The following is a 230686-nucleotide window of genomic DNA, read 5'->3' on the forward strand; positions in this document are numbered from 1 at the left end:
ATTTTCTCGGGTGCGCTCACGGGGTGTTCTCCCGTTCCATTTCCTTGATCACGTGGCGCACATGTTCGGCGGCGTCGTCACCTTCGTAGGCGCGCACGACGTCTTCGATGTCGCCTTGCATGCGGATCTGGCCGTGGTCGATCCACATCGCACTGTTGCACAGCTGAGCGAGGAATTCGTTGGAGTGGCTGGCGAATACCAGGATGCCGGAGCGTTCCACCAGCTTCTGCAGCCGGATGCGGGCCTTCTTCATGAATTCCGCGTCGACGGCACCGATGCCCTCGTCGAGAAGCAAGATCTCAGGATCGATACTGGTCACGACGCCCATGGCAACGCGAACGCGCATACCGGTGGAGTAGGTACGCAGCGGCATGGAGAGGTATTCACCGAGTTCGGTGAATTCGGCGATCTCGTCCATCTTCGCGAGCATCTGCTTGCGGGTCTGACCAAGGAACAGGCCGCGGATGATGATGTTCTCGTACCCGGAGATTTCCGGGTCCATGCCGACACCGAGGTCGAAGACGGGTGCGACGCGTCCGCGAATGCTGGCGGATCCCCGGGTCGGTTCGTAGATTCCGGAGAGCAGGCGCAGCAGGGTGGATTTGCCGGCGCCGTTGTGGCCGACGAGCCCGATGCGGTCGCCTTCCTTGAGCGTCATCGTGATGTCGCGGAGCGCTTCGACGACAACGACATCGGAGTCGTTGCGGCCGATGGATCCTCCGGCCTTGCCGAGGAAGGCCTTCTTGAGCGAACGGGATTTCGCGTCGAAGATCGGGAAGTCGACGCACGCGTTCTGCGTGTGGATGCTGACTGGCTGACTCATGTGTTTCCTCTAGACCCAGTAGGGCACGCGTGCCCGGTACTTGCGGAGTGCCAGAATCGCGACGGCCCAGCCGACGACGGTGAAGGCGATGACGATGTACCAGTGGTATGCCTGCTGGTCGGCCCCGATGAGTGGTGCTCGGATGATCTCGAGGTAGTGGTACAGGGGTTGAGCTCGGCAAGCCGGACTCGCTCGCTGGCTTGCCCGCCCTGGTCCTTGAGGGCCTGAGTTGTCCACATGATCGGCGTCAGCACGAACAGCAGGAGCGTCATGCTGCCCAGGATGGGGGCGATGTCGCGGTATCGGGTGGAGAAGATGCCGAAGACGATCGAGACCCACAGCGTGTTCGCCACGATCAGCAGGAATGCCGGTATCGCCGCCAGCGCAGTCCAGCTCATGTTCTGCCAGATGCTGAACGCGAACAGCAGAACTATGTAGATCGCAAAGTTGTGCGCGAAGAACAGCACCTGACGCCAAACCAGGCGATATACGTGCACGCTCAACGCCGACGGCAACTGCTTGATCAGGCCCTCGTTGGCGATGAAGACCTCGGAGCCTTCGAGGATGCCTGCACTGATCAGGTTCCACACGATCAGGCCGACCGTGACGTACGGCAGGAACTCCTTGAGCGGAATGTTCAGCAACGCGGAGTACAGAAGACCCATCGCGCCGGCCTGGACGCCGGTGGCGATCGTGATCCAGAACGGACCGATCACCGACCGGCGGTAGCGCTGTTTGATGTCCTGCCAGCCGAGGCTGAGCCACAACTCACGCTGATTCAGACCGTCGCGAAGGTCTTTGAACGCACGACGGAACGTCTGGGAGTCGGACACGGGCGCAGGTGCGTCCGGCGTCTCGGATTCGATTGCGGATGCTGACACGGAGGTCGAGCCTACCGGCCTGGCGTCGGCGCCGGATTTCCCTCGGACCTAGTGGTGGTCCGAGTTACAGATACTGGCCGGTTCCTGGGCTCTGTTGGTCCGGATGTGCAGGCGAATGCGGAGCCCCGATGCTCATGCCGGGAGGCAGTGCGCCCTGCCGCATTTGTTCGAGCTGGGCGCGCGCTGCCATCTGCTGCGCGAACAGTGCGGTTTGAATTCCGTGGAACAGTCCTTCGAGCCAGCCGACGAGTTGGGCCTGCGCGATTCGCAGTTCGGCGTCCGAGGGAATGGAGTCGTCGGTGAACGGGAGGCTCAGTCGCTCGAGTTCTTCACGGAGTTCGGGTGCCAGGCCTTGTTCCAGTTCTCGGATGGACGAGGTGTGGATGTCCTTGAGGCGCTTGCGGCTGGCGTCGTCGAGCGGCGCGGCGCGCACTTCTTCCAAGAGTTGTTTGATCATCGTGCCGATTCGCATGACCTTCGCCGGCTGCTCGACCATCTCGGCGACGGACTCGGCTTCGGATTCCGCGCCTTCGGTGGTGCCGGAGGTGGAGGCCTCTGCCTCGGCCGCCGGCATCGCGACGGGTCGACCGTCGGGTCCGATAACGAGTACCTGCTCTTTGTCGGGGTTCGTCATGCTTCCATCTTGTCGTGTGTGGGCGACAAACGCCGCGTAACCCCCAAAAAGTTAGCTATCGAATAACTGTACTGACGGGTAATTGGGTGACTGCCTTCGACTAAGCGGGCGTCTGCACCTAGAGTGTCGAGCATGGCTTACGACGTTGCCCGCGTACGGGGGTTGATTCCCTCACTCGGTGACGGCTGGATCCACCTCGATCCGCAGGCCGGAATGCAGATCCCGGACGCCGTCTCGCGGACGGTCTCCACCGCGTTCCGTGCCTCTGCATCTTCTTCCTCCGGTCGCCACGTCTCGAACCGTCGTAGTGCTGCCATTCTCGAGAGTGCGCGCACCGCGGTCGCCGATCTGGTCGGCGGAGATCCTGCGGGAGTCGTTCTCGGATCAGACCGAGCGGTGTTGTTGGCTTGGCTCGCCGAGTCGCTCAGTTCGCGGTTGGGCCTCGGAACCGGTCTCGTACTCTCGCGCCTCGACGAAGAGGCGAACGTCGCGCCCTGGCTTCGTGTGGCCAGTCGCTACGGCGCTCAGGTGCGATGGGCAGAGGTCGAAATCGAAACGTGTGAGCTCCCGAGTTGGCAGTTCAACGATCTCATCACCTCGACCACTCGATTGGTGGCCTTGACGGCCGCATCACCGGTCGTCGGTTCGGCTCCGAACGTCCGCGCCGCAGCTGATCGTCTGCACGAATTCGGCGGACTGATGGTGGTCGACGCCGTCGGTGCAGCGCCATATGCGCATGTGGACATGGCTGATCTCGGGGCGGACATCGTTGCCGTCAGCGCGCCGTCGTGGGGCGGTCCGCAGGTGGGCGCACTCGTCTTCCGCGATCCCGGACTGCTCGACCGAATTCCGGCCGTGTCGCTCAACCCGTACGCGCGTGGCGCCGAGCGACTCGAGGTGGGCGGTCATCAGTTCGCGCTGCTGTCCGGTCTCACGTCGTCGATCGATTTCCTGGCGGGCTTGGACGAATCGGCAACGGGAACCAGGCGTGAGCGCCTCGAAACCTCGATCAGCTCGCTGCAGGACTACCAGGACGGTCTGTTCGATCACCTCATGCGTTCTCTCGCAGCCCTGCCCAACGTGATGGTGATCGGCGGCGCACCCACGCGGGTGCCGACGCTCAGTTTCACACTCGAGGGGATGGCGGCAGACAAGGTCGCGGCGCACCTGGCCGACAAGCGCATCGCGACGGTCAGCGGTACGCATGGTGGTTCCAGGCTGCTCGACGCCCTCGGTGTCAACGACGAGGGCGGCGCGGTCACCGTCGGCCTTGCGCCGTACACGACGCGGTACGAGATCAATCAGCTGGTCGCCGAACTCGGCGCCCTGGGCTGATCGATCCCGCTCGGCTCACTTCACGGTGAGGATGACCTTGCCTACGGTTTCCGGCGAATCCAGCAACTGATGGGCTAATGGCGCCTCGGTGATCGGAAGTTCGGTCGACACGATCGGTTGAACCGATCCATCGGCGATCAACGGCCACAACTTCGCACGGACGTCGGCGACGATGTCCGCTTTACCGCCTGGGCCGGTGAGCGGACGCCCGCGCAGGCCCGTCGACGTGATGTTTCCGCGCTTTCCCATTAGCTTGGCGATGTCGACTTCGCCCTTGCGGCCACCCTGCATTCCGATGATCACGACGTGGCCGTCCATGGCGAGTGCGTCGACGTTGCGCCCGAGGTACGACGCTCCCATGTTGTCCAGAACCACATCGGCGCCGTGGTTGTCGGTGGCTTCGGCGAGTGATGCTACGAAGTCGCTGTCGCGATAGTTGATGAGAATATCCGCGCCCAATTCGCGGCAGCGGTTCAATTTGTCCTCCGAACCCGCGGTAACTGCGACGCGGGCGCCGAGGGCTTTGCCGACCTGGATGGCGTGGGTGCCGATTCCGCCGCCACCGCCATGGACGAGTAGTACCTGTCCGCGTCGTAGGCCGCCGCGCATCACGACGTTCGACCACACCGTGCACGCAACTTCCGGCAGAGACGCTGCGACACGGAGATCGACGCCCGCGGGAACCGGGAGAAGTTGTGTTGCCGGGACCGCGACCTTCTCGGCGTAACCGCCGCCGGCCAGCAGTGCGCAGACTTCGTCGCCGACGGACCAACCCGTGACGTCTTCGCCGAGTTCGGTGATCACACCCGAGCATTCGAGGCCGAGAATGTCACTCGCGCCGGGCGGCGGCGGGTAGAAGCCTTGACGTTGGAGCAGGTCGGCGCGGTTGACTGCGGTCGCGGCGACCTCGACGAGTACGTGCCCGCGAGGTAGTTCAGGATCGGGCTGCTGCGCCCATTTCATGACCTCGGGACCGCCGGGCTGATCGATCGTTATGGCGTACATGGATACGACGCTAGCGAATCTCCCCGCTGACGGGTGTTTTGCCGCTACCGTCGCGGACGTGACTTACTTCGGGAACATGCAGAACGAGATTTATCTGACGGGACTGAGCGGCGCGAAGCCGGCTTTGCCGATGACTGCGGCAGGCTTGGAAGATGCCGCGCGCGAGCAACTCTCACCGGAGGCCTTCGGGTACATCGCCGGTAGCGCGTCGACCGAACGAACCGCGGAGTCGAATCTGCGTGCGTTCGACAAGCATGCGATCGTGCCGCGGATGTTGCGGGGGACTGCGGCGCCGGACGCACGCGATCTGAGCGTCGAGGTGTTGGGGACGCGGTTGGCTGCACCGATCCTGACGGCTCCGGTGGGCGTGCTCGGCTTGGTCCACGACGACGCCGAGGTTGCGGTCGGTTCGGTCACTGCCGAGTTGGGGATCGGATCGATTCTCTCGACGGCGGCATCCTCGACCATCGAAGACGTAGCGGCGGCCTCCGGCGAGAACTGGTGGTACCAGCTGTACTGGCCGGCCGACGACGAGCTTGCCGAGTCGTTTGTCCGCCGAGCGGAGACGGCGGGCGCGAAGGCTATCGTCCTGACTGCCGACACTCCCGGTATGGGTTGGCGTCCAAGGGATCTCGAACTCGGTCACCTTCCGTTCCTGCAGGCGAAGGGTATTGCCAACTACCTGTCGGATCCGGTGTTCCGCGCCAAACTGGCCACGCCGCCCGAGGAGAGCGCAGAAGCGCTGCAGATCGCGGTTCTCACGTGGGTGTCGTTGTTCGGCAATCATGCGGTGCGGATTGCCGATATCGCGAAACTTCGCCAGTGGACGACACTTCCGATCGCAGTGAAGGGAATTGTCCATCCCGACGACGCACGTGAGGCCGTCGCAGCCGGCGCCAACGGCATTGTCGTGAGCAACCATGGTGGGCGTCAAGTTGACGGGTCGATTTCGGCACTCGATGCTCTCGGTCCCGTCGCTGATGCGGTGGGGCATGAGGTGAACATCCTGATGGACTCCGGAATTCGTTGTGGCGCAGACGTAATCAAGGCTCTGGCCTTGGGTGCCGACGCAGTGCTGTACGGGCGGCCGTGGGTGTACGGGTTGGGATTGGCCGGAGCGGACGGAGTGCGTCATGCATTGCGCAGTCTCCTGGCCGACCTGGATCTCACCATGGGGCTGGCGGGGCTGGCATCGGTCGCCGAAATCGATTCCTCGATCCTCATGTCCAATTCGTGACTTTAGGGTGAGTCTTACTGTGACGGGCGGACACAGGTCTAAACTTGGAACCTGTGACAGCTGAAGCGACAACCGAGGAGACATCGCAGGCGGCGCACGGTGAGACACCGTGGCTGACGCCGTGCGAGATGCGTGCATGGCGCGGCTACATGGACGGTAATCAGCGCCTCATGGAGGTTCTCAACCGCGAACTGCAGGATTCACACGACCTGTCGTTGGCCGATTACCGCATTTTGGTCATGCTCTCGGAGTCAGCTGACGGGTCGTTGCGGATGAGTGACCTGGCAGACGGCGTGCTGTCTTCGCGCAGCCGCCTGACGCACCAGATCAGGCGGATGGAATCTCAGGGCATCGTCGTGCGCGACACTTGCGTCGAAGATGGTCGCGGCGTGCTCGCGCGGATCACGGAAGAGGGTAGGCGTCGCCTCGCCGAGGCAGCGCCTACTCACGTGGCCGGCGTGCGGAACAATCTGGTCGATCTGCTGACTCCTCAGGAACTGGACGTGCTGGCAGACGTCTTCGAGAAGGTCGACAAAGCCATCGGCGAGCGCTGACGTCGGAGCCGTTTTCGCGGTCCGTGGGAACACCCGATAGGATCGCCCACGGAAGCGTGGCAGAGCGGCCGAATGCACTCGCCTTGAAAGCGAGCGTGGCGTTAAACCCACCGGGGGTTCAAATCCCTCCGCTTCCGCCAAAGTCCCTCACTTGTTCATGCAGGTGAGGGACTTTTTTCGATCAAAGTCAGCCACTAGTTCGCATTCTTTGAGCACGTTTTGAGCACACCCGTCTCTGAACGTGCCTGATTCAGTGAGATTCCAATGGCGTCGAGATCGTCGTCGAAGAGGTCCGCGTAGGTGTCGAGGGTCATCGCGGCCGACGCGTGTCCGAGCATGCGCTGTCGCAAGGCCGTGACCGCAGTCGAGAGCATCGGCCACACCGCTGGCACGTTCGTTCTCAGCCCTGCCGATTGGGAGAAGCTCGAGCTTGCCCGCACCGACTCAGCCGGCAGTCTCGAACTCGGTGGTCCGGTTGATCGTGCCAAGCGCACCCTCTGGGGCGTGAACATTGCGATCTGCACGGCACTGCCGGCCAAGACTGCAGTGCTGCTCGACCCGACCGCACTCGCCGTCGACACTGACGCGAACGTGGAACTCAAGTGGGACAGCTCGGGCGACAACTTCGAGAAGAACTTGATGCGTGCCCGCGTCGAGTCCCGCTACCACCTGGCGGTGTATCAGCCGCTCGGCGTCGTGAAGATCGCCACCGCAGCCTGACTCAGGCCGCACAACGGAAGCACCCCGCCTCAGAAACGAGTCGGGGTGCTTCACTACTACCGAGGTAGTTAATTGATTCGCGTTGGGACATGAGCCTTGATCCGCCGACCGGTTCGCGTCCAAGGATGGGGATGCCCATCGGTGAGCTCGTGGAACAGCGCAATGGGCACGTCAGCGTACGAGTAGCGGCGATTCTGACGGAATTCGACAACCAGAGTGCTCGTTGCCGGATCGTAGCCAGCGGCTCGGACATTGGTGGATTGTGGGATCGGGATGAGATTCACTAACAGCCCCTAGAAACGGTTGAGACAGCGGACGCGGATCGGTCCGTGCAAACTGAACGGTCACCTTGTTCGGAAGGTTCCCAAGCCAAGGGGCGTTGGCATCGCTGGGGCCTGGCCGTACGGACCACTTCCGAGCCGAGACTGCGAAATCCCTGGGCGTTGACGCCTCCCAGCGTCGTGTGCAACGCGTGCGCGAGCCCGCTCAGCGCGTAGGAGGGAGAGAACCAGTAACCGGTCATCGGAAAGGGCGTCCGTCGACGTGGACACCCTCGCAGACCTGACCGTGTTTGAAACACGGTCAGGTCGCGGATGGGGTATGTCTGGCATGCCTCATCGCCAGGTCTGCCCTCATCAGTAGTGAGTGCGGCAAAACAGACCCAGTCGAACCTGGGCCTCACGCCGCAGTGGATGTCGATAGCGAACAGTAATCTCTGTCAGGTGGAGCTCGTCAGCTCCACGCTGAGACGAGAGGCTCGCCGATGACCGAAAATTGCTGGCTCAAAACTCTGGATGGCACCGTAGTTCGGCCGTCACTGGCCGTCAGGTTCGACGTCCAGCCGGATTTCTACGATTTGGGACGCCGTGGCAGCCTCATCGTTCTACGAGTCCACGTCAATGGCCCTCGAAGCAGGGACAATGCAGCAACGACCGAAGCCCTCCATCTCTTGGAGCTGCCCAGTGAATTCGCCGGCGGACCGGGCTTCACCGAATTTGACGCGGAGGCAGACGCGCGCAACGCTGCGAAAATCGCACAACTCACAGCTCTCATCGAACCTCTGACCAATGCAATCGCCACCAACGCTGGGAACCGCGGTCTCACCACTATCGGTGTGAGCCTCGACGGAGGAGTCGAAATCCGCCGGCGCAATGAATGGACGGGCGCCGAGGTCGTCAAAGAAGCTGAGGTGAACAACGCCTGATTGGCGATCAGATCCCAAGACCCTGATGTCGGCTGTGCCGACATCAGCTAAAAGGGTGTCGGTAGTACTGACACCCATTGAGTCTTCGCCGATCGGCGAAGACTCCCACCAACGCTTCCCGGCGCCGGGAAACGTTGCGGGATCTCACAAAGGGTGTGCGTTCACCGCACGCCCTTCTTCGCAGTGGCGCGAAAAGGGTACTCACTCAGCGCGTACCCTTGACCGTTTCACCTACGTCACTGAGAAGAGACTCGCAGCCAGACCGAGAATGATGCCGAGCACGAGGCCCAGTAGCCCCGCTCGCTCAAGCCATTTGTTTGGCTCCTTCATCGCTTCTCTGTGTCCGATTACTTGCTCGAGCGCCAGGCGGACGTTTCGTACTCGCATATCCGTTTCGACCGAGGGGCGGATCATCGCCGCGAAACTTTCATCACCGCCTGCGTATTCGACAGAAAGCGGGCCTGAATCCTCGTCGATCTCATTCCAGACCTTCCAAATCACCTGAAGATTGCCCTGCAACAACTGGTCGTTACGCCGCGCACGCAGGAACTCGCGCACCACGATCACGATGCCGAAGAGTTGGAACACGCCCGCCAGTGAGTACAGCAGGTAGATCCCAGCAGACGAGTTCAGAAAATCGATCATGAGGGCACACGTTAGCCCGAAGGGATGTCTCGGGTGTCGTCACGTTCTACGTCGGATCCCACATCGAACGGTGAGGAAGGAACGAGCCGTAGTCGAGCGTTCCCTGAGCACAAATGAGCACACCTACTATAAAATGGGGGTGATTCGGCGTGACCGCACCTGACCCATTACCGCAGGTAGGGCAAAAATCGATCCCCGGCCTGCGGACGCGCAAGAGTTCAAATCCCTCCGCTTCCGTCAAAAGCAAAGGCTCTGACCTAGGACTTCTCCAGGTCAGACCCTTTACCGGTTTCGGAAGTCACACTGCTTGGGTGGTGGGCGTCAGAACCGCACCGTGAACACCACGTGGTGATTCTCTCGGGCCGCGCGCTGGAAAAAGTCCGCCACTTCCTGAAGCCAGCCCCAGGCGTACCCGCGCTCGTCGGAGCCGTACTCCGGGTTGCGGTCGTCGAGCGGCATCGCGTCGTAGCGCACGCCGAACTCGGATTCGGTGATTTCCGCCAGGTACGAGGAGACTTCGGCGACCCGATCGGGTGCCAGGTAGGTGACGAGTTGGTCGTCGGTGTCGGTGTTGAGGTCTTCGTCACCCAAGATCACGCCGTAGGCCGGCCAGTTCTCGGACACGCGCTCGTACCCCGTGCTGGAGAGAGCGCACAGGATCGGATCCCACGCCTTGTCCGTGTCGCACGAGAACTCGGATCGGCCCGTCTCCTCGATGTCCTCGACCACAGCGCCGAGTTTGTCGTCGTCGCCGCGCGCGTCCAGAAGTTCCGCTGCCACGCTGTCTGACAGCGCGAAATGCACCCCAAGTTCCATGGCGTGATGCTAACGGCCGACCTGCCGCCGTCCCGCCGTCACTACAAGACGAATCGACTTAGGTAACGATCCTGCTCTGCCTCCGACCGAAGTTACCCATGGTGGGCCTGCTGTCATACATACTTCATCGGTGATTCCGACAAAACGGACCGGCCTTTCTGTTGTATCGCTGGTGATCCTCGTCGTCGCGGGGTTGCTGGTCGCAGCCCCTGCCAGCAGCGCCGCGCCGCCGCCTGACTGGAAATACACAATGGTGGCGTTCAGCAATGCCAGCGACCGCGACATGGATGTCTACGAGTCGGCCGACGGCACCGGCTTTCAGCTCGTCCAGCAGTCGGCGTACAGGCCGCCATCTGGGCTCGTGCGTGATCCGAGCATCTTCCGGAACACGGACGGGGTGTACTACCTCACCTACACGACGGGTGGTGGGGCGAACATCGGGTTCGCACGCAGCAGCGACCGCATCAACTGGACGCCGCTGGGGAACTATCCGGTTCCGTTTTGCTGCGCCTTGATGCCTGGCACGGGAGATGGCACCGGTTCTGCGAGCCCCCCGGGCTTCTCGGGTTCGGCCGGATTCAGCGACGGACCGTCGCTGTCACCATTCGTCACCAAGGCCTGGGCGCCTGAATGGTTTGTGGACGGCGATCGCGTCAACGTCATCCTGTCGATGTCGACCGGTGGAGGATTTGTGCCGTATCTGATGACGGCGTTGGAACCGTCGCTCCGGTTGTGGAGCCCGCCTGTTCCGCTCGCCGGGATCGGTGCGGACCACATCGACACCACCGTGGTCAAAGTCGGATCGACCTATCATGCGTTCACCAAGAACGAGACGAAGAAGGTCGTCGAGCATGCGGTCGCTCCTTCGGTGACGGGACCTTATTCGTTTGTCCCGCCAGGGAATTGGGGTTCGCTTGTCGAAGGTCCGGCCGTGGTTCAGTTGCCGAGCGGCGACTGGCGGATCTATCTCGACGCCTATACCGAAGGTAAGTATCTCTACTCCGACAGCACGGACGGGCTGAACACCTGGTCTCCTGTGCAAGAGGTTCCTGGGGTGTCCGGGACTGCACGGCATCTCGGCATCATGAGAGAACCGGCATAACTTTCGACCCCGAGTTGGTAAGGCTCTGATCAAGGACTCCGGTCTTGGTCAGAGCCTTTTCTCGTACTTGCGTACTACTTGTGTGCGTCGCCTGCGCTAATCAGTGATTGACAAGCTAACGATGCGATGCCAGTGGGTCCGACGAGTTCGCGCCGACCACGAAGTGAGTATCTCCGCGTGAGCTGTGCAGAGTTGCGCTCCCAGGCCCCGCTCGGGCGCCGTACTTCACGATTGATTGCCAAGTAATGCCTGTTGGTTTCATATTCAAGTACGCGCACTGGCTTGATGCCCGCACTTTCGGTCTCCAACTGCTCTGAGGCCCGCGAAATGCGGATTCAATTCGATTTGCCGCACTGTTTCTGAGGGATCTTCTCGTCCGTAAACGGTGACCTTGCTCATAGTAGGACCTAGGTCCTTTTCGCTGCTGATAAGCCTGTCGATATATATCTGTTACCGAAAGTTCACCCTAAATCCAAGATGGGGGAGATGGCGCGCTGGCGGGCAAACAGGACGATTGGTACCGTCCGGTAACTAATTCAGTTAGTTGTCGGCTACCGCTCTGGTTGCTGTGTCACGTGGAGGAGCAGTTCATGTCGATCGAATCGCAAAACGGCATATCCCATCGTCGATCGAGGGCCGCAGTGGGGCTCGCGGCGTGTGCGGTTGCCACACTGTCGTCTGGGGTGGTCTTCGCAGGGAGCGCATCGGCAACGCCGACGGCGTTGGCGGACAAATTCGCGAGCACGGTCACCGATGACGGCTGGACGTTGGATCTTGCCGCCACCAAACTGTCGGCGAATCCGGTGCCGAATTTGGCGACGACGGCGTTCACTCGTGAGGGGTTCGTGTCGGCGAAGGTGACCGGCACGATCGGTGGTCAGGGCGATTCGGCAGTGAAGACCGGTTATGTCGAGCAGGGATTGCAGATCGGCTGCCAGATCGATGTCTCCTCCGGACTTGGCTTGGGGCTTGGCTTTTCGCTCGGCCCGTCTGTCGGTGTGAGTATTTCGGGTGTCCCGTCGGCGAACGTGGGTGTGAATGCGTCGGTGAATCCGAGTATTCAGTCGACGATTGCGCCGGGCACGATCACGACGATTCCGTTGGGGAAGAAGGATCTCGAGTCGTCGAAGGCGTCGATCACGGCAGAGAACGTGCACGTGAAGGTTGATGCGTGCATGGGGCCGGTGACGATCCGCTCGTACGCACAACTCTCGGTGTCGACGGCGACGTCCGACAACACATTGTTCGTGTACTCCGATCCCACCTGGCTCTAACCCACGCAGCCGTCGTCAGCGCTGCTGGCGACTATTCCCGATCCGTCCCGTCCAGGGGTGGTTACTCATCACGCCCACAAAGGAGAAATCATGAAGATTCGTACCTTGGCCACTGCCGGAACTCTCACCGCAGGTATCGCCCTGTTCGGTGTTCTCGGCGCCGGCATGGCATCTGCTGCAACTCCGATCGTGCAACCGGAACATGGCCGGATCGGACTTTCGCTTTCGAACGCCGAAACGGCGGCGCTGGCGGCGAGCCCGATTCCTGATGCGATTGCGAACATCGTTCCAGGTTCGCTGAGGGGGGTCTGGTTGGCGCCTGGTTCCGCGATAACTGTTACCGATGGCAAGGTCGACGCCCTCGAAGGAACTGTGCTCGGTGAAGCAGCCGCGCGTGGTGGGCATGCCAATGTCTTTGTCTCCGACCCGAATCACCCCGCCAGTGAGGGGCACATAGTGCTGACGGAGCAGTACTGGAACTGATACCAGGCCGAACGTCGGCGACCCGTTGTCCCCGCTCTCCCTTCCTGTTTGGAGTTCCAGCCATGACCGTCAACAACGCCGAACGTCGCAGTGTCCAAACGGAACCCGCTGCCCTCGTCAGCAAAGGCGTTGCAGACGTTGATGACTGGGATCCGGACAGTGAACTCAGTCCACTCTCCAAGGCTGTGATCGCTACGGCAGTTGGACTGGGGTTGCTGATCGCGGCATTCGCGGTGATCGGGAAGCTCGCCGGCTGGGCGAACGACTACGGGACGATCCTGGTTTACCTGGCGTTCTTCTTGTGGATGTCGATCTCCGGACGGTTGTTCTGGTGGGGCGCAGACAAACTCATCGCGCTACTCCGAACGAAGAAGAGTGACAATCGTGGTGCGCACCGGTGAAGTCCGGTAGACGACTTCGCCGGACTCTCGCGGGAGTGCTTGCCGCTGGGGCGCTGTTGACCGGAGCGGCCGGAGCGATCGGTGCGGGAATTGCACTCTCCGCCGCTCCGGCGAACGCGACGCCGGAAGAAGACTGCGCGGCGGTGCGGGCACGTGATCATCAGATCTACCTGAATCTCATTGCGTCGCTGCCACCTGGTGCACCCATCCCGCCAGAGATCATCAACCCGTGCCTGAGTGCGCCGTCCACGACGGCGACAGTTGCGCCGACGACCACGGTCGGGCTCCCCGGTGCGCAGGCTCCAGGCGGTGGCCCGAATGTCGGCGCGAATGCTCCGACGAACTTTCCCACCTACAACGGCACCCCCATCGTCCCTGTGCCGACGATCGAGGTTCCGCCCATTACTTCCGAGTCCCCGGCCTCGGAAACTGGTGTCGGTGCATTCCCCAATGCATCGGCATCAGCGGTTCCCTCACCCACACCCACCCCGGGTGAGGGAACCACCACCGATCGTGGTCCCGGACCGATCCCCGCGGATTCGGATTCGAATATCGCACCGGCCCAAACGGTTCCGGACCCGGCAGCAGATGTTTCCACCGCCGGGGAGGACTCGGGCCGTGACCGGTATCTCGAACTGGTCCTCGTCGGGGCCGCGGCGTTCACCGCTGCGGGTATGAGAGTGAGGGGGCGGCCGGGACCGTTCAGTGCGCGTGTGAGCGCGCGTCCGTGGGAGTCGGTTCTCTCCCAGGTAGTCGGTACGGTCGCGAAACCGTTCATGCCGTATTTCGTCGGCGGTCAGGACGTCGTGGTCATCCCCGACCCAGGTGGCGGACAACGCACCATCTTCCTCATTCACGACGAAACCTCCTCGCATGAAGCTGAAATGGTGGTCGACCTACCACCCGGCGGACACATGAGCATCAACGACGACGGGTCCGTCGGTGTCTACGACGCGAACGGAGACTTGCAGGGCACCGTTGCCGCTGCGTGGGCGTACGACGTCAACGGCGATCCGGTTCCCACCTACTACGAGATCCGTGACGGCAAGCTCTACCAAGTCGTTATCCCGACCCCGGGCGTCATCTACCCGGTCACTGCTGACGGCCCCTACGGCGGCAGCGACCCGGTCACCGGACGAGACGTCACCGCTACACCCCTTCAAGGCGGCGGTGAGGTCGTCAACCAGTCCGGCGGACCGGTCATGGTCAACGTCCCGACAGACTCCCCCTACAACGACGTCGGCGGGATCGACCCACTGGGCAATCTCGACATGGATCCGCCGACGCAGCCGGCACCGACAACGCCTCTGCCGTTCGATATCGGATCGCCGACCGACTCGGGCACCGATACGAGCGAGCCTCCGTGGAACCCACTCGACAACCTCGACATGGACGCCCCGACGCAGCCGGCACCGACAACACCACTGCCGTTCGATATCGGATCGCCGACCGACTCGGGCACCGATACACCCGGGGGTACAGCGAGCGAGCCTCCGTGGAACCCACTCGACAACCTCGACATGGAAACGCAGACGCAGCCAGATCCTCCAATGGAATTACCATTCGGGATCTTTGACTCTGATCCCAACAACGGTTTGATCGGCCCCGCGCAGAGGGCCGCGAACCAACGGGCGCTCGCCCATGGCGACGTACCTGCTGACTTCACTGGCAACGTCCCTCTGACCGCACAGCAACAACTTGACGACCTGCAATGGCAGGTGGATCAGATGCGAGACCGCGGCTATACAGATTCCGAGATCGCAACTGTCTTGAGTAAAGGCAGCACCGCGCTCGGTGGCCCCGCCTCGGGCTTGCAATCTGCGGGCGCCCTTGCGAACACCGGTGTGCATCATGCTGGTTCGCTCCCGAGCGCTGCGCAGGCCGCTCGGTCGGCGGCAGTGGGTACTGTTTTAAGCAGATTATCGGTGGCAGTTGAGGTTGCCTCGGGTGTCATCAAGTGGCGCGAAGGCGCGCCACGTGGCGAAACTGTGGGAAATTCCGGTGGCGCAATCGCATTGGGATGGGCAGGCGGCAAAGGTGGCGCCGCACTCGGCGGGTTTCTCGGCGGCCCGATAGGTGCCGCAGTCGGGGGCGGAATCGGTGCAATCGGAGGATCGCTACTCGGGGCATACTTGGGTACCCGGGCAGGCCGATCATTTGATTGAAGCCTTAGACAATGATCGATCGCTCCAAGAGAAGGGACTGAGACCGTGCATTACCTGCTGATCGCTGCCATTGCATTCTGCCTAGCCTCGGGGGTGCTGTCGGCGCTTGATGCCGCAGCAGGCAATCCGATGCGGGGCGCGATAACCTTGGCCGTTTCGTTGACGGCTGCGAGTGGGATGGTGTTCCTCGTGACTGACAATTCGACCACCCGGATCGGCGCTGTCGCGGGCACTGCGGCGGTCCTCGTTTTGCGTTTTCTCCCGAAGAGTTCCATATACCGACGACACACCGTTCCTCAAGCGGAACCGGCACCATGACCACCTTTTATGCGATTTGTGCGATCGCTGCAGGGGCTGTGGCGTTGATCGTATCTACGCCCTACGTGATGTACCGCAGTCATGCGAGAACGATTTACTGGAGTTCGTCGATCCTTACCATCGTTTTCGCTTGGCTCACCGCTCCACAGCGGTCGATTCTCGGACCTGTCCTCTTGTGCGGTTTCGCTGCTGTGTTCGTGGCGTGGTGGTGGACCCCCTTCCTCACGCGAAGGCATCCCACCGGATTCAACGATGTTTTCGGTGCTTGGCTGACACGGGCGCTCTACCGCGAGCAGAAGGATGCACCTCCGGTAAACAGGTACGACAAATTGCACTACAAAGACACTGACCGCCAAGCACGAGATACCGATTCTGACGGAAATCAGGTCAACACCTGAGCCGGCGCGTAGAGCGCTTTGTCCTTGATACCACCCTCGCGCGTACCCGAACAGCTTGTAGTGAGATGCCGTGGGAAACAGTACTTTCCACATGGCGGCGTACACCTGCCCGGTTTGCGCAAGCTGTACAGTAACCAGGATGATCGATGGCTCGAAGCTGCTCTTCGCGCAGCCCAATTCAGTAGCTGTCAGCGCCATCGCGAGCGGTAGTCCTCTTCCCCTAGTCCCTGCAGCTCATCCCATTTTTCGAGCATCCGCCTCGTCTGGATAGTTAATGATATCTAATATATTGAATGGAGTTCAGTAGTGGATCTGGTCAAGATTTCGCGGTGTGTCGACTCGCCCGTGCTTGCGGAGATTGACGACTTGACACCACTTGAACGTATGGCGCTTCCGAATTATTGGTTGGATGCACTAAATGGTGACGTTGCAGCTCGAATTTCTGGGATATTGGACCAATGGGACGTATTTGGGCGACCGATATTGGGCGACACTTACAGAAACATTAAAGATAATCTATCTGATGTGCGGTTGCTCAGGTCTGAAAATAGGTTCTTTCTTCTATATAAAATTAAAATGGCAGACGGGACCGATCTCTACTATTTGGGTACGCCACCGGTAGTGGATGGTGATGAACTTTCAGGGTATTGGAGTAAATTCCCCTCCAGTCTAAAGAATTTCTATTCAAATTTGCACAACGGTTGGTACTATATTGCCGGTAAGACTGTCGGGCCACTGCCTCTTGAAGATATGTTTCGAATTGACAGCTTTGAATGGTCTATTCTGGACGGGCTGTCCCCTGAAGAGTACCCAGATCCGGCTCGTTGCATCGCGACATTCAGATCGGGCGGCGGCGGTTATCTTTGCTTGTACTTTGGTGAGGAATCGACAAGGGGTGTTGTGTGGTCATTGACGGAACCCCCTGAACTGGTCGATTACTCCACTTACCTTGATATCTGGACCAACGTCGGACTCGGTGCCTAGAGCCTGCGCCTTGGATAGCCAGACTGGAGACAGTCTAAGCAATTTGTGTGCGGTCTTGCCCCACGTGGCACGTGCCTCGGATCCAGTCTCCAAAGAGCAGATGATCAATTTGTCTGACCAAAAGGGATCTCGAGGTCATGATCGGTTTCGGGGGTACCTCACGCATCGACTCGTTTTCCTGCACCATTGCCGACGAATCGCTGATTGCGCTGGCGTTAAGGGTCGTACGGGGGCAGGCCGATATCTGGGCCTCTCGTGTCACCGTGCTCTACCACCGGACCGAATCATCGCCTCAGCGCAACGTACCCGGCGACGCGATCGTGGGCAGTTCGGGCTCGGTGGAGCATCGGCGACTACCGGCACCTTCAGAATCGGTCGAAAGGTGAGGTGGAGGTGGGATGGGAAACATACTTCCATTCAGGAGTTACGTTCGATCGCAGCAAACTCCCCCAATCTGCGGTGGTGGAGGAACTGCCCATTGGCACGTTGGTTCGGTTGGGGGACAAGCCGATGGAGGTCGCTGCCGCCGACATCGTGGCGGTGCGGGCGGCGATGGGTTACCCGGTGTAGCGCCAGAGCCTGTTCCAATTGGTCGATCGTCTTCGAACAGGAGTGACGTTGTCTGCCTTATCTTTACGTCGTGATCCGACCTCCGGGTTGACCTTGAAAGTCATGGCGCGAAAGGGACCGCCGGAAGCCGAATCGGTCACCGCGGCGCTGGCAGCGCGGTCACTGCAGTTCCTTCGAGAGCTTGACCCAGTCTTTGACGTCGACATGTACCGCGCCGTGAGGAATGACCTTCCCGACGGCGTTACGGTCGAGCAGGCTCTGGCATCGAATGGTGGACGGATCCTCACGCTTCAGGCAGAGGACTCCCTCGAGGCCGCAATGATCGAGAGCAGAAAGTCTCCTGATGCCGCAGGCGGGATTTACCCACTCTCATTCGGGCATCAACTCAGGTTGTTCACCGACAACGGAAACATCGAAATTCTCATCGGATTCGGGGGTACGGCAGGAGCAGGTTCCTTACTTTGCACCTTCATCTGGCCGTACCCAGGGGGCTTCGCCGATGAATCTCTGATCTCACTGTCATTGAAACTCGTCCAGGGCATGGCCGATATCTGGGACGCTCCCACGGCCGTGCTCTACCGGGATGCGGAGCTCACACCTCAGTACAACGTGCCCGGCGACGCAACGGTGGGCACGTTGCACCTACTTCGGCCCTGAGATGCCGATCAACGAAACGCAGATCCCACCCACTGTCGAAGCTTTTCCGTACAAGAAAGGAACGATCGTCATCCAGCGTGATCCACGCGCCCCGTTGGTTGCCGACGGAAGCCGAAGCATCCGTGCAGCAGTCGGCCTGCTGACCGAACGACCGGAGGTTCGCCTACCGAAAGGCTCGCGCCGGCTGTGACACCAGAAGTTACGGCCAAGCTCACGTCCGCAGGTGATGGTGTTCTTAAGAACAAGCTGCTCAGATAATGGAGGATGCGTTCGACGAGGTCATCGGGATGGAGAACATCAACATCATCGTATTTGGAGGGGAGTGAAAGTGCCTACGTCATCACTGCGCCGCAATCCTACGGCGGGCTTGACAGTGAAGGTCATTCCACGAAAGGGTTCGCCTGAAAGCGAGGCCGTCACGGCCGCGCTCGTTGCACGTTCGCTACGATTGCTTCGCGACATCGATCCTGTCTTCGACGTCGACTTGTACCAAACAGTAGGCGATGCACTCCCCGACGGCGCCGGAGTCGAGCAGGCCTTGGCGTCGAATCTCCGTCAGATCCTTGTACCTCCGACGGAAAAATCGATCGAAGCCGCATTGATCGAGCGCAGACGATCCCCCGATGCCACCGGCGGTATGTATCCCCTCTCATTGGGACGACATATGACCCTGTATTCACCCGCTGGAGACGTCAAAGTCGTTGTCAGTTTCGGGGGCACCTCAGGGTCCGGCGCATTCGCATGTGCCTTTGCCGACGAATCACTGATTTCGCTGGCATTGAAGCTCGTACAGGGACTAGCCGACATCTGGGACTCGCGTGTCACCGTGCTCTACCGCCGAACCGAATCATCGCCTCAGTTCAACGTACCGGGTGACGCGATCGTGGGCAGTTGCACCTACTTCGGTCCTGAGTTGCCGATCAAGGAAACGCAGCTCCCGCCCAGCGTGGAGGCGTTTCCCTACCAGGACGGCACAATCGTCATCCAGAAGAATCTGTCCACGCCGTTAACCGTCGAGGACATCCGAAGCATCCGCGCAGCAGCAGGACTGCCGACCGAACGACCGGAGATTCCTCTACCCAAAGGTTTCAGACGGCTGTGAGCCCTACATTGGGCGCACTCGGGGCTGCCTGCAGGTAGGGATGGCGCGGACCGACCAGCCTGCCCGCAATTACCGCGCCGCGATCCCGATCCGGCTACGCACCAGCTGATCGACGCTCCGGGTGGAGTGCCACCGCGCGGCATACCCGCCATCGACGGCACAGTTCAACCTGCCGAGCATGATCAACCCTCTGTTCCGTCCGTGAATGAAACCTGCACGCCCGGATCCCGCGATTCCGGAACCCTCGCAACCCACTTTCCCGGCGTTCCCGATCGTGGCGAGTGGGAATCATTCTCGCCCGGTGGGATTGGCGATCCGGGGTCGAACCCGAGACCCGAGAACTCCACCCCGGAGGCTCCCTCGCCAGGTCGTGCCGAGGAACCGAGTGTGCCGACTCTGCCTGATGTCGGTCAGGTGCCGGTGAATCCGGATGCCCCCGGCGCTCCGCAGCAACCCGGACCACAACTGTTCAATGACAATGATTTGCCGAGAACGACTATGACGATCGCAGAGTTGCTGGAAAGGAAAGGTCGATGAATTCGGATCGTGGCGCGACAGTGATCGGGTATTGGGGCCCTCGGACGCAACCGGTAGAAGGCATTGCAGCGGAGGTGTTCTCGTTTCTTCATAGTCTGAGGAACATTGATCCAGCACTTGGACAAGCTTGGGTGTTTTCGCCCGAGACTGCCTTCGAGTCGACCGATCTAAGCGTGGAAGGCCTAGCGAAAATCTTCCGGGCAGCGAAGGATGTCGAAGGGCAATCCGTTGCTGCCTTCGACCTTGGCTACATCGTGAGTTTGTTGCACCCGGACAGATATCAGTTCTTGAGAATCCAATTCTCTCTCGGCCGGAATGTTCCGAGGGTTCCGAATCTCGTCAACGTCACCCTCCCCCCGGAGAAACAAGCAATCGGGGAGGCGTCGCAGTTGCTGACTGCACGCGTCGGGGACGCGATCATGAAAGCGATCATCGAGCATTGGTCGCCGGAGTCTGCGCGGTGGGGGACGCGGGAGTACCGCAATGCGCAGGGAAATGAGGTCAGCGAAATCGAAGTCGGTTGGGAGACATACATCCAGTCCGGGATCGATCTTGATCACAGCAAACTGCCCGTCGTCGCCGTACTGGAGGAACTCCCCAACGGAACGCTGATTCGGTTGGGCGAGAAACCGTTAGACGTCAACTTCGACGACATCCTGGCCGTGCGGGAAGCACTGGGTTACCCGGTCTAAGACGCCGCGTGACCGCCGACCCTTGCTCATGTCGCGACACGTAGTCGGACGGAGACTATTACGCAGTGGTTGGAAAGGACGGGGCGATGAGCATAGTCGGGCGATGGCCGACCGTGATCGGATATTGGGGCACGCGGGTGCAGTCGAGTCAGGAAGTGGCGCAGACGATGCGGGCCTTCCTCGACGATCTGGAAGAGATCGACCCGGAGTTGGCGTTGCCGTGGGTGTACACCAAAAAACTGGACAAAGGCCCCGCGGATCTCAGTGTGGACGGGTTGGTGCGAATCTTCGAGTATTCCCGCTCGAAGGAGATGGGGTATTCGGACACCCCGGGACCGGGCTACGACAGCGACTTGTCGCCCGAGGACGGGACCGCGCGCCGGGTCGGTGCCTGGGTCGGCGGGCTGGAAACCAGTGCTCCCAACAGTGTCCTGGTGTCGTTGCCGACGGAGACGCAGCTCACCGACAGTACCCGGCGGTTGCTCGACCCGGATATCGGAGACGCGATCATGAGAGTGATCGTCAAGCATTGGGAACCGGAGCGAGCTCGGTGGAGCATCGGAGACTACCGGCACCTTCAGAATCGGTCGAAAGGTGAGGTCGAGGTGGGATGGGAAACATACTTCCATTCCGGAGTTACGTTCGATCGCAGCGCGCTGCCCCAATCTGCGGTGGTAGAGGAACTGCCCACTGGCACGTTGATTCGGTTGGGGGACAAGCCTATGCAGGTCGCTGCCGCCGACATCGTGGCGGTGCGGGCGGCGTTGGGTTATCCGGTGTAGGCCACGCAACGGGTCCGGAGTTCACCATTGCATCAGACGTCGAGAAATGTGTTAACCGGATGACCTGCTTCGCCTTTCGATAGTATTGCCAGATGGCACCCCGAGCCGACTTGCTCGCGTGGCTCCTCGATTCGGATCCGGCGATTCGGTGGCAGGTGGAGCGCGACCTGCTGAACGAAGCGCCCACTGTGTGGGCGGCGACGCGCGCGTCGATCGCTACCAAAGGATTTGGTGCACGCCTGCCTTCATTGCAGGATCGAGACGGCAAATGGGCGGGTGGGGCGTTCTTCCCGGCAGAATTCGACTTCGTGGGACCCGAAGCAGCAGAAGAAGGTTCGCAACCCTGGACGGCAACTACTTGGACGCTCAACTCCTTGCGTGAGTGGGGCCTCGACGCCAGTGTTCTGCGGGAGCGTCGTACTGCAGAACTGCTCGCGGAGAACTGTCGCTGGGAGTACGAGGGCCAGCCGTACTGGGACGGTGAGGTCGATTGCTGCATCAACGCCTGGACGGTGGCAAACGGTGTGTGGCTCGGCATGCCCGTTGATGAACTGGCTGATTGGTTTGTGCGGCATCAACTTCCGGATGGTGGGTGGAACTGTGAGTGGATCGAAGGTTCGACCCGATCGTCGTTCCATTCGACGCTCAATTCACTCAAAGGGCTTCTCGCGTACGAGATCGCGACCGGGGGAACAATTGAGACGCGCGCGGCTCGACGATCCGGTGAGGAATTCTTGCTGCAGCGCGGTCTGTTCCGGAGACTCTCGACCGGGGAACCGGTGGGGGACTGGATCGGCCGGTTCGCGTACCCGTTCCGGTGGCGTTACAACGTGCTCAACGCAGCCGACTACTTCCGCGAAGCGTCGTTGTCGGATGGAAATGAGCCTGATCCGCGAATGGCGGACGCGATCGAGATGATCCGGGCCGCTCGAGCCTCGGATGGGACGTGGCTCCAGGCCGGTCGCCAACCGGGGCGGGTGTGGTTCGAGGTCGACACAAAGGCGGGGGAGCCGTCGAGGTGGCTGACTTTATCCGGCATCCGAGTGCTCGCCTGGTGGGATCAATCCTCCCCTCTAGGTTCTGCATAACAAAAGAGTCACAGCGAAATTCATTCAACCTTCAAAGGTTATCGAAAGGTGATCTTCGACCTTCCAGTCGAAATATCCAGTACAGATGAAGAACATATTAACGACAGGATTGCCCTCAGTGCGATGAAGGTTAATCATCTGAACAGGTGAGAAGATGTTCGGTGAAATTACCTACCCGATTGGATAGGCGGGTCACCGACGTTGGTAATCAACTAAGGCTCTCGCAGCTGTCTCGGTTAGGGAGCTAAGTCCCGAGCTGGAAACGGCATTTCTGCTCCGAAAGTGGCGCTCACCTGCGGCTACGTTCCCCATTTTGCAGGACTTAAACCACTTTCGGCGAGATTTAGTCTCGCAATTGTAGGTTGTGGAGCGTCCGCAATGTTTAGGCAAAGTCCCATCTTTTCCCAGAACAATGCTCTACTAAACGTGAAAACCGGATGTTCCCCCGATTTTGCTGAGAAGGTGCAACTATGGGGCGTAGCGTAACTGTCGCAGCGAACCGGAACATCGCGAATTGCTGCTCTAACCAATGACTTTGTTCAGGTCCGAATAATGCTCGGAGGTCGTCGATGTCGATGGAAATGGTGTTAGCCGAAGCAGTGATAGATAGTGGGGACACGGCGTGGGTGCTGATCTCCGCGGGTCTGGTTCTCTTCATGGTTCCCGGACTCGCCTTCTTCTACGCCGGTCTGGTGCGTGGTAGCAGTGCGCTCGTCATGTTGCAGCAGAACCTCGTCCCACTCGGACTCGTCTCGATTACCTGGGTCGTGTTCGGATACAGCTTCGCGTTCAGTGGAGACTGGGGTTCCGGCTTCCTCGGTGACCTCAAATTGTTCGGCTTGCAGGACATACACACAGCCGCCGCCCCGGGCTTCCACCTGATCGAAGGTGCAGTCGCGGTACCGACTCTGGCGTTCGTGGTCTATCAGATGATGTTCGCGATCATCACGCCCGCGCTGATCACCGGTGCGACCGCAAACCGGCTCAAGCCCTTGGGCTGGGCCGTTCTGCTCGTGCTGTGGTCGATCATCGTCTACCCCCCGATTGCGCACTGGCTCTTCAATCCCGAAGGCTGGTTGGCGCTCCGCGGAGCTCAGGACTGGGCCGGCGGAATTGTCGTCCACGCATCCGCCGGCGCCGCCGCCCTGGCAATCTTGCTGGTGGTCGGTAAACGTCCGGGATGGCCCAACGCCGAGGCAGTCCCGCACTCGGTGCCTCTGGCGTTGATCGGCGCAGGCATCCTGTGGTTCGGCTGGTTCGGATTCAACGCAGGCGACGGATTGGCCGCCGATGGTGTTGCGGCACAAGCCTTGATGAACACTCACATCGCCGCAGCGGGCGGTATGGTCGTCTGGCTCGTCATCGAAAGGTACACCGAGGGCAAGGCCACGGCGATCGGCGGAATCACCGGCGCGGTAGCCGGTCTCGCGACCGTCACCCCTTGCGCCGGCTTCGTCAGCACCTTCTCCGCGTTGGCGATCGGCGCGCTTGCCGGACTGGTCTGCCACTTCGCGCTCGCGCTCAAGTCGATCTTCAAGTTCGACGACGCGCTCGACGTCATCGCGGTCCACTTCATCGGCGGCATCCTCGGTTCACTCCTTCTCGGTTTGTTCGGCGAAAAAGCCATCAATTCGATCGGCCGCGACGGACTCTTCTTCGGCGGCGGGGCAGGACTACTCGGCGAGCAGGCGCTGGCGTTGATCGTCGTCATCGCTTTCTCGTTCGTGGTGACCTGGCTGATCGCCACGGGCATCGAGAAGACCATCGGTCTCAAGCTGGCCCCGAAAGACCAGGTGGACATCGACCGTCGTCAGCAAGGCATGGACGCATACCGCTACAACGCCGCATTCGTGGACGCGGGTGGTGCGCCGCAGACCAGCGGGTTCGACTCGGGGGTCCTGGTCGAGGGGGCAAAACTTGTTCCGAACCTCGGCGCCCCGAAGCACGAACTCATCACCGCGGTATTGCAGACCATCGAGTCCGAGAAGCTACGGGAGGCGCTGCTGGCTGCCGGAGCGGAGTCGATAGTCGTATCGGAAGCGCATGTCTCCGCGAGTGACTCGGCCTCGCTCAAGTTCCGCGGACAACGCAACGACGTCGTGTTCACCGAGCGGTTGCGTGTCGAGGTGCTGGTCGCCTCGGAACATGCCCAGGCAGTTCTGGACGCGATCAACGAGTACTCGGGCGGCAGGAGGAGCGGTTTCGTCCAGCAAGCGGCCGAACCTCTCACCGAAGCGACGGAACAGGGGAGCTGACATGTATTCGACGACAGGGAGTTACCGCATGATCGACAAGGAGCGTTCAGAATGCATCTGACACCGCGAGAACTCGACAAGCTGACAATCCTCATGTTGGCGGATGTCGCACTGAGGCGAAAGGCAAAGGGGCTCAAACTCAATCACCCGGAGTCCGTCGCAGTTATCACTGCAGCCGCCCTGGAGGGAGCTCGGGAGGGCAAGACTCTCGAGGAGGTCATGGCCGACGCATCGCACGCCTTGACGGTCGACGACGTGATGGACGGTGTGGCGGAGATGATTCCACGTGTGCAGGTCGAGGCGGTGTTCCTCGACGGTAGCCGGCTCGTCACCGTGCACTCTCCGATCCAGTAGCCCGACCGAGATGTCAGGAGCACTCCAAGATGGCAAGCAAATCGACGAAGAAGGATTCCGGCGGCGAGAAGAAAGTACCGGTCGGCGGATACGTGTTGCGGGACGAGCCGATCGAACTCAACGAGGGCCGTCCACGTTTGAAGTTGCGAGTCCGAAACACCGGTGACCGTCCCATCCAGGTGGGTTCGCACTACCACTTCATGGAAGTCAATCGCGCGTTGTCCTTCGATCGTGAACAGTCCTTCGGCTGGCGCCTCGACATTCCCGCGGGCACGGCGGTCAGGTTCGAGCCGGGCGACGAGAAGGAAGTGACGTTGGTGCCGTTCGGCGGCAAGCAACGAGTGCAAGGCTTCAACGGACTTGTCGACGGTTGGGCGCCGACCCACGCCGCCTACCGGCCGAGGCTCCCCGGAGCCGTCCAGCGTGCCGAAGAACTCGGCTTCCTGTCCGAACCTCAAACCGACTGATTCTCGTTCACGGCGGACGAAGGAGAGCAACACCCATGACAAGCATTTCGAGACAAGAGTATTCGGGTCTGTTCGGGGTCACCACGGGTGACCAGATCAGGCTGGGTAATACCGACCTGTACATCGAGGTCGAGGAAGATCTTCGAACGATCGGCGACGAGTCGATCTACGGCGGCGGCAAGACGCTGCGCGACGGCATGGGCCAGGATCCGGAGTCGTGCAGCATCGACGGTGCCCTCGACCTCGTGATCACCAACGTGGTCATCGTCGATGCAACCATCGGCGTCGTCAAGGCAGACGTGGGAATCAAGGACGGCAAGATCGTCGGCTGGGGTAAGGCGGGAAATTCCAGCACGATGGAAGGCGTCACCCCGGGGCTGACCACCGGTCCGGCGACCGACGCGATTTCCGGTGAGCAGATGATCCTCACTGCCGCCGGCATCGATCCGCACGTGCACCTCGTGTCACCACAGCAGGCGTACCACGCACTCAGTGGGGGAGTGACGACGCTGATCGGTGGTGGCATCGGCCCGACCGACGGAACGAACGGCACCACCATCACTTCCGGTATCTGGAACATGGAGATGATGCTCAAGGCCAACGAGGGTTTGCCGGTCAACGTCTGCATGTTGGGCAAGGGGAACTCGTCCGGGCATCAGTCGCTGGTCGAACAGATCAAGGCCGGTGCGGCCGGTCTGAAGGTCCACGAGGACTGGGGCGCGACACCGGCCACAATTCGTGAGTCTCTGCGGGTGGCAGACGAAATGGACGTTCAGGTCGCCATTCACACGGACACACTCAACGAGGCCGGATACGTCGAGGACACCATCGCGGCCTTCGAAGGCCGTACCATTCACACCTATCACAGCGAGGGCGCGGGTGGCGGTCACGCACCCGACATTCTGCGGGTGACGGGCGAGGACAACGTACTTCCGGCGTCGACCAATCCGACGTTGCCATACGGCATCAACACTCAGGCCGAACTCTTCGACATGATCATGGTCTGTCACAACCTCAATCCCAAAGTGCCCTCGGATGTTTCGTTTGCCGAGTCCCGCGTTCGCGCCGAGACGATCGGTGCCGAGAACGTACTGCAGGACATGGGCGTCATCTCGATGTTCTCGAGTGACTCACAGGCGATGGGCCGGGTTGGAGAAAACTGGCTACGCGCGATCCAAACAGCGGACTGCATGAAGCGGTCCCGCGGAAAGCTGCCCGAGGATTCACCGACGCACGACAACTTTCGCGTGTTGCGCTACGTCGCGAAGGTCACGATCAATCCAGCGTTGACGTTCGGTCTTTCGCATGTGGTCGGGTCGATCGGTGTCGGGAAGATGGCGGATCTTGTTCTCTGGGAGCCCGCATTCTTCGGCGCGAAGCCGAAGACGATCATCAAGAACGGGTTGATCAGCTGGCACGCCATGGGAGATCCGAATGCGTCGCTCCCGACACCACAACCGGTGATCTACCGGCCGATGTTCGGTGGATTCGGCAAGGCGTTGCCGCAGAGTTCGGTCTCGTTCGTCTCGCGAGCGGCGCTCGACGACGGCATCAAGGATCGACTCGGTCTCGAACGTCAGGTTGTCGCCGTCGAGGGCACGAGGACGGTCACCAAGCGTGATCTGGTTCGTAACTCGGCTACTCCGGAAATCAAGGTGGACCCGGAGACCTTCGCGGTGACTGCGGACGGTGTCCATGCGTACGTCGAACCCGCCGAATCCATTCGCTTGAACCAACTTTACTTCTTCAGTTAGGGGTCTCCAGTGTCGGGAACAATCACACACACGCACGGTGCCGATGCGACGCCACACACGCACGGCGAGATGACCGCGCCGAGCGGAAAGCCGACGCGAGTCGACGCGCTGCTCGGGAAGGAGACCGACGAGGAGTGGGCCGGTCGACTCGACAATGCGGTAGTCGACGTCTTGTCGCTCGATCAGTGGGAAGCGCAGAAGAGTCGGTTACGACGCACCACGATCGGTGGCCGTGAATTGGCCGTCTCGCTTGATCGTGGTATTCAGTTGCAGGACGGCGACATTCTGCTGTGGGACGAGCCGGCGAACACCGTGGTCGTGGCCAGGATCAACCTCAAGGACGTGTTGGAGATCGACCTGAGCGCGCTGGTCGACGTCACGCCCGAGAAGATGATTCAGACGTGCCTGGAGTTGGGACATGCCGTGGGTAACCAGCACTGGCCTGCGGTGGTGAAGGGAATGAAGGTCTACGTTCCGTTGACGGTCGACAAGGCGGTCATGGGCTCGGTGATGCGGACACATGCTTTCGAGGGCATCGAGTACACCTTCATCCCGGGCGCCGAGGTAATTCCCTACATCGCTCCACACGAGGCACGCCGTTTGTTCGGTGCGGCCGCGCGTGAGGGCGAGGGGCATACCCATGACCCTCTCGTCTGAGGGATCCGGGCTCAGCATCAACCGCGCGATGCGGATGATGCAGTTTTCCGATTCCATGTTCCCGGTCGGTTCCTTCTCGTTCTCCAACGGTTTGGAATCGGCCGTGGCGCAGGGAATTGTCACGGGTGGTCCGTCGCTGCGGGAGTTTGTGCTCTCGGCCGCCCATCAGGGCGCGACGTGCGACGGTATCGCCGTACTCGCGGCGCACCGGGGTGCGGCAGCCGGTGATTTCTCGGCGATCCTCGCCGCTGATCATGCAGTGATCGAACGCAAACTCAACGAAGAAGCACGCACGATGAGTACCCGCATGGGTAAGAAGTTGGCCGAACTCGGCGGGCGCTTGGCCGGTGAGACCCTGTTCAACAAGTGGTTGGCCGCGGTCGCATCGGGAGAGACGCCGGGTACCTACCCCGTCGGCCTCGGAATTGCTTTCGCGGAGATGGGTTCTCCGGAAGAGGACGCTTTCACGGTCAATCAGTACGGTGTCGCGATGACGTTGCTCGGCGCTGCCCTTCGTATCGTCCGAGTCGATCACCTCACGACGCAAGAGATTCTGTTCGAGGTCAATCAGAGCGCCGGCCGTGAGTACGCCGCAGTGCGTGACTACGGACTCGACGACATGTCCAATTTCGCCCCGATGATCGACATTCTGGCTGCGGTTCACGTCAAGGCGCACGTCCGAATGTTCATGAACTAGAAGGAGAACGATGAAGAAGACAACGCGCATCGGAATCGGCGGACCCGTGGGTTCGGGTAAGACCGCACTCATCGAGGCGATCACGCCGGAGTTCATCAAGCGGGGCACCAGCGTTCTGATCATCACCAATGACGTGGTCACCACCGAAGATGCCAAGCATGTGCGCAAGGCTCTCAAAGGTGTTCTCGTGGAGGAACGTATCGTCGGCGTGGAGACGGGAGCCTGCCCACACACCGCCGTCCGCGAAGACCCGAGTATGAATCTCGCGGCGGTCGAGGACATGGAGAAAACGTTCCCGGACACCGACGTGGTGTTCATCGAAAGTGGTGGCGACAACCTCACACTGACGTTCAGTCCAGCTCTGGTCGACTTCTTCATCTACGTCATCGACGTAGCCGCAGGCGACAAGATTCCGCGCAAGAACGGTCCGGGAATCTCGCAGTCCGACATCCTGGTCATCAACAAGACCGATCTCGCACCGTACGTCAACGCCGATCTCGGAGTCATGGATCGCGACTCCAAGGGGATGCGCGGCGACAAGCCGTTCGTCTTCACCAATTGCATGACCGGGGAAGGCATCAAGGAAGTGGTGGACCTCATCGTGCACGGAGTCCTCTTCGACGAAGAGGAAGTGGGAGCGAGCGCACCGTGAGCGCAACGTCCGTCCCGGGAGCATCGCGGTCGCTCCCGGGGCCGATCCCGACCATCCCGGAACTCGACCAGTACCAGGACCAGCCGAAGCAGGCCCCGGCCGGCAAGGTCGGGAAGACCGGCGTTCTCGAGATGCGATTTGTCGACCGTGGCGACAAGACGATTCTGCGGGACATGTACCGCAAGACACCGCTGCTCGTTCAGCAGGCGCTGTACTGGGACGAAGCGTTGCCGACCATGCCGTGCGTCTACATGATCTCGACGTCCGGCAGTGTGTTGCAAGGCGATCGACTGTTCCTGACGATCGAGATGGAACCGGGTTCCCTCGCGCACGTGACCACTCAGTCGGCCACCAAGGTTCACCGGATGGATGCCAATCACGCGTCGCAACTCCAGAAAGTGGTGCTCGCGGAGAATTCGTATCTCGAACTGATGCCCGGGGTGACGATCCCACACCGCAACGCGAGGTACTACGCGCGCACCGACATCACGGTGGATCCGACTGCAACGCTGTTGTTCTCGGAGATCGTGATGTCGGGTCGCAAGTACCACGACGGCGGAGAGATGTTCGTCTACGACCTGTACTCCACAATGATCAAGGCGGAGCGTCCGGACGGGAAGAACCTCTTCACCGAGAAATTGGTGATCGAACCGGCACGCTTCCCCGTGCGATACGGCGGAATCATGGGCGACCACGACGTGTTCGGCAATGTCATCCTGCTGACACCGAAGGAGCACGCCGACGGGATTCTCGAAGAGGTAGTTCCGGGCCGTGACGGCAAGGTCGTTTCCGGAGCGAGTCGGCTACCGAACGACGCCGGTCTCATCTTCAAAGTCCTCGGTCCGGAGAGCGAACCCGTCAAGGCGAAGGTTCGTGATTTCTGGGCTCTGGTGCGAAAGGCAGTTCTGGACACCACCATTCCGCCCGTCCCGCTGTGGGGATGACGCGGATCGTCGGAGAAGGATCGAGGGACGTGCGATGACCACCATCACCAAACCCTGGGACGACGTCGCGGACAAGAACGTCGTGCTCAGATTCATCGACACCAATCTCAAAGGCTCCGGGCAGGTGATGTTCCAGGGCAATGCGCTGACGGGCCTGCTGTTTCTGGTCGGTATCTTCTGGGGAGCGATAGCCGCGGACACGATCACCGTCGCAATTGGTGCCGTGGTGGGTCTGGTGGTATCCACCGTCACCGGCATGATGCTGCACTCCGACGACGATTCGATGCGTATCGGCCTGTACGGATACAACGGAGTTCTTGTGGGAGCTGCCTTTCCGACGTTCCTTGCCGGCGGTGTGATGCTGTGGATCTACCTCGTGGTGGGAGCTGCCGCGTCGACGATCGCGTTCCTGGCCGTTGCCAATGTCTTCAAGACGTGGGGCGTACCGGCGCTGACCTTTCCGTTCAACCTCGTCAACTGGTTCTTCCTCCTCGCGGCGTTCCAGTTCCTGCGGATCGAAACGTCAGACCTCAGCGCGGGCCAGTTTCCCCAGCACATCGGGGACGCGTCAGTTCATGCCGAAATTACTTTCAGCTTCCTGTGGGACACGCTGTTCCGCAACGTCTCCCAGATCTTTCTGATCAACAACACCGTCACCGGCATTATCTTCGTGATCGCGCTGCTGGTCGCGTCGCGTTGGGCGGCGTTGTTCGCGCTCATCGGTTCCGCGATAGCGATGGGTTCGGTACTGGCGCTGGGCGCAAACACCGTCGACATCGGCAATGGTCTCTACGGGCTCAGTTCGGTGCTGACGGCAATTGCTCTCGGATCGGTGTTCTACAACCCGTCGTGGCGTGTGTTCGTCTACACCGTCTTCGGAGTACTGGTGACTGTTGTCATCCACGGCACGCTGGTGTCTGCCTTTGCTCCGATCAGCCTGCCGGCCGGAACGGGCCCGTTCGTCTTCGCGACGTGGCTGTTCCTGCTGCCGAAGAAGAAGTTCGTTCCCATCCAGCACGACACCATCGAGGGTGGAGCGGCCGAGGGCAAGGATTCGATCGCGAAGGCGAACGGATAGGGCTCGAACGGGCAGAAGTTCCTAGATCGTTCCGCTATGGCACCCTCGCGAACCGGTATCACTCGAGTATTGTCTGGCCTTCGGTAGTCGGGCATGGTCGAAGCATGACCGTGCAGGTAGTTGTGATGGGTGTGGCCGGTGCTGGAAAAAGCACCGTGGCAGTGGGTCTCGCCACGTCTCTCGGGGCAGACTTCGTCGACGGTGACGATCTGCACCCCGAGTCCAATGTCGCCAAAATGCGTTCGGGGACACCGTTGACCGACGAAGACCGTGTGCCGTGGCTCGACGCGATCGCGGCCTGGCTTTCCGAGCGTGCCGATGCGGGACGAACAGGCGTCGTTGCCTGTTCGGCTCTGCGAAAGGACTATCGGGGCCGGTTGCGCCCGGACGGTCTCGACGTGCAGTTCGTCCACCTGGCCGGTGATTTCGAGACTATCTCCGCACGTATGCGTTTCCGCGCCGGGCACTTCATGCCGGAGAGTCTGCTCATCTCCCAGTTCGAGGCTCTCGAACCGCTTACAGACGACGAGCGCGGCATCACGCTGAATGTCGTCTCCGAACCGAGCACACTGGTGGGCGAGGCAGTCGACTACATCCATACATCTCAGAGGAGCGTCACAGCGTGAGTAGCACCGCAAGCCCCGGCCCGTTCGACATTTCCGGGAAGGTCGCGCTGGTGACGGGTTCGAGCCGAGGCATCGGCTCGGCCCTCGCGACTGGTCTCGCCGAGGCGGGTGCGGTGGTGGTGCTCAACAGCCGAAATTCCGACGTGCTCGAAGCCGAGCGTCGACGCATCGCCGACGCGACCGGCGCAACGGTGCACGCATACGCGTTCGACGTCACCGATTCGGCCGCCGTCCGGGATGCGGCGACACGCATCGAGGCGGAGGTCGGCCCGGTCGAGATCGTTGTCAACAACACCGGCGTGCAGCACCGCGCCCCGCTTCTCGAGTTCGGCGACGACGACTTCCGGCGTGTCATGGACACCAACCTGACCAGTGCGTTCTACGTCGGACGTGAATTCGCCCGCGGCATGGTCGAGCGCGGACACGGGAAGATCGTCAACATCTGCTCGGTGCAGAGCGAACTCGGCCGAGCGGGAATCGCACCGTACGCAGCCAGCAAGGGCGGGCTCAAGATGCTCACCCGCGGGATGTGCGCCGACTGGGCACCCTTCGGTTTGCAGATCAACGCGATCGCACCGGGATACTTCGACACCGAACTGACCTCTGCGCTGGTCAACGATCCGGAGTTCACCGCGTGGCTCGCCAAGCGGACACCCGCCGGACGTTGGGGCCGTACGGAGGAGCTGATCGGGTCGCTACTGTTCTTGGCCTCCCCGGCTTCGGATTTCGTCAACGGTCAGATCCTCTACGTCGACGGCGGAATGACGGCCGTCGTCTGATTGTCCGCTGTTAGATCGTCCGCTACTCGAACAGAAAGCACCCACATGACAGACGCCAGCGCCCCTCGCATCCACCTCGGTCCCGTCGAGGATCCTCACGTCGCCGACGGAATACGCCGAGCCGGTGGAGTTCTCGTTCCACTGGCAGACGCCGAGGGCGTCGTGTGGGTACACGGGCCGGAGACGTTCCCGTCGTCGCTACCCGATTCTGTTCGCTGGGTGCAGTTGCCGTTCGCCGGCATCGAGCCCTGGTTCGACGCCAAGGTGATCGACGACAAGCGGGTCTGGACGTCTGCTGCCGGAGCGTACGCGGGCAATGTTGCCGAACATGCGATGATGCTTCTCCTCGCCGGAGTTCGTTCTCTCCCCGAACAATTGGCGGCGCAGTCGTGGCGCAAGGAAGAGTTCGACCCGCGGGTGGGCACTTTGCAGGGCTCGACAGTGGCGATCATCGGTTGCGGCGGAATCGGCCGTGCGTTGATCCCGTACCTCGCCGCGTCCAAAGTCAAGGTCATCGCGATCACCCGCTCCGGGACCCCTGTCGAGGGTGCTTCCGAAACGCTCTCGGCCGACCGCACCGGCGAAATCTGGTCCAAGGCAGATCACTTCGTGATCGCAGCACCGTCGACATCCGCGACGCGGCATCTGGTCGGCAAGGCCGAACTGGACCAGATGTCGGAGTCGAGCTGGATCGTGAACATCGCGCGTGGCACCCTCGTCGACACGGACGCATTGGTCGACGCACTGGAAGCCGGTTCGATCGGCGGGGCGGCACTGGACGTCACCGATCCCGAGCCGTTGCCGGACGGGCATCGGTTGTGGAAGCTGCCCAACGCGATCATCACTCCACACGTCGCCAACCCGGCTACGACGCTCACCCGCGTCCTGGCAGATCACGTTGCAGCCAACGTCGCCCGATTCGCCGCAGGTGAGGACCTCGCCGCCGTGATCGATCCGTCGGCGGGCTACTGACCGCTCGCGTTGGTTCCCTTCACGTAATCGGCAACGACGGTGCGCAGAACATCGCGCACCGCCTCGGCCGGTTTGGAGAGGGGCTGATTGGCCGGGGTGCCAAGGGAGACATGCACTTCGATGCCCGGCTCGATGCGTCGTAGCTCGAGCGCTTCGACGTCCATGACCCTGCGGGCCACCGACCACGGCAGAACCGTCGCGCCCAATCCGGTGCGTACGGCCTCGGACAGCGTCATCACCGATTCCACTTCGGCCACGACGTTCGGTTGCTGCTCTGCACGGTCGAAAGCCTGCTCCACCACCTTGCGGATGGTGTGCATCCGACCCGGAAGCAATAGTGGCAGTTCGGCGATCTCGGGCAGGGAGATGTCGGATCCCGATTCGCCTGCCAGTCCGGTACCGAACGGGGCAACCACCACCAGCTCCTCGGTGAGCAAGCGTTCGAACGTCACACCCTTGATCGGGCCGGCGTCGTACAACAACGCCAGATCCATGCGACCGGTCATCATCGCTTCGCTGAGCACGCCACCGAAGTTCTCGTTGATGTGCAACAAGATATTCGGGTGCTGCTCGCGCACACGGGCCAAGAGCGGCAAGGCGATTGCCGTCGCGGTGCTGTACGGGGCGAGGCCGACCGAGACGCCACCCGCCAGCGCCCGTCCGACCACGGACACCTCGGCCTGGGCACTCTCCACCTGACGCAGAATCACCTGAGCATGCCGATAGAGTGCGTGCCCCGCATCGGTCGGCTCGACACCCTGTTTGCTGCGGATCAGAAGTTGCTGACCGAACTGCGTTTCCAGCGACGTCATCTGTTGGCTCAGGGCGGGTTGTGCGATGTGCAGGATGTCGGCGGCTCGGGTGATGCTGCCGGCATCGACAATTCGTACGAACGAGTAGAGCCTTCTCGTGTCCATGCTGTGCAAACTACCAGCTCAACGGACATATCGAATTCCGATCACCCCAACGCGAAACGGTATTAACAACCCTTTGGCGTTCCTGAGTAGCGTCCCAGAAACACCGAAGTCGACACACAGAACTTCGACAGTCGGACGAACCACGGGCAACGGCGCCCGTACGAACAAGTAAACGAACCGGAAGGACCGAAATGGCAACCAGCATCGATCTTGTCGCCGATCTCGGCGAAGGTTTCGGCACGTGGACCATGGGCGCCGACGATGCTCTGCTCGACACGCTGACTTCGGCCAACATCGCTTGCGGATTCCATGCAGGCGATCCACGAACCATGGATGCGACCGTGCGGGGGTGCGTATCGCGCGGTATCGGCATCGGCGCGCATCCGAGTTTTCCGGACCTCGCCGGATTCGGACGTCGCGCGATGGATCTCAGTGAGAACGAGGTCCGAACCGACGTGCTGTTCCAACTCGGCGCCCTTCACGCCTTTGCGGTCGCGAGCGGAACGTCGTTGTCGCACATCGCTCCCCACGGCAAGCTCGGGAATCTTGTTGCCGTACGCCAGGATTACGCGCGCGCCGTCGTCGATGCGGTCGCGGCCTTCGATCCGTCGTTGATCGTGCTCGCCCAGGACGGGGCGTTGGCCGACGAGGCGACTGCCCGCGGATTGAGCGTCGGCATCGTCGGAATCGCGGATCGCGCATACAACTCCGACGGAACTCTCGTGCCCCGCAGCGAGCCGGGAGCGGTGATTCACGACGTCGACGTTCTGGTCGAGCGGACCGTTCGGATGGTGGTCGAGGAAGTCGTCGAAGCTGTGGACGGCACGTTGATCCCGGTTGTCGCCGATACGGTCCTCGTGCACGGTGACAACCCCGGTGCCGTCGCGAACGCGAAGGCGATTCGCGCCGCGCTCGAGGCCGCCGGTGTCACCATTGCGCCGCTGACCCGGGTCGTGGCGTCACGGCGGGCCCGTGATGTCGGGTGTTCCGCGTGAAGACCTACGTCGCCGACTGCGGTGACGCCGCCGTTCGCGTCAGTGTCAGCGGCGGGACCGCCGAGCAGAACTGGAACACCGTTCGATCGATCGCTGCACGTTTCGATCTCGGTGCCGACGGCATCGTCAGCGTCATCCCGACATACGACGCCCTGCTGGTCGAGTTCGACAACCTCCTCACCGACCACGACGCCGTCCGCGGCCTGGTTCGCGAAGCAACGACTATCCCCCGACCGCTGGAAGGTGAACCTAGGACGTTCGAGATCCCCGTCGTCTACGGGGGCGAACACGGCCCGGACCTGGGTGATACAGCGCGGTTTCTCGGCGTCACCGAAGCCGAAGTGGTGCGCCTTCACTCCGCAGCCCCGTTGGTCATGCGTTGCTACGGCTCACCCGGCGGCGCCCCGATGCTCGACGGCCCGGCGTTCGGCCTTCCCATCCCGCGCCGATCGAGCCCGCGACCGCACGTCGCGGCCGGTTCCGTTGCGGTGGCCGGACGTCAGGCAGTCGTTTCGGCCAGGCCTGCGCCCGGCGGTTGGGCAGTGATCGGCCGGACCCCGCTCATCTTGGTCGATCCGGCGTCGGAGCAGATTTCTGCCTACCGCCCGGGCGATCTGTTCGTCTTCCGTGCGATCGACGCCGATCGCTGGGACGACTTCGACGGACGCTCGCTCCTGCCCGTAGGGGGTGATCCCCATGGCTGAGACCGTCACCGTCCTGACTCCCGGAATCAGCTCCGTCCAGGATTTGGGGCGTGGATCGGCGTCACAGTTCGGTCAGGCGACGGGCGGCGCAGCCGACCAGATCAGCGCGGAGATCGCCAACGCGTTGGTGGGTAGTAGGCGCGAGGCCCCGCTACTGGAGTTGACGGCCCTCGACTTTTCAGCGTCGGCGTCCACGGATCTGCTGATCGCCGTCACGGGTGCACCCGCAACGGTGACGGTGGACGGACATCGGCAACCGCAGTGGGAACCGATCGTCTGGCGAGCCGGTCAGCGGCTTGCCGTCACCGGAATCCACGACGGATTGCGCGTCTACGTCGCCGTCCACGGAGAGCTGACGGCCGACTACCTCCTGGGCAGCTGCGCTCCCGACCAGGTCCTCGGATTCGGCCGTCACTTGACCGCGGGGGAGACGCTGGTCGTCGACACCGACTGCCCGCCGATCGACCACCCGGTCTTCCGGCTACCGCTGTTCCGGTTGTTGCCCGACCGACCGTCCTTCGGCAACGTGTGGACGCTCGACGTGACCGACGGCCCCGACATCGACGACTTCGGGGAGAGTGCAGCCGCGCTGTTCGGCACCGAATTCGTGGTGGGCGATCAGAGCAATCACATCGGGCTTCGGCTGGCATCTACCGATGAGCAGCCGCTCCCACAGCGCACCGGCACCGGCGAGGTCCTCTCGCGCGGCGTCCCCATCGGTGCCGTCGAAGTACCCGCTGGCAACGAACTTCTGGTCCTGCATCGAGGTAGAGGCGTCACCGCCGGTTATCCGGTGCTGGCAGTCGTCACCACCGTTTCACTCTCACAGCTGGGACAGGCCCGACCCGGGCACCGCGTCCGATTCCGGAACTGCAGCGTCGCAACGGCGGTTGCAGAGCACCGCGAACAGCAGCACCGCATCGCCTTGCTGAGGCGGCGTGTGGAGAACGTATTCACCACCCTCCGGATACCTCTTCACACCTCGGAAGCCCGAGTACCGAGCCACGTCGGCACCACACGCCCCGCGAGCGCTCCGCGCCGCGCGTCTATTTTGGAGACAGCATGACCAACACCATCGAAGCGGTAGACGGCCAGGTAGCCGACCCGCGCAAGGTCCGGAAAGTCGTCGCAGCGGGCTGCGTCGGCATCTTCGTCGAGCTCTACGACAACGGTGTCTTCGCGTTCATGGCGACGGCACTGGCCATCGTGTTCTTCGACGTATCGAAGTCGAGCGACGCGCTGATGCTGGTGTTCGCCGGCTACGCGGTCTCGTTCTTCGTTCGGCCCCTCGGCGCGGTGGTCTGCGGCATCCTCGGCGACCGGATCGGTCGACAGAAGATGTTGGTGTTCGTCATCATGCTGATCAGCGTGGCGACCGCCGGTATCGGCTTGCTGCCCACCTACGCGGCCATCGGTATCGCGGCACCGGCACTGCTGATCTTTCTGCGGATCGTGCAGGGATTCTCCGTCGGTGGTGAAGCTGCCGGCGCCATGACGTTCCTCGCCGAACACGCCCCGGAAGGCAAGCGCGGCTTGATCACGAGCTACGCGCAGATCGCGTCGTTCCTCGCACTGCTGACCGGAACGATGATCGCGTTTGCCATGTCGCCGTGGCTCAACGCCGACGCGATCAACGGCGGCGGACTCGCATCGTGGGCGTGGCGCATCCCGTTCCTCATGGCCATTCCGATGGGAATCATCGGCTGGTACATCCGCCGCGCGATCTCCGATACCCCGAACTTCGAGCGGCTCAAGGAATCCGGCGGTTTGTCGCGCAATCCGCTCAAGGAAGCATTCTCCACTCCCGAACACCGTCGCGCCATGATCCTCGCCCTGTTCATCCCCTTGATGAATGGTTCCGGCTACTACGTTCTGTTCTCGTACATGCCCACGTTCCTCAAAGGCGATCAGATCGGATTCTCGACCGGGACAGCGCTTCTCGTCACCGCATCCAGCCTGGTCGCGATCTGCTTCGCGATTCCGTTCATGGGTGCTCTCTCCGACCGGATCGGTCGCAAGAAGGTCATCGCCGGTGCAGCTGCGGCAATGGCGATCGGAGCGATCCCCTGCTATGCCATGATCGTGACCGGCAACGTCGGCCTCGCCGTTCTCGGTGCCTGCCTCATGGCAGTGATCTTCGCCGGGCACACAGCCGTCATCCACATCCTGATCGTCGAACTGTTCCCCACGCGGGTTCGCTACTCCGCCTACGGTTTGGGTTACAACATCTCGTCCGCACTCTTCGGTGGTACCGCACCGTTGTTGATGACCTGGTTGATCCCCGAATTCGGTATCTACGTTCCCGCCTTCTACGCGGTCATCACTGCAATCGGCACGCTGATCGCGGTCAGCACCATCACCGATCGCGCCCACGTTCCGCTACGCGACACTCTGTGACTTCTCGCGTGAGTCACTCCTGATCCGGCCCGGTGGCCGCCTGCAGTCCGCGGCGGCCGCCGGGTCATACCAATTTCTTCCTGTAGGAGCACACAATGCCTTTCTCCGATTACCGCACAGCTCTCGTCACCGGCGCCAACACCGGAATGGGTGCCGCCGTCACCGAGATGTTCACCAAGCGCGGACTGACGGTCTACGGCGTCGCCCGCAATGCCGACAAGCTCGGTGAGGTTGCCGATCGCACCGGAATGATCCCTCTGCCCGTGGACATCACCGACACCGCCGCGCTCGCCGAAGCTGTCGGCGGACTGGAGATCGACATCCTCGTCAACAACGCGGGGGTGTCCGCAACCGGAAACATTCTCGACGCCGAAGAAGCATCGGTCGACGCGATGGTGGACGTGAATCTTCGTGCAGTGCTGCACCTGTGCCGCATTCTGCTGCCGGGAATGGTGGAGCGCGATCTAGGTCATGTCGTCAACATCAGCTCCATCGCCGGCCTGTACAACTTCTACGGCCACACTGCCTACCACGCGACCAAGGCTGCGGTGCACCAGATTTCGCGCCAGCTGCGAAACGACTGCATCGGCAAGCGGATTCGAGTGACCGAGATCTGCCCCGGCCGGGTCGAGACCGAGATCTTCGGTCGCAACCTCGGCGGCACGCCCGAAGCCATGAAGGAAGCGTGGGAGACCTTCTACGAAGGCTACGAATCCATCACTACCAAGGACATCGCGGATACCATCGAGTTCGCGATCGACGCTCCTGGTCACGTCAATCTTGGTCTCATCGAGGTGCTCCCCACCTTCCAGGTGCCCGGTGGCCTCGACTTCATCCGTCGCAACGACTGAGAGAGCGCATCATGAGTTTTGTACTACCGGAAACGACGCTCGGAGTGGTGGCCCATGCGGCAGGTGACCTGCGGGTCGAGCATGTTGCGTTGACTGCGCCGACCGCCGAGCAGGCAGTGATCGAGATCGCTTACGGCGGTGTGTGTGGATCAGATCTGCACTACTGGACGCACGGCGCGGCGGGGGAGTCGATTCTGAAGGCACCGATGCTGCTCGGTCACGAGGTGGTCGGCACGGTCGTGACGGCCGCGGCGGACGGAACGGGGCCGGCAGTTGGAACTTCCGTGGCCGTACACCCCGCAACGCCCGGTGGGACCGCGCCTCGGTTCCCGAGCGATCGGCCCAACCTCTCGCCCTGCTGCACATACCTGGGAAGTGCAGCGCAGTACCCACACACCGAGGGCGCCTTCGTGAAATACGCAGTGCTCCCGACACGCATGCTCCGGGAACTGCCCGAGGGGTTGGACCTGCGGACTGCGTCGGTAGCCGAACCGGCAAGCGTTGCCTGGCACGCTGTTTCGCGAGCGGGAGACGTACGCGGGAAGAAGGCGCTGGTCGTCGGCTGCGGACCCATCGGCGCACTGGTCGTGGCTGTGCTCAGACGAGCAGGCGCGCAGTCGATCACCGCGGTCGACGTGCACGACGTTCCGCTGCAGATCGCGTCGACGCTCGGTGCGGATCGGGTTCTCGAGGCCACCGACGCCGAGGCAGTCGCCGCATCCGATGCCGACGTGGTCGTCGAGTGCACCGGCAATCATCGCGGGCTCGAATCCGCTATTCGCGGGGCGACGCGCGGTGGACGGGTGGTCATGCTCGGGCTTCTTCCGTCCGGACCTCAACCGGTACACATTTCGCTGGCGATCACGCGAGAGTTGGAGTTGGTGGGCTCATTCCGCTTCAACGACGAAATCGACGAGGTGCTGCTCGCCCTCGCCGACGGTTCGCTTGCTGTCGATGCTGTTCTCACACACGAATATCCGGTCGAGGAAGCTCTGGAAGCTTTCGCAGTCGCCAAGGATGCTTCGGTGTCGGGGAAGGTGCTGTTGCGGTTCTGAGTCCTTCGACCCTGTGCGCCTTTATTAACCGCGGGCGGTTAATAAAGGCGCACAGCAGGTTATTCGACCACCAGGCCCTTGGCTTCCAGCAGGGCAGTCAGATTGCTCACCTCGAGTGGGGTCTCGCCCCGCTTGTAACGCTCGATGTACCCGGCTTCGGCTTCGTCACGGGCACGCGAGAGTTCGATTGCCTCGGCAACCTCCTCGCGGCGGACCACGACAACGCCGTCGCAGTCACCCTTGACGACGTCACCGGGATAAATGACCTGTTCTCCGAAGACCAGGGGATGGTTGATCGGGCCGAGAGATTCCTTGACGGTTCCCTCGATGTACACGTGCTTGGAGAAGACGGGGAATCCGAGTTCGCGGATCTCCCGGGTATCGCGCACTCCGCCGTCGGTGACCAGTGCGGTAATGCCGCGCGCAACACAGGCATTGGCGAGGACATCGCCGAACTGGCCGGCGGCTTGATCACCTGAAGAGACGATCAGGACGTCACCCGGCTGTGCGTAGCTGATCGCAACCTGCAGCATGAGGTTGTCACGGGGATGGCACTTGACTGTGAAGGCGGAGCCGCAGAACTTCATGTCGCGGTCGATCGGTTTGATCGCCGGATGCAGCGACCCCTTACGTCCCTGTGCCTCGTGAATCGTGGCCGCGGAGAACGTCCCCAGTTCGGCAATCAGGTCCTTGTCCGCGCGATCAATTTTCGTCTTGACGTGAATCATCTTGTACTCCAGAAAGTATGAAAGATCAGGAAAGGCGTTCGACTGCCGCGGCGATCTGTGCCGCGGCCTTTTCGAGGACGGCCTCGGAGGTGGCGAAGGAGATACGGAAGTACGGCGATGCGCCGTAAGCCGAACCCTGAATGGTGGCAACCGACGCCTCGTCGAGGAGATAGAGGACGAGATCCTGGTCGGACTCGATCACGGTGCCATCCGGGGTCTGCTTGCCGATCAAGCCGGCACAGTTGACGAACAGGTAGAACGCACCCTGCGGCACGACGGGCTCGAGCCCGGGGACAACACTGAGGAGGTGAGCCGAGAGGTCGCGTCGTCGTCGGTAACTTCGTACGGATTCGGTGAGGAAACTCTGGTCGCCGGTAAGGGCTTCCACGGCTGCGGCCTGGCTGATCGAGGACGGGCAGGAAGAACTCTGACCCTGCAGTTTGTTGACGGCGCCGATCAATCCGGAATTTCCGAGTCCGTATCCGAGTCGCCACCCGGTCATGGCATGAGACTTGGAGACTCCGTTGGTGACCAGTACCTGATCACGGAGGTGCGGAGCGACCTGCAGCAGACTCGGGATCGGAGCGTCGCCGAAGTTGATCTCGTCGTAGATCTCGTCGACCAACACACTGACATGGGGATTGGCCTCGATCACTTCGGCGAGGGCCTGCAGCTGCTCGCGGGTGTACACAGATCCGGTGGGGTTGCCCGGGGCATTGAGGATGACCCACTTGGTGTTCGAAGTGATTGCAGCGGATAGTGCTTCGGCTGTGAGAAGAATGTTGTCGGACTCCTCGCACTGAACGATCACCGGAGTTCCGTCGTGAGCGAGGACCATATCCGGGTACGAAACCCAGTAAGGGGCGGGAACGATAACCTCGACGCCGGCTTCGACCGTCGCCATGAGAGCGAGGAAGATGACCTGTTTCGCGCCGCCGCCGACGGTGATCTGGTTGTCCGCGTACTGGATTCCGGTTCGCGAAGCCGCGCGTGCTGCGATTGCCTCGCGTAGAGCCGGGATGCCGTTGACTGCGGTGTACTTGGTCTGACCCGTGTTGATCGCAGTGATCGCCGCAGACTTGATGTTGTCGGGTGTGTCGAAATCGGGCTCCCCGACGGTCAGGTCGAGTATTTCACGGCCCTGGGCCTTCAGCTCGCGCACTCGTTGTGCGGCAGCCACACTCGGCGACTCCCTGATTCTGTCGACGCGCGCAGCCGGAACGAAAGTCGCCATGATGGTCTGCTCCTGGGTCCGGGGTGAGCGTGGATTCCCGTCGTCGACGAGCCACAGTTCTCACTCGGTGATCCGTTCGACCATAGGGTCCTACCAGGGCATCTGACCAAGACCGAACCGTTGTGGCCCGATAAGCAAACGTGATGGAGCGGCGACGGAATCAGACCGACAGAACGCGCAAATCCTCGAGACCGTCCACGACGGGAACGCGCCACGACGCAAGCTCTTCCGGTCCCTGCTCGTCCCACAATTCGAACAGTTCCGAATCGGTCGATGCGATGGTGCGCTCCACCATTTCGATCAACCAGGTGAGCCGTTCGCTGGTCAGGGCCGCGGTGAAAGAGTCGAGATCGAGGTCTTCGGTGGCGGGGTCGCGCTTGTGATCGGCGCGCACGATCAGCACCAATTCGAGCAAGGCGATGGCGATTTGGCCGCCGTCCACCTCGAGGTAGTCGTCCTCGAATGCCCACTCCACCGATTCGAAGGTGAAGTCACCGTGTCCGATGGACGCGATCAAATCCCCTGCACCGTCGTTCTCGAACGGTCCCGATCCCCACGCGCCCACTGTCTACTCTTTTCCGATTGCCGTGTCAGCGCGCTTCGAGCGCGATCTTCGCTCCGAATCCTAGAAGAACTGTTCCGGTTATGCGCTCGAGTGCCTGTCGCACTCGGGGCTTTTCGAAGGTGCTACGCGCTCGCGAGAGAAGGACCACGTAGCCACTGAGCCACACGATGGTGATGGCTGCGTGGATGAGCACCAGCAATGCAAGCGACGGTCCCGTCGGCCACCCGGCCGGAACCAACTGCGGCAACAGTCCGGTGTAGAAGACGGCGATCTTGGGGTTGAGCAGGTTGGTGGTGAAGCCCGTCTTCCATGTCCCGGCCTTCTGCGATCGTGGAGCGTCGGCATTGTGTTGCATCCGCGACGTCCGGCTCTCCCACAGTGCTCGCACACCGAGATAGATCAGGTAAGCCGCGCCGGCGAGCTTGACGACGGTGTACGCCTCCGCCGACGCGGCCAGGATCGCCGAAAGCCCGAGGACGGTCAACAGACCCCACACCAGAAGGCCCGAGACGATGCCGGCCGCTACCCGGAAACCGGCAGATCTGCCCGCGCCGAGAGCAGCCTGCGTCACGACGGCCATGTCGGGCCCGGGGACCAGAGTCAGTAGGGCGAGCACAGCTGTGGCGGCGAGCAGAGCGGTCAGCATGCAACAAGTATGAAGTCGGGGTGGGGAGCATTGTCGGCCGGTGGTGTCGTGCCTGTGAACAAAGAGTGGCGCGGCGGTGTGAACTGCATGGACACGCCCGGAAACCGGCGTCTCGCGAGCCCTGTTCGACAAAGTTATGCACACTGTGGGGAAACGAATCGTTGCAGGTAGGAGGAATAACTCTGTTGTAATTCATCCTTTTGTCCACAGGTTATGCACAACTGGGAAGTGGATGTGAATGAAGTTATCCACACCTGTGTGTGCATCGGTGGAGAACTGTCCAACTCCATTGGATACCCGCGAGTAATAAATCCCAACCAGTGGGTTGACCCCGGGACGTTCGTCCTGTCCAATCGAGGGTCAGCGGTAGTCGTGCGATGCTCAGGGGGCGCTTGACGGATGCGGAGATTTGGGTTTGTCGGGATTGTGTTGGTCGTGCTCGCGCTTGTCGTGGGCGGAGTGGCGTATGCCGAACCGGCACCTGAAAACCCACCAGGAGATTCGGCCGGTCAGGCCGGGGCTCACATCAATCGCATAGAGCAGTTGTCGCCCACACGCAGTGCCGTGTTCGTCGAGTCGCCGGCCATGCGACGCGAGGTACAAGTGCAGGTTCTGCATCCAGCGTCGAGCGCCGGTTCACGTCCGTCCTTCTACCTACTCGACGGAGTCAGTGCCGGTTCGGAATCCGGATACTCCGAGAGCACCTGGACCCAGAAGACCGACATCGAAACGTTTTTCGCTGACAAGAACGTCAACGTCGTTCTCCCCGTGGGCGGCACCGGCAGTTTCTACACCAACTGGAAGAACGACGATCCGAACCTCGGTGTGAACAAGTGGGAATCGTTTCTCGCAGAAGAACTTCCGACGTTGATCGATTCTGCGTTTTCCGGAAATGGGACGAACGTGGTCGGCGGGGTGTCCATGGGTGCGCTCGGCGCGGCCAACCTCATCACACATCACCCGAAGCTCTACACCGGATTGGCCTCGTACAGTGGCTGTCTCGACAACTCCGAATCGTCCTCGCAGGACTCCGTACGGCTCACCGTGGCCAGCAAGGCGGGCGACGCCACCAACATGTGGGGCCCGGCGTCGGACCCCGACTGGCAAAAGCACGACCCGTCCACCAACGCGGAAACGCTGCGTGGGAAGACGATCTACGTGTCCTCCGGTACAGGTGCGCCCGGAGAATACGACAACGTCTTCACCCCGAGTGGACTGCAGACTGCCATCGAAGGCGGACCGCTCGAGGCGCTCGCTAATACGTGCACACAACTGTTCGAAGCGAGGTTGGGGGAGTTGTCGATTCCCGCAGTGTTCGCGTATCGGGACGACGGCACCCATTCGTGGCCGTACTGGCAAGACGCGCTTCACGATTCCTGGCCGACGGTGAAGACGGCGCTGGGAATGTGAGCTGAGAACTACTCGGCCAGTGCCAGTTCGAGCAATTGGAGGGCGCCGTCACGGGTCTGCGCAGCCGCGATGAACCCGGCCTTGTGGCAGAAGACCGAACTGTCGACGCCCGTCTGGGCGGCAAGATCCGAGCCGTTCAGGCCGCGCCACGGCTCCGGCAACAGCTTTCGTGAACCGAACTTGGAGTCAGCAGGCTTGACCGTCTGAATCGACCAGCCGCCGTTGGTGTTCGGGAAGATGGTGAACAGCAGCTCTGGCTGGGCCGACGCGGCGCGGCCGTGGGGAACGAAGCGTTCCAGCACGACGAAGCGCGGATCCGTTGCTTTTTCGTAGGTCTCGGTGAACTCGCGCTCGGCCGCCGCGTCGCCGGCATACTTGGCGCGCAGGCGAATCAAGACCTGGGTTGCGAGAACGACGGCCAGCTCGAACTGGGTGTCGAACTCCTCGTCGGTGGACGAGATCGGATTGAAAAGGTCCAGCACGGACGACAGATCAAAAGGCTTGGTGCCGTAGTCGTTGAGGGTGTAGATCTCTTGGCCGTTGTCGACGGCGTCGATGCCCTCGACCAGTCGGCTGTCGATACGGCGGAACACGGAGGCGTCGCCTTCACAGAACTGCAGGCCGTATTCCTGCCAGAGCAGACCGAAGGCGGAGTACAGGATGCCGTTGCTGCGCTCGCCGGCATCACGCTGGTGATGGTCGAAGCGCCCCTCGGCCGGGTTGTAGCGACCGCCGACGTCGAGCACGATGTCCGCGCTGTCGAGGACGGACTCGTCACGGCTGCGAACGACGGTGGCGTCGGGGTACAGCTGCTTGAGCAGCGATACGCCGAAGACGTCGTCTGCATGGAACTTGCCGTTATGGGTCGCGATGATCACCCGTCGAGACTAGGCAATCGAGCGCGGGGATGCCTAGTCAGCCGATGGTGCGGATGCGGTCGGTGGCAGGTGGCGAGACCGGCGACCCGGCTGCGAACAGGGCGGTCAAGGCGTCGAGGTCGTTGCCGGCACCGGTCATCTGGGTGGAGTTCTTCAGTGCGGTGAAGCCGTCCCCGCCCTCGGCGAGGAACTTGTTCACCACGACGCTGTAGACGGCGTCGGGCGCGATGTCCTGCCCGTTCAGACGCATTTCCGAGATTCGCGCGCCTGGTGCCGCCCGCCGGTCCAGGGCGTAGGTGAAGCCCGCGGACGGGGAGAGGATGCGCTCGGTAGCGGTGCCGTCGAGGTCGATCTGGAATTGCTGTTCGAGAGCGTCCTTCAACACCGCTCCTGTGACGGAGAGCACCTCGAGGCTGTTACCGAATGGCTGAACACCGTAGGCCTGGCGGTAGGTGACCTGGCCGGAAGTGCCGAAGTCCAAGTCCTCGCGCATTCCGCCGGGGTTCGTCAACGCTAGTTGGGCGCCTCGTGTCGATCCGGCGGCGAGTTGAGCGTCGGCGACCAGGTTGCCGAGTGTCGATTCGCCGCTGGGGACGCGGTCGCGTGTCAGATCGGCGGTAATGGTCCCCACCGGCCGCTGAGCGCTGTCCGACGCCTCCGACCAGGCCCGGTCGGCGAGAGCCTGAATATCGGGATCCGGCGAAATATCGTGTGTCACTATCTGATTGAACGCGGACGTCTGATCGCGAACGACCTCGCGTGTGTTGCGATCGATGGTGACGTCTGCGACGGACACGATCCGGCCGTGCGAAGCGCCCTGCATCACGACTCTGGGATTGCCTGCGGGATCAGGGAATTCGCAGTTGTACTGCTGGTGGCTGTCGGCGGTGAAGATGACGTCCACCTTCGGTGACGCACGAAGGGCGATGTCGCGGGCCGGCCCGGACTCGACGTTGCAGTCGTTGGGCCCACCTTCGACGGCCGGTTCGTCCCCACGGTGCAGGAGGACGGTGATGGCTTTGACGCCGAAGAAGTCGAGGACGTCGGCGGTGCGGTTGATCGCTTCGACCTCGTCGCCGAACTGCAGATCGGCGATCCCGCCTGGTGTCACGATCTGCGACGTGTTGGCGGGGGAAATCGCGATGACTCCGAGCGGAATGCCGTCGACCATGTTCACGGTGAAGGGCAGCGTGGCCGGGGTGCCGTTGGTGTACGTCATGTTCGCGGCCATCAGTGGGAAGTTGGCGCCGTCGAAGGACGGACTGAACGTGCACGCATCGACGGCGGAGCAACCGCCGGACTGCATGCGTCGGAACTCGGCGAGTCCCTTGTCCAGTTCGTGGTTGCCGATCGCGGAAGCGTCGATCTTCATCCGGTTCAGGAGTTCGACCGTCGGTTCGTCGTTGAACATCGCCGACTCGAGCGCCGACGATCCCCAGTTGTCACCGACCGAATACAGCAGCGAGTTGGTGGCCTGGCTGCGAAGTTGCGTCACGTAGGCCGCGAGATACGCCGCGCCACCTGCGGGAGTGAGCGAGCCGTCGGCCTGCCTGATCTCGCTGCGAACACCTTCCGGCGGGCGGAGACTGCCGTGCAGATCGTTGAACGCCAACAGACGTACCGACACCGTGTCCTGGGACTCTGCGTTGGCGACGCCGCTCAGGGAGGTCGCGGTGGTGGCGAGAAGGGTCGTTGCGAGCACGGCACACGTTCGTGTCATGCGTCGCGTCATGCGTCGTGCTCCCTCGCTCGGACCGGCCTCGAACCTCCCTGAGTGTGCCCGTCTGCCGAAACGAATTCCAGTCCTCGGCGTAACAGTTATGTATCGAGTGTCACGCGGTGACGCCGATGCCCGCGGCCTGCTTCGCGACGTCGGTGTTCGCGAAAGCGAGGAATGCGTCGTTCTCGTGTGGATCGCCGATGGTCATCCGGACGCCCTCGACGCCGTACTGGCGGATCAGAATGCCCGCTTCGGTACTCGCCTCGGCAAAAGCGGGAGAGAGCTCTCCGAGGGGGAGATAGACGAAGTTCGCCGACGACTCGGGGACGGTGTACCCGGCTTCGATCAGAGCGGTTCGAACTCGTGTCCGCTCGGCGATGACACCTTCGGTGCGGGCAAGCAGTTCGTCTGCTGCAGCCAGGGAAGCGATTGCGGCGGCCTGCGCGACAGCGCTCACGGTGAACGGGGTGTGCACCTTGCCGAGGGCCACGATGATCTCCGGATCCGCGACCGCGTAACCCACGCGGATTCCCGCGAGGCCGTACGCCTTCGAGAAGGTGCGCAGAACAACCACGTTGGGGCGGCTGCGGAACAGCTCGATGCCGTCGGCGTCCGAGCGTGAGTATTCGAAGTACGCCTCGTCGAGTGCGACGACGACGTGCGCCGGGACCGCGTCGAGGAAGCTCTCGAGCTCTGCCTTCGACAGTGCATTGCCGGTCGGGTTGTTGGGGTTGCATACGAAGATCAACCGCGTGCGATCCGTGATCGCGGCCAGCATCGCGTCGAGGTCGTGGCCGAAGTCCTCGGTCAGCGGAACCTTGACCGAGACGGCATGGCCGACCTGGGTGACCACGGGGTACGCCTCGAACGAACGCCACGCGTAGATGACCTCGTCACCCTGATCGCACGTGATCTGCACGAGTTCCTGGCACAGTGTCACGGAGCCGCAACCAGCGGCGACGTTGGCCGGCTCGACTTTCAGGAAGCTGGCCAGCGCCTCGATGAGTGCAACCGCAGCATTGTCCGGGTAGCGGTTGGCATTGGCGACCGCGTCGGCGACGGCGTCACGCACACCGGGCAACGGCCCTACTGTCGTTTCGTTGCTCGCCAGCTTGATCGCACCCGGAAAATTGCGTCCGGGAACGTAGGCGGGGATGGAGGCGAGGTCAGGGCGAATGTGTGCGGTCACGAGTCGATTATGCGCGCACCGATTTGGTGCGTAGCGGCCGTCTGCGTGTCAGAGTTAGAAGATGTCGGAAATCTTCCGAGCCACCGCGTATCTGCGCGGAGCCGAAGGGGAGGTCGCCACGGCTGTTCCGCTGACCGTGGTGGAGCCGGACGGCCCGACGCGGGGCGGGATCGTCGTCCTGCATGAAGCCCGGAAGTTCAGCCCGGCTCTGCTGAATCTGATGTGCGCGCTTGCCGGCGAAGGGTGGGTGAGCGTCGCACCTCACCTGTTTCACCGCGAACCCGAACACATGCAGGGTGAGGTGTTCGGTGACAACCTCTTCGCCGACTTCGACGCGACCCTCGATTGGCTCGTCGGACGCGAAGTTCTCGCAGACACCATCGGGGTGCTCGGATTCGACGACGCCGGTACCGCCGCGATGCTCGTGGCCACCAGCCGTCCCGTCGGCGCCGCGGTGAGCGTCGCCGCCCGGGGAATCGTCGAAGCCTTGTCGGTGGATGCTCAGGCGCTTGTCGACGCGGCCACTTCCCTGCAGGCGCCGTGGCTGGCGCTGTACGGCGAGGACGATCCCAGCACGCCTCGCGAACACGTGACTCTGCTCCGGGAAGCGACCGCGAAGGCCGACGTCGCGACACTGGTGGTCAGCTACGCCGGACTGGCTCACCGGGCGGACGAGCCGCCACAGCTGTCCGAGGACGCTGACCTCGACGACCCTGATTCGGCCTCGATCATCGAAGCTCAGACCCGGATCTTCGACTGGTTCGACAGCCACCTGCGGTAAGTCCACAAAACAGTCCGCTGACCACACGTTTTGCCTTTGGTGGCGAAGGGTGTGTAATCTTTCGATCCGGCGGTCCGAAAGGATCGGAACCCCCAGGGAGGCGTGCCAGAGCGGCCGAATGGGACTCACTGCTAATGAGTTGTCCCTTTTACGAGGGACCGGAGGTTCAAATCCTCTCGCCTCCGCCAAGCCGGTGATTTTGACCGGCGGGTTAGAAATGATAGAAATTACGACGGTAAGACACGCAAGACCAGCAAGACAACAGAACATGCGCCCGTAGCTCAACGGATAGAGCACTTGACTACGGATCAAGAGGTTAGGGGTTCGAATCCCTTCGGGCGCACAAGAAAGAAGGTCACAGACTTCAGGTCTGTGACCTTCTTTTTGTTGTGGTGCATACGCAATTCTTGAATGTGTGTGAGGTCACCTCGGCGATTTCGGGCGGTGATCCTCGCGATCGTGGGAACCGACAACCGATCCCCGCGACCTATGCTTTCTGCGGAGCAGCCACGCGAACCGAGGAGAACCCGTTGGAGACCGTCGACAGTCGGACGCTCCCGGTCTACTCGGCCGGGGCGGTCGAGGTGCCCTTTGTCATTGCGGGCATGGACGAACTTGTCTCCCGCGAGACCCGGTGGGATGCGCACTCGCACCCGACTCACGAATTGTTGTGGAACGAGCGGGGAGCGTCGAGCGCCACGGTGGGATCGCGCACGTGGACCATTACGCCGACCGTCGGTCTGTGGATGCCCGCCGGCGTCCTGCACTCGGCGATCGCGCCGGCCGGCACCTGGTATCGCGCCGCTCAGCTCGACATCGCATCGGTTCCTTCTCTGTCCGACGTGCCGGTGGCGATCGAGGTCACTCCGCTGCTGCGGAACCTCCTCGAGCGACTGGCAGACGAGTCACTCGGAGCTCCTTCGCGCTCGCTCACGGAGCAGATGGTGATCGACGTGCTGGCACCGTCGCCGAACGAGTTGCTGGTGCTGGTGCCGGACTCGCCACTTCTGCAACCCATCGTCGATGCGATCGGTGACGATCCGAGTGACATGCGAACGCTGTCCGACTGGGCAAGGCTCCTCGGTGTCAGCCCGCGAACCATCACCCGGGTATTTCGGTCGGAGACCGGGATGAGTTTCGGGCAGTGGGTCTCGGCTGTGCGCGCCCAACGAGCGGTGACCCTTCTTGCCCACGGCTTGGATCTACAAGAGGTTGCCGAGCGTGTGGGCTACCACTCGACCAGCGCATTCGGGGCGGCATTCCGGCGCACTACAGGCGCTACACCAGGGATGTTCCGGGCTAGCTGATCGGCCATCACACCTTGTCTCGATCGCTACATGGGGTGTCCCAAACACGCGATTGCGCCACATTACCCTCCCGTATACGGTTTAGGCAAACCTCACCTAAGTGCCTGATTGAGCCGGGTTGAGGGCCGTACCCCTTCTCGAGAGAGTTCTGTTTTCATGCGTTCAAAACGCTTCTTGGCGGTGGCCGCAGCAGCGGTCGCAGTCGCCCTCGGCGTGACAGCTTGCAGTTCCGACTCCTCGGAGACCGCCGACGGCGGCAACGCCGGAAGCGGATCCAGCTCCTTCCCCGTCACGATCGAGCACGCTTTCGGAACTACGACGATCGACACCAAGCCGGAGCGAGTTGCCACCGTCGCCTGGGCCAATCACGAAGTGCCCCTTGCTCTCGGCGTGGTTCCCGTCGGAATGGCAGCGGCGACTTTCGGTGACGACAACGGCAACGGAATGCTGCCGTGGGTCGAGGAAAAGCTCGATGACCTTGGCGCGAAGCCGCCGGTGCTCTTCGACGAGACCGACGGCATCGACTTCGAAGCCGTCTCCGATACGAACCCTGACGTCATTCTTGCCGCGTACTCCGGATTGACGCAGGAGGACTACGACACTCTCAGTGAGATCGCTCCGGTTGTGGCGTATCCCGAGGGGCCGTGGGCGACGTCGTGGCGCGACGTCATCAAGTTCAACAGCATGGGCCTCGGCATGGAATCCGAAGGGCAGGAACTGATCTCCACCATCGAAAAGGAGATCGCCGACGAGGTTGCCTCGCATCCGCAGCTTGCCGGCAAGGCAACCATGTTCCTGACGCACGTCGACACCGCTGATCTGAGCCAGGTCAGCTTCTACACGGCGAACGACACGCGCGCCGCGTTCTTCGAGGACCTCGGACTTTCGACGCCGAAGAGCGTTGCCGACGCCTCGACGGGTGGTGAGTTCTCGAAGAAGGTCAGTGCCGAGCGTGTGGACGTCTTCGACGACGTTGAACTGATCGTCACCTACGGTGACCAGGCGCTTGTCGACGCACTCAAGGCTGACCCGCTGCTCTCGCAGATGCCTGCCGTCGCCAACAGCGCGATCGTGTTCCTCAATGGAACCGGGCCGATGGGAACGGCGGCCAACCCGACTCCACTCGCAATTTCGTGGGTACTCGGCGACTACGTCGATCTGCTCGCCGGGGCCGCTGGAAAGTCGGAGTGACTGTAACCTCGCAGGATTCGACGTCGGGCGCTCGCGATACGCGGCGCCCGACGTTCGGCAATTCGCTGTGGTTGATCGCCCTTCTCGTTGTCCTCGCGGTGCTCATGTGCGCCTCGATCGTCATCGGCTCTCGTGAGGTCGATTGGTCCGACATCGTTGCCGCACTTGGCGGTTCCACCGACAATATCGGTCAGGGTGCGATTGCCAAGCGCATTCCGCGGACGGTGCTCGCGATCGTCGTGGGTGCTGCGCTCGGTCTTGCCGGCGCGGTGATGCAGGGGATCACCCGAAACCCTTTGGCGGATCCCGGAATCCTGGGCGTCAACATGGGCGCTTCGCTCGCCGTGGTGATCGGAATGGCGTGGTTCGGATTGTGGACCCAGACCAGCATGATCTGGGTGGCCGTACTCGGTGCAGCCGGGGCGGCATTGTTCGTCTACGTAGTCGGGTCACTCGGGCGAGGTGGAGCCACGCCACTCAAGTTGGCTCTTGCCGGGGCCGCAACATCGGCTGCGTTTGCTTCGTTCATCACTGCGATCATGCTGCCGCGAAACGATATTGCGGGCAACATTCGTTCGTGGCAGATCGGCGGCGTCGGTGGCGCGAGTTTCGAGGTGATCCGGCAGGGTCTGCCTTTCCTCATTGTCGGCTTCGTGATCTGTCTGCTGTCAGCGCGCAGTCTCAACTCTCTTGCGCTCGGCGACGAGGTTGCATCAGGTCTCGGCGAACGCGTCGCGGTGGTTCGTGCAGTGGCAGCGCTCGGTGCAGTGTTGCTCTGCGGTGCGGCCACTGCCATCGCGGGACCGATCGGCTTCGTCGGTTTGGTCGTCCCGCACCTGTGCCGGTTGTTGATCGGGATTGACAACCGTTGGCTACTACCGTTTTCTGCGCTGACAGGTGCCGCCCTTCTGGTCGCCGCCGACATTCTCGGACGAATTGTCGCCCGGCCGAGCGAAATCGACGTCGGCATCATCACCGCGCTCATCGGAGCGCCCTTCTTCATTTACATAGTCCGCCGTCAGAAAATACGTGAGCTGTGACCACTACATTCGTTACTCCCGAAGTCGAGGTCGACGCAGTCGGAGCAAGCCGTATCCGACGAGGTAGACGCCGCCGCATCGTGATTGCCGTGCTGATGGTCCTCGTCGTCGCCTCCTTCGCGGTCACTCTGATGGTGGGAAAAACCTTCTACTCGCCGTCAGATGTGCTTCGGGTCGTGCTGGGGGAGAACGTGCCTGGTGCCTCGTTCACCGTCGGCCGCCTCCGGCTGCCTCGCGCTGTCCTCGCTGTGGTCGCCGGAATCTGTTTCGGCTTGGGTGGCATCACGTTCCAGACGATGCTGCGCAACCCGCTCGCGAGCCCCGACATCATCGGAATCAGCTCCGGCGCAAGCGCTGCAGCGGCTTTCGCGATCATCTCGCTTTCACTCGGCGGTTCACAGGTATCGGTTTTTGCTATCGCCGTCGGTCTGGGCGTCGCAGTCTTGATCTACGTTCTGTCTTTCCGGGACGGTGTGGCGGGCACTCGGCTCATACTGATCGGTATCGGCATCGCCGCGATGCTCGACAGCGTCACCGCCTACCTTCTCAGTACCGCCGCCGCGTGGGATCTGCAGGAGACGATGCGTTGGCTCACCGGCAGTCTCAACGGTGCCAACTGGGGTTCGACGGTTCCCGTACTCCTGGCGCTGGTTGTCCTCGGACCGGTGCTGCTGAGCCAATCGCGCAACCTTTCGACCAGCCAGCTCGGTGACGACGCAGCACAAGCGCTCGGCGTCAGAGTGGAACGAACGCGCATTCTGACGATCATTGCGGCCGTCGGACTCATCGCCTTTGCCACTGCCGCTGCGGGGCCCATCGCCTTCGTCGCATTTCTGTCAGGGCCCATCGCCGCCCGCATCGTCGGTCCGGGAACACCACTTTTGATTCCGTCGGCGCTGGTCGGAGCGCTGCTGGTGCTCGTCGCCGATTTCTGCGGACAGTACGCCTTCGGCACCCGCTACCCCGTTGGCGTGGTGACCGGTGCGCTGGGAGCGCCGTATCTTGTCTACCTCATCATTCGCTCCAACCGAACGGGAGGTTCGCTGTGACCGAATCCCACTCTCTGACTGCCGAAAACCTCGAACTCGGTTACGGAGGACGGACCGTCGTCGAATCGCTCGACCTCGCGGTGCCGCCGGGAAAGATCACGACCATCGTGGGCGCCAACGCGTGCGGCAAATCGACACTGCTGCGGTCGATGTCGCGGCTACTCAGTCCCCGAAGCGGTCATGTTCTGTTGGACGGCAAGGATGTTCATCGCCTGCCTGCGAAGAAGCTCGCTCGCACGCTCGGTCTGCTGCCGCAGTCACCGATCGCACCGGAAGGGATAGTTGTCGCCGATCTCGTCGGCCGTGGTCGTCATCCACATCAGCGGGTGCTGTCGAGGTGGAGCCGCGAGGATGACGCAGCCGTCGCCGAGGCGCTTGCGGCCACGGACACAACCGGATTGGCCGAGCGATCGGTGGACGAGCTTTCCGGTGGTCAGCGCCAACGTGTGTGGATTGCGATGGCGCTCGCCCAACAAACCGATCTGCTTCTACTCGACGAGCCGACCACCTTCTTGGACGTGAGCCACCAGGTTGAGGTCTTGGACCTGCTCACCGACCTGAACCGGACTCGGGGTACAACGATTGTCATGGTTCTGCACGATCTCAATCTCGCCGCCCGCTACGCCGACTACCTCGTCGCCATGGCCGATCGCCGGGTCTACGCGGCGGGTGATCCTGCCGAGGTGCTCACGAGCGACAACGTCCGCACCGTGTTCGGTCTCGAGAGCCGAATCATCCCCGACCCCATGTCGGGTAAGCCGTTGGTGTTGCCGCTCGGGCGCCACCACGTGCTCGACGACGTGTCGACGTGACGGCGTCGAACGCCCCGGGCGGGCGGATCGAATCCGTGGAACAACTCAATGCGATTCTCGGACAGCCCCATCCGACGATCATGGAGAAGCAGACCGCTCACACGACTCCGTTGATCCGTGAATTCATCGAGCAGGCACGGTTTTTTGTGCTCGCGACATCCGATGCGGCCGGAAATTGCGACTGCTCGCCGCGTGGAGACCTGGTCAGTCAGGTTCTGTTTCCCGACGAGAAGACGCTCGTGCTCCCGGATCGTCCGGGCAACCGGCGCGCTGACTCGTACCGGAACATGATCGAGAATCCTCACGTGGGGATCCTCTTTCTCGCGCCCGGGCACGACGAGATCGTGCGCGTCAACGGCACGGCGACTCTGTCCACCGATCCTGATCTGTTGGATTCGATGGCGATGAACGGCAAGCCTGCACAGCTTGCGGTGATCGTGCAGATCGACGAGGCGTATCTGCATTGCGCGAGAGCAATTCTGCGGGCGAAGCTGTGGGATCCGTCGACGTGGCCCGCATCCGATGAGGTGCCGAGTCTGCGCGACATGATGGCGGAGCAACACAGCCTGCGCGTCGAGGACCTCGAACCCGCCAGACAAGAGGCGTACCGCAAGTACCTGTACTGAGCGCAGATCCGTCACCTATGTCCGATAATGATCCGTGCCTTCAATTGCCTCATCGCTGTTCTGGATCGCGCTGATCGCGGCCATCGCGCCGATAGTCGCGGGCCTGATCCCGCGTCGACTGGTTCCCGAAGTGGTGTTGCTACTGGTCGCGGGCGCAGTGGTCGGGCCGTTCGCCCTCAACATCGCAGCTGACAGCGAAGCGATCGGCATCCTGCGCGAACTCGGCCTCGGCATGCTGTTCCTGCTCGCCGGCTACGAGATCGACCGACAGGAACTCAGTGGGCGCGGCGGACGTCGAGCGCTCTACACGTGGCTGTTCTGCCTCGCGCTGGCGTTCACGGTGGTCGCGCTGCTTGGCATGAGGAACGTGATCTCCGCCGAAGCCGCTGTTGCCATCGCGATGACGTCGACCGCTCTGGGCACGCTGCTGCCGATCCTCAAGGACAACAAACTCCTCGACACACGCTTGGGTAAGACCGTCCTCAACCACGGGGCCGTCGGCGAGCTCGGGCCGGTCGTCGCGATGGCGGTGCTGCTGAGTGCCCGTGGTGCCGTGCTGTCGCTGATCGTTCTTGCCGTCTTCGCCTTGATCGCTGTCATCGTTGCGGTGCTGCCCGGCAAGCTGATTCACGAAGGCTCGTGGACACATCGCCTGGTGCGGGCAGGGGCGGACACGACGGCGCAGACGACGGTCCGCCTCACCGTTCTGTTGTTGGTCAGCCTCGGAGTGCTGTCGGCTGTGTTCTCACTCGACGTCATTCTCGGTGCATTTGCCGCCGGCTTCATCCTGCGGCGACTGATGCCAGAGGGCGACGAGCGCCTCGAGATCAAGCTCGACGGGACCGCCTTCGGGTTCCTCATCCCGATTTTCTTCATCACTTCAGGCATGGCGATCGACGTCTCGGCGGTCGCCGCCAGTCCCGGCATACTGATTGCGTTTTTGATCCTGATCGTTGTAGTCCGGGGCGTGCCGGTGTTCTTCGTGACCAAGTTCGAGAAGGTGGAGCCGCCCTTCACCACGCGCGAAAGTGCGCAAGTCGCGTTGTACGGGGCTACCGGCCTGCCCATGATCGTGGCGGTCACGGGCGCGGCCGTCGACGCGCATCAGATGTCCTCGGACAACGCGTCGATTCTTGTCGCGGCCGGGGCGATCACGGTTCTGCTGTTGCCGATGCTCGCCACTCTCTTGACGAAAAAGGAGAAAGTGTCCTGATTCAGAGATCCACCTGCTCGTCGAGCCAGTCGAACATCCGCTGATCCGTCAGACGCCTCGCTTGCTTCGATTATCAGGGGCCGGAGAAAAAGCCGTCGTCGACGTCGATACCGGTTTCCAGCGCCGATATCTCATGGCTGCCCGTTCGGTCCGCCCACCGCAAAGGGATCCCGGTTTCCGCGTCGAACGCCACCGTGGCATCACGGCCGGCCCAATCCGGTGGCATCGCGAATTCCCACGCTCTCCGCCCGTCGACCTCTACTTCCCGCCCTGTCGTGTCGGGTGGGCGTAGGTCGGCGAAAGGTGTGTACGGCCAGGTTCTGTGTATCTGGAGAAGTTGTTCGATATGGATGTCGAGACTGTATCCGCCGTTTCGTCGTTCGAGGACCCCGTCGGTGCGGAACCACGTCTGCTTCTGTCGGTTCTGCAGAAACAGCACTCCCTGCTCGTCTTCGAGACGGATGCAGGTGCGCGGCTTGAACCAGAATTCGAGTCGCACGGAGGGACGACCGCCGGGGGGTCGCCCGCGGAACATCACCCCATGTAGCGGAATCCGTTCCGCCGCTTTGTAACGTCGCGCTACCTCGCTCCACGCAGCGGGCGACTTTCGCGGAGAAGCCTCAGATGGCACATCTGCCGAGGGGGACTGTCCTGACTTGGGGACAACGGCCACCATAAATTGGCCTTCCACGAATAGCGAGGCGGGGACTGCGACGCCGGTGATCTGCTCGGCGAGAGCAAAGGCGCCCTCCAACGCATGCTCACCTGCATAGCCTTGGGCGTCATCGTCGATTCCGATTCCGCCGACATCGAGAATCAAATCCACCATCCGATCGTCCCCGACCACCGGGCTGGATCCGAAGAGTTCGAATTCAGCCACGCGTGTGCCGTTCGACCACCAGATGAACTGGCTGTCGGCATTGACGCTGAGATAGTGCGAAGCCACCTCGCGATCGGATAGAAGGGGCCGCATCAATTCTTCGGAGATAGCGAAGGAACCGCCGTTGATCTGCATCAACAGTGTGCTGTCGTCGCCCACCGCCGCGACTGCGACTACCTGCCCAGCCCCGGCTGTCTCGGGCTGTTCAGTGAGATCGGACATCACCTCGCCGAGTTCGGCGATCCCGATTGCATCCGATTGTGTGTTCTCGTCGGCGCCGAGGGCACTCAACACCTGTGCGGGAGTGGACCGAGGGATGAGTGCAGCGCAGTACCCGAGAGACAGGCTCGTGTTGAGGTACTGCTGAATCCACACATAGTCGTGATAGGTAGGCACACTCGCACGCTTCCACAGATCGATACCCGACGAATGCCGAACTCCATCGAGCGCACAGCAAATACGCCATCATTCGATCGTTGATTCGAGGGCCTGATTCAGAGATCCAACTGCTCGTCGAGCCAGTCGAACATCCGCTGATCAGTCAGACGCCTCGCCATGGGCTGGCAGTGGAAGTTCGCGCCCTCGGCAGCGGTGAAGGGAACCACCGTCGTCGGTCCGCCGGCGAGGGCGGCAAGCCGCTTGGATTGACCAGGCCAGAATTGCTCGTCTTCCGGATCGGTGATGAGCAGGGGAGTGGAGATCGAGCCGGCGACGTGTTCGAGGTGGTACTTCCGAACCTCGGCGAGAGTGTTGTAGTAGCCGTCGGCGAGGTACGGACGCGCTCGGAAACGCCAGATTCGGGCGCTGTCCTTGGAGAATTTCATTCCCAGCCCTATCGCCATGTCGCGGTCGAAGGCCTCCGACTTTCCCTCGTCGAGTAGCTTCTGCATGTTCTTGGGGATATGGGCGAGCCACGACGCGGCCACGTCCACGACCCCCGGATCGGCGATCGCTGCCGCGATCCGATGCTCGAACGCCAACGACTGCGGCACCCAGTACCCGCCCTGACTGATCCCGTACATCGCCAGCTTCGACGCATCGACGTCCGGCCGGTCCACGAGATAGTCGACGACGGGGGTGATGACGGCTTCCCAGTCGTGACGGAACGGGATGTTGCGCTCGAAGAGCATCGACTGCTGACCGGGACCGTCGAACATCAACACGTTGTAGCCCCGCTCGAGCGCCCCGGCACCGCCGCTGCCCCACAGCCCGCTGATCGGGCCGTCGCTACCGTTCACCATGATCAACGTCGGCCGTCGCACGTCCCCGGGCGGCCGGAAGAAGTACCCGGGCAGGTAGGTGTCCTCGTAAGGGATCCGGACGCGTTCGACGGGCTGGGAGGTGGTGTCGACGAAGCGGTCCCACGCCTGTCGGTGACGTTTGAAAGTGGGGACCAGAACCGAATCGTCGCTGAGACCGTCGACTGCGTTGATCGCCACACCGAAGTACGACGCCGCCCGCAGGTACGCGTTGGACGCGCTTCGCGAATGCCCGGCCTCGGCTGCCTCATCGGCCTGCCCGAATACCCGTGTGCCGAGGTCGAACCAGGCCTCGTACCAGCCTTCGAGGTCCTTCTCGCCGACGTGAGCGATGGCCGAGAGCACTTCGCCGGTATCTGCCGCGCCGAAGGTGGCTTGCCCGAGAACGACTCGTAGCTCGAAGTCGAAGGACTCGTTGCGATAGAAACCAGCAGTGAACGCCTGGTGCGGATGGGCGAAGAACGACGACGCGAGAGACATGGGCACACCTTCGCTAGTTCGGGGCAGCCATTTTCAGTTGTAGTTCCAGGATCGCCCGAATCGCTTGCCGGAAAACCTGTCAGCGCGGCGACGCCGGGAGCCCGGTGGATGGCGGCCTCGACATCGCAAATGCCAGGGTGCACAACCACAACGACATTCCCAGCACCTGCGCACGTTGAGCGATACCCAGTCCGAGATTACCGCCGCCGGAGACTTCGATGCTGTTGGTCGTCAACATCCACACCGTCGCAAGGGAAGTCAGGATCAGAATGGTCAGACCCGTCGTCCGCAAAGAATGGTGCTCGCGATACCTGAACGCTCCCACGGTGAATGCGATCATCGCGGTGAAGATCGCGAAGACCGCCACGCTGCTCGTCAACGCGTGAACATGGTGGAGCTGCGGAAGTAGACCGTCGGGTGCGCTCGACGGGCAACCCTCGCCCGAGCATTCGAGGGGGAACGACGCGTCGGCGATGGTCGCGATGCCGAACACCGCCAGCGCAATCCAGCCCGTGACGTAGAGCCTTCGCCGGGGCGTGATCAGCAGACCCAGCGCTCCGGAGATCAACATCAAGATTGCGGACAGGACATCGGCGTTACCGAAGACATCGCGGTATTTCTGGTTCTCGGCATCGAGTTCGCTGAGGAACGATGTCACCGGGTCGAGGCCGGTGTCCAGGAAGAATTCGAGAATCCACGACGAGTAGACGATTCCGCCCAGAGCCAGCGCAGCCACCAAACCCCACCGCGCAACGTTGCGTTCCTTCACGAAATCGAGCTTACGGACCGAGCAGGGCTTTCTGGACGCGTTCGGCCGCTACCAGCGGATCTTCGTGCTCCCAGACGCGGATGACGGTCCAACCCTGCTCTGCCAGACGTGCATCGGTGTCGCGGTCTCGAACCACGTTGGCGGCCAACTTGTCCGTCCACCACTGCGCGTTGTTCTTGGGAAACGTCGCATGCTGCGGGCAGCTGTGCCAGAAGCATCCGTCCACGAACACCGCGACTTTGCGGCGTGGGAATACCAGATCGGCCCGTCGGCGAACACCTTTGACAGGCGCCCGATCCACGAAGTACCGGAGTCCGCGTCGATGCAGCTCGCGTCGAAGTGCGATTTCGGGTTTGGTGTCGCGCCGACGCTGAGCGCTCATCCGAGCGCTGGTGGCAGGATCCGTCGCAGGCACCGTGGTTCTCTCAGCCGTCGGAATCGTCGCTGTCTTCGGGATCGGACCAGGTAGGCGCAAACCTGTTGCGACGCTCCACTTCACCGTGCACGACGGTCACGAAGTCGGTGAACGAGAGCGTCTGAGCTTCGGTGGGGCGGCCGTTGCGCGGCGGCGGTTCGTCGACGTCGAAGAACCGGACTGCACCATCGGGTTCGTAGAGTCCGATGTAGACCTTCTCGAAGAGGTCGTAGCGGGTGTCCTCGGCGCCGAGATCCACCCAGGCCTTTCCGGGAACGCCGACCACCGCGCGCTTGCCCCGGCCCGAGCGCTTCGAGAGCGTCGTGACGTGGTGTGCAAAAGAGGATTTGCCGGTGTCGCTGGTCTTGGTCGGGTCGCCGTCGTCGCACGTGGCGTACGGCTCGAACATGACGGCGACCAACACGCTGTACGGCTGACGCTGATGCAGAACCATTGCCTCGCCACGCAATTCGTGGTCGTTGCGGACTATGTTCTTGGTCCACCGTCCCAGCTTGCCGCTGCGGGGACTGTAGTCCTGGAAGTTGTACGTCTTGATGGAGACGCAGAGGATCAGGCCGAGAGTGGGGTCGAGTGCCTTGACGTCCAAGCGCTTTCGGCCCTTGGCGACATCGACTGTTGCCTCCTGGCCTTCACCGGACGCCGTCGGGGTGATGTTGGGATACAGCGGACGCAGAGCGTCGGCCACCGTCTGTGCCAGTTGATTGGACAGTCGCTGGGCGTAGTTCTTCTTCTCGCCGCGATCGGCGTCGGCCGGGGGCTTGTCGCCCGCGAGTTGCAGTGCACTCCACAGTGGTTCGTGTTCCGGTTCGGAAAACAGCGTTTCAGGTTCGGGGAACAGCGAGTCCGTCATGCTGCGGCCTCGGGGTATCCGCCCATCCGCTCGAGATGGCTTTCGACGTCCTCGATGAAACCGGGGATGAACCGAAGATTACCCATGCGTGCGCGCTTGAGGAAGCCGGCGGTGGCCCGAGCCGACAGCAACCGCGTGTCTTCGAGGAAGCCGCTCAGATCCTCGTAGTCGTACTGGACCGGCCAGGTCGAGGTATGGACGCGGAAGGCCTGGCGGTTACGGCCCCAGGCCGCACTCGGCCAGGCGTCGCCCGGTTCGAGTGGCGTCTCGCCCGCGGCGTCGTATTCGATGGGATCGCTCAACCGGCCACCGACCCACGACGCCATCCGCACGCTCACGGCATTGCCGACGAGCTTCCAGCGATGGCTGTGGCGTAGGCCGGGAACCTCGACGGACGGCAGCGTCCAGTCGGGATCGAAACCCTGCAGTCGCTCGGCATCGACTAGACCGGGAGTGACGATCTCACCTGACGGCAACCGGACTGCCGGCTGACTGGGGATGCCGACGGACGAGCCGCCCTTGAGCGTCGGCACGGCATTGACGGCCCATCCGAGACCGCGAGTGCCTTCGGTCCAGTAGAAGCCGCAGGGGTAGTCCGCGGGATCGCCACCCAGGCGCTCGCCGGCGTCCTGGCCGAACAGGATTTCGCGGGGATCGTCTGTGCGCGAGGCAAGCATGATGACTCGCTGGCGACGCTGGGGGAGTCCGAAGGCGCGGGCGTCGACCACCCGGTACGCCCAGGTGTATCCGAGGTCTTCGAGGGCGTCGGTGATGTGCCGCATGGCGGCGCCCTTGCCGAGCTGGAGCATGAACGGAACGTTCTCGATCAACAGCCAGCGCGGGCCCTTCTTACGCTTGACCAGACGGAACACCTCGTCCACCAGGCCTGAGCGTGCGCCGGTGATGCCTGCCGTTTTGCCGGCCTGAGAGAGGTCCTGGCAGGGGAAACCGGCGGCCACCAATTCGATGTCACTGGGCAGCGCGCGAAGTTTGGTGACGTCACCGTGCAACGGCACGTCGGCGAAACGCGAACGGAGAACTGCCTGCGCGCCCGGATCGATTTCACACAGCAGTTCGGTGTTCCACCCATGTTCCGAGAGCCCCAACTCGAGACCACCGATACCGGCAAACAAACCCACCATGCTCCGCGACGACGTCACAGCACCCTTCCTCACGAACCGACCTAGAAGCACGGTACTCGAGAACTCCGACACCGTTTGCCAACTATTCGGTCCGCGGCGTGCTCCTTACGGAAGAACCGTTGTGAAACGCCTTACATCGAGATCTTCGGGGCCGATCGAAGTCCCTAAAAGGTCCCTGATCGAAGCAATAACCCGAACCAGCGGTGCTCCGTGCCCGTTCGTCCATTACCGTGGTCGGGTGAGCATCCAACCTTCCGGTGACGCGTCCTGGCCCGCGGTATTGACCTGGCAGGCCCACAACGCTCCTCGTATGGAGTCTGTTCGTGTGCAGCTGAACGGAAATCGCATCAAGGCTTCCGGCCGGATCATCGGTGGAGCCTGCAGTGAGCACCCGGCATTCAGCGCGTCGTACGACCTGGTCACCGACGAGGCCGGCATCACCCGCCGGTTGTCCGTGCGGACCGCCCTGGCCGCCGGTGAGCGTCAGATGTCGATCAGCCGGGACGAAGAAGGCACCTGGATGGTCGAGAACGGCGCCAGTCACCAGCGCTCTGCGTTCGATGGCGCACTCGATGTCGACGTGATCCTCAGCCCGTTCTTCAACACGCTGCCCATCCGCCGCGTCGGCTTGCAGAACGACATCGAAGACGCCGAGGTGCCGGTCGTCTACGTAAACCTTCTCGACCTGCGCGTCGAGGGTGCGACCATCACCTACAGCTCCGGCGCCGACGGAATCAGTGTGCTGTCCCCGGTGTCCAGCTCGACGTTGTCCGTCGATACCGAAGGCTTTGTCCTCGACTACCCGGGTCTGGCAACTCGTATCTAGGTTTCGTATCTCTAGGTTGCGTAGTTCTAGGTTGCGGATCGCCGGATGACGCCGCCGCGTCGACCGGCGTCTCGCATCCGGTTGATCCAGTCGGGTTCTCCGGCCTGAACGTCTTCGATGTCCCACCGCTCGTGCGACTCGTAGGCGCCGCGCGCCGCGAACCCTGCGTCCACCAATCGTGCCGTCGAGCCGTTGTCGAGCAGATCGGTACGTGCGCCCTGCAAAAGGTCGAGCGCCTCGTCCAGCGCGACCAGCAGGGCGTCGCGGTTGCCCTCGCACATCGCCCGCACCAGGCCAGGAGCGCTCCCGGCCACGCGGGTGCCGTCGCGAAATGACCCAGCAGCCAGCCCGAGAGCCAGTTCGCCGCCGGCAGCTCCGGTGATCGCAAGCGTTTCCGCGAGCAGGTGAGGCAGATGCGAGATTCGCGCGACTGCTCGATCGTGCTCGAGGGATTCGGCCGGCACTACCACCGAGCCGCAGTCGAGCGCGAGGTCGGCGACCTGCGACCACACATCTGCGTCGACGCCGTTGTCGGTGGCAACAACCCATACCGCGTCGACGAACAGATCGGCATCCCCGACCGCCCAACCCGAAGCTGACGTCCCCGCCATCGGATGACCGCCCACGAACTTGGCGCTCAAGCCCGCTCGTTCGACCGCGGCCTTCACTTCACCCTTGACGCTGACGACGTCCGTGATCGGATTGTCGGGCGCATGCGCGGCGATTGCCTCCAAGGTGGCGTCGACGGCAGGCATCGGCACGGCGATCACAATGATCGCGCCGCTGTCGTTCGCTCTCTGCAGCACTGAAACCAGATCGGTGTCGGCGTCGAAACCGTCGGCTCGGGCCGCGTCGGCGGACTCGCTGGAACGGTTGTAACCCCACGCCCGGCGGCCGGATCGGACGGCGGCGCGAAGTAGCGAACCGCCGATCAATCCGAGGCCGAGAACGCAGACTGGTGGGGCGGAATCGATCGCAGACACGAGTTCAGGTTGGCACATCGATGCTCGGACTTCACTCACTGGCACCAGGCGGGCTACCGTTGCGCCATGGGTGCACAGCGCGCGGGTAACAAGAGCGCCTCTTCGAACCAGTCGGAGGAGCTTGAAGGCTTCGGTGTCGCGGTGGTCCGTGAAGAGGGGCGTTGGACGGTCAAGGCACTGACGCCCGACGCGTTGACCTCGCTCTCGGCCGCCGAAACGCAGCTGCGTGAGCTGCGAAGTTCGGGTGCCGTCTTCGGTCTTCTCGACGTCGACGACGAGTTCTTCATCGTGTTGCGTCCGGCGCCGTCGGGCACGCAGTTGCTGATTTCCGACGCGACCGCCGCCATCGACTACGACATCGCAGCCGACGTCCTCGACGCCTTGCACATCGAGATCCCCGACATCGACCCGGACGACCTCGACGATGTCGAACCCTGGGAAGAGGGCGATCTGTCCGTGCTGGCCGATCTGGGCCTGCCGGAACCCGTGCTCGCCGTCATCGCGGCCGAGACCGATCTCTATCCGGACGAGCAGTTGGGGATGATCGCGCAGCGACTCGGGTTCGCATCCGAGTTCGGCGCAGCGCTCGACAAGCTCCCGCGCTAGATGACTCTCGCTGACGACCAGCGCATGATCCGTGCGGCCATCGTGGCCGCACGTTCCGCCTCCGACGCCGACGTCCCGGTCGGGGCAGTGGTGTTCGACGCAGACGGCGTCGAAGTTGCTCGGGCCTCCAATGCCAGGGAAGACTCGTCCGATCCGACCGCGCACGCCGAAATCCTCGCGTTGCGTGCTGCCGCAAAAACCTACGGTGACGGCTGGCGCCTGGAAGGTGCGACGCTTGCCGTGACCCTCGAGCCATGCACGATGTGTGCGGGCGCTCTGGTCCTCGCCCGGGTTTCTCGGGTCGTTTTCGGGGCGTGGGAGCCGAAAACCGGAGCCGTCGGATCATTATGGGACGTAGTTCGAGATAAAAGATTGACCTATCGGCCGCAGGTGCGCGGCGGGGTCCTCGAGGACGAATGCGCTGGGCTTTTGGAAGATTTCTTCCGCGAGCAGCGGGCCTGAATTCGGTATTCCCCATCGAGAGTGATCGCACACTCGGGTAGCCGGATCCATCAATCGAGGGCATGGTGGAGGCAGATGCCGTCAGGGCATCGGCGGATCGTCGGAAGGCGATTCGTTCGCGTTCACAGAGGAGTACTCATGGGAATCGCAGACAAGGCTCAGAACAAGGCCGAAGACCTCGGGGGCAAGGCCAAGGAAGCTGCTGGCAGCGCTACCGGTGACCGGGACCTCGAAAACGAAGGCAAGGGCGACCAGGTGAAATCGGCCGTCAAGGATGCAGGCGAGAAGGTCAAGGACGCCGCTTCCAGCATCAAGGACAAGCTCACGTAATACCGCTCCACCTGGCGATTTCAGCCACGGGCACTCCATCCGGTAAAGTCACCAACGGTGGCGTGTCCGAGCGGCCTAAGGAGCACGCCTCGAAAGCGTGTGACGGGTAACCCCCGTCCGAGGGTTCAAATCCCTCCGCCACCGCCAAAGCTCCCCACCTGTTCACGCAGGTGGGGAGCTTTTTTGTGCTTGGTGGCGCCCTATAGTCCCGTTGCTCGGACGACGTCAGGGAATCGGTAGGTTTCATCGAGGACTGATTTGTCGGGGACATAGCTGCGAATGATCAGTCGAAATTCGTCGTGCGGAGCGGGTAGCCAGTTGGCACGAGCATCCGGATCGGTCGGCTCGTCGTGAGACAGGTGCAAGGTGAGCTTCCCGTCACGAAAGACGAGATCGCCCGCGTCGAGATTGACGGTGCCGAGGTTGACGCGGTTACCCGGTGCGTCGGCGAGCATAAATGCGTCCTTGTCGTACATGGTCAGAGACCAGAAGCCGCCGCGACTGCGGTCGACGGGTGGGAGTGCGTCTTCTGTGAAGGTCATGGTGTACCGCTCGCGGCCGTGGAGCAACGCTCCGTCGTGGTCGGTACCCCGGATGAGGTAGACAGCCTCGTGAAAGTCGTTGACGTAAATGTAGATGACGGCCGCGAGCGCCCGTCCGAACCAGTCGGTGCCCCACAGGCCACTGTTGCGTTGCCGTTGCCATCCGTTGCCTGCGTCGACCCCGGTTTGGACGTAGCTCGCCGATTGATGGAGGGCGACGTCGGCGCGGAGCGCGGCGCGGTCGAGCAGCGCTCGGTACGACTTGTCCGAACGATGCAGTGCGACAAGCGTCTTGGCTTGATCAGCCATCGGGGTGTCTGCTGCGCCCATGGTCGGGTTGAAATCGAGCATTGCTGCAAGATCGGTCCAGAAAGATTCCGGCTTCACCCATTGAGGTCGACTGGCGTCGGGATCGGCCGCCAACATTTCGGCGGTGACGCCCTGAGGGTAGATCGAGTTCGCGGCGTGGGCCTCGTAGCCGAAGGACCGCGGGCCGGGTCGATCCTCGCTGAACGGGTACATGCCGATCTGGTCGAGCACCGACCGCGCCTGCTGCTTGGACGCCTCGGAACGTGCTGCGAAACTGCGAGGGAAGACACCAGCCACGTTCGTCGGTGATCGAAGCACATCGAGGAAGTCTTCCGGCAACTCGCCATCCCAATCAGGTCCGACCAGAAGGAACTTTCCGCCGGGAGTGCCTGTCGCCGAACCAAGTTGGTGAGTCACATTGGTCAGCACGTCGACGATCTGGATAGTCCAGTAATGGCCGTCGGATACCTCGGTCGGGGTCTGTATCACTGCGGTTTCGTCGGTGAGATCGGCGAATCCTGCGCCGTAGACCGTGTCGTTGTTGGGTGAGACGACCCACCGCTGCGCCGGGCTCATGTAGTCGGTGAGGGCACCGGTGTAATTCTTGGCGGCGCCTGGCAGAAGGCCGAGTTGGAGTCCGGTCTTGCCATCCATGATCTCCCACATGTTTGTACGGCCGAAGGTGTCCACAGCTGGATAGCCCCAGTAATAGACGATCCGGGCGAGGGCTTCCACGTAACTCTCAGCGGCCAGCGTTGCTGGAACTCCGGCCGATCTCGCCAGTTGAGCGTGTGCCGGCGTGAAACCTTGTGCGATTGAGTCGGTCGGGGAGTCCATGAAGTCATGGTGCCGGTGACCGTCCGCTGCATCATCACCCTTGCGGGGTGAACCGGTGAGGAAATCGAAAACCGGTTCTGTGTGCGCAATTCGAACGTTCAGGAGCGGCGGGCGATCCACTCTGCAGCGGCGGCATCGATGTCCTGCTTCAGCTTCTCGAAGAACGAAGGTGGCGGGGTGGGGATCAAATCTGCTGCGGTAGTGAGGGATCGACTGAGGGCGATCCGACGCTCGCGTAACTCGTCGTCGGTCAGGAGCGTCAGGTCCGCCATCGCGAGCTCCCTCGATCGGTGTGATTCGTGTTTCGGGCAGACCGTGCGCATCGGGATCGATGCATGATTCGATGCGCACGGCCCAGGCATTCCAGGCTGGGGGCCGGAATGCACAGTCGACTTTACCAAATGATTACTAATGGCTGTAGACGCGGCTCACCCTTCGGTGGTCGTGGAGCACTTTCACAGGGTTCTCCCAGGTCGTAAGTCCTGACAACTGTTGAAGCTGCAACTATCGTCGAGCCCATGAAAAAGATCTGGTGGATCGGCGGAGCAGTAGTTGTGGTCGTACTCGCCCTGCTCGTGGGGCCGTGGGCGTACGGGAAGTTCATCGCTGAAGACGATGCACCGGCGGCCGTGGTGTCCACTGAGGGCGCGGAGGCGGCGTCCGGATCGATCGACGGGCAGTGGACCGTCGTCGCCGGGCAGGGGGACAACCAGACGGCAGCTGGGTACACCGTGCACGAGATTCTCAACGGATCGAGTGTGACCGTCGTCGGAACCACTGGCGAGGTGAGCGGAAACGCGGTTGTCGAGGGTGAAAAGCTCACTTCCGGCGAGGTAACGGTGCAGGTGGCAAGCATCAAGACCGACTCGGATCGGCGCGACGGCCAGTTCACGGGCAATGTGATGGATACCAGCACGTATCCGACGGCGACGTTCACGATCGACTCGCCGGTGGACTTGTCTGCTGTACCGACGGACGGAACAACGGCGACGGTCACGGTGTCAGGAACGCTGACGCTCAAGGGTCAGTCCAAGCCGGTGTCGGTCGACATGACCGTGCTGCATTCGGGTGATTCGCTGATCGCATCGGGCTCGATTCCGGTCACCTGGACCGATTTCGGAGTCGAGCCTCCGTCCCTCGGTTTCGTCACCGTCGACGGCAGCGGTTCGGTGGACTTCCTGGTTTCACTCGCCGCGAGCTGAATTACGTCCACCCGATTCGCACTGCTTCGGGGCGGGCAGGGAAGATTAAGGACATGACCTTCCTTTCTTCTTGTCCGTTCCGAAGGCAGTGTGCGATCTCTGCCCGGACGGAATGAACAGGTGATGCCCCGGTGGAGACCGTTCCGAACGGGCGAAGACCCCGATCCACGGTTCACGCTCGCCAATGAGCGGACATATCTGGCTTGGATCCGCACTGCAACGGCCTTCGTCGCGTCGGGCGTCGGACTCGAAGCGTTCGGCGGCGACATTCTCGACCCGACGGTTCGATCCGGCTTGGCCGCGTTGTTGCTCGTCGGCGGTGCTCTGATCGCCATCACTTCCTTTGTCCACTGGATCAGCGCCGAGCGTGCACTGCGAACTGAGCGCTCGTTGCCGGTGCCGCTCATGGCGCCGGTCGTCGGCATCGTGCTGGTGATCTGCGCGACCGTCCTGGTGGTCGAGGTCGTGAACTGATTGACCGCGCTGGAACCGTCGGAAGGTGTCAAGCCTCCGGACAAGGGCTTGCAGTCCGAGCGCACATCGCTCTCGTTCGTGCGTACGAGTCTGTCGATCCTCGGCTTGTCTGCCGCCTGTCTGAGATGGTTGCCGCCGTTCGGGTCGGTGGCCCTGATCGGCCCGTCCGTCGCTGCCGTGCTCGTCGTCGCGGTGACGGTCTACGAACGTCGGTCGCGGCCCAGGCGGTTGGCCCAGTTTTCGGCCGAAAAGGCAACGCCCGCTTTGGGTATGGGAGCAACTCTCGCGGTCGCTCTGCTCCTGCTCAGTGCGACGGGGCTGTGGATTCTGCTGAAGTGACCTCGGCTTTCGGCGCCCAGCCGGGCGGGCCGAACACGTAGCCGGCTCGCTGCCGCCACGATGTCGACGCCTTCCAATCACGAGCAATGGCAGCATATTCGCGCGTTTGGAGCTTCCAGATGTTGTACGTTCCGACCGGCGTCGTGAGTCCGTAGGTGGGCCGGTGGGTTTCGGCTGCGAAGGTTCCGAACATCCGGTCCCAGATGATGAGGATTCCGGCGTAGTTGCGGTCGAGGTACTCGGCGTCGGAGCCGTGGTGGACGCGATGGTGTGACGGCGTGTTGAAGATGAATTCGATGGGCCGCCAGAGTTTTCCGACACGTTCGGTGTGGACGAAGAACTGGTAGACGAGGCTGACGGAGAAGCCGACGAACACCATCCACGGCGGGATCCCGAGGAACGGCAACGGCAACCACATGATGATCTCACCGCTGTTGTTCCACTTCTGCCGCAGTGCGGTGCTGAAATTGAAGTACTCGCTCGAATGGTGAGCCTGGTGTGTGGCCCAGATGACTCGAACTCGGTGTGCGATGCGGTGATACGCGTAATAGAGGACGTCGATTCCGAGCAGCAGGATCACCCAGGTGTACCAGGCAGTCGGCGAGAGGTGCCACGGAGCGAGATACACCCAGATTGCGGAATAGCCGATCAGCGCCAGCACTTTCCAGAAGGTGCTCGTTGCGATCGACACGAGTCCGAGTAGAACGCTGGTTCTGGCGTCGGCGCTTCGGTAGCCGCCCTGTGCCGGCCGTGCGCGTCCGTCGGCGTCGTCGGGATGATCTTCGAGCGCACGGGCCGCGAACCATTCGATTGCGAGGAAGATGACAAACGCGGGGATTGCGAGCGTAACGGGATCATGGAGCGGTTCGAGCAGTGACTTCCATGATTCGAGAAGGGTTTCCCACACGCGATTTGTCCTGTTCTCTAGCTCTGATCGTTACATCATGCATCAAAATGTAACGTCAGGGAACCCTTTGCGGCGAAGAACTCGCAGGTTTGTTGCGACTATTCATAGAACGATGGTAGGAATTGCCGGTGCATATCACCGCGAAGGTGGACTACGCCGTGCGGACTCTGGTCGAGCTCGCGGCAGTTGGTCCTGACCCGGCCAAGGCCGAGTTTCTCGCCAAATCCCAGGTAATACCCCACAAGTTCCTGGAAGCGGTGCTCTCGGACCTGCGGCGCGGCGGCTTGGTCAACAGCCGTCGAGGCCCGGACGGGGGATACTGGCTCGCTCGGTCCGCGGACGAGATCACGATTGCCGACGTCATACGAGCTGTCGAGGGACCGCTGGCTTCGATTCGGGGTCAGCGACCGGAAGACGTCGACTACGGGGGACCGGCAACGCCCCTCAAGGAGGTGTGGATTGCAGTGCGAGTCAACCTCCGTGCTGTGCTCGAAAATGTCACACTCACCGATGTTGCAGGTGGAGAGTTGCCCGAGTTCATTCACGAACTGACGGCAGATCCCGAGGCGTGGAATCGGCGCTGATACAGCCCGGTTTCAGTGTGCCCGTCGACGCGGAACTGCCATAGGAGCAGTGTTCGCGGTGTTGCCTCCCGCGGATTTTGCGTCGTACATCAGATGATCGGCCGCAACGATTGCTCGGGAGAACTCGTTGTAGTCGAACTCTTCCTGATGTGGGATGAAAGGTAGCGTCGCTGCGCCGACGCTGACCGTGGCCAGGGGGTCGTCGGAGGCGTTCACCACGGCTTTGGGGAGCGTCGCGATTCGTTTGCGAAGTCCGTACGGAGTACCGATCATCACAACGGTGAACTCCTCGCCGCCGGTGCGCGCGGCGTAACCGAAACCGTTCACATGCGCCTGCAGGCGCGTTCCGGTCCGGATGATGACGGCGTCACCGACTTCGTGGCCGAACGTGTCGTTCACCGCCTTGAACTTGTCGATGTCGACGACGGCAACAGCAATGTCGGCACGATTTGCCGACGCGACCGACCAGATGCGCTCCGACATGTCCCACAGTCCTCGTCGGTTCAACAGGCCGGTAAGCGCATCCACTTTGGATCCCGTTGCGCGCGCGAGTAATTGCCGCCAGGTGAACTGAATCGTGGCCGGAATGAAGATCACGGCACACAGGACGACGTCCGTGCGTGCGATCACGCTGGTTGTCGAGTAGTCGCCGTTCGTCAGGCCGAGCACCGTCAGGGCGATGACAAATGTCGTGGCAAAGGCGAGATGGAAGGCCAACCAGCGGTAATCGAGAAAATAGGTGAAGTAGGCGCCGGTGGCGACAAAGAGTGCCGCGCCGAAGAGGGCGGCGTTATGGCTGGTGAAGGTGATGAGAACCGAGGCAGTTCCGAGATCCGCCCACAGTCCGTAGAGCTTGAGCATGCGTGAACCTCTGATTCGGCCGACAAACCAGAGAATCGTAGGGATCAGGTTGACGGCCGCAATGCCGACGAGCCAACTGCGCGCAAACGGTCCGTCCGGGCCCTCTCCGCTGAGGAGAAACAGGAACGCCACGATCGAGAAATTGAGTGAGCAGAACCCGATGGTGAGACGGACGAGACGTAGTACGGAGCCTCGTCCGGACTTCGATCCCCACAGCATCACCGTGGACGAAACCGGCCAGGTGTGCAGGAGCGGGTCCATCAGATTCCTTCGCCGAGCAAATTACGGTTAATTCACCGCAAAGTATGTCAGGCCATGTTGATTCACGCGTCAACTTGGCAGGCGGCGTCAGGCTGCGGAGTTGCTCGCAACTCTCTCCGTCGCGCTGTTCAGGCATTTGCCGTGCGTGAGTGTGAGGTACGCCTCGAGTTTCCGTGCCGTGTGTTCGATCGCACAATATTGCAGACCTCTGCAAAGTTGCAGAGCTCTGCAAGTTCGGTACCGTGTTGGGGTGATCATCGAACAAGGCCTTCGTGACCGCAAGAAGGCAGCAACCCGTGCCGCACTCAGCGGCGCGGCAGCACGGCTCGCTCGTGCGCTGGGGATCGAATGCGTCACCGCTGACGCAATCGCCTCCGAGGCCGGAGTGTCGACGAGGACGTTCCACAACTACTTCTCCAGCAAGGAGGAGGCAGTGCTCGCCAGTTTCGAGGAATCGGTGAACCTGTGGATCGAGGCGCTTGCGTCGCGGCCCGCGGACGAACCTATTCTCGACGTCCTCGAAGAACTTGTGGTCGAAATCGTGAACGACTCAGGTCCGAGTGGGAGTGAGAAGGCAAGTATCTGGCTGCTGTCGGATTCGAGTCCCGCGCTCTACCGGGATGCCGCAGACATGCATCAGCGGATCAACCGTGCAGTAGTTCAGGCATTGGCGGAACGCACCGGTACCGACGCCGAGAAGGACCTGTACCCGACGCTCCTCCTGGGAGCGGTGGGCGGAGCCGCTAAATCGGTGATCGACGTCTGGACTGGCGGAAAGTCGGAGGCTTCCAGTCCGGAAGAGTTGGTTCACGACGCTTTTAGGCAGATTCGTGCCGGGTTGCCCGCGCCGCCGCCTGCCCCTGAGATGTCGCGTCCCTGAGATGTCTCGTCTCTGAGCCCCACACGTAATACCTGTCCACGTACACGCACCGAAACAGCAAGGAGCCCGTCGTGGCCACCTATCTTTATCGGATCGGCAAGTTCGCCTACCGGCGAAAAGGCGCGGTCCTCAGCGTTTGGCTGATAATCCTGGTCCTGATGGGCGTCGGGGCAGCGACTCTGTCCGGCCCCACCAAGGATTCGTTCTCCATTCCGGGAACCCCGGCGCAGCAGGCGCAAGACCTGATGGCGGAGCGTTTTCCAGACGCGCCCAATCCTATGGATTCGCTGAGCGCGCGATACGTAGTGCAAGCTCCGGCAGGCACGACGCTGGCCGATCCGGCGAACGTCAAGGCCATGGACGACATGCTCGCGAGTATTCGTGGCATCGACAAGGTCGCCGACTCTGCCAAGGTGGACCCGGCGACTGCCACTCCGGAACAGGCCGCGAAGGCGTTGGTCAATCCGGTTACCGGCAACGACTCCATGGTTGCGATGTTCAAGGAAAAGGCTGCTGCGGCTGGATCTTCCGAGACACAGGCCGTGGACGACGCGCGTGCGTTGTCGCCGCTCAGTGCCGACGGCACAGTCGGGTACGTCGAGGTTCCGTTCAGCGGTGACTTCGCCGATCTCGATCAGGCGTTGCGTGATTCGATCAACTCCGCAGCCGATGTCGGTCGGGCCGAGGGACTCAACGTCCAGGTCAGTGGTTCTGCTGCTCAGGAAGCGGAGATGCCCGGTGGTGTCACCGAGCTGATCGGTATCGCCGTTGCCGCAGTCGTTCTGGCCATCACGTTCGGTTCGCTTGTGGCCGCGGGGCTTCCGCTCCTCACCGCGATCATCGGTATCGCTATCGGCAGCCTCGGAATCACGGTTGCCACCGGATTCATGGATCTCAGTTCGATGACTCCGACGCTGGCGATCATGATCGGTCTGGCTGTGGCGATCGACTACTCGCTGTTCATCATGTCTAGGTTCAGGCATGAGCTCACCCTTACCGACAACCGTGCCGAAGCAGCAGGTCGCGCCGTCGGAACCGCCGGTTCCGCAGTGGTATTCGCTGGTTTGACGGTCATCATCGCTCTGGTTGCATTGCGCGTCGTCGGCATCCCGTTCCTCTCCGATATGGGTGCGGCAGCGGCCTTTACCGTGCTGATCGCGGTTCTGATCGCCTTGACCTTGCTGCCTGCGATCCTGGGTATGTTCGGACGCAAGGCTTTTGCCGGCAAGATTCCCTTCCTCAGCAAGCGCGCTGAGGAGTCCGAAGACGAAGATTCGGGCAAGCCGAAGTTGGCTCTGCGCTTCATCAGTGCCGTCGTCCGTCGTCCGCTCGTGCCGCTGATCGGTGGAGTAGTGCTTCTGGGCGCATTGGCTCTGCCCGCAACGGGATTGAGCCTGGCACTGCCGTCGGAGGCCACCGGTGACCCGGCGACCAGTGCGCGTCAGGCATACGACCTGATCGACGAGGGCTTCGGTGACGGTCGCAACGGACCGCTCATCGCCGTTGTCGACGCCAAGGATGCCAGCGTTCCCGCCGGGGAGGCCTTTGCGGAGGTCGTCTCGACCATCTCGGGCTTCGATGACGTCCAGAACGCACAGGTCGTCGGGGTCAACGAGGCCGGTGACACCGCGCAGGTACTGATCACTCCGAAGAGTGGTCCGACCGACCCCGCCACGATGGATCTGGTGTCCAGCCTTCGTGGAGCCGAAGGCGGACTCAACGATTCGATCGGCGTCAGCTACGGCATCACCGGTCAGACCGCACTCGAAGGCGACGTCTCGGACACGCTGAAGGATGCATTGGTGCCCTACCTGGCCGTCGTCGTCGGCCTTGCATTCATCTTGTTGCTCTTGGTGTTCCGTTCGATCCTGGTTCCGCTGACGGCGACGCTCGGCTTCCTGCTCAGCGTGCTCGCGACCTTCGGTGCGACGGTGGCGATCTTCCAGCACGGTTGGTTGGGCATCATCTCGAACCCGCAACCACTCGTGAGTTTCATGCCGATCTTCCTGATCGGTGTGGTGTTCGGACTCGCGATGGACTACCAGGTGTTCCTCGTGACGCGTATGCGTGAGGAGTACGTCCACGGCGCGAGCGCGAAGGAGGCCGTGACCATCGGCTTCAACCATGGCGCCCGGGTCGTCAGTGCGGCCGCGGTCATCATGATCTCCGTGTTCGGTGCCTTCATCGCGGAACCGAACTCGTTCATCAAGTCGATCGGCTTCGCGCTTGCCGCGGCGGTGTTCTTCGACGCCTTCATCGTGCGCATGGTGATCATCCCGTCCGTCATGGCACTGCTCGGCGACAAGGCGTGGTGGTTGCCGAAGTGGCTGGACAAGATTCTGCCGAACGTCGACATCGAGGGCGAGAAGCTCAGCAAGGCCCTCCGTGAAGAAAAGGAAGCGGAGCTTCAGTCCGCATCTGCTTGATCTCTGCTGTGCGCCTTTATTAACCCCCGCGGTTAATAAAGGCGCACAGCAGTTTTTGTGTATCGAAATATCCAGCGGCACATGTCGGCCAGGATTGGTAACCTTCGCTCACTATGCTGATCAGGCTGCTGCGCACTTATCTGACGCCGTACCGGGGTGAACTCACGGGCGTTGTCGTCCTGCAGTTTATTTCGACTATGGCGGCCCTTTACCTTCCGAGTCTCAATGCCGACATCATCGACAACGGCGTGACGAAAGGCGACACCGGCTACATCCTCTCCACCGGCGGGATGATGCTGATGGTCACGCTCACGCAGATCCTGTGCTCGGTGGGGGCCGTCTTCTTCGGTGCGCGAGTCGCCATGGGCGTCGGACGCGATCTCCGAGCGTCGGTGCTGCATCAGGTCGGGACGTTCTCGGCCCGAGAGGTCGGGCACTTCGGTGCGCCTTCGCTGATCACCCGCAACACCAACGACGTCCAGCAAGTGCAGATGATGGTCGTGATGAGTTGCACCATCCTCGTCATGGCGCCGATCATGTGCGTCGGCGGCATCATCATGGCTCTGCGCCAGGACCTGAATCTGTCCTGGATCCTGGGGATCAGCGTCCCGCTTCTCGTAGTCTCGATGGGTTTCCTGATTGCCCGGATGGTCCCCGGATTCAGGGTCATGCAGGGCCGCCTCGACGCCGTCAACCGTGTTCTTCGCGAACAGATCACGGGCATCCGTGTCGTCCGAGCGTTTGTACGGGAACCGTACGAGGTAGAGCGTTTCGGCGATGCCAACCGTGAGCTGACGGAGACTGCACTCGGCGTCGGCCGCCTCATGGCACTGATGTTCCCGCTCGTGATGCTGATCAGCAATGTCACCAGCGTCGCGGTCATCTGGTTCGGTGGCCATCAGATCAACGAGGGCTCGATGCAGATCGGCTCGCTCACCGCGATGCTCAGCTACATCATGCAGATCCTGATGGCCGTCATGATGGCCACTTTCATGGCGGTGATGCTGCCGCGTGCGTCGGTGTGCGCCGAACGTATCTCCGAGGTGCTCGACACGGATTCGTCGGTGATTCCGCCCGAGAACCCGGTCCGAGAACTGAAGGACCCGGGAGTCGTCGAACTTCGTGGCGCTCAGTTCCAGTTCCCCGGAGCCGAGGAACCTGTATTGCGCGACATCACCTTCCGCGCCGAACCAGGCAAGACGACGGCGATCATCGGCGGCACCGGATCGGGAAAGACCACTCTGCTCAACCTGATTCCGCGATTGATCGACTCCACCTCCGGATCGGTATCGGTGGGAGGAGTCGACGTCCGCGACATCGACACGGAGTTGCTCTGCTCGGTGATCGGTCTGGTCCCGCAGAAGCCGTATCTGTTCTCGGGCACTGTCGCCACCAATCTCCGCTACGGAAACCCCGAAGCTACCGACGAATGGCTGTGGGAGTGCCTCGAGATCGCCCAAGCTGCCGACTTCGTTCGCGCCATGCCCGAAGGCCTGGACACACCGGTGGCACAAGGCGGTACGACGGTATCGGGCGGCCAGCGTCAGAGACTCGCCATCGCCAGAGCGTTGGTGCGTAAGCCACAGATCTATCTGTTCGACGATTCCTTCTCGGCACTCGACCTCACTACTGATGCGAGGCTGCGTGCGGCGCTCCGGCCGGTCACGCAAGACGCCTGCATCGTCGTTGTCGCGCAGCGTATTTCCACCATCGTGGAAGCCGATCAGATCATCGTGCTCGACGACGGCGCCATCGTGGGGATCGGCACGCACGACGAACTCGTGGTCAGTTGTCCCACCTACGGCGAAATCGTCGCCTCTCAGCTAGCCGTACAGGACGCATCATGAGCAATCGACCGACTTCCTCGCCTCCCATCGGCCCGCCCGGCGGCGGCGATCCCACAAAGAAGGCCATGAACTTCGGCCCTTCGCTCAAACGTCTCCTCGGTCGCTTGAGCCCCGACAAGCCGATCGTCGTCCTGATCTTCGCTTTGGTGACGGCAAGCGTCGTACTTTCCTCGATCGCGCCGAAGATCCTGGGAAACGCCACCAACCTGATCTTCGACGGCATCGTCAGCAAGCAACTCCAGCCGGGCACTACAAAGGAACAGGCTGTCGAGGGATTGCGTGCCTCGGGGCAAGGTCAGCTCGCGGACATGGTGTCCGGCATGGCCGTTGTGCCCGGAACCGGAATCGATTTCGACGCCGTCGGCAAGGTCTTGATGATCGTGCTGCTGCTGTTCGTCTGTGCGTCGCTGTTCAGTTGGTTGCAGGCGTATCTGCTCAACATCGTGGTGCAGCGGACCGTTCGCCGGTTGCGTGAGGATGTCGAGCAGAAGATTCACCGACTTCCCTTGCGGTACTTCGATACCCATGCCCGCGGTGATGTTCTCTCGCGTGTGACCAATGACATCGACAACGTCGCGCAGAGCTTGCAGCAGACGCTCAGCCAGTTGGTCATGTCGGTGATGACCGTCCTGGGCATTCTGGTGATGATGCTGTGGATCTCACCGTTGCTCGCCTTGATCGCGGTGGCAACTGTTCCGCTGTCGATCATGGTCACAGCGTTCATCGCGAAGCGTTCACAGAAGCACTTCGTGGCGCAGTGGAAGAGCACCGGCGGAATCAACGCACAGGTCGAGGAAGCGTTCAGCGGCCACGAGTTGGTCAAGGTGTTCGGCCGCCAGCAGGAGGTCGAGGAGCGCTTCCGCAAGCAGAACGAGGATCTGTACGAGTCCAGCTTCAAGGCGCAGTTCATTTCCGGTCTGGTCATGCCGGCCGTGATGTTCCTGGGCAACCTCAACTACGTCGCCATCGCAGTGGTGGGTGGCATGCGCGTCGCATCCGGAACGATGACGCTCGGCGATGTGCAAGCGTTCATCCAGTACTCGCGGCAGTTCACCCAGCCGCTCACGCAGATAGCGTCGATGACCAATCTGCTGCAGTCCGGCGTCGCTTCGGCCGAGCGGGTCTTCGCGCTGCTCGACCAAGACGAGCAGTCGGAGGACCCGAAGAGCGCGAAGTCGCCCACGGTCGACAAGGGTCGCGTCAAGTTCGAGAACGTCACCTTCAGTTACAAGCCGGAACAGCCGCTGATCGAGGACCTGTCCCTGACTGCCGAGCCGGGCCAGATGGTTGCGATCGTCGGACCCACCGGCGCAGGCAAGACCACCCTCGTCAACCTCATCCTGCGGTTCTACGAACTCAATTCGGGCCGAATCACTTTGGACGGCATCGACATCGCCGACATGACGCGAGACGATCTGCGCTCACGGATCGGCATGGTTCTGCAGGACGCATGGCTGTTCGGTGGAACCATCCGCGAGAACATCGCCTACGGCAAGCCTGGTGCCACCGACGAGGAGATTCGTCGTGCGGCCGAGATGAGCTACGTCGACAAGTTCGTGCACTCTCTGCCTGAGGGTTACGACACGGTCATCGACGAGGAAGGCAGCAACGTCAGTGCGGGCGAGAAGCAGCTCATCACCATCGCCCGCGCCTTCATCTCGCAGCCGTCCATCCTGATCCTCGACGAGGCGACCAGTTCGGTGGACACGCGCACCGAACTGCTGGTCCAGAGCGCCACCGCGGTTCTGCGCAACGACCGCACCAGCTTTGTCATCGCGCACCGTCTTTCGACAATTCGTGATGCGAACCTGATCGTGGTGATGGAGGAAGGCCGGATCGTGGAGCAGGGGAGCCATGAGGCTCTGCTCGAATCCCGCGGCGCGTACTTCCGTCTGTACAACAGCCAATTCGTGGGCGCGGAGATCTGATGCCTCAGTAGACTGGAGCAGACTTGGTCCGCTGGGTGGACCACATTCTGTGTACTGGAGGCGCTCGGCGATGCATTCGTTGCTGGGGAAAGCGCGCCTGATACTCGATTCCTTCGATGCGGATTCGGGTGCGCTGTCGCTGACCGAACTTGCGAATCGGAGTGGTGTTGCGAAGGCGACGGTGCATCGAATAGCCGGTGAACTGGTGTCTCTTGGTCTACTGGAACGGGTCGGAACCAAGTACAGGTTGGGGTTACGGCTCTTCGAACTGGGGCAGTTGGTTCCTCGTCAACGTATTCTGCGCGAGGTGTCCTTGACGTATGTGCAGGATCTTCACGCGGCGACCCGGGAGACGGTTCACCTCGCGATTCGCGACGGCCTCGATGTTCTGTACATCGACAAGATCTCCGGTCATCACGGGGTGGACCTGCCGTCGCGGGTGGCTGGCCGGCTGCCGATGTATGCCACGGCAACCGGCAAAGCGATACTCGCGTACTCACCGGATTCCGTTTTTCGAGCGGTGACAGGCAACGGATTTGTCGAGTTCACCGATCGGACGGTGAACTCGGAAGACGGGTTACGTAGGCAACTCGACGCTGTTCGTTCGCAGCAGTTGGCGGTCGAGACCGAAGAGGTTCGCCTGGGAACATCGAGTATCGCTGCCCCGATCTTCGGTGGACTTGGTGAAGCAGTTGCCGCGATCGGTGTGTCGAGTCCGCGGTATCGAATGGACACCGAGCGTTTTGCCGAACCGTTGCGCGCGGCGGCCGAAGGGATCAGCCGGAAGGTATCGGTTCTCGAACGCTCGGCATAACCGTTTTATCGACGCACGCAGAGCAGCGCGATCACGCCGAGAACCGAAGCCCCGGTCATGGAGATGGCCACGGCAAGACTGGTGTTGCCGAGAAGGCCGACGATGGGCGCAACCACAGCGGCAGCGCCGAACTGCGCAAATCCGATCAGCGCGGCTGCTGAGCCTGCGGCTTCTCCGTGACGGGACAGTGCAACCGCCGGTGCGTTGGGCATGACAAAACCCGTTGCGCAGAGCATCAGCAGGATGGGGACGGCAAACCCGACGAATCCCCACGAGTTGGTGGCGGCAACAACAACAAATGCAGCGCCGACGGCACTACTGCCCCACATTGCCCAGATCGTGATGGAATTCGGCGACCACCGGCCGAGAAGCACGACGTTGAGCTGGGACGAACCGATCAGAACGACGGCGCCGCCGGCAAAGGCAAATCCGTATGCGGTGGCGCTCAGTCCGAACTGTTCCTGCATCACGTAGGACGACGCGGCGATGTACGACCACAAAACGCCGCGGCCGAGACCGCACACGAGCACCAACACCATGAAGTGGGCATCCTTGCCGAGCGCAATGTAGTTTCGCGCGATGGCGCCGATGCCCTTGCCCGACCGATTCTCGGGTGGAAGTGTTTCCGGCAGCGATACTGCCGCGAGTGCGATCATCGCGATGCCCAGGATGAAGAGAGCGAGAAAGACTCCGCGCCACTGTGTTACGGACATCAGTGCCCCGCCGATGGAGGGGGCCAGGATGGGCGCTACGCCCATGACCAACATCAGCCGCGAAAGTACAACTGCCGCATCGTGTCCGGTGAATAGATCACGAACGATTGCCATCGCGATCACGCCTGTCGCGGCGGCGCCGAAACCTTGAAGGGTTCGCAGCGCAGTGAGGACTTCGATGGACGGAGCAAAGAAGCAGGCCAACGACGCGCCGACGTGAATTACTGTGCCCACGAGCAGGGGACGTCGACGTCCGTAGATGTCGGACAGTGGGCCGATGAGCAACTGGCCGAAAGCCAGACCCAGCAGTGTGCCCGTCAGGGTCAGCTGAACCATCGTGTCCGACGTGCCGAATTCCTGCGTGATCTGTGGCAGCGCAGGAAGATACATGTCGACGGTGAACGGCCCGAGGGCGGTGAGAATTCCGAGAAGCAGTACCAATCGGATCCGTGCACCGCCCGTCGGGGCGATCACCGTTCGTTCAGTTGTGCTGTTGGTCAAGGAAACCCGAAACTACACTGTAGTAGTCGTATGGTCGTTCTTCCTGAAGATGATGCGACGCCTTGTCCATGATGTAGAGATGGCCATGGGGAATCATCCGCGCAAGCATGAGCGGGTAGTCCGGGGTGAGGAATGCGTCGTGCATGCCCCAGGCGAAGAGCGTCGGCGCCTGGATCTGACCGAGTTCAGCTGTGAGATCCTGCCAATCGCCACGAGGTGAGTCCGCCGAGGCAGCCAGGGCCATTTCTTCGGGGTCGAGACTTTGCTCGTATCGCATCTGGAGGGTTTCGGCGGGCAACTTCGATCCGTCGAACCATTCGAGACTGGTGATCAAGGTGCGGAGTTTTTCGAGGGTGGGGCCGGTGCCGCCGTAGTAGACGTCGCGGGCGTTGCGGCCACGACGGCCATCCTCGGGGAGCGGCGCGAGTGGACCGTAGAAGACGGGCATGCTGCCCGTGATCACCAGGGAGCGAACGCGCTCCGGGTACTTTGCCGCAAGATTGAGCGCTATGGTGCCGCCCCACGAGTTGCAGACGAAGTCTGCGCGTTCGATTCCGAGTTCGTCGAGCAGGGCAACCACCTTGGCGGCGTGGAAGTCCCACATTGGGCCGGCGATGGTGCACTTGTCGGACCGACCGTATTGCAGCAGATCAACGAGAATCGCTCGTCGATCCGAGGCGAAGAGCGGTGCCACCGGCCCGAAGTCGGACCACGCAGTGCAGCCGGGGCCGCCTCCGTGCAGGAAAATCGTGGGGTCGCCCTCGCCGAGGTCGTAGTAATGGAATGTGACGCCATCTGCTTTGGCGTACAAGCTCTTCGGTTGATCAGCCATGGCTATACCTGACCTCGAGGTGAGCGGTATGGGAAGTATCGCGGTCCGGCAGGCGAACCCGGTTCGTGGCTGTGAGACTTCCGAATGCCTAGCGTGCTGGCATGAGAACAGAACTCGAGCACGCGCGTGATCGCGCGGAGGCGATGATCGGTACGCGGGAAACGCGAGAGTTGGGAACGGTGCGTCCGGCGGAGTCGGTTGCGTTTGCGGTTGCCACCGCCGAGACGGACCCCCGGTTTCTCGACCCGGAGCACCCGGCATTTGCCGTCCATCCGATGTATCTGCCTTCGCTTTTGCGAGGACCGCAAGGTGGCTCCGATCGAGAGTACCGAGCAGACGGCATGTTCCGTGACGAAGTGCCGGGCACAGACGGTATCGACGTGCGCTTGATGGCCGGCGGGCAGAGTGTGACTTTCTTGCGACCTGCCCCGCTGGGTGAGGCTGTCGTCGTAGGGCGAGTACTCGATACCGTGACGACCAAGGGCCGGGCTCCGGACGAGTTTCTGCTGCTCTCGGTCACCAAGACTTACCGGGGTGCGCAGTCCGGCGCATTCGCCGAGGTCGTCGAGAAGTTCATCGTCCGATGACCGAAACAGTAGTCGTGGGCACGCCGATCGAATCGGTGACCTTGGTCTGCGATCCGGTTCGGATCCTTCGATTCGGGGCGTCGACGCACAATTCGCACCGTATTCACTACGACGCCTCCTATGCGCAGACGGAGGGGTTGTCCGCACCGGTGGTCATGGCCCAGTTGCAGGGCACGCTGTTCTTTCGTGCCGCGTCACACTTTGCCGGTGGATACGAAGGAGTTGTGTCCGTCTCCTGGCAGAATCGTGCGCCCGCGCCCGTCGGAACCACACTCGAGGTGTCGGGTGAAGTGTCCCAAATCAACAGTGACCAACTAACTTTGGCATTGCGGGAGCATTCGGACAATGGCGTGCTGTGTGCCGTCGGAACCGCTGTGGTGGTCCGGGTCTGCTGAGCGAACCGAATCCATTGGCGTAGACCGCAATCTCACCCAAGATCTGTTTCATTCAAACGTTCAGTGTCGAGAGGACTTCACATGACTGGTGTCGAGGCGTCGGAAGCCACGTTCGCGCTGCCCGAGCGGCCACGAGCGGCCGGTCGGCAGGATTGGACGGCATGGCCGGGTTACAACGCAGCCGGCAGCGGATACCGCGGTTACTGGTACCCGGTCACGTGGTCGAACCACATCACCAAAGACCCCAAGAGCTTCACCATCTGTGGTGAAAAGCTGGCGATCATCCGCGACGCAGGCAAGGCATATGCCCTGCACGATCGGTGCCCGCACCGCGGCGTTCCGTTGTCCGAGGGCGATCAGCAGTTCCCGGGAACTGTCAGCTGCCCGTACCACGGCTGGACGTACCGGCTCACTGACGGCAAGCTGGCCGCGGTCATCACCGACGGTCCGGATTCCAAGATCTGCGGCAAGCTGAACGTCCAGACCTATGCGATCGAGGAGCGACTCGGTCTGGTGTGGGTGTACATCCCGATCGCCAACGAGCCGGCGCCGTCCATCGACGACCAGTTGCCGCGTGAGCTGGTGGAGAACAAGGGTATCGTCGGTGGTCGGATTCAGCCCCGAGAAGGCAACTGGCGCTTCGCATGTGAGAACGGTTTCGACGAGGGACATGCGAAGTACCTGCACCGCACCGCATTGTGGCGTCTGTTCAAGCCGATGCCGACGTGGAACATCACGAGCATCGTTCCGGAGGGACGCTGGATCTACCGCGTGCAGGAAGAGGTGTACTGGGAGGCGGAATTCCCGGGCGTGGGAACCTGGACGAACAAGCGGTGGTGGAAGAAGAAGCCGGACGAGACCCAGATTTCGCAGATCGGAAACGTCGGCGCCGGTCTGGACGTCAATCCTGTGATCGCAGCTCAGAACTTCCCCGGTTTTGCTTCACTGTCCATGCCGGGTGTCCTGCGCATCGCGTACCCCAAGTTCATTCACTACGAGTTCTACGTCCCGGTGGACGAAGACAACCACAAGTACGTCGGCCTCATGGTCAACTTCGTCTCCGGCGCAGCAAAATTGGGCTTCTACGCCAAGTACCTCGGCGCGATCCGCTGGCTGTTCCACGGTCAGTTCTCGGGTCAGGATGCGTGGATGGTCGAGGTCACCGACGCACCGCCGGAGAAGCTGTACCGACCGGACGTGTCGCTGACGACGTGGCGAAATCTGGCAGAGGAAGAGTACGCCGAGAAGATCGCCGACGCGGCCAAGCACACCCCCAAGGCGCCGGTCAGGCCCACCCGAGAGCGCCGGACGCCAACGCCCCGCTCGGCCCCTGTCGCCGACGCTCAGATTCCCACCGGCACCAGCGAATAGGAGAGATACATGTTCAAGATTCTGACGGCTGTCGCTATCGGTGCCGCTGTTGCAGTGGCAGTTCCCAAGCTGTGGCAGCTGGCCGGCGAGCGCAGCAATACTCAGGTACATCAGGTCAATCCATGACCACTGCGAGGGCCGATGCTCTCGCAGGCCTAGGCGACGAGCGCCGGGAATGGGTCGAGCGAGCCTACGCCCATGTCGATCGTGCGCGATTGCGGGATCTCGCCACTTCGGTGGTCAACATTCCCAGTCCGACGGGTGACGAAGCACCGCTGGCCCGCCACATCACGGCGGTCCTGGCAGCGTCGGGCATCGAGGCCCACACAATGGATCTCGATGATCGGCAGGCGAACTCGTGGGGAAGGCTCCGCGGTGACGGGTCCGGACCGGACCTGTTGCTGTATGCGCCGATCGACACCGTCACGACCGGCGATCCGGCGGAAGACCTGCCGTGGGTGGGAAATGAGCTGCGAGCGGATCTGACGCCGCACGCCCAGTTCGACGAGAACTACGTGATCGGATTGGGTGCGTCGAACCCCAAAGGCCACGCCGTCTGCATTGTCGCGGCGGCCGAAGCAATTGCCGCAGCCGGTATTCCGCTCCGCGGTGACCTGGTGCTCGGATTCGGCGCCGGTGGTATGCCGACCAATGCCCGCCCCGGTGTCGGAAACCCCCGACGCAACACCGGCCAGGGCGTCGGCTGCTCGTTCCTCCTGGAACAGGGAGTGTGGGCGGACTGCGCGTTGATCGCCAAGCCCGGCTGGACGGTTTCCTGGGAAGAAGTGGGACTGGCCTGGTTCGAGATCACGGTGCACGGTCTGCACACCTACGTCGGCTCGCGCCACCGGTTGCCGTACCGCAACGCGATTACCGCAGCCGGCGAGGTGGTCGCCAAGTTGGAGGAATGGTTCCCGAAGTACTCGGCGGCGCATCAGGACGGTTTGGTTGCGCCTCAGGGGATCGTTGCCAACATCCGCGGCGGGTGGGAGCGAACAGCGTCGTTCACCCCCGAGCAGGTGCGCCTTACCGTTGATCTACGGCTCAGCCCGCGGACGACGCCCACCGCGGCCAAGCGCGAACTCAAAGCCGTCGTTGCGGAGATCGCACAATCGCTGGATCTGCAGATCGACGTCGAACAGGTTCTTGCCATCCCCGGTGAGGGTTCCGACCCTCGAATGTGGTTGCGCCGCGCCGCAGTCCACGCGTGGGAAGCTGCCGAAGGAGAGCCGCATCAGGACTTCTTCGACGCGAGTGGAGCCACCGACGCAAACATCCTGCGCAGCCGCGGCATCCCGACGATTCGGGTGGGTATGCCCAAGGTGGTCGACGCACCGTTCGAGGTGGACTTCGCGATGGGGATGAACACTGTGGACCTGGCTGCGGCGGAGAGATTTACGAAGTATCTGATCCGAGTGGCCCTCGACACCGTCACCCGCTCGCTCGAGGAAGTAGGAATCGACTGATGGCGAAGATAGTTCTGGGTATCGGTGCCTCCCACAGCACCTTGATGAACACCCATTGGGAAGAGACGACGCACAAGGCGGAGGCCGAACGCTTCCGGGACGCGCTGTATCTGAGCCGGGAGAAGATCGCGGCGTCGAAACCCGATGTTGTCTTGATTCTCGGCTCCAACCACTTTCGCGGTTTCTGGCTGGATCTGATTCCGGCGTTCACTCTCGGCGTCGGAGAGTGCATTTCCAGTGGCGAGTCAGGAACACCCAAGGGGCCGCAACGGGTCGACGTGGAGTTCGCCAGGCACCTTGCAAACGAGCTGATCGAAGGTGGCCGGTTCGATCTTGCCTACTCGGCGCGATTGCAGATCGATCATGGTCAGTCTCACGCGATTCAGTACCTTCTCGACGGAATCGATGTTCCGATAGTTCCGTTGGTGGTCAACGTATTCGCGCCGCCCCTCCCGACGTTCAAGCGATGTGAGGAAGTGGCGAAGGCCCTGCGGGATGCCGTTGCGTCGTATCCGGCGGATACCCGGGTCGTGGTGATCGCGTCCGGTGGATTGTCTCATCGTCTGCCCTGGCCGGACTGGCGGGATCCGCACGGTGAGGACGAGGATTTCATGGTTCAAGCCTGGCTGGACGGCCGGGAGAACTGGTCCGACTACGACGTCCGGCGACGCCAGATCATCCGCGCAGCCGATGCCGCGATCACTCCGGAGTTCGATGACCGAATTCTTGATCTGTTTGCCAGCGGCAAGGCAAGTGAGCTTGCCGAGTTCACGACGCAGCAGATCGAAGACGAGGCGGGCAACGGTGCGCAGGAGTTGCGGACCTGGCTCATGATGGCCGCGATGCTCGACTACGTTCCGGGTGAACGCCTTGCCTACGAAGCGATTCCCGAGTGGCTCACCGGTATGGGTGTCACGATTCTCGATCCAGCTGGAACAGACAGCGCAACAACATAATCTGCACCTTCAGTAAAGGAAGTTTCTCTGATGACAATCTGGAACGAACTTGCCGGGCTCGATTTCGAGTTGACGACCGTCGACGCCGGCGGTGTGCCCACGCGCTCTCTGCAGGCAGGATCCGGTGACGAGGCCGTGATCTTCCTGCACGGCACCAGCGGACACCTCGAGGCATTTGCACGCAATATTGCACCGCACGCCGAGTCTTACCGGGTTCACGCGATCGACATGCTCGGCCATGGTTACACCGGCAAGCCTGACTACCCGTACGAGATTCCGCGCTACGTCGAGCATTTGGTGAACTACCTCGACGCGGTCGGACTGGACCGTGTGCACTTGGTGGGTGAAAGCCTCGGTGGTTGGGTCGCTGCCTACCTGGCCAGCGAGCAGCCCGAACGTGTTCTGTCGCTGCAGTTGCTGGCAGCAGGCGGAACAGTCGCGAACCCGGTAGTCATGGAGCGCATCAAGACGTCGACCGCGAAGGCCGTCCAGAGTGACGACATCGAATTGACCCGCGCACGTATGCAGTTGCTCATGCATGATCCCGCCGATGCAACCGAGGAATTGGTTCAGGCTCGTCACCGGATCTACCATCAGCCTGACTTTGTCGCCAACATCCACAACCTCCTTTCCTTGCAGGAGATGGAGGTTCGCCAGCGGAACCTGCTGCGCCCGGATCGAATGGCACTCATCAAGGCGCCGACTCTTGTGGTCTGGGGTCAGGAAAATCCGTTCGGTGATGTTCCGGAAGCGAAGAAGATGGCCGAGGATATTCCGGGCGCTCAGCTCGAACTCTACTCGGAGTGCGGTCACTGGCCGCAGCACGAGCAGGCAGCGAAGTACAACCCGCTGAGCCTCGAGTTCTTGGCAAAGGCATCAGCCAGCGCGAAGGCAGCTATCTGAGAAGTTCCTGCCAAATATGCTGCTGCGTAATGGAGCCGGTCTCTCGATTGGGAGGCCGGCTTCCGCGTTTTCGAAGGTACAGTCATCGTCTTACAGCGAAGGAGTTCTCGTGAAGAAAGTACTTCTGCTGACGGCCGACGCCGACAACGGACTCGGTACCGCAATCCGTGACGCCGTCAGGGGTGAGGCGGAGGTAGTTCGATTACCTGAGCGCACCACGGGGGCGCTCCGTGCGGAGTTGCCGACATGCGACGTCGTGGTGGGGGACTGGAGTGGTGATCTGCCACTGGGCAAGGAGGAAGCAGAGCTCGGCCGGAATGTGCTCCTCGTCCAACAGCCTGGTGCCGGAACCAATTTCATCGATGCCGAAGCCTGGCGCGCCGCCGGAGTTCCGGTGGCGAATACTCCCGGTGCAAACGCGAACTCGGTTGCGGAGTGGGCAGTGCTCGCGGCAGGTGTGTTGTGCCGCTCCATGTTCTGGGCGCACAACGAGGTTACCGATGGTCGATGGCCACAGGAATCCATCCTGACGCGCGATTGCCGCGATCTGGCGCAGCGCCGGGTCGGCGTCGTAGGTGTCGGTTCGATCGGCCGCCGGTGTGCAGAATTGTTTGCCGCCTTCGGTTGCGACGTCTACGTCACCGCGCGTTCGAGACCGCGTGACACTGTGGCTGCGACGTTTGTGTCACTCGACGAGTTACTGCCTCTCGCGGATGTCCTGGTGCTGGCCGTCCCGCTTACGGAATCAACTCGGGGACTGATCAATTCCCATCGAGTTGCGCAGTTGCCCACCGGAGCGATCGTGGTCAATGTGGCGCGCGGCGCTGTCGTCGACGACGCGGCATTGGCGCGTGCCTTGCGTTCCAGGCATGTCGGCGGCGCTGCCCTCGATGTGTTCGACGTTGAACCACTACCGATTTCGAGCGCGCTCCGTGGATTCGATTCGACCCTCCTGAGCCCGCACGTCGCCGGCGGCAGCGCCGGAGCGCGTGCGTCGATCTATTCGATGACGGCGCAGAATGTCGCCAGTGCGCTGCGCTCGCAGACAATTCGGTGGACATTGTGATTCGGTGGACATTGTGATCGAGGGCCGTGTTACCGAAGTATTTCGGTCCGCACGTTCCTCCAGGTGCAGTGTTTCGCCGAGGTAAGTTCCTGTCCCCGGTCCGCACGGTGGACCCGGTTGGTTCTCGGGTGTAGGTACACACAGCTAGGTTTGCTCTCCACGACCCGCAACTGCGGCACAGATCACAAACAAAGGTGTGAGTAGATGGCCTCGCTGTCAAAGTTTGGAAGGACTGCTCTTGTTTCGGCTGCGCTGCTGCTGACCGTTGCAACCGGCGCATGCAGCCGCCCGGCGACGCAAAGCACAGCTGATTCCGCCGGAAGTGGACCACTGCGTATCGCAGTCGGAATCGATGCTTCCTACGCTCCGTTCTTCGTAGCGGATCAGGAAGGCATGTTCGACGCTGCCGGTTTGGACGTCGAACTCGTCCAGTTCGGTCGTGGTGGCGAGGCCGTCGACGCACTCTCGACCGGGCAGGTCCAGATCGCCGGTAGCTCCGATACGACAACGATCGCCCAGTTGCGTCAGAATCCGTCGTTGCGCGCGATGTACTCGTACGAGGCGTCGGGTGACTACATCAAGGTCGTGCTGCGTAACGGTGTCGACTCACCGGCTGCGATCAAGAAGATGGGCATCGTCCCGGGTCTCAGCCAGATTTCGACGGACAAGTACCTCGCTGCCAACTCCATTGCCCCCGGTTCGGTCGAGATGATCTCGGCGACCCCGACGGACATGCCCGCACTGCTCAGTCGCGGCGACATCGACGGGTTTGTCCTGTGGGAGCCGTGGCCGGCCACCACCCTGGATCAGGGAACCGGCCACGTGGTGGCAGTAACCGGAGACTACGGCTGGTTCTATCATCATTGGGCGATCACGACGGCTCCGTGGTTGTCGGCCAACGAAGAGACAGCGCGAACCGTCGCGAAGGTGCTCGACGAGGCAACGCGCAAGGTCGAGTCGGATCCGGGCGTGGCAGCGTCCGCGACCAAGGCGGCTGTGAACGTCAGCGAGGATCAGACTATTGCCGCGGTGGACGAGATCGACTTCGCCGTGGTGAATCTCGAAGCTGCGGATGTCGAGTCGGCTCAGTCGATCGTAGATTTCTACAAGTCGATCGGTGTTCTCAGCGACCAGCCGGATCTCGAATCGGCAATGCTTCTGGATTGGTACAAGGATGGTGCACAGTGAGTATCGCAACAAGTGGTTCAACGACCAGCTCGACGAATAGCGCGGGGACAGCCGGCCCCGGCAAGAAGAACACCGGTGTTGCCATCGACGTGGTCGACCTCGGAATCAGCTTCGGCGCGGCGGAGATCGTCGCCGGAATCGACATGCACGTGCAGCCAGGTGAATTCGTCTGTCTGCTCGGTCCGAGTGGCTGCGGCAAGTCGACGCTGCTGTCGTCCATGGCCGGCTTCGTGGAACCCAGCGCCGGCGAGATCGTGTGCGACGGAGATGTCGTCGCCGGCAGTAACCGCCACGCCGGCATGGTGTTTCAGAGCTCCGAAGCGTTGTTCGAATGGATGACCGTGAGCCAGAACGTGGCCTACGGCCCCAGGATGCGTGGAGCGAACCGCAGCGAGCAGGCGAGTATCGCGGCCGAGTACCTCGCGATGGTCGGCTTGCCCCACGCGGGTGCGAAGTTCCCCTCGCAGCTGTCCGGCGGTATGCGGCAACGTGTTCAGATCGCACGAGTTCTTGCCAACCAGCCGTCGTTGGTTCTCATGGACGAGCCGTTCGGTGCGTTGGACGCTCAGACTCGTCAGGTTCTGCAGACCGAACTCGACCGTATCTGGCGGCACACCCGCTGCACCGTGGTATTCGTGACTCACGATATCGACGAGGCACTGACGTTGGCTGACCGTGTGATCGTGATGTCGGCCGGCCCGCGGGCCCGGATCAAGAGCGTCTACGAGGTCAATGCGGCTCGTCCGCGAGACCGCAACGATCCCGAGGTGATCGAGCTCTACGAGAAGCTGCGGGACGACATTCGGGCAGAAGTGGTTGCGTCGCTGCGGAACCAAGGCATTGAGGAGGACGAGCTGTGACGGCTGTAGTGACCGGTGGTTCAGCCGGTGTGAGAACAGCGAAGGTGGCGGAGACAAAAAAGCGTTCATCGGCGCGGCGATCCAAGATTGTCAAAGCGACGCTGATGTATGCAGCCTCAGCGGCAATCGGTTTGGGCATCTGGTCGTTCCTGGCGTGGTGGTACGGGCCGACCACCATTGCATCACCGGCCGAAGTATGGTCGGCGGCACAGGAACTGTGGGAGAGCGGCGTTCTGTGGTCGTCGATCACCGCATCGGGTCAGCGAATTCTCATCGGCTGGTTCCTGGGTGTCGTGATCGGTGCTCCCGTCGGAATTCTGATGGGCCGCATTTCCATCGTGCGACAGCTCCTCGATCCGTACATCGAGTTCTTCCGGTTCATTCCGCCTATTGCGTTTGTCACTCTCGCCGTCGTCTGGTTCGGCATCGGTGAGACGTCGAAGGTTGTTCTGATCTTCTACACCTCGGTATTCATCGTCACGGTCAGCACGATTGCCGCGACTGTAGCGATCAGCGAGAACAAACTGCAGGCAGCGGCAAATCTTGGTGCCAGCAAACTTCAGATCATGAAGACGGTGGTCTTGCCGTCGTCGATCCCCGGCATCGTCACGGGCGCTCGCCTGGCGATGGGCAACAGCTTCCTCACCATCGTGTCGGCGGAGATCGTCGCCGCCGACCAGGGTATCGGTTCGATGATCTGGCAGGCTCGAAACTACGGCCGGATCGACTGGACGTTCGTCGGCATCATCGTCCTGGGCATCATGGGCTTCATCTTCGACCGGATTCTCCGCATTCTGTCCTCGCGGTACCTCGCCCGTTACGGCGTCAAATAGTCAGGAGCGCAGCATGAATCACCCGCTGAGCATTGCCGAGCAGGCCGGAATTCCGGGACCGCCCGAGTTCACCGATATCGAGAGTGAGCGGCGTCGTCGCAAGACCGCTGTCATCGGCGGGTATCGGATTTTGTCGAAATTCGGTTTGGACGAGGGAATCTCGGGACATATCACCGCCCGAGACCCAGAAGATCCGGAGACTTTCTGGACTGCGCCGTTCGGGCGGCACTTCTCCCAGGTTCAGCCGGAGGAATTGCTGCATGTGGCGTCGGACGGCGCGGTCATTTCCGGAGACGGACCGCTCAACCGAGCAGCGTTTGTCATCCACAGCAAGGTTCACGAGGCTCGTCCCGACGTCATCGGAGCTGTTCACGCTCACGGTTTGAACGGTAAGGCGTTCTCCTCGCTGCACACCCGCCTCACGCCGATCACTCAGGACGCGTGCGCCTTTCACGAGGATCACTCGATCTACGAGGAGTATCACGGGGTGGCGCTGGACGAAGAGGAGGGGATTCGCATCGCGGATGCCCTCGGATCGAACAAGGCCGTGATCCTCACCAACCACGGTCATCTGACCGTCGGAACTTCCGTGGAGAGCGCAGTGTGGTGGTATGTGTCGATGGAGCGGTCGATGCAGGCGGAGTTGACGGCGCGAGCCGCCGGTGATCCGGTTGTCCTGCACGAGAAGATCGCGGCGCAGACCTACGAAGCAGTCGGCACCGAGAAGGTGGGGTGGTTTGCGTACTCGACCATCATCCAGAAGATCGCAGCAGACGAACCCGAGGTATTCGCGCACTGAATTCTTCGCGCACTGAATTCCTGCGAGCATTGGGCCCGTCGACCGAGAGGTCGGCGGGCCCTTTTCGTGGTGTCCCGCAACTGTTACCGAGGTCTGTTGAGCGGACCGGTTTCATTTGCGTGAGTCCGTCGGCGCAATACCGTATCGAGTGTGAACAAAACGTCTTCCACGGCGACCGACAACGAGATCGGCGTCGATATTCTGATCATTGGTGCCGGCCCCGCCGGGCTGTACGGCGCGTACTACGCAGGCTTCCGCGGCCTCTCGGTTGCCGTGATCGATGCCCTTGCGGAACCGGGGGGACAGGTCAGTGCGATGTACCCGGAGAAGGCGATCCTCGACATCGCGGGATTCCCTTCGGTCAAGGGACGCAACCTCATCGAGGGTTTGATGGCGCAGGCTGCCCCGTTCGATCCGGTGTACCTTCTGGGCATGCAGGCTCGTGAGCTGTCGCATGACGACGACGGCCGGGTGCGGATCACCACCAGCACGGGCCAGGTCGTGGTGGCCGGCGCGGTTGTCATCACCGGCGGCATCGGAACCTTCACCCCGCGTCCGTTGGCGAAGGGTTCGGAGTTCATGGATCGGGGGCTGAGTTACTTCGTCCCGGATTTGTCGGCGCACACCGGGAAAGACGTTGTCATCGTCGGTGGCGGCGACAGCGCGTTCGACTGGGCCGTTCACCTGGAACCGATTGCCAAGTCCGTCACCCTGGTTCACCGGCGAGATCGTTTCCGCGCGCACAAATCCACAGTCGCCAAGGTGCAGGAAAGCAGTGTCCAGGTTCTCGTCAACGCCGATGTCTCGGCGGTACGTGGAAACGGGTGGATCGGCGAGGTCGACATCACCCACAAACAAGACAAGAGCACGTCCACGCTGCCCGCTCAATCCGTCATCGCTGCATTGGGATTCACGGCCGACCTCGGTCCGATGATGGAGTGGGGAATCGAGATCGACAATCGCCACATCGCGGTGAACACACGGATGGAGACGAATGTTCCGCGTGTGTATGCCGCCGGGGACATCACGGACTATCCCGGCAAGGTCCGCTTGATCGCCGTCGGTTTCGGCGAGGCCGCGACTGCGGTGAACAACGCTGCGGCAGTGCTGGATCCGGAAGCAGAAATCTTCCCTGGACACTCCACCGAACAGGAGAGCTAGGCAATGGCATTTGTCATCGGTGAAGCATGCATCGACTACACGGACCGATCGTGCATGGAAGAATGCCCCGTGGATTGCATCTACGAGGGTGATCGCAAGCTCTACATCAACCCGAACGAATGCATCGATTGCGGCGCTTGCGAATTGGCCTGCCCGGTGGAGGCGATCACCGTCGACCGGAAAGCAGACCCGGATTTCAAGGAAGACAACAAGCGCTTCTTCCTCGAGGTCTTGCCTACCCGTAGCGAGCCCGTCGGAAATCCGGGTGGTTCGGCAAAGATCGACATCGTCGGCGTCGATACCCCGATGATTGCGGCGTTCTGATGGCTGGCGGCCTGCAACTCGGATACGTTGATTCGTCTTTCGGGCAATTGCATTACGCGCAGCAAGGTTCGGGTGAGGCGATTCTCCTGCTTCATCAGGCGCCCCGGTCGTGGGACGAGTTCCGCGAGTTCATTCCACTCCTTGCCGACGACTTCCGCGTTGTCGCGATGGACATGCCGGGGTACGGCAACAGTGCTCCGGTGCCCGGCCCGCAGACCATCGAGACCTATGCGCGAGGCGCGTGGGAATTGCTCGACACCCTGGGCGTCGATCGGGTCACGGTCATCGGTCACCACACCGGTGCGGCAGTGGCGCTCGAGATGGCGGCATCACGCCCCGAGAGGGTGCACGCTGCCGTGCTCTCGTCGTGCCCGTGGACCGACCGCAACTACCGCGAGGGGCACTCGGGACCCGGTGGGATCGACTGCGTCGACCGGGCCGCAGACGGTAGCCATCTCACCAGGCTGTGGGAGATGCGTCGCCCCTACTACCCCGAACCAGGCACCGCACTGCTCGACAGGTTCATCCGAGACGCGCTTGCCTACCGGGTAGATCCGGCGGAGGGGCACAAAGCCTGCGCCCGCTACGTCATGGAGGCGAGAGTCGGTTCGGTGACTGCGCCGGTTTTGCTGATCGGCGCGCAGAAGGATCCCTTCTCGATGCCTAACATTGCGCCGTTGCGTGCACACCTGACGGGTGCGGCAGTGGTGGAAACGGAGATCGTCGAATCGGGGACCGTCGCACTCGTCGAGGAGCACGCTCCGCAGATTGCATCCGCCGTCCGCATGTTTCTGGAGAATTACGCAGGTAGGCGCCCCGTGTAAACTCTGCGGGACGGGTTCACTGAGCGGACCGTGTGGCGTGCGTCTCATCGTGTCGTCACCATAGTGTCAGTCTCGAAGCACCTGCACCTAACGAGGACCCCGACCGATCTCGGTCGTTGTGGCACTCGGTCTCGGCAGGCTGTCACAGATCGTTCAGGAGGACACTCATGGCCGCTCCACAACAATCCGTCGGGTTCGGATCCGTACTACCCATCGCGTCGGAAACGACCGCTGCATCGCAGCCTGCAGGTGAACTGTCCTCGGTCCTGGGCAAGGCTCGAATGATCTTGGACGCTTTCGATACCGACCACAGTGACCTGTCTCTGACGGAGCTCACCCGGCGCAGTGGGGTCGCGAAAGCGACGGTTCACCGGTTGGCCGGCGAGCTGGTCGAATGGGGATTGCTCGAGCGCGCGGGTACCAAGTACCGGCTCGGCCTGCGATTGTTCGAGCTGGGCCAATTGGTGCCGCGTCAGCGGATTCTGCGCGACGCGGCGCTGCCGTACATGGAGGACCTACTGCTGGCGACGCAGGAGACGGTTCACTTTGCGGTTCGTGACGGCATCGACGTCCTCTACATCGAGAAGATCATCGGACACCGCGGGCTCAATCAGCAGTCGCGGGTGGCCGGTCGGCTCCCGCTGTACTGCACCGCCACCGGCAAGATCATCCTTGCCTTCTCCCCGCAATCGGTCTTCGACGAGGTAGTCGAGCAGGGTTTCACCGCCTTGACCAGTCGAACGACGATGTCCGTCAGCGTGCTGCGCCAGCAAACCGAGCGGATGCGTAAGGAACAACTCGCGGTGGAGGTCGAGGAGACACGGCTCGGGTACATGAGCGTCGCAGTGCCGGTGTTCAGCGGCCCGCGCACTCTGGCCGGCGCGTTGTCTGTGACAGCGCCGACGGCTCGCCTCAACGTCAGCCGCATCACCGGGGCCCTGCGCACTGCCGGCGCCGGAATCACCCGAAAACTTCATGCCATGAAGTGCACACATTCGCCGAGCGACCCGCTGGCTCTGCGCACGATCTGCAGTCCGGTGATGTGTTCGTTCAACGGTTGCGGCAAGTAGCGAGGCGCGGTCTATCGCCGGGCGCGGAACACGCTCTTCTCGCAGTCCCAGGTGTGTGGGCCGACGCCCCTCTCACGTAGCACTGCTTTCTGTACCTTGCCGGTTTCGGTGAGTGGCAACGTGTCCACGACGTCGATGTACCGGGGAAGTGCAAAGTACGGCAGCTGTTGCTGGGAGAACTCCAGAATCGAAATGGGGTCGAAAGATACTCCGGGGCGCAGTATTACAGTTGCCATGACGTCGTCCTCGGCCAGATCCGACGGTACCGGGAAGACGGCAACCTGACCGACCGACGGATGCAACGCCAGAACGGTTTCCACTTCGGCCCCGGAAATATTTTCACCGCGGCGCCGAATCACGTCTTTGATGCGATCGACAAATCGGAACCAGCCGTCTGCTTCCCGAATCACCCTGTCACCGGTCTGTATCCAACTCTCCGTCGCTGGAATCTCCTCGCCCAGATAGCCCAGTGAACAGGCGCCGGGGATCGTGCTGCGGACCACCAGTTCGCCGGGCTCCCCGTCTGCGGCCGCAGTACCGTCGTTGACGACTGCGGCGTCGTAGCCACTCATCACCCGCCCCATGTACCCGGCCCGCCGATCTCCCGGAAGTGTGCCGATCACGAGATTGGTTTCGGTACTTCCGAATCCGTCCACGAGTTCTACACCGAATCTCTGGGCAAACGGTTCGATCAGATGAGCCGGCGTTGCGGGGGCAAGTGCCACGTGGACGCTGTGCTGTCGGTCTTGCGGCGATGGGTCCGCGTTCATCAACATGGCCACCATCGCACCCAGCAGGTAGTCGACAGTTGCGCCGATCTCGCGAACTTCGCGCCAATGATTGCGGACCGAAAAGCGTTGTCCCAGGAAAAAAGTAGACCCGGCCCAAAGGGACTGAACAAAGGCATTGAGAGCATTGGTGTGAAACAGCGGCAGGCAGTTGTACAGCACATCGTCCCCGGTGAGCCCGAGTGAGGCGCCGACGCCTTTGCCCCACTGCAGGAACTGCGCGTGCGGGCATCGGACGCCTCGGGGCAGACCGGTGGTGCCGGAGGTGAAGAGTATCGCGGCCAGGTCGAGCGGATCGAGGGTCTCGGGCTCACAGCCCGGATGCGAACCGGCAGTGGGGACGCACTGTTCACCCATGACCCACACGGTGCCGTCGAATCCGGCTACAGCGCCTGAGTATTCGGGTGAAACCAGGATCCGTTGTACACCAGCCTGTTCGAGTGCGCTGGCAACACTGTCGGCTCGGAGGGCCGTATTGAGTGGGACGACAACCGCACCGATCCACGCGCATCCGAGAACAAGGTCTGCCAGTTCGATCCTGTTGCCGGACAGTGCCGCCACGCGCTCCCCACGGCCGACACCGTGATTACGGAGATCCGCCCCCATCGACGCTGCACGATCCCGCAATTCGCGGTAGGTGACCGTGACCCCGTCGACGACGAGCGCCGGGTGCTCCGGACGCTCCAAAGCTCGCCTCCGGATCAAATCCGGAAGCGAGCGCGGAATGGCATGTGCGTCGTGGTGCATGGGTAATTGTATCCCTCAGGGTACGACGACGGCCCGGCCGGCAACCTTGCCCTCACCCATCAACTGCAGTGCCGTTGCGATGTCATCCAGCGGAAACTCCTGCACTGCAACGGAAATCTTGCCTTCGATGAGCAGCCGGATCATTTCAGGTGCCAGTTCGGCTTGCCGGGCAGTCTTGCGAATCATGTTGACGGGCAGGATCCGGACATCGCTGAGCAACCAGTTCGGCAAGTCCAGGGTGAGGCTCTTACCCAAGGTATATCCGATCAGGGCAGCCCGGCCACCGGGGACAACACTCGCCAGAAGGTGCGGCAAGCCGTCGCCGCCAAGCGTGTCGATCACGGCGTCGACGGAAGGCTCGGATCCCACCACTCCGGCAAGTTCGTCGCCTTGCCCGACGACGGGACGCACACCCTCCGGAAGCAAGGCAGCCTGATCTTCGCGCGGTACAACACCGATTACCTCGGACGCTCCGGCAAGCAGAGCGAACTGTGCTGCCATCGATCCGACAGCGCCGGATGCTCCGGCGACAACAACTCGTTCGCCGGGAGCGACGGCTGCAATGTCGTTGACGGCAACATAGCCGGTTGTGCTGGGCAGGAAGAAGGTTGCGGCGACGGCCGGCGACAGTGCGGGATCAAAGGGTGTGAACGCCTTGTCTGCCGCTACCAGATACTCAGCCCAGCAACCGTTCTTGAACAGGCCGACTCCGCCGCCTCGGACCAGAAGGCGGGTGCCAGGCTCATAGGTGTCGGATTCGATTACCGTCGCCGCTCCGTCTGTTCCACCGATATGTGGCAGGTTCGGCTTGACTCCGAAGTTTCCGCTCGCGACGGTGATGTCGAGATGGCCGAGCGCGGCAGCGTCGATGCGCACGAGCGTCTGACCGGATTCACGTGTGGGAATGTCGATGTCGTCGATGACCGGTGAAGTGCCGAACTGATGGAGTCGGGCCGCGCGCATTGTGTCTCCTAGTAGCGATCTGTGAATGGATGTACTGAATATGAGTGCGGTCAGGACAGGATCGACTGGTCGCGAAGTCCGGCGATCAGTTCGTCGCTGTATCCGAGCACCGACTCGAGGACGTCGTCGGTGTCCGCGCCCAGCACCGGCGCAGCGCGTCGGATCGAGCCGGGTTCGGAGTTCCGGCGAACGGGGATGCCTTCGTGGAGGAATGTTCCGGCGAGGGGATGTTCCTGTGCCGAATAGAAACTGCGTGCCCGAAGATGTGGATCGCTCTCGACCAGGTCGCGTCCGTCCTGGACGGTGCCGGCCGCGATACCCGCCGATTGCAAGCGTTCCATGACGGTTTCGGGTGACAGAGTCCTGGTCCAGTCGGCGATGGCGTCGTCGATACGTTCGTGATCGGCTTGGCGGCTTTCTGCACTCGCGAAGTCAGGATTGCCGATCCATTTCTCTGCTTCGATGATGCGGCACAATGCATTCCATTCCGTGGTATCGCGAACGGCAATCGAGCACCACCGGTCGCTGCCGAGGCACGGGTACACGCCGTGTGGTGCCAGTTCGTGATGGCTGTTGCCGATCGGATCGGGGGACTGTGACCGGGCGGCTCGGAGAACGCTGGTACCCATGTGCGCTGCCATGGCTTCGAGTTGTGACAGGTCTACGTGCTGTCCCCGGCCGGTCCGGTCGCGGTAGTCGAGGGCTGCCAGCATCGCGACGCCGGCTTGCAGTCCGGCGACGATGTCGCCATGGCCGTAGATGACTCCGACAACATCATCGGCGTTCCAGCCGGTCAGTGCGGTCAAACCGGTACTTGCCGAAACGATGTCGGCATACGACACCCAGTCCTTGCGAGGACCGGTGTGACCCATCCCGGACATCGACACGTAGATGATGTCCGGGTTGAGCTCCCGGAGTTGTTCGTAGCCGAGCCCCATCTTGTCCATGACCGACGAGCTGAAATTCTCGACCACGACGTCGGAGTTCCTGATCAGGTCGCGCAGTACCGAAAGGCCCTCTGCGGATCGGGTATCGAGTGTGATGCTGCGCTTGTTGCGGTTGACGTCGTTGAAGTACCCGCTGGTGTTCGGATTGTCGTGCGGTCCTCGCGAGAGATGCATGAACGGTGCAAAGCGAGTCGGGTCCGGGCGTCCGATCGATTCGACCTTGATGACATCGGCACCGTGGTCGGCAAGGATTCTGGTGCCGTACGGGCCCGCCAACACCCACGTGAGATCCAGGACGCGGACACCTTCGAGGCTGGGCGTGCTGCCACCGCTGAACTCGTGGGTTTCGTTCACTGCCACAGGCGAGGTGGCCTTCAAGAGTTCCTGATGCTGGCCCAACCGGGCAGCCTCGAGCGTTCCGATGCGCCGGCCTTCGGGGAAAGCGAAGCCGAACCCGAGATCGCGGTAGGTACCGTGATCTCCGGTCACGTCGGTGAAGAAGTCCCGGTCGTTGAGTTGCGGGTTACGCAGCAGTTCTTCGGGCCGGTCGACAGCTGCCCACGGCAACTTGCGTGACTGCGCGCTGACCGCGAATTCTTCCTTCGGCCACTTCGCGATGAAGGCGGACAGAACGTCGAAAATGTGTTCCTGATGCGTCTTTCGGTAGACCGCGTCGGACCACTCCGGTTGATCGAGATCGTCCTGAGCATCGTTGTCGATCAGCCAGGCCAACATGCCGTCCCACATGCGGGGGCTACCGCCGAGGCCGCCACCGACATAACCGTCGGCGGCCTGGAACAGTCCGTGCGGAACGAGCGGATGTACCCGGCCCGGACGCGGTGGTACGCGGTCCTCGTGAATGTAGGCAAGAGTGCCCGCTTCCAGCGCGGCGGCAACACATTCCTGAGCGCTGATCTCCAGCAACGGGTTGTGGCCCTTGGATCGCGAACGCAGTCCGAGAAGCACGCCGATTGCGGCATTGATTCCGGCGAGCTGCTCAGCCTGGAGTTCGGGGAGCAGCAGTGGAGGGTGCTCGGGATCGCCGACCTGGGCCATCATCCCGCCGAGTGCCGCGACGGTCAGATTTGTTGCCTTCCAGTCACTTCGCGGTCCGGTTGTGCCGAAGGGGGTCACTCGTACGTGAACGAGAGATCCTCGGTTGTCGCGTAGAGCGCCGGTCGCGCTGCCGTCGAGCAGGACGTCGGCACTGCGCAGCAGTGCTTCGAAAGCGAGGCGATCGTTGCTGTCGTCGATATCGAGGACAACGGACTTCTTGCCCGCATGCCAATGCAAGTACGAATCACCCTGGGACTCGGTGCGACTGGGGTCACCGGTGGGTGGTTCTACCAGAATGACCTCGAAACCCAGCCCGACCAGGATGCGCCCGGCGAATCGCGCAAACGGACTGGAAATCTCTACGACCCGTACCGGGGGATGCACCACAACTACTCCGTTTCAATCGAAAGATATCGCCGAACCGACTGGTGTCGAACGTAGTTCTGCGGGCCGGTGGGCGACATGATTTCGGTCTGCCCACCGGACCCGTTCTCACTCTCCGCTCAGGCGGCGTTCTGCTCGAACCATCCCGAGAGGAGGACAGCGGACGGATCGATGTCCGCGGAGATCTTGCCCTGCTCGCGGAAGAATGCAACAAGTTCGTTTGCGCGCTCCACGTCGTCCTCGGTGAATCCGCGTCCACCGAAATCGATTTGGGTCACCCGGTCTGCGGCCTCGGCCGGGTCCATCTGGATAGACGCGGCAATTGCGGTTGCAGCCCGATCCGGATCCGAGTTCACGATTGCCGACGCTTCCGAGATCACCTTGAACACCTTGCCTGCGGTTTCTTCGTTCGCGGACAACCAGTTGTCCGAAGCGATGATCCATTGGGCGTACTTGGCGCCGAAGTCGCCGGTCGTGGCAACAACGCGCCCGCCGGTATTGACACTCTGCGTCACCCAGGGGTCGAAGGACAGGAAGCCGTCGATGTCACCGCGCGCCAGCAAAGCAGGCTGTTCGGGCGGGCTTGTGCTCACGAGTGTGACCGTCGTGGGGTCGATGCCGAGACTGGCCAGGTACTGGTTCGTGAAGTAGAGGCCGATGCCGGGGAAGACGCCCATGGTCTTGATCGACTTCGGCTCGACGCCATTCCTCAGTACAACCTGGAAGTATCGGTCGGATTCCTGAAATACGCCCAGCGCCCGCAGGCTCGGATTGGCGGCCATGACGGACAGTGCCGTCGAGTCGGCATTGCCGGAGAGTTCCGAAGTTCCGGCTACGACGTTCTGGGCGCCTGCTGCCCCGCCTTCGGTCTGGATGACCTGGACGTCGAGGCCGGCGGCCTCGAACATACCCTCGTGGTCGGCGAGGAAAATCGGGGCGTACGACGGGTCTACACCTACCGCGATCCGTACCAGGCCACCACTTTCGGCGGAGTTGTCGGTAGCGGGGCGGGTGCATCCGCTGACGGCGATCGTCAGGGCGGCGAGAGAAGCGACTGCGCCCACCCATTTCTTCTGAAATTTGTTGAGCATGATGGCCTCTCGGTAAATGGGAGCTGTCAGCGTCCCGTGAAGGTGGGGGACCGCTTGTCGAGGAATGACTGAAGTCCCTCAGCAGCGTCGTCCGTCTTGATCAGGTCGAGCACTGCCTCGAATTCGAGATCCAGCGCTTGATCGAGCGGCAACGACATGCCCTCGTCGACAATGCGTTTGATCATTCCGATGGTGGCAGTGGGTTTCGTCGCGAGTTCGCGTGCGAGGTCAGCGCAATGCGCATCGAGGTCGGCGTCCGCAACGACGGTGTCGACCAGGCCGATATCGAGTGCATGCTCGGCGCTGAGGCGCTTGCCTTCGATCATGAGCACTTTGGCTCGGTGAGCCCCGATGAGGCGTGGAAGTCGCTGGCTGCCACCGGCACCCGGAAAAAGCCCAAGTCCGATCTCGGGGAAGCCGATGGTCGCCGACTGCGCCATGATGCGGAAGTCGCAGGCCAACGTCAGTTCTGCTCCGCCGCCGAGTGCGTGCCCGTTGATCTTCGCGACGACAGGTTTGGGAGCCGACTCGAGGATCCGCTGTACGTCGACCCACGGGCGCATCGCGCGCTGAGTTTCTTCCGTCAGCTCGCGCATCACGGTGATGTCCGCACCGGCGACGAAGAACCGTCCAGTGCCCGTCACGACAATGACGCGGACGGTCTGGTCCGACGCGAGTACCGGCAGTATCTCCAGAAGCTCGGCGATCATGCTGGGGTTGAATGCGTTGGCTGGAGGTTTGTCGATAGTCACGGTGGCAATCGAGTCTGTGACGTCGACGGTGACGAAGTTGTAGGTCTGGCCGGTCTGTCTCGTCAAGTGAGCTCCTGTCAGCGGGTTGGCGGGGTAAACCGGTCGAGCCGGGGGATGTGTAGTGGGAAGTATGGTGGGGACCCTCACGCGGCGGTACCGCTCGGGTTCGGTCAGTAGACCAATGCGGATGCTGATCGCGTAGGAACTTTCTTCGCTGTGATCACGGCGATATTTGCTCCTGTGACAGGATTGAGCCCGTGACTTCTGCAGTACCGACACCGCCCGCGCCCTCCGTCGACAAGCGTCCCGAGTCGATTTTCACGATAGGGACCAGGCTCGAGGACCGACTCGGACGAACCGGAACCATCCACACACCGCACGGCGATATCGCGACGCCGTCGTTCGTGGCCGTCGGAACCAAGGCCACGGTCAAGGCCGTGCTGCCCGAGTCCATGAAGGAACTCGGTGCGCAGTCGTTGCTCGCCAATGCGTACCACCTGTACCTGCAGCCGGGCCCCGACATCGTCGACGAGGCCGGCGGGCTGGGCAAGTTCATGAACTGGGACGGGCCCACCTTCACCGACAGCGGTGGCTTCCAAGTCATGTCGCTTGGTGTCGGGTTCAAGAAGGTGCTCGCGATGGAGGCCGTCGGTGTGCAGTCCGACGACGTCATCGCGAAGGGCAAGGAGCGTCTCGCGACAGTCGACGACGAGGGCGTGACGTTCAAATCGCACCTCGACGGCAGTAAGCATCGCTTCACCCCCGAGGTGTCGATGCAGATCCAGCATCAGCTCGGCGCCGACATCATGTTCGCGTTCGACGAGCTCACAACGCTGCTCAACACCCGCGGCTACCAGGAGCGATCGGTCGAGCGCACGCAGGCGTGGGCGATCCGCTGTATCAATGAACACGAGAAGCTCACCGCCGAACGCGCTGACAAGCCCTATCAGGCTCTCTTCGGCGTGATCCAAGGCGCGCAGTACGAAGATCTGCGACGACAAGCCTGCCGCGGACTCGAGTCGATCGAAGGCGAGAACGGATACGGCTTCGACGGCTACGGCATCGGCGGCGCCCTCGAGAAGCAGAACCTCGGAACGATCGTGCGTTGGTGTAACGAGGAACTACCCGAGAACAAGCCGCGTCATATGCTCGGCATCAGTGAACCGGACGACTTCTTCGTCGCAATCGAGAACGGCGCGGACACTTTCGACTGCGTCAACCCGTCGCGTGTTGCTCGCAATGCTGCGATTTACGTCCGCTCCGGCAGGTTCAACATCAACACCAGCCGATTCCGTCGTGACTTCACGCCTATCGACGACGAGTGCGACTGCTACACGTGCGCCAATTACACCCGCGCGTACATCCATCACCTCTTCAAGGCGAAGGAAATGCTCGCGTCGACGCTTTGCACCATCCACAACGAGCGATTCACCGTGAAGTTGGCCGACGACATCCGAGCCAGCATCGAAGGTGGGTATTTCCACGACTTCAAGGCAGACATGCTCGGAAAGTTCTACGCGGCGAAGACGCCTGCACCTCAGGCGTAGGTCGGTTCGCGCTTCTTCACGTATGCGATGACGCGGTAGGTGATCGGCATGACCAGAACCTCGACAAGCGTCTTCCACAGGAAGCCGACCAGCACGTAGTTGATGAAGTCTTCCCATGTGCTGATGCCGATGACACCGGCCGCGATGGAACAGAAGATGAGGGTATCGGCGAATTCGCCGACGACGGTCGAGCCGATCAGTCGCGCCCACAGATGCTTCTCCTGCATGCGCTTTTTCATCATGACCAGAACCAGTGAGTTCAGTAGCTGTCCGACGAGGTAGGCGGCCAAGCCCGCGACCAGTAGCCGGGGAATGACACCGACCACGGTTTCGAGGGCGGCCTGGTTCTCGTAGAACTCTGCCGACGGGAGTTGCACTGCAATCCAGAAGCACGCAGCGGCGAGAATCAGTGCGCCGAAGCCCAGGTAGATCGCGCGTCGGGTCGCTTTGAAGCCGTAGACCTCGCTGAGCACGTCACCGAGGACGTAGGCGAGCGGGAACAAGAAGAATCCACCATCGGTGATGATGGGCAGAATCTGCAAGGGACCGAGCGAGAAGTCGGAATCCGCAAAGAAGGCGACCCCCTTGGTCGCCGCCACGTTCGAGATCAGCAGCGTTGCGGTGAAGAGCGCGACGATCGTCGGGTAATAACCCCGGCTGACGTGCGCAAATTTGGTTTCGTGGGTCGATTCGTCTTGCTGATCCTGAGCTGTCACGTCCGTCATCCAAGCACCACAAGGCGCTCGGATGCGAGTTGGCGACCGTCCAGTTGCGCAGAACACACCGAAGGCCCTGCGGTTTCACGTGGAACCGCAGGGCCTTCGGTGATGCAAACGAACTGATCAGGCAGCTACATGACCGCCGGTCAGCACGCGGTATGCGTAGGTGCTGGCGATCAGTGCGACGGGCGCCGTCACCAGAAGACCGATTCCACACAGCAGCGCGCCGATGATGTTGATACCGATCAGAGCGAGCGCCAGCAGGACCAATGTTCCGACGTTCGACGAGGTCAACGCGTAACTCGATTTGATGCCCGAAATCGCATCCTGATTCTTGTCCACGATGAAGGTCAGCGTGTAGTAGAGCAGGAACGCCGCGATGATGCCCGGAATGATGCAGAGAGCCAAACCGACGTAAGTTGCCACTGCTACCAGGAAACCGCCGAGAACAACTGCGCCGATGTTGGTGAATTGGAAGAAGGTGCCGAAAGCCGGCTTGATTCCATCCAATTCGCTCAACGCTCCACGAAGGAATGCGGCTTGGATGATGTAGCCGACGATAGCGGTGACCAATCCACCCACAATGGACAGCGCGCTGAACTCTGTGTTGGTGTAGTCGAAGCCGTTGAAAGCGCCCTGGATCAGTCCGGCGATCAAGAACGCGATGATCGAGATTCCGATCCAAACCAATGCGTTGTCTTTGAACTTGTTCCAGCCGTAGGTAATTGCCGCACCCACAGAAAGCTGCGGTCCACCGAATCCTGCGCCGTAGTCGTTGGCGGGCGGCGGTGGGAAGTTACCGCCTCCGGGAGGTGGCGGGTATCCACCGGGCGGTGGGTAGTTGCCTCCGGGAGGGGGATAGCTTCCACCCTGCGGAGGCGGCGGATATCCACCTGGCGGCGGGTAATTGCCACCTTGAGGAGGTGGGGGGTATCCACCAGGCGGCGGGTAGCTTCCGCCCTGCGGAGGCCCCGCCGGCGGGGGATAGCTCCCAGGAGGAGGCGTTCCCTGCTGGCCGTAGGGATCCTGGGGCGGGAATTGCTTTCCGTCCTCGGGATTCTGGTTGGGGTCGTGCCCACCGGTTGTCATATGCGCACCTAACCCTTGACTACCTGAGTTCCACCAGCGAGCTCGTCATGCTTGCCCTGCTTGGTGGGGCTGTTGTTGATCGTGACCGCGATGACGATGTAGGCGACCAACGCGAGGATTCCGCCGATGATCGGAATGATCGAGAGCAACGTGAAGGCGTTGCGAATCGCAGACTGCTGGACGGAGGGGCGAGGTGCGCCACCCGGACCGTGTACTGAAAGGCCCAGAATCATCTTTCCCAAAGTCCGACCCTGCGTTACTTCCATTGCGATGAAGTAAGCGAAGGTCAGAATTCCCGAGAACAGTCCCGAGACCAGAATCAAGCTGTCGGAGTCACTGACCAATAGAGCCAGAATCGCGGCGATGACGCCGACGATGATGCCGTCGATGATGCGGGCACCGAGTCGAATCCACAGATCGCCCGGCTGAGCACCCGAAGGCAGCCGGTTTCCTCCGCCGTACGCACCTTGGTCGTTGAACTGCGGAGGCGGCGGGAAGTTTCCGCCCTGGGGCGGCGGCGGGTATCCACCGGGAGGCGGGTAGTTGCCACCCTGAGGGGCGGGAAGTTTCCGCCCTGTGGAGGCGGCGGGTAGCTACCGCCCTGCGGGGGGCCTGCGGGTGGTGGGTAACTTCCGGGAGGAGGTGTTCCCTGCTGGCCATATGGATCCTGGGGTGGGAATTGCTTCCCGCCTTCTGGATTCTGGTTGGGGTCGTACCCACCGGTTGTCATGTGTTCCCCTCAGTCGTAAATATCGCGCTCGAGTGTGACAGTGGATATGACCCTACTGGGATCAAAGAGCGATGTGGATGACATCTGCTCACTTGGATTCGGAGGTCACCTGTGGTTTAGGCTGCGTTGTATGACGAGTTCCGGGGGCAACAACGACGATTCTTCGAGCGATTACCAGGCAAAACCTGGGTACGGAGAATTTCCGAGCCTGCCTCCTGAGGGGTACGGCGTGTCCCCGTCCGAAACGCAGTCTTCACCTGAAGTTCCCGGATATACCACTCCCAACGAGCAGTACCCGGGTTATCCACCGCCGTCGTACAACCCGCCCGGTAATAACCCCCAGCCGGGCGGAATCGGTGAACCGAACCCGTACCTGCCGCCGCAGAATTTCGGACCGCAGAATCAATATCAGCAGAATCAATATCAGCAACCCGGACAATACGGACAGGCTCAATACGGACAGCCTCAGTACGGCCAACCTCCGAACCCGTACGGTCAACCGAATCAATTCGCGGGTGGGTACGCACCGCCGATGCAGCCGGTCGGCACCAATGGTCTCGCAATTGCATCGCTGGTTGTATCGCTTGCGGGTGGTTGCTTCTACAGTCTCGGCGGAATCGTCGGAATCATTCTGGGAATTGTCGCGCTCAATCAGATCAAGCAGACAGGTCAACAGGGGCGCGGGCTTGCGATAGCCGGAATTGCGGTCGGCGCGGCCTTCTTGGCAATTTTTGCCGTGATTCTCGTAGTCGCACTCATAGCGAGTGCATCGTCGTCGTACTGAAGTGCCGTCGTGCTGAAGTGGCGAGCGCTCACACGGGAGTGACGACGGACGACGCAGGAAGTGGCTTGCCGAAGTAATAGCCCTGGCCCATGTCGCAGCCGGCCCGCAAGACGTTGGCTGCGTGTTCCGCGGTTTCGACGCCCTCTGCGATCGAATCAAGCCCTAGCTTCCGAGCGATGTCGGCGATGGACTCCATGACCATGAAGGCGCGGTCTCCAGCACGACCCGCTGCGCTGACGGCCCAGGTCAAGGATTGGTCGATCTTGAGAATGTCGAGCGGCAATTCCGACAATGCGGAGAAGGACGCGAAGCCCGCCCCGAAATCATCCAGCGCGATTCGAATTCCCTCGTTGTGCAAGACATGAAGAGTCTCGGCGGCATGCCGGCCTACGACGCCGAGTTCGGTGACTTCCACGATTATTCTGCTCAGTGGTGTTTGTGAACTGTCGAGCGCTCCGAGGATCTCGTGAGCGGCGTGCGGGGTAGCGAGTTGGCGAGGCGAAAAGTTGACCGCGACCATCATGTGCTCAGGCCACGACGCTGTTTGGGCACAAATCATTTCCAGAGCTTGTAGCCCGATGGGAATGATGAGCCCAGAGGATTCGGCGGAGCGCATGAAATCTTGAGGTTCGATCAACCCTCGCAGCGGATGGCGCCAACGCAAAAGAGCTTCATAGCTGATAATTGCTGACGAGTTCAGATTGACCTGGGGTTGATACAACACCTCGAATTGATGGTCGTCGAGTGCCTCGCGAAGCTCGCGGACCATGCGTATTCCTTTTCGTCCTGAGTCGCCCGTGCCGCACGTGCGTGTCAGCGTGGATGCTGCAAGTGGGTACTGTGGTCGGATTCCAGGTTCAGATCCCGGGCGTGGTTTTGCAGGAACAACTCGCCCTGAATTTCCTTCGCCAGTCTCGACCGTACTTCACTATTCGAGAATTGCCAACGAATAGCTATTGCGGACGGCTTTGTCATATCGGACAATCGTAGTTTTGTTCCGACGAGGCACCGATTGATACGTCACTTACTTCGCCGGGAAAATCCACGGGGTCCGGGGGATCTTGCGAGAGTCGAATCGATCCGCCAATTGGGGTGGTGTGACAACCTCGCCGGGTTCGGCGAGACCGATGCTCGACGCGATCATCGTCAGAACCTGCTCGGTACTGCGTCCGGCCTCGAGTTGATCTGCCAGAGTCACTGCGCCGTCGCGCTTCGCGAGTCGCTTGCCTTCACTGTTCAAGGCAAGAGGAACGTGGGCGTACGACGGTGGTTCGATGTCGAGCAGCTGGGCAAGGTATGCCTGACGTGGAGCCGAGGTCAGGAGGTCGTCGCCGCGAACCACCTGGTCGATGTTCTGTGCACCGTCGTCGACGACAACGGCAAGGTTGTAAGCGGGCACCCCGTCTCCGCGGAGCAGGACGACGTCGTCGACTGGTCCCGTCACCTCGCCGAACAGTTCGTCATGGACGGTGAACGAGTCGATGCCGGCCCGTAGCCTCAGCGCGGGAGATCGGCCACTTGCCGATTTCTCGGCGCGTTCGGCCTCCGAAAGGTTCCGACACGTGCCGGGGTAGGCGCCGTCTGGAGCATGGGGCGCTGACGGTGCCTGCAGGATCTCCTTGCGTGTGCAGAAGCAGGGATAGGTCAGGTCACGCTCGCGCAATTGGTCGATAGCCTTGTGGTACAAGGGAAGACGGTGTGACTGCAATACGACTGGGCCGTCCCACGTGAGGCCGAGCCTGCGCAGATCGTCGAGTTGTCGTTCCATCGCGCCGGGGCGGACACGGTCGAGATCCTCTACCCGAATGAGGAAGTCGCGCCCGCTGGTGCGGGCGAAAAGCCAAGCCAAGAGGGCGGTTCGGAGGTTTCCCAGATGGAGATCGCCAGACGGGCTCGGCGCGAAGCGTCCTGCTCCTTCCACGTCAGCTGGCGAGCCCGACGGAGGCGAGCGGGTTCTCGGCGTCGTGCAGGGTGAGGCGGATCTGGGTTTCCAAAGCGTGATCGAGGTACTGCGGCGGATACATGGCGGGGCTTCCGAGTGCGTCGAGTGCCAATCCATTGACGGTTGAAAGCAGAAGTGCCGCTCTGGTTTCCGCTTCGGGAGTTCCGATGCCGATCAGAACTGTCGAGATGCCGGTGCGGATTGTGAACAGGGTTGTCCGGCGGATTTCGGAGAGTGACTCACTGGTTGCGGCACGCACGGCAAACGCGGCGAGCACATGTGCCTCGCGCGTGCGTTGCTCGTCGAGGGGCAGGAGTTGCGAGAGTGCCTGGAACAGGGCGGTATGCGGGTCTGCGTCGGCGGACGATTCGGCCAGTCGCGTCAACAATCGATCGACGAGTGTTCGCAGTGCGAATGCGAACATCTCGTCCTTGGTCGAGAAATGATGTTGCACTGCGCCGATCGAGACACCCGCCCGTTTTGCGACCTCGCGAACGCTGGCATTTTCCAGTCCGGATTCCGCGGCGACATCGAACAATGCCGCCGCAAGCAGGTCTGGACTCGTGGAGGATTTTCGGCGTTCCGGCATACCGCGACATTACATGCGTATGGAAGTAATGCCCACGTCAGGGGTGCTTTTTCACGCCTTCCGGCCGAGGAAGGCAAGGAGTTTCGTCGCTTTGTCAGCGTTGTCCGGAACCTGCATTTCCGGGCCGCACACACCGCTCATGCGGATCGACTCGCCCAGGCCCGCGGCGATCTCCGACACCCACTCCACGTCCGCGTCTCGCATCGTCGTATCGGTGCCGGTTGCGGCCGCGAGGTCCCAACCGTGGATGACCAGATCGAAACACAAAAACCCTTCGACCGTGGCCCCGAGGTTGGTCCTGCCGAAGTGTCCGTCGTATTCCAGGGTGGACTTTGCCGGATCGTCCAGAATTTCCTGCATCGAATCGCGGACGGCCGCCCAGGCTGCCGACGGGTCGTCGTCGGCCGACGGACCGGGTGCCAATTCCAGGCCGACTACCTTGACCATGTCTCGTTCGCTGTCGAGCACGTGTCTCACCACGTCGCGGGCGGTCCAGCCCTCGCAGGGGGAATCGTCGTCCCAGCGGTCGGCGGGTACGGCGTCGATCCGGGCCGTGAATCCGGCAGCCAGATCCCGATAACGCTGGGCGGGGGAGATCTCTGTTGAAGTCATGACAACAATCCTTCACCGCCACAGCGCATCGTGATTGATTATTTCGGACATTCACTCGATCTCCGGGGCTTCCGCCCAGATGTCCATCGGTACGACCCCGGCACTCTTGCCCTCGTCGTCGAGAAGTCGGCCCACCCTCTTCATCGATCGCAGCACCACTGACCTGTTCAGCACCACCAGGCCCGGTGCCTCTTGTGCGAGTTGTACTTCGGTAATGGGAGTTTCGCGAAGGGAGTGTGCGGCGATCGCGAGCAGTGTGTTGGCGCGTCCACCGGATATCCGCATGCACACCCGCGTTCCCGGCACTCGCTCCACCAGGGCACGAATCGTCGACCGGTCCGTGGGATCGACATATCCCCACACCCAGGTCACGAGGGGCCAGCCGGACAGTGGCAGAGACACGTCGCAGCGGAACACGATCTGGTTGCGCGACGTCAGTTCGGCAAGTCGCCGCCTGACCGTACTTTCGCTGAGGCCGGTACCGACCGTGAGCTCGGCAATCGAGGATCGACCGTCCTCGCCCAGCTTCAATATCAATTGGCGGTCGACCGCGTCGAAGGTCTTCCCGTGATGGCGCTGATCCGTCGGAGCATATTTGTAGCGCACAGGCCGGTCTGTCATCGTCGCTCGCTGCGCGGCATCGAGTACCTGCAATTTCCAGTCGTCTCCGATCGCGAAGACCTCGGTGACGAGGTGTGCACGCGAACTGACGATCCCGGGTACCGACGCGAGCGACCGAAGCAGGAAGCGCGACAGGAAAGCCATGTCTCTGACCTCGACGAGAAGTGTCAAGTCGCCTGGGCCGCTTGTGTGTTCGACGCTCAGTACGTGCGGCCAGCGGGCAAGTCGTTCTGCAATCGTCAACGCGTTCGAAGTCGTGCAGTCGACTTCGACAAAAGCCAGACACGATTCCGGACGGCCATGGCCGGTTGCCCTGGCAGAGACCCAAGCGGTGCCGGAATCCTGTAACCGCTGCCAGCGGCGAGCCACGGTAACCGGATCCACTTTGAGCGCGTCGCCAACCGTGCGCCACGACGCTCGCGGGTCGAGTTGCAGGCAATTGATCAGGGCGAGGTCGACGTCGTCCAGTACGGCGGAATCCTGCGTTTCTTCGATCATGGTGCAAGTATCGTGCATCTTCATTGTGTCTGGGATCACTTCATTCATGCTCGAAGGGCAGAACGCGGTGGCGAGTGCCCACCGCGTTCACGCTGTGAAAGGAGAAACCAGATGTCATCGACCACGTTGCCCGCTGTTCCGACCGAGAGAAGCCTCGAGTGGGTGCAACGCCTCATCGGAATCGATACGACGAGTGCCGTGAGCAATCGACCGTTGATCGATCTCATTGCGGCGGAACTACGTCGCCATGGGGTCGAGCCGGTACTTGTTGCCGATGACGAGGGAACGAAGCTCAACTTGTTGGCAACGTTCACTCCTCCTGACGGAAGTACTGCCGGCGGCGTGATGTTCTCCGGCCATACAGACGTAGTGCCGGTCGACGATCAAGACTGGAGTAGCGAGCCTTTCACGCCCGACGTTCGCGACGGAAGCCTGTACGGACGTGGCACGTGCGACATGAAGTCGTTCATCGGGATCGTCGTCGCTGCGATCCCCGACATCGTTGCTCGGCCGCTGGCGAAGCCGATTCACTTTGCATTCTCCTACGACGAGGAAGTCGGCTGCATCGGTGCGGCCGGGTTGGTCGAGGAGGTTGTTTCCCGGAACCTGCGCCCTGATGTGTGCGTCGTCGGAGAGCCGTCGGAGATGCGGGTCATTCGCGCACACAAGTCGATGAACGTCATACGTGTTGATCTGCATGGTGTTTCGGCGCACTCGTCGCTTACTCCGCAAGGAGTCAACGCGATCGAATACGGCGCGGAGTTGATTCGATTCGTCAGAAGCGCGGCCGACGAGCTCCGTGCGTCCGGCCCGTACGACGACGCATTCGACGTGGCCTGGACGACGTGTTCGGTCAATCTCGTATCCGGCGGGATCGCAGTGAACACTGTCCCCGAGGATTGCTCCATCACTTTCGAATTCAGGAGCATCAGCTCAGCTGGCGCCGCAGATTTGCTCGAACGCTTTGCCGCCGAGGCGAATCGGATCGAAAACCTGATGCAGGAAGAAAACCCGTCAGCCTCCGTGACGATGCACGTGTCGGCCTCGGTTCCTCCCCTGGAGACGGATGCGAATGCTTCGGCGGCCGCACTGGTCGAACAATGGGGTGGTCGGGCCTCGGACGAAAAGGTCGCGTACGCCACCGAGGCCGGGATGTTCGCGACTATCGGTATCCCCACTGTCGTGTGTGGGCCGGGAAGCATCACTCAGGCGCATGCACCTGACGAGTACGTGACACTTGACCAATTGGCACAGTGCGAGCAGTTCGTTCGGAACGTCATCGCTCACGCCCGCGCCTGACCCACCCTGACCCCCTAAGGAAAACCATGTCCACGGCAACTACGCCAACCTCCGGAACAGTCACCCCGGAACGCCTGGCCGCTGCTCGCAAGGCGGTGATCAGCAGTTCGCTCGGCGCTGCGCTCGAATGGTTCGACGTCATCGTCTACGCATCATTCGCAGTGGTGATCGCCCATAATTTCTTTCCCGGCGGCGACAACACGCTCGGTTTGATACTGACGTTCGCGACGTTTGCGATCTCGTACGTCATCCGGCCGCTTGGCGGGATGGTTCTCGGTAGCTACGCCGATCGTCGCGGGCGCAAGAACGCCTTGACGTTGACGATGATGCTGATGATGATCGGCACGCTCATCATGGCCGTGGCGCCGACGACCTCGATGATCGGACCGTGGGCCGGCGTCGTCATCCTTGTTTCGCGTCTCATTCAAGGATTCTCCGCCGGCGGTGAATTCGGTACTGCTACAACCTTCCTCGTGGAGACTGAGCCACACAAGAAGGCGTTCTACTCTTCCTGGCAAGTTGCCAGCCAGGGTGCCTCGGTTTTCCTGGCATCGCTGTTCGGATACGTGCTCAACACCCACCTTTCGCATGAAGCGCTCTACTCGTGGGGCTGGCGCGTTCCGTTCTTCTTCGGCATCATCGTCGGGCCGGTCGGACTCTACATCCGTGCCAAGCTTGACGAAACGGACGATTTCAAGACGAGCGTCCCGGAAAGGGCTCCGCTGAAGACGACGCTGACCAGGCATCTCGGCCGGGTGCTGACTGGTGCCGCAGTAGTGGGCGTCGCGACTATCTCGATCTACCTCATCTTGTACATGCCGACGTTTGCCGTGAAGAACCTCGGAGTTTCCGCCTCGGCCGGCTATCTCGGCGGCATCGTCGCCGGACTGGTCACCTTGATCACCGTGCCGTTGATCGGGCATCTTGCAGACCGGGTCGGACCGGCGAGAGTTATGACCTGGGCCGCCGTTGCGGCAATCGTCTTGGCCTGGCCGCTCTTCAAATTGATGGTCGATCACCCGTCGACTCTGACCCTCGTCCTGGTTGTTTCGGTCCTGGGTGTCATCATGGCGTTTGCCTTCGGTCCCTTGCCCGCCCTGATGAGTTCGCTGTTCCCGGCAGAGATCCGGGCTACCGGAATGTCATTGTCGTACAACCTCGGAGTGACTTTGCTCGGCGGAATCGCGCCGTTGGTCTTGACCTGGTTGATCAGTACAACAGGCTCGCTCGACGCCCCGAGTTACTACTACATGACCGTCGCAGTTCTTTCCCTCGGTGGGCTGTGGTCGGCAAGGACGCTTTTCAGGCAGAAGTGACGGCGGGGGAGCGCGGTCGGGATTACGCGACCGCGTCTCCCTCTGCTAGCGCGACGACGGTATCCGACCCGTGCCAGTCGGGGGCTTGGGTGCGGAGTAGAGCCGCCGGGGTCAGCGACGAGATTCGGCGGCATTCACGGGTCAAGTGGGCCTGATCGCTGAATCCGCAGTGCGCTGCGGATTCAGCGAGTCCCAGCGCGGGTCGACTGCGAGCGAGCGCCATGAAGCGCTGGAGGCGCAGGATCGAGCGCAGCGTTGCCGGGCCGTATCCGAAGGCGTCGTTGCATCGACGTTGGAGTTGGCGCGAAGTCAGTGCCGCCGCGTCGGCGAGAGAGCTGACATTCCACGAATGTTCGGACAGTGCGGTGCGAACGTGGTTGATCACCGGATCGTGACGGAAACTCGAACTTACCCAACTCCGAACAGCGCTTTCGAGGATGGAGACCTGTTCGTGGTCTTCGGAATTTTCCAAGCGGTTCAACAGTATTCGTTCCGTGCGTGCGTCGGTTACATCGCTGAGATCGGCGCGAGAATCCCGAAGCTCGGACGCCGAGGTTCGCAACATCGGCGATGCCGATCCAGGGCGGAATCGAACACCCACGGAGCGTGTTCCGGGCGGAAGAGTGAATGACCATGCAGCGGTTTCGGGGCCACAGACGCGTATGCCGACGCCGCGTATCCACAGCACGTCCATGCAAGCATCGGGCACGAGGAGGTGTTCTCCTTCTGCGCACGCCGTCCAGCCACACACCAGGATGTCGGAGAGATCCGGGGCGACCGATTGTGGTGTGTACCAACCCATGACAAGAGCTTATCGAGCGGCACCGACACGAAGGCGACTTCAGTCGACCGGGCCGAAGCGGTATCCGAATCCCCTGATGGTTTTGATGTACTTCGGTTTCGCGGGATCGGATTCGAGTTTGGACCGCAGGCTGAGAATGGTTGCGTCGACTACACGCGTTCTTTCGTGGTCGGAACCCCACACGTTTCGGATCAGGTGATCACGTGAGTACACGCGCCCAGGCTCGGTCGACAGCTCCAGGAGTACCCGCCATTCGGTCCGACTGAGGACCAGCAGCTTTCCGCCCATCGTCGCCGTCATCGCACGTCGATCGAGGAGCAGGTCACCGTGACGTTGGTGTTTGCCGGGGGCGGGATGTGCGGTTTCACGAAGGATTTCGGTGACCCGAAGATCGAGCGCGTGAGAATCGATCGGGTTCAGCACAAAGTCCGAGACAGCGCGATGTGGTGCTTCGTCGATGTCCTCGTAGGTATCCACCAGCATCATGATCGGCATCGAACTGCGCAAGCGGATCTGCCGTGCGATCTCGTAGCCGTCGATGTCCGGCAGAAGGAGATCGATCACGGCGATATCGAAACTGTCGGTGTCCAGGTCGTCGAGTAGTCGACGCCCGGTGCGGACGAGCTGTATCTGGTGCCCGAAATGTATTAATTCGGTACCAAGCGTCTGGACAAGCTCCGAACGATCGGTAGCTGCAAGTATCAAGCTCACGTGAAATCCTCCCCCCGAAGGTGTTACTAGTCGTAACAGCTTGCATTGTGGCAGATCATCGACCGCGGGACCAGACATAGGGCGGCCGATCGGAAGTCGAGGGGACCGGGGGCGTTCGTCGCTAGATGTTGTGGGTATGGACGTTGCTGACGCTGGATTGAAGTAGACGGGCTGGCCCTTCGCGGCAGGATGGAAGTTGCGAAACAGACCATCAACAGCAAAGGGACCAGCCCTGTGACACACCGTAATGCTCCGCTGACTGTGGAGGGAAGACGACGACTCATCGAGCGGTGCCGCACTCGTCCGATCGCCCACGTCGCCGCCGAAATGGGCATCTCCCGACAATGCGCCTCCACGTGGGTCAACCGGTACCGCAAATACGGTGAACTGGGATTACAAGACAGATCCAGCGCACCGAACCATCAACCCACCGCCACCGCCGCAGAGATCGTGGCCGAGATCGAAGCGATGCGCCGGACCCGGAAATGGTCGGCCGCGCGCATCACGTTCGAACTCCGAATGGACGGAACGGTCATCGCTCGCCGGACGGTCACGAAACTCCTGCGGGATCTTGGTCTCAATCGCCGCCGGTTCATCGACCCGAACGGCGAAACGAACCGCAAACCCCAGGTCATCGCCGCGAAACGGCCTGGTCAGATGGTGCACGTCGACGTGAAGAAGGTCGGCCGCATCCCTGACGGCGGAGGTTGGCGCGTCCACGGGCGAGGTTCCGAGCAGGCCAAACGATCACAACGTCGGAAAACGAAGAACAAGCAGGGCCGCGTCGGCTACACCTATTTGCATTCCGCGATCGATGGCAACACCCGTTTGGCGTACACCGAGGCCAGAGACAACGAAACTGCCGCGACAGCCATCGATTTCATGAACAACGCCCGACTCTTCTTCGCGGCGCACGGCATCACCCGGATCGAGCGCGTGATCACCGACAACGGATCATGCTATCGGGCAGCAGATTTCACTGCTTCACTGCGGGAAGCGCGGCACTACCGGATCAAGCCGTACACGCCGAAACACAATGGGAAAGTGGAGCGCTACAACCGCATCCTCGCCGAAGAACTGCTGTACTCCCGCGAATACATCAGCGAAGCCGAGCGGCGCACTGCCGTCGAGGTGTGGAACATTCACTATAATTATCACCGACCGCATTCAGCACGCGGAGGACGACCGCCTGCCGCTTACCGCCGGCACCGCGTAACTAACGTCCGTGCCTCATACAGCTAGACTTCTTTCATGGGCACTCTGTTCGCGTTGACGCTGCCAGGCTTGCTCGTGCTGCTGGTCCTGTTCGCTTTCGCCGAGACTCTCTGGAACCGGCTCACCGGCGGCCGGGCACTGCCGTGGACTCGGGGACGTACGACTCGTCCGGTCTCGGCCGCGGGCTTCGAAGAGGTTGCTGCCCTGTTTCAGGGGTCCAAGCATCATGAATTCGAACAGCGTCAGAGCGCATTGATGCATCGTGAGGACGGAACGGACGGTGACCCGCCGTGGGTGTCTGTCGATCCGGAAGCTAACAAGGTCGTTCTCCGTCGACGGAGTTGACAGTCGTCAACAGTCGACGGAGTTGACAGTCGCCGACAGTCGACGGAGTTGACAGTCGGGTTCAGGCCCAGTGGCCGGGGCGGGTCAGTGAATCGGGCAGCGTGGTAGCCGAATCGCCGATCGCCCCGTTGATCTGGAACTGAGTGAGAAAGATACTGCCGCGGAGTTTTGTGCCGCGAATGTCGGTGCCGCGTAAGTCTGCACCGATCAGATCGGCTCGATCGAGTTCGCAGTCGCGGAGGTCTGCACCGATCAGGTAACTCCCGCGAAAGTTGGCCCCACGTAGATCGGAACCACGAAATTTGGCGCCGATGAGGTCTGCGCCGCGGTGGTCGAGTTTTCGACCCTTCTTGGTTGAGATCGGTGAGCGCACAAGGTTACTCGTCTGCAAGAGCAGTGTGTTGACTGCCGCTCGGTGTGCTGAGACGTCGACGGCTCGAATCTGCGAAGGTGTGCCGTTGGTCAGGCTTTCCGTCTCCGCGAGTGCAGCGTCGAGTTCCTTTCGTATCGAGTGGGTTTGCTTCAGCGAGCGGGCTTCGGCGAGATACCAGAGCAGTTCGTGCAACTGGCGTATGACAGGGAAGGTTTCGAACATGTCCGACGCGGTCTCCGGGGCATCACGCCAGCTGACGCCGTCGTAGGTCTGCTGTGAAACCTTCTGTCCCGCACCGAAACAGTCGTAGACGGTGCAACCGGTGAAGCCCTTCTTTCGCAATCCGGTGTGAATGCCGCAACGGAAATCCTGCTGCAGGTTCTTGCAGGGGTCGCCGGCATTCTTGTTGGTCGCGAAGTCGGAGGACTTGGAAAAGGGGAGTGCGACGCAGCACAGACCGAAGCAACTGCTGCAATCTGCGAGCAGATTGGTCTGGCCGGCAATCACGCGTACTCCCGATGGTTGGGTTGGACGGAAAGTCTGTCCTCGGGTTTGTGAGTCTGTCAAACGAAATTGCGTGGTTCGGCAGCAAGAAGTCCAGCGGTTCCGAGGTCGTATCCCGCGCAAATTGCGGGGTACCAATCCGGCAGACGTGATTCTGGACCACGCTCGTGAAGTAGGTCGAAAATCGGGTGGACGGCCCAGCTCGCCTAGCCCATCTGCGACCTGGCGAAAATCACTCCCCATCCAGATCGAGGAGCGATACCCCCCGTGCCGTGAGCCGGAAGCGCAGCGGTCTCTTCGTAACCGTCTCAATGATCCCGGCATCGTCCAGGCGCTGAAGTCGCGGGCGGGCGAACTGGCTGGATCGACCCACCACCTCGACCAGGGTGTTCAACTTGATGGCGCGGTTCGCCTCGAAGCAGTGGGTCTGACCCAGGGTGAACAGGACTGCGCCGATGTGGTTGCTATCAACCGGCGGCGTCGACTCGCGATCGAGTCCCAAGTTCAGCGGAAATTCCTCATCCTCCACCAGAACGCGGATACGCGCCTCGAGTGTGTCGATCTTATGCCGCCTCTCGGAGAGGTCGAGCAGCAGTCGATGTTGCGCCTCGGCGATGATCTCCAGCATATCGATCAGGTAGGGCGTCAGATCTCCGCGGTTCAATGGATTCTCCGCGTCAGAGAATGCTTTGTAGTAACGATCCTTGTTGTCGGCGACGGTCGCCGACAATGCCAGGCTCGCATACGGAGCCAACACCTGTCGAAGGTCCAGCGCGAGAAGGTAGCGTCCGGTTCGGCCGTTGCCGTCGTAGAACGGGTGCGTGTACTCGAAGATGAAGTGCGCGACCACTGCCCTGATCAGTCGTGGAATCGAGTCGTCGCCCCCCTGGCTCAGCATGAGGGTCAGCGCGTCGTCGATCGCTGACTCGGGTACCACACCGGTGTGCACGACCTTGATTCCTGACGTGATCGATACTGGCCCTTGCCGGAACCGCTTCCCATCGGGGGCGTCCTCGTCGCGAATCTCGCCCCGAGTTACCGCGTCGTAGACGTCTCGGATGTCGTCGAGCGTCTGCGGACTCTCGGCCTGGTCGTTGCCGATATTGAGATAGAGCCGCGCCATCTCGGCGAACCGCTTGTTCGCGAGGGGTTGCTCCGCCCACACCATCTCGATTGCCTCGCTGATCTCCTTCCGGGTTGAGCGGACCTGTTCGATCTCGTTCGTTGCCTGGATCTCGTCGATCACCATGCGATGCAGGTAGTGGGTGCGCGCGAGGGCCGGCAGCCCGTTCCACTCAGCCCGGATCTTCGGCTCGAAGCTCATGATCCGTTCGATCAGCGCTGCGACTTCGGGTGTCATCAGTGCGAACGTCGAGTGTTCGCCGATCAGTAGGTCCCAGTGGACGGCGGCGGGAGAATCGCGTCGCGCTCGCTCCTCAGCATCGGCACCAGCACGATCTCGTTGGTGAAAGATCGATTTCAACGTCCTGTACGCCATCTGGTCTCTCCCTGTATCCACGCTATATTGCCGCCTTGCTTTCCATGCCTATCTTATCCAGAATGGGATCTGGATAAATAAGACTTGCGGCGCGGGTGTCATTTCATGACCAACGCGGGCTGCAGGAGCAGATGTGGCCATAGCTTCCCGAATCGGGTTCGGGCCATCGGCGGGCCACTCGAAATCACGCAGCAGCATTCCGATTCGGCGCGCTGCGGGATCGAAACCACCACGAGTCGGCAGACCGTCTGAGCTCGCAGAACATCGAGCTGAACCGAGACCCTGTTGCATTACTCGTTGCATGAGGACAGAAAAGAACCCCTGTGAACCGCTTCTCAGCAGTTCACAGGGGTTCCTTTGGCGGAGGATAGGGGATTTGAACCCCTGAGGGCGTTAACCCAACCCGCGTTCCAGGCGAGCGCCATAGGCCACTAGGCGAATCCTCCGTGGAGCAGCATACCCAATTGCGGGCGCGAAGCGTTAAACGGGTACCTGACCTGCGAAGAACCGGTGGAACTCGAGGTTTGCATCTCGGCCCCGGTAGGTGGTGTGCAGCGGCCGGAGAAAGCCGTCTACACTGTTCATTGGATCCCGCGCGGCGCGCATCCTGTGAACTCCCCCAGGGCCGGAAGGCAGCAAGGGTCAACGGGCTCTGCCGGGTGCGCGGGGTCCTCTATTTTTTCACATACCCGACCCCGCCTCGTCGGTGAAAGGCCGCTCCGGATGCCTATCCAAACCCAGATCGGGTTGATGAGCCATGAAGAACTCACCTCCGAGCATGAGAGCCAGAGCGCGAAGTACACGCAGCTCCAGGCGCAGAAGCTCGCACTCGATCTGACCCGCGGTAAGCCTTCCCCGGAACAACTCGACCTTTCCGCAGAGCTGCTGACGCTGCCCGGCGACGGTGATTTCCGTGACGGAAGCGGCACCGACTGCCGTAACTACGGCGGACTCACCGGTCTGCCGGAACTGCGCGCCATCTTCGGCGAGCTGCTGGGTATCCCCGTTGCGAACCTTCTCGCCGGAAACAACGCGAGCCTCGAGATCATGCACGACAACGTCGTGTTCTCACTGCTTCATGGCACACCGGATTCGGCCCGGCCGTGGGCACAGGAAGAGAAGATCAAGTTTCTCTGCCCGGCACCGGGCTACGACCGCCACTTCGCGATCACCGAGTCCCTCGGCATCGAGATGATCGCGGTGCCGATGAACCACGACGGCCCGGATGTCGTCAAGATCGCCGAACTTGTTGCGTCAGATCCGCAGATCAAGGGCATGTGGGCGGTTCCGGTTTACGCGAACCCCACCGGTGCCGTGTACTCCGAAGAAATTGTCCGTACGCTCGCGTCGATGCCGACGGCCGCGCCCGACTTCCGCCTGTACTGGGACAACGCGTACGCCGTACATCCGCTTGTCGGCGAGACTGCGCCTTCCTACGACATTCTCTCGATGGCAGCGGAGGCCGGACACCCCAACCGTCCGCTCGTGTTCGCGTCGACGTCCAAGATCACTTTCGCCGGCGCTGGTGTGAGCTTCTTCGGTAGCTCGGCGGAAAACCTTGCCTGGTACCAGAAGTTCCTGGGCAAGAAGAGCATCGGACCGGACAAGGTCAATCAGCTTCGCCACCTGCGTTTCTTCGGCAATGCCGACGGCGTTCGTGCGCACATGGAGAAGCATCGCGCGTTCCTCGCGCCCAAGTTCGAGCTCGTACTGCGGATCCTCGAGGATCGTCTCGGTGCATCGAAGGTCGCGTCTTGGACCGAGCCGAAGGGCGGATACTTCATCAGCCTCGACGTGGTCGACGGCACGGCCAAGCGGGTCATCGAACTGGCGAAGAACGCGGGTATCGCGCTCACCGCTGCCGGGTCGGCTTTCCCGTACAGCACGGATCCGGATGACCGGAACATCCGGTTGGCCCCGAGCTTCCCGTCCAAGGCTGAACTCGAAGTTGCCATGGACGGCGTGGCTACGTGTGTTCTGCTCGCAGCTACCGAATCGCGTCTCTCCGAGATCTGAGTTCTCGAAGCGGCGTGCCCGGTCGGTACTTTTCGGTCTTGTCTTGTACCGTTCGGAGCATCAATTCCCGACATAGGGTGTGAATCCCGGAGGTTGTAGTGACGGGCGCGATCAACGCTTCGGATGGGCCTTCTTTCGAGGCGCACACCGCGAAATCAGAGTCGGTCATCGAAGCTGACATACCGCGACGCACCCTCCGTGTCGGTGTTCTCGGATTCTCTGTACTCGGTGTTCTGGCAGTCGCGTCCGTGCTGATGGTTCTTTTCGCCGTGCCGATGAATACGCGGTACTGGGGGATCTTCGAAAATTTCCTCGATCTCGACGTCTACCGCCACGGCGGCAGCGTTGTGGTTCAGGGCCTTCCGTTGTACGACGGGCCAGTCCTGGACGGAATGATGTTCACGTACACCCCGTTTGCGGCTTTGCTGTTCACGGTGTGGGCGGTGCTCTCGTTCAAACAGGCGATTGTTGTGTGGACGGGTTTGAACATCGCTGCGTTGTTCGCAGTGATCGTGTTGTGCTGGAAGTACCTCGGTTATCGGCTCGACGTGAAGGCGTACGCCGTGAGTGCGTTGGCGACGACGATCTTTCTGTTCATGGAACCGATACGTACGACGCTCTGGCTCGGGCAGATCAACATCTTCCTGCTGCTCTTGATCGTATGGGACCTCGGTCGGGACGAGAAGAGTCGGCTCCGAGGAATCGGGGCAGGCATCGCCGCCGGCGTGAAGCTCACTCCGGCCTTCTTCTGGGCGTACCTCTTCATCACTCGTCAATGGCGTGCGTTGGTGACGGCCGTCGTGACGTTCGCTGCGACCGTTGCGATCGGCTTCGTCGTGATCTACAACGATGCGTACAAGTACTGGACCGGCACTCTTGTCGACAGCGAACGCGTCGGACCGACGGATGCTCCGAGCAACCAGTCCGTGTCCGGTCTGATCGCTCAGCTCACTCACACTCCGACGCCGTCGCGGGTCCTGGTTCTAGTCTTCAGTGCGCTGGCGGTATGCCTCGGACTCGGTGCCGCGTGGATTGCTCACCGGCACGGCCAGAAATTGCTCGGCCTCACCATGACGGGGTTGACTGCGACCACTGTCTCGCCGTTCTCGTGGGGCCATCACTGGGTGTGGTTCGTCCCGCTGGTCGTCCTCGCCGCGCACTACGCGATGGTGTCGAAGAAGCGCTGGGCGTGGGTGGCGCCGTTCGTTTTCCTGCTCCCGGTCTTGAACTGGTCTCACACCTGGTGGGACCCGTCGGTCATTCCGGGTACGGATCGCTTCATCGGAATGGGCCTGTTCATGTTCGTGCCGCCCGAGTATCTGCGGATTCCGACCGTCGGCGTCTACCTCTGGGTCTTCACGCTTGCCGCGGTCTCGACGGTGGTTCTGTTCGGCTGGAAGAAGTGGAAGATTCCGGCCCCGGATGCGTCGGCGCCGGTCACAACTGCCGCCTGACGTGGCAGTATCGGACTCATGGCACTTCAACTGAACCTTGTCGGTGACCCCGAAGCTGATGCTCTCCTCGCCGAGGACCCGTTGGCGTTGTTGATCGGAATGCTTCTCGATCAACAGGTTCCGATGGAAACGGCCTTCCTCGGTCCGAAGAAGCTGGCGGATCGGCTCAGCGGTATCGACGTCAGGCGTATCGCCGACATGGACACCGACGAGTTCATCGCCGTCTGTGCCGAGCCTCCGGCTGTGCACCGATTCCCCAAGTCGATGGGCGAGCGTATCCAGCTCATGTGCCAGTTCATCGTCGAGAACTACGACGGCGACACCGCGGCGATCTGGACTTCGGGAAATCCCGACGGCAAGGAAGTGCTGAAGCGGCTCAAAGCCCTACCCGGTTACGGGGATCAGAAAGCCCGGATCTTCCTGGCGTTGCTCGGAAAACAGATCGGCGTCGAGCCGAAAGGTTGGCGCCAAGCGGCCGGCGACTACGGGCTCGAAGGTTCGAGGCGCTCGATTGCAGACGTGGTCGACGAACAGTCTTTGCTCGAGGTCCGCGAGTTCAAGAAGGCCGCAAAGGCAGCAGCGAAGGCCGACAAGAAGTAAGCCGCTTTCAGGATTTCCGGGACCCGCTCGCACGCACTACTTTCATCAGGTCTCCTGCGGGACCCTCGAGCTGACGCGGGGGACGCCACACTGCGCGCAGGGATCGGTCGAGTTCCAAGCCTTCGACGGCTACGACCCGAAGTTCTCCCTGCTTCACCTGGTCCTCGACGGCCAGCGTGCTCAGTACCGCCGGGCCGACGCCACCGAGCACGCTGGTTCGAATCGCGGCCGAACTACCCAGTTCCAACAACGGTGCACCGCGCTCGTATTCGTGTAACGCCAGGTCGAGAGTCGTTCTGGTTCCCGATCCGGGCTCGCGCACCAGCAGCGGCGTCGCTGCCAGTTCGGCGACGGTCAGCGGCTTTCGTCGACGCGCCCATGGATGATCCGGATGAACGACCACGACCAGCGAGTCACGCGCGACGGTGACGCTGGACAGGCTCTTCGGAACGGTCGGTGACTCGACGAATCCGAGGTCGCACATTCCCACCTCGACAGCCTCGAGGACGCGGGTCGAGTTGTAGACCTGAAGGTGGACGGTGACACCAGGATGTAGTGACCGAAAGATACCGAGCCAGGCCGGAATCAGATGTTCGGCGACGGTCATGCTGGCACACACGGTCAATTCCGCGGATCGTTCGGTCCGCATCCCTTCGGCGACGTCGAGAAGCTGCCTCGAGTTGGCGAGGACGCGGCGCGCCCAGTGGACGATGACGGTCCCCTGCGGAGTCAAAGTCGCCCCCGTCGACCTTCGGTGTATGAGTGGCATCCCGAGCTGCCGCTCGAGGGCTTTGACGGCGCGGCTGGCATTCGGCTGCGCAATGTTTGCTGAACGGCTTGCCGCACTGAGACTTCCGTGATCATCGATGCCGATGAGTAGCTCGAGAGTGGTGAGGTCGGGCCACCGTCTGGTCATGCAAACAGGCTATACCGAACTTCCCGTTCATATCGATTTGATATGCCGTGATGGTAGAAATCGCCCTACCGGAGCGATGGTGGCTCAAGGACGCTGGATGAGTGAACCGTGATGTGAAGTCCGTGGCCGAGAAACCCGCAGTCGCCCCTTCGTCAGAAGTACGACGGTGGTCCAGTGTGGCTGCATTGGTGCCCGGAGTTGCGTTGTGCGCCTTGGGGGCCACGGTCGCGCTGATAGCCGGTCAGTTCACCTCCGCCGTGAGTCCGTTGCTGATTGCGATCGTGGCGGGTGCGGTGTTGGCGAATACCGTCTCTTTGCCGGCGAAATTCCAACCTGGCCTGGCATTCTCGGCGAAACGGCTACTTCGGGTGGGTATCGCTCTGCTCGGGCTGCAATTGATGTTCTCCGACATCGTCGGTTTGGGCTGGGGAGTGATCGCCGTTGTGGTGGCGATTGTATTCCTCGGTATCGCCGGGACCATGTATGCCGGAAAACTTCTCGGATTGAGTTGGTCGCAGAGAATTCTGATTGCCTGCGGCTTCTCGATCTGTGGCGCTGCCGCCGTGGCTGCTGCGGACGGTGTGGTGAATGCGCGAGAGGAAGAGTTGCTCACCGCTGTTGCGTTGGTGGTGATCTTCGGAACTCTGATGATTCCGACAATCCCACTGTTGGCCAACGCTTTCGGTATGAACGAGGTCGGTGCAGGCATGTGGGCCGGTGGGTCGATCCACGAAGTGGCGCAAGTGGTGGCTGCCGGCAGCGCTCTCGGCGCCACCGCGTTGGGTGTCGCGACCGTGGTGAAACTTGCGCGCGTGTTGATGTTGGCGCCGGTCATGGCGTTTCTGAGTATCCGGCAACGCAGGATGGTCGACAGCACTGCCGCCAAGCGTCCCCCGCTGATTCCGTTGTTCGTCGTGGCATTCATCGGCTGCATGGGCTTGCGCTCCACGGGCATCTTGCCGGATGAGCTTCTGGGGCTGGCGAAGACGGTGCAGACGGCGCTGTTGGCGGCCGCGATGTTCGCACTCGGGCTGGGGGTGCGGTTGAGCGTCATTCGTGGAGTTGGCGCCCGGCCATTCGTGCTGGCCGCGATTTCCACTGTGTGGGTGGCAACGATCGCCTACGTCGGAGTCGTGCTGGTCAGCTGATCGAGCGCTGAGTCCGCCACGCGCTCGGGCTCATCGAGAACTGAGTGCGAAACCAGCGCGAGAAACTACCCTGCGTCGAAAACCCGAGGTGCACAGCCACTTCGGTCAACGAATAGCGAGGGTTGGAGACAAATCGTTCCGCGAGGGAGCTTCGAACCGAATTGAGAACGGCCGTGAACGTATCTCCGGATTCGGCGAGATGACGGTGCAGTGTCCGCCGGTCGAATCCGAGACTGCGTGCCACCTGCTCGACAGAGCAGCGGCCGGTCGGAAGCAGAACTTCGATCAATTCCTTGGTGCGGCTGAGGGTATCGGAGGTTTCCGAGGCGGGAAGCGAGTCGAGGAACTGGCGAGCGTACGGCCGGAGTAACTCGTCGGAAAGTTGGTTAGCCGCATCCAGGTCGGCGGCGAAGAAAACGATACCGGTGAACTCGTGATCGAATTCCACCGTCTCGCCGAGGATTCGCCGATGCGTGCTCGTGTCTTTCGGGGCATTGTGAGTGAATCCCACGCTGACCGGTTGCCATCGAGAACCCAGGAAACTCCGCAGGATCTGCAGTGTCGCGCCGACTGCGAGTTCGACGCTCTGTCTGGTGTCGACCGGTTCGCCGACCTCGAGCGAGATTCGCAGGGTGGCGAGTCCGTTGACCTCGTTCAATCGAATGCGTAATGACTCGTTGTACGTGTGCTCGTATCGCATCAATACGTCGAGCGCGCTCCTGACGTCTGGTTCTTCCCTGATGACCAAGCTGAGGGGACCGAGATTGGACAGTCGACGCAGGCCGGCGAGTAGAAGCCCGAAGTCTTCGTGTCCGGACTCCGCTGCCGATCGCTCCAGGAGCGATGCGATGGAGGCGGCCGGTACCCATTGGTCGGGGTTCGCCAGGCTTGCCGGGCTCAGGCCGACACTTCTCATGAGGGCCACAGCGTCCACGTCCACTGTTCGGCACAGGTCGACGTATCGGTTCAGTGACGCGTAGCGGGCGAGTGGCTTCATAGGGCCCCCTTTACTCGATGTCCCGAAATGTTGTGTTGTGTGTCTCGTCAAGTTAAGCATGTGAGCCGGATCTCACATAGTTTTGTTCACATCAGTTCGGCACGACCACGAAGCCGAGCACCGACTTCTGGAAGTTGTTGCGTACGAATACAGCTCGACCGTAATCGAGTCGAGCCCGCCCACAGAATTGGAGAGCATTGATGGCAAACGCCATTCGGTTCCACGAGATCGGCACACCGTCCGTCATGCGTTGGGAAGAGATCGAGGTAGGACGACCGGGCGCCGGAGAGGTTCGGGTTCGTCATGAAGCGGTGGGGTTGAACTTCGCCGACACCTACTTTCGAAGTGGCCTCTATCCTGCGCAATTGCCTGCCGGGATGGGCGTCGAGGGCGCCGGTGTGGTCGAAGAGATCGGCGAGGGAGTAGTCGATTTTGCGGTGGGGGACCGTGTGACCTACACCGGTAGTCCGCTGGGTGCGTACGCCACCGAGCGGATCATGGCGTCGTCCGACCTGATCGCGCTACCCGACGGCATCGCCTTCGACACCGCGGCCGCCATGACCATGCGAGGACTGACTGCCGCCTACCTTCTGCGTCGCATCTACCCGTTGAAAGCGGGAGACACCGTGTTGCTACATGCTGCGGCGGGCGGGGTTGGACTGATCTTCACCCAGTGGGCAAAACTGTTGGGAATCAAAGTGATCGGAACGGTGTCGAGCGACGAGAAGGCGAGCGTTGCCCGAGCTCACGGTTGCGATGAAGTCGTCATCTACACCCGCGAGGACGTCGTCGCGCGTGTCAAGGAGATCACCGGGGGCGTCGGCGTGCCGGTTGTCTACGACAGTATCGGGCAATCCACGTTCGACATCTCTCTCGATTGCCTTGCCAGGCGGGGGCTGCTGGTGTGCTTCGGAACGGCGTCCGGACCGACTCCGCCGATTCAGGCAATGCAGTTGGCAGTCAAGGGATCACTCTTCCTCACACGTCCGGCTCTCGCCGATTACATCGCGGATCCCGAAGAACGTGCCGAACTGGCGGGCGAACTGTTCTCACACGTCGAGTCCGGGCGAATCAAGATCGAGATCAACCAGCGATACCCCCTCGAAGATGCGGTGCGTGCGCACCACGACATGGAGTCCGGTCGCAGTATCGGTTCCTCCGTCTTCTCCGTCTGAACCGAAACAGCACTTCCCAGAGGAATTGTCATGACCAACACCGCAACGCTCACAGAAAACCTTCCCTCGTCGAGGAATACGATCCGCGTCGAGAAATTGACCTGTTCGATCGGGGCAGAGTTGTCCGGGGTGGATCTCGGCGAGGTCGCGCGAGATGATGCACTCTTCGCCGAAATCAAGGCATTGTTGCTCGAACACAAGGTTCTGTTCTTTCGCGACCAGACCTTCTCCAAAGCCGAGCACGTAGAACTTGCCCAGCGATTCGGTGAACTCGAGGATCATCCGGCTCTGGGCAGCGACCCCGACCACCCGGGCCTGGTCCGCATCTACAAGGATCTGGACAGCCCGCCGGAGCATTTCGAGAATGCATATCACTGCGACGCCACCTGGCGCGTTAACCCGCCCATGGGATGTGTATTGCGTTGTGTGGAAACACCTCCTGTCGGCGGCGACACGATTTGGGTGAACATGGCACTCGCCTACGAAAATCTGCCGGCGCGGGTCAAGGAGCAGATCAAGGATCTGCGTGCCAGGCACAGTATCGAGTCGACCTTCGGCGCTCGGATGCCGATCGAACAGCGGCACCAGCTGAAGGAACGCTTTCCCGACGCCGAACATCCCGTGGTACGAACACATCCGGAGACCGGCGAGAAGATTCTCTTCGTCAATTCGTTCGCCACACACCTCGTGAACTATCACACGCCCGAGAACGTCCGCTATGGAATCGATTACGCCCCCGGCGCCGGGAATCTGCTCACTTACCTGGCGAGCCAGGCTCAGATTCCCGAGTACCAGGTTCGGTGGCGTTGGACCGAAAACAGCGTCGCGATCTGGGACAACCGATCGACACAGCATTACGCGGTGCAGGACTACTGGCCCGCGGTTCGAAAGATGGAGCGCGCCGGAATCATCGGCGACGCACCGTTCTGATCTCTCTTCCCAGCCCCGAAGATAAATTCATTCACTCGATCGGAGTCACGCTATGCATTTCCACGACGATTCACTGTTCCCCGAAACCCAGGACAAGCTTGTCATCACCGTTGCTCCCTACGGACCGGAGTGGGAGCCGGACGATTTTGCAGAAGACCTCCCTCTGTCGATGGACGAGCACGTCCAGCAAGCCGTCGACTGTTTCAACGCCGGTGCCACAGTTCTCCACATCCACGTGCGTGAACTCGACGGCAAGGGCTCGAAGCGTCTGTCGAAGTTCAACGAGCTTCTCGGTCGCTTGCGTGAGGCCGTTCCCGAGATGATTCTGCAGGTCGGCGGGTCGATTTCGTTTGCCCCGGAGGGGGAAGGTGCCGATGCGAAGTGGTTGTCCGACGACGTGCGTCACATGCTGGCGGAATTGGAGCCGGCTCCCGATCAGGTGACGATCGCGATCAATACCAGCCAGATGAACATCATGGAACTGATGACCGACGACGACATCGCGGGTACGTCGATGCAGCGTCCGGAATTGGCCGATACGTATCGGGAAATGACTGTGCCCGCCGGTCCGGAGTGGGTGGCAGAGCACCTGCGCCGGTTGCAGGCCGCCGGAATCCAGCCGCATTTCCAGTTGTCCAGTATTCCGCAGCTCGAAACGGTGGAGCGGTTGATCCGACGCGGCATCTACACGGGTCCGGTCAACCTCACGTGGGTCGCAATCGGCGGCGGCTTCGACGGACCCAACCCGTACAACATGATGAACTTCGTCCAGCGTGTTCCCGACGGTGCGTGCCTGACGCTGGAAACGCTGATGCGTAGCGTCCTGCCGGTGAACACGATGGCCATCGCGATGGGCTTGCACGCTCGCTGCGGCAACGAGGACACCATCTGGGGCCGCAAGGGCGAGAAGATGACGTCGGTGCAGCAGATCGAGCAGTTGGTGCGCATTGCAGGCGAATTGGGCCGCGAGGTGGCTACCGCGAAGGAAGCTCGGGACATCTACCGGATCGGCGAGACGTATGCCGACACCGACGAGACGTTGGCGAAGCTGGGTTACGCGCCCAACCGCCGTATCGGCCAGCTGGGATTCACGCAGCACGCCTGAGTTCACACCCTCTCGTACAACAGTTCCGGGGGTACGAACCGCGACGGTTCGTACCCCCGAATCCCCCCGTCTACCTCGAGTACTTCCTAGGAGAGTCATGGGACTGCAAGCTCCCGCCACGCCACGTGTGGACACCGCGCTCGGAATCGGCGGACGACGAAAGTTATACCCGTGGATCGTTTTCGCCCTGGCTTTCGGTCTTCTGCTCTCGGACTACATGTCGAGGCAGGTGCTCAGTGCAGTCTTCCCGATCCTGAAAGCGGACTGGGATCTCTCCGATTCGCACCTCGCCTCCCTGAGCAGCGTGGTGGCATTGATGGTCGGGCTGTTGACGTTCCCGTTGTCGCTGCTCGCGGACCGCTGGGGCCGCGTCAAGAGCTTGATCTTGATGGCGGTGTTGTGGAGTGTCGCGACGTTGCTGTGCGCAATCGCTCAGACCTACGAACAGATGTTGGGCGCCCGGTTCCTGGTCGGTGTCGGTGAAGCGGCGTACGGCAGCGTGGGTATCGCCGTGGTCCTCAGTGTGTTTGCGCCCCGCGTGCACGCAGCTCTTGCAGGTGCCTTCATGGCCGGTGGATCGTTCGGTTCGGTCATCGGTGTGGCAATCGGTGGGTTCATCGCAGTCCAGTTCAGTTGGCGGTGGTCTTTTGCCGCCATGGCAATCTTCGGTCTGATTCTGGTCGCGCTCTTCCGTGCCCTCGTCACCGAGAAGAAGCTCACCGCTTACGCCGTCGAGGCCGCGCCGGATGCCGCCGGGGAAGCGGTGAGACACGACGGTTTTCGTGCGCCGGTGTCCTCGCTGTTCACCAATCCAGCCGTGTTGTTCGCCTACATCGGTGGTGGTCTCCAGATGTTCACCGCCGCAGTACTTCTGGCGTGGTTGCCGAGCTTCTTCAATCGTTACTACGATCTGGCCCCGGACAAGGCCGGCGTCACGGCTTCCGTGTTCGTCCTCCTGGTCGGAAGCGGGATGGTGGTCTGCGGTTTCATCACAGATAGATTCAGCCGCGACGATTCGGCGCGAAAATGGACCACCGCCATCGTCTACTGCGCCATCTCGTTGGTGACGCTGAGCATCGGGCTCCGGTTGGGCACGGGGACAGCACAACTCGTGTTGCTCGGTATCGGTGCATTCTTCTCCGCCGGTTCGTCGGGGCCGACGGCAGCTATGGTCGCGAACCTTACCCATCACTCGATTCGAGCGTCGGCCATGGGAACGCTCACCGTCGCCAACAACCTTCTCGGGCTGGCGCTCGGTCCCTTCGTTGTCGGCATCCTCGCCGATCACCTGGGTCTTCTCGGCGCTCTACAGCTTTCGCCCTTCGTCTATGTCGTCGCGGCCCTCGCGTTGGTAGCCGGCAAGCGTGCCTATCCCGCCGGGATGAGGCGGCTGGCGACGTTGCAGAATCGGCCCGAGATCCCCGGCGCCACTGAAGTAACAGACGTTCGGAGCTCATGATGAATGAATCAACTACGGTAGTAATGGTTCCCGGTCTGCGGGATCATGTCGAAGATCATTGGCAGACTCACCTCGCGCGCAGGCTCGACAACGTTCTGACGGTTCCTCCCCTCGAGACCGACAAGCTCAGCCGCGATGCGCGGGTTGCGGCATTGAACGAGGTGCTGACAAGTGTCTGCGGGCCGGTGGTCCTGGTCGGGCACAGCGCCGGAGTCATGACAGTTGCTCACTGGGCGAGGGCGCATCATCGAGAGGTTGCGGGCGCACTTCTGGTCACGCCGGCGGATCTCGAACTTCCGCTGCCCGAGTCCTATCCGTCTCTCGAAGATCTCGACCGTCACGGGTGGCTACCGATACCGCGTCAGCGTCTGCCGTTTCCAAGCACGGTCGCGGCGAGTCGGAACGATCCGCTCGCCGGGTATCGCCGAGTTGTGGGTCTGGCTGAAGGATGGGGGAGTCGGTTGCTGGATCTGGGTGAGGTCGGACATCTCAATCCGGCGTCCGGATACGGGTATTGGCCGCGGGCGGAATCGTTGGTGCGGGAACTGCTCGAGTCGGTGTCGCGCGCCGCCTCGTCTCATGCCACGGATTCCGAGGCGCAGGAGGAACACAGTCGTGCTTGATCTTGCTGCTCTGCTGGAAGATTCGGCCCGGCGATACCCGGAACGGGATGCGCTGGTTCTCGGGGAAGCGAGGCTGACGTATGCGCAGTTCGACGCCTACGCGAATCGCATCGCCCATCTGCTCGTCTCGCGGGGTGTCGAGCCAGGTGACAAGGTGGCGTTGTCCTGCCCGAACGTTCTCGAGTTCCCGATCGTCTACTACGGGATTCTCAAGGCCGGTGGCGTCGTCGTTCCTCTGAACATCCTGCTCAAGGGGCGCGAAATTGCCTATCACCTGGCTGATTCGGAAGCGAAGCTGTACTTCTGTTTCGAGGGAAGTCCCGAATTGCCGATCGCCGAGTACGCCATCGCCGGGTTCGAGCAGAGCGAGACCTGTTCGGCCCTGATCGTGATCAGCGCCGAACCGGGTGCACCGTCGTCGATCCTCGGAGTCGAGACTCTAGGCGAAGCACTGGCATCCGTGTCCGGCACGGAAACGCCTGCAGCCGCGGTTGTTCGTGAACCGACGGACACCGCGGTCATTCTCTACACCAGCGGCACTACCGGAAAGCCCAAGGGCGCCGAACTCACTCACTGCAACATGGTCTTGAATGCACTGTCGACCAACCGGTTGTTCGAGAGCGTTCCGTCCATGCATGAGCGTTATCTCCTGACTTTGCCGTTGTTCCACTCGTTCGGCCAGACAGTGACCATGAATGCGGGAATCTGCGTCGGTGCCACTTTGGTGTTGATGCCGCGCTTCGATGCGACCGCGGCACTCGAGATCATGGAACGCGAAAAGATCTCGGTCTTCGCGGGCGTCCCGACCATGTATTGGGGACTGCTCGGCGTGCTGGACGAGGTAGTGAAATCCGGGGTGGATATCGAGACCGTTGCACAGAACATGCGGTGCGCGATCTCGGGTGGCGCAGCGCTTCCCGTGGAAATATTGACACAGTTCCGGGAACGCTTCGGTGTTCAGATCCTCGAAGGGTACGGGTTGTCCGAGACCTCTCCGCTGGCCTTGTTCAGTGCCCCGGAGAGTGACCCCCGGCCCGGTTCGATCGGCGTGCCGATCTGGGGCGTCGAAGCGCGGCTTGTCGACGACTCTTGGCACACGATCGCCGGCCCCGATGAAGTGGGAGAGTTGGCCATTCGCGGGCACAACGTCATGAAGGGCTATTTCAACCGACCAGAGGCGACGGCGGAAGTCATGTGCGACGGATGGTTTCGCACCGGGGATTTGGCACGGGTCGATACCGACGGAAATTACTACATCGTCGATCGCGCGAAGGACATGATCGTGCGGGGCGGATTCAACGTCTACCCACGCGAAATCGAAGAGGTTCTGCTCACTCACCCAGCCGTCTCACTCGTCGCCGTCGTCGGGGTGCCGGACACGAGCCTCGGCGAAGAAGTTGTCGCCTACGTGATCCGAGAGCCGAGTGAAGAGATCTCCGAATCGGATCTCGTGGAATGGTCGCGGGAACAGATTGCCGCCTACAAATATCCGCGCCGCATCGAGTTCGTGCCGTCGCTGCCGATGACGGCAACCGGAAAGATTCTCAAACGTGAACTGAATCAAGCATTTTCGATGGTCTGAGGAGATCGATGACTGACGTTCGAGCAAGTGAAGCTTTTCCCGTGACCCAGGCCATGAAGGATTCGGGTGGCTGGAATCCGTTGTGGGACGGACTTTCGGAGCTGGATCCCGAGTGGACCGAGCTGTACATGAAGACAGCGATGCAGCCCTGGAACAGCGGGGTGCTGTCACCTCAGGTGATCCAGTTGCTGTGCATAGCCGTCGATGCGGCGAGCACACACATGTACGCACCCGGCGTACGACGCCATATTCGCGCCGCGCTCGACATGGGAGTGACCCCGAAGGAGATTCTCGAGGTGCTGAAACTGACCACCGTCGTCGGGATTCATTCCTGCAATGTCGGCGTTCCGATCCTGATGGAGGAAATCGCGAACCGGTGAGGGCGGTCAGTCCCGCTCGCGGTTCTCCCGTTCCTCCCGCTGACGCTGGAGGAACGGGCTCGGGTTCTGTCCGCCGATCGGACCGTGGCCGAGGACTCCGTGCTCGTAGGCCGACTCCGCGTGCAGGGCAACGTCGATTCCGCGGGCCTCGTCTTCACGCGAAATGCGGAAGCCGAAGGTCTTGTCGATGAGCTTTCCGAGACCGTAGGTCACACCGAAGGCATAGAGCGCGACCACGACGACGCCGACGAACTGCTTGCCCAACTGCGCGAATCCACCGCCGAAGAACAAACCTTCCGGACCGCCCGTCATCACGGCCGTCGCGAGGAGTCCGATCAGCAACGAGCCGACGATTCCACCGACGAGGTGCACGCCGACGACGTCGAGGGAGTCGTCGTAGCCGAGCTTGTGCTTCCATCCCACGGCGTACGAGCAGACGATGCCGGCGATCAGACCGATGACGAGCGCACCGAACATGTTCACCGTTCCGCACGACGGGGTGATCGCGACCAGACCGGCGACGACGCCCGAAGCTGCGCCGAACGTCGTGGGGTGTCCGTCACGATTCTGCTCGACGAACAGCCAGCCGAGTAGTCCGGTGCAACCGGCGACGAGTGTGTTGAGGAAGATCTGCGAGGCCATACCGTCGGCCGCAAGGGCCGAGCCGGCGTTGAATCCGAACCAACCGAACCAGAGCAGGCCGACGCCGAGCAGGACGAACGGCAGATTGTGCGGACGCATCGACTCGGCCTTGAAACCCATCCGCTGGCCGAGGACCAGTGCCAATGCCAGACCCGACGCTCCGGACACGATTTCGACCACGAGGCCACCGGCGTAGTCGAGTGCGCCCATCTGGGCGAGCCATCCCTGCGGATTCCACACCCAGTGAGCGACGGGGACATAGACGAGCAAGGACCAGATGGGGACGAAGATCATCCAGGCGGAGAACTTCGCGCGGTCGGCGATCGCACCACTGATGAGCGCTGCAGTAAGGATTGCGAACGTCAATTGGAAGGTTGCGAACAACACTTCCGGGACATTCCCGTGCACCGTCGACGGGTCGATGCCCGCCATGCCGATGTGCTCGAGTCCGCCGATGATGCCACCGTGATCGTCGCCGAACACGAGGCTGTAGCCCACGAACAACCACGCAACCGTGACGAGTGCGATCGAGACGAAACTCATCATGATCATGTTGAGTACGCCCGTCGAGCGGACCATGCCGCCGTAGAACAGTGCGAGTCCTGGCGTCATCAGAAGTACGAGTGCAGTACTGACGAGCAACCAGGCAGTCGCTCCGGCATCGATGGTGGCGGGCACAGTTTTCTCCTCACGCACGCGGACCAGCCCGCGTGCACGGAACCCACGATGAGTGCGTGCGGTTTCCTCCGCACTGCGATTGTGTTGCGAACATGTTTCGGGAGAAGTCGGCGTTGCACCCGCACCGGACCACCTGTCGTGGGTCGCCGGTAGTCTTTGCGCGTGGCCCTGTACCGGAAGTATCGACCCGCGTCCTTCGCCGAGGTGGTGGGGCAGGAGCATGTCACCGCACCGCTCAGCACGGCCCTCGACACCGGACGCATCAACCATGCCTACCTGTTTTCCGGCCCGCGCGGCTGCGGAAAGACGTCGTCGGCGCGAATCCTGGCGCGTTCGCTGAACTGTGAGCAGGGACCGACGTCGACGCCGTGCAACGTGTGCGACTCGTGCGTTTCGCTGGGCCCGGGCGGCACAGGCAACCTGGATGTGACGGAACTCGACGCCGCAAGTCACGGTGGCGTCGACGACACCCGAGAACTCCGAGACAAGGCGTTCCACGCACCCGCTGCTTCTCGCTACCGCGTCTTCATCATCGACGAGGCACATATGGTGACGGCGGCGGGTTTCAATGCGTTGCTCAAGATCGTCGAAGAGCCGCCGGAACACCTCATCTTCATCTTTGCGACGACGGAACCGGAAAAGGTTCTCCCGACCATCCGTTCGCGTACACACCATTACCCGTTCCGCCTGTTGGCGCCGTCGACCATGCGCGGACTCCTGGAAAAGATCTGCGCCCAGGAGGGCGTACCGGTCGAGCCTGCGGTGTATCCACTGGTCATCAAGGCCGGCGGCGGTTCCCCTCGTGACTCGTTGAGTGTCCTCGATCAGCTGCTCGCGGGCGCAGGAGAAGAAGGTGTCACGTATCCGCGCGCGCTCTCTCTTCTCGGAGTCACCGACGTCGCGCTCATCGACGAAGCAGTAGACGCCCTGTCTGCCAGTGACGGGGCCGCGTTGTTCGGCACTGTCGATCGCGTGATGGACGCCGGTCACGATCCACGCCGATTCGCGCTCGATCTTCTCGAGCGCCTGCGTGATCTCATCTTGATGCAGGCTGTTTCCGACGCCAGCGAACGAGGATTGGTCGACGCTCCGGAAGCGGAGCTGGTCACGATGCGTGAGCAGATTCAACGAGTCGGCCCGGCCACGCTCACCCGCTTCGCCGAGACTGTCCATGCCGGACTCAGCGAAATGCGTGGTGCGACGGCGCCGCGGCTACTGCTCGAAGTGATGTGCGCGCGAATGCTGCTGCCGTCGGCCTCCGACACCGAGTCAGCTGTATTGCAGCGGCTGGAGCGCCTGGAACAAGGTATTCCGGCTGCCGGAGTCGCGGCTGCTCCTCGCGCGGCAGCAACGCCGGCACCCACCGTGCCGCCGCTCGAACCGGAGATTGCTTCCAAGTTCCAACGGCCCTCTCAACGCAAGGCCGAGCCTGAGGCACGGCCGGAACCAGCCGCGCCTGCTCCAGCTGCGGCGCCGCCGGTTGTGGAGGCTCCTGTCGTCGAACCTCCGGTAGCGGCAGTTCCCGTCGTCGAGACTCCCACTGTCGAGATCGTGGAACCGCCGGTTGCCGAAGCTCCGGTGGTTGAAGCTCCGGTTGCCGAAGCTCCAATAGTTGAAGCTCCTGTGGTTGAACCACCGGTTACTGCTCCTGTCGAGGCGGAAGAGCTGATCGGGCTTGCCGAGCCGGAACCCGACTACGAGCCCGAGCCCGAGTTCGACGAGCCGGCGGTTGCCGAAGCTGCGCCGGTCTCGGCAGGCCCCACAGTCGAGACTCTCCGTGAATCGTGGAACACCTTGCGCAACAAGGTCGGTGAACGAAACAAGGTTCTTCCGGCCATGCTGTCCGCTGCGACGGTTCACGACGTGCGTGGACATGTCGTTGTCATCGCTCACGGCTCACCGGTCCTGGGTGCTCGTGTGACGCAACCGCACAACGCGGCGGTCATTTGCGAGGTCCTTGCCGAAATGTTCGGTGGCACTTGGCAGGTCGAGTATCAAGAAGGTGCGCCTACAGCGCCGACAGTATCGAGCGCAACCAAGGCGACGGAAGCTCCGAGCCGCCCTGCCGCTGCGCCCCGCTTCTCTCGCCCCAGTCAGGAGCGCGCAGCGCAGCAGCCCAAGGCCCCGCAGCCCCAGCGCGGAGATTCGGACGACATTCCGCCGCCCGAGGCCCCCGACTATCCGGAAGACCCTGGACCGGCCCCTGCTCCTGAGGTCGACTACGAGGCAACTCCTCCGCCTGCAACGCCGGAGGACGAGGACGAGATGTTTGCGGAGGCGGCGGAGCCCGCTGATCCGACTGCCAGACGTGATCCCGAGGATGTTGCAAAGGAACTCCTCAAGGACGTCCTCGGAGCTCGCCGCCTCGAAAGCTGAGTTGCCGAGTCGGTCCGTGTGCGTGAAACAGCGGTCGGAATCCAGCTGCACCACTGTGTGATCGAATTGTTATAAGTGCCGTTCCCTTTGTGCGCGCGCGTCTCGAAAGCGCGCCGGCTCGGCCTCGCAAAGCTGAATTGTATGTGGCTGGTTTGCTGGCACATTCGTTCGCTCAGTTCCGGTGTAACGAAACGTCGATTCGGACGATGGTCGCCGAAGAATATCTGGAATTTCTCGTTGTCTGATGGGCATTCGAGTGCTGCTGTTAAATTTCGGTGTGTCACGAATGTTCAGATTGATAGTTGTCGGATGTTTGATTTGCGGGGATCGACCAATTTGGGACATTCGGCGAATTGGCCACATATTCGGCATTGCGGCATTTCGGTGCATATTCAACTGAATATTTGCCGATCGCGAGAAAATGGCGGCCGTGAAACCGGGATCCGGTACGGATGTTCAAGCAGGAGCATGACCGGTTGCGAAGCAAATAAGTAACTCCGAGTTACAGCTAACTCTCGATTGCTGTCAAATTGCTGAAACACGTTCATTGCGCCGAACAACCCTTGTTATTTGTTTATGCCTTGAGGTGAATCTGCGTTTTACACACCGATGAGGGCGTGGTTAGTCTTCGGTCGATTGAGTCTCCCGTGGATGCGCGCGAAAATAGGAAGTGTAAGATGACTGAAGATTCAACTAATCCTGCGATTGCGATAGTCGGGATGAGCATGTGGTCCCCCGGTGCACATGATCTGCAAGGATTTTGGGAGAACGTCCTCGCGCGTCGGATGCAATTCCGAAAGTTTCCGGAGTCACGGATGTCCCTCGACGACTACTGGAGCGCGAGCCCTGACGACGTCGACAAGACATACGCCGATCGCGGCGCGTTCATGGATGGTTTCGAATTCGACTGGGTCGGTCGCCGGATACCGGAGCGGACCTTCAAGTCGACAGATCTCACACACTGGTTGGCTCTGGAAACAGCACTCGGGGCTTTGACCGACGCGGGCTACAGCCGAGGATCGGTACCCACTGGACGCAGCGCCGCAATCGTCGGCAACTCCCTCACCGGTGAAGAATCCCGGATGTGGTCGATGCGTTTGCGTTGGCCCTACGTCAAGCGCGCACTCGCTGTCGCAGCCGAAGCGCGCCAGTTGGACAGTTCCGTCGCCGATGCTCTCGCCGAGACGATGGAAGAGGTCTACAAGGGCCCATTGGTGGAGCCGAGTGAAGACACTCTCGCCGGCATGTTGTCGAATACGATTGCCGGCCGGATCTGCAATTATCTCGACTTCAACGGCGGCGGGTACGTCGTGGACGGTGCGTGCGCGTCCGGAATGCTCGCGGTGGCGACTGCAGCCGAAAAGCTGGCGTCCGGCGCGGCCGACTTCGTCTTGGCAGGGGGAGTCGACGTCAGCTTGGATCCTTTGGAACTGGTGGGATTCGCCCGTTTGGGTGCACTGACCCGTGGCGACATGAACGTGTACGACGCAAGCCGAAGCGGATTCATCCCGGGTGAAGGTTGCGGATTCGTGGCCTTGAAACGACTCGAGGACGCCAGGGCGGACGGCGACTACGTGTACGCGACGATTCGCGGCTGGGGCATCTCCACCGATGGCAAGGGTGGAATCACCAAGCCCCGCGCCGAAACTCAGGCCGAGATGATCCGTCGCGCATACTCGCGAGCGGGATTCGCGGCCAGCGAGGTTGCCTTCGTCGAAGGACACGGAACTGGTACTCCCGTCGGAGACCCCGTCGAACTGGCCGGCGTCCAGCAGGCCGCTCAGACGGACGGGCCCGTCGAGGCTCGTAGCATCGGCATGACGTCACTGAAGTCGTTGATCGGGCACACGAAGGCGGCGTCGGGCATCCTTGCGCTGATCAAGGCGACCATGGCCGTCAATCAACGAATCCTTCCGCCGCTCGCCGGTTGCACCGACCCGAACCCGGCGTTCGGAACCGAAGCGCCGGCACTCTTTCCGCTCGTCAACGGTGAGATCAGAGATCCGTCCGAGAAGATGCGTGCCGGTGCGCAAGCCATGGGTTTCGGCGGTATCAACTGCCACGTCGCGATCGAATCGGCTGATGCACCATCCAGCAAGCTGACACCCTCGCAAGACGTCCGCACGATGATGGCGTCGTATCAGGACACCGAGGTTTTCGTACTTTCTGCAGATTCTGCGATGGACTTGGCGACCCGAGCGCGGGATGTTGCAGATCTGGCGGTTCCGTTGAGTGTTGCCGAGCTGCTGGACTTTTCGGCGAAGCTCTCTCGCGTGATCTCGCCGACCGCGCCCTTCCGTGCTGCAGTGGTGGCCGGACGTCCCGCGCAGTTGGCCGAACGCATGCGTCAGCTTGCCGTGATCTGCGAGAACTCCGCTCCTGCATCCGGCCAGGTGAAGGTCGTGAGCAACGAGATCTCGATCTCGAACGCCGTCCACCATGACATCGGATTCCTGTTCCCGGGACAGGGATCCCAACAACTCGAGATGGCGCGCGTGCTGATCGAGCGCTTCGAGTGGGCACGCGAACTGGCGACCCAGGCGGACGGCTGGTTGGAGGGAGTTGGAGCGGAGGCGATCACGCCTCGAATTCTGCGGAACCCGGTCAAGAGCGCTGACGCTGCGGAATTGGCGAAGTGGAAGCGGGATCTCACCCAGACGCAGTTCACCCAGCCTGCCGTCGCTTTGGCTTCGCTGCTCTGGTTCGAGTACCTCCGCCGATTGGGTGTCACACCCAGTGCTGTCGCCGGCCACAGTCTCGGCGAGTTGACCGCGCTCTACGCGGCAGGAGCTTACGACCAGAAGACGCTGATCACCTTGGCTGCGGCGAAGGGTGCGGCCATGGCTGTCAGTGGTGGTGGAAACGGCGCGATGGCGAGCCTGACCTGCGACCGATCGACGGCTGAGGCGATCATCGCGGAAACAAAGGGTTACGCGACCGTCGCGAATCTGAATACGCCTACACAGACCGTGGTTTCGGGCACCAAAGACGCGGTCGACGATGTGGTTGCCATCGCGAAGACGCGCGGAGTGTCGGCTCAGGCGCTTGCCGTGTCGAATGCTTTCCACTCCGAGATGATGAACGAGGCCGAGCGGGAGCTGAAGTCCACTGCGCCCGTTGACGAGCAAGTCGATTCGCTGACTTGCCCCGTGTATTCCTGCGTCGAAGGGAAACGCGTACAGACGCCACTGGCACTTCGCGAATTGGTCACCAAACAGGTTGTCTCACCGGTCGACTGGGTCAAGACGGTAAGTGGAATCTCGCAGGACGTGGACCTGCTCGTCGAGGTCGGACCCGGCCGTGTGCTGACCGGGCTCACCAAGGCGATCAATGGGACCGACGGCGTGCGCTGCTTCCCCGTTGCGTCCAAGTCCGGACGCGACGAGGACTTCAATGTCGCACTGGCCGCGATGTACGTCCACGGCGCTCAGGTCCGATGGAACGAACTTTTCGACGGCCGGTTCGTGCGCGAATTCGTTCCTGCCGATCAGAAGGTGTTCATCGAGAACCTGGCCGAGGCGAAGCTGACGGTTACCTCTGCTCCCGAACCGCTCGCACTTGGTACGTCCGGCGGGGATCCGGCTGCGGCGCTGGCCGATTACCTGAGCCGACGCGGGACCTTCCTCGTCGACGTGATTCGTGCTGATGTAGGCAGTGGAGCGACTTCTCCGTCTTCTCCATCTGCTCCGACTTCGCGGGCAGTCACCAACGGCCACGAATCCGTGGCAGCGAAAGCTCCTTCGCCGGTTTCGGCTCCGGTAGTCGAAGAGCCGGCTGACGCGGGCGCTGGGTCCGTGGAAAGTGAGCTGATCAGGATCCTCGCCGATACGACGGGATTCCCCGCCGAGTCGATCACGACGGATCTGCGTCTGCTCGATGATCTGAATCTCGACTCGATCAGTGCGGCAGAGGCTATTTCGAAGGTTGCGCATCAGTTCGAGGTTGTCGACCTCGACCCTGCCGAGTTGGCCAATGCCACGATCGGAGAAGCAGCATCGCTGATCCTTGCGGCATCACCGAATCCCGGTTCTGCCGTTCCAGCAGCGAGTTCGGTGCAGTCGGACGTGTCGCGAATACTGCTCGAGGTAATCGCGGAGGACACCGGATTTCCGGTGGAGTCTCTCGATGTGGATCTCCACCTGCTCGACGACCTGAACATGGACTCGATCAAGGCTGCCGATGCGATAGCAACTGTGGCAACGCGATTGGGTGTTCAGGGTGATCTGGATCCGGCCGAACTCGTCAACGTCAGCCTGGGTGAACTCATCGAAGTGCTCGATCGATCCGCGAAAGAGAAGTCGGGGCAGCAGCAGCCGGTTGCGCGGGCGCTGCCGGTGAAGGCAAAGGGTCTATCAGCCGACAGCTTCACCTGGGTTCGCGATTACACCCTGGAAAAGGTTCGGAGCGAGACAGCGTTGCACGGAGTCCGAGACCTCACGGACACGACGTTTGTCGTCATCGGTGACGACGCCGGTTTGGTCGGAAGGTTGGAATCCGAACTGCGAGGGCGTGGTGCTCAGGTCGACATTCGCACATTCTCCGACGGCGCTCCTGCGAATGCACAGCACGTGGTTGCCGTAATGCCGCGTGTGACCGATGATTCCGTCACCGAAATCGGCTTGCGCCGTGGGATCGAACACATGTACAAGATGGTTCCGGCGCAGCAAAGCGGAGGCGCACGAACCACATTGGCAGTGATTCAGTTCACCGATGTCGAGTTGGGCAATCCGGCGCCGGTATCGAGTGCGGCGGCTTTTGCCGCTTCGGTGCATCACGAGCGCCCCGAACTGGATGTCCGCGTCATAGGATTCGACGGCTCGACTGCGGACGCGGTGGTGGCAACCACCGTCGTCTCCGAGTTGGATTCGGTTGCATCCTATGTGTTCGCGACTTACGACACCGAGATGGGACGCACGGCACTGCAACCGCGGGTTCTCGCCTCGAGCGACTACACCGTCCGCGAGAGCGGGTTGGGGAGTTCGGATGTAGTGGTCGTGACCGGTGGCGCGAAAGGCATCATGGCGCAATGCGCTCTGGCTCTCGGCCGAAAGACAGGCGCCGAACTAGTGCTGATCGGAAGCTCTCAGCGACAAGCGGGTGACGAAATCGCTTCCACTCTTGCGGACTTCACGTCTGCCGGATTGAGCGCTCACTACTATCGCTGCAACGTCACGGATGCTGCGGCGGTGGCCGGCGTCGTCGCCCAGATCGAGGTCGAGGTTGGGCCGATCACCGGGTTTGTCCACGGTGCGGGGGCGAATGTCCCGCGGCGGTTCGAGAGAGTCGACAGCGCTGCGGCTTTCAAGGAGGTCGCACCTAAGGTCCTGGGCGCAGCCAACTTTGTCGAAGCGCTCGCTGATCGTGACCTGAAGCTGTTCGTGGGCTTCTCTTCCATCATCGGATTCACAGGTATGCCCGGAAACAGTTGGTATGCATACGGAAACGAGCTTCTCGACGAAATGGTGGTGCGGTATGCCGCCGGGCACCCGAAGACTCGGACGTTCTCGCTCGCGTACAGCGTGTGGGGGGAGACCGGCATGGGCGCCCGCATGGGCAGTGTCAACCACCTCGCGAAGATGGGTGTCATGCCGATTTCCACGGCTGCGGGAGTGGATCATTTCCTTCGCCTGGTCGACAGCGGACCCGAGGCGAGTCGTATCGTCGTGACCAGTCGACTCGGCGGTCTCGACACCTGGGCACCGGCAGCACCGGCTCTGCCGGCGGTGTCGCGCTACATCGACCAAGTGGTGACCTTCGAGCCGCAGGTAGAACTGGTTACCCGGACGACGTTGTCCACCTCGGCAGATCCTTTTGTCCTCGACCATGTCTGGAAGGGATCGGCGCTGCTTCCGACGGTGTTCGGGCTCGAGGCGATGTCGCAGGCGGCGGCCTATGTCACCGGACGCGTGACTCTGGGCCGCGTCCGCATCGACGACATCAAACTGGATCGACCGATCGTCGTCGACACCGTCGAGGGCACCAGAGTCGAGATCAAGGCAAGCGTCGTGGAGCAGGATCGTGATGCCGCAGGAACGCGGGTGCATGTCACGATCGGCACCGAACGGACCGGGTACGGGCGGCCCCATTTCTCGGCCGACTTCATCTTCGGACTGGACGAAACACTGCCGGAGTTCGAGAAGGAGTTGCCGCGACCGGTGCTCGACATCGATCCGTTGGACGATCTCTACTCGTGGTTGCTGTTCCAGGAGGGAGATTTCCGCCGACTCGAAGAGATCTCGAGCCTCGATTCCGAGCACATTCTCTTCAGCGCTATTTCGCGAGCCGACCGTAAGCAGCACCTCCTCGGTGATCCCTACTTCCTCGATTCCCTGCTCCAATCGGGTCAGATCATGGTTCCGCGGGAGATCTGCCTTCCGGTCAACATTGCGCGAATCGACATGTACGACGGACGATTCGAGGCTCGTTCGTTCACCGCGTACGCCTACGACAAGGTGCAGACAGAGACCCACATGCAAGCCGACGTGGCGGTGGTGAAGGACGGACGAGTGGTGATGCAGCTCGAGGGATATCGCTCCCAGATTCTCTCCCACGACGAAAGCCGTCCTACGGCTGAGGAAATCGCGGATCCGACTGCGCGCGACGCACAGATCATTCTCGACAAGCTCGCGCAACACAGCCGGGCGTTGGGAGTGAAGAGCCCGCGGGTTGTGGTCGCGCATACCCCGGGGATTCACGAGTTGACCAAGTCGGAACGCCACGAGCAGGAGAAACCGATCGCCGAGGCGGCCGTGAACATTCATCTCGATGAGGATGTGGTGATCAAATGAGTAATGCCTTTGCCATCGAATGGCAGGAAACCGGAAAGCCCGTCGTCGTCGGTGATATTCCGCCCTCTGTGGATGTCTCGCTCTCGCACGACGGCAGCAAGTCACTCAGTTCGGCCGGCGACTGGCCTCAGGGGTGTGACATCGAACCGATTCGCTCCCGAACCGCCGTGCAGTGGAAGGCGCTTCTGGGTTCGGCGCGGATTCCGCTGCTGGACGAGTTGATCGCAGGCGGCGAATCACTCGATCGTGCGGGAACCAGGCTGTGGGCGGCGGCCGAGGCGATCCGAAAGGCCACGGGGCAGATGTCGGTTTCTCTGGCGATGGGCGCCAGGGAGGACGACGCAGTGACCTTCCGCGGCGGCGCAGAGGGAAGCGTGGTGGTTCTGACTTTTCCAGCTCTGTTGACGGACAACGAGGAGCGGATTCTCGCGTTTGTGACTCATGAGGAGGATGCGGAGGAACCGGCGCAGGACCCGGCACCGCAGTTCGACTCCGGACCGTTGTCGGCGAAGTCTCTCGCGCAGTTCGATCCGATGGCCTACGGCTCCGACGTGCATGTGGTGGCCCGGAGTGGCTATCCGGCGGTGTCGATCCGGTTCCCCGTCGGGTTCCGGGACGCGTGCAACGTCGGTGGATCAGTGGGGTTCGCGAGCTTCGCGCTGTGGTTGGGCGCTTTGCGAGAGAGGGGAACCGGACCGATCTCGAAGCAGATCGTGGAGGACATGGCGACGGGTCGTTGGGGCATGGTGACCAACAACTCCGAGGTGTTCATCGATGCGAACCTGTACACCGACGACATTGTCGAGGGGACGATCTGGATCACCGAGCTCACCGGTCCGGATCGGGCAACCACCAATCTGCATGTCGAATGGTGCCGGGTCGACGGCGAGACGCGCACTCACATCGGGTGGAGTGCGATGCAGACGACGTGGGTGGAAATCCTCTCCCACGGTGTGGTGGCGGCACGGCCGATGCCGCAGTACTTCCACGATTTCATCGAGCCGATGACGATTCCGACGGGGACGAAGAACATCGCTGTTCCCACCGAACCGAAGAACGTCGATCGTGGTTCCGTGATCCGCTCGGCTCCGATGGTGCCGCGCAATCCGTACCTGCTCGAATCCGAGGTGTTCTCGACGACGTTGCAGGACGGAAACGTCGTGGGCAACATCTACTTCGGCAACTATTACATCTGGCAGTCGAGGGTTCGGGACAAGTTCCTGGTCCGTTCTCAGCGTGAGGCCATGGCGGCCAGAGGCGCTCTCGGGGAACTTCGTTGTGTGCACACCAGGGTTGAGCATCTGCGCGAGGTCATGCCGTTCGACGACGTCCTGGTCACGATGTCCTTGTCTGCCCTCTACGAGAGGGGGATCGACCTCGAGTTCGAGTACTTCAAGGTCAATGAGGACGGATCACGGGAGAAGCTCGCGATCGCTCGGCACAGAACTGTCTGGACGATGCCGGGCGCTCCGGGAGAACTGGAAATCTCTCCGCCGTCGAAACTTCCACAGTCGCTGATCGATTCGGTGCTGGAGGCGATCGACGGAAAGTAGGCGGGGGATTTTCCGAGATCGAAGTGGAGAGACGGGTTGCGTTTTCCTTGCGGGAGAACGCAACCCGTTTCGATGGGGAGGGGAATGTATGGGTATCGGGGTTTCCAGAAGATCGGTTCTGAAAGGGTCGGTAGTCGGCACAGCGGCTGTTGCTTTGGGTGCAAAGGCAGGTGCTGCTCCGGCGGGGAGTGTGGATATCGAGTCTCCGTTGATTTTTCATTCGCCGGAGTTCGAGCCGTTCTGTGACGAACTACATTCGTTGTCAACGCTTTCCGGAAACGAGATCACACTGACAGCGCAAGTGGGGCAACATGCCTTTCATCGGGATTTTCCCTCGTCCCCAGCACTGTCGTACCGCAGCGGAGAGATCGGTGGCGGTTATCTGGGCCCTACCGTCGAGGCGCATTCCGGCGAGCCGATCATGTTGACGTTCGAGAACGATCTGACCGGACATCCGTTGGCAGCGGACATGGATATGACGCTGCATGGAATGCAGGCAGACTTTCGCGCTAACCCGCCGACGTCGTTGCACTTGCACGGAGGAGTCACTTCACCTGAGAGCGACGGCCATCCGGAGCTGCTGGTGATGCCGGGACAGGCTGCGATGCATCACTTTTTGCACGGTCAGGAAGCCGCCCACCTCTGGTATCACGATCACGCGATGGGCATCACCCGGCTCAACGTCTACGCCGGTCTGATCGGCAACTATCTGATCAGGGATGAATTCGACACCGGCAAACTGGGAAATCCGTTGGGGTTGCCGGCCGAGGAATTCGAGATCCCGTTGATCCTGCAGGAGAAGATCTTCACGCCGACAGGCGCCCAGAACGGCCGATCCACCATCTTGATCCCGGAAGGATCGTGGGAAGGCGGCGCGGTGGGCGACGTCGGCTTGGTCAACGGCAAGGTGTGGCCGGAACTGGCTGTGGCTCGGGGCCTTTACCGCTTCCGCATCGTCAATGCGTCGTCGGCAAGTGTGTGGAATCTTCACTTCTCGAACATGATGACGTTCTGGGTCATCGGCAACGACGCCGGAATGCTCGACGCGCCCGTCGCGGTCAATGCCTTCCGCTGCGCACCGGGGGAGCGGTACGACCTCCTCGTCGATTTCACCGGACTGTCGGAGGGTTCGACGGTGGAGCTTCGCAACGACGAGGCGCCCCCGCTACCCGCCGCTGTCATCGGTGAAGTGACGATGCCGCTGTTCTGCCGGTTCCGCGGTGACGCCAGGCGCGGATTCACCGGTGGTGTTCCGTCGCAACTGCGCGGTGGGCGCCGGCAACGTGACGTTCTCGCCCCGTTGGAGCAGCCGACGGTAATTCGCACGGTGACGGTGAGCCAGCAACTGGAACTGCGGAATCCACCGGCTCAGATGACGCTGAACAACCTGACGTTCAGCACCACGGACGTCGAGAGGCCGCGGCAAGGCACCGTCGAGCAGTGGAACATCGTCAACACCACGCCGGACCCGCATCCGATACACCTGCACCTGGTGAATTTCCGGATTCTCGGCAGAACACCGATGCGGACGCTGGAGTACTTGATCCGACATCCGCAGCCGGTGATCGGCAACAAGTGGACTCCGTCGCCCGAAGGGTTCGAGGCGGGGCCGATGATCGCGCCGGCGCCGTGGGAAGCGGGAATGAAGGACACCGTCAGGGTGGACGGCGGCACCGTCACCCGGATCATCGTGCGATTCCCCACCGCGGATGAGCTGGGTTTCGATCCCGACGCGATGTTCGATCGTCTTCCGAGCGGTGGGATGACGGGCAGTGGGATGACGGGCGGTGGGATGACGGGCGGCGGGCGCCACGATATGGCTGATTCTGGTCGACTCCAGGGATATGTGTGGCATTGCCATCTACTCGATCACGAAGATCACGACATGATGTTGCCGTATCGCATCGTGCCGTGAGTGCTTCCGGGGGCGCACCCGAAATGAACCGAAGCGGGCAGGCGTTCGCGCACCTGATCACCTCGGTCACCTAGCAGGATCGCTTCGGTCCTTCCCATGAATTTGGAACACGTTCTACAGTGAAAGGGCTGAGGTCTGTACCTCGGCCATGCGCCACCACCGAAGGTGGCGCGGACGATCTGCAGACCGGTTCGACGAATTACACGGAAGGAACACCTCACAGTGACCACAGAGGCATTCATTTATGAAGCCATCCGTACCCCGCGAGGCCGCGGCAAGAAGACCGGGTCGTTGCACTCGGTCAAGCCGATCTCGCTGGTCACGGGTCTGATCCAGGAACTGCGCGTGCGCTTTCCCGACCTCGACGAGGACCGGATCTCCGACCTCATCCTGGGCGTCGTCACCCCCGTTGGCGATCAGGGAATGGACATCGCCCGCGTTGCAGTCAACGATGCGGGACTGCCCGACACCGTCGGCGGCGTTCAGCTCAACCGTTTCTGCGCTTCCGGCCTCGAGGCCGTGAACATGGCTGCTCAGAAGGTTCGGTCCGGCTGGGACGAACTGGTGATCGCCGGTGGCGTCGAGTCGATGTCCCGCGTTCCGATGGGATCCGACGGTGGACCGTGGGCACTCGACCCCGCCACCAACTACGACAACTACTTCGTGCCGCAGGGCGTCGGCGCAGACCTCATCGCCACCATCGAGGGCTTCTCGCGTGACGACGTCGACGCATACGCCGTGCGCTCGCAGGACCTCGCCGCCAAGGCGTGGACCGGCGGATACTTCGCCAAGTCGGTAGTGCCGGTCAAGGACATCAACGGCATCACCATCCTCGACAACGACGAGCACATGCGTCCGGGCACCACGGCAGAGAACCTCGCCGGCTTGGCTCCCGCGTTCGGTGTGATCGGTGAAATCGGCGGATTCGACGCCGTGTCGCTGCAGAAGTACCACTGGGTCGAGAAGATCAACCACGTTCACCACGGCGGCAACAGCTCGGGAATCGTCGACGGCGCTGCCCTCGTGCTCGTCGGTAGCGAGCAGGCCGGCAAGGACATGGGTCTGACGCCGCGCGCTCGCGTCGTCGCCACCGCCACCAGCGGCGCCGACTCCACCATCATGCTCACCGGCCCGACGCCGGCGTCGAAGAAGGTTCTGGCAGCTGCCGGCCTGACGGTCGACGACATCGACCTCTTCGAGATCAACGAGGCATTCGCTTCCGTCGTCCTGAAGTTCCAGAAGGACCTGAACATCCCGGACGAGAAGCTCAACGTCAACGGTGGCGCGATCGCCATGGGTCACCCGCTCGGTGCAACCGGCGCGATGATCACCGGAACGATGGTCGACGAGCTCGAGCGTCGTGGCGGCAAGCGCGCCCTCATCACCCTGTGCATCGGCGGCGGTATGGGCGTTGCCACCATCATCGAGCGCGTCTGACGCGGCGTCCGTCCTTCCAACGAGGCTTACCAGGAGTCAAGCAAAGTGACTGATCAGAACATCATCAACTGGGACCAGGACGCCGACGGCATCGTCGTGCTCACCATCAACGATCCCAACCAGGGCGCAAACACCATGAACGACGCGTACATCGCGTCGATGAAGGCCACCGTCGACCGTCTGGTCGCCGAGAAGGACTCCATCACCGGTGCCGTCATCACTTCCGGCAAGAAGACCTTCTTCGCCGGTGGCGACCTCAAGAACATGATCAAGGTCGGCCCCGAGCAGGCCGAGGAGATCTACAACCACAGCGTCGAGATCAAGGCAGACCTGCGTCGTCTCGAAACTCTCGGCAAGCCGGTCGTCGCCGCCATCAACGGTGCGGCGCTCGGCGGTGGCCTCGAGATCGCTCTCGCGACCCACCACCGCATCGCGGCAGACGTCAAGGGCGTCAAGATCGGCCTGCCCGAGGTCACCCTCGGCCTGCTGCCCGGCGGCGGCGGCGTCGTGCGTACCGTGCGGATGCTCGGCCTGCAGAACGCGCTCATGGGCGTCCTGCTCCAGGGGCAGCAGCGTGGACCCGTTCAGGCCAAGGAAGTCGGCCTCATCGACGAGGTCGTCGGCTCGGTAGAAGAACTGGTTCCGGCTGCGAAGGCATGGATCAAGGCCAACCCCGAAGGCGGCGTTCAGCCGTGGGATGTCAAGGGCTACAAGATCCCTGGCGGAACTCCGTCCACTCCGGCATTCGCTGCCAACCTTCCGGCGTTCCCCGCGAACCTGCGTAAGCAGCTCAAGGGCGCTCCGATGCCGGCTCCGCGCGCCATCATGGCCGCAGCCGTCGAGGGTTCGCAGGTCGACATCGACAACGCGCTGCTCATCGAGGCTCGCTACTTCACCTCGCTGGTGACCGGCCGCGTCGCGAAGAACATGATCCAGGCGTTCTTCTTCGACCTGCAGTCGATCAACGGCGGCGGTTCACGTCCGGCAGGCATCGAGAAGTCCACCATCAAGAAGGTCGGCGTCCTCGGCGCAGGCATGATGGGCGCGGGCATCGCGTACGTCTCCGCGAAGGCCGGCTTCGACGTCGTCCTCAAGGACGTCAGCATCGAGGCTGCCAACAAGGGCAAGGCGTACGCCGAAGGCATTGAGGCCAAGGCGCTCTCGCGCGGCAAGACCACGCAGGAGAAGTCCGACGCACTCCTCGCCAAGATCACCCCGACGGCTGACCCGGCAGATTTCGCCGGCGTCGACTTCGTCATCGAAGCAGTCTTCGAGAGCCAGGAACTCAAGCACAAGGTGTTCCAGGAGATCGAGGACATCGTCGATCCCAAGGCGCTGCTGGGCTCGAACACCTCGACGCTGCCCATCACGGGTCTCGCCACCGGCGTGAAGCGTCAGGAAGACTTCATCGGCATCCACTTCTTCTCGCCCGTCGACAAGATGCCGCTGGTGGAGATCATCCGCGGTGAGAAGACCTCCGACGAGACTCTGGCTCGCGTGTTCGACTACGTCCAGGCGATCCGCAAGACGCCGATCGTGGTCAACGACTCGCGTGGCTTCTTCACCTCGCGTGTCATCGGAACCTTCATCAACGAGGCCATCGGCATGCTCGCCGAGGGTGTCGAGCCCGCCACCATCGAGCAGGCCGGTATGCAGGCCGGTTACCCGGCTGCGCCGCTTCAGCTTTCGGATGAGCTCAACCTCACCCTCATGCAGAAGATCCGCAAGGAATCTGCCGACGCCGCCAAGGCCGAGGGCAAGGAACTGCCGGCAGATCCGGCCGGCGAGGTCATCAACACCCTCGTCGAGAAGTTCGATCGTAAGGGCAAGCTCGGTGGAGCCGGCTTCTACGATTACGCCGAGGGCAAGCGCACCGGCCTGTGGTCCGGACTCCGCGAGAACTTCAACTCCGGAACCTCCGATGCTCCGATCCAGGACCTCATCGACCGCATGCTGTTCATCGAGGCGATCGAGACGCAGAAGTGCTTCGACGAGAACGTCCTGATCACCACGGCGGACGCCAACATCGGCTCCATCATGGGTATCGGATTCCCGGCCTGGACCGGTGGCGTTCACCAGTTCATCGTCGGTTACGAGGGCGGCACGGCCGGCTTCGTCGCTCGCGCAAAGGAACTCGCTGCGCAGTACGGCCCGCGGTTCACCCCGCCGGCTTCGCTAGGGGCATAGCCCCCGTGCGCCTTTTTGGTAGTTACGGCTACCAAAAAGGCGCACAGGGGTTCATCCCCAGCCTGTGAGTTATCCACAGACGAACTCCGACAGCGAATTTCGCGTCAGTCCTGTCGGAGTTCGGCCTGACGCTTGGTGCCATGACTACGTCTCATGGTGGAAGCGAGTTTCTCCGGATTCTCGATGCGCAATCCGGTCTGGTACGGCAACAGCAACTCTCGTCATTCGGATACAACCGAGGGATGCTGCGGAACTTTCTGGACCGCGGCGAATGGCAGCGCGTTCTACAAGGCGTGTATGCAGTGACCGCTGGCCCGCTCACCAGAGAAATGATCTTGAACGCCGCTTGGCTTTATGGTGGCCCGCAAGCGATTCTGAGCCACGACACTGCAGCTGAGGAATGGGGAATGCGTCGCATCGACGCAGACAAGCCAGTCCATGTCACCGTGCCCTACGGCAAGTCGGCTCGCTGTCAGTCCGCGACAATCCGCCGAGTTCCAGCGCGAACGTCGGGTGCACTTGTCAGAGTGGGTGGCGTGGTTCACCCCGGGGTAGTCGTCCACCGATCCCGAGCCCACCGATACATCGGCGTGCCGTCAGTCATACCTCGAACGTCGCGGGCGGATACCGCGATTGATCTTGCGACCGCCGAATCCACAGCGCGAAGCGCCTACGTTTCACTCATCACCACAGTGACAAATGCGCGAATTCCGTTGAACGATGTGCGTCGTCGGATTGACGAACGAACACCACATCGATTCAAGGGTGCGCTTTCCGATGCGGTACGCCTCCTGGCAGACGGGGTGCAGTCAACGCTCGAATACCACTATGCGGTCGACGTGGAGCAGGCGCACGGGTTGCCGTCGGCCAGACGCCAGTCTCCGGTCCGCGTCGACGGCCGCACGCTGTACGAGGATTGCGACTACAGCGAATTCGGTGTGCCGCTGATCGTGCGTCTCGACGGTCGGTGGGCGCATTCCATGGCCGAGGTGGCATTTCGTGATCGCCGCCGTGACAATGCGGCAGAGCTGGCAGGTCGTCCGCGGTTGGTCTACGGATTCGACGAGGTGGTGAAGACCCCGTGCCAGGTTGCGCACGAGGTGGAGACGGTCTTGCGGCGGGGAGGTTGGGTGAGGACGCAGTCGGGTGCCTGCGGCACCTGTGCGCCTTTTTGGTAGTGCCGACTACCAAAAAGGCGCACAGGGGCTTTGCCCCTAGGCCTTCCACCACGGGCGAAGCGGCACATGCGCCTCACCCTTGGGGCCTAGCTTGACGGCCAGAACCTGGTGCAGCTGAACGACATTGCGCTCGAACCCGAGTCGTGAGCCGGCCATGTACAGGCCCCAGACGCGGGCGGTTCCTTCGCCGACCTCGGCGACGCACGCGTCCCAGTTGTCGACGAGATTCTGGCACCATCCGGCGAGCGTCAGTGCGTAATGCTCGCGAAGGTTCTCTTCGTGACGCACCTCGAGGCCGACGTTCTGGATTTCGGAGATGATGCGACCCGAACCGGTGAGCTCCCCGTCGGGGAAGACGTACCGGTCGATGAATCCGCCTGCCTTGGCGCTGCTTCGGTTGTCCGGACGGGTGATGCAGTGGTTGAGCAGACGCCCACCCTCACGCAGCTTGCCCTTGAGGAACTCGAAGTACGCCGGGTAGTTTCCGACGCCGATGTGCTCGGTCAGGCCGATGGAGGACACTGCGTCGAATCCGGTCTCGGCCACGTCGCGGTAGTCGGAGAAACGGACCTGGGCGAGATCGGCGAGGCCCTCGTCCTCGATGGCCTTCTGTGCCCAATCCGCTTGCTCGCGTGAGAGAGTCACGCCGATCACCTTGACGCCGCGCCTGGCCGCGTAGCGGACCATCGAGCCCCAGCCACAGCCGATGTCGAGAAGTCGATCACCCTTCTGGAGTCCGAGCTTCTCGAACACCAGGCGGTACTTGTTCTCCTGGGCTTCTTCGAGCGTCTGTTCCGCATTGTCGTAAGCGGCACAGGTGTACGTCATGGACGGGCCGAGGACGTACTCGTAGAAGGTGTTGGAGACGTCGTAGTGGTGATGGATGACTTCGGCGTCACGAGTCTTGGAGTGACGCAGTCCTTCTGCGACGCGACGCCAGCGAGGGAGATGTTCCTGGGGCGGCGGGGCGATGGGCCGCAACAGATCCCAGCCCAGGGAGCGCGTGATGCTGGCGAGCGTCAGTGCGGACGGGCGCTTGAGGTGGAGTTCGTCACCCATGATGCGCAGGATCTCGTACGGATCACCGGGGTGGACGCCCTCGGCTTCGAGATCGCCGGAGACGTACGCGCGGGCCATGCCGAGGTCACCGGGAGCTGTTGCGAGATAAGTGGTTCCGCGAGTCGACTTGAGGTGCAGTCCGTAGTCGGCATCTTCGGGGCCGGCGGTGCTGCCGTCGTACGCGGTGAATCGAAGCGGCAGCATGCCGTCGGAAAGCGTCTCGAGAATCTCGGCAATAGAGAGCTTGTCCTGGCTTTTGGAGTCTTTGAACGTGGTCATTTACGTTGCACCGCCTTAGAGAATAGATCCAATAAACGGGATTTCGGGTCGTAGCGTTCCTTGAGTCCGATGTACCGGTCGCCGCCGTAGTACAGCTCCTCGAAGTCTTCCTTCGAGTAGTAGGAGTCGGAGTAGAGCGATTTGTGTCCGTCGAAATCGCTGACCTTTTCTTCGATCAGTCGATTTGCTGCCCCCTCGCGCTCACCGGGAACGATCGGCACCGAAGACCAGAAGCCGATGTTGACGTAGGTGCGCTTGGGTTCGAGGGGTAGAGGGGCCACGGCCGTGATGCAGAAGCGGCGGCAGGGCTTGGCTCGCGAAGACGCAACGGGCACAACCACAGTGGTTCGATCGGGATTTCCTCGAGGAACCACGAGACGAAGTCCGCGGTTCGTTCGATGGGTACCTCGACGTCCTGGACGACGCGTTCGCGCGGGGGCTTGCCCTTGCGCTTTTCGAGGCGATCTCCGATGTCGTACTTGTGGTCGAGGGCGATCAGCTTCCAGTAGAAGCTGCTGCGCAGGTACTGCTTGGGCCAGAAGCGCCGGATCTTCGGGTTCTGTGCACCGAAAGCTCGTGAGCACCAGAACCAGTCGGTGTCCCAGCGCCACAGGTAGTCGCGAATGGTCAAGCGATCCGTCTTGGGCTGGGTGAGTGACGAATGCTGGATCGACCGGTAGAAGATGTCTTGGTCGGTGTAATCGCTGACTGGGCCTTCCTCGTCGGTTTGCACGCCGAGTGTGAGGTAGCTCTCGGAATCGGTGAAGACCACCCCGTCGAGATAGTCGACGGCGATCCCGTCGTACTCGCGTTCGGTGACGATGCGATCCATCGTTTCTTCGAGTTTCTTCAACGAATCGAAGCGCACGTGGCGCAAGGCGACGTACTTCTTGACGGGTTCGAGTGCGATCTTCAATCGCGTCGAATAGCCAAGGGTGCCGTAGGAATTGGGGAAACCGAAGAACAGTTCGGCGTGTTCGCCGTCCGGTGTTGCGGTGATGATCTCGCCGCTTCCGGTCAGTACGTCGATTTCGAGTACCGACTCGTGCGGCAGGCCGTTGCGGAACGAGGTGGACTCGATGCCCAGGCCGGTCACCGCACCGCCCAGGGTGATGGTCTTGAGTTGAGGCACGACCAGGGGCGCCAGCCCGTAGGGCAGCGTCGCGTCGACGAGGTCCTCGTACGTGCACATGCCGGCGACGTCGGCTGTGCGCGCCTGCGCATCGACGGCGATGACACCTGCCAGACCGCTGACGTCGAGGCCGGGGGCCGACGTCTTGGCGCGAGCGCGGAACAGATTGGATGTCTTCTTTGCCAGGCGTACAGAAGCATCGGCGGGAATGGCGCGGTATGACGCGAGTAGGCGTTCGACGCCTTCTCTGTGCTGCTCGAACCCCATTTCACGCGCAGCATCGGAACCCGGGCCTTGCTTTGTCCGGATTCGATCTAACTTCTGAACTACCCCATTGAACGAGAGAGTCACACCCTGACGCTATCGGTAGTTGCGTGTGCAAGCTATCCGGAGGGGTATTAATGCCCGAATTTGATCGAGTTGTTGCAATCGAACTCGGTAAATGCTCCGAGTGGTGAACCAGCTCACACGGAATGGGTAGATGGTCGAGATACCCGGGCGCAGCAGGCAGTATGGAAAGGAATATCTGCGCAGTTCGAGGTGCGGATTCGGGTAGTCATTCGCGGTATCGAGCCGCGTTGGTCGAGCAAGGAGACGTAGGGCATATGGGTCAGGTCAATGCAATGAGTTCGACAGTCGTCACAGCAGCACCCGACAAGGTGCTCGCGGCGCTCTCGGACTACGAGACGGTTCGCCCGCGAATCCTGTCCGAGCAGTACCTCGACTACAAGGTCGTCGAAGGTGGCCAGGGTGACGGAACCGTCGCGCAGTGGACGCTCAAGGCGACGGAAAAGCGCTCGCGCAACGTCAAGGCGACAGTGACGGTCGACGGCAACGTCATCACCGAGAAGGACGCGAACTCCAGCCTCGTCACCACCTGGACCGTTGCCCCCAACGGCACCGGAACGACGGTGACGACGCTCACCCAGTGGCAGGGTGCCACCGGTATCGGCGGCTTCTTCGAGCGCACGTTCGCTCCGAAGGGTCTGCAGCGCATCCAGGCCCAGGTCCTGGACAACCTCAAGCGCGAACTCGTCTAACCGATCCTGCATCACCGAGATGGCGTCGTACCTTCACCGGTACGGCGCCTTCTTTCACGGGCCGGTAATGATCCGTCCGAATTCGGTGAGTGCGGGGTTTCCGCTTTCCCAGTAATCGCTGTGAACTCCGAACCCAGGCTCCCCGGGAGATCCGGTGAATACCTGCGCGCCGAATTCCGGATCCGACGGGTCGAACCCGTGGACTCCGAGGATCTTGGGGATCAATTGGACCGGATCCCAGAAGGCCGTCGTCGAATGAACATGGTGAGCCACCTCGTCCGAGTCGACGCCGTCCAGGCTCAGTTCGTTCACGCGCTCGGCATCGACGCCGGGGCTTGCGACAAAAACCAGTTCATCGACGTCGAGAGAAGCGCCACGGGTAGTCGCGGCACCGACGACGGTGCTGCCGTAGGAATGACCGATCACCACGTTGTGCGAAGGCGGGCCGTCATGCGAGGCTCGTAACCCGTCCTGGAAGCTGTCGAGCCTCGGCGCTGCGGAGTTGGCGTACCGATCCGAGGCTGCGTCGGGAATGCCTGGGGGAGCGTCGTATCCGGACCACAGGATCACTGATGTGGCTTCCGTTGGCGCCGCCCTGACCGCCGCGTCGTACATGGCCTTGGTTCGTTGCAGGTCTCCGCCGACGCCCGACAGCCCGGAGCCGGTTCCGGGAACCAGTGTTGCGACGTTGCCGGCGGCATCGGGATTACCGACTGCCACGACGGCATGCCCATCCGTGACCGAGAGAAGGAACGTGTCCGGTCGAAGTTCGCCGCGCACGGCCGTGTATCCGGCAGCTACCGTTCGATCCGGTAACTGCTCGAGCGCAGAGAGGTACCGCCGGTTGTAGTAGTCCCGGTCCAGAGCGGGAAGGCCGTCCCGGCTACCGATGGACGGATCCCACCTCGCCAACGCGTCTTTCTCGTTGGGCGTGAGCGATTCCCAGAGTCGGTGTAGCTCCGTTGGTGTCCCGGGGAGTGTCGACCTCCCGTCGAGGATGTCGAGGACAGTGCGGTCGAGGCGATCAGGCTGATTGCCAAGGAGTGATCCGATCTCTCGGAATGCCGCACCCAGAGCAGTCGCGGCCCGGTTGTCTTCGTCGTCGAGTGCCGTCAATGCAGTGGAGATCTTCTGCTGAAAAACCTGTGCAGCCGTGTCGTTTTCGGAATCTTGCATGGCGTCGGCCAGATTCCACGGCTGCTTCGTCTCAGGTGCCGATACCGCTCCACTGTCTGACACCGTCAAGCCGTGTTCGAGAGTCGCCTCCTCGACCAGGTCCAGAACTGATTTTCGCGCCGCACCGATCGTATTGGACGCTCCGGCATACAGATCCGCAACTACGCGAACTGCAATCGACAGCCGCGACGAGGAAAGCGAGATGCCAGACCACTGCACTGCGGCTGCGCTCGACGCTTGTCCCTGCCAGAATTCGCGGACGGCGTCGATGCTGCGTCCGGCGTCATTGCCGAGGACTTCGATCTGCCGGTCGATGTCGATCAGTTCCGAAGCGCTTGTGCGCAATTTCTCCGGTGACCACGTTCGAAGCTGAGAGACGGTGGGCCGCATCAGTAGGCTCCGCGCAGTTCGGACACCACTTCGCCCTCGGCAGCGTCGTACAGACGTGCTGCGGCAGCGGTTCCCGACGCCATGAGTCCCAACTGCGTAGCCAGGTGCCGGTACGCGTCGGCGATGACGCCTGCATTCCCAGTCGACACAGCCGTGACAGCGGACGAATTCAGGGCCGCCGCGGCTTCGAAAATCGGTCCGGCGGAACCGATCCCCGAGATCTGATCCGCAATTCGAGACAGATCAGCTGAAAGTTGCTGCAGAGCAGCGAAATCTACCTGAAGTATCGGCCCCATGGCAGAACCGTATCCAGGTGAGCGGGCTACCTCGGCGGTGCCGACATACCTGTGGACAAGTGGAATTTCTCCACAGAAGACAGGTCAGGGGGTTGTGAGGAAGGCGGTGACTCCGCTGGTGACGGCGGACGCATATTCCTGCTGACCGTCCGGGCTCGTCATGCGCGCTGCCTCGTCGGCATTTCGCATGTTGCCGAGTTCGACCAGAATCGACGGCCGCTGCGACAGATTGAGTCCCGTCAGATCGGCGCGTGGTGCCAGCCCGTCGTCACCGATGTAGGTCGACGGGGTGAGTCCGGCTGTGACGAGTGAGTCGCGCATGGTTTCGGCAAAGGTGACGGACGGGCCGGCCTGCACCGCGTTCAGCGGGGGCGCGGAGTAGCAGACGTGGAAGCCCTCGGCTCCGGCTGCTGCGCCGTCCGCGTGAATGCTCACCACTACGTCGGCGCCGGAGGAATTGGCAGCTTCGGCGCGTGCGTCGACGCAAGATCCGACGCTGATGTCGTCCGGTCGACTCAGGACCACTGTGGCGCCTTGGCCTTCGAGTTCGCTCTTGACCAGGCTCGCGACTTCCCAGTTGAAGGTGTGCTCGGGGAACCCGGCATCGGTGTCGGTGCCGGTGGTCTGGCAGTTCTTGGTGCCGCCGCGGCCCGTGGGGACCTGGGTGTTGATGCTGTCGTCGTTCGCCCCGCTGTGCCCGGGATCGAGGAAGACGACCTTGCCGGTGAGCGCAGCGGGGACGTCAGCGGCGACAGTGCTCAGCGGAGACACCTCGACCGAAGTCGTGGCCTCGGCAGTCTCGGTCGGAATCGTGCACGCAGCGCTCAGAAGCCCGGCCCCGACCACGGCGATCAGGGCAGTGGAGCGGAACACACGTGATGCCATGTTTGACCCTCTTGACGGTTTTACGGTGTCTGACTGGTTCCGGCGCACCCGCTCACGGTAGCGCGCACCGACTACGCTGGTGGGGATAACTCTGTAGAAAGGACCGCTCGTGCAACCAGGTGGAGCACCCGACATGTCTGCTCTGTTGGCTCAGGCTCAGCAGATGCAGCAGCAATTGATGGAGGCGCAGCAGGAAATGGCTCAGGCCGAAGTGACCGGTCAGGCCGGTGGCGGACTGGTTGTCGCCACGGTCAAGGGCACCGGCGAGGTTGTCGGTCTGCAGATCGATCCCAAGGTCGTCGACCCCGAAGATGTCGAGACGCTGCAGGATCTGGTGATCGGCGCGATCGAGGACGCTTCGCGCAAGGCACAGGAAGTCGCTGCTGAGAAGCTCGGCCCGTTGGCCGGCGGACTCGGCGGAGGCCTTCCCGGTCTCCCCGGCTTCTAGAAACGAGAACGCGTGTACGAAGGTCCGGTTCAGGATCTGATCGACGAACTCGGGAAGCTTCCCGGAGTCGGGCCGAAGAGCGCTCAACGCATCGCTTTTCACCTGCTCTCCGTGGAGCCTCCCGAGATCGACCGTTTGAAAAATGCATTGCAGCGCATCCGTGACGGCGTTCAGTTCTGCACGGTGTGCGGAACTGTCTCCGATCAGGAGAAGTGCCGCATCTGCGCCGACGCACGTCGCGATCGCACGGTGATCTGCGTCGTGGAGGAACCGAAGGACGTTCAGGCCGTCGAGCGCACCCGTGAGTTCAAGGGTCGCTATCACGTGCTCGGCGGTGCGCTCAATCCGCTCTCGGGGATCGGGCCTGACCAGTTGCGTATCCGGGAGTTGTTGGCTCGCATCGCAAATCAGGAGGACGGCGTCGACGTGTCCGAGGTCATCATCGCCACTGACCCCAACACCGAGGGTGAGGCGACAGCTACCTATCTCGTTCGCATGATGCGAGACATTCCGGGGCTCACGGTGTCTCGGTTGGCTTCGGGTCTTCCGATGGGTGGCGATCTCGAATTCGCAGACGAGTTGACGCTGGGTCGCGCATTGTCCGGCCGTCGTGAATTGTCGCGGAACGCCTGATGAGCGGCACGGAGCAAGGTCAGCAGGTGCGTCGTACGTCCGAGCAGACGCGTGCGCAGATCATCGCGTCGGCCGGGAAAGCATTCGCGACTCGGCCCTACCGCGAAATCACGCTCAAGGACATCGCCGAAGACGCAGGCGTCAGCGCACCGCTGATCATCAAGTACTTCGGTTCCAAAGAGCAGTTGTACGACGAGTTGGTCGACTTCCGGGCAGCGGCGGTCACGGTCTTCGATGCCCCGAACGACTCGCTCGGCGAGCGCATGGTCTCGCTGTTCACCAAGCCGTTGGAGTCGTACAAGCCGCTGTCCATGAGCTTGTTGTTCATGAGCGGCGTCAGTGAAGAGAGCAACCGCAAGCTGCGCGAGAACTATTCGACGCAGATGATCGACACCCTCGCCGCTCGCCTGTCCGGCCCCGACGCGAGATTGCGCGCGGAACTGGCGATGTCGATGGTGGTCGGAGTGGCGATCATGCGCCGACGGATGATGGCCGGCCATGCCACCGGCACCCAGGACGAGGTGGTTGCGCTGTATGCACCGCTGGTGCAAAAGCTGCTCGACGGGTGAGCGGCGTCACAATTCTTGCTAGGTAAATATCCGTTCACCTAATGTAGGTGAACGGATATTTACCTAGTGAGAACAGGCGGTGTGGGGTGACGACGCTCGACCGTCCGCCGGGCACGCCTGCAGTCACCACCTCCGACGCGGGACTCGCGCAGCCGCGCTCCCGCTTCCTGTTCCCCATCGTTGTCGCCGCCGCAGTGTTCCAGGCTGTTCTGCAGACGGTCATCGTTCCACTGCTGCCGGAGTTGCCGCACTTCACAGGCGCTGGACGCACGGCCGTGTCCTGGCTGGTGACCGTCACGCTGCTGGTCGGCGCTGTCGTCACTCCCATCTTCGGTCGACTCGCCGACATGTTCGGCAAGAAGAAGATGCTTCTGGTTGCTTTCTCGATGATGACTCTCGGCTCGATGTTGTGTGCGCTGTCGTCGGACATCGCTGTCCTCATCTTCGCGAGAGCGTTGCAGGGGGCCGGGTCGGCAGTCATCCCCATCGGAATCTCCATGCTCCGTGACGAATTGCCACGCAACAAGGTCAACGGCGCAGTGGCCATGATGAGTTCGACGCTCGGCGTCGGAACCGCTTTGGGCATACCGTTTTCCGCGATGATCGCGCAGTACTCGAACTGGCACGTCCTGTTCTGGGTAACCACCGCCATCGGGCTGTCCGTGACTCTTGCTGCGGTGCTGTTCATTCGAGAGTCCGAGCCGAATCCGTCGGGAAGATTCGACGGCGTCGGGGCGGTTGGTCTGAGCGCCGCGATGATTGCTCTGCTTGTGCCGATCACTCAGGGGTCGAGTTGGGGGTGGACCAGTGGAGCGGTGATCTCCATGCTGGCCGCGTCGGCGGTGCTGTTCACGCTCTGGGTAATTCAACAGCGGCGCAACGTCAATCCGCTGGTCGACGTCCGTGCTCTCGTGAAACGTGCGGTGTTGATCCCGCATCTGGCGGCTCTGCTGGTCGGGTTCGCGTTTTTCGGGAACACGCTGATCACGACACAACTGCTGCAGGGGATGAAGGGGCCGGGTGCCGGGTACGGCCTGTCGATCATCGCGGCAGCGCTCTGCCAGATTCCGGCGAGTATCGCGATGGTGCTGTTCTCACCGGTTGCGGTGCGTATCACCGACCGCTTCGGTTCACGGACCGCGATGTTGACCGGCGCCGTGTTCCTCGCCGGCGGGTACGGGATTCACGCCGTTGCCGGTAAGCCGCTGTGGGGAGTGGTTGCAGCACTGGGTATCACAGCGGTCGGGACTGCCATCGTGTACAGCACGCTCTCGCTGCTGATTCTGGTTGCCGTACCTCGTCAGCGACTGGCGGCTGCCAACGGGGTGAACTCACTTCTGCGGACGTCCGGAAGCACGATCTGCAGTGCGACGGTGGCAACCATTCTCGCTGCATTCGTGATCAGCGGTTCGGAACATTCCACGTCGTGGACCGGATTCTCCGTCGCCTACCTGGTGTGCGCGGGCTGCGCGGTGGTCGTGTTCGCGGTGTCGATCCTGTTGCCGCAGGGACGAACCCCGAAACATCTGGATTTGCCGGATCTGGTCAGGCGACCCTGAATCCCGAGAGGAAGAGCGTGATCATCAGATCCGCGAACTCGTCGGTGGTGTACTTCTGGCGATCCGGCCAATGCGTTGTCGACCACAAGGTGTCTCGTACCGATCGATAGAAAATTTCCGGTGCCACGTCTTTGCGGAAGATTCCCTGATCGACGCCTTCGGCAATCGCTTTCATCCAATGCTCGCGGACTTGGCGGGAAGGCCCGTCGACGGATTGCAGGAGATCGTTGTCGCGAAGATAAGCCCGATCGTTCTGGTAGATCGCCGTCGGGTGCGGGTGTAGTTCGATGACGACCAGCGTCTCGCGGATCAAGCCGCGCAGGACTTCCTCGGGGTCGTTTGCCGTCTTCTCCACCTGATCGAAGCGGAGCTGAATGTCGGTGATGAAGCCGCGCATGAGCTCGGCAACTATCGCATTCTTCGACTTGAAGTAGTGGTAGAGGCTGCCCGAGAACACACCGGCGGCGTCGCCGATCTCGCGAACGGTCGTGGTGGCGACACCCTTCCTGGCAAACAGCTCGGCTGAGCTCTCCAGGATCTTCTCCCGACGATCTGGTGATGCCACTGAAATCTCCACTGGTTGTCGGTCCTGCTCAGGGCAGGGTTTCGGGGGTGCCGGGCTGCCGGCGTCGAACGTAGCGCAATCCTGCCTGATAGCTCCGGCTCGAACCAATTCGTCGGTGAGATCGCGTGTTTCCACTTCCGGATTCCTATGCTAGCTTCAAAATCAAGCGCTTGCTCAACTTTCGTTCACGGAGGATTTCAGTGCAGAGCCTGCAGACGCAGTTTCCGAATTTCATCGGCGCAGAGGCCGAACCACCCCGCGTCGCCCGCTACGCCGTCAACGAGGCGATGATCCGCAACTGGGTCGAGGCGCACGACGACCGCAACCCGATCTACGTCGACGCCGAGGCCGCCCGCAGTACCGGCCGTCGAGACGTCGTCTGTCCGCCCGCCATGATCTCGACCTGGGTGATGGCGGGTTACCGACGTTATCGGCAGGTCCAGCAACTTCGTGCCGACGGAGTCTCCGAGGACTTCGCCTATTCACGACTGCTGGCGCTGTTGGACGAGGCCGGATACACCTCCGTAGTCGCGACCAACGTCGAGCAGGAGTATTTCGCGGAGTTGAGTCCCGGAGACCACGTCACCGCATATTTCACCATCGAAGCGATCTCACCGTTCAAACAGACGGCTCTCGGTCACGGGTGCTTCATCACCCTGTTCAAGAAGTACGTGGACCAGGACGGAAAGACGCTGGTCGAAGAGCGCTTTCGATTGCTCAGATTCAAACCAGATGCCCAGACAGATACCAAGCCCGAAGCCCAGGAGGTAATCGCATGAGCGAGACTGGCTCCCGCAACACCGCGGTGCCGAGACTCACCGTCACCGATGACAACGATTTCTTCTTCTCCGCGGCCAAAGAGGGTCGCCTCGAAATCCAACGGTGTGCGGATTGCAAGACACTGCGCCACCCGCCAGCGCCCGCCTGCCCGGAATGCCGCTCGTTCAGTTGGGACACAGTCGAATCCACGCGTCGATGCACGTTGCACAGCTTCACAGTCATCCATCACCCGAAGGATCCTGCCTTCGAGTACCCGCTCGCCGTCGGACTCGTCGATCTCGAAGAAGGCACGCGACTGGTTGCCGACATCGCGGGGATCGATCACGAGGAACTCGACTTCGGCTTGGAACTCGAAGTGACCTTCTCCGAGCACGCTCACGGCGAGATGCTGCCGCAACTGAGGCGACGGGGTTCGGTGCAATGACGAAACTGATTGACTGCGAAGTGGGTTCGGTCCTCCCCAGCCTCGAATTGCCGTTGGATCGAACGCTGATCGTCGCCACTGCGATCTCTTCTCAGGATTTCGAGGACGTGCATCACGATCCGGGCAAGGCCCAGGATCGCGGAACTCCCGACGTCTTCATGAGCATCAACACCACCAACGGGCTCATCGACCGCTATATCACCGACTGGTCCGGCCCGGCATCACGGATCGTCAAAACATCACTACGGCTTGGTGTTCCGAACTTTCCCGGAGACACCATGACATTCACCGGCGAGGTCACCGCCACAGACGGCCGGGCGCTCACCGTGACGGTTCTCGGGAAAAACGCCCGTGGAACACACGTGACGGCCGACGTGACTCTCGAACCGGTGGAAAGGGTAATCGCATGACACGAGGATTTTCGAGGCAAGCAGCCATCGCCGGAATCGGCGCAACCGAGTTCTCCAAGAACTCCGGCCGTAGCGAATGGCAGTTGGCGTGCGAATCCGTGATCGCCGCACTCGACGACGCTCACATCGAGGCAGAAGAGGTGAACGGATTTGCGCTGTTCACCATGGAGAACAATCCCGAGATTGCGGTCGCACGCGCCCTCGGGATCCCGGAATTGACGTTCTTCAGTCGAATTCCACACGGCGGCGGCGGTGCCTGCGCACCGGTTCAACAAGCAGCGCTTGCCGTCTCCAGCGGAGTTGCCGACGTTGTGGTCGTCTACCGTGCCTTCAACGAAAGATCAGGTCACCGATTCGGCGCCGGCCCGCCACCTTTTGCGTACAACGCGTCGACGGACCAGGAGTATCGGAACTGGATCAACCCGTACGGGCTTCTGACCCCGGCGCAGCAGGAAGCCTTCCTCGCCAAGCTGTACATGCACAAGTACGGGGCAACAAGTGCCGACTTCGGCCAGATCTCGGTCCTCTCACGCAAGCATGCGGCGAACAACCCCAAGGCCTGGTTCTACGAACGCCCGATCACTATCGAGGACCATCAGAACTCACGCATGATCGCCGATCCCATCCGCCTGCTCGACTGCTGCCAGGAAAGTGACGGCGGACAGGCGCTGGTCATCGTCAGTGCGGAGCGCGCCCGCGACCTGCCGCACAAACCTGCGGTCATCAGTGGCGCTGCGCAAGGTGTAGGTCCGCAACAGATTTCGATGAGCAGCTACTACCGCGACGACATCGACAGCATGCCGGAAGTCGAACTCGTGGCGCGCCAACTGTGGGACCAGGCCGGTATCGGGCCGGACGACATCGATGCCGCAATTCTCTACGACGCTTTCACCCCGATGGTTCTGCTTCAACTCGAGGAGTACGGATTCTGCGGTCGGGGCGAGGCAAAAGACTTCATCGCCGACGGCAATCTCGAGCTGGACGGTCGCCTGCCGATCAACACCCACGGCGGTCAACTCGGTGAGGGATACATCCACGGCGTCAACGGTATTGCCGAAGGTGTTCGCCTGATCCGCGGCACCTCCACCAATCAACCGACCAAAACTCTGGACAACGTGCTCGTGACCGGCGGCTCTCCCGTCCCGCACAGTGCGCTCGTCCTCTCGGCAGATCGCTGAATCTGCCGCCTATTCGAGAAAGCAGGAACAAGATGAGCGAGCGGATCACCTACGCCAGGGCCACCCACGGCGAGGAAGAAATACAGGCTGTTGTCGACGTCTTGCGCAGCGGGCATCAAGGATTGCGCATCGGCAAGAACGTCTTCGAGATGGAAGAACGTATCGCGGCCTTGGCCGGCAAGAAGTTCGGCGTCATGTGCAACTCGGGATCCTCGGGTTTGTACTTGGCAGTCGAGCTGCTTGGACTGCCTGCGGGAAGCGAGATCATCACGTCGCCGTTGACGTTCTCCACCGATATCGCACCGATCGTGCGTGCCGGTCTGGTGCCGGTGTTCGTGGACGTGGAACCCAACACGTTCAACGTCGACGTCACCAAGATCGAGGCAATGGTCACCGAGAAGACCGGTGCCATCCTGATGCCGAACCTCGCCGGCAACTGCCCGGACTGGGACGTCATTCGTGATATCGCTGATCGCCATGGACTCAAGGTGATCGAGGATTCGTGTGACGCGATCGGCGCCACGCTCCGCGGTACTCCCACCGGGTCTCGGGCGGACATCGTCGTCACCAGTTTCTCGATGGCACACATCATCACGTGCGCGGGAACCGGTGGAATGGTGTGCGTCGACGACGAAGCCAGCCGTGACAAGGCTTTGCTGCTTCGCCGCTGGGGCCGTCGTAGCGAGCCGAACCTGTTCGGTAGTACCAAGTCCGGCCGAGTCTTCCGTGAAGAACTCGACGGCGTCGACTACGACAACGACTTCATCTTCGAGCTCATGTCGTGGAACTTCGAGCCCTCCGAACTCGGCGCAGCATACGGCGTCGTGCAGCTCGACAAGCTGGAACAGAACTACAAGACGCGTAAGGCAACATTTGCGGCCTTCTCGGCGGCATACGGCGCCCATCCTGAATTCTTCACGACGCCGGTAGAACTCGACGGTCTCGACACGGCGTGGCTGTGTTACCCGGTGATGATCAACGAGAACGCCCCCTTCACGCGCAGCGACCTGCAGGAAGCCATCGAGGCCGACGGCATCGACACCCGAACTGTGTGGAGCGGCAACGTCACTCGTCACCCCATGATGAACAACATCGAATTTCGCCAGCCGGCCGAAGGTTTGCCGGAAGCGGACGCAGTTTTTGCCCGCGGCATGACACTCGGCATGAGCCACGGTTTGCGTGACGACGAAGTTGCTCGGATTGCGGAGAGCATCAATCGCTTCGCTGCGAAGTGGAAGTAGCATGACCGATCGCTTCGAAGGACGCCGAGCGCTTGTCACCGGTTCCAGCCGCGGAATCGGTGCAGGCGTCGCAGAGAGGCTGGCAGCGGAAGGCGCTGACGTCGCTCTCGTGGCCCGGACGCTCGGCACGCATGCAACCCTGCCGGGCAGTCTCGAAGAGACTGCGGCTCGAATTGCCAAGTACGGAAACAAAGTCGAGATAGTTGTCGCAGATCTGACGGACGAGCAGCAGCGCGACACCGTTGTGCCGCTGGCGATCGAGAAGCTTGGCGGGACTATAGACATCCTGGTGAACAACGCGGCAGCGGCGATCTATCAGCCGCTCTCGGATTACCCACTGCGGCGGCGACGGTTGATGTTCGAGGCAAATGTCCATGCACCGCTCGATCTGATGCAAGCCGTGGTGCCGGGGATGGTGGCAAACGGACACGGCTGGATCGTGAACGTGTCCAGTGGCACCGTCAAACCGTGGCATGGCCCGCCGTTCACGTGGGTCGAACCGGGAACTGCCATGACCGTGTACGGCGCCTCCAAAGCAGCGCTCAACAGGATGAGCAACGGCATGGGCGTGGAACTCTACGGCCAGGGGGTTCGCGTCAACACGGTTCAACCGCGGGCAGCGGTGCTCAGTGAGGGCGCCAGAGTCCTGGTCGGTGAGACTATCCGGCCGGATCAGGTCGAATCTATGGAAGAAATGGTGGAAGCGGTCACAGCGCTGTGTGATTGCGACACCGAGTTCACCGCGCGCTCGAGCGTCAGCTTGGACCTGATCGACGAGTGGTCCCTGACCGTGCGTGGTCTGGACGGCGCAGCATTACCGGAGAACCCAGCATTACGAACCGAGGAGTTGGCATGAAGCCCGTCATCGTGGACGCAGCACGAACGCCGTTCGGCAAGCGTGAGGGTTGGCTGTCCGGAGTCCACGCGGCGGAACTGTTGGGTTATGCGCAGAAAGGCGTGCTGGATCGGGTGGGCGTGGATCCTGACGCGGTCGACCAGGTCATCGGCGGCTGTGTGACGCCTCTCGGTGAGCAGTTCGGAAACATCGTGCGTACGTCCTGGATGCATGCGGGCCTTCCGTTGGAGGCGGGCTGCACCACGATCGACGCGCAGTGCGGAACCGCGCAGCAATCGGTGCAGTTGATTGCCGGGCAGATTGCCATCGGTGCAGTCGACGTGGGTGTGGCGTGTGGTGTCGAGTTGATGTCGCGGGCACCACTCACCTACAAGGTGGGTACCGGCCTCGGAACACCGCGTCCGGAGTCGTGGTCACTCGATACCGTCGACCAGTACACCGCGGCCGATCGGATTGCTGTCAAGCGCGGTTTCAGCCGCGAGGATCTCGACTCCTTCGGGCTGCGCTCGCAGCAGCGAGCCGCAGCAGCATGGGAGGCAGGACGCTTCGACTCGCACATCATCGATGTGGTCGCTCCGGGCTCTGACGCTCCGGTTCATCGGGATCAGGGTCTGCGCGAATCGAGTCTCGAAGGACTCGCGAAACTGCGGACCGTTCAAGAGGGCGGATTGCACACCGCTGGAACGTCTTCGCAGGTCTCGGACGGTGCGAGTGCCGCTCTGCTGATGTCCGAGGATCGAGCCAGGATGCTCGGCGTGCGGCCGCGGGCAAAGATATTGGCGCAGTGCGTCATCGGCGGAGACATCGAGTTCATGCTCGACGGTCCCGTGGACGCGGCAAACATCGTGCTCGGCCGCACCGGTCTGACGATCGACGACATCGACCTGTTCGAGGTCAACGAGGCATTTGCTTCGGTACCGATGTCGTTCGCGCAGGTTCACGGCGTCGATCCCGAATTGCTGAACGTCAACGGTGGTGCAATCGCACTGGGCCATCCGGCCGGTGCAACCGGAATCAGACTGTTGGCCAATGTCATCGACGAACTGGAGCGCCGGGACAAGTCCATCGCACTGATCGCGATCTGCGCGTCCGCCGCAACCACCTGCCTGATTCTCGAACGCATCTGACAAGAACCGAAGATTGAGGAACCTGCCATGGCACTGCCCCTGCTCGAAGATCACCGTGACCTGGCGGAAGCGGTAGCCGCATTCGCGAACCGCTTCGGTGGAATCGCCGACACGCGCAGCAACGTCAAGCGGTACGCCGCCGGTGATCGGCCGGACTCGTGGAATGGATTGGTCCGTCAGGGACTGCACGCAGTGCACCTGCCGGAGCAGTACGGCGGTGACGGGGCAGGGCTTGCCGAACTGGCGGTGGTAGTCGAGCAATTGGGTGATGCGCTTTACCCGGGACCGTACGTTCCGACGGTCATCGCCAGTGGGATCCTCGCAAAAGCTGCCGGCCCGGCTGCGGAATCAATGCTGACCGAATTGGCTGCCGGTGCAACCGGAGCAGTCTGCACCGGCGTGGGATTGCGCGCGGCTAGCAGCGATGCAGGGTGGACCGTGAGCGGTTCTGCCGACCCGGCTCTAGGTCTGCCCGGAGCCGATGTCGTTCTCGTGCAAGCGAACAGCGACGACGGCGAGTTGTGGTTCCGGCTCGAGCAGTCGTCTTCCGCTGCGGTGGAGGTCGAAGACGGAGTGGATCTGACACGCTCGATCGGGACACTGACGTTGACCGATCACAAGGTCGACGCTGGGCTGATCGTCGAGGGTCTCCAGGCGCACCGAGTCGAACTGATCGTCAACACGGTGTTGGCTGCGGAGGCGAGCGGTATCGCCGGGTGGGCGCTACGCACCGCGGTCGACTATGTGAAGTCCCGGCAGCAGTTCGGCCGTCCGGTCGGAAGCTTCCAGGCAGTTCAGCACAAGGCGGCCATGATGCTGGTCCGCTCCGAGATTGCCTGTGCCGCAGCGTGGGACGCCGCTCGGTCCGAAGAGCACGACGAGGATCAACAGAGACTTGTCTCGGCTCAAGCTGCGTTGGCCGCTTTGCCCGTCGGCATCGAGAACGCCCTCGAATGTGTCACGTTGCTCGGCGGAATCGGATTCACCTGGGAGCATGACGCGCATCTGTACTGGCGCCGGGCAATCAGTATCGCTGCGGTGGCGGGTTCCGAGGTGAAGTGGGCACACACGTTGGGAGACCGGTCTGCCGATTCGGAACGGGATTTCTCCTTTGTCGACCCGGACATGCTGCCGGAACTACGAGAGCAGGTTCGCAGGGTTCTGGACGAGGTTGCGCTGCTGCCCGACGACGGAACCACCAGCGCCAGTTGGTCGCCGGCCAAGGGGAGCGCTCGACGCGCCCGATTTGCCGACGCCAAACTGGTTGCCCCGCACTATCGGGCGCCGTACGGGCTGGGAGCAGGACCGAGAGAACAGGCCGTCATCGCACACGAATTCGCGATGCGAGGTTGGGCTCAACCGTCCACGGTGATCGGGGAATGGGTGCTGCCCACGATTCTCGAACACGGCAACGCCGAGCAGCAGGACAGGTTCGTCGAGCCTTCGCTGCGCGCCGACATCATCTGGTGCCAGCTGTTCAGTGAGCCGGGCGCGGGATCAGACCTGGCCGGTCTGAGCACGAAAGCGCGCAAGGTCGACGGTGGCTGGGTCCTGTCGGGTCAGAAAGTGTGGAACTCGGGCGCGCACGAGGCCGATTGGGGAGTATGCCTGGCGCGTTCGGACGCCGACGCTCCGAAACATCGTGGGCTGTCGTACTTCCTGGTCGACATGACCTCGAAAGGCATCGACGTACGTCCGCTGAAACAAGCCACCGGTAAGTCGGAGTTCAACGAGGTATTCCTCGACGACGTCTTCGTCCCGGACGACTGCCTGGTGGCGGAGCCGGGGCAAGGGTGGAAGCTTGCTGCGACAACGCTGTCCAACGAACGCCTGAGTATGGGCAGCACGCTGCACCACGGTTCGAGTCGGCTGTTCCGTCAGGTTATTGCCGACGCGAGCCACGACTGCCCTCGCGAAGACGCAGTGGAGGGCCTCGGCCGCAGTATCTCTCGTGAGTTGGCACTGTCCGCGATGAATCTACGCGGGGTGTCGGCGCGACTGGCGGGTCAGGAACCGGGCTCCGAGATCAGCGTGTCGAAGGTGTACAACGCCCTGGCGCAGCGTGAGGGCTCGCGGGATCTGTTGCGACTGCTCGGACCTCGTGCCGCCGTTGTCGACCCGTCGGCGAATTACGCGATAGACCACATCGGACTTCCCTCGATTCTGTTCGGCGGCGGAACCGTCGAAATTCAACTCAACGTCATCGCGCAGCGCGTACTCGGCCTGCCGCGTTCGTAGATCTTAGGAGTTTCACCATGTACTTGGATTTGTCGGAGGAGTCGAAGACTCTGCGCAAGGAATTGCGGGCGTATTTCGCGGAGATCATCAACGACGAAGACCGCCGTGCTCTCGTGGATCAGACCGAAGGCGGCCCCGTCTTCGATCGCATTCTGCGCCGAATGGGTAAAGACGGTTGGCTGGGCTTGGGGTGGCCGGAGGAATTCGGCGGTCGGGGCGAGAACCCCGAAGCTCTGTACGTGTTCTACGACGAGGTGATTCGCGCCAATGCGCCGCTGTCGCTGGTCACGCTGAACACCGTCGGACCCGCTCTGATCAAGCACGGGACGCAAGCTCAGAAGGACTTCTTCCTGCGTCCGATCCTGGCGGGTGAGTTGATCTTTGCCATCGGCTACACCGAACCCAATGCGGGCACCGATCTCGCGGCCCTCGAAACACGCGCCCGCATCGAGGGTGACGAGCTTGTCATCAACGGCAACAAGATCTTCACCAGCGCCGGTGTGTTTGCCGACTGGGTCTGGCTTGCCGTTCGTACTGATCCTGACGCGCCGACGCATCAGGGCATTTCCGTGGTCCTGGTACCGACCAGCTCGCCGGGGTTCTCGGTCACCGAAATTCACACCGTGGGTGGAATCAGCACTTCGGCAACCTATTACGAAGATGTTCGGGTGCCGATCACCAATGTCGTCGGTGAGCTCAATCAAGGGTGGAAGCTCATCACCAACCAGCTCAACCACGAACGTGTTGCCCTGGCGGCACGCGGTGGTATAGCCAACGAGCTCTTTGCCGAGGTGGTCGAATGGGCAAAGACCGAACCAGCCGGTGACGGCCACGTCTACGACATCGGCTGGGTACGTGAGAAATTGGCGGAAGTCTACGCGCTGCTCAGTGCTGCCGACCTGATGAACCTACGACTGGTGGCGGACGTCGCCGCCAACACCTTGGGCGGCGGGGATTCGGCCGCGGCCAAGATCTTCGGTACCGAAGCCGTCGTCAGTGCGTACGGCATGCTGCAGGAAGTGCTGGGCGCCAAGGGCTTACTGCGCCCCGGCACACCCGGAGCGGTACTGGAAGGGCGGGTCGAGAACCTGGGTCGACGCGCCCAGAACAACACCTTCGGCGGTGGTACCAACGAAGTGATGCGTGAAATCGTCGCCGCAAAATGTCTGGGCATGGCGCTTGCTGCGCGTCGCCGACCCGCTGCACAGAACGAAAAGAGCTGACATGGAATTCGAATTCGACGACAACTTGTCCGCGGTGCGGGATCTGAGTGAATCGATCTTCTCGGCGAAGTCCGGAGTGGACCGACTGCGGGAAGTGGAGGGCGCCGGCGGTTTCGACGCCGAACTGTGGAAGCTCCTCGCCGATTCCGACGTTCTGGGGATTGCTCTGCCAGAAGAGGTCGGGGGAGCGGGCCTCGGAATGCTCGGTCTGGCGGCGGTGCTGGAACAACAGGGCCGCCGGGTCGCCCAGGTGCCGCTCTGGTCGGTGATTTCGACGGCAGCGCTGCCGATTGCCGAGTTCGGCAGTACGGAGCAGAAAGCGTCGTGGCTTCCGGGACTGCTCGACGGCTCGGTGATCGTCACCGGCGCCTTCGACACCGGCTACAACGCCGAGACGGCAGTTCGCGCCGAGCCGGCTCCTGACGGCTGGGTTCTGTCGGGCCACGTCGACTCCGTACCGGCCGCCGAGTTCGCTGCCGCACTGGTGGTTCCGGTGACGATGCCGGACGGCAGTGTCACCGTGATGATCGTGCCGACGGACCGGGACGCGCTGGTGCGTACACCGCTTGCGGTGACGAACCGCGAGAGCAACAGCGCTGTGCAGTTCGACGGGGTTGCCGTTACTGCAGCTGACGCACTTCCCGCGGACGGCGCGGTGGTTCGAGATTGGACGTTGCGGCGTGCACGGGTGGCTCTTGCGGCCCTGGCTACCGGCGTCTGCGAGGAAGCGCTGGCGATGACGGCGAAATACACCTCCGAGCGAGTGCAATTCGGTCGTCCACTCTCGACCAACCAGGCAGTTGCCGTCCGGGCCGCCGACGCGTATCTCGACACCGAGAGCACAAGATTGACCACCCACCGCGCTGCCTGGCTGATGGACAGCGGAGTCGAGAGTGAAGCGGAAGCGGCGGCGCTGGTCGCCAAATGGTGGGCGTCGCGCGGCGGTTTGCGCGTGGTGCACGCGACCCAGCACATGCACGGCGGAATCGGCGCGGATGTCGACTATCCGATTCACCGCTATTTCCTGTGGGGACGGCAGATCGCCTTCACTTTGGGGAGCGCGGGGGCGATAGGCGCCGAACTCGCCGATCAGTTGGAGATCCGAGCCCAGATCGGGGCGTCGGCGTGAATATCTGAGACGACAGGTTCCAGTCACGGGCAGCGCGTCGGCAATCATCGCGCTACTCTGCCCTTCGTGAATCGCACCAGTTCGTTCATCAGGCCGTTGGTTCCGCGGGACCCGCACGAGCCGCACCGGGTGGCGACGCCGCTCGAACTGCTCACCGACCTCTGCTTCGTCGTGGCGGTCGCTCAAGCGGCCACCGGCCTGCACCACGCGATCAGCGAAGGGCACGTGGCTTCGGGCGTCGGGCACTTCGCGATGGCGTTTTTCGCGATCTGGTGGACGTGGCTGAATTTCACGTGGTTCACCTCGGCGTACGACAACGACGACGGAATCGCCCGGCTGCTGACCATATTCCAGATCCTCGGATCGCTGGTCCTTGCAGCCGGCATCGTCCGCTTCTTCAACGACGACGCCCTGCTGATCATCGTCGGCTACGTCATCATGCGAATAGCCCTGGTCATCCAATGGCTCAGGGTCTCGCGGAACGACCCCGAACATGCGCTCACGGCGCGTCGATACGCTCTCGGAATAGTGTTGGTCCAGATCGGTTGGATCGGTTTCTACTTCGTGCCGTCCGCCGTTTACGTCCCGACGTTCCTGGTGTTGGTTCTGTGCGAATTCGCGGTACCGATCTGGTCGGAGAAGCCGGGCATGACGCCGTGGCACCCGCATCACATCGCGGAGCGGTACTCGTTGTTCTTCATCATCGTTCTGGGCGAGACGATCCTTTCGACCACCATCGCGATTCAGGACGCGGTCGACGGTGAGCATCCGGCAGCGCAGGTCACCTACGTCGTGATCGGCGGCATTCTGATTGTCTTCAGCCTGTGGTGGTTGTACTTCCAACGCAATGCAGGCGAAGTGATCGGCGGTGACAACGTCTCACCCTTCGTCTGGGGGTTCGGTCACTACTTCATCTTCGCCGCCGCTGCCGCCATCGGTGCGGGGTTGGCCTCGCGCGTCGACTTCTGGACTCATCACGGTGACGGCAGCGCGTTGGTGACGGGTGCTGCCGTCACCGTTCCGGTCGCGGTCATCCTTGCCGCCTTGTGGTTCATCCACATTCGACTACACGACTCCTCGGTACGCACCCTCGTGCCGTTCTCGGTCGCGATAGTCGTCGTGCTCGGTGGTACCTACACCGCGGTGCCCGAACTGGTCGCGGGACTGGCCTGCGCCGCGCTGTTGGCCGTGGAACTGATTCTGACCGAGGGCAAATCCGAAACCGTCTGAGCGCTCATTCGGCGGCAAGGAATATCGCCTTGGTGACGGCGACGGTTTCCAACGGTCCCTTCGACGGTCCGACCAGCACGGTCCACCGATCTTCGGAACGATCGATCGGATAGGTGTTTTCGGCCCACACGATGGGGGTATCCGCCCCTTGCCCTCGGCAGGAGTAGGCGCCCGCCAGACGGGGGTCGGATTCGGTAGAGGGCCACGAACCGCCGTGTCGGACGCGGCAGAGAAGACCGTTCTCGAGTTCGAGCCCGAAGGGAGTCGGGTCGGCGGGCGGCGGATAGGCCTCGACGCCGTCGACTCCCCGAGCGGTGATCAGTTCTGTTCCCCAGGGAAATTGCAGGCAGAGAATCGAATCGGGCTCCGGACCGGGCCAACACGCGTCCGCCCCGTCTGCGGTGCTTCCGCAGGTGATGACTCCCGGCGTGACAGCCGACTGTGATGCTGCGTAGCACTCGCTGATCTTCATGGCCGGCGTTTGGACGCTCCAACCGGATTTGGGTTTGCCGGAACCGTCGACGGCAACAAGATTCACGATCTCGGTCGGGGTACCGCCTGCCGATGATCCCGCAGTCGCAGGCAAGCATCGGCAGAGGACTATGCGGGTGATCGTTCCCTCATCCGCCTTCTTGCCTTCGGGTGTGAAGGTGATGCGATAGCCGGTTCCCGCTTCGGTGTCGGCCGGAAAGACTGCGACGGATTCCCCGTCGGAATTGGTTGTGGCAGTGAAGGGACCGTAAAGTTCGGCGGCACGCTGCATCTTCTGGCCGACGGTCAGTCCGTCCAGTGTGGCAGCGCCGGTCCGGGGCGCGATTTCGACGAGAACGCCGTCGGTGAAGGTCAATTCGCAGTCCTGCCACTGGACGACCACTGTTCCGGTCTTCGATACCGGCGCAAGGTCGCCGGCGGCTTTCCGCGTTTCCTCCTCCGTCATGCCGATCCGAAGGTTGCGGAAGCCGCTGGTGGAGAGTCGCTCCCGTGCGGATTCGGGATCCGAGGCAACCGCCAGTCGTGCGGTGAGTTGCGCCGCGTTGGCAGCGTCGATCGCCATGCCCCCGGTTGCGTCGGCGATGCACTTCAGCTGGGCGGACGCAGCGGCGTCGAGCTTGAATCCGATGGTGTGGATGGTCAGGTCAGGATCGTGGGGCATCGCTTGGGTGGACTCACACGGAGGTTCGGTCGAGCAGGTGTCCTCCCCGTCGGAGACGAGGATGATCGTGCGCTCACCATCGGCGGGGAGTGCGGCGGCGGCTTGTTGAAGCGCAGCCATGATCGGCGTGTATCCCGACGCGGACAGCCCGTCGATTCCCGCTGCGAATGCATTTCGATCGAGTGGTCCGAGTGGCACGACGGTCTTGATGTCGCGGCAACCCGCGACCTTCTCGGCGTCGCTGCTACCCGTGGCGGTGCCGTACGCGATCAGACCGAGCGCAGCATCGTCTGGGAGGCCACTGACGAGAGTGTGAATCGCGTTCTTGGCGGCATCGATTCGAGGACCGGGAGCGTCGTCCTGCTTCATCGACCCCGAGGCGTCCAGCACGATGACGGTAGGCGCCGTTGCGCTCGCTTCTGAAGCCGGATCAGCAGTGACACTTACCTGCTGGGTCCCGCCTGCTTCTTTGGGCCCGCCACTGCCCTGCGTCGAACACCCGACGGCAATGATCGCAGTCGCCGCAATACAGATCGCCACACGAAGACGCATGGAACGAGGCTACGAGCTGACGTGGCCGGTCAACAGTCGTCCGAACGGACGACACTGGCTCAGCGAATCGCGAGTCGCTCCTTGCGGAGCTTGTCGACCTCGGGCAGATGCAGGGGTTCAAGCTCGTTCACACCCAAGGCGCGCATGAGCAGGAGGTCCGCGAGTTCGGGGTTGCGAGCCAAAGCGGGTCCGTGCATGTACGTCCCGATCACCGAACCCTGCACGACGCCTTCGAATCCGTCGCCGACGCCGTTTCCGACACCATGGGTGACACGTGCGAATCCAGAGGCTGAGCTACCCAGAGTTGTTCCGCCGCGATGGTTCTCGAAACCTGAGAGGGGCGCGGTGAGTCCGTCGATCAACGGCTTCGTGATGACTTCGCCGATGGAACGCTTCTCCTGCGGCGAGGTCGTGACGTCGAGCATCGAGACACCGTCGACGCGTTCGCCGCTGGAGGTTTCGTACCAGTTGCCGAGCACCTGAATGGCAGCGCAGATCGCCAGAACCGGTGCGCCGCGCTCGGCGGCACGTTGCAGGCCAGGGTATTTCGCGAGGTGACGCGTGGCGAGGCGCTGAGCGGAATCCTCGGCGCCACCCAACGTGTACACGTCGAGCGAATCGGGGACCGGATCGCTGAGGGTGATGTCTACGATTTCGGCGTCGTAGCCGCGCATCCGCAGACGCTGACGCAGGATCAGGGCATTGCCGCCGTCGCCGTAGGTGCCCATGACGTCGGGGAGTACCAGACCGATGCGAACTGTCGAGTCAGACATTGCGAGACTCCTTCGCGATGGCAGTGTTGAGGTCACGGAAGGCCGTGTAGTTCGCCAGTACCTCCACACGTCCGGGAGGGCAGGAAGCGATGGCGCGCAACGGGTCCGGGTCGAGAGTGTGCTCGACGCCCGCGTACGTGAGGCGAACTGCCAGATCGGTTCCGCGTTCACCGGCGGCCACTACCTTGACACCTTCGAAGTGCTCAAACCTCACGTCCCACAGCCAGGAGAGGTCCTCGCCGTCCGGCACCTGACCGTTCACCGCGATGACCAGACCGTCCACCGTGGGATCGATCATCGACAGCGCTTCCTGCCAGCCGGCGGGATTCTTCGCGAGCAGCATGTGAACGGAGTGCGGTCCGACCTCGACGGTGCTGTATCGACCTGCGACTTCTTGAACCGTCGATGCGGCGGCAACTGCCCCGACCGGATCTGCACCCAAAGCCGCTGCAGCCGCTACGGCCTGAGCTGCGTTGCCGCGGTTGGCTTTTCCGGGGAGGGTCAACGTCATCGGAATCTTCAGGTCGTCGGGGCCGTAGAGATTGTCGTCGTCGAGCCACCAGGTCGGCTCGGGCCGCGCGAAGTCGGAACCGGTACTGCGCCAGTGCTTTCCCTCCCACGCGATGGGTTCGCCGGTGCGCGGGCAGCTGACGGAATCGCCGGCCCAACCGCCGCCGGCAGCAACCCACACGACGTTGGTGGCGTCGTATGCCACGGAGGTGACCAGTACGTCGTCGCAGTTGGCGACGATCACCGCATTCGGATGCGCGTTGACGCACGCGCGCAGTTTCCGTTCGATCATGTTGATCTCGCCGACCCGGTCGAGCTGATCGCGGCTGAGATTCAGCAGCACGATCACTTCCGGGTTCACGGCGTCGGCTACGTGGGGGACGTGCAGTTCGTCGACCTCGAGTGCCGCCAGCGTCGCATCGGTACGCGCGGCCAGGGCGGCCACGATCCCGGCATCCATGTTGGCGCCGTCGGCCTGCGTGGCGACGTCACCGAGTGTCGCGAGCGCTGCGGCGGTCATACGCGTGGTCGTCGACTTGCCGTTGGTGCCGGTGACCACGACGGTGCGCTTGCCGCGTCCGAGCTGAGTCATGAGCGTCGGGTCGATCTTGAGGGCGATCAGCCCGCCGATCATCGAACCCTTGCCGCGACCGGCCTTCTGCGATGCCCAAGATGCTGCTGCGGCAGCTCGCATGGCGAGCTTTCCGCGCGCTGTGATCGATAGTCCAGTTCCCACGGCCCGAGTTTGGCACAGGGCGTCGTCAGACGCCGAGTCGCGCCGGTGGTGAGGCTGCAGGTGTGTCCGAGAAAACAGTGTTCGCGGGCTTACGTCTCATCTGTGCGGCGCTCGCTCCGGCGATCACGATGACCGCCCCGACCAGTGACAACGGGCTCGGATCCTCGTGCAGGAACAGCCAGGACGCGCCGATTCCCACGACTGGCACCAGCAAGGAGAGCGGCGCCACCATGCCGGCGGGATAGCGGCCCATGAGCATCGTCCAGAGCCCGGATCCGGCGATGGTGCCGAGCAGAATGATGTAGGCCAGCCCGACCAGCGACGGCCAGGCGTCGGCGCTGAATGCGGTGCCGAGTGCGTGCCAGCCGACTGTGGGGCCTTCGACCACGGCTGACAGAGCGAGCATCGGTAACGGCGGGATGACACACATCCACAACATCAAGCGCATCGGTGCAGGCTCGCCGACGGTGTTTGCCGCAGCCAAGCGGCTGCCGAGATTGCCGAACGCCCAGGACAGGCCGCCGAGGAGTGTGAGGACGACGGGCAGCAGTGCCGCGTGGTGCGAGCGGTCCCAGCCGATCAAGGACATCCCGCCAACGGCGACGGCGATACCGGAGACCTGCCAGACGCTGAGCTTCTCGCGGAGCAGGAAAGCGCCGAGTAGGACGGTGAACGGTGCTGACGACTGCAGGACAAGTGATGCAAGGCCCGTCGGCATCCCCGAATGCATCGCCCAGAAGAGGAAGACGAACTGGCCGAATCCGAAACCGAATCCGTAGAGCAGCAGCCAGCGGAGCGGCACCTGTGGACGCGGCACGAAGATGACCACCGGAATCGCGATGATCAGAAACCGCAGCGCTGCGAAGAAGAACGGCGGGAAATGATCCAGGCCGACGCGAATGGCCAGGAAGTTCAGACCCCACAAGACGATCACGGTCAGGCCGAGGAGACGGTCGCGGGGAGTCATGCGTTAATCGTGAGCCTTACGAAGCATCAGAACAAGCGAATATAGATGCATTATCCATGTAGTTTTGCTACATGGATATTCGTCACCGTATGGATGCCACGCGCTTGCGAATCCTCCGCGAGCTCGCCGACCGAGGAACCGTCGGCGCTACTGCTCTCGCCCTCTCGATGACGCCTTCCGCCGTCTCGCAACAACTCAAGATCCTCGGACGAGAAGCGGGGGTCTCGCTCCTCGAACCGGACGGGCGCACGCTGCGCCTCACCGACGCGGGTCGAGCGCTGGTGCTTCGCGCCGACGACGTGGTGGCGGCGCTAGACCGGGCGGCGGACGAGATGGCGTCGTACCGAGGCTCGCCGCGGGGAAAGGTGCGAGTCGCGTTCTTTCCCTCCGGCGCGGCGCTCCTGCTGCCCGGTGTCCTGACGGCGCTGAAGAACTCGGACGTGGACATCGACGCCTACGACGCCGACAAACCGGCGTCCGCCGTCCCTGGGCTGTTGGCCGATCACGATGTGATCCTCACTCACCGTGACGAACGCGGAGCCGAGACGTCGTTTCCCCGGGTCAGCGTGCAACCGCTGATGCGTGAACCGATCGATCTGGTGCTGCGGCCTGATCATCCACTCGCCGAGCAGGATTCGGTCCGGCTGGAACAATTGGCCGACGAGAACTGGATAAGCGTGCGCGGCGGGTTTCCGGTCGACGACGTTCTGCTGTCGGTTGCGTCGGTAACCGGCGTCCAGCCTCGCGTCGCTCATCGGATCAACGATTTCCGCGTCATCGAAGAGCTGGTGGCGGCGGGCCACGGCGTGGCTTTGATGCCGCGATACGCGATCACGCATCCCGGAGTGTCGAGGAAACCGGTGGCGGGAGTGCGCGCTGCACGAGTTTATGAATTGGCAACTCGGTTACACGCCAACCGCAGTCCGGCTATCGGAGTCGTGCTCGACGCCTTTCGTGACGTCGCGCGTGCTGTCGGTGAATGAAGGCCGTTGGTGAATGAACGGCTGTCGGTGAATGGGCAGCTGTTGGTGAATGAACACAAAACGGGAGCGACACGATTAGTGTCGCTCCCGTTTCGGTAGTGCAATCCTCACGGTTTAGTGAGGGTCGCTTAGTGAGGGCCGGTATCAGGCGAGAGCCTTGGCCTTCAGTGCTGCGAATTCTTCTTCACTGATGGTGCCGGCGTCGAGAAGTGCCTTTGCATCTGCGATGGATTCGGCCGGGGACTTTCCGGCAACCTCACGAATGTAGCTGTCCTGCGCGTTCTTGACCTGCTGCGCAGCCTCGAGGGACCGCTGTGCCATTCCGTCACTGCGAACGATCAGGTAGACGAGCGAGGTGAGCAGCGGAATGAAGAACAGGAAGACGATCCAGATTGCCTTCACCCAGCCAGAGGTCTTGTGATCGCGGAACAGGTCGGTGATGATCGAGAAGAGCAGGATCAAGTACGCGATGAACGCGAAGCTGATGATGATCAGCCAGAGGAAGTCCCAAAAGGAATCCATTGTCGAGCTCCATTTCACAAGTCGGATTTGTCTGAGCTGACTATCTCACGCGCACGGGGCGTCTGCATCATCCTCGATGGGTGAATTCTTTTTGTTAACTTCGCTAACCGACTCTTTCGGGACCAATGTCATGCCGAATCGAAAACATCGACCGAAAATCTTCAGTGCTCTGAAAACAATCCCTGGCCCACCCGAAAATCGGGTGAGGCCAGGGATTGTTCACGAGTCGGGAGCTGAGTGTCAGCTGGCGCGGTTCACTGCCGAGACCACAGCGCGCAGCGAGGCCGTCGTGATCGACGTGGCGATACCCACACCCCAGACGACGGTGCTCTGACCCTCCGGGCCCGTCACGGCGCACTCGACGTAGGCCGCGGCCTGGGCGTCGTCACCGGCGGACATCGCGTGCTCGGAGTAGTCGAGGACACGAACGTCGAAGTTGATGCTTCCCAGCGCGTCGACGAAGGCAGCGAGCGGGCCGTTGCCGGTACCCGAGATCTCCTGCTCCTTGCCGTTCACCTTGACGATCGCGGTGATCGCATCGGTGCCGCCGTCCTCCTCGGACGCGGTGACCTTCTGCTTCATGCGCTCGAGCGGGGTGATGGGAGCGAGGTACTCCTCGTGGAAGACGTCCCACATTTCCTTCGGCGAGACCTCGCCGCCCTCGCCGTCGGTGATCTTCTGGACCGACTGCGAGAACTCGACCTGCAGGCGACGCGGCAGCACCAGACCGTGATCGGCCTTCATGATGTATGCGACGCCGCCCTTGCCGGACTGCGAGTTCACACGGATGACGGCCTCGTAGCTGCGGCCGACGTCCTTCGGGTCGATCGGCAGGTAGGGGACCTGCCAGAGAATGTCGTCGACGTCGGAGTTCTGGCTGTCGGCGTCGACCTTCATGGCGTCGAGGCCCTTGTTGATCGCGTCCTGGTGGCTGCCGGAGAACGCGGTGTAGACCAGGTCGCCGCCGTACGGATGACGCTCGTGGACGGGCAGCTGGTTGCAGTACTCGACCGTGCGACGGATCTCGTCGATGTTCGAGAAATCGATCTGCGGGTCGACGCCGCGCGTGAACATGTTCAGAGCGAGAGTGACCAGGCAGACGTTGCCGGTGCGCTCACCGTTGCCGAACAGGCAGCCTTCGATGCGGTCCGCGCCGGCCTGGTAGCCCAGCTCGGCTGCAGCGACACCCGTGCCGCGGTCGTTGTGGGGGTGCAGCGACAGGATGACCGAATCGCGGCGGGCCAGGTTGCGGTGCATCCACTCGATGGAGTCGGCATACACGTTGGGTGTAGCCATCTCGACGGTGGCGGGCAGGTTCAGGATGACCGGGTTGGCCGGCGTCGCACCCAGGGTTTCGGTGACGGCGTCACATACTTCCTTGGCGTACTCGAGCTCGGTGCCGGTGTAGGACTCGGGCGAGTATTCCCAGCGCCAGTTCGTGTCCGGGTACTTCTTCGACTCGGCGAGGACCAGTTCGGCGGCGTCGGTGGCGATCTTCTTGATCGTGTCCTTGTCGGCGCGGAACACGACGCGGCGCTGCAGAATCGAGGTGGAGTTGTAGAAGTGCACGATCGCGTTCTCGGCACCTTCACAGGCCTCGAACGTGCGCTTGATCAGCTCGGGACGCGACTGCGTCAGCACCTGGATGGTGACGTCGGACGGGATGGCGCCGTCCTCGATGATCTCGCGAACGAAATCGAAGTCCGTCTGGCTCGCGGACGGGAAGCCGACCTCGATCTCCTTGTAGCCCATACGAACCAGGAGATCGAACATACGACGCTTGCGCGCCGGGCTCATCGGATCGATCAGCGCCTGGTTGCCGTCGCGCAGGTCAACGGCACACCACTGGGGTGCTCGGTCGATGATCTTGTCCGGCCAGGTGCGGTCGGGCAGCGTGACCGTCTCGACCTCTTCGGCGAACGGGCGGTAGCGGAACGTCGGCATCGACGAGTTCTTCTGCGTGTTCCACGCAGGCTGGTCGGACGGTGCCGGCTTCGTGGGCGGGGTGATGGTGCGAGTGCCGGTGGTGAATGCGTCAGCGGGGGACATGGGTGTGATCTCCAGGATTGTGGACCCGGCCTGTTGACCTGTTGGTCAAGACCATGAGTCCGGAAGGCTTGGTCGACCGGCGCACAAAAACCCCGCGGCGGGAGGCCAGTCTGGATCAGACCCCGTCGCGGCAACCAAGAAGGAGTGCGCGCTGCATGCACAGCACTCTACTCCTGGATTTCGCGAGAAATCGGTGGGGTTCGCCCTCATGTCCAATTTGTCGCCGAATTGTGCTGCCGTTTCGGCCCCGAAAATGGTGGACTGTCGTCCATGGATCCCCGAATCGCCGTGGCGAGCACGTACCTCGACGCGCTCCGCAGTCACGATGGCAGTTCCGTACCGCTGGCTCCGGACGCGGTACGCCACGAGGTCGGGCTCAAGACCGGATTTTCGGGGAATCATTTGCGGCGCAGCCTTTCCGGAGGTCCTCAGTATCGCGTGATCCGCGACATTCGTGAGGTGGAGTGGACGGTCGACGGGGACGACCTGACGGCTGACTACCTCCTCGACGCCGGGTTGTTCGGGCGGAACCTGATGACCGTTCGGGTTACCGAGACCTTCCGGATACCCGCTGACGATCACCGCATTCACCACATCACCGCGAAGATTCGACCGGCGCGCGCCAAGCACACGTGATGCGCTCGATCCGCTGGATCGTCTGTTCACTGCTGATCGTTCTCGCTGGTCTCGGTGCTGCCGGCTCGGTGCTCGCGCTGTTCGTCCACACCCAGGTGAACGACACCGACAGCTACGTCGAGACGGTTGCCCCGTTGGCTTCCGAACCTGCTGTCCAAGCGGCTGTCGTTGATCGGCTGACCGAGGAACTGACGCAGCGGTTGGACCGGTTTCCGCAGGTGGTGACGAGACAAGCCGAGAAACTTGTTCGGGAGGCGGCTCAGTCGTTGGTCTCCAGCGACCAGTTCGCGACGCTCTGGACCGCGGCCAACCGTCAGGCGCACGCGCAACTTGCTGCGATGGTGACCGGCAGAGCCACCGACGGCATCGTTCGGTCCGACGACAGCGGAACAGTCACCTTGTCCCTCGAGCCGATCATGACAGAACTGCGGACGGACCTCCGCGATCGCGGATTCACCGTCGTCGATCGTCTTCCGACGTTCGATCCGCAGTTCGAGATCCTGCAATCCGACGAGCTGGTGCGGGCCCAGGACCTCTCGAACACTCTCGACCGGGCAGCGGCCTGGCTGCCGTGGGTGTCGCTGGCCTGTGCGATCGCGGCCGTCGCAGTTGCGCCGAGGAGAATGCGCACACTGTCCCTGGTCGGGCTGGCGACGGCGGTGGCGATGATCGCCCTGTTGGTGGCGCTGGCCGTCGTGCGGCGGGTCTATTTACAGAATTCAGACATACCGTCATCTGAGGCGGCAGTCGCGGTGTACGACGCGCTGGCAGTTTCGCTGGTCAGCAGTATCCGCGTGCTTCTCGCCTGCGGAGTTGCCGTCACGGTGGTCGGTTACGTTGCCGGTGGCTCGCGTTCTGCGACGTTGATGCGATCGCGGATCTCGCAACTGATCCCGCGCGGATCTGAGGCGAACAGCAGTACGCATCGGGAAGTCCCAGGACCACCTCGGTAAGCTCGACCTCTGGTATCTGTAAACAATTTCGACCTGGAGGTAGAAACGCGTGGCTCTCGTCGTCCAGAAGTACGGCGGATCCTCGGTGGCAACCGCCGAGCGCATCCGACGAGTCGCTGAACGGATCGTCGAGACCAAGAAGGCCGGCAATGATGTCGTCGTCGTGGTGTCAGCGATGGGCGATACCACCGATGAGCTGCTCGATCTGGCTCAGCAGGTGTGCCCTTCCCCGCCGGCCCGTGAAATGGACATGCTGCTGACCTCGGGTGAGCGCATCTCCAACTCCTTGGTAGCGATGGCAATTCACTCCCTCGGCGCCGAAGCTCGTTCGTTCTCGGGCTCACAAGCCGGAGTCATCACGACCGGCAGCCACGGAAACGCCAAGATCATCGACGTCACGCCGGGCCGTGTTCGCACTGCGCTGGACGAAGGCTCGATCGTTCTGGTCGCCGGATTCCAAGGCGTCAGCCAGGACAGCAAGGACATCACGACGCTCGGACGCGGTGGCTCGGACACCACTGCCGTGGCGTTGGCAGCTGCACTCAACGCCGACGTCTGCGAGATCTACACCGACGTCGACGGCGTTTTCTCCGCCGATCCGCGCATCGTCCCCGACGCTCACCGCCTCGAGACGGTTTCCTTCGAGGAAATGCTCGAACTCGCAGCGTGTGGTGCCAAGGTGCTCATGCTCCGGTGCGTCGAGTACGCCCGTCGTTACAACGTGCCTGTGCACGTCCGTTCGTCATACACCACCAAGCCCGGAACAATCGTGTCCGGATCGATGGAGGACATTCCTGTGGAAGAGGCCCTGATCACCGGAGTCGCGCACGATCGCGGCGAAGCCAAGATCACCGTTGTCGGATTGCCGGACACACCGGGACACGCTGCCAAGGTGTTCCGCGCAGTCTCCGATGCCGAGATCAACATCGACATGGTGCTGCAGAACATCTCCAAGGTGGAGACCAACAAGACGGACATCACCTTCACGCTTCCGACGGCCGACGGCCCCCGCGCCGTCGAGATCCTGACCAAGCGTCAGGAAGACATCGGCTTCACGCAGATCTTGTTCGACGACCACATCGGCAAGGTTTCCCTGGTCGGCGCCGGAATGCGGAGCCACCCGGGCGTCACCGCCACGTTCTGCGAGGCGCTGGCCAAGGCAGACATCAACATCGACCTCATCTCGACCTCTGAGATCCGCATCTCAGTGCTGGTCAAGGACACCGAATTGGACGACGCTGTACGTGTCATCCACGACGCTTTCGGGCTCGGTGGCGAAGAAGAAGCAGTAGTACACGCTGGAACGGGACGGTAATTTCTCATGACGACTATCGCTGTTGTCGGTGCGACCGGTCAGGTCGGCATCGTCATGCGCACTTTGCTCGAAGAGCGGAACTTCCCCGCGGACAAGGTGCGGTTCTTCGCATCTGCACGCTCCGCCGGTAAGAAGCTGCCCTTCCGCGGCGAAGAGATCATCGTCGAGGATGCGGCCGCCACATCGGATGAGGACCTGAAGGGCATCGACATCGCCCTGTTCTCAGCCGGTGCGACGCTTTCGCGCGCCCAGGCTCCGCGCTTCGCTGCTGCCGGCGCGACCGTTGTCGACAACTCTTCGGCATGGCGCAAGGATCCCGAGGTTCCCCTCGTGGTCAGCGAGGTCAACCCGCAGGACACGAAGAACCTGGTCAAGGGCATTATCGCGAACCCCAACTGCACCACCATGGCAGCGATGCCGGTGCTGAAGGCTCTGCACGACGAAGCGGGTCTGCAGCGTCTGATCGTCTCCAGCTACCAGGCCGTGTCCGGTAGCGGCATCGCCGGCGTCGAGGAACTCCTCGGCCAGGTGCGCGCCGTAGTCGGAGACGCGGAGAAGCTGGTTCACGACGGCAGTGCTGTCGACTTCCCGGCCCCGAACAACTACGTCGCCCCCATCGCGTTCAACGTCCTGCCGCTGGCAGGTTCGCTGGTCGACGACGGAAGCGGCGAGACCGACGAGGATCAGAAGCTCCGCAACGAGAGCCGCAAGATCCTCGGACTTCCCGATCTGTTGGTTTCGGGTACGTGCGTGCGCGTTCCCGTCGTGACCGGGCACTCGCTCGCGATCAACGCAGAGTTCGCCAACCCGCTCTCGGTTGCTCGCGCCAAGGAGATCCTCGCCGACGCTCCGGGCGTCGAGCTGGTCGAGGTTCCGACGCCGCTGGCCGCTGCCGGTGGCAACGCGTCGCTGGTCGGTCGTATCCGTCAGGATCCGGGTGTCCCGGAGGGACGCGGACTCGCGCTCTTCGTTTCGGGCGACAACCTGCGTAAGGGTGCCGCGCTCAACACGATTCAGATTGCCGAGCTGTTGGTCGGCTAGATCTTTCGTTCGGTACCGGCCCCGCACCTAGGTGTGGGGCCGGTGTCGTTTCGACAGGCGCTCTAGTCGAGTTCGGAAATGGCGACCAGGCCACCGAGGTACTCGGCATCCGAATACGCTTTGGCGAGTAGCGCTCCGAGCTCACCGAGAGCTCCGTTGTCGCTGCCGTACGCAACAAACATGCCCGCTTCGGGATCGGTGCCGAAGCGGCCCTCCAGATGCGGTGCATCGCGGCCTACCACTGCGTGGGCGACCGACGCCCAGTCGTAACCGGAGCCTTCGAAACCCTCTACCTGCTCGAATATCGATGCCACCTTGCCGAAATGCTGGTCGGTGAGCATCAGTGACCAGTTGCCCGGAGACGTTTCGAAAAGCTGTAGCGGTTCGATCGATGGTGATGTCATGCGTGTATTGAAGCAGATCCGACCGACAGGTTTCAGTCGGCCGCTAACGCCCGACCGATTGTGCGAGAGCCACGGCAAAACTGGAAAGTCGTTCTCGGGTATAGGTTTCGGGATCACTGACGGCCAGTCGTCCGAGCATTTCGGCGAACGACATCATGGTGTGTGCGAGGAGAACCGGATCAAGGCCTTCGAGCTTCGACTCGAGGGCAATCCCGGCGCGGGCCAGTTCTTCGGCGCGGGCGAAGACAGCTCCGCGAGAGAGCTTCAACAAGCCGTGATACTCGCTGGGGGCGTTCTCGACAGACGTCAGAATCAGGCGCCAGCGCGTCGGGTTCTCCAGTACGGCGTCGACGAAGGCGCCGACGGTCCCGGTGTACGACGCCGCTGGGCCGAGTTCGCTCAGATCTGTCGGCATGGTTTCGAGCACCTGAGCGATGGCTCGCTCGTGCTCGCGGCGCAGCAGTGCAGCGACGAGATCGGTCCTGGTATCGAAAATCGTGTAGAGGACGGGCTTGCCGACACCGGCTTCGGCAGCGACGGATTCCATGCTGAGGTTGTGCAGGCCAACGCGGCCGGTGACCTCGAATGCTGCGTCGAGGAGCTGCTCGCGACGTTGCTCGGGCGCCATGCGAGGGGCGTACTTGCGCCGCGGTGTATCCGTTGCGTCAGCTTGTGACCTGGTCATCGTGTGCATCACCTCCGCTCTCACCCTAATCTGCCTGCCACTTCTTCGTGAATAATACGCAACCGTTGTATTCATCGTCTGCAATTGTTACGGTGGCGTTGTATTCGAATGGTGCTCAGTGAGGCGCCTCTGCCGAGATCTCGAGGAGAACAACCGCTATGACAGCGTCGACCTCTTTAGTGCCGAATGATCTGCTGCTCCATCCCTCCACGTACGATCGGCCGGAGTTCGACGCGACCACGCGGAGACTGCTGGGCGCGACCGTCGACTGGTTCGAGGCGCGTGGAAAGAACCGACTCCTGGCCGACTATCACGACAAGATCTTCTACTCCGATTTCCTCGATTTCGCGGCGAAGGAAGGTCTGTTCGCCACATTTCTGACGCCCGCCCGCGACAGCGGCGGTGACTCCGACAAGCGCTGGGATACCAGCCGTATCGCCGCGCTGTCCGAGATCCTCGGCTTCTACGGACTCAACTACTGGTACCCGTGGCAGGTGACCATCCTCGGTCTCGGGCCGGTGTGGCAGAGCGACAACGAGACGGCAAGGGCGCGAGCAGCTTCCGCTTTGGCTTCCGGAGGCGTTGCGGCATTCGGACTGTCCGAGAAAGAGCATGGCGCGGACGTCTACTCCACCGACATGGTCTTGACGCCCAACGGCAGCGGCGGGTACCTGGCCAGCGGTTCGAAGTACTACATCGGAAATGGCAACTGCGCCAACACGGTCTCTGTCTTCGGCCGTGTCGACGGAGTGGAGGGCACTGATCAGTACGTCTTCTTTTACGCCGACTCGGACCATCCGGCATTCGCCGTGGTGAAGAACATCGTTCCGGCCCAGATGTACGTAGCGGAGTTCTCACTCGTCGACTATCCCGTTGCGGCAGAGGATATCCTGCATACCGGCGAGGCAGCATTCAGTGCCGCACTCAACACCGTGAACATCGGAAAATTCAACCTGTGCTTCGGCGGAATCGGTATGTCGACTCATGCCTTGTACGAGACGATTACCCACGCGCACAATCGAATCCTGTTCGGCAATCCCGTCACGGCGTTCCCACACGTACGACGTGAATTCGTCGACGCGTACGCGCGCCTGCTGGCGATGAGGCTCTTCTCGGATCGTGCGGTGGACTATTTCCGCACCGCATCGCCCGAGGACCGCCGCTACCTCTTGTTCAATCCTGTCACCAAGATGAAGGTGACAACCGAGGCACAGAAGGTGATCGGACTGCTCTCCGACATCGCTGCGGCAAAGGGCTTCGAGAAGGACAGCTACCTCGCGGTGGCCAAGATGGATGTCGACGGGCTGCCCAAGCTCGAGGGGACCGTCGCCGTCAATCTCGCCCTGATCGCCAAGTTCATGCCGGCGTACCTCTTTGCCCCCGAGTCGTTTCCGGCGATTCCGACGCGCAACGACGCACCCGACGACGAGTTCCTGTTCCGTCAGGGTCCGGCACGGGGGTTGTCGAAAGTTCGATTCGACGACTGGCGAGCGGTGTACGCGAAGTTTGCGGATGTTCCCAACGTTGCACTGTTCGTGGAGCAGGCAGAAGCGCTCGTGACCCTTCTAGCCGAAGCTGCACCGGATGCGGCGCAGCAGGTCGACTTGGACTTCGGCCTTGCGATCACCGAACTCTTCACCCTCGTCGTCTACGGCCAGTTGATCCTCGAACAAGCCGAGATCTTGGGATTGGACGAGGAGCAGCGGAACGGTGGGGTGCTGGATCAGATCTTCGATGTCCTGGTCCGCGACTTCAGTGCTGCAGCGGTGGAGTTGTACGGAAAACCCAGCGCCAGTGAAGATCAGCAACGGTTGGCACTGGCATCTATCCGGCGCCCCACGTTCGCGGCGGAGCGATTCGAGTACGTCTGGCAGCAAGTAGTCGCCTTGTCTGGTGCCTACGAAATGAACGGTGCAGGCTCAACGAACGGGGAGGAATGAAATGTCTGAACTGACGATGAATCGACCGCGTGAGGATTACGGCTTCTTCGGCCCAGGATCACCCAGTTGGAAGATCTGGGCCGCGCCGACAGCGCTGATCGGGTTCCAGCGGTCGGTGGTGCTCGAGCACTTCGACCCCTTCTTGGCTGCCGCAGTGGCAGACATGAGCGGGATTTACAGCGATCCGGCCGGGCGACTCGACCGAACCTTGGCGTACTTCCTGACCGTCGCCACTGCCGACGGGCGGACGGCATTGGCCTTGTCCGACCACCTCATGACAGTTCATGCTCAGGCCACGGGCATTGAACCGATCACCGGAACTCGTTACAGCGCAAACAATCCGGCGTCACAACTCTGGATCCACGTGACGGGTTGGCATTCGGTGCTCAAGTGCTACGAGATGTATGGGCCGGGCCCGCTTTCAGCTGTCGAAGAGCAGCGGTACTGGGAAGAATGCGTGATCGCTGCCGAACTACAGACATGCAAGACCTCCGACGTTCCACGCTCCCGAGAAGAGGTACGTGAGTACTTCGCTGAAGTCAGGCCCAGATTGTGTACCTCCGAGCGTGCCAACCGGGCGATGCACTACTTGTTGAGAACACCGAGAGCGCAGGGGAAGACGAAGTTCGCGACATTCAGCCGATTGGTCGCGCCGGCCACTATCGCGACTTTGCCCGGCTGGATGCGAACGATGGGTGGGTTCGATCAGCCAGCGTTGTTGGACAGAGCAATTGCGCCCGCGGTGCGAACGGCAGTCCGGTTGGGTAGTTCACCGAAGAACATGACCACTGCTCTGAAAGTCATTGCGCCGATGACGGGCAAGGTGTTGGAGCGCCACCTGCGTGACGAGCAACCCCTGGACCCGAGAGTTGTCACGCCAGCGGAGATTCGGGAGCGATTCCCGCGAGCCGCCAAGGTTGCGCAGGCCGTCTGACGGGTTCGCCACGGCCTGTTGGCACCGCATCGGGGGGATCCCTTCGATGCGGTGCTCGGCCGTGTTCTGTTGTGCCTGAGGTTCGTTCTCAGGTTTTGAATGTGGTGTTCGCCGGGCGCGGTTGCTGCCCGGGGTCGATCGAGGGCGGCGGAATGAACCAGGGTTTGTTGTCGACTCCTATTCGGATTTCCCATTTCCCGACGAACCCTGATTTTCGGTGCATCAGTCGGTGGTGTGAACGGCACAGCAGGACCAGGTTGTTCATCACCGTCGGGCCACCGTTGGCCCAGTGCCGGATATGGTGCGCATCAGTCCACGCGGGCACGCATGTGCAGCCCGGGAAGGCGCAGCCTTTGTCTCGGGCGATGAGGGCGACGCGTTGTTCGGCGGTGACCAACCTCTTCCCTGGTTGCGCATCCAAGGGCGCGCCGTGATCGTCGAGCAGAACGGTCGAGAGGAAACAATCACACCCGAGAAGTCGGGTCTGCGACACCGACAGCGGTCCGAGCCAGGGCATGTGCCCGACATCGAGATCCGATACAGCCATTCCGTCATCAGCAGTGGAGGGTGTTGCGGCGCAGTCCCGGTGCTCGGCCAGATCCCGAGCGTTGATGTGCACGTTCACGTGCGGGCGTTGACCACCGTCTGTGCCTGTTTTGGCGCAGTCGAGATAGCGGCGGATCAGTTCGGTGAACCCGTCGGCAGTGCGTTTCGCCGCCGACCTAGAATCCGGGGTTCCATCCGGCGCCGGGGTGGGCATCGTCAGGTTCGACAGGGCCGAGAGCAGCATTTCGCCGGTGAGGGCGTCGAAATCCCCGCGCACCACCACGCGACCATTGAGCGTCGAGGCGATGCGGAGCTCGTTCCGGTCGACGTCTTCGGCGGGTGGAATTTCATCGGATTCGAAGATTCGCTCCAAGGTCGCGATCACGTTCCGCACCTTCGTCGTTGTCGCTTCCACCCCCGACGCGGCAGCCAACAACAGATCGATGCACTTCGGTAGTGCTTCCTCCGGCATGCCTTTAGGTGGCGATTCGCAGAACGCCACGATCAACACGGCATGATCGAACGAGCAATCCCCGCAATCGAACCGAGCTCCCACCGCCGGAAACGGCCGCAAAGCTGCACCCAGGGCGGCGATCTTCTTCCCGTCCCGAACCTGCAGCATCGTGTTGGCCGCCAACCACGAACCGACCCCGCGGCTGGCGATCACCTGATCATCCGGGCGCAACGACAGTTCGTCGACCACTGCCACCCGCACAGCTTCGAGACGAAGAATCTCCGCACTCGCCTCGACAGCAGCAGCGCGCAACTCGGCAGCAGTCAACTGCCACAACCGTCCGCGTAACCCCACCGCAGAACCCGACACCACTTCCGACAGACAAACACTCATTGAACCCCCCGATCCCCTCCCCAAATCATACTCGAACATGCGTTCGAGTCAAGAGCGTTTTCGAATCCTCGATTCGATACCGTCAAGGAGGATCTGTAGGCCCTGAGTAAATGACTCTTCGGTTTCTCGTTCGAGATAGAAGTCGCCGCCCGGTACCGGTGGGGCCTCCCGACCCAACTGCGTCGTGTGGGGGAAGTCGTCCACGAAATCCGGTGCAGCATCGGCCAGTGCAGCAGAAGACTCTGCCCACCAATGAGATTCGGAATCTCCGATGGTCGAGGCGCTTCGGATCTCAGCTAAGGTCCGCGCGGACCCCCGGATGAAATGGAAAAGCATGCTCACCGATCTGCGGATGGTCGGAGCATCGAGACCTGTGGAGTAGAGAATGGACAGGAGTGATTCGAGTCCTGCCTGCTCGTGCGGACCCAGGACGGGGCGCGCCAACGAGACATCCAATGTCCACGGATGGCGTGTATGTAGGGCGAAGAGTGCGGCGGCCCAGTCGGAGAGTGCCATGCGCCAGTCGCCGGTGTCTGCGATCGGCGGTAGCTCGGCATGCGCCCGGTCGTACATCAGGTCCAGCAGTTCGTCCTTTCCCGGTATGTAGGTGTACAACGACATCGCAGTGCGGCCGAGGTGGTCGCCAATCATGCGCATCGACAACGGTGTCGTGGGGTTGGCGTCGGCGACTTCGATCGCGGCGTCAACGACTGTGTCCGTGGACAGCGCGGGCTTCGGTCCTCGGCGGCCGGAAGGCGTCTCGGGTTGACGCCACAGAAGTGAAATCGTGCGTGCGATATCGCGTCGGCCTGCCTGTTTGTTCATCTTGTCGCTTTCGTGGAGTCGCGCTATTCTTAATTACTTTACAGTGTAAAGATTTGGGAGTGGACATGGTTGAGGCAAGACTTCACGACGGGACATCTATCGAGGTCGAGGTTCTCGGACATGGCCCCGCCGTGCTGATACCTGTGAATCCGATTTCGGCTACCGGCATCAAGGCGGACGAACTTCGCGCCTGGGGCGTTGACCCCTCGCTCGGTCGAACATTCATGGAAGGGTTGGCGTCGAACTTCACTGTGGTTGCCTTCGACTACGAAGGGCACCGGATGGCGTCGCCCGCGCCGGACACGCTCACTCCCGACAACATCGCGTCCGACATTCTGGCTGTGGCGAATTCGGCTGGGATCGACCAGTTCGCCTACTACGGATACTCCTGGCTGGCACTGTGCGGATTGCAGTTGGCGCTGCGCACCGATCGTCTGACCGCACTGGTCATGGGTGGTTTCCCGCCGGTGGATGGGCCGTACAAGGCGATGCTCCAGGTTACCGAAGCTACACACCGCATGGCGAGTGAACCGCCCCAGCGCACATCACAGCCCACGGCATCATCAGACGAATTCGATTGGAACTCCATCGACATTGCGTTGACCGGAGCGCAGACCCGGCAGTTCGTGACGCTGTACCGCGCACTTGGTGAATTCGACGATCGAACGATTCAAGGGCGCATCCTTTGTCCGCGAATGTGTTTCGTCGGTTCGCGAGACGTCATCGAATACGGTGACCGATGGGGTGGGGTACGGGTCGCGCCGGCCGATCTCGACCTCGACGCCGTTCGGTCGGCAGGGTGGGATATCGAGGTACTCGACGGTCTGGATCACACGCAGGCAATGCAACCGACTCATGTTCTACCCATTCTCAAACCCTGGTTGGAGAAGGTGGTCGGTGTTTGACCGTGCGAGCACGCGGGTAACCCGCTCCGGATGCCGTCAGCGTGAGGGGGCCGTGAGTGGACGAGTCACACAAGATCCGTCGCCGATCGTTTGTTCAAGGGCTTGGCCTGCTGGCCGGTCTGAGCGCGTTGTCCGCTGGATCAGCGACGGCTCGACCACCTGATGTCGATCCACTGCGCCCGTTCCAACTTCCGTCGCCCCGTCTGGAACCGTTTCGGGAGACCCTTCCTGTCCTGCCGGGCATTTCGGGTGGCAACCTGGAGCTTCGTGCGGCATCGTCGATGCACCGATTCCATCCGGACCTACCGTCGTCGCCGTCGCTGGGTTACGGCGGAATGGATTATCTGGGCCCCACCATCGAAGCTCACGTCGATCAGCTCGTCACAGTCCGATATGCCAATGACATTTCTGCGTATCCGCTTGCCGCGGATGTCGATCCGGGTCTGCACGGCGTCAGCGACCTCGACCGCACACAGGTCCCCACCTCGCTTCACCTGCACGGAGGAGTTACTGCACCGCAGTTCGACGGGCATCCGGAGCTGATTCAGCGTCCGGGCGAAGGTTTGGTTCACGAGTACACGAATGGTCGTGCCGCCGGCAATCTTTGGTATCACGATCACGCCATGGGAATGACGCGCCTCAACGTCTACGCCGGGCTGGTCGGGATGTATTTTCTCCGTGACGACGCAGATACAGGCACCACCGGGAATTCTCTCGGCTTGCCGTCCGGCGAATTCGAGCTTCCGATGATTCTGCAGGACAAGGTCTTCACCTCCGACGGTCAACAGAGTGTCCGTTCCACGTGGCTCACTCCGCAAGGTTCATGGGATCCGGCGACCCCCGGTGACGTTGGCGTGGTGAACGGCGTCGTGTGGCCGAAAGTGGAGGTTGCCCGCGGCCTGTATCGATTGCGACTGCTCAACGCCGCAACCTATTCGGTGTGGAATCTGCATTTCGCAAATCGTATGCGGTTCTGGGTGATCGGGTCCGAAGGCGGTTTACTGGCCGCCCCGGCGCCGACGGATCACGTTCGGTTGAGTCCGGGTGAGCGCGCTGATCTGCTTGTCGACTTCAGTATGCTCGAGCCGGGCACGACGGTGGAATTGCGCAACGACGAACCGGTACCCCTTGCGGTGGCGCAACGCGGCACGCAGGTGATGCCGGTCTTCTGTCGGTTCGACGTGGGCAACGCAAAGGGATTCACCGGCTCGATCCCGCAGCAGCTGAATTCCGTTGCTGCCGAACCGGCGTCCCCGGATGTGGTGCGAAATCTCACGATCATGCAGCTGTCGCGTCCCTCGGATTACCCGTCGATCACTATGTCGCTCAACAATTTGAGGTTCACCGATTCGGATATCGAACTGCCACGTCAGGGAGCCGTCGAGCAATGGAATCTGATCAACATCACCACGGAACCACATCCGATTCATCTGCACCTGGTGGCGTTCCGCGTTGTGGGGCGCCAGAACATCGACACTGCAGCGCTCATGCAGCGGTACCCGGTACCTGATCTGGGGGTCCGGTGGACGCCGTCGGCAGAGGAATTCGTGACCTCCCCGCTGCGGCCTCCCGAAGTTTGGGAAACGGGGGAGAAAGACACTGTCATCGTGGATGCCAACTCGATTACCCGCGTGATCGTGCGCTTTCCGACGGCCGACGAGTTGGGCTTCGATCCGGATGCAACTTTCGCGAGAGGTTCCATGGCAGACCACTCGGCACACGGAGAAGTCGGCATGGGGGACCTGCAGGGGTACGTCTGGCACTGCCACATGCTCGATCACGAAGACCACGACATGATGTTGCGATATCGGGTGGTGACGTAGCCTTCAAGGGGAGAAAAGTTCCCAGAGGAGGCAGCTGTGTCGGAAGGTGCGCCCACCGGGCCCCTGGACGGATATCGGGTGATTGAACTCGGAACCTTGATCGCCGGGCCCTTCGCCGGGAAACTGCTCGGCGACATGGGCGCCGACGTGATCAAGATCGAATCGCCGGACCGCCCGGACCCGCTTCGTACCTGGGGTCAGGCCGAGCAGGACGGTCATCGATTCTTCTGGACGGTTCACGCCCGCAACAAGCGGTGTGTGACGTTGGACCTTCGCGTCGACGCGGGACGAGACCTGTTTCTGAATCTGATCGAACATGCCGATGTGGTGGTCGAGAACTTCCGGCCGGGCACCCTCGAGAAGTGGGGCCTGGGATTCGACGTTCTCAGTGCGCGCAATCCGAAGTTGGTGTTGGCCAGGGTATCCGGTTACGGGCAGAGCGGACCGCAAGCCAAGAGCGCCGGCTACGCCTCGGTTGCCGAAGCGGTCAGCGGATTTCGGCATCTGAACGGTTATCCAGGGCAGGCGCCTCCGCGTATTGCCCTTTCGCTCGGAGATTCTCTTGGCGGGATGTTCGCCGTTCAGGGAGTGCTGGCGGCGTTGCTCTCACGAGAGCGGACCGGCCATGGTCAGGTGGTCGACGTTGCCCTCACGGAATCCTGTCTGGCGGTGCAGGAATCCACGATCCCGGATTACGATCGGGGCGGGATCATCCGGCAGCCCTCGGGAACGAGATTGGAGGGTATTGCGCCGTCCAACATCTATCAGACCTCTGAAGGAAACTGGGTGGTGATCGCAGCCAATCAGGACACGCTCTTCGTGCGTCTGTGCACCATCATGGGGCGACCGGAACTAGCGCATGACGACCGCTTCTCCAATCATGTTGCGCGTGGCAAACATCAGGACGAGCTCGACGAACTGATCAGTGCCTGGGTCGCGCTCCAAGATCCCACCAGCCTGGTGGAACGCCTCACCGAAGTGGGAGTTGTTGCCGGGCCGATCAATACGGTTGAAGATGTCGTCAAGGATCCGCAGCTGATCGAGCGGGGGATGCTCGTCGACCACTACGACGAGCGGATCGGTGAAAACGTCCTCGGCCTGGGCGTCGTGCCTACCTTCAGTGAGACACCCGGATCCGTGCGCAACGCGGGAGCGTCGGCGCCGGGTCACGACAACTCCTCGGTGTGGGGCGGGCTCCTCGGACTCTCGGACGGCGAGCAGGCAGAACTGAAGATGAAGGGCGTGATCTGACATGTCGGTACCTGGCGTGGGTATTCCAGCAGTCAGTATTCGTGAAGTCGGACCACGGGACGGGTTGCAGATCGAAGACCCGGTGTCGCTGGCGGAGAAACTTCGTCTTGTCGACGCTCTGGCTGCGACGGGTGTTTCGCGTATCGAGGCGACGTCGTTCGTCTCACCGCGCGCTGTGCCGGCGTTGGCCGACGCGGAATTGTTGGCAGCAGAACTGCACCAGTGGCCCGGCATCGAGTTCTCGGCATTGGTCGCCGGAATCGGTGGAGCGAAACGGGCCGTCGCCGCAGGAATGAAAACCGTCGAATATGTTGTGTCGGCATCGAATGGCCACAGCGAGGCCAACACTCGGTCGACGACGGAGCAAGCGACCGAACGTATCGGAGAGGTCGTCAGGATCGTCCACGACGCCGGAGGACGGGTGGAGGTCATCGTGGCCACAGCCTGGGACTGTCCGTTCGACGGTCCAACCGACCCGGATCGTGTTCTGCGGATTGCGGAGGAGGCCAAGGAGTTCGGTGCTGATCAGTTCTCGATCGCAGATACCATCGGCACTGCCACGCCGGGACGTGTCGGACGATTGATCGACGCTGTGGGCGAAAGAGTAGGTGACTTCGGCTTGGGTGCGCACTTCCACAACACGCGTGGCGCTGGTCTTGCTTGCGCGTTTGCGGCTGTGCAGCACGGTGTTCGAAACCTCGACGCGTCCACCGGAGGTCTCGGTGGTTGTCCGTTCGCTCCCGGTGCCAGTGGCAATATCGCGACGGAGGAACTGGTCTACATGCTCGAAGACATGGGCATCGCGACAGGTATCGACCTGGATGCGAGCATTCGTGCCGCTGCCGTTGCAGAGGAGATAGTGGGCCATACGGTTCCCAGTAATCTTCTCCGCGCCGGCGATCGGAAGCGGTAGGGACCTTTACTCTTCTCGGTTGGGTGATGCCAGCTGCAGTTTGACCAGCTGCTCGTGCGCCGCGGCCGGCCAACCGATGCGCTGCTTCTCCAGATACCATGCACCGGCGGCAAATGCGATCGCGAGGACGATCCAGATCGCGACGCTTCCGATCTGAGAGCCCAGGTCGCTCGACGAGGACACTTCGCCCGTGCTGTAGTCGTATTCCGTTGTCGTGGTGATTCCCTCTACTGCGAAGGTCCACAGAATCGGAAGGGCACACAGTGCGGCGAGGGCACGCGCGACATGCGCTGGACGAAGTTCGAAGATCATTCATTTCTCCTGGTGATCGACCCGGTGAATCTCACTCTCCTCGAAAGCTATTCGGGTTCGGCGGCGCTGTCTGTAGTCGAATCGACGGACATGGACGAGGTGCCGAGCTCTCCCCGGTCCCCCTGCCGTAGCAGCTGCATTCCGTTGTGATCGAACTCGATTCGTCGAACGTCTTCAGTGTCGACCAGCATCGTGGCCATAGCGGTACGCCGAGGTGGAAGGATCCGTATGGTCACTTTTCCTCGCGTGATCGCGGTGAGTTCCCGGACGATGCTCGAGTGGATTCGGTCGCGCACGTCGGGGTTCGCGCCATCCATTCCATGGTCGTCGAGCAGGACCACTTCGACGCCGCGGTTTCGAGCGGCACGCACAGCATCGATGACATCTGTTTGTTGTAAGCCTGTCGCCCTCAGCGAATCTCGGAGTTGCGCCTCGAGGAGTTCGCATTCTTGCCGCTCGGTGGTTGTCAGTGGAACCCCGGAAGCGACCCGTTCGAGGAGCGGGCGTGCAAGGACATCGAGCCTGTCGAGTTGCGCGTCGCGTTCCTCGAGAATCGCAGCACTGGCGGATGCGGAGGCAATTCGTTGGGTGGACTGCTCACGAAGTTCGTAGATAACCCTGGCTTGAGGACGGATGGTGTATGCGAAGAAGGTCGACATCAGAACAGGGCCCGCGTTGATGACCGTCAACGACACTCCGTACATGGCCCCCTGGCCGGTGGTGGAGGACCAGATGGCGGTCACCAACACCATGAGTCCAAGCCCGAGCCACGCGAGTGCTGTACGCCCACGAACGCACATGAAGGTGAAGACTGCCGTCGACATCCCGAACATCCAGAGTTGAGTCATGTCGTTGACGGGGACTGGAACCACTGACAACACCAGGCCGCTCGTGACGGCGCCGGTCAGAGACACCAGAACGCTCTGCCCCAGCGGCATCGGGTCGCCTCTGCTCAGTACGAGTGTGAAAGCCGCAGTCGAGCACACGATAATTGCCAAGATCATCGGCCAGACTGCGCGGACGTCGGAGGATGTGTAGGCGACCGAGATCACGCAGGTGAGCGCGAAGCATGCAGCCATGAATCGAGCAGCACGGCTGTGCATGCCGAGAAGATCGCGGACATCTCGTCCGTCCGGCCTGGTCATGTCATCACCGCTACGGGCAAGCTCAACGTCAGAGTCACCGAAGTGCCGCGGCCGGGTGACGATCGAATGGTTGCCGATCCGCCGTCGAGTTGACGCATTCTGCCGCGGATGCTGACAGTGATTCCGAGGCGATGCGTCTCGACGGAGCTCGGATCGAAGCCGACGCCGTCGTCGGTGACGACTACTTCGAGGTGGGTGGCGGTTGCCGTGACCGTGAGCGAACGCCGTGCACTGCTTCCGGCGTGTTTGACGCTGTTGCGCAGTGCCTCGGCCATCGCACCGGCCATCGCACGAATCGAGTCGGGTGCGTATCCGCTCGGATCAGACCCGTCGGAGAGGGCGGTCTCGAACGTGATGTTTTCGTCCACTTCCGAAGCGGCTGAACGTAACTGAGCGAGGATTCCGTCGAAGTCGAAACTCGTCTCGTGGTCGGTTCCGGAGCGCAGTTCGTCGAGTCTTGCCACCGTCCTTCGCGCCTGAGCGACGACCGAGGGATCGGCATCGTTTCTCGAAGCAGCGAGCAGAGTCGACATCACGGTGTCGTGGATGAGTGCGTCGAATCTCTCGCGTTCGACGGATTTGGCGTCGGCCGCGGCGGCGCCGGCGGCAGCGGCATGAGTGGTGGCGATGGTCGCATCCAGTACTCGTCCGGTTCGCAAGGCCATGACGGCCGCTGCTACGAAAACCGCGCAGAATGTCCAGGCGAAGGCGAGGTCGGGAACCAACAGGTGCGTCGTGGGACTCGTCCGGATTATGTGATTGGTCAACTGTGCGAGTGCTGCCACTACGAAAAGGTGCACGACGGCAGCGGCCGGTCGCCAAGCTGCAGCGGCAGCAAGGCTGGCGACGCCGGGGAAATTGGAAATCCACAAGGTGAAATCTGTGACGTGGTCACCATTCCACGCCGGCCACCACAGGAGGATGACCACGACGTAGAGAACCGCATTTGCGCTCGCAGTTCGTTTCACCCATCGGGTGTCGGCGTGGAACGTCGATGCTCCCAGCGCCAGCCCACTACCGAAAGTCGCGACCACCGCCAGTGGAGTCCACCACGACGCAGACATCGTGGTGGCTTCTGCAATCGCAGGGGCAAGCAATATCAGATAGCAGACATAGCCGGCGCCGATGAAACGGCCGAAGAGCCTCAGAATTTCGTCAGAAGCACTGGCTGTTTTGTCGAAAGCAACTCTGTCGATCAGAGTTCGTCGATCGTCACTATCTGATCTTGTATCGCTCGCACGAGTAATTCGCATTTCGTCGGTGCGTTCCTTCCAACGTCGGCATACTTCTCGCGAATCCGCGACAGGTGGGTCCCCACCGTTCCCACGCTGATGTAGAGGTTTTGAGCAACGCGTGACTTCGAATCACTCAGTAGCCATTCCCTGAGAACCTCGATTTCGCGCTCCGAAAGGTGCGGTCCGACGGGATCCTGTGCCATGCAGTTTTCCACAGTGACTGTCATGAGTTTCGTCCTTACTTCTCTGTAGCGGAATGACAGACCCCCGACAGTGCCGTCTTCTTGTCAGATGAATGTAATTCGAAGAGGGAAATTTTTCCCAGACATCAATTCCTCTGCCCATATTTTCAGGGGCAGCGCTGTGAGAGTTATTGTTGCCGAACCTCATTGTTAGTCAAAGTCAGCTTTTTTCCGGAAGTAGGCCGTTCAGGAATTGGTAACACCCCGTCTTCGACCGCGCGTTTGTACAAATCCGTTTTTGTCGGTGCGGGTCGTCCGACAGCCGCATATTTCTGCCTGATGCGCTGGAGGTAGTCGTTAACCGTCTGCGGCGCCAAACCGGTGAGTCGCGCAACTCGATCCGCCTTCTCTCCGGATGCGTAAAGTTCGAGGACCTCGAGTTGTCGAGGGCTCAGACCCACTTCGTCGAGACCTGGATCCCCGTCGATTGCGGCAGCCCACTCTGTCGTCACCACCTGCCTTCCCGACGCGGCGGCGCGTATCGCATCAACCACGACGGCAGTCGGTTCGGACTTGCGTACAACACCCAGTACGCCGGCACGGGCGGCCGAGCGAACGAGGTACGGGTTTTCCGCCCCGGTGAAGATCAATGTCTCGAGCCCGGCGGACCGCAGTTGCTCGACATTGCTCTTGGGCGATGACCCGTCGGCCAGTCGGAGGTCGAGGATTGCCAGATCCAAGGCGACGTTCTGAGCGAGCATCTCGGACACAGTGGTCGCGATGCACACCAATTCGAGGTCCGGCTCGTCCTCGAGCATCACGGACACGCCGATTGCTACCGACTCGTGGTCTTCCACCAACCCGACACGGCGGTGTGGAAATGCTGTTTGCTCTGGCATAGCGATTGTTTCCCTCCGCTCGATGCGAGGACGTTATCAGGCAGAGCTGACTGACCGGTATGTTACGTGTCAAGATTTGAAGTCAGCCTGGACTGTTTTACGTTTCGGCTCTACAGTTGTCTTGTGACCGAGACCACTTCCGATGCGAAAGTAAGCCGTACCCAGGCCGAACGTACAGCGGCGATGCGTGGGCGCCTCCTCGACGCCGCCGTCGAATCGTTGGTCGAGCTGGGCTACGCACGGACCAGCACGCAAGAGATCGCCCGCCGCGCAGGCGTCTCGCGGGGTACGCAACTGCATCATTTTCCGACCAAGGAATCGCTGGTCGTCGCGGCCGTCGAGTATCTGGTCGACAAGCGGCTGGAAGAAATCCTCACCGCTGAAGTGGATCGTGGTCGAGGCCTCGAGGTCCTGTCGGACGCGTTCTCCGGGCCGCTGTTCTATGCCGCCCTCGAATTGTGGGTCGCGGCGCGGACCGATCCCGTTCTGCATGCGGCGACGGTGCCCCTCGAACGCAAGGTGAGTGAGGCGCTCGAGTTCGGCAGCGCCGAGTTGTTCGGTGATCGGTTCGACTCCGAGTCGGTCGAACTCACCATCGAACTCGTTCGTGGGCTTGCCGTCTCAGCCCTGTTTCGTACATCCGAAGCCGACGACGCGCTCAGAGCGCGACTGTTGCCGGCCTGGCAATCCCGAGTGGAGAAGAAGTGAAGCTTCCCGAACATGTCGAAACGCTGATCGTCGGTGCCGGATTTGCCGGTATGGGCTTGGCCGCCAGAATGCTTCGCGACAATCGCGCTGCAGACGTCGTGTTGATCGAGCGTGGAGCTGACATCGGCGGCACTTGGCGCGACAACACCTATCCAGGCTGTGCCTGTGACGTGCCGACGGCGTTGTACTCGTATTCTTTTGCACCGAGCGCCGATTGGAGTCATACCTTTGCTCGTCAACCCGAGATCTACAACTATCTGAAGAAGGTGGCCGCAGACACCGGCATCGTGGAACGCGTAGTCCTGAACTGCGAACTCGAAGCTGCTGTGTGGGACGAGGATGCGGCGCTGTGGCGTATTCGGACATCTCGAGGGTCGTTGACGGCCAAAGCTCTGGTCGCCGCGACCGGAGCGTTGTCGACGCCCAAGATCCCGGATTTTCCCGGTCTCGACCAATTCTCCGGGACCACTTTCCATTCGGCGACGTGGAACCACGAACACGAACTGCGCGGTGAGCGCGTAGCCGTGATCGGAACGGGAGCGTCGGCGGTTCAGTTCGTTCCCGAAATTGCCGACCCTGCTGCCCATGTCACCGTGTTCCAGCGAACTCCGGCCTGGGTGATTCCGCGGATGGATCGCACCCTGCCTGCCGCACAGAAGGCCGTGTACTCGCGGATTCCCGTTACACAGAAGGTGATTCGAGGGTGGGTTTACGGCTTCCGCGAGCTACTCGGTGCCGCGATGTCGCACGCGACGTGGGTGCTGCCTGCCTTCGAGGCGGCCGCGCGCCTTCATCTGCGCAGACAGGTGAAAGATCCGGAGTTGCGCCGGAAACTGACTCCCGATTTCACGATCGGTTGCAAGCGCATGCTTCTGTCCAACGACTGGTTGCGCACCCTTGACCGCGCGGACGTGAGTCTGGTCGACAGTGGGCTCGTCTCGGTCACCGAAAACGGAGTGGTCGACGGACGCGGAGTCGAGCACAAGGTCGACACCATCATCTTCGCCACGGGGTTCACGCCGACGGAACCGCCTGTTGCGCATCTGATCACCGGAAAACGTGGCGAGACGCTGGCCGCACATTGGAACGGTAGTCCCAACGCGTACAAGGGTACTGCGGTCAGCGGGTTCCCGAATCTGTTCCTCATGTACGGTCCGAACACCAACCTCGGACACAGTTCGATCGTGTACATGCTCGAGTCCCAGGCCGAGTACGTCAACGACGCCTTGAACACCATGAAGCGAGAGCGGATCGATGCCCTCGACGTGAACGAGACGGTGCAGGTGCACTACAACAAGGGAATTCAGCACGAGTTGCAGCACACGGTGTGGAACAAGGGCGGATGCTCGAGTTGGTACATCGATCCGGAGGGGCGCAACTCGGTGCAGTGGCCGACGTTCACTTTCAAATTCCGTTCGCTGCTGGAGCATTTCGATCGGGAGAACTACTCCGCTCGCAAGATCGAAAGCGTCGAGGCATGACCGCGACGCACTACGACGTGGTGGTTATCGGTTCGGGATTCGGTGGCAGTGTCGCCGCTCTTCGCCTGACGGAGAAGGGCTACCGCGTCGGGGTGCTCGAAGCCGGTCGACGGTTTGCCGACGACGAGTTGCCTGAAACCAGTTGGAGACTTCGAAAGTACCTGTGGGCGCCGTGGATCGGATGTTATGGGGTTCAGCGCATCCATCTTCTTCCGGATGTGCTCGTGATGGCGGGGGCCGGCGTCGGAGGTGGGTCGTTGAACTACGCCAACACGTTGTATCAGCCACCCAATCGGTTCTTCGAAGACCGTCAGTGGGCGCACATCACTGACTGGCACGACGAACTGGCGCCGTACTACGACCAGGCCAAACGGATGTTGGGTGTTCGCACCAATCCGTCCTTCACTCCTGCCGATGCGGTGATGAAGGACGTAGCCGAAGAGATGGGCGTGGGGGAGACCTTCACGTCCACCCCCGTCGGGGTTTTCTTCGGGGAGGCAGGAGTTTCCGTGCCGGACCCGTTCTTCGGCGGAAAAGGACCCGAACGCACAGGTTGCACGGAATGCGGGGGATGTATGACCGGTTGCCGAGTCGGTGCGAAGAACACGCTGGTCAAGAACTACCTCCATCTCGCCGAGCAAGCGGGCGCCAGGGTTCATCCGCTCACGACCGTCACCGACCTTCGGCCGGCGGCAAGCGGTGGTTACAGCCTGCTCGCGAGGCGAACGGACGGCGTCCGCCGGCGAGAAGTTCGGTTCACCGCCGATCAGGTGGTGGTTGCCGCCGGAACGTACGGAACGGCGAGGCTGCTGCTCGGTATGAAGGAATCCGGTGCCCTGCCGGGCCTGTCGGATACTCTCGGCACCGTCGTACGTACCAATTCCGAGGCCGTACTGGCCGCAACGTCGAAGTCGCGTCGACGGAACTTCACGCAGGGCGTAGCCATCACGTCGTCCTTTCACCCGGATGATCACACGCACATCGAGCCGGTGCGATACGGCAAGGGCAGCAATGCAATAGGACTTCTGCAGACCGTCCTGAGTGACGGCGGTGGGCGAACTCCCCGGGTGCTGAAGACTCTGGCAGTCGCGGCCCGACACCCAGGAGCGTTCTTGCGGTCGTTGTCGGTACGGAACTGGTCCGAGCGAACCGTCATCGCGCTGGTGATGCAGACCGACGACAACTCCCTCGAACTTTCCAAGAACACCAAACGATTCGGGCGCTCCCTCACCAGTAGACCGGGACCGGGCGATCCACCTCCTCAGTGGATTCCGCAGGGTCATACAGCCATTCGCAAGGTCGCCGAGAAGATCGACGGCGACCCGGGTGGTTCCATCGCCGAGATCGTGAACATCCCGATGACGGCACACTTTCTGGGTGGCTGCGCGATCGGTGACAGCGCGTCGAGTGGCGTCGTCGATCCGTATCTGCGTGCATACGGTCATGAGGGACTGCACGTCATGGACGGTTCGGTGGTGAGCGCAAATCTCGGAGTGAATCCTTCCCTGACCATCACTGCGCAGGCGGAACGAGCGTGCGCGATGTGGCCGAACAAGGGTGGCGCGGACGCCCGCCCGAAGACCGGCGAGCCATACGTACGTATCGATCCGACTTTGCCGTCCGATCCGGTGGTGCCGACGCATGCACCAGGCGCTTTGCGGCTTCCCCTGACCATTCGAGCTGAGAAGGTGTCCGATGTGGAGCGTGCCTGAATCGACAAGTGACCGCGTCGACTGGCCGGTGAGTGATCCGCCGCCGTGGCCGGCTCGCGTTCGCGCGACACTGTGGTGGCACCGCAGTACGTCGGCGGCGCGGGAGCTCGGCCCGGATGGTCGAACGATTCCGATGACGGTGGCCATGATGGTGGACTACCTCGATTCGCCGGTCGGCCCGTATCGCGAGATCCTCGCCAGTCCGGTCTTGCATGCGCCAGGGAAACGGATCGGGCCTATGCCGCGGATGGCGGTCCCTTTCATCGCGGTGGATTCGGAACCGTCGGTGCACGGTGGGCGAGTCCACTGGCAACTACCCAAGGTTCTGGCCGAGTTCGACGGAGACGTGCAGCAGAAATTCACTGCAACCGGCGACGGATGGCGGGTGCGTTCGGATACGCGGATGCTCGGGCCGCGTCTGCCGATTGCCGGGGCGTTGGGATTTGCGCAGCCGGAGTCCGGTGGAAGTCTGGCGATCGCGTCGGCAAGGCTGACGGGATCGTTCCGATACGCGCGCGTGAGCGTCGAGGCAGAGGGGCAGACCCTGCCGGACTGGTTGGCTGCGGGCACCCATCACGGCGTCGTGATTCTGGGCGGAAAAATGACTACGGGAGCGGCCAGGCGTCGGTAACGGGGGTTTGACCTGCGAAAAGCGACCAAGGCCGCCCGTCAGTGACCGGGCGGCCTTGGTCGTGTGGTGTGAAAGTCAGGTGTCGACGTCCCACAGGCGCCTCTCGGCGGGTGGTCGCTCGCAGCGACAAAAGGGGTGGGGCCCGGGGCTTGTTCGGACGCCGACAGGGTGTTCAACGGCGGTCTCCCCGGATTTGTTCCCGTCCTTGATATGTGACACCGGTCTCGATTCAACTTAGGCAATCCTTTTCTTGACTAATTCCAGAAAAGCGGCATACTGGGAAACATGCGAGACGGAGAGCATGACTTCGACCCCCGAGCGCAACTGCGCGCCGTCGGGTTGAGGGTCACTGCTCCGCGCCTCGCCGTGCTGGATGCGGTTACAGCCCAACCGCATTCAGACGCCGATTCTGTTGCAGCACTCGTGCGGCAGCAGCTCGGATCGGTATCCACACAGGCCGTTTACGACGTGCTCAAGGCATGCGTGAACGCAGGATTGCTGCGACGCATCGAGCCGGCGGGTTCGCCCGCACGGTTCGAGACGAGGACTGGTGACAACCACCATCACCTCGTCTGTCGCGGCTGCGGCAAGGTCGTCGACGTCGATTGTGTTGTCGGCCAAGCTCCCTGCCTCGAACCTTCCGATAATCACGGCTTCGAAATCGACGAAGCCGAGGTCGTGTTCTGGGGCCGTTGCGAAGATTGCCTGAAGAATTCTGCCGAATCCGACACCGAGTCGGACGCGGTCTCGCAGAATCGAATTGATGCGTCCAGAACCTCCGAGTCAGCCACCTCGCATGCAGCCCATGCGTTCGACTCGGATGCAGCCCCGCTCCTCTGACGCCCAGCCCACAACGCTAGGAGGCTTCGCCATGACCAAGCCCACCACCAACAATTTCGGTATCGCGGTCGCAAGTGATGACGAATCGCTGACCGCGGGTATTCAGGGGCCGGTGCTCCTTCACGACCACTACCTGATCGAGAAGCTCGCGCAGTTCAACCGCGAGCGTGTCCCGGAGCGCATCGTCCACGCCAAGGGCGGCGGCGCTTTCGGTGAACTCGTCATCACACACGACGTCAGCAAGTACACCAAGGCCGCGTTCCTGCAGCCGGGTAAGAAGACCGAGTCCCTCGTCCGCTTCTCCACCGTCGCCGGTGAGCAGGGCAGCCCGGACACCTGGCGCGATCCGCGCGGTTTTGCGATGAAGTTCTACACCGAAGAGGGAAACTACGACCTCGTCGGCAACAACACCCCGGTGTTCTTCATCAAGGACGCCATCAAGTTCCCCGACTTCATTCGTTCGCAGAAGCGACTGCCCGGCTCCGGTCTTCGTGACCACGACATGCAGTGGGACTTCTGGACTCTGCGTCCCGAGACCGCTCACCAGGTGACCTGGCTGATGGGTGACCGCGGTATCCCGAAGACCTGGCGCAACATGGACGGCTTCGGATCGCACACCTACCAGTGGGTCAACGCTGCGGGTGAACGCTTCTGGGTGAAGTACCACTTCAAGACCGATCAGGGCATCGAGTTCCTGACGCAGGCCGAAGCAGACAGCCTCGCCGGTAGCGATCCCGACTACCACCGCGCGGATCTGTACAACGCCATCGAGGCCGGTAATTTCCCGAGCTGGACACTCAAGGTTCAGATCATGCCGGTCGACGAGGCCGAAGGCTACCGCTTCAACCCGTTCGACCTCACCAAGGTCTGGTCCCAGAAGGACTACCCACTGATCGAGGTCGGCAAGTGGACGCTGAACCGCAACCCGGAGAACTTCTTCGCGCAGATCGAGCAGGCTTCGTTCGAGCCGTCGAACGTGGTGCCCGGCATCGGATTCAGCCCGGACAAGATGCTTCTCGGCCGCGTCTTCTCCTACGCCGACGCACATCGTTACCGCATCGGCACCAACTACGCCGACCTGCCGGTCAATGCCCCGAAGAACGAGGTGAACTCCTACTCCAAGGAGGGCGCCATGCGTTACAGCTTCAATTCCCCGTCGACGCCGGTGTACGCACCGAACTCGTACGGCGGACCGCATGCCGATCCGTCGGTTGCCGGTGACGAAGGACTGTGGGCGTTCGACGGCAAGGCAGTGCGCGCCGGATACATCGAGCACGCCGAGGACGGCGACTTCACGCAGGCCGGAACGCTGGTCCGTGAAGTTCTCGACGACGCAGCTCGTGAGCGCCTGGTGAGCAACATCGTCGGCCACGCCCTTGCCGGCGTCAGTGAGGAAGTTCTGTTGCGTGTCTTCGAGTACTGGAAGAACGTCGACGCAGATTTGGGCAAGCGCGTCGAAGAAGGTGTACGCGCAGGTCAGTGACCCGCTGACATGAGCATCGCCTAGGTCTACCGAATGCGGACCGCTGCAAGGGAAATCACTTCCCGGCAGCGGTCCGTTTCCGTCTACCCAACTACAGAAGCGCAAACCAATAGACGAAGCATGCGAGAAGGAATACAACGACTGACTCCATGACGACACCCCTGTTCGACGTGCACTTCTGCTGTTCGCACTCTCCATGATCCGCTTCTCGAGCTGAGAATGCTCGGGGCACAAGTTTCGCGAACCGAGGTGTTGGGCAGTCAATTCCCATGGCAATAGGTGCGGTTCTCTTCGACATCGACGGAACGCTCGTCGATTCCAACTATCTGCACGTAGAAGCGTGGTCGCGAGCTTTCTTCGAGGTAGGTCGCCCGGTCGACGCGTGGCGGGTACACCGCAGCATCGGCATGGACGGAGACCAACTACTGGAGTCCTTGCTCGGCGAAGACATCGACGGGTGCGGACCGCGAGCCAAAGAACTTCACACCACGTACTACCGGCAGTCGGCCGACCGTCTCCGAGTACTGCCGGGAGCGCGCGAGTTGATCCGCCGAGTTCACTCGCTCGGACTGCACGTGGTGCTCGCTACCTCGGCGCCGGACGACGAACTGAAGCTGCTACGCCGGACGCTCGACATCGACGAAATGATCTACGCCGCCACCTCTTCGGAATCCGTCGACGAGGCCAAACCTGATCCGGACCTGATCGAGGTCGCGCTCGCGAAGGCAGGTGTCGACGCGGGCAATGCGGTCATGGTCGGGGATGCCGTCTGGGACATGAAGGCGGCGACATGGGCGGGCGTTGTGGCTGTGGGAGTGCGCAGCGGCGGCATGTCGACCGACGAACTCGAAGGTGCGGGTGCGGCTGCCGTGTACGACGACGCCCGCGACCTCCTCGACCACCTCGACGGCAGTGTGATTTCCGAACTCGTTTCAGGCCTAGATACCGGGAGTTGATCAGTGATGGCACGATTCGGCTACACCTTGATGACGGAGCAGGCAGGTCCGAAAGAACTGGTTCGCCATGCAGTTCGGGCCGAAGAAGTCGGCTTCGACTTCGAAGTGATGAGTGATCACTACTCGCCGTGGCTGACCGAGCAGGGGCATGCACCCTACGCCTGGTCGGTGCTGGGGGCAGTCGCCCACGCCACCGAGCGAGTCGGTTTGATGACGTACGTGACTTGTCCGACCGTGAGGTACCACCCCGCCGTCGTCGCTCAGAAAGCTGCGACGATCCAGATCCTCGCGGACGGACGCTTCACCCTGGGATTGGGAAGTGGCGAGAGCCTGAACGAGCATGTGGTCGGCGAGGGTTGGCCGTCCATCGACACCCGCCAGGACATGCTGCAGGAGGCGGTGAGCATCATTCGCGCACTGCTCGCCGGAGATCTGGTGAGCTGGAAGGGGGAGTACTTCGACGTCCAGTCCGCCAGGATCTGGGATCTCCCCGAGAACCCGGTTCCGCTGGCGCTGGCCATGTCCGGAGACAAGTCCGTCGAGCGTTTCGGTCCGATGGCCGACGATCTGATTGCCGTGCAACCGGATTCGGAGCTAGTGCACTTGTGGAAGCACGTGCACGGCCGAGCATACGGATTGGCTCCCGCAGGCCGGACCATCGGTCAGATTCCGATCTCGTGGGACCCTGATCGCGACACGGCAATTGCACGAGCTCATCAGCAGTTCCGGTGGTTCGGCGGAGGGTGGTCCGTGAACTCCGAACTGCCGACGCCGGCGAGCTTCTCGGGTGCGACTCAGTTCGTGCGCAAAGAGGATGTAGCTGAAAGCATTCCGTGTGGTCCCGATCTCGATGTGATCGTCGAAGCGGTCAAGGCATACACGGACGCCGGATTCACCGATGTGGCACTGGTACAGATCGGTGGAGATACCCAAGACCGATTCTTCGACGAGGCGGCCAAGCCGCTGCTCGAGGCTCTGCACGTCGAATTGGGTTGATCGAGAAGATCAATCGAGTTCCGCCGAGTGGGCTCTTGTCGAGTCGCGCGCTACCGCCGTGCAGCCTCGCCTGCTGCGCGACGAGGGCCAGTCCCAAACCGCTTCCGGCGTCGCCCGCACCGGTACCACGAACGAATCTCTCGAACATCGCTTCGCGTTCCGAAGGCGCGATCACGGTGCCGTTGTCGTCGACGAATACCGTCGCCGAACCCGTCGCAGCCCCTGATCGGACGGTGATCTCGACTTCGTCGGCATTGCCGTGCCGAACGGAATTGGTGACGGCGTTGGTCAGCACCAGACGGATACCCGCGGGAAAGGCCTGAACCGAAAGTTCTTCCGGTGCTTTCAAACGAACGTCGACCTGCGGGTGCAGACGGCCTGCGTCAGCAACGGCGCGATCGGCAACCTCCACGAGATCGACGTCGGCACAATCCTCGGGATCGGCCACGTCACCCAGGGCTAGAGTCTCGAGGTCGGTCAGGGTGCGCTCGATCTGGCGCTGCGCTTCCAACAATTCGCCGGACAGTTCGCGCCGTTGGCTTTCCGTGAGATCGAGTGTTGCGAGAACTTCGAGATCGGTACGCATCGACGTGAGAGGTGTGCGCAGTTCGTGGGCGGAGACGCGAGCGAAATCGCGTGCCGACTCCAACGCCTCCTCGGTGCGGCTTCGATCGCTTTCGATGCGACTGAGCATGCTGTGGATTGCCTCCGACAGTTCTTCGGCTTCTCGCGTTCCACGTACCGACGGTGCCCGGCGCGAGAGTCCGTCGACGTCGAGGTTGTTGCCGATCGAACTGGTGGTCTCGGTCAATTGCTGTAGTGGCCGGACGGCTCGGCCGGTGAGGAACCAACCGAGCCCGGCCGCGGCAAGGATGGCGACCACTGCTGCAGCGGCCACTTGGAACTGCTGCTCACGGATTGCCTGGGTCAGTGGGTCTTCGGGGATGCTGACGGCCAGTGCGGCGCCGCTGTCGCCGGGCACCAGAACATCACGACTGCGAACATCGGTGGTAGCCAAGGCGCTGACGGTCGCGGCGTTGAATCCGGGGCTGACCACGGATGGTTCTGTTGTTGCAGTTGGTGTTTCGATGAATAGCGGGCTCGGCGCACTCGCCGCGACGCCCAGGGTGACGGAATCGAGAGTGCGTTCGAGTTGTTCGGATCCGTTGACACGCAGAAAGACCGCGAACGCAATTCCGATCGCGGCAATCACGATTCCGGCGGCCAGGCCCGAGGCGATGGCTACGCGAGTCTGAAGTGACAGCGGCCGCTTCATCGTTCGGCCCTCAGGACGAAGCCCACCCCACGCACTGTGTGGATCACGCGGGGAGTCCCGTCGACTTCGAGTTTCTTGCGTAGATAGGTGACAAAGACGTCGACGACATTGGTGTCGGCAGCGAAGTCGTAACCCCAGACGAGTCGCAGGAGTTGTGCGCGACTGAGTACGACACCGGCGTGCTCGGCGAGTACCGACAACAGGTCGAATTCTCTTTTGGTGAGTTCGATTCGTCTACCGTCGATGTGCGCTCGATGGCCACGGAGATCGACCGTCAGCGGTCCCACCGTGATCGGATGGTCGACCGACGGGGTGGCTCGCGTCGTGCGTCGAAGTAATGCGCGGAGTCTGGCGACGAGCTCGGCCAACTCGAAGGGCTTGGTGAGGTAGTCGTCGGCGCCCGCCTCCAGCCCCGCGATGCGATCACCCACGGAACTTCGGGCGCTGAGTACGCAGATCGGAACCTCGTTGCCGATCGCGCGCAGGGCGGTCACCACCCCGACGCCGTCGAGGCCGGGCATGTTGACGTCGAGAACGAGCGCGGCCGGGCATTGCTTGTTCACCGATGACAAGGCCGATCGTCCGTCGACGGCAGTTGCCGTGTCGAAGCCCGACAATCGGAGTCCACGTTCGAGCGAATTCAGAACCTTCGCGTCGTCGTCAACGATCAGGATGCGCTCGCGTGTACTCACCCCAGCCATGGTGCCATCGGATCAAGGCCTGGGGCCTCGCTCGGAGCGAGGGCCGTCGCATTCTCATCAACTCCTAAGAAACCGACAACAGATCTGCAGTGTTGGCTTCATAACCTCGGGTTTCTCGGATGCGACCGCGCCGAGAACTCGAGAACGTTCGATCAAGGAGAACTACGATGACGCGATTGAAAGTGAACGGCAAGCGGGCCCGCCGGACCGGTGTGGTGGTGGCGTCCGTGGCGGTCCTCGGTATGGCAGTGGCGCCGGGAATCGCCTGGGCTTCCAATCCGATTTCCGACGGGTCGCCGGTGGCGGTGCGGTCGATCGCGACCGCTCCGTCCGAGTTGGGTGTGGCTCCCGAAGTAGCGTGTGGTGTCGCGGCGCCGATTTCCGACGAGGAGCTGCAGAAGCTCATCGACGAGGGGAAGGTCGTGCGCGCGGAGGAGGCCGGTACGGCCGCAGTCACTATCGAAGTGCCGAGCGAAGCTGCGACATTCGTTGCGCGTGAAGGGGTGCCGGCGTTGCCGACCGTCGAGTGGGCTCCGACCACCGAAGGTGTTCCGGCAGAGGTGCTCGACATGGCCGGTGTCGCTCCGCTGGAGGAAGGCGTTGCCCTGTCATGCACGGTTGCCGCGGGCTGACGAGCGAAAAAAGCTCCGCATGAACCGCTTTGACCTGGAACGGTACGGCCGTACTCAACTGGGTCTGGAGGTTGGTCAAGCCTGTCGGTAGCACTTGCTACGTTCGGGGCGGTCTCGGCGAGCATGCCGGGGCCGTCGCCGACGGCGTCATGTGTGTGGTGTCTTGCAGAGGGTGCGGTACGGCCTGATGCGGGGCGCGTTTCGAAAGGTGTTGTGTTTCATGGTCATGGGCCCCACCCACGCGATGTCCGGTGCTGCTGTGGGGTTGGTGGTTGCGGAGTTGTTGCCTCTCGACTGGGGAGGGCCCACATCCACTGCGGAAACTTTGACCTTTGCCGGAGTGTGTGCCGGAGCCGCCTTGCTTCCCGACCTCGATACCGGTCAGTCGACGGTTTCGCGATCATTCGGTCCGCTCAGCAAGGCTCTGGCCAAAGGCATCGACGCAATTTCGGTGACCTTCTACCGCATCACCAAAGGCAAGAAGGACGGCAAGCGTCGTGGTGGGCATCGGACGCTCACGCACACCGCGCTGTTCGCCGCCGGGTTGGGTGCCGGGGTCTCGGCGCTGGTTGTTCAGTTCGGGAAGCCAGCCATCATCATCACCCTGTTCTTCTGCCTCGGGTTGGCCATCCGTGGATTGGCGGGTGAATTGGCCAAGGAGAAGGGTTGGCTCGCGGTCTCCGCCGTTGCGTTGGTGCTCTCTGCCCTCACCTGGCAGTGGTATCCGAGTGAGGCTGGATCCACGGGGCTAGGTGTTGCGGTGGCACTGGGTTGCGCCACGCACTGTCTCGGCGATGCGATCACTAAGGAAGGGGTGCCGTTTCTCGCGCCCCTGATTCCGCTCGGCGGCAAACGATGGTGGGAACAACGGCTGCCGTCATTCCTGTCCATCCGTGCAGGTGGGAACCTCGAGAAGATCCTGATCGGGCCGGCGTTGACGGTTCTGACTGCCTGGTTGATCATCAGTGCGTTCGACGGTGCCCCGGAAGCGATCTACGCGGTCTTCGCTCCGATGGTGCAGTGAGCTTCGGAAAACTTTTATTACGGAACCACTGGCATCGTAATCATATTTGTTCTACGTTCGTCCCTGACATGAACCGAGTCGGCTGACGGAGTGAGCAGTGGTGCATCAAGCAGAGCGCATGGCAGAGCACAGCTCGAGCGAAGACGGTGTGAGCCGGCGCGGATTTCTCGCAGCGAGTGCCGGCGCAGCTGCTCTCGCGGGCATTTCCTGGGCGCCGGCTGGAGCAGTTCCCTGGGGTTCGGCATCGACCATCGCGCCACCGCCCGGATTTCCGTCGGACATTCCGTTGTCACAGCAGGCGTACGCGAACTGGTCGCGAGAAATCATGCTCGACAGCGTGTGGACGGCCACGGCACGTCACAGCGATGACGTCGTCACCCTCGCCAACTGGGCGTTCGACAACGGGTACACAGTGCGTGCGAAGGGAACGATGCACGGGTGGAGTCCGTTGACGGTGGTGCCCGGCGCGCCTTCGGATCGAGTTCTGCTGGTCGATACGATGGCCAAACTGAATTCGGTTGTGGTGCAGCACGGCACGCCCGCAACGGTCACGGCGGGCGCCGGCGCCAGTATCGAAGCGATTCTGACAGCGCTCGAGCGAGAAGGGCTCGGCTGGGCCAACTCTCCGGCGATCGGTGAGCTGTCCATCGCCGGCGCGCTGGCGATCGGTGCTCACGGGGCAACCTATCCGGCTGTGGGGGAGACGATCACCCCTGGTCAATCGTATGGTTCGCTGAGCAACCTGATCACCGAGATCACGGTGGTGGCGTGGGAGGAAGGCATCAATCGGTACGCACTGAAGACATTTCACCGATCGGACGTCGAGAGCACCGCCTTCCTGGCCCATCTGGGTCGAACCTTCGTCACCTCCGTGACGCTGCAAGCCGGGGAGAATTATCGGCTGCGGTGCCAGAGTTTCACCGACATTCCGTGGCAAGAACTCTTTGCTGCTCCCGGGTCGCCAGGGCGTACCTACGAGAGTTTCGTCGAGAAATCCGGACGGGTGGAAGCGATCTGGTTCCCGTTCACGCAAACACCGTGGCTCAAGGTCTGGACACCGACCCCGGTCAAACCGCCGGAGTCCCGAGAGGTGAGCGGGCCGTACAACTACTTCTTCTCCGACGCGATTCCCGAAGAAGTCACCACCCCGTTGGGGATGGTGGCACAGGGTCTCCAAGCTGCGACACCGCTGTTCGGCGCCTCTCAGTTCGGCGCTGTAGCAGCAGGATTGGTGCTGACCGACACCGACGATCTCTGGGGCTGGTCGAAAGACGTTCTGTTCTACCTCCGGCACACGACCTTGCGCGTCGTAGCCGGGGGCGGGGCGGTGATCACCAAGCGGTCCAACATCGGCCGAGTCGTCCACGAGATGACGAGTTGGCTGAACGAACGAATGACGCACTACGCGTCGTTGGGGCAGTATCCCGTCAACATGCCGTTCGAAGTGCGTCTCTGCGGTGTCGACGATGACGGCGAGGTGTTGGTCGACAGCGCCGGAGTGCCGGACCTGTCAGCGGTGCGGCCGCGGGCGGATCGTCAGGACTGGGACACAGCGATCTGGATGAACGTGGTCTCGATTCCCGGCACCGCGGGATTGCCTGCCTTCCTTCGCGAAATGGAACGGTGGATGGTCGCGAACTACTCCGGCGATTACGCGACCTTCCGTCCGGAGTGGTCCAAGGGGTGGGCATTCACCGATCAGGCGGCGTACCAGGACGACGAATTTCTCACCAGCACAGTGCCTGCCACCTTTCGTGCCGGTGGCGACGGGAATTGGGACTTCGCTCTCGCCACTCTCGACGAACACGACCCGCACCGCGTATTCAGCAATACGTTCCTCGACCGCGTATTGCCACCCAGCTGAATCTCCTACTGCGGAAGCGGTTTACGCCAACATACGTCGGTGACACGGATACGCTGATTGTTGTCACCGTTCCAATCGACGCTCAGCCCCTGAGTTCGGAGTGCGTCGGCTACCTGACGCCCGACGGTCTGATCGGTGTGCGCAATCATATGTGCCTTGGCGGTTTCGTCGCCGCCGAAGGCAGCGGCGACCAGCGCGGGATCGAGATCGTGGGCCGGACGAAACGCACTGTAGGACAAGTAGAGATCGGACGGCTCGTCGCCGAGACGCTCCGCATCTTGCATGTGGAAGAACGTGTACGCCCACTGAGCAAAGGGATACCCGTTCTCGTCGGGTTCGGACGGCGTGCGTTCGTCGTCGATTTCGGTAGTGCCGCACTGCATGCAGCAGGTGAAGTTCATCCGGGCCACGATGCCGTTGCGTTCGAGTTCGGCGAAGGCTGCGGAGAGGCGCTCGAAGTCTCCGGGAGCCGTCCACTGGGTCTGCTCCTCGACTCTTCGGTCCCAGACCTCACGCACTACTGCGTCGATCTGTCTGCCGAGTTCGTCGTTCTCGAAGCCGCCCTCGACACAGTCTCGGGCGGCTTCGCAGATTTCGTCGAACGTAGCGAAACCTGGGACTACCAGTTCGCGTGCTTGCTCACGTACGGCGACGATGTCGGCCTCACTGAGCACCGGTGCTGACCGTGACTGTGCAGACCGTGACTGTGCTGACCGTGACTGTGCTGACCGTGACCAGGGCAATCGCATACCGGCACCGTACTGCACCGATCCGACCGTCAGGCGACGTCGGCTGCTGCTTTCGTTTCCTCCTCGTTTGACGGGGCCGGCTTGTTCGGGATGAGCGCCGTGGCGATCAGGCCCACCACGACAAATCCGGCCGCAAGGTATCCGCCGAGTGTGATGCCGTGAGTCATCGCAGATTGGGCAGCGTCGGCGACGAAGGCAGTGTTCGGTGAACCGGCCAGCGAGTCGATGGCGGCGCCTGCGCTGTCGGTGACTGCCCGCGTCAACTGATCAGCCTGAGCTTGGTCGATACCGGATCCGGTGAGGTCGTTGTTCAGCGTCGAATTGAGACTGCTGAAGAAGACCGTGGTGAGGACAGCGATGCCCAGTGCGGATCCGAGTTGGCGGAACGCGCTCTGAATGCCGGAGCCTTGACCGGCGCTCTGCTCGGGAATCTCCTCGAGCACGACGTTGGTCACCTGGGCAGTCGCAAAACCGACGCCGATTCCGTAGAAGAACAGCACTGCGGCGATAGTCCACCAGGGGCTGTCTGTCGCAGCGATGAATCCGAGACCGGCGAGACCGAGCGCTTCGAGAGCCAGGCCGATACGGACCAAGCCCAACGGCGAGACCTTCGATGCCAGCCCGAAGCTCGCACCACTGGCGACAAAGCTGCCGATGGCAATGGGAACCAGCGCGAGCCCTGCCTGGAGGGCGCTGTATCCGAGCGTGAACTGGAGCCAGAGAGGAAGCACCGCAACGATTCCGAACTCGCCGAGTCCGATGATCAGCGTCGCGATGTTGCCGTTGCGGAACGACGAGATGGAGAACAACCGTACGTCCATCAGTGCCCGCGACGGATCGGCGCTGCGGGTGAGCATGGTTTGACGGTAGGCGAACGCACCGAGCGACAGAACGGCGAGAACCAGCGCCACCAGAACCGGCGACGGGCCGCTGGACCATGACAGACCGAATAGATCGAAGGGTTCCTTCGTGGTCAGCCACCCGTACGTTCGTCCCTCGACGAGTCCGAAGGCCAGCAGGCCCAGGCCGGCGATGGACAGTGCCGCTCCGGTGGCGTCGACGCGCCCTGCGGTGCGCGTCGAGGGTGCGATGAACAGCACTGCGCCGATGAGAATGAGCGCAGCAAGCGGAATGTTGATCCCGAATGCCCAACGCCATGAGGCATGTTCGGCAAGCCAGCCGCCGAGCAATGGGCCGAGGGCGGATGCAGCGCCGATGGTGGAGCCCCAGACCGCGAAGGCCTGGCCGCGCGCCTTTCCGGTGAACATCGCGTTCAGAAGCGACAGTGACGTGGGCAGGATCATGGCCGCGCCGGCGCCCTGCAGGAATCGCGCCAGGATGAGCAGACCGCCGTTCGGCGCCAGTCCGGCCAGCAGGCTCGTTGCGCCGAACACGACGACACCGGCGATGAAGATGCGACGGGCGCCGACCAGGTCGGCAACTCTGCCGACCAGAAGCAGGAGTGCTGCGAACACGATTGCGTAGGACTCTTGGATCCATTGAGCCTGAACGGAATTGATCCCGAGATCTTCGATGATCGAGGGAACTATGACGTTGACGATCGTGGTGTCGACGACGATCAGTGCCACGCCGAGTGCAATGGCGATCAGGCCCAACCACTTGCGGGTGGTGGGTGAGATGTTCACGAATAAACCTCCATTGTGAAGTAACTTTACAATGAAGGTATATTTGAGGCGGTAAGTTGTCAACGTGCGCGCTGGGCTCGACCGGCCGCCGTCTGGCACAGGAAAGGTGGGATCACCGAGGTGGAGGCACCGCGCGACATCTCCGTGGAGCGGGAGCGGCTGATGGACGAATTCCGCGCGTACGGTGGCACGTTCACCGAATTCAGCCATCGATTCGCGTCGTGGCTCGGCCTGCATTCCACCGACGCGACTGCCTTGATGGAAATCACCGCTGCCGAGGAGAAGGGGACGCCGCTCTCACCCGCCCGCCTCGGAGAGCGGATCTCGCTGACGTCGGGTGCAACCACCGCGTTGCTCAACCGCCTGGAGAAGGCGGGACATATCGTCCGGACCCGAGAGAATGCCGACCGGCGAGTGGTCACGCTGCACAGCAGTGCGCATGTGCAGGACCTGGCGGACGAGTTCTTCGGGCCCCTTGCCGTGCGACTCGACGCCATGATGGCGAAGTACCCGCCCGAACTGCTCAGTCGATTCGAGGAATTTCTCGTCGACCTTCACTCGACGATGAACGAACACCTCGAGCAGGACAACCGCTGAACAAAAAACGCCGCTCGACTCCGGAGAGTCGGGCGGCGTTCTTTGTGCCGGTGACGGCTACTTGCCGAGCTTGGCTTGCAGGTCGTCGAGAACCAGGCCGGCACCTGTCGGGCCGAGGCCCAGGAACCAGGTCTCGTCGCTCACCTCGGTGGCGCGTCCTTCCTTGACTGCGTCCATGCTGGCCCACAGCGGTCCGGCAACAACCGTGGTCTGGCCCGTGTCGGCGGGATTTCCGTAGCTGGAGTAGAAGATTCGGTCACCCTCCGCCTCGGTGATCGTTTCCGGGCTGACCTCGACGGCCAGTTCGTCGATGTCCTGGATCGCCGGGCGGGGCAGGCCGACGTCCTTCAAGATGACGCCGATGAACGACAGATTGCCGTACAGGCGCAGCTTCCCGGACATGAAACGAACCAGTGAAACGGTCGGGGAGCCGTCGATCGACTCACGTACCTTATCGGCGTGCTCTTGGTAGTCGTTGAGAACCTGCTCAGCCTTGGTCTCCTCGCCGAGTGCGTCACCGGCAAGGAGGAAGTTCTCCTTCCACGGAAAGCCGGGGCGGATGCTGAAGACCGTCGGAGCGATTGCCGCGAGTTGCGGGTAAAGCTTGTCCTGGCGCAGCTTGCTGCCGAGGATCAGATCGGGCTGCAGTGCGGTGATCGCCTCGAGGTTGAGGTTGTTGGTCGTGCCGACATCGGGGACACCGACCAACTTGTCCGCCAGGTACGACGGCTGACCGGCGGCGCTTTCCGGGCTGGCGATGCCGACCGGGGTGATCCCGAGCGAGAGAACCTCGTCGAGTTCACCGCTGTCGAGGACGACGACGCGGGTCGGCTTGGCCTCGAGGGTGGTCTCGCCCAGGGCATGGGTGATGGTGCGAGGGAACTCGCCTGGCGCGGCATCGCTGCCGAGCTTCGCGGTTTCCGTGTCGGCGGTGCTGAACAGCTTGCCGCCGGTCGCGACATCGGTGTTGCCGTTCGCGTTGCCGCCGGCGTCGGAAGAGCCGCAGGCCGTAGCGGCAAAAACAGTCGCCAAGGCAACCATGGCGACCCGGACCGACGTGCGGCTCCGGAGAGTGGTGCGTGAGTGCATTAGGCTACCCTACCTTTCGGCTATCGGGCTTGGTCAGGGAGGTATCCGCACCGTTGACGCCAGGTGAGCGGCGCGTCAGGTCTCGCTCAGCGGGACCGCTACGCAATTCGGACTACAGGGTGCGACCAACGTGTTAGCTTCGCGAAAGACCTGTACTGGTAAGCGAAGACGCGTGTAGTGAGGATTTCGATGACCCTGAACATTGCCGATCTGTTCGAGGCCGTTGCCGATGCGATCCCCGATCGAGTTCCCTTGATTCTGGAAGACGTGCGATTGAGCTACGCCGAACTCGAACTGCGATCGAACCGACTCGCTCATCACCTGCAGTCGGTGGGCGTCGAGCCTGGGCAGCACGTCGGTATTCACATGCGTAACTGCGTCGAGTACGTCGAAGCGCTCCTGGCTTGCTTGAAGATCAGAGCGGTACCGATCAACGTCAACTTCCGCTATACCGATGCAGAACTCCTGTACATCTACACCAACTCTCAAATGGTGGCACTGCTGGTCGAAGAGGAATTCGCGCCGACGGCATTGGCCGTGGTTCCGCAGTGTCCGGAGATCACCCACGTGTTGATCGTCGGCGAAGACTACGAGAACGCCCTTGCCGCGCAGACTGATACCCGCGACTTCGGCCCTCGCAGCAACGACGACCATTTCATCATCTACACCGGCGGCACAACCGGAATGCCCAAGGGTGTGGTGTGGCGGCACGAGGACTTCTTCTTTGCCGCCCTGTCCGGAGCGAACCTCAGCGGGCCGCCGCGTCGTAGCCTCGAAGAGGTTGTGGATGCAGCTGTAGCGAACACCAATCCAACTGTGCTGCTACTCATCCCGCCGCTCATGCATGGAGCCGCAATCTATTCACTGCTCACGGCATTCCTCATGGGAGCGCCCCGAGTGCTGACCCGCAGCTTCGATCCGATGGAAGTGTTGCGACTGGTCGAGGCCGAGAAGATCACCGGAATCACCGTCGTCGGCGACGCAATTGCTCGGCCGATCGCCGACGCCATCACCGCAAGCGAAGGGCGCTACGACCTTTCGACTCTCCAACTGATCGGGTCGGGTGGCGCGTTGTTCTCCCCGAACCTGAAAGCAGAACTGACAACCCGACTACCGGGGTTGGTGATCAAGGATGCATTCGGTGCTTCGGAATCCGGCAACGACGGCGTCGTCGAATTCGGTGAGGACGGTTCCAAGCGAATTCGATCCAACCCCAACATGATTCTTGTCGACGACGAATTCCGTCGCATCGAACCAGGCTCGGACACAGTCGGTTTCATCGCCCGGGCCGGCCATGTTCCCGTTGCCTACTTCGGCGACCCGGCCAAGACTGCTGCAACTTTTCCCGTCGTCGACGGGGTTCGTCTGGCGGTGCTCGGGGACATGGGCACGATGGAAGCCGACGGAACCATCGTGCTGCTCGGGCGCGGTTCGATGTGCATCAACTCCGGCGGCGAGAAGGTCTACCCCGAAGAAGTGGAGCAGGCACTCAAAACTCACCCGGCAGTTTTCGACGCTTTGGTGGCGGGTGCGCCCGACACTCGATTCGGTGAGAAGGTCGCCGCGGTGGTGCAGGTTCGACCGGGATTCGAAGATGTTGCGACGGAATCATTGTCGGAGCATTGCCGCACCCACGTCGCCGGGTACAAGATCCCCCGCTCGATCGTGCTCGTACCAACCATCCTCCGCTCGCCCAGCGGTAAGGCCGACTACCGTTGGGCTCGCGAAACCGTAGCGGGAGCGTAAATCACCTTCCGGCACTTCGGACGACGCACCACTCGTTTCCCTCGGGATCCAGCAGCACCTGAAAGGTGCCGGCCGGGTCCTCCTGGACAGTGCCGACCCGAGTTGCGCCGAGGCGCTCGGCAGCTTCGGTCGCAGCGACGACGTCATCCACACTGACGTCGATGTGTAGACGATTCTTCGTCAGCTTGGATTCCGGTACACGTTGGAAGGCGAGGCGAGTCCATCCTGGAGGGTCGACAAACGCCCACTCCGCGCTCCGCTCCACCGGCTGCCCACCGAGGATTCCGGCCCAGAAGATCGCCAACTGGGCTGGTGCGGAGCAATCCACAACTACTTCATCGACCTGCCCGATCACCGGTTCACAGCTCCGCTGAATTCGGCTGTCACAGCTGCACTCAATTCGGCTGTCACAGCCAGGGCTCGATCGGCTTCTTCACCCACATGATCTTCTCGTCCGGATGCTCACGCCGAGCTTCGGGACGGTCTGGGTTGGCTGCTGCCCACACGGCTTTCTCGTCGAGCAGTCCGGCCGCGATCGTCCAGGTCTCCCGCGTGCTCGGCGGATTGGCGCCCGCCGCCCGCGCAAGCTTGCGCAGCCGATCGTCGGGCATGTCGAGCAACTCTGCACTACTGATATCGCGATCCCAGGCGAACTTGGCAAGACCGACAGCTTTCTCACGTCGGCTACGGCTCGCCATGTCGTTGTGCGCGAAGTCTGGTTCGGATGCCACGGCTTCACCTTATCGTCAACGAAATCGAGGCCCTCCCGCGTAAGCGGAAGGGCCTCGATTTCTGTTCTTCACTGTCGGGGTGGCGGGATTTGAACCCACGACCTCTTCGTCCCGAACGAAGCGCGCTACCAAGCTGCGCCACACCCCGTGTCGAACCTCGGTTAGCTTACATTACCGAGTCGACTGACATTAAATCCGCAGGTCAGTTGCGTAGAACCGACGCTGGAGACTCTGCGGAACTGTGTGCGGAGACATGCTCCGGTTCGCGCCTGGTCGCCGGAACCAAAGTCAGCAGAGTTGCCTCGGGGCGGCAGCAGAAGCGTGCCGGAGCCCACGGCGAAGTGCCGATGCCTGCTGAGACGTGCAGCTGGGTGTGTGCGCCCCACTTCGACGGTCCCTTGACCCGGGATCGGTCGATCTGGCAGTTGGTGACCAGCGCGCCGTAGAACGGAAGGCACAGCTGACCACCGTGCGTGTGGCCGGCGAGCACCAGGTCGTAGCCGTCGTCGGCGAACCGGTCGAGAACTCGAGGTTCGGGTGAGTGCGTCAGGCCGAGCTTGAGCTGGGCGACGGGATTGGGTGTTCCGGCGACGGTGTCGTAGCGATCGCGCTTCAGGTGCGGATCATCGACGCCGGCGGCAGCAATGCGAATACCGGCCACTTCGAGTTCGCGGCGCACGTGGGTCATGTCCAGCCATCCACGTTCGGTGAACGCGGCCCGCAGATCGCCCCAGGGGAGGGGATCCCCGGTGATGCGCTTGTCCTTGTTGAAGATGTAGCTCAGTGGATTCTTCGGTTTCGGAGCGAAGTAGTCGTTGCTGCCGAAGACGAACAGACCCGGCCGAGCCAACAGATCGCCGAGCGCCTGGACCACTGCCGGGACGCTGCGCTGATGCGACAAGTTGTCGCCGGTGTTGACCACGAGGTCGGGGTCGAGGCCTTCGAGCTCACGCAACCAATTCTGTTTCAACCGTTGGTTCGGCATCATGTGCAGGTCGCTGAGATGGAGGACCCGCAGCGACGACGAACCGGGCGCCAGGACTGGCATCGTCACCTCACGCAGTGCAAATGCATTGCGTTCGATGCCGGATGCGTACCCGATCCCTAGTGCAGCGGCGCCCGCGGCACCAAGTGCGGTGCGGGTCAGATTGGTGCGGAACTGGGAAGACACCTCTCAAGGATACGGGTGTGGCGTTCTTCTGCGTCGCTCTCGCTGTCTTTTGCAGCTATTCCACAGAGAATTGTGTCCGGGCGGAGGTAACTATCGGCACGCTCGAAACGCCGAGCGCGTAGCGTTTCCACCATGTCCGACACGACACCATCGCTCAAAGCCACCCTCCGAACCGACATGGTTGCATCCATGAAGGCGAAGGATCCGCTACGTACAGCCACCCTTCGGATGCTCATGGCAGCCATCCAGACCGAAGAGGTTGCCGGTAAGGAAGCACGGGTCCTCACCGACGAAGAAATCATCAAAGTCCTTGCAAAGGAATCGAAGAAGCGCGGCGAATCGGCCGAGATCTACACCGAGAACGGCCGCGGTGAACTTGCCGCGAAAGAGCGCGCCGAAGCTCAGATCATCGACGAGTACCTGCCGACGCCGTTGACCGACGCCGAACTCGTCGACGTCGTCGACACCGCCCTCGCTCAGGTGTCCGAGGAGCTCGGTGAGCGTCCGGGTATGCGTCAGATGGGCCAGGTCATCAAGGCCGCCAGCGCGCTGGCCAAGGGCAAGGCCGATGGCGCACGTATCTCTGCAGCAGTGAAGTCCCGCCTGTAGAAGCGCGCCACCGGAAACCGAAAACGGCCGCGAACTCCGAGTCACTCGGAAATCGCGGCCGTTCTTGTTTTCAGAGCCGTCAGTTTTCAGGGCCGTCAGTTCGGTGGGGTCCCCGCAGGCGGTGCGGGTTCGCCTCCCGGCGGAGTCGCATCCGGGGGAGTCGCGCCCGGTGCCGGAGCCGCGGGGGATGCGGGTGCTGCCGGAGCCCTCACGGAGCCGTCACTGATGTAGATCGTGACGGTCGAACCCGGGATCGCGGACCCGGACGGCGAAACTCCGGTGACCGTTCCCGCCCGTGCTCCGGACGCCGTGGTCACGGAATTGACCGTGAAGCCGGACGCCTGCAACCTCGACGTCGCCGCCGACTGGCTCAGGCCGACAACCTCGGGAACCTGGCCGTTCTGCGATCCCCGTGCGTACTTCTCGTCGATCGGGGGCAGCGAAGTGGGCCCGAAGTTGTTGGCGACCGGGTTCATTGCCGCGAACCAGGATCTCGCCGGTTCGGTACCGCCGTACAGGTTGCCGCTGTAGCAGGGGCGTAGCGGGCTCGAGCAGATCTCGCCGGGCGTCGGGGAGTCGCCGAAGATGTAGACGGCCGCAGCGAGGTTGTTGGTGAAGCCGAGGAACGCCGAGGACTTGTGGGTCTCGGTGGTACCCGTCTTGCCCGACATCGGCAGGCTCCATCCGGCGCTGCTCGCGGCACCGGCAGACGTACCGGCGCCGACGTCGTCACGGCTCATGGCGTTGGCCAGTGTGTCTGCCAAGCCGGGCTCGACGACCTGCTCACAGCCCTGCTCGGTGACGGCCACCGGCTTGCCGTAGCGGTCGAAGACCGAATCGATGGGACTCGGCGGGCACCACTTGCCGTGCGAGGCGAGAGTGGCCGCGACGTTGGAGAGTTCGAGCGGGTTGATCCAGGTGGGGCCGAGGGTGAACGAACCGAGGTTTTGTTCCTTCTGGAAGTCGGCCATGCTGCGCTCGTCGAAGCCCGAGGTGTTGGGATCGGCGTACGAGCGCATGCCGAGACGGACAGCCATGTCGACGGTCGGCGTGACGCCGGTCGCCTCGATGAGCTTGACGAAAGCGGTGTTTGGGGACTGTGCCAGGGCGTCGGTCACGGACAGCGTCGGCGGATAGTTACCGGCGTTCTCCACGCAGTACGTCGAGACCGGGCAGCCTGCCGCACCACCGCTACCCATGCCCTTGGCTTCGAAGCGCTTGGGCACGTCGAGGGTCGCGTTGATGCCGAGGCCCTTCTCCATCGCCGCAGCGGTCGTGAAGATCTTGAAGACGGAACCCGCACCGTCACCGGCAAGGGAGTACGGCTGCGCCTGGACGGTTTCGTCGGCGTCGGCATTGAGTCCGTACGTGCGACTGCTGGCCATCGCGATGACCTTGTGTGAATCCTGGCCCGGCCTGATCACGTTCATCACGTTCGCGATGCCGTCGAGGTTGGCGCTCGCGTTCGCGTTCAGTCCGGCCTTGGTGGACGCCTGGACCTGCGGATCGAGAGTGGTCTTGATGAGGTAACCACCCTCGTTGATCTGGTCGCGGGTGATTCCGGCATCCGAGAGGTACTTCAGTGCGTAATCACAGAAGAATCCGCGATCGCCTGCAGCGATGCAGCCGCGCGGCAAGTTGTTGGGGGTTTCGAGGACGCCGAGGGGCTCTTCCTTGGCTGCACGGAACTCGTCGGCACGATCCGGAATGTTCGTGATCATGGTGTCGAGCACGGTGTTACGACGCTCGGTCACGCCCTCGACGTTCGTGTACGGGTTCAGCGCGGAGCTGGACTGAACCATGCCGGCCAGCATCGCGGACTGCGGAACGGTCAGATCTGCGGCGTCGACGCCAAAGTAGGTCTGAGCCGCGTCCTGAATGCCGAAGGATCCGTTGCCGAAAGGTACGAGGTTGAGGTACCGGGTGAGGATCTCGTCTTTCGTGAGTTCCTTGTCCAGCGTCAGCGCCATCCGGATCTCGCGGATCTTTCGGGCCGGGGTGGTCTCGATGGCAGCGCGGCGCTCGGCATCCGTCTTGGCCACGACCAACAGTTGGTAGTTCTTCACATACTGCTGATCGAGTGTCGACGCGCCCTGCTGCACTTCACCGGTCGTCGTGTTGGTGAGGAAGGCGCGCAGCGTTCCCTGCCAGTCGACGCCCTTGTGGTCGGGGAACCGGCGGTCCTCGATGGAGACGATCGCCAACTTCATGTTGTTGGAGATCTTCTCGCTCGGGACTTCGAAGCGTCGTTGGTCGTACAGCCAGGCAATGGGATTGCCTGCCGCATCGACCATGGTGGACACCGCGGGGACCGTGCCTTCGACCAGTTCGGCCGAGACGTTGTCGACGGTATCGGCAGCGCGATTGGACGCGAATCCGAATCCGCCGGCCACCGGGAACATCACCCCTGCGACCAGGACACCCGCCAATGCGGAGCTTCCGGCGAGCTTCGCCACTGTTTTTGCAATCGACACGATCTACAGAGTACGTGTGCCCACCCATTGGAACCGGTTTCAGTGTTTTGCGGGTGTTCAAAACCTCCTGAACACGCGCTTTGTACTGCCGTACCAAAAAATGCTCCCGACCGTCTTGCGTTAGGGGCGTTCTTTACCTAAATTGTGATCAGTGTGATCGACGTAACACTCGATCACGAATGTGTCTCAGCTTTCACGTGCTACCGCGAGACGGCTGAGATGGTGCGCTGCTCGCCTCATGGCGACGGTCAGACTTTGTAGAGGGGACCCAGAATGTACACAGCCACCCCGAGTAGCCGTTTGGACATCGAGCAGGCCGAGGCACGAATTGCCTGGGTAACTCAGGCGCGATGCCGCGAGGTCGATCCCGACCAACTTTTTGTTCGTGGCGCCGCACAGCGCAAGGCAGCCACCATCTGCCGTCACTGCCCGGTCCTCATGCAGTGCGGAGCAGATGCTCTCGACAACCGTGTCGAGTTCGGTGTGTGGGGCGGAATGACCGAACGTCAGCGCCGTGCACTGCTCAAGCAGCACCCCGACGTCGACTCCTGGTCCGAGTTCTTCGAAGACCAGCGCCAGCATCACTCAGCAGTCTGATCCAGGTCGATCGGGGGATCAGCCCTTACGAGTGAGCTGATCTCCCACCGCGCGCAGCGCCTCGAGGTCCGAGACCTCGAACGGTAGCGACGGAACACCGATCAGCGGCACCCTCGGGTGAGCTGCGGTGAATCGACTCAGCAAGGCGATTTCTCGCTTCGCGATCACTGCCCGATGGGCATGGATGCGGAGAACGGCTGCGGTGAGGGCCTCGGCCTCGGTCGCATTTTCCTTCGCTTCCAGTTTGTCGGCGGCGGTTACCGCATGATCGGCAGGCAGAGCCGTCAACGTCGGGTGAGTGCGGTTGAGAACCAGACCGGCCAACGGCATCGAGTCACCCGCAAGGCGATCGACGAAGAACGCCGCCTCACGGAGAGCGTCGGGCTCGGCCGCTGCGATCACCAGGAAATGAGTCCCCGGCTGACGCAGCAACTCGTAGGTCTTCGTGGCGCGTTCACGGAAACCGCCGAACATCGAGTCGAGCGACTGCACGAATGCCGATGCATCCGAAAGCATTTGGCTTCCCACGATGGTCGAGACACCCTTCAGAGCCAATCCCATCGCGCCGGCCACGAGCCTGGTCAGGCCACGGCCGGGTGCCGAGAGCAGCCGGATCATCCGTCCGTCGAGGAATGTTCCGAGCCTCTGTGGAGCGTCGAGGAAGTCGAGCGCATTGCGCGACGGCGGGGTATCGACGATCACCAGATCCCACGCGTCGTTCGACGCCAGCTGCCCCAACTTCTCCATCGCCATGTACTCCTGCGTTCCGGAGAACGATGTGGCAACGGTTTGGTAAAAGGGATTCGCCAGGATCTGCTCGGCCTTCTCAGGGCTCGAATGCTCGATGACCATCTCGTCGAAAGTCCGACGCATGTTCAGCATCATCGCGTGGAGTTCGCCCGTGGCCTCGGGACCCAGCTTCACCGGCTGCGGAGTGTTGTCGAGTTCGGCCACACCCAAGGCCTGTGCGAGGCGACGGGCCGGATCGATGGTGAGGACGACTACGCGTCGGCCCTCTTCGGCTGCCCGCAACGCCAGCGACGCAGCCGTCGTGGTCTTGCCGACGCCACCTGCGCCGCAACACACCACGATCCGGGCCGTCGGGTCCTTGATGATCGCCGAAATATCGAGGGCAGGAGCTGCGCGTCGGCCGGTCCTGGAACTGCCGACCGTCACGTTCTCGGTGGTCTCGGTCATCACACGCCCTGTTCCGTGAGGTATTCGGCCAGCTCGTAGAGCCCACCGAGATCGACGCCGTCGGCGAGTGCGGGAAGTTGCACCCGCGCGCCGTCGATCTCGCGGAGCTTCTCCGCACTGGATTCTTGAGCTTCGAGCACCGACGCGTGCTCGATCGTCTCGGTGAGCAGGCCGGCGAAGTCGTCGTCGGACAGATCGATGCCGACATCGGAGAGCGTCGACCGGATCGAAGCTGCATCGATGTTGCCGGCTGCAGCACCGGAGAGTTGGTCTTCGGGCAAGAACCTCGGGCTGGCGCGGTTGACGATGATGGCACCGAGGTTGAGGTCGTCACGCGCCAGTTCTGCGGCGGCGTCGGCGGTTTCCTGAACGGGCAGCGCTTCGAGAAGCGCAACAAGATGTACGACGGTCTCCGGCGAGTGCAGCAGCCGAACGACGCCTTCACTCTGCGAATGCACCGGGCCGCCCTTGGCGAGGTCGGCCATCGCCTTGGTGACGTCGAGGAAGCTGCCGATCCGCCCGGTCGGGGGAGCATCGACGACAACGGCGTCGTACACGCGTTTGCCGGTTCGATCGGTGCGGATGACGCACTCCTTGATCTTGCCGGTGAGCAGAACGTCGCGAAGGCCTGGAGCGATTGTGGTGGCGAATTCGATGGCGCCGAACTTACGCATCGCCCGGCCGGCGAAGCCGAGGTTGTAGAACATTTCGAGGTATTCGAGGAACGCGGTCTCGATGTCGACGGCCAGAGCCATCACTTCACCGCCACCTTCGGCGGCCGCGACCTTGGTCTCCTGCGGTGGAAGCGGTGGTACGTCGAAGAGCTGCGCGATTCCCTGGCGGCCCTCGACCTCCACGAGGAGAACGCGCTTGCCGCCTTCGGCCAACGCGAGCGCCAACGCGGCGGCAACCGTGGACTTACCGGTTCCGCCTTTACCTGACACAAAGTGCAGGCGGGCCTTCGTCGCAGACTCGGGCCAGGTCCTGCTCAGCTCATCTTGGGATGCAACCACACCGCGAGCCTATAAGTCTGGGGCCGAAGATGTACGCGGGATAGGCTCACCGCATGAGCGAAATAACTTCCTGGGAATACACCGTGACTCCGTTGCTGGTCCACAATCCGAAGGCAATTCTCGACAACTGGGGTGTCGACGGCTGGGAACTCGTCGCCGTCCTGCCGAGCGCGTCGGGCGAGCAGCACGTCGCGTACATGAAGCGTCCGAAGGGCTGAATCACATGGCAGAGGCAACACAGACCTGGTCGGAGCGTCTCGCCGAACTGGGCATTGCACTTCCCGCCGTCGCGGCACCCGTCGCTGCTTACGTTCCCGCGGTTCGCAGCGGCAACCACGTGTACACGTCGGGTCAGCTCCCGTTCGTCGACGGAAAACTGGCGCTGACCGGCAAGCTCGGCGCGGGCGTGTCGGATGAGGACGCCAAGGCCGCGGCTCGCACCTGCGCGCTCAACGCTCTTGCTGCCATCGACGCCCTGGTCGGCATCGACAACGTCGTTCGCGTCGTCAAGGTTGTCGGCTTCGTGGCATCCGCCGAAGGATTCACCGGCCAGCCCGGCGTGATCAACGGCGCATCCGAGTTCCTCGGCGAGGTGCTCGGCGACGCCGGTATCCACGCCCGTTCGGCAGTCGGCGTGGCAGAACTTCCCCTCGGCTCACCCGTCGAGGTGGAACTGATCGTCGAAGTTCGCTGATGTCGACGGTCCATCCCGCCTACGCGCAGCTACGCCGCGTCACCGACATCGCTTCGGTCTTGCTCGAGAACA

At 62.0% G+C, this 230686-nt stretch carries 219 protein-coding genes, 6 tRNA genes, 1 other RNA gene and 5 pseudogenes (2 of these 231 only partly in view); 148 read left to right on the forward strand and 83 right to left on the reverse strand.

All coding sequences use genetic code 11. The annotated features are described in order from the left end of the window. The 4 genes and pseudogenes from EHW12_RS01255 to EHW12_RS01270 all read right to left on the reverse strand — a co-directional run. On the reverse strand, window positions 1-20 hold the 5' portion of the coding sequence (locus EHW12_RS01255) for a glycosyltransferase family 2 protein (protein WP_125050195.1). The gene continues 877 nt to the left of window position 1, outside the view; 20 of the gene's 897 nt are visible here — the first part of the coding sequence; its start codon is at window positions 18-20; the stop codon falls past the left edge of the window. Then, complete coding sequence (locus EHW12_RS01260) at window positions 17-823, reverse strand: ABC transporter ATP-binding protein (RefSeq protein ID WP_007731776.1); 807 nt, start codon at window positions 821-823, stop codon at window positions 17-19. Before EHW12_RS01260 ends, EHW12_RS01255 begins: the two co-directional genes overlap by 4 nt. Window positions 824-832: 9 nt before the next feature. Further along, window positions 833-1704: pseudogene (locus EHW12_RS01265) on the reverse strand (ABC transporter permease). A gap of 64 nt (window positions 1705-1768) precedes the next feature. Further along, entirely contained in the window at window positions 1769-2338 is a 570-nt protein-coding gene (locus EHW12_RS01270; RefSeq protein WP_003943894.1) for a bacterial proteasome activator family protein, read from the reverse strand. Between the two features lie 132 nt (window positions 2339-2470). Between EHW12_RS01270 and EHW12_RS01275 the strand changes: the two genes are divergently transcribed. After that, window positions 2471-3673: a cysteine desulfurase-like protein gene (locus EHW12_RS01275; RefSeq protein WP_007731767.1), complete on the forward strand. Its 1203-nt coding sequence runs from the start codon at window positions 2471-2473 to the stop codon at window positions 3671-3673. 15 nt (window positions 3674-3688) lie between these two features. Here EHW12_RS01275 and EHW12_RS01280 read toward each other — a convergent pair whose 3' ends face one another. Continuing rightward, entirely contained in the window at window positions 3689-4678 is a 990-nt protein-coding gene (locus EHW12_RS01280) for an NAD(P)H-quinone oxidoreductase (RefSeq protein WP_007731765.1), read from the reverse strand. Between EHW12_RS01280 and EHW12_RS01285 the strand changes: the two genes are divergently transcribed. From EHW12_RS01285 to EHW12_RS01295, 3 genes are all read left to right on the forward strand, one after another. Beyond that, window positions 4677-5915 (forward strand): lactate 2-monooxygenase, encoded by a 1239-nt coding sequence (locus EHW12_RS01285; protein WP_052027919.1) that lies wholly within the window; start codon window positions 4677-4679, stop codon window positions 5913-5915. The genes EHW12_RS01280 and EHW12_RS01285 overlap by 2 nt on opposite strands. Window positions 5916-6043: 128 nt before the next feature. Then, a complete protein-coding gene (locus EHW12_RS01290; protein WP_020968140.1) occupies window positions 6044-6469 on the forward strand; it encodes a MarR family transcriptional regulator in 426 nt (141 codons plus the stop codon). Between the two features lie 50 nt (window positions 6470-6519). Then, window positions 6520-6609, forward strand: a tRNA-Ser gene (locus EHW12_RS01295). Between the two features lie 54 nt (window positions 6610-6663). Here EHW12_RS01295 and EHW12_RS35045 read toward each other — a convergent pair. Further along, window positions 6664-6813, reverse strand: a pseudogene (locus tag EHW12_RS35045) (site-specific integrase); the annotation flags it as partial. On the opposite strand from EHW12_RS35045, the gene EHW12_RS01305 reads away from it, so the two are divergent. Together EHW12_RS01305 and EHW12_RS01315 are read left to right on the forward strand one after the other, a co-directional pair. Beyond that, window positions 6806-7189 (forward strand): phage major capsid protein, encoded by a 384-nt coding sequence (locus EHW12_RS01305; RefSeq protein WP_052027918.1) that lies wholly within the window; start codon window positions 6806-6808, stop codon window positions 7187-7189. The pseudogene EHW12_RS35045 and the gene EHW12_RS01305 overlap by 8 nt on opposite strands. A gap of 763 nt (window positions 7190-7952) precedes the next feature. Then, window positions 7953-8393: a hypothetical protein gene (locus tag EHW12_RS01315; RefSeq protein WP_007731752.1), complete on the forward strand. Its 441-nt coding sequence runs from the start codon at window positions 7953-7955 to the stop codon at window positions 8391-8393. 231 nt (window positions 8394-8624) lie between these two features. Here EHW12_RS01315 and EHW12_RS01320 read toward each other — a convergent pair whose 3' ends face one another. Next, the gene (locus tag EHW12_RS01320; RefSeq protein ID WP_007731749.1) at window positions 8625-9038 is read right to left on the reverse strand and encodes a hypothetical protein; all 414 of its coding nucleotides are present in this window, start codon (window positions 9036-9038) and stop codon (window positions 8625-8627) included. 321 nt (window positions 9039-9359) lie between these two features. Next, on the reverse strand, window positions 9360-9854 hold the full coding sequence (locus tag EHW12_RS01325; RefSeq protein WP_021342497.1) for a YfbM family protein: 495 nt from the start codon (window positions 9852-9854) through the stop codon (window positions 9360-9362). Window positions 9855-10104: 250 nt separating this feature from the next. Here EHW12_RS01325 and EHW12_RS01330 point away from each other — a divergent pair, with 250 nt between their 5' ends. From EHW12_RS01330 to EHW12_RS01460, 26 genes and pseudogenes are all read left to right on the forward strand, one after another. Continuing rightward, window positions 10105-10956, forward strand: coding sequence for a glycoside hydrolase family 43 protein (locus EHW12_RS01330; RefSeq protein WP_007731746.1), 852 nt, complete (start codon window positions 10105-10107; stop codon window positions 10954-10956). Between the two features lie 590 nt (window positions 10957-11546). Then, a complete protein-coding gene (locus EHW12_RS01335) occupies window positions 11547-12230 on the forward strand; it encodes an MspA family porin (protein WP_007731745.1) in 684 nt (227 codons plus the stop codon). A gap of 90 nt (window positions 12231-12320) precedes the next feature. Beyond that, a complete protein-coding gene (locus EHW12_RS01340; protein ID WP_007731744.1) occupies window positions 12321-12713 on the forward strand; it encodes a hypothetical protein in 393 nt (130 codons plus the stop codon). Window positions 12714-12775: 62 nt separating this feature from the next. Beyond that, window positions 12776-13114, forward strand: a complete 339-nt coding sequence (locus EHW12_RS01345; protein ID WP_007731743.1) for a hypothetical protein — start codon at window positions 12776-12778, stop codon at window positions 13112-13114. Then, window positions 13111-15279 (forward strand): hypothetical protein, encoded by a 2169-nt coding sequence (locus EHW12_RS01350; protein ID WP_193777145.1) that lies wholly within the window; start codon window positions 13111-13113, stop codon window positions 15277-15279. Before EHW12_RS01345 ends, EHW12_RS01350 begins: the two co-directional genes overlap by 4 nt. A 314-nt stretch (window positions 15280-15593) precedes the next feature. Next, window positions 15594-15995, forward strand: a complete 402-nt coding sequence (locus EHW12_RS01355) for a hypothetical protein (RefSeq protein ID WP_007731740.1) — start codon at window positions 15594-15596, stop codon at window positions 15993-15995. 306 nt (window positions 15996-16301) lie between these two features. Beyond that, window positions 16302-16979 (forward strand): SMI1/KNR4 family protein, encoded by a 678-nt coding sequence (locus EHW12_RS01360; RefSeq protein WP_007731739.1) that lies wholly within the window; start codon window positions 16302-16304, stop codon window positions 16977-16979. 330 nt (window positions 16980-17309) lie between these two features. Further along, window positions 17310-17549 (forward strand): annotated as a pseudogene (locus EHW12_RS01370) (hypothetical protein); the annotation flags it as partial. A gap of 102 nt (window positions 17550-17651) precedes the next feature. Further along, entirely contained in the window at window positions 17652-18206 is a 555-nt protein-coding gene (locus tag EHW12_RS01375; RefSeq protein ID WP_007731734.1) for a hypothetical protein, read from the forward strand. A 1-nt stretch (window position 18207) separates the two neighbouring features. Beyond that, window positions 18208-18396 (forward strand): hypothetical protein, encoded by a 189-nt coding sequence (locus EHW12_RS35050; RefSeq protein ID WP_007731733.1) that lies wholly within the window; start codon window positions 18208-18210, stop codon window positions 18394-18396. A 138-nt stretch (window positions 18397-18534) separates the two neighbouring features. Further along, window positions 18535-19308 (forward strand): hypothetical protein, encoded by a 774-nt coding sequence (locus EHW12_RS01380; RefSeq protein ID WP_223304698.1) that lies wholly within the window; start codon window positions 18535-18537, stop codon window positions 19306-19308. Window positions 19309-19841: 533 nt separating this feature from the next. Beyond that, window positions 19842-20537 (forward strand): Imm52 family immunity protein, encoded by a 696-nt coding sequence (locus tag EHW12_RS01390; RefSeq protein ID WP_338012658.1) that lies wholly within the window; start codon window positions 19842-19844, stop codon window positions 20535-20537. 86 nt (window positions 20538-20623) lie between these two features. Beyond that, complete coding sequence (locus tag EHW12_RS01395; protein ID WP_241199085.1) at window positions 20624-21319, forward strand: Imm52 family immunity protein; 696 nt, start codon at window positions 20624-20626, stop codon at window positions 21317-21319. 92 nt (window positions 21320-21411) lie between these two features. Continuing rightward, window positions 21412-22407 (forward strand): hypothetical protein, encoded by a 996-nt coding sequence (locus EHW12_RS01400; RefSeq protein WP_007731722.1) that lies wholly within the window; start codon window positions 21412-21414, stop codon window positions 22405-22407. A gap of 569 nt (window positions 22408-22976) precedes the next feature. Next, a complete protein-coding gene (locus EHW12_RS01405; RefSeq protein ID WP_007731720.1) occupies window positions 22977-24662 on the forward strand; it encodes an ammonium transporter in 1686 nt (561 codons plus the stop codon). Between the two features lie 51 nt (window positions 24663-24713). Next, window positions 24714-25016 carry an urease subunit gamma gene (locus EHW12_RS01410; RefSeq protein WP_007731718.1) on the forward strand — a complete coding sequence of 101 codons (303 nt, stop codon included), beginning with the start codon at window positions 24714-24716 and terminating at the stop codon, window positions 25014-25016. A 29-nt stretch (window positions 25017-25045) separates the two neighbouring features. Continuing rightward, the gene (locus EHW12_RS01415; protein ID WP_003943812.1) at window positions 25046-25483 is read left to right on the forward strand and encodes an urease subunit beta; all 438 of its coding nucleotides are present in this window, start codon (window positions 25046-25048) and stop codon (window positions 25481-25483) included. 35 nt (window positions 25484-25518) lie between these two features. Further along, window positions 25519-27237, forward strand: coding sequence for an urease subunit alpha (locus EHW12_RS01420; protein ID WP_003943847.1), 1719 nt, complete (start codon window positions 25519-25521; stop codon window positions 27235-27237). A gap of 9 nt (window positions 27238-27246) precedes the next feature. Continuing rightward, window positions 27247-27894 (forward strand): urease accessory protein UreE, encoded by a 648-nt coding sequence (gene ureE, locus EHW12_RS01425; RefSeq protein ID WP_007731715.1) that lies wholly within the window; start codon window positions 27247-27249, stop codon window positions 27892-27894. Next, window positions 27878-28591 carry an urease accessory protein UreF gene (locus EHW12_RS01430; protein WP_125050196.1) on the forward strand — a complete coding sequence of 238 codons (714 nt, stop codon included), beginning with the start codon at window positions 27878-27880 and terminating at the stop codon, window positions 28589-28591. The genes ureE and EHW12_RS01430 overlap by 17 nt, the downstream gene beginning before the upstream one ends. A gap of 10 nt (window positions 28592-28601) precedes the next feature. Then, a complete protein-coding gene (gene ureG, locus EHW12_RS01435) occupies window positions 28602-29243 on the forward strand; it encodes an urease accessory protein UreG (RefSeq protein ID WP_007731713.1) in 642 nt (213 codons plus the stop codon). Then, window positions 29240-30187, forward strand: coding sequence for an urease accessory protein UreD (locus EHW12_RS01440; protein WP_125050197.1), 948 nt, complete (start codon window positions 29240-29242; stop codon window positions 30185-30187). The genes ureG and EHW12_RS01440 overlap by 4 nt, the downstream gene beginning before the upstream one ends. Before the next feature lie 34 nt (window positions 30188-30221). Next, on the forward strand, window positions 30222-31265 hold the full coding sequence (gene yut, locus EHW12_RS01445) for an urea transporter (RefSeq protein ID WP_030535783.1): 1044 nt from the start codon (window positions 30222-30224) through the stop codon (window positions 31263-31265). 104 nt (window positions 31266-31369) lie between these two features. Then, window positions 31370-31891 (forward strand): gluconokinase, encoded by a 522-nt coding sequence (locus tag EHW12_RS01450; RefSeq protein ID WP_030535782.1) that lies wholly within the window; start codon window positions 31370-31372, stop codon window positions 31889-31891. Further along, window positions 31888-32670 carry an SDR family oxidoreductase gene (locus EHW12_RS01455; RefSeq protein ID WP_007731708.1) on the forward strand — a complete coding sequence of 261 codons (783 nt, stop codon included), beginning with the start codon at window positions 31888-31890 and terminating at the stop codon, window positions 32668-32670. Before EHW12_RS01450 ends, EHW12_RS01455 begins: the two co-directional genes overlap by 4 nt. A 45-nt stretch (window positions 32671-32715) precedes the next feature. Next, a complete protein-coding gene (locus EHW12_RS01460; RefSeq protein ID WP_125050198.1) occupies window positions 32716-33642 on the forward strand; it encodes a D-isomer specific 2-hydroxyacid dehydrogenase family protein in 927 nt (308 codons plus the stop codon). Here EHW12_RS01460 and nac read toward each other — a convergent pair. Then, window positions 33636-34559, reverse strand: a complete 924-nt coding sequence (gene nac / locus EHW12_RS01465) for a nitrogen assimilation transcriptional regulator NAC (RefSeq protein WP_030535780.1) — start codon at window positions 34557-34559, stop codon at window positions 33636-33638. The two genes, EHW12_RS01460 and nac, sit on opposite strands and share 7 nt — an antisense overlap. A 191-nt stretch (window positions 34560-34750) precedes the next feature. On the opposite strand from nac, the gene EHW12_RS01470 reads away from it, so the two are divergent. From EHW12_RS01470 to EHW12_RS01495, 6 genes are all read left to right on the forward strand, one after another. Continuing rightward, window positions 34751-35554, forward strand: coding sequence for a 5-oxoprolinase subunit PxpA (locus EHW12_RS01470; RefSeq protein ID WP_007731705.1), 804 nt, complete (start codon window positions 34751-34753; stop codon window positions 35552-35554). After that, on the forward strand, window positions 35551-36258 hold the full coding sequence (locus tag EHW12_RS01475) for a carboxyltransferase domain-containing protein (protein WP_172403470.1): 708 nt from the start codon (window positions 35551-35553) through the stop codon (window positions 36256-36258). The genes EHW12_RS01470 and EHW12_RS01475 overlap by 4 nt, the downstream gene beginning before the upstream one ends. Continuing rightward, complete coding sequence (locus EHW12_RS01480) at window positions 36251-37324, forward strand: biotin-dependent carboxyltransferase family protein (RefSeq protein WP_007731701.1); 1074 nt, start codon at window positions 36251-36253, stop codon at window positions 37322-37324. The genes EHW12_RS01475 and EHW12_RS01480 overlap by 8 nt, the downstream gene beginning before the upstream one ends. Next, window positions 37321-38655, forward strand: coding sequence for an MFS transporter (locus EHW12_RS01485; protein WP_047271513.1), 1335 nt, complete (start codon window positions 37321-37323; stop codon window positions 38653-38655). Before EHW12_RS01480 ends, EHW12_RS01485 begins: the two co-directional genes overlap by 4 nt. Before the next feature lie 95 nt (window positions 38656-38750). Further along, window positions 38751-39506 carry an SDR family oxidoreductase gene (locus EHW12_RS01490; protein WP_007731698.1) on the forward strand — a complete coding sequence of 252 codons (756 nt, stop codon included), beginning with the start codon at window positions 38751-38753 and terminating at the stop codon, window positions 39504-39506. An 11-nt stretch (window positions 39507-39517) separates the two neighbouring features. Continuing rightward, on the forward strand, window positions 39518-40561 hold the full coding sequence (locus EHW12_RS01495) for an L-idonate 5-dehydrogenase (RefSeq protein ID WP_030535776.1): 1044 nt from the start codon (window positions 39518-39520) through the stop codon (window positions 40559-40561). Window positions 40562-40620: 59 nt separating this feature from the next. Here EHW12_RS01495 and EHW12_RS01500 read toward each other — a convergent pair whose 3' ends face one another. The 4 genes from EHW12_RS01500 to EHW12_RS01515 all read right to left on the reverse strand — a co-directional run bounded on the left by EHW12_RS01500 (window position 40621) and on the right by EHW12_RS01515 (window position 43734). Beyond that, window positions 40621-41289, reverse strand: a complete 669-nt coding sequence (locus EHW12_RS01500) for a 4-carboxy-4-hydroxy-2-oxoadipate aldolase/oxaloacetate decarboxylase (RefSeq protein ID WP_007731695.1) — start codon at window positions 41287-41289, stop codon at window positions 40621-40623. A 25-nt stretch (window positions 41290-41314) separates the two neighbouring features. Beyond that, the gene (locus EHW12_RS01505; protein WP_125050199.1) at window positions 41315-42523 is read right to left on the reverse strand and encodes an aspartate transaminase; all 1209 of its coding nucleotides are present in this window, start codon (window positions 42521-42523) and stop codon (window positions 41315-41317) included. 160 nt (window positions 42524-42683) lie between these two features. Continuing rightward, a complete protein-coding gene (locus EHW12_RS01510; protein ID WP_007731693.1) occupies window positions 42684-43088 on the reverse strand; it encodes a DUF4259 domain-containing protein in 405 nt (134 codons plus the stop codon). Window positions 43089-43113: 25 nt separating this feature from the next. After that, entirely contained in the window at window positions 43114-43734 is a 621-nt protein-coding gene (locus EHW12_RS01515) for a LysE family translocator (protein ID WP_007731691.1), read from the reverse strand. Window positions 43735-44160: 426 nt separating this feature from the next. Between EHW12_RS01515 and EHW12_RS01520 the strand changes: the two genes are divergently transcribed. Then, window positions 44161-45144: an alpha/beta hydrolase family protein gene (locus EHW12_RS01520; protein ID WP_007731687.1), complete on the forward strand. Its 984-nt coding sequence runs from the start codon at window positions 44161-44163 to the stop codon at window positions 45142-45144. Between the two features lie 8 nt (window positions 45145-45152). Here EHW12_RS01520 and EHW12_RS01525 read toward each other — a convergent pair whose 3' ends face one another. The 3 genes from EHW12_RS01525 to hisC all read right to left on the reverse strand — a co-directional run bounded on the left by EHW12_RS01525 (window position 45153) and on the right by hisC (window position 48931). Then, window positions 45153-46022: an MYG1 family protein gene (locus EHW12_RS01525; RefSeq protein ID WP_003943978.1), complete on the reverse strand. Its 870-nt coding sequence runs from the start codon at window positions 46020-46022 to the stop codon at window positions 45153-45155. Between the two features lie 37 nt (window positions 46023-46059). Then, window positions 46060-47754, reverse strand: a complete 1695-nt coding sequence (locus EHW12_RS01530) for a 5'-nucleotidase C-terminal domain-containing protein (protein ID WP_007731686.1) — start codon at window positions 47752-47754, stop codon at window positions 46060-46062. A 100-nt stretch (window positions 47755-47854) separates the two neighbouring features. Continuing rightward, window positions 47855-48931, reverse strand: a complete 1077-nt coding sequence (gene hisC / locus EHW12_RS01535) for a histidinol-phosphate transaminase (protein WP_007731684.1) — start codon at window positions 48929-48931, stop codon at window positions 47855-47857. A gap of 61 nt (window positions 48932-48992) precedes the next feature. Between hisC and EHW12_RS01540 the strand changes: the two genes are divergently transcribed. From EHW12_RS01540 to EHW12_RS01585, 10 genes are all read left to right on the forward strand, one after another. Continuing rightward, window positions 48993-49712 carry a dienelactone hydrolase family protein gene (locus EHW12_RS01540; RefSeq protein WP_003943860.1) on the forward strand — a complete coding sequence of 240 codons (720 nt, stop codon included), beginning with the start codon at window positions 48993-48995 and terminating at the stop codon, window positions 49710-49712. A 96-nt stretch (window positions 49713-49808) separates the two neighbouring features. After that, window positions 49809-49900, forward strand: a tRNA-Ser gene (locus EHW12_RS01545). Between the two features lie 82 nt (window positions 49901-49982). Further along, window positions 49983-50055: transfer RNA gene (locus EHW12_RS01550), tRNA-Arg, on the forward strand. 46 nt (window positions 50056-50101) lie between these two features. Continuing rightward, window positions 50102-51019, forward strand: coding sequence for an AraC family transcriptional regulator (locus tag EHW12_RS01555; protein WP_007731681.1), 918 nt, complete (start codon window positions 50102-50104; stop codon window positions 51017-51019). A gap of 156 nt (window positions 51020-51175) precedes the next feature. Continuing rightward, the gene (locus EHW12_RS01560; protein ID WP_125050200.1) at window positions 51176-52210 is read left to right on the forward strand and encodes an iron-siderophore ABC transporter substrate-binding protein; all 1035 of its coding nucleotides are present in this window, start codon (window positions 51176-51178) and stop codon (window positions 52208-52210) included. Next, a complete protein-coding gene (locus tag EHW12_RS01565) occupies window positions 52207-53250 on the forward strand; it encodes an iron ABC transporter permease (RefSeq protein ID WP_125050201.1) in 1044 nt (347 codons plus the stop codon). The genes EHW12_RS01560 and EHW12_RS01565 overlap by 4 nt, the downstream gene beginning before the upstream one ends. Next, on the forward strand, window positions 53247-54299 hold the full coding sequence (locus EHW12_RS01570; protein ID WP_125050202.1) for an iron chelate uptake ABC transporter family permease subunit: 1053 nt from the start codon (window positions 53247-53249) through the stop codon (window positions 54297-54299). Before EHW12_RS01565 ends, EHW12_RS01570 begins: the two co-directional genes overlap by 4 nt. After that, a complete protein-coding gene (locus EHW12_RS01575) occupies window positions 54296-55111 on the forward strand; it encodes an ABC transporter ATP-binding protein (protein WP_125050203.1) in 816 nt (271 codons plus the stop codon). The genes EHW12_RS01570 and EHW12_RS01575 overlap by 4 nt, the downstream gene beginning before the upstream one ends. After that, window positions 55108-55737, forward strand: a complete 630-nt coding sequence (locus EHW12_RS01580; protein ID WP_007731668.1) for a pyridoxamine 5'-phosphate oxidase family protein — start codon at window positions 55108-55110, stop codon at window positions 55735-55737. Before EHW12_RS01575 ends, EHW12_RS01580 begins: the two co-directional genes overlap by 4 nt. Window positions 55738-55771: 34 nt before the next feature. Continuing rightward, window positions 55772-56950, forward strand: a complete 1179-nt coding sequence (locus tag EHW12_RS01585; RefSeq protein ID WP_125050204.1) for a cation:proton antiporter — start codon at window positions 55772-55774, stop codon at window positions 56948-56950. Window positions 56951-57023: 73 nt separating this feature from the next. On the opposite strand, the gene EHW12_RS01590 is transcribed toward EHW12_RS01585, so the two are convergent. From EHW12_RS01590 to dcm, 6 genes are all read right to left on the reverse strand, one after another. Next, the gene (locus tag EHW12_RS01590; protein WP_125050205.1) at window positions 57024-58226 is read right to left on the reverse strand and encodes a DUF6461 domain-containing protein; all 1203 of its coding nucleotides are present in this window, start codon (window positions 58224-58226) and stop codon (window positions 57024-57026) included. A gap of 98 nt (window positions 58227-58324) precedes the next feature. After that, window positions 58325-59569 (reverse strand): prolyl oligopeptidase family serine peptidase, encoded by a 1245-nt coding sequence (locus tag EHW12_RS01595; RefSeq protein WP_125050206.1) that lies wholly within the window; start codon window positions 59567-59569, stop codon window positions 58325-58327. Window positions 59570-59648: 79 nt separating this feature from the next. Beyond that, window positions 59649-60338 carry a DUF998 domain-containing protein gene (locus EHW12_RS01600; protein ID WP_116057428.1) on the reverse strand — a complete coding sequence of 230 codons (690 nt, stop codon included), beginning with the start codon at window positions 60336-60338 and terminating at the stop codon, window positions 59649-59651. A 10-nt stretch (window positions 60339-60348) separates the two neighbouring features. Further along, entirely contained in the window at window positions 60349-60753 is a 405-nt protein-coding gene (locus tag EHW12_RS01605; protein WP_042921136.1) for a very short patch repair endonuclease, read from the reverse strand. Window positions 60754-60763: 10 nt separating this feature from the next. Beyond that, entirely contained in the window at window positions 60764-61624 is an 861-nt protein-coding gene (locus EHW12_RS01610) for a hypothetical protein (RefSeq protein WP_054831521.1), read from the reverse strand. Continuing rightward, window positions 61621-62766 carry a DNA (cytosine-5-)-methyltransferase gene (dcm, locus tag EHW12_RS01615; RefSeq protein ID WP_030535749.1) on the reverse strand — a complete coding sequence of 382 codons (1146 nt, stop codon included), beginning with the start codon at window positions 62764-62766 and terminating at the stop codon, window positions 61621-61623. The genes EHW12_RS01610 and dcm overlap by 4 nt, the downstream gene beginning before the upstream one ends. A 238-nt stretch (window positions 62767-63004) precedes the next feature. Here dcm and EHW12_RS01620 point away from each other — a divergent pair, with 238 nt between their 5' ends. Then, the gene (locus EHW12_RS01620) at window positions 63005-63592 is read left to right on the forward strand and encodes a putative glycolipid-binding domain-containing protein (RefSeq protein WP_073512852.1); all 588 of its coding nucleotides are present in this window, start codon (window positions 63005-63007) and stop codon (window positions 63590-63592) included. Between the two features lie 26 nt (window positions 63593-63618). On the opposite strand, the gene EHW12_RS01625 is transcribed toward EHW12_RS01620, so the two are convergent. Further along, complete coding sequence (locus tag EHW12_RS01625; RefSeq protein ID WP_125052510.1) at window positions 63619-64593, reverse strand: prephenate dehydrogenase; 975 nt, start codon at window positions 64591-64593, stop codon at window positions 63619-63621. A 48-nt stretch (window positions 64594-64641) separates the two neighbouring features. Between EHW12_RS01625 and EHW12_RS01630 the strand changes: the two genes are divergently transcribed. The 4 genes from EHW12_RS01630 (at window position 64642) to EHW12_RS01645 (ending at window position 66120) form a co-directional block, all read left to right on the forward strand. Beyond that, window positions 64642-65181: a tRNA adenosine deaminase-associated protein gene (locus tag EHW12_RS01630; protein WP_003943823.1), complete on the forward strand. Its 540-nt coding sequence runs from the start codon at window positions 64642-64644 to the stop codon at window positions 65179-65181. Further along, window positions 65182-65643 (forward strand): nucleoside deaminase, encoded by a 462-nt coding sequence (locus tag EHW12_RS01635; RefSeq protein ID WP_125050207.1) that lies wholly within the window; start codon window positions 65182-65184, stop codon window positions 65641-65643. It abuts the gene before it with no gap. Between the two features lie 138 nt (window positions 65644-65781). Continuing rightward, window positions 65782-65973, forward strand: a complete 192-nt coding sequence (locus tag EHW12_RS01640) for a CsbD family protein (RefSeq protein ID WP_003943869.1) — start codon at window positions 65782-65784, stop codon at window positions 65971-65973. A gap of 56 nt (window positions 65974-66029) precedes the next feature. Further along, window positions 66030-66120: transfer RNA gene (locus tag EHW12_RS01645), tRNA-Ser, on the forward strand. Window positions 66121-66173: 53 nt separating this feature from the next. On the opposite strand, the gene EHW12_RS01650 is transcribed toward EHW12_RS01645, so the two are convergent. Continuing rightward, window positions 66174-67661, reverse strand: a complete 1488-nt coding sequence (locus EHW12_RS01650) for a DUF1254 domain-containing protein (RefSeq protein ID WP_233272358.1) — start codon at window positions 67659-67661, stop codon at window positions 66174-66176. Between the two features lie 98 nt (window positions 67662-67759). Beyond that, window positions 67760-67933, reverse strand: a complete 174-nt coding sequence (locus EHW12_RS34505) for a hypothetical protein (protein WP_003943953.1) — start codon at window positions 67931-67933, stop codon at window positions 67760-67762. Window positions 67934-68179: 246 nt separating this feature from the next. Here EHW12_RS34505 and EHW12_RS01655 point away from each other — a divergent pair, with 246 nt between their 5' ends. The 3 genes from EHW12_RS01655 to EHW12_RS01665 all read left to right on the forward strand — a co-directional run bounded on the left by EHW12_RS01655 (window position 68180) and on the right by EHW12_RS01665 (window position 69676). Next, a complete protein-coding gene (locus EHW12_RS01655; RefSeq protein WP_003943876.1) occupies window positions 68180-68863 on the forward strand; it encodes a YceI family protein in 684 nt (227 codons plus the stop codon). A 123-nt stretch (window positions 68864-68986) separates the two neighbouring features. Continuing rightward, the gene (locus EHW12_RS01660; RefSeq protein ID WP_050655626.1) at window positions 68987-69337 is read left to right on the forward strand and encodes a DUF202 domain-containing protein; all 351 of its coding nucleotides are present in this window, start codon (window positions 68987-68989) and stop codon (window positions 69335-69337) included. Then, window positions 69338-69676 carry a DUF202 domain-containing protein gene (locus EHW12_RS01665; RefSeq protein ID WP_003943794.1) on the forward strand — a complete coding sequence of 113 codons (339 nt, stop codon included), beginning with the start codon at window positions 69338-69340 and terminating at the stop codon, window positions 69674-69676. On the opposite strand, the gene EHW12_RS01670 is transcribed toward EHW12_RS01665, so the two are convergent. Further along, complete coding sequence (locus EHW12_RS01670) at window positions 69642-70583, reverse strand: sterol desaturase family protein (protein WP_047271543.1); 942 nt, start codon at window positions 70581-70583, stop codon at window positions 69642-69644. The genes EHW12_RS01665 and EHW12_RS01670 overlap by 35 nt on opposite strands. 128 nt (window positions 70584-70711) lie before the next feature. On the opposite strand from EHW12_RS01670, the gene EHW12_RS01675 reads away from it, so the two are divergent. Then, complete coding sequence (locus tag EHW12_RS01675) at window positions 70712-71167, forward strand: Rrf2 family transcriptional regulator (protein ID WP_003943908.1); 456 nt, start codon at window positions 70712-70714, stop codon at window positions 71165-71167. A 12-nt stretch (window positions 71168-71179) separates the two neighbouring features. Here EHW12_RS01675 and EHW12_RS01680 read toward each other — a convergent pair whose 3' ends face one another. Continuing rightward, a complete protein-coding gene (locus EHW12_RS01680) occupies window positions 71180-72289 on the reverse strand; it encodes a GGDEF domain-containing protein (RefSeq protein ID WP_020968182.1) in 1110 nt (369 codons plus the stop codon). A 250-nt stretch (window positions 72290-72539) separates the two neighbouring features. Here EHW12_RS01680 and EHW12_RS01685 point away from each other — a divergent pair, with 250 nt between their 5' ends. From EHW12_RS01685 to EHW12_RS01705, 5 genes are all read left to right on the forward strand, one after another. Next, on the forward strand, window positions 72540-73169 hold the full coding sequence (locus EHW12_RS01685) for a TetR/AcrR family transcriptional regulator (protein WP_007731646.1): 630 nt from the start codon (window positions 72540-72542) through the stop codon (window positions 73167-73169). Between the two features lie 71 nt (window positions 73170-73240). Beyond that, window positions 73241-75595 (forward strand): MMPL family transporter, encoded by a 2355-nt coding sequence (locus EHW12_RS01690; RefSeq protein ID WP_125050209.1) that lies wholly within the window; start codon window positions 73241-73243, stop codon window positions 75593-75595. 113 nt (window positions 75596-75708) lie between these two features. After that, entirely contained in the window at window positions 75709-77442 is a 1734-nt protein-coding gene (locus tag EHW12_RS01695) for an ABC transporter ATP-binding protein (RefSeq protein ID WP_003943950.1), read from the forward strand. Beyond that, complete coding sequence (locus EHW12_RS01700) at window positions 77439-79370, forward strand: ABC transporter ATP-binding protein (RefSeq protein ID WP_007731644.1); 1932 nt, start codon at window positions 77439-77441, stop codon at window positions 79368-79370. Before EHW12_RS01695 ends, EHW12_RS01700 begins: the two co-directional genes overlap by 4 nt. 70 nt (window positions 79371-79440) lie before the next feature. Continuing rightward, window positions 79441-80184 (forward strand): IclR family transcriptional regulator, encoded by a 744-nt coding sequence (locus EHW12_RS01705; RefSeq protein ID WP_007731643.1) that lies wholly within the window; start codon window positions 79441-79443, stop codon window positions 80182-80184. Window positions 80185-80189: 5 nt separating this feature from the next. Here the strand turns inward: EHW12_RS01705 and EHW12_RS01710 are convergent, their stop codons facing one another. After that, window positions 80190-81371 (reverse strand): multidrug effflux MFS transporter, encoded by a 1182-nt coding sequence (locus EHW12_RS01710; RefSeq protein ID WP_125050210.1) that lies wholly within the window; start codon window positions 81369-81371, stop codon window positions 80190-80192. Between the two features lie 7 nt (window positions 81372-81378). Next, complete coding sequence (locus EHW12_RS01715) at window positions 81379-82230, reverse strand: alpha/beta hydrolase (protein ID WP_007731641.1); 852 nt, start codon at window positions 82228-82230, stop codon at window positions 81379-81381. A 101-nt stretch (window positions 82231-82331) separates the two neighbouring features. Between EHW12_RS01715 and EHW12_RS01720 the strand changes: the two genes are divergently transcribed. The 15 genes from EHW12_RS01720 (at window position 82332) to EHW12_RS01790 (ending at window position 96033) form a co-directional block, all read left to right on the forward strand. Next, window positions 82332-82817, forward strand: a complete 486-nt coding sequence (locus EHW12_RS01720) for a MaoC family dehydratase N-terminal domain-containing protein (protein WP_007731639.1) — start codon at window positions 82332-82334, stop codon at window positions 82815-82817. Continuing rightward, window positions 82814-83212, forward strand: coding sequence for a hypothetical protein (locus EHW12_RS01725; protein WP_007731636.1), 399 nt, complete (start codon window positions 82814-82816; stop codon window positions 83210-83212). The genes EHW12_RS01720 and EHW12_RS01725 overlap by 4 nt, the downstream gene beginning before the upstream one ends. Window positions 83213-83293: 81 nt before the next feature. Next, window positions 83294-84583: an aromatic ring-hydroxylating dioxygenase subunit alpha gene (locus EHW12_RS01730; protein ID WP_007731634.1), complete on the forward strand. Its 1290-nt coding sequence runs from the start codon at window positions 83294-83296 to the stop codon at window positions 84581-84583. Between the two features lie 122 nt (window positions 84584-84705). Then, window positions 84706-86049 (forward strand): peptidase dimerization domain-containing protein, encoded by a 1344-nt coding sequence (locus EHW12_RS01735; protein WP_007731632.1) that lies wholly within the window; start codon window positions 84706-84708, stop codon window positions 86047-86049. Continuing rightward, entirely contained in the window at window positions 86049-87005 is a 957-nt protein-coding gene (locus EHW12_RS01740) for a 3-(2,3-dihydroxyphenyl)propionate dioxygenase (protein WP_007731630.1), read from the forward strand. The genes EHW12_RS01735 and EHW12_RS01740 overlap by 1 nt, the downstream gene beginning before the upstream one ends. 30 nt (window positions 87006-87035) lie before the next feature. Next, complete coding sequence (locus tag EHW12_RS01745) at window positions 87036-87908, forward strand: alpha/beta hydrolase (protein ID WP_019746500.1); 873 nt, start codon at window positions 87036-87038, stop codon at window positions 87906-87908. Between the two features lie 109 nt (window positions 87909-88017). Continuing rightward, window positions 88018-88974, forward strand: coding sequence for an NAD(P)-dependent oxidoreductase (locus EHW12_RS01750; RefSeq protein ID WP_125050211.1), 957 nt, complete (start codon window positions 88018-88020; stop codon window positions 88972-88974). A 204-nt stretch (window positions 88975-89178) separates the two neighbouring features. Continuing rightward, window positions 89179-90162, forward strand: a complete 984-nt coding sequence (locus EHW12_RS01755; RefSeq protein ID WP_125050212.1) for an ABC transporter substrate-binding protein — start codon at window positions 89179-89181, stop codon at window positions 90160-90162. Beyond that, window positions 90159-91022 carry an ABC transporter ATP-binding protein gene (locus tag EHW12_RS01760; protein ID WP_007731623.1) on the forward strand — a complete coding sequence of 288 codons (864 nt, stop codon included), beginning with the start codon at window positions 90159-90161 and terminating at the stop codon, window positions 91020-91022. The genes EHW12_RS01755 and EHW12_RS01760 overlap by 4 nt, the downstream gene beginning before the upstream one ends. Beyond that, complete coding sequence (locus EHW12_RS01765) at window positions 91019-91855, forward strand: ABC transporter permease (RefSeq protein ID WP_125050213.1); 837 nt, start codon at window positions 91019-91021, stop codon at window positions 91853-91855. The genes EHW12_RS01760 and EHW12_RS01765 overlap by 4 nt, the downstream gene beginning before the upstream one ends. 13 nt (window positions 91856-91868) lie before the next feature. Then, complete coding sequence (locus EHW12_RS01770; RefSeq protein WP_054188628.1) at window positions 91869-92654, forward strand: class II aldolase/adducin family protein; 786 nt, start codon at window positions 91869-91871, stop codon at window positions 92652-92654. Window positions 92655-92804: 150 nt separating this feature from the next. After that, window positions 92805-93815: an NAD(P)/FAD-dependent oxidoreductase gene (locus tag EHW12_RS01775; protein WP_050655582.1), complete on the forward strand. Its 1011-nt coding sequence runs from the start codon at window positions 92805-92807 to the stop codon at window positions 93813-93815. Between the two features lie 3 nt (window positions 93816-93818). Continuing rightward, window positions 93819-94139, forward strand: a complete 321-nt coding sequence (locus EHW12_RS01780) for a ferredoxin family protein (RefSeq protein ID WP_125050214.1) — start codon at window positions 93819-93821, stop codon at window positions 94137-94139. Beyond that, window positions 94139-94963 carry an alpha/beta hydrolase gene (locus EHW12_RS01785; RefSeq protein WP_007731603.1) on the forward strand — a complete coding sequence of 275 codons (825 nt, stop codon included), beginning with the start codon at window positions 94139-94141 and terminating at the stop codon, window positions 94961-94963. Before EHW12_RS01780 ends, EHW12_RS01785 begins: the two co-directional genes overlap by 1 nt. Before the next feature lie 167 nt (window positions 94964-95130). Beyond that, the gene (locus EHW12_RS01790) at window positions 95131-96033 is read left to right on the forward strand and encodes an IclR family transcriptional regulator (RefSeq protein ID WP_007731601.1); all 903 of its coding nucleotides are present in this window, start codon (window positions 95131-95133) and stop codon (window positions 96031-96033) included. Between the two features lie 11 nt (window positions 96034-96044). Here EHW12_RS01790 and EHW12_RS01795 read toward each other — a convergent pair whose 3' ends face one another. From EHW12_RS01795 to EHW12_RS01815, 5 genes are all read right to left on the reverse strand, one after another. Further along, window positions 96045-97568, reverse strand: a complete 1524-nt coding sequence (locus EHW12_RS01795) for an AMP-binding protein (protein ID WP_125050215.1) — start codon at window positions 97566-97568, stop codon at window positions 96045-96047. A gap of 15 nt (window positions 97569-97583) precedes the next feature. Next, window positions 97584-98531 (reverse strand): zinc-binding alcohol dehydrogenase family protein, encoded by a 948-nt coding sequence (locus EHW12_RS01800; RefSeq protein WP_007731598.1) that lies wholly within the window; start codon window positions 98529-98531, stop codon window positions 97584-97586. Between the two features lie 50 nt (window positions 98532-98581). After that, window positions 98582-100918 carry a CoA transferase gene (locus EHW12_RS01805; RefSeq protein ID WP_230359430.1) on the reverse strand — a complete coding sequence of 779 codons (2337 nt, stop codon included), beginning with the start codon at window positions 100916-100918 and terminating at the stop codon, window positions 98582-98584. Window positions 100919-101037: 119 nt separating this feature from the next. Then, the gene (locus tag EHW12_RS01810) at window positions 101038-102009 is read right to left on the reverse strand and encodes an ABC transporter substrate-binding protein (RefSeq protein ID WP_007731596.1); all 972 of its coding nucleotides are present in this window, start codon (window positions 102007-102009) and stop codon (window positions 101038-101040) included. Window positions 102010-102035: 26 nt separating this feature from the next. Beyond that, window positions 102036-102827 (reverse strand): enoyl-CoA hydratase-related protein, encoded by a 792-nt coding sequence (locus tag EHW12_RS01815; RefSeq protein WP_020723626.1) that lies wholly within the window; start codon window positions 102825-102827, stop codon window positions 102036-102038. 191 nt (window positions 102828-103018) lie between these two features. On the opposite strand from EHW12_RS01815, the gene tgt reads away from it, so the two are divergent. Beyond that, window positions 103019-104308, forward strand: a complete 1290-nt coding sequence (gene tgt / locus EHW12_RS01820; RefSeq protein ID WP_125050216.1) for a tRNA guanosine(34) transglycosylase Tgt — start codon at window positions 103019-103021, stop codon at window positions 104306-104308. On the opposite strand, the gene EHW12_RS01825 is transcribed toward tgt, so the two are convergent. The 3 genes from EHW12_RS01825 to EHW12_RS01835 form a co-directional block, all read right to left on the reverse strand. Then, entirely contained in the window at window positions 104299-105033 is a 735-nt protein-coding gene (locus EHW12_RS01825; RefSeq protein ID WP_030535741.1) for a queuosine precursor transporter, read from the reverse strand. The two genes, tgt and EHW12_RS01825, sit on opposite strands and share 10 nt — an antisense overlap. Before the next feature lie 117 nt (window positions 105034-105150). Then, entirely contained in the window at window positions 105151-106116 is a 966-nt protein-coding gene (locus EHW12_RS35055; RefSeq protein WP_207624207.1) for a hypothetical protein, read from the reverse strand. Window positions 106117-106124: 8 nt separating this feature from the next. Beyond that, window positions 106125-106559 carry an RDD family protein gene (locus tag EHW12_RS01835; protein WP_080961233.1) on the reverse strand — a complete coding sequence of 145 codons (435 nt, stop codon included), beginning with the start codon at window positions 106557-106559 and terminating at the stop codon, window positions 106125-106127. A 417-nt stretch (window positions 106560-106976) separates the two neighbouring features. Here EHW12_RS01835 and EHW12_RS01845 point away from each other — a divergent pair, with 417 nt between their 5' ends. Then, on the forward strand, window positions 106977-107630 hold the full coding sequence (locus EHW12_RS01845) for a DUF4190 domain-containing protein (RefSeq protein ID WP_030535740.1): 654 nt from the start codon (window positions 106977-106979) through the stop codon (window positions 107628-107630). A gap of 28 nt (window positions 107631-107658) precedes the next feature. On the opposite strand, the gene EHW12_RS01850 is transcribed toward EHW12_RS01845, so the two are convergent. The 5 genes from EHW12_RS01850 to EHW12_RS01870 all read right to left on the reverse strand — a co-directional run bounded on the left by EHW12_RS01850 (window position 107659) and on the right by EHW12_RS01870 (window position 111892). Beyond that, window positions 107659-108399: an EAL domain-containing protein gene (locus EHW12_RS01850; RefSeq protein WP_003943863.1), complete on the reverse strand. Its 741-nt coding sequence runs from the start codon at window positions 108397-108399 to the stop codon at window positions 107659-107661. A 255-nt stretch (window positions 108400-108654) separates the two neighbouring features. After that, complete coding sequence (gluQRS, locus tag EHW12_RS01855) at window positions 108655-109551, reverse strand: tRNA glutamyl-Q(34) synthetase GluQRS (RefSeq protein WP_042447725.1); 897 nt, start codon at window positions 109549-109551, stop codon at window positions 108655-108657. A gap of 1 nt (window position 109552) precedes the next feature. Then, the gene (locus EHW12_RS01860) at window positions 109553-110161 is read right to left on the reverse strand and encodes a TetR/AcrR family transcriptional regulator (protein WP_019746515.1); all 609 of its coding nucleotides are present in this window, start codon (window positions 110159-110161) and stop codon (window positions 109553-109555) included. 51 nt (window positions 110162-110212) lie between these two features. Then, on the reverse strand, window positions 110213-110773 hold the full coding sequence (locus EHW12_RS01865; RefSeq protein WP_125050217.1) for a TIGR03086 family metal-binding protein: 561 nt from the start codon (window positions 110771-110773) through the stop codon (window positions 110213-110215). Between the two features lie 51 nt (window positions 110774-110824). After that, window positions 110825-111892 carry an Lrp/AsnC family transcriptional regulator gene (locus tag EHW12_RS01870; protein ID WP_064073653.1) on the reverse strand — a complete coding sequence of 356 codons (1068 nt, stop codon included), beginning with the start codon at window positions 111890-111892 and terminating at the stop codon, window positions 110825-110827. Window positions 111893-112003: 111 nt separating this feature from the next. On the opposite strand from EHW12_RS01870, the gene argE reads away from it, so the two are divergent. Together argE and EHW12_RS01880 are read left to right on the forward strand one after the other, a co-directional pair. Next, the gene (argE, locus tag EHW12_RS01875; protein ID WP_125050218.1) at window positions 112004-113191 is read left to right on the forward strand and encodes an acetylornithine deacetylase; all 1188 of its coding nucleotides are present in this window, start codon (window positions 112004-112006) and stop codon (window positions 113189-113191) included. A 26-nt stretch (window positions 113192-113217) separates the two neighbouring features. Further along, complete coding sequence (locus tag EHW12_RS01880) at window positions 113218-114507, forward strand: MFS transporter (protein ID WP_125050219.1); 1290 nt, start codon at window positions 113218-113220, stop codon at window positions 114505-114507. Between the two features lie 22 nt (window positions 114508-114529). On the opposite strand, the gene EHW12_RS01885 is transcribed toward EHW12_RS01880, so the two are convergent. Together EHW12_RS01885 and EHW12_RS01890 are read right to left on the reverse strand one after the other, a co-directional pair. Then, the gene (locus EHW12_RS01885; RefSeq protein ID WP_003943809.1) at window positions 114530-115309 is read right to left on the reverse strand and encodes a helix-turn-helix domain-containing protein; all 780 of its coding nucleotides are present in this window, start codon (window positions 115307-115309) and stop codon (window positions 114530-114532) included. A gap of 39 nt (window positions 115310-115348) precedes the next feature. Continuing rightward, window positions 115349-116020 carry a response regulator transcription factor gene (locus EHW12_RS01890; protein WP_125050220.1) on the reverse strand — a complete coding sequence of 224 codons (672 nt, stop codon included), beginning with the start codon at window positions 116018-116020 and terminating at the stop codon, window positions 115349-115351. Between the two features lie 234 nt (window positions 116021-116254). On the opposite strand from EHW12_RS01890, the gene EHW12_RS01895 reads away from it, so the two are divergent. Together EHW12_RS01895 and EHW12_RS01900 are read left to right on the forward strand one after the other, a co-directional pair. Further along, the gene (locus EHW12_RS01895) at window positions 116255-117262 is read left to right on the forward strand and encodes an IS481 family transposase (protein WP_125050221.1); all 1008 of its coding nucleotides are present in this window, start codon (window positions 116255-116257) and stop codon (window positions 117260-117262) included. A gap of 9 nt (window positions 117263-117271) precedes the next feature. Then, window positions 117272-117580, forward strand: a complete 309-nt coding sequence (locus EHW12_RS01900) for a DUF6191 domain-containing protein (protein ID WP_007731580.1) — start codon at window positions 117272-117274, stop codon at window positions 117578-117580. A 61-nt stretch (window positions 117581-117641) separates the two neighbouring features. Here EHW12_RS01900 and EHW12_RS01905 read toward each other — a convergent pair whose 3' ends face one another. The 3 genes from EHW12_RS01905 to EHW12_RS01915 form a co-directional block, all read right to left on the reverse strand. Next, on the reverse strand, window positions 117642-118460 hold the full coding sequence (locus tag EHW12_RS01905) for a pentapeptide repeat-containing protein (protein WP_083059286.1): 819 nt from the start codon (window positions 118458-118460) through the stop codon (window positions 117642-117644). A 229-nt stretch (window positions 118461-118689) separates the two neighbouring features. After that, a complete protein-coding gene (locus EHW12_RS01910) occupies window positions 118690-119781 on the reverse strand; it encodes a Fic family protein (RefSeq protein WP_231914983.1) in 1092 nt (363 codons plus the stop codon). 532 nt (window positions 119782-120313) lie between these two features. Next, a tRNA-Ser gene (locus EHW12_RS01915) sits at window positions 120314-120401 on the reverse strand. 136 nt (window positions 120402-120537) lie between these two features. On the opposite strand from EHW12_RS01915, the gene ffs reads away from it, so the two are divergent. The 4 genes from ffs (at window position 120538) to EHW12_RS01935 (ending at window position 124025) form a co-directional block, all read left to right on the forward strand. Next, window positions 120538-120637, forward strand: an RNA gene (gene ffs, locus EHW12_RS01920) — signal recognition particle sRNA small type. A gap of 41 nt (window positions 120638-120678) precedes the next feature. After that, window positions 120679-121971, forward strand: coding sequence for an aminotransferase class I/II-fold pyridoxal phosphate-dependent enzyme (locus tag EHW12_RS01925; protein ID WP_003943985.1), 1293 nt, complete (start codon window positions 120679-120681; stop codon window positions 121969-121971). 98 nt (window positions 121972-122069) lie between these two features. Beyond that, window positions 122070-123425 carry a glycosyltransferase 87 family protein gene (locus EHW12_RS01930; protein WP_125050222.1) on the forward strand — a complete coding sequence of 452 codons (1356 nt, stop codon included), beginning with the start codon at window positions 122070-122072 and terminating at the stop codon, window positions 123423-123425. Window positions 123426-123443: 18 nt separating this feature from the next. Beyond that, window positions 123444-124025 carry an HhH-GPD-type base excision DNA repair protein gene (locus EHW12_RS01935; protein WP_003943868.1) on the forward strand — a complete coding sequence of 194 codons (582 nt, stop codon included), beginning with the start codon at window positions 123444-123446 and terminating at the stop codon, window positions 124023-124025. Window positions 124026-124032: 7 nt separating this feature from the next. Here EHW12_RS01935 and EHW12_RS01940 read toward each other — a convergent pair whose 3' ends face one another. After that, entirely contained in the window at window positions 124033-124941 is a 909-nt protein-coding gene (locus tag EHW12_RS01940) for a LysR family transcriptional regulator (RefSeq protein WP_003943906.1), read from the reverse strand. Between the two features lie 101 nt (window positions 124942-125042). Here EHW12_RS01940 and EHW12_RS01945 point away from each other — a divergent pair, with 101 nt between their 5' ends. Further along, window positions 125043-126089 carry a putative sulfate exporter family transporter gene (locus tag EHW12_RS01945; RefSeq protein ID WP_080726573.1) on the forward strand — a complete coding sequence of 349 codons (1047 nt, stop codon included), beginning with the start codon at window positions 125043-125045 and terminating at the stop codon, window positions 126087-126089. Here EHW12_RS01945 and EHW12_RS01950 read toward each other — a convergent pair. After that, window positions 126082-127086 (reverse strand): AraC family transcriptional regulator, encoded by a 1005-nt coding sequence (locus EHW12_RS01950; protein ID WP_007731570.1) that lies wholly within the window; start codon window positions 127084-127086, stop codon window positions 126082-126084. The genes EHW12_RS01945 and EHW12_RS01950 overlap by 8 nt on opposite strands. A 200-nt stretch (window positions 127087-127286) precedes the next feature. Between EHW12_RS01950 and EHW12_RS01955 the strand changes: the two genes are divergently transcribed. The 7 genes from EHW12_RS01955 (at window position 127287) to EHW12_RS01985 (ending at window position 134340) form a co-directional block, all read left to right on the forward strand. Further along, entirely contained in the window at window positions 127287-128261 is a 975-nt protein-coding gene (locus EHW12_RS01955) for a quinone oxidoreductase (protein WP_003943928.1), read from the forward strand. Between the two features lie 30 nt (window positions 128262-128291). Beyond that, on the forward strand, window positions 128292-129191 hold the full coding sequence (locus EHW12_RS01960) for a TauD/TfdA family dioxygenase (RefSeq protein WP_007731564.1): 900 nt from the start codon (window positions 128292-128294) through the stop codon (window positions 129189-129191). Window positions 129192-129243: 52 nt separating this feature from the next. Beyond that, on the forward strand, window positions 129244-130296 hold the full coding sequence (locus EHW12_RS01965; protein WP_003943988.1) for a 3-keto-5-aminohexanoate cleavage protein: 1053 nt from the start codon (window positions 129244-129246) through the stop codon (window positions 130294-130296). Between the two features lie 97 nt (window positions 130297-130393). Further along, on the forward strand, window positions 130394-131755 hold the full coding sequence (locus tag EHW12_RS01970; RefSeq protein ID WP_007731563.1) for an MFS transporter: 1362 nt from the start codon (window positions 130394-130396) through the stop codon (window positions 131753-131755). After that, complete coding sequence (locus tag EHW12_RS01975) at window positions 131755-132378, forward strand: alpha/beta fold hydrolase (protein WP_125050223.1); 624 nt, start codon at window positions 131755-131757, stop codon at window positions 132376-132378. Before EHW12_RS01970 ends, EHW12_RS01975 begins: the two co-directional genes overlap by 1 nt. Continuing rightward, window positions 132371-133960 carry a long-chain fatty acid--CoA ligase gene (locus EHW12_RS01980; protein WP_125050224.1) on the forward strand — a complete coding sequence of 530 codons (1590 nt, stop codon included), beginning with the start codon at window positions 132371-132373 and terminating at the stop codon, window positions 133958-133960. Before EHW12_RS01975 ends, EHW12_RS01980 begins: the two co-directional genes overlap by 8 nt. Window positions 133961-133968: 8 nt before the next feature. Beyond that, on the forward strand, window positions 133969-134340 hold the full coding sequence (locus tag EHW12_RS01985) for a carboxymuconolactone decarboxylase family protein (RefSeq protein WP_020905896.1): 372 nt from the start codon (window positions 133969-133971) through the stop codon (window positions 134338-134340). Window positions 134341-134346: 6 nt separating this feature from the next. On the opposite strand, the gene EHW12_RS01990 is transcribed toward EHW12_RS01985, so the two are convergent. After that, window positions 134347-135660, reverse strand: a complete 1314-nt coding sequence (locus tag EHW12_RS01990; protein WP_003943791.1) for an ammonium transporter — start codon at window positions 135658-135660, stop codon at window positions 134347-134349. 162 nt (window positions 135661-135822) lie between these two features. On the opposite strand from EHW12_RS01990, the gene EHW12_RS01995 reads away from it, so the two are divergent. The 7 genes from EHW12_RS01995 (at window position 135823) to EHW12_RS02025 (ending at window position 153094) form a co-directional block, all read left to right on the forward strand. After that, complete coding sequence (locus EHW12_RS01995) at window positions 135823-138036, forward strand: DNA polymerase III subunit gamma and tau (protein WP_047271569.1); 2214 nt, start codon at window positions 135823-135825, stop codon at window positions 138034-138036. A gap of 677 nt (window positions 138037-138713) precedes the next feature. Next, window positions 138714-144824: a type I polyketide synthase gene (locus EHW12_RS02000; RefSeq protein WP_125050225.1), complete on the forward strand. Its 6111-nt coding sequence runs from the start codon at window positions 138714-138716 to the stop codon at window positions 144822-144824. Next, window positions 144821-146377, forward strand: a complete 1557-nt coding sequence (locus EHW12_RS02005) for a hypothetical protein (RefSeq protein WP_042922793.1) — start codon at window positions 144821-144823, stop codon at window positions 146375-146377. Before EHW12_RS02000 ends, EHW12_RS02005 begins: the two co-directional genes overlap by 4 nt. 88 nt (window positions 146378-146465) lie before the next feature. Next, window positions 146466-148292 carry a multicopper oxidase domain-containing protein gene (locus EHW12_RS02010; RefSeq protein ID WP_047271573.1) on the forward strand — a complete coding sequence of 609 codons (1827 nt, stop codon included), beginning with the start codon at window positions 146466-146468 and terminating at the stop codon, window positions 148290-148292. A gap of 222 nt (window positions 148293-148514) precedes the next feature. Continuing rightward, a complete protein-coding gene (locus tag EHW12_RS02015) occupies window positions 148515-149729 on the forward strand; it encodes an acetyl-CoA C-acetyltransferase (RefSeq protein WP_007731553.1) in 1215 nt (404 codons plus the stop codon). 45 nt (window positions 149730-149774) lie between these two features. After that, window positions 149775-151916 (forward strand): 3-hydroxyacyl-CoA dehydrogenase NAD-binding domain-containing protein, encoded by a 2142-nt coding sequence (locus EHW12_RS02020; RefSeq protein WP_003943799.1) that lies wholly within the window; start codon window positions 149775-149777, stop codon window positions 151914-151916. A 140-nt stretch (window positions 151917-152056) separates the two neighbouring features. Beyond that, the gene (locus tag EHW12_RS02025; protein WP_047271575.1) at window positions 152057-153094 is read left to right on the forward strand and encodes a type IV toxin-antitoxin system AbiEi family antitoxin domain-containing protein; all 1038 of its coding nucleotides are present in this window, start codon (window positions 152057-152059) and stop codon (window positions 153092-153094) included. A 36-nt stretch (window positions 153095-153130) separates the two neighbouring features. Here the strand turns inward: EHW12_RS02025 and EHW12_RS02030 are convergent, their stop codons facing one another. After that, entirely contained in the window at window positions 153131-154432 is a 1302-nt protein-coding gene (locus EHW12_RS02030) for a class I SAM-dependent methyltransferase (protein ID WP_003943932.1), read from the reverse strand. After that, window positions 154429-155831, reverse strand: a pseudogene (locus EHW12_RS02035) (FAD-binding oxidoreductase). Before EHW12_RS02035 ends, EHW12_RS02030 begins: the two are co-directional and overlap by 4 nt. Before the next feature lie 338 nt (window positions 155832-156169). Here EHW12_RS02035 and EHW12_RS02045 point away from each other — a divergent pair. Continuing rightward, window positions 156170-156604, forward strand: a complete 435-nt coding sequence (locus tag EHW12_RS02045; RefSeq protein WP_003943959.1) for an SRPBCC family protein — start codon at window positions 156170-156172, stop codon at window positions 156602-156604. A gap of 54 nt (window positions 156605-156658) precedes the next feature. Here the strand turns inward: EHW12_RS02045 and EHW12_RS02050 are convergent, their stop codons facing one another. The 3 genes from EHW12_RS02050 to EHW12_RS02060 form a co-directional block, all read right to left on the reverse strand. Continuing rightward, a complete protein-coding gene (locus tag EHW12_RS02050) occupies window positions 156659-158170 on the reverse strand; it encodes an alpha/beta hydrolase (RefSeq protein ID WP_076948714.1) in 1512 nt (503 codons plus the stop codon). Continuing rightward, window positions 158170-158466: a hypothetical protein gene (locus EHW12_RS02055; protein ID WP_076948715.1), complete on the reverse strand. Its 297-nt coding sequence runs from the start codon at window positions 158464-158466 to the stop codon at window positions 158170-158172. Before EHW12_RS02055 ends, EHW12_RS02050 begins: the two co-directional genes overlap by 1 nt. An 84-nt stretch (window positions 158467-158550) precedes the next feature. After that, window positions 158551-159351 (reverse strand): Rv3717 family N-acetylmuramoyl-L-alanine amidase, encoded by an 801-nt coding sequence (locus tag EHW12_RS02060; protein ID WP_125050226.1) that lies wholly within the window; start codon window positions 159349-159351, stop codon window positions 158551-158553. 109 nt (window positions 159352-159460) lie between these two features. On the opposite strand from EHW12_RS02060, the gene EHW12_RS02065 reads away from it, so the two are divergent. From EHW12_RS02065 to EHW12_RS02080, 4 genes are all read left to right on the forward strand, one after another. Then, entirely contained in the window at window positions 159461-159799 is a 339-nt protein-coding gene (locus EHW12_RS02065) for a YbaB/EbfC family nucleoid-associated protein (RefSeq protein WP_125050227.1), read from the forward strand. A gap of 12 nt (window positions 159800-159811) precedes the next feature. Next, window positions 159812-160432, forward strand: a complete 621-nt coding sequence (gene recR / locus EHW12_RS02070; protein ID WP_003943917.1) for a recombination mediator RecR — start codon at window positions 159812-159814, stop codon at window positions 160430-160432. Further along, on the forward strand, window positions 160432-161001 hold the full coding sequence (locus EHW12_RS02075; RefSeq protein ID WP_007731538.1) for a TetR family transcriptional regulator: 570 nt from the start codon (window positions 160432-160434) through the stop codon (window positions 160999-161001). The genes recR and EHW12_RS02075 overlap by 1 nt, the downstream gene beginning before the upstream one ends. Window positions 161002-161087: 86 nt before the next feature. Beyond that, window positions 161088-162560, forward strand: a complete 1473-nt coding sequence (locus tag EHW12_RS02080; RefSeq protein ID WP_007731537.1) for an MFS transporter — start codon at window positions 161088-161090, stop codon at window positions 162558-162560. Here EHW12_RS02080 and EHW12_RS02085 read toward each other — a convergent pair. After that, window positions 162547-163260 carry a TetR/AcrR family transcriptional regulator gene (locus EHW12_RS02085; RefSeq protein ID WP_172827063.1) on the reverse strand — a complete coding sequence of 238 codons (714 nt, stop codon included), beginning with the start codon at window positions 163258-163260 and terminating at the stop codon, window positions 162547-162549. The two genes, EHW12_RS02080 and EHW12_RS02085, sit on opposite strands and share 14 nt — an antisense overlap. 65 nt (window positions 163261-163325) lie before the next feature. Here EHW12_RS02085 and EHW12_RS02090 point away from each other — a divergent pair, with 65 nt between their 5' ends. From EHW12_RS02090 to EHW12_RS02140, 11 genes are all read left to right on the forward strand, one after another. Continuing rightward, entirely contained in the window at window positions 163326-163904 is a 579-nt protein-coding gene (locus EHW12_RS02090; protein WP_125050228.1) for a MaoC family dehydratase N-terminal domain-containing protein, read from the forward strand. Next, on the forward strand, window positions 163901-164329 hold the full coding sequence (locus tag EHW12_RS02095; protein WP_058227088.1) for an OB-fold domain-containing protein: 429 nt from the start codon (window positions 163901-163903) through the stop codon (window positions 164327-164329). Before EHW12_RS02090 ends, EHW12_RS02095 begins: the two co-directional genes overlap by 4 nt. Further along, window positions 164326-164739: an acyl dehydratase gene (locus tag EHW12_RS02100; protein ID WP_125050229.1), complete on the forward strand. Its 414-nt coding sequence runs from the start codon at window positions 164326-164328 to the stop codon at window positions 164737-164739. The genes EHW12_RS02095 and EHW12_RS02100 overlap by 4 nt, the downstream gene beginning before the upstream one ends. After that, window positions 164736-165917: a lipid-transfer protein gene (locus EHW12_RS02105; RefSeq protein WP_030535711.1), complete on the forward strand. Its 1182-nt coding sequence runs from the start codon at window positions 164736-164738 to the stop codon at window positions 165915-165917. Before EHW12_RS02100 ends, EHW12_RS02105 begins: the two co-directional genes overlap by 4 nt. A gap of 32 nt (window positions 165918-165949) precedes the next feature. Then, window positions 165950-167158 carry a DegT/DnrJ/EryC1/StrS aminotransferase family protein gene (locus EHW12_RS02110; RefSeq protein ID WP_047271586.1) on the forward strand — a complete coding sequence of 403 codons (1209 nt, stop codon included), beginning with the start codon at window positions 165950-165952 and terminating at the stop codon, window positions 167156-167158. A gap of 1 nt (window position 167159) precedes the next feature. After that, window positions 167160-168014 carry an SDR family NAD(P)-dependent oxidoreductase gene (locus EHW12_RS02115; RefSeq protein ID WP_058227091.1) on the forward strand — a complete coding sequence of 285 codons (855 nt, stop codon included), beginning with the start codon at window positions 167160-167162 and terminating at the stop codon, window positions 168012-168014. After that, on the forward strand, window positions 168011-169141 hold the full coding sequence (locus EHW12_RS02120; protein ID WP_125050230.1) for a steroid 3-ketoacyl-CoA thiolase: 1131 nt from the start codon (window positions 168011-168013) through the stop codon (window positions 169139-169141). Before EHW12_RS02115 ends, EHW12_RS02120 begins: the two co-directional genes overlap by 4 nt. Window positions 169142-169168: 27 nt before the next feature. Next, complete coding sequence (locus tag EHW12_RS02125; protein ID WP_125050231.1) at window positions 169169-171379, forward strand: acyl-CoA dehydrogenase; 2211 nt, start codon at window positions 169169-169171, stop codon at window positions 171377-171379. A gap of 17 nt (window positions 171380-171396) precedes the next feature. After that, window positions 171397-172602: an acyl-CoA dehydrogenase family protein gene (locus EHW12_RS02130; RefSeq protein ID WP_047271591.1), complete on the forward strand. Its 1206-nt coding sequence runs from the start codon at window positions 171397-171399 to the stop codon at window positions 172600-172602. A gap of 1 nt (window position 172603) precedes the next feature. After that, on the forward strand, window positions 172604-173731 hold the full coding sequence (locus EHW12_RS02135) for an acyl-CoA dehydrogenase family protein (protein WP_125050232.1): 1128 nt from the start codon (window positions 172604-172606) through the stop codon (window positions 173729-173731). A 66-nt stretch (window positions 173732-173797) separates the two neighbouring features. Continuing rightward, window positions 173798-174961 (forward strand): low temperature requirement protein A, encoded by a 1164-nt coding sequence (locus EHW12_RS02140; RefSeq protein ID WP_030535704.1) that lies wholly within the window; start codon window positions 173798-173800, stop codon window positions 174959-174961. 4 nt (window positions 174962-174965) lie between these two features. Here the strand turns inward: EHW12_RS02140 and EHW12_RS02145 are convergent, their stop codons facing one another. The 4 genes from EHW12_RS02145 to EHW12_RS02160 are packed head-to-tail and all read right to left on the reverse strand — an operon-like array spanning window position 174966 to window position 179652. Further along, window positions 174966-176666 (reverse strand): VWA domain-containing protein, encoded by a 1701-nt coding sequence (locus EHW12_RS02145; RefSeq protein WP_007731512.1) that lies wholly within the window; start codon window positions 176664-176666, stop codon window positions 174966-174968. A 59-nt stretch (window positions 176667-176725) separates the two neighbouring features. Beyond that, window positions 176726-177439: a hypothetical protein gene (locus tag EHW12_RS02150; RefSeq protein WP_007731510.1), complete on the reverse strand. Its 714-nt coding sequence runs from the start codon at window positions 177437-177439 to the stop codon at window positions 176726-176728. Continuing rightward, on the reverse strand, window positions 177432-178685 hold the full coding sequence (locus EHW12_RS02155; RefSeq protein ID WP_125050233.1) for a MurT ligase domain-containing protein: 1254 nt from the start codon (window positions 178683-178685) through the stop codon (window positions 177432-177434). The genes EHW12_RS02150 and EHW12_RS02155 overlap by 8 nt, the downstream gene beginning before the upstream one ends. A 25-nt stretch (window positions 178686-178710) precedes the next feature. After that, window positions 178711-179652: an EamA family transporter gene (locus tag EHW12_RS02160; protein WP_003943484.1), complete on the reverse strand. Its 942-nt coding sequence runs from the start codon at window positions 179650-179652 to the stop codon at window positions 178711-178713. 89 nt (window positions 179653-179741) lie between these two features. Here EHW12_RS02160 and EHW12_RS02165 point away from each other — a divergent pair, with 89 nt between their 5' ends. After that, complete coding sequence (locus EHW12_RS02165; protein WP_125052512.1) at window positions 179742-180635, forward strand: LysR family transcriptional regulator; 894 nt, start codon at window positions 179742-179744, stop codon at window positions 180633-180635. Between the two features lie 144 nt (window positions 180636-180779). Here EHW12_RS02165 and EHW12_RS02170 read toward each other — a convergent pair whose 3' ends face one another. After that, complete coding sequence (locus tag EHW12_RS02170) at window positions 180780-181157, reverse strand: PLDc N-terminal domain-containing protein (protein ID WP_003943489.1); 378 nt, start codon at window positions 181155-181157, stop codon at window positions 180780-180782. A 240-nt stretch (window positions 181158-181397) separates the two neighbouring features. Continuing rightward, window positions 181398-183206: a 2-isopropylmalate synthase gene (gene leuA, locus EHW12_RS02175; protein ID WP_003943488.1), complete on the reverse strand. Its 1809-nt coding sequence runs from the start codon at window positions 183204-183206 to the stop codon at window positions 181398-181400. Between the two features lie 270 nt (window positions 183207-183476). On the opposite strand from leuA, the gene EHW12_RS02180 reads away from it, so the two are divergent. The 4 genes from EHW12_RS02180 to EHW12_RS02195 are packed head-to-tail and all read left to right on the forward strand — an operon-like array spanning window position 183477 to window position 187151. Beyond that, complete coding sequence (locus EHW12_RS02180) at window positions 183477-183842, forward strand: hypothetical protein (protein WP_003943492.1); 366 nt, start codon at window positions 183477-183479, stop codon at window positions 183840-183842. Next, entirely contained in the window at window positions 183842-184795 is a 954-nt protein-coding gene (locus EHW12_RS02185) for a hypothetical protein (protein ID WP_125050234.1), read from the forward strand. The genes EHW12_RS02180 and EHW12_RS02185 overlap by 1 nt, the downstream gene beginning before the upstream one ends. Window positions 184796-184844: 49 nt before the next feature. After that, window positions 184845-186110, forward strand: a complete 1266-nt coding sequence (locus EHW12_RS02190; RefSeq protein WP_003943494.1) for an aspartate kinase — start codon at window positions 184845-184847, stop codon at window positions 186108-186110. 6 nt (window positions 186111-186116) lie between these two features. Next, entirely contained in the window at window positions 186117-187151 is a 1035-nt protein-coding gene (locus EHW12_RS02195; protein ID WP_125050235.1) for an aspartate-semialdehyde dehydrogenase, read from the forward strand. A gap of 62 nt (window positions 187152-187213) precedes the next feature. On the opposite strand, the gene EHW12_RS02200 is transcribed toward EHW12_RS02195, so the two are convergent. Together EHW12_RS02200 and EHW12_RS02205 are read right to left on the reverse strand one after the other, a co-directional pair. After that, a complete protein-coding gene (locus EHW12_RS02200; protein WP_003943507.1) occupies window positions 187214-187555 on the reverse strand; it encodes an Imm51 family immunity protein in 342 nt (113 codons plus the stop codon). A gap of 43 nt (window positions 187556-187598) precedes the next feature. Further along, window positions 187599-188240, reverse strand: coding sequence for a TetR/AcrR family transcriptional regulator (locus tag EHW12_RS02205; protein WP_037130914.1), 642 nt, complete (start codon window positions 188238-188240; stop codon window positions 187599-187601). Window positions 188241-188398: 158 nt separating this feature from the next. Between EHW12_RS02205 and EHW12_RS02210 the strand changes: the two genes are divergently transcribed. Then, on the forward strand, window positions 188399-190180 hold the full coding sequence (locus tag EHW12_RS02210) for an acyl-CoA dehydrogenase (RefSeq protein ID WP_164490545.1): 1782 nt from the start codon (window positions 188399-188401) through the stop codon (window positions 190178-190180). Window position 190181: 1 nt separating this feature from the next. Beyond that, window positions 190182-191114: an oxygenase MpaB family protein gene (locus tag EHW12_RS02215; protein WP_007731493.1), complete on the forward strand. Its 933-nt coding sequence runs from the start codon at window positions 190182-190184 to the stop codon at window positions 191112-191114. Window positions 191115-191202: 88 nt separating this feature from the next. Here the strand turns inward: EHW12_RS02215 and EHW12_RS02220 are convergent, their stop codons facing one another. Together EHW12_RS02220 and EHW12_RS02225 are read right to left on the reverse strand one after the other, a co-directional pair. Further along, the gene (locus EHW12_RS02220; protein ID WP_125050236.1) at window positions 191203-192507 is read right to left on the reverse strand and encodes an HNH endonuclease signature motif containing protein; all 1305 of its coding nucleotides are present in this window, start codon (window positions 192505-192507) and stop codon (window positions 191203-191205) included. Between the two features lie 48 nt (window positions 192508-192555). Further along, window positions 192556-193332 carry a TetR/AcrR family transcriptional regulator C-terminal domain-containing protein gene (locus EHW12_RS02225; protein ID WP_007732297.1) on the reverse strand — a complete coding sequence of 259 codons (777 nt, stop codon included), beginning with the start codon at window positions 193330-193332 and terminating at the stop codon, window positions 192556-192558. Between the two features lie 65 nt (window positions 193333-193397). On the opposite strand from EHW12_RS02225, the gene EHW12_RS02230 reads away from it, so the two are divergent. The 4 genes from EHW12_RS02230 to EHW12_RS02245 are packed head-to-tail and all read left to right on the forward strand — an operon-like array spanning window position 193398 to window position 198224. Next, entirely contained in the window at window positions 193398-194237 is an 840-nt protein-coding gene (locus EHW12_RS02230; RefSeq protein ID WP_007732299.1) for an alpha/beta fold hydrolase, read from the forward strand. Window positions 194238-194293: 56 nt separating this feature from the next. Further along, the gene (locus tag EHW12_RS02235) at window positions 194294-196060 is read left to right on the forward strand and encodes a multicopper oxidase domain-containing protein (protein ID WP_064111983.1); all 1767 of its coding nucleotides are present in this window, start codon (window positions 194294-194296) and stop codon (window positions 196058-196060) included. 36 nt (window positions 196061-196096) lie between these two features. Then, window positions 196097-197311, forward strand: coding sequence for a CoA transferase (locus EHW12_RS02240; RefSeq protein WP_058227104.1), 1215 nt, complete (start codon window positions 196097-196099; stop codon window positions 197309-197311). Window position 197312: 1 nt separating this feature from the next. After that, window positions 197313-198224, forward strand: a complete 912-nt coding sequence (locus EHW12_RS02245; protein WP_058227105.1) for a hydroxymethylglutaryl-CoA lyase — start codon at window positions 197313-197315, stop codon at window positions 198222-198224. A 6-nt stretch (window positions 198225-198230) separates the two neighbouring features. On the opposite strand, the gene EHW12_RS02250 is transcribed toward EHW12_RS02245, so the two are convergent. The 5 genes and pseudogenes from EHW12_RS02250 to EHW12_RS02270 all read right to left on the reverse strand — a co-directional run bounded on the left by EHW12_RS02250 (window position 198231) and on the right by EHW12_RS02270 (window position 201997). Next, window positions 198231-198536: a hypothetical protein gene (locus tag EHW12_RS02250; RefSeq protein WP_007732306.1), complete on the reverse strand. Its 306-nt coding sequence runs from the start codon at window positions 198534-198536 to the stop codon at window positions 198231-198233. Between the two features lie 47 nt (window positions 198537-198583). Then, entirely contained in the window at window positions 198584-199681 is a 1098-nt protein-coding gene (locus tag EHW12_RS02255) for a hypothetical protein (protein ID WP_064111989.1), read from the reverse strand. After that, on the reverse strand, window positions 199678-200745 hold the full coding sequence (locus tag EHW12_RS02260) for an ATP-binding protein (protein WP_125050237.1): 1068 nt from the start codon (window positions 200743-200745) through the stop codon (window positions 199678-199680). Before EHW12_RS02260 ends, EHW12_RS02255 begins: the two co-directional genes overlap by 4 nt. 131 nt (window positions 200746-200876) lie before the next feature. Next, window positions 200877-201098, reverse strand: a pseudogene (locus EHW12_RS02265) (LuxR C-terminal-related transcriptional regulator); the annotation flags it as partial. Between the two features lie 188 nt (window positions 201099-201286). Further along, window positions 201287-201997, reverse strand: a complete 711-nt coding sequence (locus EHW12_RS02270; protein ID WP_050656944.1) for a response regulator transcription factor — start codon at window positions 201995-201997, stop codon at window positions 201287-201289. Window positions 201998-202180: 183 nt separating this feature from the next. Between EHW12_RS02270 and EHW12_RS02275 the strand changes: the two genes are divergently transcribed. The 8 genes from EHW12_RS02275 (at window position 202181) to EHW12_RS02310 (ending at window position 210804) form a co-directional block, all read left to right on the forward strand. Further along, entirely contained in the window at window positions 202181-202705 is a 525-nt protein-coding gene (locus EHW12_RS02275) for a TetR/AcrR family transcriptional regulator (protein WP_202427151.1), read from the forward strand. Continuing rightward, window positions 202702-204186 (forward strand): NAD(P)/FAD-dependent oxidoreductase, encoded by a 1485-nt coding sequence (locus EHW12_RS02280; RefSeq protein WP_007732326.1) that lies wholly within the window; start codon window positions 202702-202704, stop codon window positions 204184-204186. Before EHW12_RS02275 ends, EHW12_RS02280 begins: the two co-directional genes overlap by 4 nt. After that, a complete protein-coding gene (locus EHW12_RS02285) occupies window positions 204183-205898 on the forward strand; it encodes a GMC family oxidoreductase (protein WP_125050238.1) in 1716 nt (571 codons plus the stop codon). Before EHW12_RS02280 ends, EHW12_RS02285 begins: the two co-directional genes overlap by 4 nt. Next, complete coding sequence (locus tag EHW12_RS02290) at window positions 205882-206529, forward strand: hypothetical protein (RefSeq protein ID WP_125050239.1); 648 nt, start codon at window positions 205882-205884, stop codon at window positions 206527-206529. The genes EHW12_RS02285 and EHW12_RS02290 overlap by 17 nt, the downstream gene beginning before the upstream one ends. 285 nt (window positions 206530-206814) lie before the next feature. Beyond that, window positions 206815-207369, forward strand: a complete 555-nt coding sequence (locus EHW12_RS02295; RefSeq protein WP_003943517.1) for a Fur family transcriptional regulator — start codon at window positions 206815-206817, stop codon at window positions 207367-207369. 31 nt (window positions 207370-207400) lie between these two features. Then, complete coding sequence (locus EHW12_RS02300; protein ID WP_003943483.1) at window positions 207401-208852, forward strand: catalase; 1452 nt, start codon at window positions 207401-207403, stop codon at window positions 208850-208852. 269 nt (window positions 208853-209121) lie between these two features. Further along, window positions 209122-209808, forward strand: a complete 687-nt coding sequence (locus tag EHW12_RS02305) for an HAD family hydrolase (protein WP_003943463.1) — start codon at window positions 209122-209124, stop codon at window positions 209806-209808. 6 nt (window positions 209809-209814) lie between these two features. Next, window positions 209815-210804, forward strand: a complete 990-nt coding sequence (locus tag EHW12_RS02310; RefSeq protein ID WP_007732341.1) for an LLM class F420-dependent oxidoreductase — start codon at window positions 209815-209817, stop codon at window positions 210802-210804. Here EHW12_RS02310 and EHW12_RS02315 read toward each other — a convergent pair. After that, complete coding sequence (locus tag EHW12_RS02315) at window positions 210701-212080, reverse strand: HAMP domain-containing sensor histidine kinase (protein ID WP_042446646.1); 1380 nt, start codon at window positions 212078-212080, stop codon at window positions 210701-210703. The genes EHW12_RS02310 and EHW12_RS02315 overlap by 104 nt on opposite strands. Then, a complete protein-coding gene (locus EHW12_RS02320) occupies window positions 212077-212781 on the reverse strand; it encodes a response regulator transcription factor (RefSeq protein WP_042922831.1) in 705 nt (234 codons plus the stop codon). The genes EHW12_RS02315 and EHW12_RS02320 overlap by 4 nt, the downstream gene beginning before the upstream one ends. Before the next feature lie 167 nt (window positions 212782-212948). On the opposite strand from EHW12_RS02320, the gene EHW12_RS02325 reads away from it, so the two are divergent. The 3 genes from EHW12_RS02325 to EHW12_RS02335 all read left to right on the forward strand — a co-directional run bounded on the left by EHW12_RS02325 (window position 212949) and on the right by EHW12_RS02335 (window position 216301). Next, window positions 212949-213413 carry a hypothetical protein gene (locus tag EHW12_RS02325; RefSeq protein ID WP_050656940.1) on the forward strand — a complete coding sequence of 155 codons (465 nt, stop codon included), beginning with the start codon at window positions 212949-212951 and terminating at the stop codon, window positions 213411-213413. Window positions 213414-213633: 220 nt separating this feature from the next. Then, window positions 213634-214437 carry a metal-dependent hydrolase gene (locus EHW12_RS02330; protein ID WP_007732353.1) on the forward strand — a complete coding sequence of 268 codons (804 nt, stop codon included), beginning with the start codon at window positions 213634-213636 and terminating at the stop codon, window positions 214435-214437. 118 nt (window positions 214438-214555) lie between these two features. Further along, window positions 214556-216301 (forward strand): cholesterol oxidase substrate-binding domain-containing protein, encoded by a 1746-nt coding sequence (locus tag EHW12_RS02335; RefSeq protein WP_039973296.1) that lies wholly within the window; start codon window positions 214556-214558, stop codon window positions 216299-216301. A gap of 5 nt (window positions 216302-216306) precedes the next feature. Here the strand turns inward: EHW12_RS02335 and EHW12_RS02340 are convergent, their stop codons facing one another. Both EHW12_RS02340 and EHW12_RS02345 read right to left on the reverse strand, forming a co-directional pair. Continuing rightward, on the reverse strand, window positions 216307-216975 hold the full coding sequence (locus EHW12_RS02340; RefSeq protein ID WP_063315195.1) for a hypothetical protein: 669 nt from the start codon (window positions 216973-216975) through the stop codon (window positions 216307-216309). A gap of 104 nt (window positions 216976-217079) precedes the next feature. Then, complete coding sequence (locus EHW12_RS02345) at window positions 217080-218696, reverse strand: DHA2 family efflux MFS transporter permease subunit (RefSeq protein ID WP_099696747.1); 1617 nt, start codon at window positions 218694-218696, stop codon at window positions 217080-217082. A gap of 120 nt (window positions 218697-218816) precedes the next feature. On the opposite strand from EHW12_RS02345, the gene EHW12_RS02350 reads away from it, so the two are divergent. Next, complete coding sequence (locus EHW12_RS02350) at window positions 218817-219293, forward strand: helix-turn-helix domain-containing protein (protein ID WP_003943458.1); 477 nt, start codon at window positions 218817-218819, stop codon at window positions 219291-219293. A gap of 57 nt (window positions 219294-219350) precedes the next feature. Here the strand turns inward: EHW12_RS02350 and EHW12_RS02355 are convergent, their stop codons facing one another. Continuing rightward, a complete protein-coding gene (locus EHW12_RS02355) occupies window positions 219351-220382 on the reverse strand; it encodes an iron-siderophore ABC transporter substrate-binding protein (RefSeq protein WP_003943522.1) in 1032 nt (343 codons plus the stop codon). Window positions 220383-220571: 189 nt separating this feature from the next. Between EHW12_RS02355 and EHW12_RS02360 the strand changes: the two genes are divergently transcribed. Continuing rightward, window positions 220572-222128 carry an acyl-CoA synthetase gene (locus EHW12_RS02360; protein WP_007732369.1) on the forward strand — a complete coding sequence of 519 codons (1557 nt, stop codon included), beginning with the start codon at window positions 220572-220574 and terminating at the stop codon, window positions 222126-222128. A 1-nt stretch (window position 222129) separates the two neighbouring features. Here the strand turns inward: EHW12_RS02360 and EHW12_RS02365 are convergent, their stop codons facing one another. The 4 genes from EHW12_RS02365 to EHW12_RS02380 form a co-directional block, all read right to left on the reverse strand. Beyond that, a complete protein-coding gene (locus tag EHW12_RS02365) occupies window positions 222130-222483 on the reverse strand; it encodes a VOC family protein (RefSeq protein ID WP_058227115.1) in 354 nt (117 codons plus the stop codon). A 52-nt stretch (window positions 222484-222535) separates the two neighbouring features. Beyond that, window positions 222536-222859 carry a hypothetical protein gene (locus EHW12_RS02370; RefSeq protein WP_003943496.1) on the reverse strand — a complete coding sequence of 108 codons (324 nt, stop codon included), beginning with the start codon at window positions 222857-222859 and terminating at the stop codon, window positions 222536-222538. Window positions 222860-222933: 74 nt separating this feature from the next. Next, window positions 222934-223007, reverse strand: a tRNA-Pro gene (locus EHW12_RS02375). 54 nt (window positions 223008-223061) lie between these two features. Further along, entirely contained in the window at window positions 223062-224030 is a 969-nt protein-coding gene (locus EHW12_RS02380) for a metallophosphoesterase (RefSeq protein ID WP_003943461.1), read from the reverse strand. A gap of 132 nt (window positions 224031-224162) precedes the next feature. On the opposite strand from EHW12_RS02380, the gene EHW12_RS02385 reads away from it, so the two are divergent. Continuing rightward, window positions 224163-224639, forward strand: a complete 477-nt coding sequence (locus EHW12_RS02385; protein ID WP_003943491.1) for a GatB/YqeY domain-containing protein — start codon at window positions 224163-224165, stop codon at window positions 224637-224639. Window positions 224640-224734: 95 nt separating this feature from the next. Here EHW12_RS02385 and EHW12_RS02390 read toward each other — a convergent pair whose 3' ends face one another. Then, complete coding sequence (locus EHW12_RS02390; RefSeq protein WP_047270021.1) at window positions 224735-227095, reverse strand: transglycosylase domain-containing protein; 2361 nt, start codon at window positions 227093-227095, stop codon at window positions 224735-224737. Window positions 227096-227386: 291 nt separating this feature from the next. On the opposite strand from EHW12_RS02390, the gene EHW12_RS02395 reads away from it, so the two are divergent. After that, a complete protein-coding gene (locus EHW12_RS02395) occupies window positions 227387-227710 on the forward strand; it encodes a WhiB family transcriptional regulator (protein WP_007732375.1) in 324 nt (107 codons plus the stop codon). 18 nt (window positions 227711-227728) lie between these two features. Here the strand turns inward: EHW12_RS02395 and EHW12_RS02400 are convergent, their stop codons facing one another. Next, window positions 227729-228907 carry an ArsA family ATPase gene (locus tag EHW12_RS02400; protein WP_007732380.1) on the reverse strand — a complete coding sequence of 393 codons (1179 nt, stop codon included), beginning with the start codon at window positions 228905-228907 and terminating at the stop codon, window positions 227729-227731. Then, window positions 228907-229920: an ArsA-related P-loop ATPase gene (locus EHW12_RS02405; RefSeq protein WP_037130910.1), complete on the reverse strand. Its 1014-nt coding sequence runs from the start codon at window positions 229918-229920 to the stop codon at window positions 228907-228909. Before EHW12_RS02405 ends, EHW12_RS02400 begins: the two co-directional genes overlap by 1 nt. A 53-nt stretch (window positions 229921-229973) precedes the next feature. Between EHW12_RS02405 and EHW12_RS34510 the strand changes: the two genes are divergently transcribed. The 3 genes in view from EHW12_RS34510 to EHW12_RS02415 are tightly spaced (at most 5 nt apart) and all read left to right on the forward strand, a layout consistent with a single transcriptional unit that may run on beyond the window. Then, complete coding sequence (locus EHW12_RS34510; RefSeq protein ID WP_003943454.1) at window positions 229974-230138, forward strand: hypothetical protein; 165 nt, start codon at window positions 229974-229976, stop codon at window positions 230136-230138. A 5-nt stretch (window positions 230139-230143) separates the two neighbouring features. Then, on the forward strand, window positions 230144-230614 hold the full coding sequence (locus tag EHW12_RS02410) for a RidA family protein (protein WP_003943508.1): 471 nt from the start codon (window positions 230144-230146) through the stop codon (window positions 230612-230614). Continuing rightward, window positions 230614-230686 carry the start of an MBL fold metallo-hydrolase gene (locus EHW12_RS02415; RefSeq protein ID WP_007732381.1) on the forward strand. 713 nt of this gene lie beyond the right edge of the window, so the window shows 73 of its 786 coding nt (coding positions 1-73); the start codon lies at window positions 230614-230616; the stop codon falls past the right edge of the window. Before EHW12_RS02410 ends, EHW12_RS02415 begins: the two co-directional genes overlap by 1 nt.

It is taken from the genome of Rhodococcus sp. NJ-530, from assembly GCF_003860625.1.
GTDB lineage: Bacteria > Actinomycetota > Actinomycetes > Mycobacteriales > Mycobacteriaceae > Rhodococcus_F > Rhodococcus_F qingshengii.

Bases quoted from the DNA above. Each gene is read 5' to 3' on its own strand.
- EHW12_RS02165 (WP_125052512.1), top strand. From the start codon at position 179,742: ATGGATGCCACGCGCTTGCGAATCCTCCGCGAGCTCGCCGACCGAGGA.
- EHW12_RS02250 (WP_007732306.1), bottom strand. From the start codon at position 198,536: ATGATCTTCGAACTTCGTCCAGCGCATGTCGCGCGTGCCCTCGCCGCA.
- EHW12_RS01305 (WP_052027918.1), top strand. From the start codon at position 6,806: ATGCGCTGTCGCAAGGCCGTGACCGCAGTCGAGAGCATCGGCCACACC.
- EHW12_RS01865 (WP_125050217.1), bottom strand. From the start codon at position 110,773: ATGACTTCAACAGAGATCTCCCCCGCCCAGCGTTATCGGGATCTGGCT.
- EHW12_RS01595 (WP_125050206.1), bottom strand. From the start codon at position 59,569: ATGTCTCTCGCGTCGTCGTTCTTCGCCCATCCGCACCAGGCGTTCACT.
- EHW12_RS01955 (WP_003943928.1), top strand. From the start codon at position 127,287: ATGGCAAACGCCATTCGGTTCCACGAGATCGGCACACCGTCCGTCATG.
- EHW12_RS01780 (WP_125050214.1), top strand. From the start codon at position 93,819: ATGGCATTTGTCATCGGTGAAGCATGCATCGACTACACGGACCGATCG.
- EHW12_RS01730 (WP_007731634.1), top strand. From the start codon at position 83,294: ATGACTGGTGTCGAGGCGTCGGAAGCCACGTTCGCGCTGCCCGAGCGG.
- EHW12_RS01870 (WP_064073653.1), bottom strand. From the start codon at position 111,892: ATGATCGAAGAAACGCAGGATTCCGCCGTACTGGACGACGTCGACCTC.
- leuA (WP_003943488.1), bottom strand. From the start codon at position 183,206: ATGTCCCCCGCTGACGCATTCACCACCGGCACTCGCACCATCACCCCG.
- EHW12_RS02100 (WP_125050229.1), top strand. From the start codon at position 164,326: ATGACGAAACTGATTGACTGCGAAGTGGGTTCGGTCCTCCCCAGCCTC.
- EHW12_RS01395 (WP_241199085.1), top strand. From the start codon at position 20,624: ATGAGCATAGTCGGGCGATGGCCGACCGTGATCGGATATTGGGGCACG.
- EHW12_RS01925 (WP_003943985.1), top strand. From the start codon at position 120,679: ATGCCTATCCAAACCCAGATCGGGTTGATGAGCCATGAAGAACTCACC.
- EHW12_RS35055 (WP_207624207.1), bottom strand. From the start codon at position 106,116: ATGACAACCGGTGGGCACGACCCCAACCAGAATCCCGAGGACGGAAAG.
- EHW12_RS01325 (WP_021342497.1), bottom strand. From the start codon at position 9,854: ATGGAACTTGGGGTGCATTTCGCGCTGTCAGACAGCGTGGCAGCGGAA.
- EHW12_RS02050 (WP_076948714.1), bottom strand. From the start codon at position 158,170: ATGCGGCCCACCGTCTCTCAGCTTCGAACGTGGTCACCGGAGAAATTG.
- EHW12_RS01940 (WP_003943906.1), bottom strand. From the start codon at position 124,941: ATGACCAGACGGTGGCCCGACCTCACCACTCTCGAGCTACTCATCGGC.
- EHW12_RS02300 (WP_003943483.1), top strand. From the start codon at position 207,401: ATGACCAAGCCCACCACCAACAATTTCGGTATCGCGGTCGCAAGTGAT.
- EHW12_RS01345 (WP_007731743.1), top strand. From the start codon at position 12,776: ATGACCGTCAACAACGCCGAACGTCGCAGTGTCCAAACGGAACCCGCT.
- EHW12_RS02135 (WP_125050232.1), top strand. From the start codon at position 172,604: ATGGAATTCGAATTCGACGACAACTTGTCCGCGGTGCGGGATCTGAGT.
- EHW12_RS02205 (WP_037130914.1), bottom strand. From the start codon at position 188,240: ATGACCAGGTCACAAGCTGACGCAACGGATACACCGCGGCGCAAGTAC.
- EHW12_RS01335 (WP_007731745.1), top strand. From the start codon at position 11,547: ATGTCGATCGAATCGCAAAACGGCATATCCCATCGTCGATCGAGGGCC.
- EHW12_RS01540 (WP_003943860.1), top strand. From the start codon at position 48,993: ATGTCGGAAATCTTCCGAGCCACCGCGTATCTGCGCGGAGCCGAAGGG.
- EHW12_RS02045 (WP_003943959.1), top strand. From the start codon at position 156,170: ATGGGTCAGGTCAATGCAATGAGTTCGACAGTCGTCACAGCAGCACCC.
- EHW12_RS01315 (WP_007731752.1), top strand. From the start codon at position 7,953: ATGACCGAAAATTGCTGGCTCAAAACTCTGGATGGCACCGTAGTTCGG.
- ureG (WP_007731713.1), top strand. From the start codon at position 28,602: ATGAAGAAGACAACGCGCATCGGAATCGGCGGACCCGTGGGTTCGGGT.
- EHW12_RS02400 (WP_007732380.1), bottom strand. From the start codon at position 228,907: ATGACCGAGACCACCGAGAACGTGACGGTCGGCAGTTCCAGGACCGGC.
- EHW12_RS01965 (WP_003943988.1), top strand. From the start codon at position 129,244: ATGCATTTCCACGACGATTCACTGTTCCCCGAAACCCAGGACAAGCTT.
- EHW12_RS02115 (WP_058227091.1), top strand. From the start codon at position 167,160: ATGACCGATCGCTTCGAAGGACGCCGAGCGCTTGTCACCGGTTCCAGC.
- EHW12_RS01700 (WP_007731644.1), top strand. From the start codon at position 77,439: ATGAGCAATCGACCGACTTCCTCGCCTCCCATCGGCCCGCCCGGCGGC.
- EHW12_RS02335 (WP_039973296.1), top strand. From the start codon at position 214,556: ATGGCAGAGCACAGCTCGAGCGAAGACGGTGTGAGCCGGCGCGGATTT.
- EHW12_RS01950 (WP_007731570.1), bottom strand. From the start codon at position 127,086: ATGAAGCCACTCGCCCGCTACGCGTCACTGAACCGATACGTCGACCTG.
- EHW12_RS02105 (WP_030535711.1), top strand. From the start codon at position 164,736: ATGACACGAGGATTTTCGAGGCAAGCAGCCATCGCCGGAATCGGCGCA.
- EHW12_RS01825 (WP_030535741.1), bottom strand. From the start codon at position 105,033: ATGACGGACGTGACAGCTCAGGATCAGCAAGACGAATCGACCCACGAA.
- dcm (WP_030535749.1), bottom strand. From the start codon at position 62,766: ATGGTGGGTTTGTTTGCCGGTATCGGTGGTCTCGAGTTGGGGCTCTCG.
- EHW12_RS02005 (WP_042922793.1), top strand. From the start codon at position 144,821: ATGAGTAATGCCTTTGCCATCGAATGGCAGGAAACCGGAAAGCCCGTC.
- EHW12_RS01850 (WP_003943863.1), bottom strand. From the start codon at position 108,399: ATGGTCCGCGAGCTTCGCGAGGCACTCGACGACCATCAATTCGAGGTG.
- EHW12_RS01655 (WP_003943876.1), top strand. From the start codon at position 68,180: ATGAAAAAGATCTGGTGGATCGGCGGAGCAGTAGTTGTGGTCGTACTC.
- EHW12_RS01340 (WP_007731744.1), top strand. From the start codon at position 12,321: ATGAAGATTCGTACCTTGGCCACTGCCGGAACTCTCACCGCAGGTATC.
- EHW12_RS01640 (WP_003943869.1), top strand. From the start codon at position 65,782: ATGGGAATCGCAGACAAGGCTCAGAACAAGGCCGAAGACCTCGGGGGC.
- EHW12_RS01860 (WP_019746515.1), bottom strand. From the start codon at position 110,161: ATGCCGGAACGCCGAAAATCCTCCACGAGTCCAGACCTGCTTGCGGCG.
- EHW12_RS01330 (WP_007731746.1), top strand. From the start codon at position 10,105: ATGGTGGCGTTCAGCAATGCCAGCGACCGCGACATGGATGTCTACGAG.
- EHW12_RS01420 (WP_003943847.1), top strand. From the start codon at position 25,519: ATGACAAGCATTTCGAGACAAGAGTATTCGGGTCTGTTCGGGGTCACC.
- argE (WP_125050218.1), top strand. From the start codon at position 112,004: ATGTCATCGACCACGTTGCCCGCTGTTCCGACCGAGAGAAGCCTCGAG.
- EHW12_RS01485 (WP_047271513.1), top strand. From the start codon at position 37,321: ATGACCAACACCATCGAAGCGGTAGACGGCCAGGTAGCCGACCCGCGC.
- EHW12_RS01290 (WP_020968140.1), top strand. From the start codon at position 6,044: ATGCGTGCATGGCGCGGCTACATGGACGGTAATCAGCGCCTCATGGAG.
- EHW12_RS01800 (WP_007731598.1), bottom strand. From the start codon at position 98,531: ATGCGCGCGGCCCGACTCCATCAGTTCGGCACTTCACCGGTCATCGAC.
- EHW12_RS02180 (WP_003943492.1), top strand. From the start codon at position 183,477: ATGGATCCCCGAATCGCCGTGGCGAGCACGTACCTCGACGCGCTCCGC.
- EHW12_RS35050 (WP_007731733.1), top strand. From the start codon at position 18,208: ATGCCGATCAACGAAACGCAGATCCCACCCACTGTCGAAGCTTTTCCG.
- EHW12_RS02110 (WP_047271586.1), top strand. From the start codon at position 165,950: ATGAGCGAGCGGATCACCTACGCCAGGGCCACCCACGGCGAGGAAGAA.
- EHW12_RS01935 (WP_003943868.1), top strand. From the start codon at position 123,444: ATGGCACTTCAACTGAACCTTGTCGGTGACCCCGAAGCTGATGCTCTC.
- EHW12_RS01415 (WP_003943812.1), top strand. From the start codon at position 25,046: ATGGCAAGCAAATCGACGAAGAAGGATTCCGGCGGCGAGAAGAAAGTA.
- EHW12_RS02360 (WP_007732369.1), top strand. From the start codon at position 220,572: ATGACCCTGAACATTGCCGATCTGTTCGAGGCCGTTGCCGATGCGATC.
- EHW12_RS01745 (WP_019746500.1), top strand. From the start codon at position 87,036: ATGACAATCTGGAACGAACTTGCCGGGCTCGATTTCGAGTTGACGACC.
- EHW12_RS01795 (WP_125050215.1), bottom strand. From the start codon at position 97,568: ATGCACCACGACGCACATGCCATTCCGCGCTCGCTTCCGGATTTGATC.
- EHW12_RS01480 (WP_007731701.1), top strand. From the start codon at position 36,251: ATGGCTGAGACCGTCACCGTCCTGACTCCCGGAATCAGCTCCGTCCAG.
- EHW12_RS02220 (WP_125050236.1), bottom strand. From the start codon at position 192,507: ATGAGTGTTTGTCTGTCGGAAGTGGTGTCGGGTTCTGCGGTGGGGTTA.
- EHW12_RS02150 (WP_007731510.1), bottom strand. From the start codon at position 177,439: ATGTCTGACTCGACAGTTCGCATCGGTCTGGTACTCCCCGACGTCATG.
- EHW12_RS02055 (WP_076948715.1), bottom strand. From the start codon at position 158,466: ATGGGGCCGATACTTCAGGTAGATTTCGCTGCTCTGCAGCAACTTTCA.
- EHW12_RS01910 (WP_231914983.1), bottom strand. From the start codon at position 119,781: ATGAGCTTCGAGCCGAAGATCCGGGCTGAGTGGAACGGGCTGCCGGCC.
- EHW12_RS01400 (WP_007731722.1), top strand. From the start codon at position 21,412: ATGGCACCCCGAGCCGACTTGCTCGCGTGGCTCCTCGATTCGGATCCG.
- EHW12_RS01515 (WP_007731691.1), bottom strand. From the start codon at position 43,734: ATGCTGACCGCTCTGCTCGCCGCCACAGCTGTGCTCGCCCTACTGACT.
- EHW12_RS02355 (WP_003943522.1), bottom strand. From the start codon at position 220,382: ATGCACTCACGCACCACTCTCCGGAGCCGCACGTCGGTCCGGGTCGCC.
- EHW12_RS02285 (WP_125050238.1), top strand. From the start codon at position 204,183: ATGACCGCGACGCACTACGACGTGGTGGTTATCGGTTCGGGATTCGGT.
- EHW12_RS02260 (WP_125050237.1), bottom strand. From the start codon at position 200,745: ATGTCTGCGTCGTGGTGGACTCCACTGGCGGTGGTCGCGACTTTCGGT.
- EHW12_RS01275 (WP_007731767.1), top strand. From the start codon at position 2,471: ATGGCTTACGACGTTGCCCGCGTACGGGGGTTGATTCCCTCACTCGGT.
- EHW12_RS02025 (WP_047271575.1), top strand. From the start codon at position 152,057: ATGACTACGTCTCATGGTGGAAGCGAGTTTCTCCGGATTCTCGATGCG.
- EHW12_RS02195 (WP_125050235.1), top strand. From the start codon at position 186,117: ATGACGACTATCGCTGTTGTCGGTGCGACCGGTCAGGTCGGCATCGTC.
- EHW12_RS01755 (WP_125050212.1), top strand. From the start codon at position 89,179: ATGGCCTCGCTGTCAAAGTTTGGAAGGACTGCTCTTGTTTCGGCTGCG.
- EHW12_RS02215 (WP_007731493.1), top strand. From the start codon at position 190,182: ATGTCTGAACTGACGATGAATCGACCGCGTGAGGATTACGGCTTCTTC.
- EHW12_RS01885 (WP_003943809.1), bottom strand. From the start codon at position 115,309: ATGGGTTGGTACACACCACAATCGGTCGCCCCGGATCTCTCCGACATC.
- EHW12_RS02255 (WP_064111989.1), bottom strand. From the start codon at position 199,681: ATGACCAGGCCGGACGGACGAGATGTCCGCGATCTTCTCGGCATGCAC.
- EHW12_RS01810 (WP_007731596.1), bottom strand. From the start codon at position 102,009: ATGCTCAACAAATTTCAGAAGAAATGGGTGGGCGCAGTCGCTTCTCTC.
- EHW12_RS01450 (WP_030535782.1), top strand. From the start codon at position 31,370: ATGACCGTGCAGGTAGTTGTGATGGGTGTGGCCGGTGCTGGAAAAAGC.
- EHW12_RS02160 (WP_003943484.1), bottom strand. From the start codon at position 179,652: ATGACTCCCCGCGACCGTCTCCTCGGCCTGACCGTGATCGTCTTGTGG.
- EHW12_RS02305 (WP_003943463.1), top strand. From the start codon at position 209,122: ATGGCAATAGGTGCGGTTCTCTTCGACATCGACGGAACGCTCGTCGAT.
- EHW12_RS01630 (WP_003943823.1), top strand. From the start codon at position 64,642: ATGGGTGCACAGCGCGCGGGTAACAAGAGCGCCTCTTCGAACCAGTCG.
- EHW12_RS02170 (WP_003943489.1), bottom strand. From the start codon at position 181,157: ATGGATTCCTTTTGGGACTTCCTCTGGCTGATCATCATCAGCTTCGCG.
- EHW12_RS02290 (WP_125050239.1), top strand. From the start codon at position 205,882: ATGTGGAGCGTGCCTGAATCGACAAGTGACCGCGTCGACTGGCCGGTG.
- EHW12_RS01740 (WP_007731630.1), top strand. From the start codon at position 86,049: ATGGCGAAGATAGTTCTGGGTATCGGTGCCTCCCACAGCACCTTGATG.
- EHW12_RS01470 (WP_007731705.1), top strand. From the start codon at position 34,751: ATGGCAACCAGCATCGATCTTGTCGCCGATCTCGGCGAAGGTTTCGGC.
- EHW12_RS02060 (WP_125050226.1), bottom strand. From the start codon at position 159,351: ATGGCATCACGTGTGTTCCGCTCCACTGCCCTGATCGCCGTGGTCGGG.
- EHW12_RS01725 (WP_007731636.1), top strand. From the start codon at position 82,814: ATGACCGAAACAGTAGTCGTGGGCACGCCGATCGAATCGGTGACCTTG.
- EHW12_RS02200 (WP_003943507.1), bottom strand. From the start codon at position 187,555: ATGACATCACCATCGATCGAACCGCTACAGCTTTTCGAAACGTCTCCG.
- EHW12_RS02245 (WP_058227105.1), top strand. From the start codon at position 197,313: ATGTCGGTACCTGGCGTGGGTATTCCAGCAGTCAGTATTCGTGAAGTC.
- EHW12_RS01530 (WP_007731686.1), bottom strand. From the start codon at position 47,754: ATGACGCGACGCATGACACGAACGTGTGCCGTGCTCGCAACGACCCTT.
- EHW12_RS34510 (WP_003943454.1), top strand. From the start codon at position 229,974: ATGAGCGAAATAACTTCCTGGGAATACACCGTGACTCCGTTGCTGGTC.
- EHW12_RS01680 (WP_020968182.1), bottom strand. From the start codon at position 72,289: ATGGACCCGCTCCTGCACACCTGGCCGGTTTCGTCCACGGTGATGCTG.
- EHW12_RS02275 (WP_202427151.1), top strand. From the start codon at position 202,181: ATGCGTGGGCGCCTCCTCGACGCCGCCGTCGAATCGTTGGTCGAGCTG.
- EHW12_RS01635 (WP_125050207.1), top strand. From the start codon at position 65,182: ATGACTCTCGCTGACGACCAGCGCATGATCCGTGCGGCCATCGTGGCC.
- EHW12_RS02225 (WP_007732297.1), bottom strand. From the start codon at position 193,332: ATGAACAAACAGGCAGGCCGACGCGATATCGCACGCACGATTTCACTT.
- EHW12_RS02270 (WP_050656944.1), bottom strand. From the start codon at position 201,997: ATGCCAGAGCAAACAGCATTTCCACACCGCCGTGTCGGGTTGGTGGAA.
- EHW12_RS02125 (WP_125050231.1), top strand. From the start codon at position 169,169: ATGGCACTGCCCCTGCTCGAAGATCACCGTGACCTGGCGGAAGCGGTA.
- EHW12_RS01405 (WP_007731720.1), top strand. From the start codon at position 22,977: ATGTCGATGGAAATGGTGTTAGCCGAAGCAGTGATAGATAGTGGGGAC.
- EHW12_RS02030 (WP_003943932.1), bottom strand. From the start codon at position 154,432: ATGACCACGTTCAAAGACTCCAAAAGCCAGGACAAGCTCTCTATTGCC.
- EHW12_RS01625 (WP_125052510.1), bottom strand. From the start codon at position 64,593: ATGTGCCAACCTGAACTCGTGTCTGCGATCGATTCCGCCCCACCAGTC.
- EHW12_RS01490 (WP_007731698.1), top strand. From the start codon at position 38,751: ATGCCTTTCTCCGATTACCGCACAGCTCTCGTCACCGGCGCCAACACC.
- EHW12_RS01495 (WP_030535776.1), top strand. From the start codon at position 39,518: ATGAGTTTTGTACTACCGGAAACGACGCTCGGAGTGGTGGCCCATGCG.
- EHW12_RS02075 (WP_007731538.1), top strand. From the start codon at position 160,432: ATGAGCGGCACGGAGCAAGGTCAGCAGGTGCGTCGTACGTCCGAGCAG.
- EHW12_RS01280 (WP_007731765.1), bottom strand. From the start codon at position 4,678: ATGTACGCCATAACGATCGATCAGCCCGGCGGTCCCGAGGTCATGAAA.
- EHW12_RS01900 (WP_007731580.1), top strand. From the start codon at position 117,272: ATGGGCACTCTGTTCGCGTTGACGCTGCCAGGCTTGCTCGTGCTGCTG.
- EHW12_RS01650 (WP_233272358.1), bottom strand. From the start codon at position 67,661: ATGGACTCCCCGACCGACTCAATCGCACAAGGTTTCACGCCGGCACAC.
- EHW12_RS01260 (WP_007731776.1), bottom strand. From the start codon at position 823: ATGAGTCAGCCAGTCAGCATCCACACGCAGAACGCGTGCGTCGACTTC.
- EHW12_RS02410 (WP_003943508.1), top strand. From the start codon at position 230,144: ATGGCAGAGGCAACACAGACCTGGTCGGAGCGTCTCGCCGAACTGGGC.
- EHW12_RS02010 (WP_047271573.1), top strand. From the start codon at position 146,466: ATGGGTATCGGGGTTTCCAGAAGATCGGTTCTGAAAGGGTCGGTAGTC.
- EHW12_RS01500 (WP_007731695.1), bottom strand. From the start codon at position 41,289: ATGATTCACGTCAAGACGAAAATTGATCGCGCGGACAAGGACCTGATT.
- EHW12_RS02185 (WP_125050234.1), top strand. From the start codon at position 183,842: ATGCGCTCGATCCGCTGGATCGTCTGTTCACTGCTGATCGTTCTCGCT.
- EHW12_RS02315 (WP_042446646.1), bottom strand. From the start codon at position 212,080: ATGAAGCGGCCGCTGTCACTTCAGACTCGCGTAGCCATCGCCTCGGGC.
- EHW12_RS01270 (WP_003943894.1), bottom strand. From the start codon at position 2,338: ATGACGAACCCCGACAAAGAGCAGGTACTCGTTATCGGACCCGACGGT.
- EHW12_RS01695 (WP_003943950.1), top strand. From the start codon at position 75,709: ATGCTGATCAGGCTGCTGCGCACTTATCTGACGCCGTACCGGGGTGAA.
- EHW12_RS01430 (WP_125050196.1), top strand. From the start codon at position 27,878: ATGACCCTCTCGTCTGAGGGATCCGGGCTCAGCATCAACCGCGCGATG.
- EHW12_RS01735 (WP_007731632.1), top strand. From the start codon at position 84,706: ATGACCACTGCGAGGGCCGATGCTCTCGCAGGCCTAGGCGACGAGCGC.
- EHW12_RS01790 (WP_007731601.1), top strand. From the start codon at position 95,131: ATGGCCGCTCCACAACAATCCGTCGGGTTCGGATCCGTACTACCCATC.
- EHW12_RS01960 (WP_007731564.1), top strand. From the start codon at position 128,292: ATGACCAACACCGCAACGCTCACAGAAAACCTTCCCTCGTCGAGGAAT.
- EHW12_RS01355 (WP_007731740.1), top strand. From the start codon at position 15,594: ATGACCACCTTTTATGCGATTTGTGCGATCGCTGCAGGGGCTGTGGCG.
- EHW12_RS01970 (WP_007731563.1), top strand. From the start codon at position 130,394: ATGGGACTGCAAGCTCCCGCCACGCCACGTGTGGACACCGCGCTCGGA.
- EHW12_RS01785 (WP_007731603.1), top strand. From the start codon at position 94,139: ATGGCTGGCGGCCTGCAACTCGGATACGTTGATTCGTCTTTCGGGCAA.
- EHW12_RS02330 (WP_007732353.1), top strand. From the start codon at position 213,634: ATGGTCATGGGCCCCACCCACGCGATGTCCGGTGCTGCTGTGGGGTTG.
- EHW12_RS01705 (WP_007731643.1), top strand. From the start codon at position 79,441: ATGCATTCGTTGCTGGGGAAAGCGCGCCTGATACTCGATTCCTTCGAT.
- EHW12_RS02230 (WP_007732299.1), top strand. From the start codon at position 193,398: ATGGTTGAGGCAAGACTTCACGACGGGACATCTATCGAGGTCGAGGTT.
- EHW12_RS01390 (WP_338012658.1), top strand. From the start codon at position 19,842: ATGAATTCGGATCGTGGCGCGACAGTGATCGGGTATTGGGGCCCTCGG.
- EHW12_RS01715 (WP_007731641.1), bottom strand. From the start codon at position 82,230: ATGGCTGATCAACCGAAGAGCTTGTACGCCAAAGCAGATGGCGTCACA.
- EHW12_RS01505 (WP_125050199.1), bottom strand. From the start codon at position 42,523: ATGGCGACTTTCGTTCCGGCTGCGCGCGTCGACAGAATCAGGGAGTCG.
- EHW12_RS02000 (WP_125050225.1), top strand. From the start codon at position 138,714: ATGACTGAAGATTCAACTAATCCTGCGATTGCGATAGTCGGGATGAGC.
- EHW12_RS02130 (WP_047271591.1), top strand. From the start codon at position 171,397: ATGTACTTGGATTTGTCGGAGGAGTCGAAGACTCTGCGCAAGGAATTG.
- EHW12_RS01610 (WP_054831521.1), bottom strand. From the start codon at position 61,624: ATGACGGACTCGCTGTTCCCCGAACCTGAAACGCTGTTTTCCGAACCG.
- EHW12_RS02385 (WP_003943491.1), top strand. From the start codon at position 224,163: ATGTCCGACACGACACCATCGCTCAAAGCCACCCTCCGAACCGACATG.
- EHW12_RS01975 (WP_125050223.1), top strand. From the start codon at position 131,755: ATGAATGAATCAACTACGGTAGTAATGGTTCCCGGTCTGCGGGATCAT.
- EHW12_RS02095 (WP_058227088.1), top strand. From the start codon at position 163,901: ATGAGCGAGACTGGCTCCCGCAACACCGCGGTGCCGAGACTCACCGTC.
- EHW12_RS02395 (WP_007732375.1), top strand. From the start codon at position 227,387: ATGTACACAGCCACCCCGAGTAGCCGTTTGGACATCGAGCAGGCCGAG.
- EHW12_RS01770 (WP_054188628.1), top strand. From the start codon at position 91,869: ATGAATCACCCGCTGAGCATTGCCGAGCAGGCCGGAATTCCGGGACCG.
- EHW12_RS01375 (WP_007731734.1), top strand. From the start codon at position 17,652: ATGGCGCGAAAGGGACCGCCGGAAGCCGAATCGGTCACCGCGGCGCTG.
- EHW12_RS02310 (WP_007732341.1), top strand. From the start codon at position 209,815: ATGGCACGATTCGGCTACACCTTGATGACGGAGCAGGCAGGTCCGAAA.
- nac (WP_030535780.1), bottom strand. From the start codon at position 34,559: ATGGACACGAGAAGGCTCTACTCGTTCGTACGAATTGTCGATGCCGGC.
- EHW12_RS34505 (WP_003943953.1), bottom strand. From the start codon at position 67,933: ATGGCGGACCTGACGCTCCTGACCGACGACGAGTTACGCGAGCGTCGG.
- EHW12_RS01985 (WP_020905896.1), top strand. From the start codon at position 133,969: ATGACTGACGTTCGAGCAAGTGAAGCTTTTCCCGTGACCCAGGCCATG.
- EHW12_RS02120 (WP_125050230.1), top strand. From the start codon at position 168,011: ATGAAGCCCGTCATCGTGGACGCAGCACGAACGCCGTTCGGCAAGCGT.
- EHW12_RS02295 (WP_003943517.1), top strand. From the start codon at position 206,815: ATGCGAGACGGAGAGCATGACTTCGACCCCCGAGCGCAACTGCGCGCC.
- EHW12_RS01720 (WP_007731639.1), top strand. From the start codon at position 82,332: ATGAGAACAGAACTCGAGCACGCGCGTGATCGCGCGGAGGCGATGATC.
- EHW12_RS02320 (WP_042922831.1), bottom strand. From the start codon at position 212,781: ATGGCTGGGGTGAGTACACGCGAGCGCATCCTGATCGTTGACGACGAC.
- EHW12_RS01845 (WP_030535740.1), top strand. From the start codon at position 106,977: ATGACGAGTTCCGGGGGCAACAACGACGATTCTTCGAGCGATTACCAG.
- EHW12_RS01410 (WP_007731718.1), top strand. From the start codon at position 24,714: ATGCATCTGACACCGCGAGAACTCGACAAGCTGACAATCCTCATGTTG.
- EHW12_RS02145 (WP_007731512.1), bottom strand. From the start codon at position 176,666: ATGCGTCTTCGTGTGGCGATCTGTATTGCGGCGACTGCGATCATTGCC.
- EHW12_RS01320 (WP_007731749.1), bottom strand. From the start codon at position 9,038: ATGATCGATTTTCTGAACTCGTCTGCTGGGATCTACCTGCTGTACTCA.
- EHW12_RS01285 (WP_052027919.1), top strand. From the start codon at position 4,677: ATGGATACGACGCTAGCGAATCTCCCCGCTGACGGGTGTTTTGCCGCT.
- yut (WP_030535783.1), top strand. From the start codon at position 30,222: ATGACCACCATCACCAAACCCTGGGACGACGTCGCGGACAAGAACGTC.
- EHW12_RS01460 (WP_125050198.1), top strand. From the start codon at position 32,716: ATGACAGACGCCAGCGCCCCTCGCATCCACCTCGGTCCCGTCGAGGAT.
- EHW12_RS01660 (WP_050655626.1), top strand. From the start codon at position 68,987: ATGCCCCGGTGGAGACCGTTCCGAACGGGCGAAGACCCCGATCCACGG.
- EHW12_RS01560 (WP_125050200.1), top strand. From the start codon at position 51,176: ATGCGTTCAAAACGCTTCTTGGCGGTGGCCGCAGCAGCGGTCGCAGTC.
- EHW12_RS02325 (WP_050656940.1), top strand. From the start codon at position 212,949: ATGACGCGATTGAAAGTGAACGGCAAGCGGGCCCGCCGGACCGGTGTG.
- EHW12_RS02210 (WP_164490545.1), top strand. From the start codon at position 188,399: ATGACAGCGTCGACCTCTTTAGTGCCGAATGATCTGCTGCTCCATCCC.
- EHW12_RS01880 (WP_125050219.1), top strand. From the start codon at position 113,218: ATGTCCACGGCAACTACGCCAACCTCCGGAACAGTCACCCCGGAACGC.